Annotated in this window: 219 protein-coding genes, 1 tRNA gene, 4 pseudogenes and 2 riboswitches (2 of these 226 only partly in view); of the genes and pseudogenes, 141 read left to right on the top strand and 83 right to left on the bottom strand. The window is 69.6% G+C overall.

All coding sequences use genetic code 11. The annotated features are described in order from the left end of the window. The 6 genes from QM714_RS10270 to QM714_RS10245 form a co-directional block, all read right to left on the bottom strand. Positions 1-1,112: the 5' portion of a cobyric acid synthase gene (locus tag QM714_RS10270; RefSeq protein ID WP_415100098.1), read on the bottom strand. 373 nt of this gene lie to the left of the window's left edge; the window shows 1,112 of its 1,485 coding nt (coding positions 1-1,112); the start codon lies at positions 1,110-1,112; the stop codon falls past the left edge of the window. Next, on the bottom strand, positions 1,109-1,825 hold the full coding sequence (gene cobF / locus QM714_RS10265) for a precorrin-6A synthase (deacetylating) (protein ID WP_415100096.1): 717 nt from the start codon (positions 1,823-1,825) through the stop codon (positions 1,109-1,111). Before cobF ends, QM714_RS10270 begins: the two co-directional genes overlap by 4 nt. Continuing rightward, on the bottom strand, positions 1,822-5,466 hold the full coding sequence (cobN, locus tag QM714_RS10260; RefSeq protein ID WP_415100094.1) for a cobaltochelatase subunit CobN: 3,645 nt from the start codon (positions 5,464-5,466) through the stop codon (positions 1,822-1,824). Before cobN ends, cobF begins: the two co-directional genes overlap by 4 nt. 36 nt (positions 5,467-5,502) lie before the next feature. Further along, positions 5,503-5,631: riboswitch (cobalamin riboswitch) on the bottom strand. Positions 5,632-5,683: 52 nt separating this feature from the next. Continuing rightward, positions 5,684-6,007 carry a DMT family transporter gene (locus tag QM714_RS10255; protein WP_415100092.1) on the bottom strand — a complete coding sequence of 108 codons (324 nt, stop codon included), beginning with the start codon at positions 6,005-6,007 and terminating at the stop codon, positions 5,684-5,686. Further along, entirely contained in the window at positions 6,007-6,384 is a 378-nt protein-coding gene (locus QM714_RS10250; protein WP_415100090.1) for a DMT family transporter, read from the bottom strand. The genes QM714_RS10255 and QM714_RS10250 overlap by 1 nt, the downstream gene beginning before the upstream one ends. 74 nt (positions 6,385-6,458) lie before the next feature. Further along, positions 6,459-7,802: an NAD-dependent succinate-semialdehyde dehydrogenase gene (locus tag QM714_RS10245; RefSeq protein WP_415100088.1), complete on the bottom strand. Its 1,344-nt coding sequence runs from the start codon at positions 7,800-7,802 to the stop codon at positions 6,459-6,461. A gap of 127 nt (positions 7,803-7,929) precedes the next feature. Between QM714_RS10245 and QM714_RS10240 the strand changes: the two genes are divergently transcribed. Beyond that, positions 7,930-8,739 carry an acyl-CoA thioesterase gene (locus tag QM714_RS10240; protein ID WP_415100086.1) on the top strand — a complete coding sequence of 270 codons (810 nt, stop codon included), beginning with the start codon at positions 7,930-7,932 and terminating at the stop codon, positions 8,737-8,739. 12 nt (positions 8,740-8,751) lie between these two features. Here QM714_RS10240 and QM714_RS10235 read toward each other — a convergent pair whose 3' ends face one another. Continuing rightward, positions 8,752-9,771, bottom strand: a complete 1,020-nt coding sequence (locus QM714_RS10235) for a sulfite exporter TauE/SafE family protein (RefSeq protein WP_415100084.1) — start codon at positions 9,769-9,771, stop codon at positions 8,752-8,754. Positions 9,772-9,843: 72 nt separating this feature from the next. Next, on the bottom strand, positions 9,844-11,073 hold the full coding sequence (gene cysC, locus QM714_RS10230; RefSeq protein ID WP_415100082.1) for an adenylyl-sulfate kinase: 1,230 nt from the start codon (positions 11,071-11,073) through the stop codon (positions 9,844-9,846). A 34-nt stretch (positions 11,074-11,107) separates the two neighbouring features. Here cysC and QM714_RS10225 point away from each other — a divergent pair, with 34 nt between their 5' ends. The 4 genes from QM714_RS10225 to QM714_RS10210 all read left to right on the top strand — a co-directional run bounded on the left by QM714_RS10225 (position 11,108) and on the right by QM714_RS10210 (position 13,811). Continuing rightward, positions 11,108-12,088: an asparaginase gene (locus QM714_RS10225; protein ID WP_415100080.1), complete on the top strand. Its 981-nt coding sequence runs from the start codon at positions 11,108-11,110 to the stop codon at positions 12,086-12,088. Positions 12,089-12,155: 67 nt separating this feature from the next. Next, positions 12,156-12,530, top strand: coding sequence for a helix-turn-helix domain-containing protein (locus QM714_RS10220; RefSeq protein ID WP_415100078.1), 375 nt, complete (start codon positions 12,156-12,158; stop codon positions 12,528-12,530). Positions 12,531-12,666: 136 nt separating this feature from the next. Next, positions 12,667-13,302 carry a hypothetical protein gene (locus QM714_RS10215; RefSeq protein ID WP_415100076.1) on the top strand — a complete coding sequence of 212 codons (636 nt, stop codon included), beginning with the start codon at positions 12,667-12,669 and terminating at the stop codon, positions 13,300-13,302. Positions 13,303-13,448: 146 nt separating this feature from the next. After that, complete coding sequence (locus QM714_RS10210; RefSeq protein ID WP_415100074.1) at positions 13,449-13,811, top strand: phosphomannose isomerase type II C-terminal cupin domain; 363 nt, start codon at positions 13,449-13,451, stop codon at positions 13,809-13,811. 13 nt (positions 13,812-13,824) lie between these two features. Here QM714_RS10210 and QM714_RS10205 read toward each other — a convergent pair whose 3' ends face one another. Together QM714_RS10205 and gmd are read right to left on the bottom strand one after the other, a co-directional pair. Further along, positions 13,825-14,790 (bottom strand): GDP-mannose 4,6-dehydratase, encoded by a 966-nt coding sequence (locus QM714_RS10205; RefSeq protein ID WP_415100072.1) that lies wholly within the window; start codon positions 14,788-14,790, stop codon positions 13,825-13,827. 38 nt (positions 14,791-14,828) lie between these two features. Then, complete coding sequence (gene gmd / locus QM714_RS10200; protein ID WP_415100070.1) at positions 14,829-15,809, bottom strand: GDP-mannose 4,6-dehydratase; 981 nt, start codon at positions 15,807-15,809, stop codon at positions 14,829-14,831. A gap of 134 nt (positions 15,810-15,943) precedes the next feature. Here gmd and QM714_RS10195 point away from each other — a divergent pair, with 134 nt between their 5' ends. The 4 genes from QM714_RS10195 to npdG are packed head-to-tail and all read left to right on the top strand — an operon-like array spanning position 15,944 to position 19,159. Continuing rightward, positions 15,944-16,495, top strand: coding sequence for a Uma2 family endonuclease (locus tag QM714_RS10195; protein WP_415100068.1), 552 nt, complete (start codon positions 15,944-15,946; stop codon positions 16,493-16,495). Between the two features lie 54 nt (positions 16,496-16,549). After that, positions 16,550-17,554 carry a UDP-glucose 4-epimerase GalE gene (gene galE, locus QM714_RS10190; protein ID WP_415100066.1) on the top strand — a complete coding sequence of 335 codons (1,005 nt, stop codon included), beginning with the start codon at positions 16,550-16,552 and terminating at the stop codon, positions 17,552-17,554. Further along, positions 17,551-18,414 (top strand): N-acetylmuramoyl-L-alanine amidase family protein, encoded by an 864-nt coding sequence (locus QM714_RS10185; protein ID WP_415100064.1) that lies wholly within the window; start codon positions 17,551-17,553, stop codon positions 18,412-18,414. Before galE ends, QM714_RS10185 begins: the two co-directional genes overlap by 4 nt. A 43-nt stretch (positions 18,415-18,457) precedes the next feature. Next, positions 18,458-19,159, top strand: a complete 702-nt coding sequence (gene npdG / locus QM714_RS10180) for an NADPH-dependent F420 reductase (protein WP_415100062.1) — start codon at positions 18,458-18,460, stop codon at positions 19,157-19,159. 14 nt (positions 19,160-19,173) lie between these two features. Here npdG and QM714_RS10175 read toward each other — a convergent pair whose 3' ends face one another. Together QM714_RS10175 and QM714_RS10170 are read right to left on the bottom strand one after the other, a co-directional pair. After that, positions 19,174-20,070 carry a dihydropteroate synthase gene (locus tag QM714_RS10175; protein ID WP_415100060.1) on the bottom strand — a complete coding sequence of 299 codons (897 nt, stop codon included), beginning with the start codon at positions 20,068-20,070 and terminating at the stop codon, positions 19,174-19,176. 11 nt (positions 20,071-20,081) lie between these two features. Next, entirely contained in the window at positions 20,082-20,843 is a 762-nt protein-coding gene (locus QM714_RS10170) for a dihydrofolate reductase family protein (protein WP_415100058.1), read from the bottom strand. Between the two features lie 52 nt (positions 20,844-20,895). Here QM714_RS10170 and QM714_RS10165 point away from each other — a divergent pair, with 52 nt between their 5' ends. The 5 genes from QM714_RS10165 (at position 20,896) to QM714_RS10145 (ending at position 28,087) form a co-directional block, all read left to right on the top strand. Further along, positions 20,896-22,725, top strand: coding sequence for a putative nucleotidyltransferase substrate binding domain-containing protein (locus QM714_RS10165; protein ID WP_415100056.1), 1,830 nt, complete (start codon positions 20,896-20,898; stop codon positions 22,723-22,725). Beyond that, positions 22,704-23,375 carry a PolC-type DNA polymerase III gene (locus tag QM714_RS10160; protein WP_415100054.1) on the top strand — a complete coding sequence of 224 codons (672 nt, stop codon included), beginning with the start codon at positions 22,704-22,706 and terminating at the stop codon, positions 23,373-23,375. Before QM714_RS10165 ends, QM714_RS10160 begins: the two co-directional genes overlap by 22 nt. A gap of 70 nt (positions 23,376-23,445) precedes the next feature. Beyond that, entirely contained in the window at positions 23,446-26,316 is a 2,871-nt protein-coding gene (locus tag QM714_RS10155) for an AAA family ATPase (RefSeq protein WP_415100052.1), read from the top strand. A gap of 4 nt (positions 26,317-26,320) precedes the next feature. Then, positions 26,321-27,367, top strand: a complete 1,047-nt coding sequence (locus tag QM714_RS10150; RefSeq protein ID WP_415100050.1) for a 1-aminocyclopropane-1-carboxylate deaminase — start codon at positions 26,321-26,323, stop codon at positions 27,365-27,367. Between the two features lie 138 nt (positions 27,368-27,505). Further along, on the top strand, positions 27,506-28,087 hold the full coding sequence (locus tag QM714_RS10145; RefSeq protein ID WP_415100048.1) for a hypothetical protein: 582 nt from the start codon (positions 27,506-27,508) through the stop codon (positions 28,085-28,087). Positions 28,088-28,096: 9 nt separating this feature from the next. Here QM714_RS10145 and QM714_RS10140 read toward each other — a convergent pair whose 3' ends face one another. Beyond that, positions 28,097-28,510: a type II toxin-antitoxin system VapC family toxin gene (locus QM714_RS10140; RefSeq protein WP_415100046.1), complete on the bottom strand. Its 414-nt coding sequence runs from the start codon at positions 28,508-28,510 to the stop codon at positions 28,097-28,099. Further along, positions 28,507-28,743: a type II toxin-antitoxin system Phd/YefM family antitoxin gene (locus tag QM714_RS10135; protein WP_415100044.1), complete on the bottom strand. Its 237-nt coding sequence runs from the start codon at positions 28,741-28,743 to the stop codon at positions 28,507-28,509. Before QM714_RS10135 ends, QM714_RS10140 begins: the two co-directional genes overlap by 4 nt. Positions 28,744-28,855: 112 nt before the next feature. On the opposite strand from QM714_RS10135, the gene QM714_RS10130 reads away from it, so the two are divergent. The 3 genes from QM714_RS10130 to QM714_RS10120 all read left to right on the top strand — a co-directional run bounded on the left by QM714_RS10130 (position 28,856) and on the right by QM714_RS10120 (position 33,134). Next, positions 28,856-32,404, top strand: coding sequence for an ATP-binding cassette domain-containing protein (locus tag QM714_RS10130; RefSeq protein ID WP_415100042.1), 3,549 nt, complete (start codon positions 28,856-28,858; stop codon positions 32,402-32,404). 83 nt (positions 32,405-32,487) lie between these two features. After that, the gene (vapB, locus tag QM714_RS10125; protein WP_415100040.1) at positions 32,488-32,721 is read left to right on the top strand and encodes a type II toxin-antitoxin system VapB family antitoxin; all 234 of its coding nucleotides are present in this window, start codon (positions 32,488-32,490) and stop codon (positions 32,719-32,721) included. Next, positions 32,718-33,134, top strand: a complete 417-nt coding sequence (locus QM714_RS10120; protein WP_415100038.1) for a type II toxin-antitoxin system VapC family toxin — start codon at positions 32,718-32,720, stop codon at positions 33,132-33,134. The genes vapB and QM714_RS10120 overlap by 4 nt, the downstream gene beginning before the upstream one ends. Here QM714_RS10120 and typA read toward each other — a convergent pair whose 3' ends face one another. The 7 genes from typA to QM714_RS10085 all read right to left on the bottom strand — a co-directional run bounded on the left by typA (position 33,135) and on the right by QM714_RS10085 (position 43,098). Further along, the gene (gene typA, locus QM714_RS10115; RefSeq protein ID WP_415100036.1) at positions 33,135-35,033 is read right to left on the bottom strand and encodes a translational GTPase TypA; all 1,899 of its coding nucleotides are present in this window, start codon (positions 35,031-35,033) and stop codon (positions 33,135-33,137) included. Between the two features lie 151 nt (positions 35,034-35,184). Then, complete coding sequence (locus tag QM714_RS10110) at positions 35,185-37,299, bottom strand: S9 family peptidase (protein ID WP_415100034.1); 2,115 nt, start codon at positions 37,297-37,299, stop codon at positions 35,185-35,187. A gap of 14 nt (positions 37,300-37,313) precedes the next feature. Further along, entirely contained in the window at positions 37,314-37,901 is a 588-nt protein-coding gene (locus tag QM714_RS10105) for a helix-turn-helix domain-containing protein (protein ID WP_415100032.1), read from the bottom strand. Continuing rightward, on the bottom strand, positions 37,898-39,643 hold the full coding sequence (locus QM714_RS10100) for an ABC transporter ATP-binding protein (protein WP_415100030.1): 1,746 nt from the start codon (positions 39,641-39,643) through the stop codon (positions 37,898-37,900). Before QM714_RS10100 ends, QM714_RS10105 begins: the two co-directional genes overlap by 4 nt. After that, positions 39,640-40,503 (bottom strand): ABC transporter permease, encoded by an 864-nt coding sequence (locus QM714_RS10095; RefSeq protein ID WP_415100028.1) that lies wholly within the window; start codon positions 40,501-40,503, stop codon positions 39,640-39,642. Before QM714_RS10095 ends, QM714_RS10100 begins: the two co-directional genes overlap by 4 nt. Next, positions 40,500-41,465: an ABC transporter permease gene (locus QM714_RS10090; protein ID WP_415100026.1), complete on the bottom strand. Its 966-nt coding sequence runs from the start codon at positions 41,463-41,465 to the stop codon at positions 40,500-40,502. The genes QM714_RS10095 and QM714_RS10090 overlap by 4 nt, the downstream gene beginning before the upstream one ends. 10 nt (positions 41,466-41,475) lie before the next feature. Next, the gene (locus QM714_RS10085) at positions 41,476-43,098 is read right to left on the bottom strand and encodes an ABC transporter substrate-binding protein (RefSeq protein ID WP_415100024.1); all 1,623 of its coding nucleotides are present in this window, start codon (positions 43,096-43,098) and stop codon (positions 41,476-41,478) included. A gap of 179 nt (positions 43,099-43,277) precedes the next feature. On the opposite strand from QM714_RS10085, the gene QM714_RS10080 reads away from it, so the two are divergent. Continuing rightward, positions 43,278-44,639 carry a protealysin inhibitor emfourin gene (locus QM714_RS10080; protein ID WP_415100022.1) on the top strand — a complete coding sequence of 454 codons (1,362 nt, stop codon included), beginning with the start codon at positions 43,278-43,280 and terminating at the stop codon, positions 44,637-44,639. 14 nt (positions 44,640-44,653) lie between these two features. Here QM714_RS10080 and QM714_RS10075 read toward each other — a convergent pair whose 3' ends face one another. Further along, positions 44,654-45,085 carry a MarR family winged helix-turn-helix transcriptional regulator gene (locus tag QM714_RS10075; RefSeq protein ID WP_415100020.1) on the bottom strand — a complete coding sequence of 144 codons (432 nt, stop codon included), beginning with the start codon at positions 45,083-45,085 and terminating at the stop codon, positions 44,654-44,656. 96 nt (positions 45,086-45,181) lie between these two features. Here QM714_RS10075 and QM714_RS10070 point away from each other — a divergent pair, with 96 nt between their 5' ends. Genes QM714_RS10070 through QM714_RS10055 form a run of 4 tightly spaced genes read left to right on the top strand, consistent with a single transcriptional unit; the run spans position 45,182 to position 49,907 of the window. Then, positions 45,182-45,997: a crotonase/enoyl-CoA hydratase family protein gene (locus QM714_RS10070; protein WP_415100018.1), complete on the top strand. Its 816-nt coding sequence runs from the start codon at positions 45,182-45,184 to the stop codon at positions 45,995-45,997. Continuing rightward, a complete protein-coding gene (locus QM714_RS10065; protein ID WP_415100016.1) occupies positions 45,994-48,027 on the top strand; it encodes an acetoacetate--CoA ligase in 2,034 nt (677 codons plus the stop codon). Before QM714_RS10070 ends, QM714_RS10065 begins: the two co-directional genes overlap by 4 nt. Position 48,028: 1 nt before the next feature. Then, positions 48,029-48,964 (top strand): 3-hydroxyacyl-CoA dehydrogenase NAD-binding domain-containing protein, encoded by a 936-nt coding sequence (locus QM714_RS10060; protein WP_415100014.1) that lies wholly within the window; start codon positions 48,029-48,031, stop codon positions 48,962-48,964. 46 nt (positions 48,965-49,010) lie between these two features. Beyond that, positions 49,011-49,907: an amidohydrolase family protein gene (locus QM714_RS10055; RefSeq protein WP_415100012.1), complete on the top strand. Its 897-nt coding sequence runs from the start codon at positions 49,011-49,013 to the stop codon at positions 49,905-49,907. Here the strand turns inward: QM714_RS10055 and QM714_RS10050 are convergent. The 7 genes from QM714_RS10050 to QM714_RS10020 form a co-directional block, all read right to left on the bottom strand. Further along, positions 49,885-50,880, bottom strand: a complete 996-nt coding sequence (locus QM714_RS10050) for a Gfo/Idh/MocA family oxidoreductase (RefSeq protein WP_415100010.1) — start codon at positions 50,878-50,880, stop codon at positions 49,885-49,887. The genes QM714_RS10055 and QM714_RS10050 overlap by 23 nt on opposite strands. 1 nt (position 50,881) lies before the next feature. After that, positions 50,882-52,195 (bottom strand): protocatechuate 4,5-dioxygenase subunit alpha, encoded by a 1,314-nt coding sequence (gene ligA, locus QM714_RS10045; protein ID WP_415100008.1) that lies wholly within the window; start codon positions 52,193-52,195, stop codon positions 50,882-50,884. 20 nt (positions 52,196-52,215) lie between these two features. After that, on the bottom strand, positions 52,216-53,154 hold the full coding sequence (locus QM714_RS10040) for an amidohydrolase family protein (RefSeq protein ID WP_415100007.1): 939 nt from the start codon (positions 53,152-53,154) through the stop codon (positions 52,216-52,218). After that, positions 53,151-53,846: a 4-carboxy-4-hydroxy-2-oxoadipate aldolase/oxaloacetate decarboxylase gene (gene ligK, locus QM714_RS10035; RefSeq protein WP_415100006.1), complete on the bottom strand. Its 696-nt coding sequence runs from the start codon at positions 53,844-53,846 to the stop codon at positions 53,151-53,153. The genes QM714_RS10040 and ligK overlap by 4 nt, the downstream gene beginning before the upstream one ends. 17 nt (positions 53,847-53,863) lie before the next feature. Next, complete coding sequence (locus tag QM714_RS10030; RefSeq protein WP_415100004.1) at positions 53,864-54,889, bottom strand: amidohydrolase family protein; 1,026 nt, start codon at positions 54,887-54,889, stop codon at positions 53,864-53,866. Beyond that, on the bottom strand, positions 54,886-56,136 hold the full coding sequence (locus QM714_RS10025) for a 4-hydroxybenzoate 3-monooxygenase (RefSeq protein ID WP_415100002.1): 1,251 nt from the start codon (positions 56,134-56,136) through the stop codon (positions 54,886-54,888). Before QM714_RS10025 ends, QM714_RS10030 begins: the two co-directional genes overlap by 4 nt. A gap of 92 nt (positions 56,137-56,228) precedes the next feature. Continuing rightward, entirely contained in the window at positions 56,229-57,002 is a 774-nt protein-coding gene (locus QM714_RS10020) for an IclR family transcriptional regulator (RefSeq protein WP_415100000.1), read from the bottom strand. Between the two features lie 72 nt (positions 57,003-57,074). Between QM714_RS10020 and QM714_RS10015 the strand changes: the two genes are divergently transcribed. Further along, entirely contained in the window at positions 57,075-57,770 is a 696-nt protein-coding gene (locus QM714_RS10015) for a substrate-binding domain-containing protein (protein ID WP_415099998.1), read from the top strand. Here the strand turns inward: QM714_RS10015 and QM714_RS10010 are convergent. After that, a complete protein-coding gene (locus QM714_RS10010; RefSeq protein ID WP_415099996.1) occupies positions 57,763-58,452 on the bottom strand; it encodes an aspartate/glutamate racemase family protein in 690 nt (229 codons plus the stop codon). The two genes, QM714_RS10015 and QM714_RS10010, sit on opposite strands and share 8 nt — an antisense overlap. A gap of 86 nt (positions 58,453-58,538) precedes the next feature. On the opposite strand from QM714_RS10010, the gene QM714_RS10005 reads away from it, so the two are divergent. The 3 genes from QM714_RS10005 (at position 58,539) to QM714_RS09995 (ending at position 60,803) form a co-directional block, all read left to right on the top strand. Further along, entirely contained in the window at positions 58,539-58,937 is a 399-nt protein-coding gene (locus QM714_RS10005; RefSeq protein ID WP_415099994.1) for a hypothetical protein, read from the top strand. Between the two features lie 112 nt (positions 58,938-59,049). Continuing rightward, positions 59,050-60,288 carry a D-inositol-3-phosphate glycosyltransferase gene (gene mshA / locus QM714_RS10000; protein WP_415101052.1) on the top strand — a complete coding sequence of 413 codons (1,239 nt, stop codon included), beginning with the start codon at positions 59,050-59,052 and terminating at the stop codon, positions 60,286-60,288. Further along, a complete protein-coding gene (locus QM714_RS09995; RefSeq protein ID WP_415099993.1) occupies positions 60,285-60,803 on the top strand; it encodes a YbjN domain-containing protein in 519 nt (172 codons plus the stop codon). The genes mshA and QM714_RS09995 overlap by 4 nt, the downstream gene beginning before the upstream one ends. On the opposite strand, the gene QM714_RS09990 is transcribed toward QM714_RS09995, so the two are convergent. From QM714_RS09990 to QM714_RS09980, 3 genes and pseudogenes are all read right to left on the bottom strand, one after another. Beyond that, entirely contained in the window at positions 60,793-61,710 is a 918-nt protein-coding gene (locus QM714_RS09990) for a DMT family transporter (RefSeq protein WP_415099991.1), read from the bottom strand. The two genes, QM714_RS09995 and QM714_RS09990, sit on opposite strands and share 11 nt — an antisense overlap. A 68-nt stretch (positions 61,711-61,778) precedes the next feature. Next, a pseudogene (locus QM714_RS09985) lies at positions 61,779-62,457 on the bottom strand (response regulator). A 169-nt stretch (positions 62,458-62,626) separates the two neighbouring features. Then, positions 62,627-63,754: a sensor histidine kinase gene (locus tag QM714_RS09980; protein ID WP_415099989.1), complete on the bottom strand. Its 1,128-nt coding sequence runs from the start codon at positions 63,752-63,754 to the stop codon at positions 62,627-62,629. Between the two features lie 123 nt (positions 63,755-63,877). On the opposite strand from QM714_RS09980, the gene phoU reads away from it, so the two are divergent. Beyond that, a complete protein-coding gene (gene phoU / locus QM714_RS09975; protein WP_415099987.1) occupies positions 63,878-64,537 on the top strand; it encodes a phosphate signaling complex protein PhoU in 660 nt (219 codons plus the stop codon). Positions 64,538-64,699: 162 nt separating this feature from the next. Here phoU and QM714_RS09970 read toward each other — a convergent pair whose 3' ends face one another. Together QM714_RS09970 and QM714_RS09965 are read right to left on the bottom strand one after the other, a co-directional pair. Further along, positions 64,700-65,443, bottom strand: a complete 744-nt coding sequence (locus QM714_RS09970) for a phosphoglyceromutase (protein ID WP_415099985.1) — start codon at positions 65,441-65,443, stop codon at positions 64,700-64,702. 67 nt (positions 65,444-65,510) lie between these two features. Next, a complete protein-coding gene (locus tag QM714_RS09965; RefSeq protein WP_415099983.1) occupies positions 65,511-65,999 on the bottom strand; it encodes a hypothetical protein in 489 nt (162 codons plus the stop codon). Positions 66,000-66,250: 251 nt separating this feature from the next. Here QM714_RS09965 and QM714_RS09960 point away from each other — a divergent pair, with 251 nt between their 5' ends. Then, positions 66,251-66,736 carry a CarD family transcriptional regulator gene (locus tag QM714_RS09960; RefSeq protein WP_415099981.1) on the top strand — a complete coding sequence of 162 codons (486 nt, stop codon included), beginning with the start codon at positions 66,251-66,253 and terminating at the stop codon, positions 66,734-66,736. Positions 66,737-66,812: 76 nt separating this feature from the next. Beyond that, a complete protein-coding gene (locus QM714_RS09955; protein ID WP_415099979.1) occupies positions 66,813-67,493 on the top strand; it encodes a 2-C-methyl-D-erythritol 4-phosphate cytidylyltransferase in 681 nt (226 codons plus the stop codon). Here QM714_RS09955 and QM714_RS09950 read toward each other — a convergent pair. The 16 genes from QM714_RS09950 to ispF all read right to left on the bottom strand — a co-directional run bounded on the left by QM714_RS09950 (position 67,453) and on the right by ispF (position 80,345). Next, entirely contained in the window at positions 67,453-67,761 is a 309-nt protein-coding gene (locus QM714_RS09950; protein ID WP_415099977.1) for a hypothetical protein, read from the bottom strand. The genes QM714_RS09955 and QM714_RS09950 overlap by 41 nt on opposite strands. Further along, the gene (locus QM714_RS09945; protein ID WP_415099975.1) at positions 67,758-68,612 is read right to left on the bottom strand and encodes an IspD/TarI family cytidylyltransferase; all 855 of its coding nucleotides are present in this window, start codon (positions 68,610-68,612) and stop codon (positions 67,758-67,760) included. Before QM714_RS09945 ends, QM714_RS09950 begins: the two co-directional genes overlap by 4 nt. Positions 68,613-69,103: 491 nt before the next feature. Further along, positions 69,104-70,432, bottom strand: coding sequence for an NAD(P)H-dependent oxidoreductase (locus tag QM714_RS09940; protein ID WP_415099973.1), 1,329 nt, complete (start codon positions 70,430-70,432; stop codon positions 69,104-69,106). Further along, complete coding sequence (locus tag QM714_RS09935) at positions 70,429-70,857, bottom strand: PTS glucitol/sorbitol transporter subunit IIA (protein WP_415099971.1); 429 nt, start codon at positions 70,855-70,857, stop codon at positions 70,429-70,431. Before QM714_RS09935 ends, QM714_RS09940 begins: the two co-directional genes overlap by 4 nt. After that, the gene (locus QM714_RS09930; protein ID WP_415099969.1) at positions 70,854-71,225 is read right to left on the bottom strand and encodes a hypothetical protein; all 372 of its coding nucleotides are present in this window, start codon (positions 71,223-71,225) and stop codon (positions 70,854-70,856) included. The genes QM714_RS09935 and QM714_RS09930 overlap by 4 nt, the downstream gene beginning before the upstream one ends. 22 nt (positions 71,226-71,247) lie before the next feature. Beyond that, positions 71,248-71,841 carry a hypothetical protein gene (locus QM714_RS09925; RefSeq protein ID WP_415099967.1) on the bottom strand — a complete coding sequence of 198 codons (594 nt, stop codon included), beginning with the start codon at positions 71,839-71,841 and terminating at the stop codon, positions 71,248-71,250. Next, positions 71,838-72,464, bottom strand: coding sequence for a PTS glucitol/sorbitol transporter subunit IIC (locus QM714_RS09920; RefSeq protein ID WP_415099965.1), 627 nt, complete (start codon positions 72,462-72,464; stop codon positions 71,838-71,840). Before QM714_RS09920 ends, QM714_RS09925 begins: the two co-directional genes overlap by 4 nt. Before the next feature lie 157 nt (positions 72,465-72,621). Further along, a complete protein-coding gene (locus tag QM714_RS09915) occupies positions 72,622-73,026 on the bottom strand; it encodes a transcriptional regulator GutM (RefSeq protein ID WP_415099963.1) in 405 nt (134 codons plus the stop codon). Next, positions 73,023-74,021, bottom strand: a complete 999-nt coding sequence (locus tag QM714_RS09910; protein WP_415099961.1) for a sugar-binding transcriptional regulator — start codon at positions 74,019-74,021, stop codon at positions 73,023-73,025. The genes QM714_RS09915 and QM714_RS09910 overlap by 4 nt, the downstream gene beginning before the upstream one ends. A gap of 160 nt (positions 74,022-74,181) precedes the next feature. Next, on the bottom strand, positions 74,182-74,673 hold the full coding sequence (locus tag QM714_RS09905) for a PTS sugar transporter subunit IIA (RefSeq protein WP_415099959.1): 492 nt from the start codon (positions 74,671-74,673) through the stop codon (positions 74,182-74,184). Then, positions 74,670-76,073 carry a PTS galactitol transporter subunit IIC gene (locus tag QM714_RS09900; protein ID WP_415099957.1) on the bottom strand — a complete coding sequence of 468 codons (1,404 nt, stop codon included), beginning with the start codon at positions 76,071-76,073 and terminating at the stop codon, positions 74,670-74,672. The genes QM714_RS09905 and QM714_RS09900 overlap by 4 nt, the downstream gene beginning before the upstream one ends. Positions 76,074-76,184: 111 nt before the next feature. After that, a complete protein-coding gene (locus QM714_RS09895) occupies positions 76,185-76,508 on the bottom strand; it encodes a PTS sugar transporter subunit IIB (protein ID WP_415099955.1) in 324 nt (107 codons plus the stop codon). 10 nt (positions 76,509-76,518) lie between these two features. Further along, positions 76,519-77,739, bottom strand: coding sequence for a dihydrolipoamide acetyltransferase family protein (locus QM714_RS09890; protein ID WP_415099953.1), 1,221 nt, complete (start codon positions 77,737-77,739; stop codon positions 76,519-76,521). Next, positions 77,739-78,761: an alpha-ketoacid dehydrogenase subunit beta gene (locus QM714_RS09885; protein WP_415099951.1), complete on the bottom strand. Its 1,023-nt coding sequence runs from the start codon at positions 78,759-78,761 to the stop codon at positions 77,739-77,741. Before QM714_RS09885 ends, QM714_RS09890 begins: the two co-directional genes overlap by 1 nt. Positions 78,762-78,778: 17 nt before the next feature. Beyond that, complete coding sequence (locus QM714_RS09880; protein WP_415099949.1) at positions 78,779-79,750, bottom strand: thiamine pyrophosphate-dependent dehydrogenase E1 component subunit alpha; 972 nt, start codon at positions 79,748-79,750, stop codon at positions 78,779-78,781. Positions 79,751-79,874: 124 nt separating this feature from the next. Then, complete coding sequence (gene ispF / locus QM714_RS09875) at positions 79,875-80,345, bottom strand: 2-C-methyl-D-erythritol 2,4-cyclodiphosphate synthase (protein ID WP_415099947.1); 471 nt, start codon at positions 80,343-80,345, stop codon at positions 79,875-79,877. Positions 80,346-80,417: 72 nt separating this feature from the next. Between ispF and QM714_RS09870 the strand changes: the two genes are divergently transcribed. Continuing rightward, entirely contained in the window at positions 80,418-81,986 is a 1,569-nt protein-coding gene (locus QM714_RS09870) for a molybdopterin-dependent oxidoreductase (protein ID WP_415099945.1), read from the top strand. Between the two features lie 83 nt (positions 81,987-82,069). Here QM714_RS09870 and QM714_RS09865 read toward each other — a convergent pair. Next, positions 82,070-82,339: pseudogene (locus tag QM714_RS09865) on the bottom strand (amino acid permease); the annotation flags it as partial. 73 nt (positions 82,340-82,412) lie between these two features. Between QM714_RS09865 and cysS the strand changes: the two are divergent. The 5 genes from cysS to QM714_RS09840 all read left to right on the top strand — a co-directional run bounded on the left by cysS (position 82,413) and on the right by QM714_RS09840 (position 87,879). Next, on the top strand, positions 82,413-83,822 hold the full coding sequence (gene cysS / locus QM714_RS09860) for a cysteine--tRNA ligase (RefSeq protein ID WP_415099943.1): 1,410 nt from the start codon (positions 82,413-82,415) through the stop codon (positions 83,820-83,822). Continuing rightward, on the top strand, positions 83,822-84,781 hold the full coding sequence (gene rlmB, locus QM714_RS09855; RefSeq protein ID WP_415099941.1) for a 23S rRNA (guanosine(2251)-2'-O)-methyltransferase RlmB: 960 nt from the start codon (positions 83,822-83,824) through the stop codon (positions 84,779-84,781). Before cysS ends, rlmB begins: the two co-directional genes overlap by 1 nt. 26 nt (positions 84,782-84,807) lie before the next feature. Continuing rightward, positions 84,808-86,427 (top strand): metallophosphoesterase, encoded by a 1,620-nt coding sequence (locus QM714_RS09850; protein ID WP_415099939.1) that lies wholly within the window; start codon positions 84,808-84,810, stop codon positions 86,425-86,427. A gap of 89 nt (positions 86,428-86,516) precedes the next feature. Then, positions 86,517-87,341 (top strand): hypothetical protein, encoded by an 825-nt coding sequence (locus QM714_RS09845; RefSeq protein ID WP_415099937.1) that lies wholly within the window; start codon positions 86,517-86,519, stop codon positions 87,339-87,341. 1 nt (position 87,342) lies between these two features. After that, complete coding sequence (locus tag QM714_RS09840; RefSeq protein ID WP_415099935.1) at positions 87,343-87,879, top strand: RNA polymerase sigma factor; 537 nt, start codon at positions 87,343-87,345, stop codon at positions 87,877-87,879. A gap of 134 nt (positions 87,880-88,013) precedes the next feature. Here the strand turns inward: QM714_RS09840 and QM714_RS09835 are convergent, their stop codons facing one another. Together QM714_RS09835 and malQ are read right to left on the bottom strand one after the other, a co-directional pair. Beyond that, on the bottom strand, positions 88,014-89,240 hold the full coding sequence (locus QM714_RS09835; protein WP_415099933.1) for a DUF4032 domain-containing protein: 1,227 nt from the start codon (positions 89,238-89,240) through the stop codon (positions 88,014-88,016). Beyond that, positions 89,231-91,486: a 4-alpha-glucanotransferase gene (gene malQ, locus QM714_RS09830; RefSeq protein ID WP_415101050.1), complete on the bottom strand. Its 2,256-nt coding sequence runs from the start codon at positions 91,484-91,486 to the stop codon at positions 89,231-89,233. Before malQ ends, QM714_RS09835 begins: the two co-directional genes overlap by 10 nt. A 75-nt stretch (positions 91,487-91,561) precedes the next feature. Between malQ and QM714_RS09825 the strand changes: the two genes are divergently transcribed. After that, positions 91,562-91,633 (top strand) — tRNA-Thr (locus tag QM714_RS09825). Positions 91,634-91,657: 24 nt separating this feature from the next. Here the strand turns inward: QM714_RS09825 and pdxY are convergent. From pdxY to QM714_RS09800, 5 genes are all read right to left on the bottom strand, one after another. Beyond that, positions 91,658-92,518, bottom strand: coding sequence for a pyridoxal kinase PdxY (gene pdxY / locus QM714_RS09820; protein WP_415099931.1), 861 nt, complete (start codon positions 92,516-92,518; stop codon positions 91,658-91,660). 686 nt (positions 92,519-93,204) lie between these two features. Continuing rightward, positions 93,205-93,978, bottom strand: a complete 774-nt coding sequence (locus tag QM714_RS09815; RefSeq protein ID WP_415099929.1) for a dioxygenase — start codon at positions 93,976-93,978, stop codon at positions 93,205-93,207. A gap of 43 nt (positions 93,979-94,021) precedes the next feature. Continuing rightward, a complete protein-coding gene (locus tag QM714_RS09810; RefSeq protein ID WP_415099927.1) occupies positions 94,022-94,708 on the bottom strand; it encodes a uracil-DNA glycosylase in 687 nt (228 codons plus the stop codon). Positions 94,709-94,754: 46 nt separating this feature from the next. After that, positions 94,755-96,203, bottom strand: a complete 1,449-nt coding sequence (locus tag QM714_RS09805; RefSeq protein WP_415099925.1) for a pyridoxal phosphate-dependent decarboxylase family protein — start codon at positions 96,201-96,203, stop codon at positions 94,755-94,757. After that, positions 96,200-97,537 carry an MFS transporter gene (locus QM714_RS09800; RefSeq protein WP_415099923.1) on the bottom strand — a complete coding sequence of 446 codons (1,338 nt, stop codon included), beginning with the start codon at positions 97,535-97,537 and terminating at the stop codon, positions 96,200-96,202. Before QM714_RS09800 ends, QM714_RS09805 begins: the two co-directional genes overlap by 4 nt. Positions 97,538-97,665: 128 nt before the next feature. Between QM714_RS09800 and QM714_RS09795 the strand changes: the two genes are divergently transcribed. Beyond that, positions 97,666-98,361 carry an ABC transporter ATP-binding protein gene (locus tag QM714_RS09795; protein WP_415099921.1) on the top strand — a complete coding sequence of 232 codons (696 nt, stop codon included), beginning with the start codon at positions 97,666-97,668 and terminating at the stop codon, positions 98,359-98,361. Next, positions 98,361-100,865, top strand: coding sequence for a hypothetical protein (locus QM714_RS09790; RefSeq protein WP_415099919.1), 2,505 nt, complete (start codon positions 98,361-98,363; stop codon positions 100,863-100,865). Before QM714_RS09795 ends, QM714_RS09790 begins: the two co-directional genes overlap by 1 nt. Before the next feature lie 21 nt (positions 100,866-100,886). On the opposite strand, the gene QM714_RS09785 is transcribed toward QM714_RS09790, so the two are convergent. Both QM714_RS09785 and QM714_RS09780 read right to left on the bottom strand, forming a co-directional pair. Beyond that, positions 100,887-102,278 (bottom strand): alpha/beta fold hydrolase, encoded by a 1,392-nt coding sequence (locus tag QM714_RS09785; protein ID WP_415099917.1) that lies wholly within the window; start codon positions 102,276-102,278, stop codon positions 100,887-100,889. A gap of 9 nt (positions 102,279-102,287) precedes the next feature. After that, positions 102,288-103,736, bottom strand: coding sequence for an alpha,alpha-trehalose-phosphate synthase (UDP-forming) (locus QM714_RS09780; protein WP_415099915.1), 1,449 nt, complete (start codon positions 103,734-103,736; stop codon positions 102,288-102,290). A gap of 128 nt (positions 103,737-103,864) precedes the next feature. Here QM714_RS09780 and QM714_RS09775 point away from each other — a divergent pair, with 128 nt between their 5' ends. Both QM714_RS09775 and QM714_RS09770 read left to right on the top strand, forming a co-directional pair. Then, entirely contained in the window at positions 103,865-104,158 is a 294-nt protein-coding gene (locus QM714_RS09775) for a DUF3263 domain-containing protein (protein ID WP_415099913.1), read from the top strand. Between the two features lie 75 nt (positions 104,159-104,233). Further along, positions 104,234-104,689: a LytR C-terminal domain-containing protein gene (locus QM714_RS09770; protein WP_415099911.1), complete on the top strand. Its 456-nt coding sequence runs from the start codon at positions 104,234-104,236 to the stop codon at positions 104,687-104,689. Positions 104,690-104,823: 134 nt separating this feature from the next. Here QM714_RS09770 and QM714_RS09765 read toward each other — a convergent pair whose 3' ends face one another. Continuing rightward, a complete protein-coding gene (locus QM714_RS09765) occupies positions 104,824-105,897 on the bottom strand; it encodes a class I SAM-dependent methyltransferase (protein ID WP_415099909.1) in 1,074 nt (357 codons plus the stop codon). 92 nt (positions 105,898-105,989) lie between these two features. On the opposite strand from QM714_RS09765, the gene QM714_RS09760 reads away from it, so the two are divergent. Continuing rightward, complete coding sequence (locus QM714_RS09760; protein WP_415099907.1) at positions 105,990-106,937, top strand: LysR substrate-binding domain-containing protein; 948 nt, start codon at positions 105,990-105,992, stop codon at positions 106,935-106,937. Here the strand turns inward: QM714_RS09760 and QM714_RS09755 are convergent. Together QM714_RS09755 and otsB are read right to left on the bottom strand one after the other, a co-directional pair. Further along, positions 106,873-107,826, bottom strand: a complete 954-nt coding sequence (locus tag QM714_RS09755; protein WP_415099905.1) for an LLM class flavin-dependent oxidoreductase — start codon at positions 107,824-107,826, stop codon at positions 106,873-106,875. The genes QM714_RS09760 and QM714_RS09755 overlap by 65 nt on opposite strands. A 257-nt stretch (positions 107,827-108,083) precedes the next feature. Then, complete coding sequence (otsB, locus tag QM714_RS09750; RefSeq protein WP_415099903.1) at positions 108,084-108,932, bottom strand: trehalose-phosphatase; 849 nt, start codon at positions 108,930-108,932, stop codon at positions 108,084-108,086. 65 nt (positions 108,933-108,997) lie between these two features. Next, positions 108,998-109,133, top strand: a riboswitch (SAM riboswitch). A gap of 12 nt (positions 109,134-109,145) precedes the next feature. On the opposite strand from otsB, the gene thrC reads away from it, so the two are divergent. Genes thrC through QM714_RS09735 form a run of 3 tightly spaced genes read left to right on the top strand, consistent with a single transcriptional unit; the run spans position 109,146 to position 111,254 of the window. Then, positions 109,146-110,441, top strand: a complete 1,296-nt coding sequence (gene thrC, locus QM714_RS09745; RefSeq protein ID WP_415099901.1) for a threonine synthase — start codon at positions 109,146-109,148, stop codon at positions 110,439-110,441. A 33-nt stretch (positions 110,442-110,474) separates the two neighbouring features. Then, positions 110,475-110,750, top strand: coding sequence for a MoaD/ThiS family protein (locus QM714_RS09740; RefSeq protein ID WP_415099899.1), 276 nt, complete (start codon positions 110,475-110,477; stop codon positions 110,748-110,750). Between the two features lie 27 nt (positions 110,751-110,777). After that, positions 110,778-111,254 carry an OsmC family protein gene (locus QM714_RS09735; protein ID WP_415099897.1) on the top strand — a complete coding sequence of 159 codons (477 nt, stop codon included), beginning with the start codon at positions 110,778-110,780 and terminating at the stop codon, positions 111,252-111,254. A 631-nt stretch (positions 111,255-111,885) separates the two neighbouring features. Here the strand turns inward: QM714_RS09735 and QM714_RS09730 are convergent. Together QM714_RS09730 and QM714_RS09725 are read right to left on the bottom strand one after the other, a co-directional pair. Continuing rightward, positions 111,886-112,365 carry a GDYXXLXY domain-containing protein gene (locus QM714_RS09730; RefSeq protein ID WP_415099895.1) on the bottom strand — a complete coding sequence of 160 codons (480 nt, stop codon included), beginning with the start codon at positions 112,363-112,365 and terminating at the stop codon, positions 111,886-111,888. Beyond that, positions 112,362-113,546, bottom strand: a complete 1,185-nt coding sequence (locus QM714_RS09725; protein ID WP_415099893.1) for a DUF2157 domain-containing protein — start codon at positions 113,544-113,546, stop codon at positions 112,362-112,364. The genes QM714_RS09730 and QM714_RS09725 overlap by 4 nt, the downstream gene beginning before the upstream one ends. 636 nt (positions 113,547-114,182) lie before the next feature. Between QM714_RS09725 and groL the strand changes: the two genes are divergently transcribed. The 7 genes from groL to QM714_RS09690 all read left to right on the top strand — a co-directional run bounded on the left by groL (position 114,183) and on the right by QM714_RS09690 (position 121,923). After that, on the top strand, positions 114,183-115,808 hold the full coding sequence (gene groL / locus QM714_RS09720) for a chaperonin GroEL (protein ID WP_415099891.1): 1,626 nt from the start codon (positions 114,183-114,185) through the stop codon (positions 115,806-115,808). A 409-nt stretch (positions 115,809-116,217) separates the two neighbouring features. Further along, positions 116,218-116,544 (top strand): hypothetical protein, encoded by a 327-nt coding sequence (locus QM714_RS09715; RefSeq protein ID WP_415099889.1) that lies wholly within the window; start codon positions 116,218-116,220, stop codon positions 116,542-116,544. Then, entirely contained in the window at positions 116,541-117,095 is a 555-nt protein-coding gene (locus QM714_RS09710; RefSeq protein WP_415099887.1) for a nucleotidyltransferase family protein, read from the top strand. The genes QM714_RS09715 and QM714_RS09710 overlap by 4 nt, the downstream gene beginning before the upstream one ends. A 23-nt stretch (positions 117,096-117,118) precedes the next feature. Beyond that, positions 117,119-118,018 (top strand): AAA family ATPase, encoded by a 900-nt coding sequence (locus QM714_RS09705; RefSeq protein WP_415099885.1) that lies wholly within the window; start codon positions 117,119-117,121, stop codon positions 118,016-118,018. Positions 118,019-118,054: 36 nt separating this feature from the next. Further along, positions 118,055-119,236, top strand: coding sequence for a vWA domain-containing protein (locus tag QM714_RS09700; RefSeq protein ID WP_415099883.1), 1,182 nt, complete (start codon positions 118,055-118,057; stop codon positions 119,234-119,236). Then, complete coding sequence (locus QM714_RS09695) at positions 119,229-120,356, top strand: XdhC family protein (protein ID WP_415099881.1); 1,128 nt, start codon at positions 119,229-119,231, stop codon at positions 120,354-120,356. The genes QM714_RS09700 and QM714_RS09695 overlap by 8 nt, the downstream gene beginning before the upstream one ends. 331 nt (positions 120,357-120,687) lie before the next feature. After that, a complete protein-coding gene (locus QM714_RS09690) occupies positions 120,688-121,923 on the top strand; it encodes a transcriptional regulator (RefSeq protein WP_415099879.1) in 1,236 nt (411 codons plus the stop codon). Positions 121,924-121,929: 6 nt separating this feature from the next. Here the strand turns inward: QM714_RS09690 and QM714_RS09685 are convergent, their stop codons facing one another. Continuing rightward, positions 121,930-122,688, bottom strand: coding sequence for an APH(3') family aminoglycoside O-phosphotransferase (locus tag QM714_RS09685; RefSeq protein ID WP_415099877.1), 759 nt, complete (start codon positions 122,686-122,688; stop codon positions 121,930-121,932). A gap of 197 nt (positions 122,689-122,885) precedes the next feature. On the opposite strand from QM714_RS09685, the gene phoA reads away from it, so the two are divergent. From phoA to QM714_RS09650, 7 genes are read left to right on the top strand one after another with little or no spacing between them, the layout of a single operon-like run. Further along, complete coding sequence (gene phoA, locus QM714_RS09680) at positions 122,886-124,427, top strand: alkaline phosphatase (RefSeq protein ID WP_415099875.1); 1,542 nt, start codon at positions 122,886-122,888, stop codon at positions 124,425-124,427. A gap of 31 nt (positions 124,428-124,458) precedes the next feature. Next, positions 124,459-124,932, top strand: a complete 474-nt coding sequence (locus QM714_RS09675; RefSeq protein ID WP_415099873.1) for a (2Fe-2S)-binding protein — start codon at positions 124,459-124,461, stop codon at positions 124,930-124,932. After that, entirely contained in the window at positions 124,929-127,370 is a 2,442-nt protein-coding gene (locus QM714_RS09670; protein ID WP_415099871.1) for a xanthine dehydrogenase family protein molybdopterin-binding subunit, read from the top strand. Before QM714_RS09675 ends, QM714_RS09670 begins: the two co-directional genes overlap by 4 nt. Continuing rightward, entirely contained in the window at positions 127,367-128,221 is an 855-nt protein-coding gene (locus QM714_RS09665; RefSeq protein ID WP_415099869.1) for an FAD binding domain-containing protein, read from the top strand. Before QM714_RS09670 ends, QM714_RS09665 begins: the two co-directional genes overlap by 4 nt. 4 nt (positions 128,222-128,225) lie before the next feature. Then, on the top strand, positions 128,226-128,951 hold the full coding sequence (locus tag QM714_RS09660) for an SRPBCC family protein (protein WP_415099867.1): 726 nt from the start codon (positions 128,226-128,228) through the stop codon (positions 128,949-128,951). 35 nt (positions 128,952-128,986) lie between these two features. Then, positions 128,987-130,744: a DUF2207 domain-containing protein gene (locus QM714_RS09655; protein ID WP_415099865.1), complete on the top strand. Its 1,758-nt coding sequence runs from the start codon at positions 128,987-128,989 to the stop codon at positions 130,742-130,744. Between the two features lie 58 nt (positions 130,745-130,802). Further along, complete coding sequence (locus QM714_RS09650) at positions 130,803-131,372, top strand: LemA family protein (protein WP_415099863.1); 570 nt, start codon at positions 130,803-130,805, stop codon at positions 131,370-131,372. Here QM714_RS09650 and QM714_RS09645 read toward each other — a convergent pair whose 3' ends face one another. Further along, positions 131,373-132,023 carry an alpha-ketoglutarate-dependent dioxygenase AlkB gene (locus QM714_RS09645; RefSeq protein ID WP_415099861.1) on the bottom strand — a complete coding sequence of 217 codons (651 nt, stop codon included), beginning with the start codon at positions 132,021-132,023 and terminating at the stop codon, positions 131,373-131,375. 199 nt (positions 132,024-132,222) lie between these two features. On the opposite strand from QM714_RS09645, the gene QM714_RS09640 reads away from it, so the two are divergent. The 8 genes from QM714_RS09640 (at position 132,223) to QM714_RS09605 (ending at position 142,064) form a co-directional block, all read left to right on the top strand. Continuing rightward, on the top strand, positions 132,223-132,942 hold the full coding sequence (locus QM714_RS09640; RefSeq protein WP_415099859.1) for a GntR family transcriptional regulator: 720 nt from the start codon (positions 132,223-132,225) through the stop codon (positions 132,940-132,942). Between the two features lie 174 nt (positions 132,943-133,116). Continuing rightward, positions 133,117-133,770: a PadR family transcriptional regulator gene (locus QM714_RS09635; protein ID WP_415099857.1), complete on the top strand. Its 654-nt coding sequence runs from the start codon at positions 133,117-133,119 to the stop codon at positions 133,768-133,770. A gap of 11 nt (positions 133,771-133,781) precedes the next feature. Then, entirely contained in the window at positions 133,782-134,507 is a 726-nt protein-coding gene (locus QM714_RS09630; RefSeq protein WP_415099855.1) for an ABC transporter ATP-binding protein, read from the top strand. A gap of 7 nt (positions 134,508-134,514) precedes the next feature. Then, positions 134,515-137,172: an FtsX-like permease family protein gene (locus QM714_RS09625; RefSeq protein WP_415099853.1), complete on the top strand. Its 2,658-nt coding sequence runs from the start codon at positions 134,515-134,517 to the stop codon at positions 137,170-137,172. A gap of 25 nt (positions 137,173-137,197) precedes the next feature. Beyond that, positions 137,198-137,905: a copper homeostasis protein CutC gene (locus tag QM714_RS09620; protein WP_415099851.1), complete on the top strand. Its 708-nt coding sequence runs from the start codon at positions 137,198-137,200 to the stop codon at positions 137,903-137,905. Further along, positions 137,902-139,071, top strand: a complete 1,170-nt coding sequence (locus tag QM714_RS09615; RefSeq protein WP_415099849.1) for a DUF4031 domain-containing protein — start codon at positions 137,902-137,904, stop codon at positions 139,069-139,071. Before QM714_RS09620 ends, QM714_RS09615 begins: the two co-directional genes overlap by 4 nt. A 199-nt stretch (positions 139,072-139,270) precedes the next feature. Then, positions 139,271-140,752, top strand: coding sequence for a DUF1800 domain-containing protein (locus QM714_RS09610; RefSeq protein WP_415099847.1), 1,482 nt, complete (start codon positions 139,271-139,273; stop codon positions 140,750-140,752). Between the two features lie 10 nt (positions 140,753-140,762). Beyond that, entirely contained in the window at positions 140,763-142,064 is a 1,302-nt protein-coding gene (locus QM714_RS09605; protein WP_415099845.1) for a DUF1501 domain-containing protein, read from the top strand. A 51-nt stretch (positions 142,065-142,115) separates the two neighbouring features. Here QM714_RS09605 and QM714_RS09600 read toward each other — a convergent pair whose 3' ends face one another. Then, positions 142,116-142,727 carry a hypothetical protein gene (locus tag QM714_RS09600; protein WP_415099843.1) on the bottom strand — a complete coding sequence of 204 codons (612 nt, stop codon included), beginning with the start codon at positions 142,725-142,727 and terminating at the stop codon, positions 142,116-142,118. A 243-nt stretch (positions 142,728-142,970) separates the two neighbouring features. On the opposite strand from QM714_RS09600, the gene QM714_RS09595 reads away from it, so the two are divergent. From QM714_RS09595 to QM714_RS09575, 5 genes are all read left to right on the top strand, one after another. Then, positions 142,971-144,410, top strand: a complete 1,440-nt coding sequence (locus QM714_RS09595; RefSeq protein WP_415101048.1) for a methylmalonyl-CoA carboxytransferase subunit 5S — start codon at positions 142,971-142,973, stop codon at positions 144,408-144,410. Further along, the gene (locus QM714_RS09590; protein WP_415099841.1) at positions 144,407-145,981 is read left to right on the top strand and encodes an acyl-CoA carboxylase subunit beta; all 1,575 of its coding nucleotides are present in this window, start codon (positions 144,407-144,409) and stop codon (positions 145,979-145,981) included. The genes QM714_RS09595 and QM714_RS09590 overlap by 4 nt, the downstream gene beginning before the upstream one ends. Continuing rightward, positions 145,978-146,253: a hypothetical protein gene (locus QM714_RS09585; protein ID WP_415099839.1), complete on the top strand. Its 276-nt coding sequence runs from the start codon at positions 145,978-145,980 to the stop codon at positions 146,251-146,253. Before QM714_RS09590 ends, QM714_RS09585 begins: the two co-directional genes overlap by 4 nt. 53 nt (positions 146,254-146,306) lie before the next feature. Then, complete coding sequence (locus QM714_RS09580; RefSeq protein ID WP_415101046.1) at positions 146,307-146,675, top strand: biotin/lipoyl-containing protein; 369 nt, start codon at positions 146,307-146,309, stop codon at positions 146,673-146,675. Positions 146,676-146,813: 138 nt separating this feature from the next. Continuing rightward, entirely contained in the window at positions 146,814-149,558 is a 2,745-nt protein-coding gene (locus QM714_RS09575) for a hypothetical protein (RefSeq protein ID WP_415099837.1), read from the top strand. A 31-nt stretch (positions 149,559-149,589) separates the two neighbouring features. On the opposite strand, the gene QM714_RS09570 is transcribed toward QM714_RS09575, so the two are convergent. Together QM714_RS09570 and QM714_RS09565 are read right to left on the bottom strand one after the other, a co-directional pair. After that, positions 149,590-150,534, bottom strand: a complete 945-nt coding sequence (locus QM714_RS09570; RefSeq protein ID WP_415099835.1) for a DMT family transporter — start codon at positions 150,532-150,534, stop codon at positions 149,590-149,592. Beyond that, complete coding sequence (locus QM714_RS09565) at positions 150,531-151,226, bottom strand: ArsR/SmtB family transcription factor (protein ID WP_415099833.1); 696 nt, start codon at positions 151,224-151,226, stop codon at positions 150,531-150,533. The genes QM714_RS09570 and QM714_RS09565 overlap by 4 nt, the downstream gene beginning before the upstream one ends. A 159-nt stretch (positions 151,227-151,385) precedes the next feature. On the opposite strand from QM714_RS09565, the gene QM714_RS09560 reads away from it, so the two are divergent. Then, positions 151,386-151,964 carry a hypothetical protein gene (locus QM714_RS09560; protein ID WP_415099831.1) on the top strand — a complete coding sequence of 193 codons (579 nt, stop codon included), beginning with the start codon at positions 151,386-151,388 and terminating at the stop codon, positions 151,962-151,964. 63 nt (positions 151,965-152,027) lie between these two features. Here the strand turns inward: QM714_RS09560 and QM714_RS09555 are convergent, their stop codons facing one another. From QM714_RS09555 to QM714_RS09540, 4 genes are read right to left on the bottom strand one after another with little or no spacing between them, the layout of a single operon-like run. Beyond that, on the bottom strand, positions 152,028-153,668 hold the full coding sequence (locus QM714_RS09555) for a DNA repair helicase XPB (protein ID WP_415099829.1): 1,641 nt from the start codon (positions 153,666-153,668) through the stop codon (positions 152,028-152,030). 9 nt (positions 153,669-153,677) lie between these two features. Further along, positions 153,678-154,520, bottom strand: coding sequence for a putative protein N(5)-glutamine methyltransferase (locus tag QM714_RS09550; protein ID WP_415099827.1), 843 nt, complete (start codon positions 154,518-154,520; stop codon positions 153,678-153,680). Beyond that, positions 154,477-155,010: a CGNR zinc finger domain-containing protein gene (locus QM714_RS09545; protein ID WP_415099825.1), complete on the bottom strand. Its 534-nt coding sequence runs from the start codon at positions 155,008-155,010 to the stop codon at positions 154,477-154,479. The genes QM714_RS09550 and QM714_RS09545 overlap by 44 nt, the downstream gene beginning before the upstream one ends. A gap of 56 nt (positions 155,011-155,066) precedes the next feature. Next, on the bottom strand, positions 155,067-157,316 hold the full coding sequence (locus QM714_RS09540; protein WP_415099823.1) for a helicase-associated domain-containing protein: 2,250 nt from the start codon (positions 157,314-157,316) through the stop codon (positions 155,067-155,069). A gap of 108 nt (positions 157,317-157,424) precedes the next feature. Between QM714_RS09540 and QM714_RS09535 the strand changes: the two genes are divergently transcribed. The 4 genes from QM714_RS09535 (at position 157,425) to QM714_RS09520 (ending at position 161,647) form a co-directional block, all read left to right on the top strand. Further along, positions 157,425-158,183, top strand: a complete 759-nt coding sequence (locus QM714_RS09535) for a PP2C family protein-serine/threonine phosphatase (protein ID WP_415099821.1) — start codon at positions 157,425-157,427, stop codon at positions 158,181-158,183. Beyond that, entirely contained in the window at positions 158,180-159,406 is a 1,227-nt protein-coding gene (locus QM714_RS09530; protein ID WP_415099819.1) for an FHA domain-containing protein, read from the top strand. Before QM714_RS09535 ends, QM714_RS09530 begins: the two co-directional genes overlap by 4 nt. An 88-nt stretch (positions 159,407-159,494) precedes the next feature. Continuing rightward, positions 159,495-161,111 carry an AMP-binding protein gene (locus QM714_RS09525; RefSeq protein ID WP_415099817.1) on the top strand — a complete coding sequence of 539 codons (1,617 nt, stop codon included), beginning with the start codon at positions 159,495-159,497 and terminating at the stop codon, positions 161,109-161,111. A 140-nt stretch (positions 161,112-161,251) separates the two neighbouring features. Further along, a complete protein-coding gene (locus tag QM714_RS09520; RefSeq protein WP_415099815.1) occupies positions 161,252-161,647 on the top strand; it encodes a cold-shock protein in 396 nt (131 codons plus the stop codon). Between the two features lie 17 nt (positions 161,648-161,664). Here QM714_RS09520 and QM714_RS09515 read toward each other — a convergent pair whose 3' ends face one another. Beyond that, complete coding sequence (locus QM714_RS09515) at positions 161,665-163,110, bottom strand: MFS transporter (RefSeq protein ID WP_415099813.1); 1,446 nt, start codon at positions 163,108-163,110, stop codon at positions 161,665-161,667. Between the two features lie 50 nt (positions 163,111-163,160). On the opposite strand from QM714_RS09515, the gene QM714_RS09510 reads away from it, so the two are divergent. Next, the gene (locus QM714_RS09510; RefSeq protein WP_415099811.1) at positions 163,161-163,922 is read left to right on the top strand and encodes a DUF3027 domain-containing protein; all 762 of its coding nucleotides are present in this window, start codon (positions 163,161-163,163) and stop codon (positions 163,920-163,922) included. A gap of 18 nt (positions 163,923-163,940) precedes the next feature. Here the strand turns inward: QM714_RS09510 and QM714_RS09505 are convergent, their stop codons facing one another. Further along, complete coding sequence (locus tag QM714_RS09505; RefSeq protein WP_415099809.1) at positions 163,941-164,219, bottom strand: DUF2530 domain-containing protein; 279 nt, start codon at positions 164,217-164,219, stop codon at positions 163,941-163,943. 222 nt (positions 164,220-164,441) lie between these two features. On the opposite strand from QM714_RS09505, the gene QM714_RS09500 reads away from it, so the two are divergent. The 11 genes from QM714_RS09500 (at position 164,442) to QM714_RS09450 (ending at position 174,654) form a co-directional block, all read left to right on the top strand. Further along, complete coding sequence (locus tag QM714_RS09500; protein ID WP_415101044.1) at positions 164,442-165,869, top strand: NCS2 family permease; 1,428 nt, start codon at positions 164,442-164,444, stop codon at positions 165,867-165,869. 289 nt (positions 165,870-166,158) lie between these two features. After that, the gene (locus tag QM714_RS09495) at positions 166,159-166,437 is read left to right on the top strand and encodes a MarR family transcriptional regulator (protein WP_415099807.1); all 279 of its coding nucleotides are present in this window, start codon (positions 166,159-166,161) and stop codon (positions 166,435-166,437) included. 53 nt (positions 166,438-166,490) lie between these two features. Next, positions 166,491-167,753, top strand: a complete 1,263-nt coding sequence (locus tag QM714_RS09490; protein WP_415099805.1) for an MFS transporter — start codon at positions 166,491-166,493, stop codon at positions 167,751-167,753. Positions 167,754-168,008: 255 nt separating this feature from the next. Further along, positions 168,009-168,383: a 30S ribosomal protein S12 gene (gene rpsL / locus QM714_RS09485; RefSeq protein WP_011757353.1), complete on the top strand. Its 375-nt coding sequence runs from the start codon at positions 168,009-168,011 to the stop codon at positions 168,381-168,383. Next, a complete protein-coding gene (gene rpsG / locus QM714_RS09480) occupies positions 168,383-168,853 on the top strand; it encodes a 30S ribosomal protein S7 (protein WP_415099802.1) in 471 nt (156 codons plus the stop codon). Before rpsL ends, rpsG begins: the two co-directional genes overlap by 1 nt. 118 nt (positions 168,854-168,971) lie before the next feature. Then, positions 168,972-171,032 (top strand): elongation factor G, encoded by a 2,061-nt coding sequence (fusA, locus tag QM714_RS09475; protein WP_415101042.1) that lies wholly within the window; start codon positions 168,972-168,974, stop codon positions 171,030-171,032. A gap of 103 nt (positions 171,033-171,135) precedes the next feature. Beyond that, positions 171,136-172,329: an elongation factor Tu gene (gene tuf / locus QM714_RS09470; protein WP_415099800.1), complete on the top strand. Its 1,194-nt coding sequence runs from the start codon at positions 171,136-171,138 to the stop codon at positions 172,327-172,329. Positions 172,330-172,511: 182 nt separating this feature from the next. Then, positions 172,512-172,811, top strand: coding sequence for a hypothetical protein (locus QM714_RS09465; RefSeq protein ID WP_415099798.1), 300 nt, complete (start codon positions 172,512-172,514; stop codon positions 172,809-172,811). Next, positions 172,808-173,533 carry a tRNA (guanosine(46)-N7)-methyltransferase TrmB gene (gene trmB, locus QM714_RS09460; protein ID WP_415099796.1) on the top strand — a complete coding sequence of 242 codons (726 nt, stop codon included), beginning with the start codon at positions 172,808-172,810 and terminating at the stop codon, positions 173,531-173,533. Before QM714_RS09465 ends, trmB begins: the two co-directional genes overlap by 4 nt. A gap of 189 nt (positions 173,534-173,722) precedes the next feature. Then, positions 173,723-174,424, top strand: a complete 702-nt coding sequence (locus QM714_RS09455) for a DUF2975 domain-containing protein (protein WP_415099794.1) — start codon at positions 173,723-173,725, stop codon at positions 174,422-174,424. Further along, positions 174,424-174,654 carry a helix-turn-helix domain-containing protein gene (locus tag QM714_RS09450; RefSeq protein ID WP_415099792.1) on the top strand — a complete coding sequence of 77 codons (231 nt, stop codon included), beginning with the start codon at positions 174,424-174,426 and terminating at the stop codon, positions 174,652-174,654. Before QM714_RS09455 ends, QM714_RS09450 begins: the two co-directional genes overlap by 1 nt. 18 nt (positions 174,655-174,672) lie before the next feature. On the opposite strand, the gene QM714_RS09445 is transcribed toward QM714_RS09450, so the two are convergent. Beyond that, complete coding sequence (locus tag QM714_RS09445; RefSeq protein ID WP_415099790.1) at positions 174,673-176,019, bottom strand: aspartate aminotransferase family protein; 1,347 nt, start codon at positions 176,017-176,019, stop codon at positions 174,673-174,675. Between the two features lie 466 nt (positions 176,020-176,485). On the opposite strand from QM714_RS09445, the gene rpsJ reads away from it, so the two are divergent. From rpsJ to QM714_RS09320, 25 genes and pseudogenes are all read left to right on the top strand, one after another. Next, on the top strand, positions 176,486-176,794 hold the full coding sequence (gene rpsJ / locus QM714_RS09440) for a 30S ribosomal protein S10 (RefSeq protein ID WP_139977667.1): 309 nt from the start codon (positions 176,486-176,488) through the stop codon (positions 176,792-176,794). A 22-nt stretch (positions 176,795-176,816) separates the two neighbouring features. Then, positions 176,817-177,479: a 50S ribosomal protein L3 gene (gene rplC / locus QM714_RS09435; protein ID WP_415099788.1), complete on the top strand. Its 663-nt coding sequence runs from the start codon at positions 176,817-176,819 to the stop codon at positions 177,477-177,479. Beyond that, positions 177,476-178,468, top strand: a complete 993-nt coding sequence (gene rplD, locus QM714_RS09430; RefSeq protein WP_415099786.1) for a 50S ribosomal protein L4 — start codon at positions 177,476-177,478, stop codon at positions 178,466-178,468. The genes rplC and rplD overlap by 4 nt, the downstream gene beginning before the upstream one ends. Beyond that, positions 178,465-178,770: a 50S ribosomal protein L23 gene (gene rplW / locus QM714_RS09425; protein WP_415099784.1), complete on the top strand. Its 306-nt coding sequence runs from the start codon at positions 178,465-178,467 to the stop codon at positions 178,768-178,770. The genes rplD and rplW overlap by 4 nt, the downstream gene beginning before the upstream one ends. Before the next feature lie 29 nt (positions 178,771-178,799). Next, a complete protein-coding gene (gene rplB / locus QM714_RS09420; RefSeq protein ID WP_415099782.1) occupies positions 178,800-179,633 on the top strand; it encodes a 50S ribosomal protein L2 in 834 nt (277 codons plus the stop codon). Between the two features lie 23 nt (positions 179,634-179,656). Then, entirely contained in the window at positions 179,657-179,938 is a 282-nt protein-coding gene (rpsS, locus tag QM714_RS09415; RefSeq protein WP_415099780.1) for a 30S ribosomal protein S19, read from the top strand. A gap of 39 nt (positions 179,939-179,977) precedes the next feature. Continuing rightward, entirely contained in the window at positions 179,978-180,409 is a 432-nt protein-coding gene (gene rplV / locus QM714_RS09410; RefSeq protein WP_415099778.1) for a 50S ribosomal protein L22, read from the top strand. Continuing rightward, positions 180,409-181,224, top strand: a complete 816-nt coding sequence (rpsC, locus tag QM714_RS09405) for a 30S ribosomal protein S3 (protein ID WP_415099776.1) — start codon at positions 180,409-180,411, stop codon at positions 181,222-181,224. Before rplV ends, rpsC begins: the two co-directional genes overlap by 1 nt. Before the next feature lie 5 nt (positions 181,225-181,229). Beyond that, positions 181,230-181,649 (top strand): 50S ribosomal protein L16, encoded by a 420-nt coding sequence (rplP, locus tag QM714_RS09400; RefSeq protein WP_415099774.1) that lies wholly within the window; start codon positions 181,230-181,232, stop codon positions 181,647-181,649. Further along, positions 181,649-181,894, top strand: a complete 246-nt coding sequence (gene rpmC / locus QM714_RS09395; RefSeq protein WP_415099772.1) for a 50S ribosomal protein L29 — start codon at positions 181,649-181,651, stop codon at positions 181,892-181,894. The genes rplP and rpmC overlap by 1 nt, the downstream gene beginning before the upstream one ends. Then, positions 181,891-182,169: a 30S ribosomal protein S17 gene (rpsQ, locus tag QM714_RS09390; RefSeq protein ID WP_415099770.1), complete on the top strand. Its 279-nt coding sequence runs from the start codon at positions 181,891-181,893 to the stop codon at positions 182,167-182,169. Before rpmC ends, rpsQ begins: the two co-directional genes overlap by 4 nt. Before the next feature lie 67 nt (positions 182,170-182,236). Next, entirely contained in the window at positions 182,237-182,605 is a 369-nt protein-coding gene (gene rplN / locus QM714_RS09385) for a 50S ribosomal protein L14 (RefSeq protein WP_415099768.1), read from the top strand. A gap of 15 nt (positions 182,606-182,620) precedes the next feature. Then, positions 182,621-182,971 (top strand): 50S ribosomal protein L24, encoded by a 351-nt coding sequence (gene rplX / locus QM714_RS09380; protein ID WP_415101040.1) that lies wholly within the window; start codon positions 182,621-182,623, stop codon positions 182,969-182,971. 2 nt (positions 182,972-182,973) lie between these two features. Next, on the top strand, positions 182,974-183,543 hold the full coding sequence (gene rplE, locus QM714_RS09375) for a 50S ribosomal protein L5 (protein ID WP_415099766.1): 570 nt from the start codon (positions 182,974-182,976) through the stop codon (positions 183,541-183,543). An 8-nt stretch (positions 183,544-183,551) separates the two neighbouring features. Continuing rightward, positions 183,552-183,737, top strand: coding sequence for a type Z 30S ribosomal protein S14 (locus QM714_RS09370; protein WP_011757321.1), 186 nt, complete (start codon positions 183,552-183,554; stop codon positions 183,735-183,737). Between the two features lie 85 nt (positions 183,738-183,822). Next, positions 183,823-184,242, top strand: a complete 420-nt coding sequence (gene rpsH, locus QM714_RS09365; protein ID WP_415099763.1) for a 30S ribosomal protein S8 — start codon at positions 183,823-183,825, stop codon at positions 184,240-184,242. Between the two features lie 27 nt (positions 184,243-184,269). Beyond that, positions 184,270-184,813, top strand: a pseudogene (gene rplF / locus QM714_RS09360) (50S ribosomal protein L6). Positions 184,814-184,816: 3 nt separating this feature from the next. After that, positions 184,817-185,200 (top strand): 50S ribosomal protein L18, encoded by a 384-nt coding sequence (gene rplR, locus QM714_RS09355; RefSeq protein ID WP_415099761.1) that lies wholly within the window; start codon positions 184,817-184,819, stop codon positions 185,198-185,200. 38 nt (positions 185,201-185,238) lie between these two features. Continuing rightward, complete coding sequence (gene rpsE, locus QM714_RS09350) at positions 185,239-185,877, top strand: 30S ribosomal protein S5 (RefSeq protein WP_415099759.1); 639 nt, start codon at positions 185,239-185,241, stop codon at positions 185,875-185,877. After that, a complete protein-coding gene (gene rpmD / locus QM714_RS09345) occupies positions 185,877-186,068 on the top strand; it encodes a 50S ribosomal protein L30 (RefSeq protein WP_415099757.1) in 192 nt (63 codons plus the stop codon). Before rpsE ends, rpmD begins: the two co-directional genes overlap by 1 nt. Positions 186,069-186,072: 4 nt before the next feature. Then, a complete protein-coding gene (rplO, locus tag QM714_RS09340) occupies positions 186,073-186,513 on the top strand; it encodes a 50S ribosomal protein L15 (protein WP_415099755.1) in 441 nt (146 codons plus the stop codon). Positions 186,514-186,675: 162 nt separating this feature from the next. Continuing rightward, positions 186,676-187,977: a preprotein translocase subunit SecY gene (secY, locus tag QM714_RS09335; RefSeq protein ID WP_415101038.1), complete on the top strand. Its 1,302-nt coding sequence runs from the start codon at positions 186,676-186,678 to the stop codon at positions 187,975-187,977. Between the two features lie 64 nt (positions 187,978-188,041). Continuing rightward, on the top strand, positions 188,042-188,617 hold the full coding sequence (locus tag QM714_RS09330; protein ID WP_415099753.1) for an adenylate kinase: 576 nt from the start codon (positions 188,042-188,044) through the stop codon (positions 188,615-188,617). Further along, positions 188,617-189,432, top strand: coding sequence for a type I methionyl aminopeptidase (gene map, locus QM714_RS09325; RefSeq protein WP_415099751.1), 816 nt, complete (start codon positions 188,617-188,619; stop codon positions 189,430-189,432). Before QM714_RS09330 ends, map begins: the two co-directional genes overlap by 1 nt. 6 nt (positions 189,433-189,438) lie before the next feature. Continuing rightward, the gene (locus QM714_RS09320; protein WP_415099749.1) at positions 189,439-190,422 is read left to right on the top strand and encodes a TerC family protein; all 984 of its coding nucleotides are present in this window, start codon (positions 189,439-189,441) and stop codon (positions 190,420-190,422) included. Positions 190,423-190,560: 138 nt separating this feature from the next. On the opposite strand, the gene QM714_RS09315 is transcribed toward QM714_RS09320, so the two are convergent. After that, positions 190,561-191,952 (bottom strand): serine/threonine-protein kinase, encoded by a 1,392-nt coding sequence (locus tag QM714_RS09315; RefSeq protein WP_415099747.1) that lies wholly within the window; start codon positions 191,950-191,952, stop codon positions 190,561-190,563. Then, complete coding sequence (locus QM714_RS09310; RefSeq protein ID WP_415099745.1) at positions 191,949-193,022, bottom strand: FHA domain-containing protein; 1,074 nt, start codon at positions 193,020-193,022, stop codon at positions 191,949-191,951. Before QM714_RS09310 ends, QM714_RS09315 begins: the two co-directional genes overlap by 4 nt. Positions 193,023-193,183: 161 nt before the next feature. Here QM714_RS09310 and QM714_RS09305 point away from each other — a divergent pair, with 161 nt between their 5' ends. The 16 genes and pseudogenes from QM714_RS09305 (at position 193,184) to mgrA (ending at position 211,535) form a co-directional block, all read left to right on the top strand. Beyond that, positions 193,184-199,315, top strand: coding sequence for an Ig-like domain-containing protein (locus tag QM714_RS09305; protein ID WP_415099743.1), 6,132 nt, complete (start codon positions 193,184-193,186; stop codon positions 199,313-199,315). A 66-nt stretch (positions 199,316-199,381) separates the two neighbouring features. Beyond that, positions 199,382-200,350: an AAA family ATPase gene (locus tag QM714_RS09300; protein ID WP_415099741.1), complete on the top strand. Its 969-nt coding sequence runs from the start codon at positions 199,382-199,384 to the stop codon at positions 200,348-200,350. Positions 200,351-200,360: 10 nt separating this feature from the next. Continuing rightward, on the top strand, positions 200,361-201,554 hold the full coding sequence (locus QM714_RS09295) for a DUF58 domain-containing protein (protein WP_415099739.1): 1,194 nt from the start codon (positions 200,361-200,363) through the stop codon (positions 201,552-201,554). Then, the gene (locus QM714_RS09290) at positions 201,551-202,135 is read left to right on the top strand and encodes a hypothetical protein (RefSeq protein WP_415099737.1); all 585 of its coding nucleotides are present in this window, start codon (positions 201,551-201,553) and stop codon (positions 202,133-202,135) included. Before QM714_RS09295 ends, QM714_RS09290 begins: the two co-directional genes overlap by 4 nt. After that, the gene (locus QM714_RS09285) at positions 202,060-203,907 is read left to right on the top strand and encodes a DUF3488 and transglutaminase-like domain-containing protein (protein ID WP_415099735.1); all 1,848 of its coding nucleotides are present in this window, start codon (positions 202,060-202,062) and stop codon (positions 203,905-203,907) included. The genes QM714_RS09290 and QM714_RS09285 overlap by 76 nt, the downstream gene beginning before the upstream one ends. 248 nt (positions 203,908-204,155) lie before the next feature. Beyond that, positions 204,156-204,377 carry a translation initiation factor IF-1 gene (gene infA / locus QM714_RS09280; RefSeq protein WP_011757309.1) on the top strand — a complete coding sequence of 74 codons (222 nt, stop codon included), beginning with the start codon at positions 204,156-204,158 and terminating at the stop codon, positions 204,375-204,377. Positions 204,378-204,423: 46 nt separating this feature from the next. Further along, complete coding sequence (gene rpmJ / locus QM714_RS09275; RefSeq protein ID WP_004008316.1) at positions 204,424-204,537, top strand: 50S ribosomal protein L36; 114 nt, start codon at positions 204,424-204,426, stop codon at positions 204,535-204,537. Between the two features lie 175 nt (positions 204,538-204,712). Continuing rightward, complete coding sequence (gene rpsM, locus QM714_RS09270; RefSeq protein ID WP_415099733.1) at positions 204,713-205,087, top strand: 30S ribosomal protein S13; 375 nt, start codon at positions 204,713-204,715, stop codon at positions 205,085-205,087. 77 nt (positions 205,088-205,164) lie between these two features. Beyond that, complete coding sequence (gene rpsK / locus QM714_RS09265; protein ID WP_415099731.1) at positions 205,165-205,569, top strand: 30S ribosomal protein S11; 405 nt, start codon at positions 205,165-205,167, stop codon at positions 205,567-205,569. A gap of 41 nt (positions 205,570-205,610) precedes the next feature. Next, a complete protein-coding gene (gene rpsD, locus QM714_RS09260; protein WP_415099729.1) occupies positions 205,611-206,219 on the top strand; it encodes a 30S ribosomal protein S4 in 609 nt (202 codons plus the stop codon). A 103-nt stretch (positions 206,220-206,322) separates the two neighbouring features. After that, the gene (locus QM714_RS09255; RefSeq protein WP_415099727.1) at positions 206,323-207,339 is read left to right on the top strand and encodes a DNA-directed RNA polymerase subunit alpha; all 1,017 of its coding nucleotides are present in this window, start codon (positions 206,323-206,325) and stop codon (positions 207,337-207,339) included. A 108-nt stretch (positions 207,340-207,447) separates the two neighbouring features. Further along, positions 207,448-208,074: a 50S ribosomal protein L17 gene (gene rplQ, locus QM714_RS09250; protein ID WP_415099725.1), complete on the top strand. Its 627-nt coding sequence runs from the start codon at positions 207,448-207,450 to the stop codon at positions 208,072-208,074. Positions 208,075-208,085: 11 nt separating this feature from the next. After that, the gene (locus tag QM714_RS09245; protein WP_415099723.1) at positions 208,086-209,003 is read left to right on the top strand and encodes a PfkB family carbohydrate kinase; all 918 of its coding nucleotides are present in this window, start codon (positions 208,086-208,088) and stop codon (positions 209,001-209,003) included. Positions 209,004-209,023: 20 nt separating this feature from the next. Then, entirely contained in the window at positions 209,024-209,851 is an 828-nt protein-coding gene (gene truA / locus QM714_RS09240; protein ID WP_415099721.1) for a tRNA pseudouridine(38-40) synthase TruA, read from the top strand. Beyond that, positions 209,848-210,450: a class I SAM-dependent methyltransferase gene (locus tag QM714_RS09235; protein ID WP_415099719.1), complete on the top strand. Its 603-nt coding sequence runs from the start codon at positions 209,848-209,850 to the stop codon at positions 210,448-210,450. Before truA ends, QM714_RS09235 begins: the two co-directional genes overlap by 4 nt. 58 nt (positions 210,451-210,508) lie before the next feature. Beyond that, positions 210,509-211,535 (top strand): annotated as a pseudogene (gene mgrA / locus QM714_RS09230) (L-glyceraldehyde 3-phosphate reductase). A 23-nt stretch (positions 211,536-211,558) separates the two neighbouring features. Here mgrA and QM714_RS09225 read toward each other — a convergent pair. Further along, on the bottom strand, positions 211,559-212,881 hold the full coding sequence (locus QM714_RS09225; protein ID WP_415097970.1) for an IS4 family transposase: 1,323 nt from the start codon (positions 212,879-212,881) through the stop codon (positions 211,559-211,561). A 400-nt stretch (positions 212,882-213,281) separates the two neighbouring features. Here QM714_RS09225 and QM714_RS09220 point away from each other — a divergent pair, with 400 nt between their 5' ends. From QM714_RS09220 to QM714_RS09200, 5 genes are all read left to right on the top strand, one after another. After that, on the top strand, positions 213,282-213,818 hold the full coding sequence (locus QM714_RS09220; RefSeq protein WP_415099717.1) for a SigE family RNA polymerase sigma factor: 537 nt from the start codon (positions 213,282-213,284) through the stop codon (positions 213,816-213,818). After that, positions 213,811-214,812, top strand: coding sequence for a hypothetical protein (locus QM714_RS09215; protein WP_415099715.1), 1,002 nt, complete (start codon positions 213,811-213,813; stop codon positions 214,810-214,812). The genes QM714_RS09220 and QM714_RS09215 overlap by 8 nt, the downstream gene beginning before the upstream one ends. Positions 214,813-215,122: 310 nt before the next feature. Continuing rightward, positions 215,123-216,838 (top strand): ABC-F family ATP-binding cassette domain-containing protein, encoded by a 1,716-nt coding sequence (locus QM714_RS09210; RefSeq protein WP_415099713.1) that lies wholly within the window; start codon positions 215,123-215,125, stop codon positions 216,836-216,838. A gap of 75 nt (positions 216,839-216,913) precedes the next feature. Next, a complete protein-coding gene (locus QM714_RS09205; RefSeq protein WP_415099711.1) occupies positions 216,914-218,095 on the top strand; it encodes a M20/M25/M40 family metallo-hydrolase in 1,182 nt (393 codons plus the stop codon). A gap of 115 nt (positions 218,096-218,210) precedes the next feature. Beyond that, entirely contained in the window at positions 218,211-219,173 is a 963-nt protein-coding gene (locus QM714_RS09200; RefSeq protein WP_415099709.1) for a GNAT family N-acetyltransferase, read from the top strand. On the opposite strand, the gene QM714_RS09195 is transcribed toward QM714_RS09200, so the two are convergent. Beyond that, positions 219,094-220,827 (bottom strand): PucR family transcriptional regulator, encoded by a 1,734-nt coding sequence (locus QM714_RS09195; RefSeq protein WP_415099707.1) that lies wholly within the window; start codon positions 220,825-220,827, stop codon positions 219,094-219,096. The two genes, QM714_RS09200 and QM714_RS09195, sit on opposite strands and share 80 nt — an antisense overlap. Positions 220,828-221,002: 175 nt before the next feature. Here QM714_RS09195 and QM714_RS09190 point away from each other — a divergent pair, with 175 nt between their 5' ends. Continuing rightward, positions 221,003-221,830: a M55 family metallopeptidase gene (locus QM714_RS09190; protein WP_415099705.1), complete on the top strand. Its 828-nt coding sequence runs from the start codon at positions 221,003-221,005 to the stop codon at positions 221,828-221,830. Beyond that, a complete protein-coding gene (gene fes, locus QM714_RS09185) occupies positions 221,827-223,086 on the top strand; it encodes an enterochelin esterase (protein ID WP_415099703.1) in 1,260 nt (419 codons plus the stop codon). Before QM714_RS09190 ends, fes begins: the two co-directional genes overlap by 4 nt. Here the strand turns inward: fes and QM714_RS09180 are convergent. Then, complete coding sequence (locus tag QM714_RS09180; protein ID WP_415099701.1) at positions 223,070-224,524, bottom strand: amidohydrolase family protein; 1,455 nt, start codon at positions 224,522-224,524, stop codon at positions 223,070-223,072. The genes fes and QM714_RS09180 overlap by 17 nt on opposite strands. A gap of 210 nt (positions 224,525-224,734) precedes the next feature. Here QM714_RS09180 and QM714_RS09175 point away from each other — a divergent pair, with 210 nt between their 5' ends. The 5 genes in view from QM714_RS09175 to QM714_RS09155 are tightly spaced (at most 25 nt apart) and all read left to right on the top strand, a layout consistent with a single transcriptional unit that may run on beyond the window. Next, complete coding sequence (locus QM714_RS09175) at positions 224,735-225,805, top strand: ABC transporter substrate-binding protein (protein ID WP_415099699.1); 1,071 nt, start codon at positions 224,735-224,737, stop codon at positions 225,803-225,805. Positions 225,806-225,830: 25 nt separating this feature from the next. Then, complete coding sequence (gene menC / locus QM714_RS09170; protein ID WP_415099697.1) at positions 225,831-226,949, top strand: o-succinylbenzoate synthase; 1,119 nt, start codon at positions 225,831-225,833, stop codon at positions 226,947-226,949. Next, positions 226,946-228,259 (top strand): serine hydrolase domain-containing protein, encoded by a 1,314-nt coding sequence (locus QM714_RS09165; RefSeq protein ID WP_415099695.1) that lies wholly within the window; start codon positions 226,946-226,948, stop codon positions 228,257-228,259. Before menC ends, QM714_RS09165 begins: the two co-directional genes overlap by 4 nt. Next, positions 228,222-228,365 (top strand): hypothetical protein, encoded by a 144-nt coding sequence (locus QM714_RS09160; RefSeq protein WP_415099693.1) that lies wholly within the window; start codon positions 228,222-228,224, stop codon positions 228,363-228,365. Before QM714_RS09165 ends, QM714_RS09160 begins: the two co-directional genes overlap by 38 nt. Then, positions 228,362-228,821 carry the beginning of a FecCD family ABC transporter permease gene (locus QM714_RS09155; protein WP_415099691.1) on the top strand. 611 nt of this gene lie beyond the right edge of the window, so only the first 460 of its 1,071 coding nucleotides appear in the window; it begins with the start codon at positions 228,362-228,364; the stop codon falls past the right edge of the window. Before QM714_RS09160 ends, QM714_RS09155 begins: the two co-directional genes overlap by 4 nt.

The following is a 228,821-nucleotide window of genomic DNA, read 5'->3' as shown; positions in this document are numbered from 1 at the left end:
AAGTCGGTGCGTACGTCGAGCAGGTCGAGGCCCTGGGCCGTCGCGCCGGGTGTGCCCTCGACACCCTCGGGATCGGCGATCGTGTGCCCGAGCATCTGGAAGCCGCCGCAGATGCCCAGCAGCGGACGGCCAGCGCGTGCATGCTCGACCACGGCATGGTCCAACCCGCGCCGCCGCAGCCAGTCCAGGTCGGCGAGGGTGGCCCGAGTGCCCGGCAGGACGACCAGGTCGGCGTCGGTCAGATCGGCCGGCCGGGACACGAACGCCACGTCCAGGCCCGGTTCGAGCTTCAGTGCGTCGAGGTCGGTGAAGTTGCTGATCCGCGGGAGCCGGACAACAGCCACCCGCGTCCGGGGCCGGTCGGTCGGCGGCAGAGCGCCGAGGTCGAGCGCATCCTCGGAGTCCAGCCAGAGGTCCGGGTGCCACGGAAGCACGCCGTACACCCGCCGCCCGGTGACCTTCTCGAGGCTGCGTAGCCCGGGCTCCAACAGCCCGGCGTCGCCGCGGAACTTGTTGACCGCGAAGCCGGCGACCAGCGCCTGGTCGGCGGGCTCCAGCAATGCCACGGTCCCGAACATGGCCGCGAACACGCCGCCCCTGTCGATGTCGCCGACCACGACCACCGGCAGGCCTGCGTGCCGGGCCAGTCCCAGGTTGACGTAGTCGCTCGCGCGAAGATTGATCTCGGTCGGACTGCCCGCACCTTCGGCCACGACCAGGTCGAACCGCGCGGCCAGGTCGTCGTACGCCGCGTGCGCGGCGGCCGCCAGATGACGTCGGCCGGTTGCGAAGTCGGTCGCCGACACCTCCCCGGCCGGGTGGCCCATCACCACCACGTGACTGCGGTGGTCGCTGCCGGGTTTGAGCAGCACCGGGTTCATGGCCGGCTCCGGAGCCACCCCGGCGGCCACTGCCTGGATCCACTGTGCTCGTCCGATCTCGGCGTGCCGGCCGTCGGGGTCGAGGCAGACCATGGAGTTGTTCGACATGTTCTGTGCCTTGTACGGCGCCACCGAGAGGCCGCGTCGGGCGAGCGCGCGACACATCCCGACGACGAGGGTGCTCTTCCCGGCGTCGGACGTGGTCCCGGCAACCAGCAGGCCGGCCGTCACGGCGCCCGGAGCAGGTAGATATCCATCACCCAGCCGGCGGTCTGCTGGGCACGATCGCGGGCCGCGTGAACCTCGTCGAGCACGTCCCCGACCCGGCCCGCGACCAGCTCCTCGGAGTCCGTGGCGAGGTTGGCGCCCCACCAGATCGACCAGTCCTCCAGACCGGCGAGATCGATCACCCGGTTGAGCAGGACCACCAGGTTGGTCTGACCCGCGGCGACGGCCTCGCGCAACCCGCGCGAGGTGGTGAGGTGGACGGGTTGGCCGACCGAGTGCAGCACGACTCGGTGTCGGGCTGCGAGCAGCTGAGGGGCACTGATGCCCGGGAGGACGTCGTACTCGATCGGGAGCCTGGTGGCGAGCTGCTCGACGATCCGGATGGTCGAGTCGTAGAACGCCGGGTCCCCCCACACCAAGAAGGCCGCCGTCCCACCGCGCTCGCGCAGGACCTGCTCGTAGGCCCGCACCCGGGCTTCGTGCCACGCATTGACGGCGCCTGGGTAGTCGGCGGGATCGTTGCGGTCGCGAGGGGGGTCGGGGACGGGGATCACCTCGAGCCCGTGTTCGACGGCGATCGCCTGGCGCACGGCGAGCAGTCGGTCGCCGCTGCCCTTGTCGGCCGCGATGATGTAGTCGACCGTCCGCAGCGCCTCGACGACCTCGCAGGTGAGATGCTGTGGCCCCATGCCGGCGCCGAGTATGCGGACTCTCATTCCGCGCGGTCCTCCAGGTCTCCCTCGACGTCGAGGTAGACGTGTTGGAGCGCGGTCAACACCTCCGGATCGGGCTCGGCCCACAGACCGCGCTCGGCGGCCTCGTGCAGGCGCTCGACGATGCCGCGCAGCGCCCAGGGGTTCGATCGGCGCAGGAACTCCTGGTTCGTCTCGTCCAGGACGTAGTCGCGGGCGAGCCGGTCGTACATCCAGTCGTGCACCACACCGGCGGTGGCGTCGAAGCCGAACAGATAGTCCACCGTCGCGGCGAGCTCGAAGGCGCCCTTGTAGCCGTGCCGCTGCATCGCCGAGATCCACCGCGGGTTGACGACTCGTGCTCGGAACACCCGATTGGTCTCCTCTTGGAGGGTTCGGGTGCGGATGGCGTCGGGGCTGGTCGAATCGCCGACGTAGGCTTTCGGATCCTCACCGGTCAGCGCGCGCACGGTCGCAATCATGCCGCCGTGGTACTGGAAGTAGTCGTCGGAGTCGGCGATGTCGTGCTCGGCGCTGTCGACGTTCTTGGCGGCCACCTTGATGCGCCGGTAGTTGGTGCGCATGTCGTCGGCGGCCGGGGCGCCGTCCAAGTCGCGACCGTAGGCGAAGCCGCCCCAGGCGGTGTAGACCTCGGCCAGGTCCGCGTCGTCGCGCCATGATCCGGATTCGACGACCTGCAGGATCCCGGCACCGTAGGACCCGGGTTTCGAGCCGAAGATGCGCGTCGTCGCGCGCCTGTGGTCACCGTGGTCGGCCAGGTCGGCGTGAGTGTGTGCGCGCACGAAGTTCTCTTCGTCTGGCTCGTCGAGCTCTGCGACCAGTCTGACGGCGTCGTCGAGCATGGCGACCACGTGGGGGAAGGCGTCTCGGAAGAACCCGGAGATGCGCACCGTCACGTCGATCCGCGGGCGACCGAGCTCCTCGAGGGGGATGATCTGTAGGTGGCCAACCCGCCGGGAGGCGGCGTCCCACTCGGGCCGGACACCGAGGAGGGCGAGCACCTCGGCGACATCGTCTCCGGACGTGCGCATCGCACTGGTGCCCCACACCGAAAGCCCGACCGACTCCGGATAGCCGCCGGTGTCGGCCTGGTAGCGAGCAAGCAGCGAGTCGGCCATCGCCTGACCGGTCTCCCAGGCCAGCCGCGAGGGGATCGCTCGCGGATCGACGGTGTAGAAGTTGCGCCCGGTCGGGAGGACGTTCACCAGCCCTCGAAGCGGAGAGCCCGACGGCCCGGCCGGGACGAAGCCGCCCTCGAGAGCATGCAGGATCGCCTCTAGCTCGTCGGTGGTGCGGCGAAGTCGCGGCACTACCTGGGTGGCCGCGAAGGCGAGCACCTGCCGCACCTCCGGGCTGTCGTGCACACCAACGGCGGCGGCCGGGTCCCAGTCGGCATCCTCCATCTGCTGGACGAGGTCACGGGCCCGGGCCTCGATCTCGTCCACCACGGTGACCGACTCGTCGGTCTTCAGCCCGAGCGCCGCGCGCAGCCCGGGGACCGCGTTGCCGACGCCGCCCCAGACCTGGGCGGCGCGCAGGACGGCCAACACCAGGTTGACTCGAGCGCCACCCTCGGGGGCCTGGCCCAGCACGTGCAGGCCGTCTCGGATCTGGGCGTCCTTGATCTCGCACAGCCAGCCGTCCACGTGGAGCAGGAAGTCGTCGAAGTCGTCGTCCTCCGGTCGCTCGTCCAGGCCCAGGTCGCGGTGCATCTCCGCGGCCCGCATCAGCGACCAGATCTCGCCGCGGATCGCGGGCAGCTTCGCCGGATCCATCGCCGCGATGTTGGCGTGCTCGTCCATCAGCTGCTCGAGCTGGGCGATCTCGCCGTACGTCTCCGCGCGCGCCATCGGCGGCACCAGGTGATCCACGATGGTGGCATGGGCGCGGCGCTTCGCCTGGGCGCCCTCGCCCGGGTCGTTGACCAGGAACGGGTAGATCAGCGGCAGGTTGGCGATGGCCGCGTCGCTGCCGCACGAGGCAGACAGGGCCGCGGTCTTGCCGGGCAGCCACTCCATCGAGCCGTGCTTGCCGAGGTGGACGACGGCGTGGGCGCCGAAGCCGCCCTCCTCGACGGGTGCGCCGAGCCAGCGGTAGGCCGCCAGATAGTGGTGGCTCGGCGGCAGGTCCGGGTCGTGGTAGATCGCCACCGGGTTCTCCCCGAAGCCTCGTGGCGGCTGGATGAGGATGACGATGTTGCCAGCGGAGATGGTCGCGAGCACCAGCTCGCCGGTGTCGTTGACGAAGAGTGACCCCGGGGCCGGACCCCAGGTCTCGACCATCGCCTGCCGAAGGTCGGCGGGCAGGTCGCGCGTCCAGGCGTCGTACGCCGCCTGGTCGATCCGCACGTGTGCCTCGGTGAGCTGGGCGGAGGTCAGCCACTCCTCGTCTTGGCCACCAGCGGCGACGAGGGCATGGATGAGCGCGTCTCCCGCGGCGGTCTCGTCAGCCAGGTCGAGCCCCGGGATCGCACCGGGATCGCCGAGGTCGTAGCCAACCTCGCGCAGCCGGCGCAGCAGCCGGATCGCCGACACCGGCGTGTCCAGGCCGACGGCGTTGCCGATCCGGGCGTGCTTGGTGGGATAGGCAGAGAGGACGATGGCGAGACGCTTGTCCTGGTTGGCGGTCCCGCGCAGGCGCGCGTGGTTGACTGCGATCCGGGCGACCCGGGCGCAGCGCTCGGGGTCGGCGACGTAGTGCGGAAGCCCGTCGCTGTCGATCTCCTTGAAGGAGAACGGTGCGGTGATGATCCGGCCGTCGAACTCAGGGATCGCGATCTGTGTTGCGGCGTCCAGCGGCGTGACGCCCTCGTCGGAGTCCGCCCAGGCAGAGCGGCTGGTGGTCAGGCAGAGGCCCTGAAGGATCGGGATGTCGAGGGCCGCGATCCGCTCGACGTCCCAGGCCTCGTCGTCACCACCGGCGCTCGCGGTCGCGGGGGTGCTGCCGCCGGCCGCCAACACGGTGACTACGAGCGCGTCGAAGGCCGCCAGAGCTTCGAAGAGATCGTCGGGCGCCGAGCGCAGCGATCCGGCGTACACCGGCTGGCCGACCGCCGCGCCGGTGGCATCGATGGCATCGGCGAGGGCGTGAGCGAAGGCGGTGTTGCCGCTGGCCTCGTGGGCGCGGTAATAGAGCACGCCGACCCGTGGCAGGTCCTTCCTCGCCGGCGTCGGTCGGCCGGGCATTCCCCAGGCCGGGATCGTCTCCGGTGGCTCGAACCCGATCCCGGTCAACAGCACCGTGTCGGACAGGAATGCATGCAGCTGTGCCAGATTGGTCGGTCCACCTTCTGCCAGATAGCGGTGGGCCTCGCTGGCCACGCCCATCGGCACCGTCGAGAGTTCCATCAGCTCGGCGCTCGGCTGCTGCTCACCGCCGAGCACCACCAGCGGCACCTGGTTCTCTCGCACCGACTGCAGCCCGACCCACAGGTCTTGGGGCGAGCCCAACAGTCGGACGACCACCAGGTCCGAACCGGTGACGACCTTGGTGAGCTCGGCGTCGGCCGATCGACTCGGGTTGGCCCAGGAGTACGACGCTCCGCTCGCCCGTGCCGAGAGCAGATCGGTGTCGGACGTGGACAGCAGTGCGATGCGCGGCCCGGCTGCCGGGTCGGCTGGTGGACGGGCTGACGACGGGGCCATGGTCGAGGCTCCTCCTCCGGGGTTCGCGCCCCAGGTAGTGGTCGGATGACCCGCGGCCAGTGTCTGGCTGCGTCGTCGACCAGCGACGGCGTCACAGTGGCGGAACCGCCCCGGACTCTCACCGGGTTCCTGCTCCGCGGGCTGGCTGCAGCCTACGGGAGGGCTGTTCTCGCCCGGTCGCCCCGCTCGGGATGTGTGCGAGCCGACGATTCGTGGATCAGTGTGTCGCGCCCACCTCGACCAGGAAGACGCCGACTGCGATCAGGCCGATGCCGCCGGCCATCGTCGCGGTCAACCGCTCGCCGAAGAGGAAGCGGCTGGCGATCGCAGTGAGTGCCACGCCGCAGGAGGCCCAGATGCCGTAGGTGATCCCGAGCGGGATGCCGGCCTCCAGGATGCGGGTGAGCAGGAGGAAGGAGGCGATGTAGCACGAGACGACGAGGGGGTAGAGGCGCGGCCGGTCGTTGACTGCGGCGCGGAGGCAGAGCGTCCCGCCGACCTCGATCAGGATGGCGATGCCGAGCATCAACCAGGGCAGCATCACCGCTGCCCGCCGCTCGAGGCGTCCGGCGGCCCGTCGTGGGTAGAGCCCAGCTCGACCATCAGCACGCCTGCGATGATCACGCCGAGGCCGAGGGCCATCAACCCGGTAAGCGGCTCGGCGAACAGTAGCGTCGAGAGCACCGCCGTGCTGCCGACGCCGAGGGCGCCCCACAGGCCGTAGGTGACGCCGAGCGGCTGGCCGCGCTTGAGCAGGTTGATCAGCAGCAAGAAGGACGCGACATAGCCGACCGCCACGCTGAGGTAGAACGCCGGGTGCAGCAGCGCCGCCTTCAGGCTCAGCGACGCGCACAGCTCGCAGGCAACCGCAAGCACGAGGACGGCCCAGGTGGGTAGGGCCGACGCCCTGAAACCCATCTCGGACCGTCCTCAGCTGCCGGTGTGACCGAACCAGTCGTGACCGAGCCGGTCGGGGCTCAGCCTGTGGTGGCTCAGCCGGCGGTGCGAATCAGCTTCTTGTTGACGAACTCGTCGATGCCGAAGCGGCCGAGCTCGCGGCCGAAACCGGAGCGCTTGACGCCGCCGAAGGGCAGCTCGACGCCTTCGGCGCCGACAGCGTTGACGAACACCATGCCGGCGTCGATCTGGTCGGCCACCCGCGCGGCCTGCTCCGGGTCGGTGGTGAAGATGTAGGAGCCGAGACCGTACGGCGTGTCGTTGGCGACCTTGATCGCCTCCTCCTCGCTGCCGACCTTGAACACCATCGCCACCGGGCCGAACAGCTCCTCGAGGGCAGCGCCGGAGCCCTGCTCCACCTCGGTGAGCACGCCGGCCGGGAAGTGTGCACCGTCACGCTCGCCTGCCGAGGTCAGCTTCGCGCCCGACTCCACCGCCTTGGCGACCTGACCCTCGAGCCGCTCTGCCGCGGCCAGCGACGAGAGCGGGTTGGGGTCGGTGGCCAGGATCTTCTCGGTGAACTTCGCGACGAAGTCGTCGTAGACGTCCTCGTGGACGATCATCCGCTTGCCGGCGTTGCAGGCCTGGCCGGTGTTCTCCATCCGAGCGGCGACGGCCTGCTCGACGGTGGCGTCGAGGTCGTCGGAGCTGAGCACGATGAACGGGTCGGAGCCACCCAGCTCGAGGACGACCTTCTTCAGGTGACGGCCGGCGATCTCGGCCACTGCCGCACCGGCACGCTCGGAGCCGGTCAGCGAAACGCCCTGGACGCGCGGGTCGCCGATGATCTCCGCGATCTGCTCGTTGGAGGCGTAGATGTTGACGTAGGCGCCCTTCGGGTAGCCGGCGTCGTCGAAGATCTGCTGCAGGAGGGCAGCCGACTCCGGGCACTGCGGCGCGTGCTTGAGCACGATGGTGTTGCCCGCGGTCAGGTTGGGCCCGGCGAAGCGGGCGACCTGGTAGGCCGGGTAGTTCCACGGCATGATCCCGAGCAGGACACCGAGCGGACGGCGTCGGATGACCGCACTGCCCTCGCCGTCGAGCAGGTCGATGGGCTCGTCGGCCAGGAACCGCTCGGCGTTGTCGGCGTAGTACTCGTAGATCGCGGCGGAGAAGTCGACCTCGCCAAGCGCGTCGTCGTACGGCTTGCCCATCTCGCGGTTCATCGTCTTCGCGAGCTCTTCACGGCGCTCGGTGTGCAACTCCGACACCCGGCGGATCAAGGCGGCACGGTCCGCGACGGAGCTGGTCCGGCCCCAGGAGTCGAACGCGCTCTGGGCCGCCGCGACGGCGGCTTGCACCTGCTCGTCGGTGTCGGTCTCGAAGCTGCGCACGAGCTCACCGGTCTTGGGGTCGGTGACGGCGTACAGGCTGGTCATTGGGTTGGTTCCTTTGTCTGGGGTTGGGATCGTCCCCGAGGGGGTTCGAGCCCACCCTAGTCGTCCGCGCCAGCCCTCCGCGAGGGCCGTCATCCAGGCTGGACGGAAGCCTTGAGAGGCTTGTCTGGTGAGCCACACCTTCGACGAGGCGATCGCGGTCGAGATCGCCCGGCCGGATGCCTTCGCCTCGCAGACCCATCCGGCCTACGCGAACATGGTCGGTCCGTTCGGTGGGGTGACTGCCGGCGCCGTAGTGCAGGCCCTGCGGCAGCACGCGCGCTCCCAGGGGGAGCCCGCAGCCCTGACCGTCAACTATGTGGCACCGATCGCCGATGGGCCGTGGCAGCTCGTGGTGGAGGAGGTGCGCACCAACCGGAGCAACCAGCACTGGCTCTTCCGGATCCTCCAGGACGAGCAGGTCGTCACGACCGGCTCGATGGTCCTCGCGACCGTCCGGGACACCTGGGGCGCGACCGAGTTGGCGCCGCCGTCAGTGGCTGCGCCCGAGGAGATCCCTGCGGCGGAGCCGATCATTCCGCTGGCCTGGCTGAGCCGCTACCAGATGCGCTTCGTCGCAGGCGTTCCGCCGGTGAAGCCCGGACCGGGTGCGGCCGACTCCACCACGACGCTGTGGATCCGGGACAACCCGCCCCGCCCGCTGGACTTCGCCTCGCTCACCGCGATGGCTGACTGCTTCTTCCCCCGGGTCTTCCTGCGCACGGGGGCGCTCGCACCTGCGGGGACGATCTCGCTGTCTGTCTACTTCCATGCCACGACCGACGAGTTGGCCGCCGTCGGTGAGGACTACCTGCTCGCCACGGCGCGGGGCGGGCGGTTCGGCCACGGGCTCTTCGACCAGTCGGGCGAACTATGGAGTCGCTCCGGGACTCTGCTGGCCACCACGACCCAACTCGTGTACTACAAGGACCCGGCCTAGGGAGCGCCGTCCTCAGACGTGGCCGACGCCCTCTTCGTCATCCAGCTCGGCGACGGTGGGGTGTCCGGAGGCCGGCAGACCTTCGAGCTCGCGAAGCTTGCGCCACACGACGGGGATCAAGAACAGCAGGGCCACCCCGACCAGCAGGTAGAAGACGGGGAACTGGCGGCTGTCGGCAATGCCGGAGAGGCCGATCGCCTCGAAGACGGCCTGTGGCCCGTGACCGGCCTTGTCGAGCAAGGCGAGACCGGACATCACCAAGACGACGACGATGCCGCGCCGGATCCACGATTGCGGGACCTTCGGGGCGATCCGGCTCCCGAGCATCGAGCCGGGCACCGAGCCGACGATCAGCGGGATGGTCAGCGACCAGTCGATGCCGTGGTTGACCACGATATTGGCGATCGCAGCGGCTAGCACCAGCGGGACGGCCTGGACCAGGTCGGTGCCGACCAGGCGCAGCGCCGACAGACCGGGATAGAGCATCAGCAGCGCGATCATGATGACCGAGCCGGAGCCGACGCTGGTGATGCCGACCAACGCGCCGCCGAGCATGCCGACCAACAGCGTCGGCACGGGCCGGATGTGCGGGTTGTCGTCGGGACGGTGGCCGCCGCGGCGTACGGCGCGCAACTGGAGGTAGATCCGCAGCGCATAGGTGGTCGCCGCGAACAGCAAGGCGATGCCGATCGCGAACTTCAGGGTCTGCTCCAGGCCCTCGCCCTCGCCTGCGACGCGGTGGAAGAGGAATGGACCGAGGAAGGCCATCGGCACCGAGCCGACGATGAGCCATGCAGCGAGCCTGAAGTTCGGCTGGCCGTGCTTGGAGTGCACGAGCGCGCCGCCGGTCTTGTAGACAGCCGCTGCGGTCAGGTCGGCGGTCACCACGGCCGTCGCGTCGCCGAAGCCGAGCAGGATCAGGGCGGGGGTCATCAGCGCACCGCCGCCCATCCCGGTGAGCCCGACCACGACCCCGACGAGGAAGCCCACCACGACGATGGACAGGGCCGTCCAGGTCAGCAGTTCGATCATGGCGGGTAACTCTAGTGGTCTTATCGGTTAAAAGGTGAATCGGTGCGGGTGGCGCGGCTTATCTACGTTTGTCTAGTAATTCAGTTGATTAAGGTCACGTAGGTCGAGGTGACCGCTGTCGCGGAGAACGAGGAGCACGTCGTCGAGCGCCTCCTCGATGCTGCGGCCGGTCGTGTCGACCCGGACGGCGGCATCCTCGGGCTCCTCGTAGGGCGAGGAGATGCCGGTGAACTCGGGGATCTCGCCTCGGCGCGCCTTGGCATAGAGGCCCTTGCGGTCGCGTCGCTCACACTCCTCCAGCGGAGTGGCGACGTGGACCAAGAAGAATGCACCGCCAGCGTCCTCGACCATCTCCCGGACCTGCTGGCGGGTCTCGTCGAACGGCGCGATCGGGCTGCACACCGCCACGCCGCCGTGTCGCGAGATCTCGGCGGCGACCCAGCCGATCCGACGGATGTTGGTCTCCCGGTCGGCCTTGGAAAAGGTCAGGCCTGCGGAGAGATGGCGGCGTACGACGTCGCCGTCCAGGCTGGTGACCGTCCGGCCTCCGCGCTCGAGCAGGCGATCTGTCAGCGCGCGCGCGAGGGTGGACTTCCCGCTGCCGGACAGGCCGGTAAAGAAGAGCACCAGCCCCTGCTCCTCCGGCGGCGGGCGGTCCTCGTCGACGATGTCGACGATGTCGTCGGCCAACTCTCCGCCGGGGTCGGCGAGCAGACCGACGATGGGGTCGCCGTCGGCGTAGTTCTCCACCACCTGGACGCCGAGGTGGTGGTCGAGGTCGACGTCGCCTCGAGAGGCAAGTGGGCAGGCCACCACCCCGGCGTCCCCGAGCAGTTCGGCGGCGGCCAGGGTCGCGCGGAGCAGGCCCACCGTCGAGAGCCACGACGTGCCGTGGCCGACCAGGGCCAGCAGCACGACCGGTCCGAGCCGTCGGATCTCGGCGAGCTGAATCTCGGTGAGGGCGTCGGTCACCGGGATCCAGGTGCGGCCGGCGTACCGCTCCCGACACTCGGCGACGCTGAGATACAGCCGGCGAAAGGGCCCGTGCTCGGCATGGCTCAGCGGCGTGACCGCACCGTCCAGGTCCACCCTGGCCAGCGGGAGCCCCTCGGGATCGACCAGCTCGACCGCGCCCCCCTGCGCGGTCGCCGCCTCGACGACGTCGTGGGGCAGGTCGAGGGTGACCGGGCTGCCGGGTTCGTTGAACCCCCTAGTCGGCTGCAGTGCTCCGCCGAGGAGGAGTTCGAGGTCGTCGAGTTCGCGGGCGGTGGGGTGATACTGCGGCAGTGACTGGTTGGGCACGGCCTCATCCTGCCAGCCCCTACGCTTGGGCAGCATGTTCGAGGGTGCACAGCCGGTGGTGGCGGAGTTCCTCCGGTCCGGCTTCGTGGAGGGTCACCACTACGGGACCGTTGCGGCGCTGCGGGCCGACGGGAGCGTGGAGTGGACGGTCGGTGACGCACAGCGGCCGATGTTGCCGCGATCGAGCAACAAACCCCTGCAGGCGCTGGCGATGGTGCGGCTCGGCCTGGCCCTGCCCCCGGAGCTGCTCGCGCTCGCGTGTGCGTCGCACGTGGGTGAGGAGTTCCACATCGCCGGCGTGCGACGCATCCTGGCCGGGGCCGGCCTCGACGAGTCGGCCCTGCAGACTCCGCCGGACCTGCCGCTGGACGTCGCGGCCCGGGATGCGGTGCTGCGTTCGGGCGGTGCGCCGGCGCCGATCTGGATGAACTGCTCCGGCAAGCACGCCGCGATGCTGGCCACCTGCGTCCTCAACGGCTGGGACGTCGCGTCCTATCGCGATCCGGAGCACCCCTTGCAGCAGGCGATCGCCGAGACGTTCACCGAGTTCACCGGCGAACCGACGCAGGTCGCCGTGGACGGCTGCGGAGCCCCGCTGCTGTCCGCCTCGGCGGTGGGGCTGGCCCGGGCGTTCGGCCTGCTCGCGCGGGGCGTCGACGGGTCCGGCCGGGAGCACGCGCCGGCTCGTCAGGTGGCCGAGGCGATCCGCGGCTTCCCGGCGTACGTCTCCGGGAGCACCGAGAGCGACGCCTTCCTGCTGGCCGCTGTTCCGAGGGCGATCGGAAAGTGCGGCGCCGAGGGGTGCTATGCCGCGGCGCTCCCCGACGGACGGGCCTGGGTAGTCAAGATCGACGACGGTGGTGAGCGTGCGGCGCTGGTGGTGCTGGTGGCTGCCCTGCGGCGCAGTGGCGTCGATCGCGGGCCGGGGGTCGACGTCGAGGCGCTGACCCGCGTCGTCGACTGCCCGCTCCTGGGCGGTGGGGTCCGGGTCGGCGAGGTACGGGCCGTCCTCTGACGCCGTGGTGACTCAGATCACGTGCCCCCAGCTTGCAAGTGCTAACTTTTGCTAGCACTATGGAGACGTGGCCAGGTACAAGATGGGAATGAACGTCGGCGGCCTGGGCGACTACCTCAAGGAGCAGCGCCTCAACGCGCGGCTCTCGTTGCGGCAGCTCGCCGAGCAGGCCGGCGTCTCCAACCCCTACCTGAGCCAGATCGAGCGTGGTCTGCGCAAGCCCTCGGCCGAGGTCTTGCAGCAGATCGCGAAGGCGCTGCGGATCTCCGCCGAGCAGCTCTACGTCCGCGCCGGGATCCTCGATCCCTCGGACAGCGAGGTGGGTTCGGTCGAGTTGGCAGTCCTTGCGGACACCGGCCTGACCGAGCGGCAGAAGCAATCCCTGCTGGAGATCTACCAGTCCTTCGTCGCGGCCACCGCGGCGGAGGGCGGCAACCAATAGCACGACGGCGGGCGCGACGATCAGCCGCCGACCAGCCGTGGTCGCGACAAGACGACCACGGACCACAGACCACCAACCCGGCCACCCGCGCCGGGGCAGCGGCCCGGCAGCGCCGGGCCAGACAGGAGGAGCCGACATGGCTGAGACCAAGTTCGACATCCGCAACGAGGCCACCCGCCAGTTCTACGCCGGCATCGGCATCACCGACCTGGCCGTCGAGGTGTTCCGCGACTACGTCGCCGACATGTCCAAGCGGCTGACCGAGCTGCAGAAGAGCGTGGCCGAGCTCGACCTCGAGCCCGCCAGCCTGCGCAAGGAGGTCGAGACCCGCTTCGAGACGCTGTCCAAGGACGCCAAGGAGCGTCGCAAGCTGATCGAGAAGCGGATGGGCGACCTGCAGGCCGACTCCCTCGCGTTCCCGGCCAAGGTCACCGACCGGGTCGGCGAGCTGGTCAGCGACAACGTCGCCACCGTGAACAAGACCATGGACGACCTTGCCAAGCGCGGCGAGGACCTGGTCGGCCGGATCCGCCGCCAGGAGGCGACCCAGGAGACGGTGAAGGAGGCCAAGGTGACCGTGGCCAAGGCCAAGACCACCAAGACCCAGGCGACCAAGGCCGCCAAGAAGACTGCCGCCGCGAACAGGGCGACGGCCAAGAAGGCCACCGCTGCGCCGAAGTCCAGCGCCAAGGCGACCGCCACCGCTGCGAAGAAGACCGCGAAGAGCGCCGCCAAGGCCGTCGTCGACGCCGCCGAGAAGGTCGGCGACTGATCGAACGACGATCGACCGATTGATCCAGCCGAGGACTCCGGAGTTTCCGGGGTCCTCGGCCAATTCTCGGGTGCGGCTCCGCCGCGTGAGTTAGCCTTCCAGGAGACAGAAACGACCGGAAACGGCCGCTGCCCGAGGAGAACCCAGTGCCGCTCGACTTCGAGATTCGCCCGTGGGGGGCGTGGTATGTGCTCGATCAGGGCGACCTCTACAAGGTGAAGCGGATCGAGGTCGAGCCCGGCAAGCGGCTGTCCTTGCAGACCCATGTCCATCGCTCCGAGCATTGGTACGTCGTGACCGGGGTCGCCACGTGTCAGATCGGCGACCACGAGCGGGTCCTCCGTCAGGGCGAGTCGCTGGTCGTGCCGCAGGGGGTCGCACACCGGCTGGCCAATCTGCACGACGAGCCGTTGCTGGTCATCGAGGTCCAGCACGGGGATTACCTCGGCGAGGACGACATCTGCCGTCTCGCCGACGACTACGGCCGCCAGGCCCCCGTCGAGACCTGAGGACGCGGGGGCGTCAGCTAGAAGCGAGGTCCGCGTCGACCATCCGGGCGACGAGCTCGGTGAAGCCGACGGTGGGTGTCCAGCCCAGTACGTCGTGGGCCAGGGTGGCGTCGCCGCGCAGCTCGACGGCGTCGACCGGGCGGACCAGATCGGAGTCGACGCTCACGTAGCGTGCCCAGTCGTCGACGCCGGCTCGGGCGAAGGCCGCTGACACGAAGTCGCGCACGGAGTGGGCCACCCCGGTCGCGACCACGAAGTCCTGCGCGAGGTCGGCCCGGGCCGCGCGGACCAACGCGTCGACGTAGTCCGGCGCCCAGCCCCAGTCCCGCCGCGCCTCGAGGTTGCCGAGCACCAGCCGGTCGGCACGCTTGCGGGCGATGGCGGCCACGGTCGAGGTGATCTTGCGCGTGACGAACTGGGCCGGCCGTCGCGGCGACTCGTGGTTGTAGAGGATCGCCGAGACGGCGTGCAAGCCCCGCTCCCGATGTTCGGCGATGCCGGCATGTGCACGCGCCTTCGCCGCGCCGTACGGATTCACCGGCCGCACCGGGGTCTGCTCGTCTTGCGGGCTCTGCTCGGGCTGCCCGAAGATCTCGGCGCTCGACGCCTGCACGAAGCGGACCGGGGCACCGGTGCGCTGCTGCGCTCGCAGCGCCGCGTCCATCAGCGCCAGCGCCGCGGTGGCGTTGACCGCCTCGACCAGCTCCGGCTCCTGCCAGGAGCGCGCCACGGAGCTGACCGCGGCCAGGTTGTAGATCTCGTCGGGTGCCAGCTCCCGGACCAGACCCCCGACTGCCTTGTGGTCGGTCAGATCGCCGATGTGCAGGACAACCTCGTCGGGGCAGTACGCCGGTCGTGGTCGGTCGCGCGCCTCGGAGGGGTGGTGCAGCGCGTGGACCTCGACCCCGTCGGCGAGGAGTCGCTCGGCGAGGTAGCTGCCGTCCTGGCCGCTGATCCCGGTGACCAGGGCACGCCGCACGCCAGGTGCCCTGGGGCCTTGGTTCGTCGGGGGGAGGGTCACCAGCCGGCCTCGAGCGCGGCGATGTCCGCGTCGACCATCATCGCGACCAGCTCCTCGAAGCCGACGCGCGGCTTCCAGCCGAGCTTGTCGCGGGCCTTGCTCGCATCGCCGACCAGGCGGTCCACCTCTGCAGGTCGCATGAAGCGGGGGTCCTGGCGGACATAGCGCTGCCAGTCGTCGATGCCGACATGCGCGAACGCCGTCGCCACGAACTCCCTGATCGAGTGGGTCTCGCCGGTGGCGATCACGTAGTCATCAGGCTCGTCCTGCTGCAGCATCAGCCACATCGCCTCGACGTAGTCGCCGGCGAACCCCCAGTCACGCTGGGGGTCGAGGTTGCCCAGCACCAGCGCGTCGGCCCGGTCCAGGCTGATGGCAGCGACGGCCTGGCTGATCTTCCGAGTGACGAACTCCGGCCCCCGCCGAGGTGACTCGTGGTTGAACAGGATCCCCGAGGACGCGTGCATGCCATAGCTCTCGCGGTAGTTCACCGTCATGTGATGGCCGAAGACCTTGCTGACGCCGTAGGGCGAGCGCGGCCAGAGCAGGGTCCGCTCGTGCTGCGGAGTCTCTTGGACCTTGCCGAACATCTCCGAGCTGGACGCCTGGTAGAAGCGCACCCTGCTCGGGTCCTCCCCGCAGTGCAGCCGAAGCGACTCCAGCACGGTCAGCACGCCCTTGGCGGTGACGTCCGCGGTGAGCGCGGCGTTCTCCCAGGAATAGGCGACGAACGAGACGGCGCCGAGGTTGTAGACCTCGTCGGGGTCGGAGTCGCGGAGCGCGCGGATCAGGCTGCTCATGTCCGTCAGGTCGCCGGCGTGCAAGGTGACGTCGGGCAGCAGATCCTCGACGAGGCCGCGCTTGGGGTTGTTCTGCCCGCGGATGACGCCGTGGACGTCGTACCCCTTCGCGACCAGGAGCTCGGCGAGGTAGAGCCCGTCCTGACCGGTGATGCCGGTGATGAGTGCGCGGGGCATGCGGTGATTGTGTCAGGGCGGTTAGCCGGGGGCCTGTGGAGGAGCGGATGCGGGCCGCGGCCGGCTCTGGTTCGCTGGACGGGCCGAGAGCTCAACCCAGATCAGGGTGGACCAGATGACAGCAGGGAGGGACCATGGATGTCATGACGATGGTGCGGAGCAGCGGACTGATCACTCGTGAGGAGCGCGACGCACTGCCCGACGACGGTCGTCGCCACGAGCTCATCGACGGGATGCTCATCGTGACGCCGTCGCCCGGCTTCCCCCACCAGACGGTGGTCGGTCGGCTTCATCTCGCTCTCCAGCCGGTGTGTCCGCCAGAGCTGCGGGTGATCCTCGGCCCCTTCGACGTGGCACTGGCCGAGGACACCGTCGTCGTGCCCGACCTGGTGGTGGCGTCACTGTCCTCGTTCACCCCGCGAGATCTGCCGACGAGCCCGCTGCTGGCGATCGAGGTGCTCTCCCCGAGTACACGGCGGTACGACCAGACGCTGAAGAAGGCGCGGTACGCCGCTGCCGGGTGCCAGGCGTACTTGCTGGTCGACCCGATCGAGCCCTCGATAACCGCCTTCGAGCTTCGCGACGGCGACTATGTCGAGGTTGCCTCGTCGGCCGGTGATGACCCGTGCGAGCTGGTCTGGCCCTTCCCTGTGACGCTTGTTCCCGCCGAGCTGGTCCGCCCGTAGGATCACGCGCCAGGGTTTCGGTCCCTGCAGCGGTCGGTCGATAGGCTGGTGGCCATGAAGGTTCTGGTCACCGGCGGCGCCGGCTACATCGGGTCAACCACGGCGAAGGCGCTCGAGGAGGCGGGGCACACGCCGGTGATCCTCGACTCGCTGCTGACCGGGCCGTTGGCGTTCGTGCGGGACCGGATCTTCTACGAGGGCGATATCGCCGACCGTGCGCTGGTGCGGCGGGTCGTCGACGAGCACCCCGACATCGAGGCGACCATCCACATGGCCGCGCGGATCGTGGTGCCGGAGTCGGTGGAGAAGCCCTATGAGTACTACCGCGACAACGTCGCCAAGTCGCTGGAACTCTTCGACGAGCTGGCCGGGCTGGGCAAGGGTCGAGTGCTCTTCTCCTCGTCGGCTTCGCTCTACGCGCTGAAGCCGGACTTCGAGGTCACCGAGGCGGACGCGCTGGCGCCCAGTTCGCCCTACGCCCGCACCAAGCGGATGATGGAAGAGGTCCTCACCGACCTCGCGGCCGCGACCGATCTGCGGGCGATCATCCTGCGCTACTTCAACCCGATCGGCTCCGACCCGGACCTCGAGTCCGGGATCTATGCCAAGGAGCCGTCCCACGTCCTCGGTCAGCTGGTGATGGCCGCCCGCGGCCAGAAGGACCACTTCACCATCACCGGGGTCGACCACCCGACCCGTGACGGCACCGGGATCCGTGACTACATCCACGTCTGGGACCTGGCCCGCGCTCACGTGCGGGCGATCGAGCGGTTCGACGAGGTCATCGCGGCGACGGGGAGGCCGAGCGTGGTCCTCAACGTCGGCACCGGCAGCGGGGTCACCGTGCGGGAGCTGGTCGCCGCCTTCGAACGGGTCTTCGGGCAGCCGGTGCCCGTGGCAGAAGCGCCGCCGCGACCCGGCGATGCCGTCGGCGCCTTCGCCAACGTGGACAAGTCCCGCGAGCTCTTGGATTGGGTGACCGAGCTGAGCCTCGACGACGCCATCGCCTCGGCGCTGGCCTGGGGTGAGAAGCGCAAGGAAATCCTGGGCTACGAATGAGCCACCCCACGAAACCAGCCCGCCGGAGCCTTCGGTGTGACCTGTTCCTCGGCCTCTCACTGGTCGTCGCGTTGGCTGTCTCGCTCGGCCTGACGGTCGCACCCGCGGACGCGCGAGTCGCCGACCGCGACCTCTACGCGGCTGGCGCGCGATCGGCAGACGGACCGGCAGCGGGGAAGCGACTCTCCGGGCGGATCGTCGTGCTCGACCCCGGGCACCAACTCGGCAACCACAACTTCCCGGACCAGATCAACCGTCTGGTTCCGGCGGGCGGCTTCAAGAAGGCGTGCAACACGACGGGCACGGCGACCGACGGCGGCTATCCAGAAGCAACCTTCACCTTCGAGGTGTCCCGCCTCCTGCGCAAACGCCTCGAGGCGGCCGGTGCCGACGTGATCATGACCAGGAAGACCAACAGCGAGAAGCGCTGGGGCCCGTGCATCAACGTGCGCGGGCGGGCCGGCAACAAGGCTGGCCCGGACCACACCGGCGCGGATCTGAAGATCAGCATCCATGGCGACGGCAACATCGGCGGTGGACCCGGCTTCCATGTGATCGCACCGACCGACCGCAAGCCGTGGACGCACGACATCTACAAGCCGTCCCGGCGGCTGGCCAAGGTGGTGCGGCACAAGTTGCACCAGGGCGCGCACCTGCCCTACGCCGGCTACATCGCCGGAGGCGACGGCCTCGACTTCCGCTCCGACCTGGGCACCTTGAACCTCTCCGACATCCCGACCGTGATGGTCGAGATGGGCAACATGCGCTCGGCGGCCGACGCCCACCGGATGACCACGGTCAAGGGCCGCAAGGTCTACGCGCGGGCGCTCTTCCGAGCCATCCGCGCCTACCTGGCGTGACCGTCGCCAGGTGACCACTGGGAGTCGCGCTACAGTGCCCGCCGTGTCAGATGCTGCTGCTCCCGCCGGGGACCCCGCGAGCGGCGGCGCGGTCGACGTACGTCAACTCACCGTGGCCGTGCTCGGCGGGACCGGCCCGCAGGGACGCGGCCTGGCCAGACGGTTCGCAGCGGGTGGTCTGCGGGTGGTGATCGGCAGCCGCAGCGCCGATCGAGCCGCAGAGGTGGCGGCCGACATCGGCGCAGGCGTCTCCGGCGCCGTCAACCTGGCCGCCGCCGAGACCGCCGACGTCGTCGTGGTCGCGGTGCCCTGGGCTGCGCACGCCGACCTGCTCGCCGAGGTCGCCGAAGCGATGGCCGGCAAGGTGGTGGTCGACTGCGTCAACCCACTGGGGTTCGACAAGCAGGGCGTCTATGCGCTCGCCGTGCCCGAGGGCTCGGCAGCCCAGCAGGCGGCCGGCCTGCTGCCGGAGTCGCAGGTGGTGGGCGCCTTCCACAACGTGAGTGCGTCGCTGCTCGAAGACCCCGACGTGACCACCTTCGACATGGACGTGCTGGTGGTGGGCGACGACCGTGCCGCGACCGACCTGGTGTGCGCGCTGGTCGAGGTGCTGCCCGGGACGCGCGGGGTGTACGCCGGCCGCTTGCGCAACGCGCACCAGGTGGAGGCACTGACCGCCAACCTGATCTCGATCAACCGCCGCTACCGCGTCCACGCCGGACTGCGGGTGACCGACGTCCGCTGACCCTAGAACGCGCCCTACTCCGCGGACAGGCACTGCATCGCGTCCAGCACCACCCGCACCTGGGGGACCTCGTGGGTGCGGAACAGGCCGGTGCCGCCGAGCCGGGCGAGGACGGCGAAGAACTGCTCGGCGCTGCGGAAGTGCTCCTGGAAGAGGTCGATAGCGTGCGGCAGGGCGTGGCAGATCGGCAGGCCGAGGGTGCGCAGCTCGAAGGTGCGGAGCAGCACCTTGGTCTGATACTCGATGCGGACCTGGGCGTCGACGAGGTTGCCGTAGTAGAAGCCCAGGCCCGGGTCGATGACCAGTCGCTCCACCCCCGCCTCACGAGCACGGGCGACCCGCTCGGTGAAGTGGGAGAGGTAGCCGGGCATCGGATCACCCTCCTCCTCGACGTCGGTGATCTCGCGCGCGTCGGAGCCGACGATCGAGCAGAGGATGAGCGTGGCGTCGTACTCCGCTGTCAGGGCGTAGATCGTCTCCTCGTGGGCGCGCCCGGTGAAGTTGAGCACGGCGGCGCCGGCGTCGAGGCAGGCCCGGGCGACCTCGGGGTGGTAGGTCTCGGCCGAGACGATCACACCGTCGCGCGCGAGCGCCTTGATCGGCGGGACCATCAGCTCGATCTGACGGGTGGCGTCGACACGGGCGGCCGGAGCGTTGGTGGACTCTGCCCCGATGTCGACCAGGTCCGCGCCCTCGGCCGTCATCAACAGCCCGCGCCGGATCGCGTCCTCGGTCGTCGGGGCAATGCTCTCCCGGTAGGACGAGTCGGGGGAGAGGTTCAACGTGCCCATCACCACGGGCGTCGTGTCCGAATCGATCACTCGGTCACCGAGCCTGATCGGAGCGACCGGTGCCTGCAGAGCGTCCGGCTCGGCAGTGGCGAGTCGCGCCAGGGCATCGAGGGTGATCACAGGGTGCGAGTCTACGAGCCGGCCGCAGTGCCGCCCGGCCAACATCCGGTGCGGACATAGCGTGCGAACAGGAACGACTCGTGCTCGACAAGCTGGACCAGGTCGTACGGCGCCGGCTCGGCCGCGTCGGCACCGGCCCGTGCGGTGGTCGGGCCGTAGGTCGGCAGCCGGGGTGAGACGGTCAGGTCGAACTCGTCGACCAGATCCTCGGCCGCGAACGACGCCAGCAGGACCGGCCCGCCCTCGCAGTTGATGCGGGTCAGCCCACGCTCGTGCAGTGCCGCCACGATCGCGGCTGCGCTGACCGCCTCGCCGGGAAGCCGCACCACCTCGGCGTGCTCCTCGGCGCGGGCGAGCGCATCGGGGGTCGCCAGGTCACTCGTGATCACGATCGGGGTTACGGCTGACTCACCGAACGCCGCCTCGGTCCAGGGCAGGTCGAGGCTGGCGCTGACAATGGCCAGGGTCGGCGCCGGACCGAGCCCGTCGGCGCGACGGTCCGCGGCGTCCGCAGCGGCCGCCTTGATCGCGCCGTACCGCTCGATCCGCATCGTCGCCGCTCCGATCAACACCACGTCGGCCAATCGCCGGATCTCGGCCATCAGGTCCCGGTCGGCCTCGCTGGACACCGATCCGCTCCGGTTGTCCGCGCCGGTCACGCCGCCGTCGAGCCCGCGCAGCATCGTCATCCGCAGCCACGGCCGGCCCTCTGGCCAGGGGTAGGCACCTCGGATCGGGTCGCTGGTGTCGGTGCCGCCGATCAGGGTCCGCATGCCAGGGATGCTACGGCGTGGGACTGGACGCCCGGGGCCTACGCTGGCGTCCGTGCAGGAGTTCGTCGACTTCCTCGGCAAGCAGGCGCCGTACGACGCGCTGGACGCCGACGACCTGGAGCGGCTGGCGCGGCGGGTCGAGGTGGAGTACTTCCCGCAGGGTGCCACCATCGTCGCCGCCGATGCCGAGCGACTCGAGCAGATGATGGTCGTGCGGACCGGACTGGTGCACCTCTTGAATCGGGGCCGGATCGTCGACGAGTTGGGGCCCGGTGACACCTTCGGGCAGCTCTCGGTGCTCAGCGGCATCGCGCCGTCGATGACGGCGGTCGCAGCATCGGACACGCTGGTCTATCTGCTGCCCGATCCGCGGTCGGTGCTCGACCAGCCCGAGCGGCTCGTGTTCACTCGGGAGGCGCCCAACGCTCGGAGCCTGCTCAGCGGAGCCGCCGACTACGGCTTGCGGCCGGTCTCGGAGTTCCTCCGACCGCTGCTGTGGGCCGCGCCCGACCAGCCGATCCGTGACGCGGCCCGGGCAATGACCGAGGCGCGTCAGTCCTGCGTCGTGGTCGACCTCGGAGGCGCACTTGAGGCTGGTCTGGGCAATGGTCTGGGCATTGTCACCGACAGTGACTGCCGCCGGCTGGTCGCGACCGGTGAGGTGCCGATCGACGCACCGGTCTCGACCATTCTCACCTCACCAGTGCGCACCATCGAGGCGAGCGACCCCGCCGCGACGGCGTTCTTGACCATGGTCCAGCACGGCGTCCACCACCTGGTCGCGACCGGCGAGGACGGCCGCCCGGTCGGGGTGTGTCGGGTGGTCGACCTGTCCAGCTCCGACATCCGCGATCCGCTCGCCCTGCGCGGCGCCATCGACGCGGCCGACACAGTCGAGGAGCTGGCCACGGCTGCGGCGGCGATCCGACCCGCGGTCGTCGAGATGTACGACGCCGGCGTGCCCCCGCTGCGCATCGGTGCCCTGACGGCCGCCCTGATCGAGTCGGTGGTCGAGAAGTGCATCGGTTGGACCGACCCGTTTGCCGGCCGGTCCGACGAGTTCGGGTGGCTGCTGTTGGGGTCGCTCGCCCGTCGCGAACCACTCCCGGCCTCCGATGTGGACACCGCGTTGGTGTGGCGCGCGCCGTCGTACGCCGACCGCCCCGACGAGCTCCGCGAGGCGGCCGGTCAGGTGCTGGAGCTCGTCGAGCAGTGCGGCCTGGAGCGGTGTCCGGACGGGGCCAACGCGGACGGGCCGCTGTTCAACCGGCCGATCGAGGTCTGGGTGGAGCGGGCGCGGCACTGGGAGGAGCACTCGGACGGCCCTGGGGCATTGCTGCTGGCGTCCATGCTCACCGACTCGCGGCCGATCACGGGGCTCAAGCTCGGTCGGGAGTTGGCCGATCGAGTGCGGTCCACCCCGGAGAACCCGCTGTTCCGCAAGCGGATGCTGGCCGAAGCGCTGGCGAGGAAGCCGCCGGTCGGCTTCGTCAAGGAGTTCGTGGTCGAGTCCGGTGGGAAGCATCGCGGCGAGCTGGACCTCAAGCGCTATGGGCTGGCGCCGGTGGTGGCTCTGGGCCGGTGGATCGGGATCTGCACCGCTGCGCCGATCGGCTCCACGCCGGCGCGGCTCGCGCTCGGCGAAGAGGCCGAGCTGCTCACCCGCGACGAGGCGCAGCAGCTGCGGCACGCCTTCGAGGAGATGTACGAACTGCTCTTCGCAGCCGAGGCCGAGGCCATCCGATCCGGTCGGGCAACCTCGACCTATCTGGATCCGTCCTCGCTGGACACCCTCTCGCGACGGCACCTGCGGGAGTCTTTCAAGGCGATCTCGCGAGTCCAGGAGCGGCTGGAGGGCCGATGGGTCTCGCGGCGGCGGTGAGGTCGGTCGGGCGCTGGGCTTCGGGGCCGCGACCCTGGCCGGAGCCCGACGACCTGCCGTGGCGATCGGTCTCCTTCGCCGTCGTCGACGTGGAGACCACCGGGCTGGACCTACGCCGTGACGAGGTGATCTCGATCGGAGTGGTCCCTGTCGTGGGCGGCCGGATCGCGGCCGGTCGGTGGTATCAGGTCGTCCGGCCGGACCGGGCCATCACGCCGGCGTCGATGAAGGTGCACACCCTGACCCCCGACGAGGTGGCCACTGCTCCGCGGCTCGACGAGATGCTCGATGCGCTGCACGGCGTCCTGTACGGGCGTGTCGTCGTCGCTCACGCGGCCTGGGTGGAGCGCGGCTTCCTCGACCGTGCCCTGCGCGTCCGGGGCGAGCGGCTGCCCGACGGTCTGGTGGACACCGCCGCGTTGGCTCGAGCCGTTGGCCTGCGTGCCCCGGGGTCTCGCGAGCCCGACCTCGAGGAGCTCGCGGCCGAGCTGGGCCTGCCGGTGCACACCCCTCACCACGCCCTCGGCGATGCGATGACGACCGCGGAGGTCCTGCTCGTGCTGGCCACCCGGTTGGAGGATGCGGTCGACGGGGATCTCACCGTGCGTGACCTGGTGCGCCTGACGAAACGACATCCGTTGGCTGGCTGACTGGGCGAGGTGTGCGCCCAGGCGTCGCCAAGGCCAAGAGCTAGCTGCGACGCTCCACTAGCCTGGACCCATGCCGTCCCGGGTCTCGCCGATGACCGGCCTCATCGAGCGGGAGGCCGAGGCTGCGACATTGTCAGCCCGGCTCACCGACGCCGTGGCCGGTCGCGGAGCGATCGTCAGCATCCTGGGCGAGGCGGGCCTCGGCAAGACCGCGTTGGCCGGCGGCCTGGCCAAGGAGGCCGAGCGGTCCGGCGTCCGCGTCCTGTGGGCCAGCGCCGGTGAGCTGGAGCGCCGGACACCCTTCGGCGTCGTACGACGACTCTTCGACCGCGCCCTGATGGACCTAAGCGAGTCGACTCGCACTGGTGTCACCGCCGGTCCGGCGCAGGTGGCCAGCCGTCATGTGCTCGAGGTCGCCGAGGATCCGGTCGACCAGGCCGCGATGTTCGCCAGCCTCTACTGGCTCCTCGACGGGCTCGCCGCACTCGGCCCGGTGCTGGTAGTCCTCGACGACGCTCCGTGGGCCGACGAGGACTCCCTGCTCTTCCTGCGCAGCATTGCCGATCGGATCACTGATCTGCCGGTGCTGGTGGTGCTGACGGCCCGCGACACCCAGCCTTCGGGCCGCAGTCCAGGGCTGGCCGCGCTGCTTGCAGACAGGCAGGCGACCGTGCTCCGTCTGCGACCGCTGAGTCCGCCCGCGGTGGCGACGCTCCTCATGGTCGAGCCAGTCCCGGCGGAGGCGGTCTTTGCCGAGCTCGCCACGACAGCAGCTGAGATCACCGGTGGCGTCCCGTTCCTCGTGCTCGCCCTGGCGGGGTTGCTCCGGGAGACGCTCACCGAGCAGAGCGGGGACCCGATCCGCGAGGTGGACCTGGTCCGCACCCTGGTCCCGGAGAGCGTGGTCGATTCGGTGGTCGCACGACTCGGCGCCCTGAACGAGGATGCTCTCCGGGTGGCGCAGGCGGTCGCCGTGCTTGAGCGGGCGCCGCTGCGGGTGGTCGCCGATCTCGTCGGTCTCTCGCCTGGCCGCACCGCGACGGCGGTCGATCTGCTCAGGGAGGCCGGTCTGCTCGGGGATGACAAGCCGCTGCGCTTCCGGCACGACCTCCTGCGCAGCGCGGTCGCCAGGGCGATCCGGCCGGCCGAGACCGAGGTGCTGCGCCGGTCTGCTGCCCGTCTGCTCGCAGACGGTGTCGGCGAGCACCAAGCGGCAGCGCAGCTCCTCGAGGTCGACGGGGTGGGGGACGCGTGGGCAGTCGACCTGCTCTGTCGCGCGGCCGACTCGGCGCTCGTCAGCGGAGCGCCCAAGTCGGCGATCGCGTTGTTGCGGCGCGCAGCCGCGGAGCCGCCGACACCCGAGAGGCGCGGCGAGGTCCTTCTCACCCTCGGCCTGACCGAGCTTCGAGACGCCGACCCGGCATGTGTGGACACCTTGACGACCGCGCACGCGCTGGTCGCCGACCCCGTCGCCCGAGCCCGCTGTGCGTTGGCGCTCGCCTCGGCGTTCGGCTACGCCGGGTTCCACTCGCGGGCGATCGAGGTGCTGGAGCGGGCGCTCTCGGAGATCGGCGAGGCACCCACCGACCCTGCATCGATCGACCCTGAGCTGGTCGGTGAGGTGGAGGCGGGCCTGATCGAGGCCAGCTTGTTGGTGCCGAGCGCCATCCCTTCTGCCCGCGCGCGGCTGGCCAGTCTCGGGCCCTTGTCCGGGCGGACGCGCGGCGAACGGCTGCTGCTGATCCAGCAGGCGAGCAACGCCAGCGGCACCAACCAGCACGCCGACGTTATCCGCGGCTACGCACGCCGAGCCATCGGCGACTGGTCCAGCGCCGAACAGCAGCCGGAGAGCACCAAATGGGCCTGGGCGCGGCTCTTCCTCTCCGCTGCCGGGGACTACGACGAAGTGCGCGACTTGGCGACCGCCGCGATCGCCGACTCGGCAGCGAACGGCTCGGTGCTCGGCTACGTCACCGCGTCGTTCGTCCGGGGGATGGCGCTGTGGTGGGCCGGCGACCTGGTGGCCGCCGAGGCCGACTTCCAGGCGATGCTCGATCGGGCCGAACTGCTGGGCGGGGGCATCCTGGTCCAGACCCTGGCGTTCGGTGGCCTGGCGCAGACGCTGACCGAGCAGGGTCGAGTCGAGGAGGCGCAGGCGATCCTGACCCGACTGCCGGCGATCGACCTCCCTGCCGATGCGCCGGTCAACGGCGCCGTTCAGCTGCTCCGGGCACGATCGCTCACCAGAGCAGCGTCAGGAGACCACGAGGGTGCGATCGAGGACGCCGAGTGCTGTGCACGGCGGATGCAGGACCTGGACGTGGACTCGCCAACCTGGGCGAGCTGGCGCTCCTTGGCGATCCCACCGCTGGGAGCGCTCGGCCGAGGCGCCCAGGCGCAACAGTTGGCCGTGGAGGAGCTTGCGCTGTGCGAGCGTAGTGGAGTGCCGCGCCTGATCGGACAAGCATTGCGGCTGGCCGCACACTGCGGCCTGCCAGGCGAGCTCGGCTTGTTGCGCCGTGCGGTCGAGGTTCTCGACGGCACCCAGGCTCGGCTCGAGCTGGCCAGGGCACAGGTCGCCTACGGTGCTGGGCTGCGCCGCGCAGGCCGTCGGGTCGAGGCACGGGAGCTGCTGCTGTGCGGACGGGCATTGGCGGCGCAGTGCTCGGCCGCGCCGCTGGTCGCCCTCGCCGAGGTGGAGCTGGCGGCAGCCGGTGGTCGCACCCGACGACTGGAGGTCACCGGTGTCGGCGCACTGACCGCCAGCGAGCGCCGGGTGTGCGAGCTGGCCCGCGACGGGCTGCGCAACCGGGAGATCGCTCAGCAACTCTTCGTGACCCAGAAGACCGTCGAGGTCCATCTCTCCCGCTCCTACCGGAAGTTGGGCATCGCCGGTCGCGAGGGGCTCGCAGAGGCACTGCACATTGACGCCCTAGGGTGAGCGCATGAGAAGCCTTGCTGACTTCCGTCGTGAGCCGTTGTTGTTCGGACCGTCGCCGGTCCATCCACTGCCGCGGCTGTCCGAGGCGCTCGGCGGGCAGGTCGAGATCTGGGCGAAGCGGGAGGACTGCAACTCGGGGATCGCGTTCGGTGGCAACAAGGTGCGCAAGCTGGAGTACCTCGCCGCCGAAGCTCTCGACACCGGCTGCGACACCTTGGTCTCGATCGGCGGCATCCAGTCCAACCACACTCGCCAGGTCACCGGCGTGGCCTGCCATCTCGGGCTCAAGGCGGTCACGGTGCAAGAGGGCTGGGTGGACTACAGCGACCTCGCCTACGACAAGGTCGGCAACATCCAGCTCACCCGGATCATGGGCGGTGATGTGCGCATCGACCCCGCTGGCTTCGATATCGGCATGCGTGACTCGTGGAAGCGGGCGTTGGACTCGGTCGTCGAGGCAGGCGGGACGCCGTATCCCATCCCGGCCGGTGCTTCGGACCACCCGCTAGGCGGCCTTGGCTTCGCCAACTGGGCCGTCGAGGTGGAGGCGCAGGAGGCCGAGCTGGGCGTCTTCTTCGACACCGTCATCGTGTGCACCGTCACCGGATCCACCCATGCCGGCATGGTCGCTGGCTTCGCCCTGTCCGACCGGCCCGGGCGGCGCGTGCTGGGCATCGACGCCTCGGGGACCCTGACTCAGACCCGTGACCAGGTCTGGCGGATCGCGTCCGACACGGCCGACAAGATCGGTCTAGGTCGGCCGCTTCGCGAGGACGAGCTGAGTTTGGTGGACGGGTACGTCGGACCGGCGTACGGCCTCCCCGACGCGCAGACGGTCGACGCGATCCAGTTGGCCGCCCGGACCGAGGGGATGCTGACCGACCCGGTCTACGAGGGCAAGTCGATGGCCGGCCTGATCGGTCTAGTCCGCTCCGGTGAGATCCCGCCGGGCTCCCGAGTGCTCTATGCCCACCTCGGTGGCCAGCCGGCCCTCTCGGCGTACGCCGGCTACCCCGGCCTCGGCTCCCCCGAGCGGGAGCTCTCGCACTGACGCCGACACGCGGTCGCTCGGCACCGTCTCGCCGCTGGAGAGTCCCCGCTTGCCCAAACATCGGGGTGACACCCTGACGCGATAGGGGTGCGGCGGTGCCGATGATGCGAGGGCTCGTCCCCACTCGAAAGGGCTCTCATGAAGGTGCGCATCACCCCCTCGTTCGTCGTGGCCTGCTTGGCGCTCGTGATCGCGACCACCGGCACGGCGTTCGCCGCCGGCAAGATCACCGGCAAGCAGATCGCCAAGAACGCGATCGTCAGCAAGCACGTCAAGGACGGCAGTCTCGGCACCGCCGACCTCTCGGCGAAGGCCCGCGCCGACCTGGCAGGAGCCGCTGGCCCGGCCGGACCAGCAGGTCCCAAGGGCGACAAGGGTGACAAGGGTGACAAGGGTGACACCGGCGCGACGGGGTCGACCGGACCGCAGGGGCCGGCCGGGATGCTGGGTCTGTCGAAGGTGTCGGTGAACGGATCGGTCATCGGCAGCGGGGCGAACACCTTCTGGGTCGACTGTGGCTTCAACAAGGTGCTGCTCGACTGGGCGTTCTCGGATGCCGCCAACCACGACAACCTGGTCGCCACCTCAAAGTACGTCTACAGCACGACCTCGGGCGCAGCGTTCGGTCTGCCGCAGAAGGCGGGGATCCGGGTCCGCAACCTCGATACGCTGGTGACCAACAACTTCACGCTGGTCGGGCTCTGCGTCACTCCGACCTGAGTCTCGGGCCTACGCCTCCCACGGGTTCACGACCGGCACACCCGTCGGCTCGAAGTCGGAGACGTTGCGGGTCGCGACGGTGAGACCGTGCACCAGCGCGGTGGCGGCGATCAGGGCGTCTCGCTCGGGTCGCGGGTCCGAGACGTGGAGTGCGGCGGCTCGCCTGGCGACGGTCAGATCGACGGGCAAGAGCCGGTCGGCATACCCGATCAGGATCTGCTCGTCGAGCCAAGACCGCAGCAGGGCGCCTTGGTGTGCATCGCGCCTTTCGGTCAAGAGGACACCGGCCTCGATCTCGCGGACCGTGACGACGCTGACGAAGGCCTGTCGTCTGTCGATCGCGGCCGCCCACCTGACGACATGCTCGTCCGCGGTCCTCCTGCGCAGTTCGCTGACGACGTTCGTGTCGAGCAGGAAGCTCACAGGCTGGCCACCCGACCTGGTGTGCGGGAGATGACAGGCTCGAACTCGGCGTCGGCCTCCATCAGGAGGGAGTCGCGGATGGTTCCGGCGCCGGTCAGGCGCTCGTACTCGTCGATGTCGAGGATCACGATCGTGGGCCTACCCCGATCGGTGACGAAGACCGGACCGTCCTTGGCCAGGGCTTTGACGCTTGACGGCGACTGATTGAAAGTCCGTGCATTGACAACGCTCATCGGCCTCACCTCCATGACAATGTTACTACGTAACTACAACTGAGAGGAACGCTCGCCCCGAACCGTGAGAAATCGAATGGCGGATCTTGGCTCGGCTTCCTAGGTTGGACTGGTGCCCTCTCCCACGCTGTCCGCGCCAGACACCGCGTTGACAGCCACCGCGGAGGGGACCCTCCCGGCAGGCAGGACACCGGTCGACTGGCGGCGGCTGCGCCGACCCGCGACGGTGGCCTGTCTGGTCGGGTCGCTGGTCGCCGCGACCTCGGCATCACTCGGCTCGATCGCGGCCGGAAGACTGACCGACCAGGCGACCGGACGGCTGGTCGCTGTGCTCGCGCTCTGCCTGGTGGGCGGTGCGCTGATCGACACGGTGGCCAAGACGGGCTGGTTCGTGATCGTCGACCGGACCGAGGGCGCGCTGCGCGCCGATCTGCTCGAGGCGGCCCTGGACCAACCTCTGTCGGCCCTGACCGAGCAGGCCGTCGGCGAGATTCTCGACCGGATCGACGACGACACCCACGAGGTCGGTCAGCTGCTCCGGTGGCCGGTGTGGCTGGCGATTCGCACGCTGCTCGCGTCGGGTCCACTCTGGCTGGTCGCTGGCTTCACCTGGTGGCCGGCGTTCGTGTTGTTCCCGCTGGCCGGTGTGCTGGCGATTGCGGTTGCCCGCCCGCTGCTGCCCGGTGTGGCCGAGCGCAAGGTGCTCGAGGAGATGGCCTGGACCGACCACGCAGCGGTGATGGAGGAGGGGGTCGCCGCGCGCGACGACCTGCGCACCAGCCATGGCCAGGCGCATGTCCCGCGTCGGAGCAGTGCGCTCGCTGCCGAGATCTTGCACAGGCTCAAGGCCGTGCTCGAGCTGGAGACGCGGATCACCCGCCGCACCGGTGTCCTGTTGCACGGGCTGCTCGCCGGAGTCGGCGTGGTGGGGACGGCGCTCGTCGTCGGCGACCGGATCAGTACGGCGTCGCTGGTGACGCTGTTCCTGGTCACCTCGACCTTCGTCGGTCAGGTCGACATGCTCGCCCGACACCTACCCGACCTGCAGGCCGGCTTCGGTGCCGTGCTGCGCCTGCGCGGCATGCTCGCCTCGCCCGCCGAGCCGGAGGGCGGCCTGCCGATTGCCGGCGACCACTGCGATGTGGAGTTCCGCGACCTCCACTTCGCCTACGAGCACGGGACCTTCGCCCTGCACGACATCAACCTGAAGGTCCCCGCCGGGCACACCTGCGCCCTCGTCGGCCGGACCGGGTCGGGGAAGTCCACCCTCGCCTCCCTCCTCTCTCGCGCGGTGGAGCCGGAGCCCGGGCAGGTGTTCCTGGGTGGCGTCGACGTGCGTGACCTGGACCTGCAGAAGCTGCGAGCCGACGTCGGCGTGGTCACCCAGCGCACCGAGATCCTGGCCGGCACCCTCGCCGACAACATCACCCTCTTCGCCGACGTGCCACGCGACCAGGTGGAGGCGGCCGTGGAGACGCTCGGGCTCACCGCCTGGGTCGCCGGCCTGCCAGGTGGGCTCGACACGCTGCTCGGACCGGGCGGGGCGAGCCTCTCGGCCGGAGAGGAGCAGCTGGTCGCCTTCGCCCGCCTGCTCGTGCGCGACGTCAAGGTCGTGATCCTGGACGAGGCGACGGCACGGATGGACCCGGTCACCGAGGCCCGAGTGGTCGCCGCGGCGGGCCGGCTGCTGATCGGCCGGACCGGCCTCCTGGTCGCCCATCGCCTCTCGACCATCGAGCGCGCCGAACAGGTCGCCGTCCTGGAGCGCGGACACGTCGTCCAGCACGGCTCACGCGAGGAGCTGGCCCGCGTCGACGGCCCGTTCCGCCGCCTGCTCGAGGCCTCCGCCGAGAGCGGTGATCTCGACCCAAGCGAGCGCACCGAGCTCGATGCCGTGCAGCGTGACGCGGTGGACGGTCATGTCATCGGCACGGCGCGTCGTACCACCCAACCTCCACCCAAGCCGAAGCTGCGGCCGATCCCGAGCCTGGCGCGCACCACGTTCCGCGCGATGATCAGCAACCCTGGCTGGGGTCTGGCCGGGATGGGCCTGTTCCTGGTCGCGTCGATCACGGGTGCGTTCGGCGCGGTCACCGGCTGGACCTGGGGCCACCTGGTCACCACTCTCCAGCGTGGAGATTCGCCATGGCTCCTGGTGGTGGCGCTGGTGGCCTCACTGCTGGTGTCACCGCTGCTGCTGTCGCAGGCGTTCTGGCTCTATCCGCGTTGGTGGGTCTCCGTCCAGCTCGGCGTGCGCACCGCCGTCCTGCACGGTCAGACCGCGCAGCGTCGTCTGGTGCGTACGCCGCCCGGCGAGGCGGTCGCCCGGGCGATGGATGCCGACCGGATCACCCGCTATGCCGACCGCTGGGTCGACTTCGTCAACGGGTTGGTCATCGTCGTGGTCACCGCGCTGATCGCCGGCACCTGGCTCGCCGGCGGCATCCTGCTTGCGGTGATGGCATCGGCCGCGCTCGCTTCCTCGATCGGACGCCGCATCGCGGGTCGCTCGGCCGCGGCGTCCTCCGCGGCCAGAGCCCACTTCGGGCGGTCGCTCGTCTCGGCACTGGACTCGGTGCGGACGGTCAAGCTCGCAGCCGCCACCCCCGCCATCCACGCCCACCTGCGGGAGGTCGACGGCGGGCGGGTCGCGGCCGCGGTGCGGGAGCACCGGATCCAGGCGCTGCTGGACGGCGTCCCGGTGGTGATGGTGCAGGGCGGCGTGGTCGCCGCATGGGCGGGCCTGGTGACCGGACACTGGGGACTGGCAACGACGCTGCTGGTGACCAACGCGGTCAGTGGCTTCGACTGGTTCGGTCGGGTGGCTGGCGCGATCGTCACCGAGGCACCAGGAGTGCGCGCCTGGATGCGGGCGACCAGCATCCTCGCCGGCGGCGGCGACATCACCCAGCTGCCGCCGGGAGTCGACCTGCGGACCGGCGCCGCCCCCGACCCGGCGCCAGCGGTGCGGGAGCCATTGCAGTCCATGACCGTCCGTGGTCTGGCTGCCATCCACGACGACGGCACCCTCGGCGTCAGCGACGTCGACCTGACCATCTCCTCGGGCGAGCTGGTGCTGCTGCTCGGCCAGGTCGGCTCGGGCAAGTCCAGCCTCCTCGCCGCGCTCGCCGGCCTGGTCTCCTCGACCGGCACCATCTGTTGGAACGGGCGCGAGCTCACCGACCTGGAGCTCGACCTGCGGCCAGGTCGGATCGCGATCGTGACCCAAGTGCCGCGAGTGCTGTCGGGCACCTTCGCGGACAACATCACCCTCGACCACGACGACCGCGAGATCGGACCGGCCGTCGCGACCGCCCGCCTCGACCGCGATGTCGAGGAGGCGGGCGGCGCCGACGCGCTGGTCGGGCACCGCGGCGTACGCCTCTCCGGCGGGCAGGTCCAACGCCTTGCCCTGGCCCGGGCGTTGGCCTGCCGAGCCGAGGTGCTGCTCGCCGACGACGTCTCCTCAGCCCTCGACGCGGCTACCGAGGTCGAGCTCTGGCAAGCCCTGCGGGCTACCGGTGCCACCGTGCTCGGCGCGACCAGCAAGGCCGCCGCGCTCGCCCAAGCTGACCGCGTCGTCGTGCTCGCCGACGGCGCCGTGGCCGACCAGGGCCCGTGGCGCGACCTGGTCGGTCGGTGGGCACACCTGGCTGGCTGATCAGCCGCGCCGGGCCGGGTCGGTTGATGCTCGGCGAATCCGTGTATATCCTAGACGTATATCCATTCTTGGAGTCGATGCCGATGACCACCACTCGACTGTTCCGCAGCAACCGCACGCAAGCGGTTCGGCTGCCCAAGGATGTCGCCTTCCCTGACGGGGTCACCGAAGTAGAGGTTCTGGTCGTTGGAGATGCCCGGATCGTGGTCCCTCAGGGCCGCCGCTGGGACTACTTCTTCGGCCATGGGCTCGAAGTGACCGATGACTTCATGACCGAGCGGGAGCAACCTCCAGTCCAGGAGCGGACCACGGTGTGATCACCCACCTGGTCGACACCGACATCTGCATCGAGGCGCTGCGTCGTCGAAACGCCCTCGTTGCGCAACGCTTCCTGAGCATGGACCGCGCGCTCGCTGTCTGCAGCGTCACCGCCAGTGAGCTGCACTACGGCGCCGCGCGGTCGACTGACCCTCGTCGCAATCACGCAGCCGTGGAGGAGTTCCTGGCCCTCGTGACGGTGCTCCCATTGGATGCCGCGGATGCTGAGAGCGCCGGCGTGATCCGGGCCGAGCTCGCGCACCGTGGGACACCGATCGGCGGGTACGACATCCTCATCGCTGGGCAGGCCCGAGCGCGTTCACTCATCCTGGCGACGGGCAACCTCGCCGAGTTCGGCCGCGTCGAGAGGCTGCGCGTCGAGGACTGGTCAGGGCGCCGGGGAGGCAGCTGATCAGCCGCGCCGGGCCCGGGCGGCTGCCTTGGCGCGGGTGTGGGCGTCGAGGGCGACCTTGCGGATGCGGACGGTCTCGGGGGTGACCTCGACGCACTCGTCCTCGCGGCAGAACTCCAGGCTCTGCTCGAGGGAGAGCTTGCGGGGCGGGATCAGCTTCTCGAAGTTGTCGGAGGTGGAGGAGCGGATGTTGGTCTGCTGCTTCTCCTTGGTGATGTTGACGTCCATGTCGTCGGCTCGGGAGTTCTCGCCCACGATCATGCCCTCGTAGACCTCGGTAGTCGGCTCGACGAAGAGGACGCCGCGCTCTTGCAGGTTCGTCATCGCGTACGCCGTCGCGGCGCCGGCGCGGTCGGCCACCAGCGACCCGGTCGAGCGGGAGCGGATCTCGCCGGCCCACGGCTCGTAGCCCTCGAACACGTGGTGCGCGATGCCGGTGCCGCGGGTCTCGGTGAGGAACTCGGTCCGGAAGCCGATCAGTCCGCGCGCCGGGACCAGGAACTCCATCCGCACCCAGCCGGTGCCGTGGTTGGTCATCTGCTCCATCCGGCCCTTGCGGGCGGCGAGCAGCTCGGTGATCGCACCGAGATGCTCCTCGGGCGCGTCGATGGTCAGCCGCTCGACCGGCTCGTGCAGCTTGCCATCGATCTCGCGAGTGACCACCTGCGGCTTGCCGACGGTGAGCTCGTAGCCCTCGCGCCGCATCTGCTCGACCAGGATCGCCAGGGCGAGCTCGCCGCGGCCCTGCACCTCCCAGGCGTCGGGGCGGTCGGTGGGCAGGACACGGAGCGAGACATTGCCGACCAGCTCGCGGTCCAGCCGGTCCTTGACCAGGCGGGCGGTCACCTTCGAGCCCTTGACCCGGCCGGCCAGCGGGGAGGTGTTGGTGCCGATCGTCATCGAGATGGCCGGCTCGTCGACGGTGATCAGTGGCAGTGCCTCGGGATGCTCGGGGTCGGCCAGCGTCTCGCCGATCATGATGTCGGGGATGCCGGCGATGGCAGCGATGTCGCCCGGGCCGACCTCCGCTGCCGGGACGCGGTCCAGCGCCTCGGTCACGAGCAGCTCGCTGATCTTGACCTGCTTCTGGGTCCCGTCGCGCTGGATCCAGGCGACCTGCTGGCCCTTGCGCAGCGTGCCCTGGTGGATCCGGACCAGCGCGATCCGGCCCAGGAACGGAGAGGCGTCCAGGTTGGTCACGTGGGCCTGCAGCGGCGCCTCGTCGTCGTACGTCGGCGCCGGGATCGCCTCCAAGATGGTGCGGAAGAGCGGTTCCAGGTCGGGGGAGTCGGGCTGGCCGCCGTTCTCCGGCATCTCCAGCGAGGCGCGGCCGGACTTGGCCGAGGCGTAGATCACCGGGAAGTCGAGGGCGTCGTGGGAGTGGTGCTCGTCGAGCAGGTCGAGGAAGAGCTCGTAGGTCTCGTCGACCACCTCCGCGATCCGGGCGTCACCACGGTCGACCTTGTTGACCACCAGCACCACGGGCATGTCGGCGTTGAGCGCCTTGCGCAGCACGAACCGCGTCTGCGGCAGTGGCCCCTCGGAGGCGTCCACGAGGAGCACGATCCCGTCCACCATCGACAGGCCGCGCTCCACCTCGCCGCCGAAGTCCGCGTGGCCGGGGGTGTCGATGATGTTGATCGTGGTCGGGCCGCCGGTGAGTTCCCGGGCGGCGGGTCCGTCGTACTTCACCGCGGTGTTCTTCGCGAGGATGGTGATGCCCTTCTCGCGCTCCAGGTCGCCGGAGTCCATGATCCGCTCCGCGACGCCGGTCTCCTCCTGGTGCTCGCTGAACGCCCCCGCCTGGTGCAGCATCGCGTCGACCAGGGTCGTCTTGCCGTGGTCGACGTGGGCGACGATCGCCACGTTGCGCAGGTCGGTGCGGCTCTGGCTGGGCATGCGGAGGTCCTTCTTCGGTGGCTTCGGGGAGTGGTTGACGAGCACTCCATTGTCTAGGAGCGCCCCGGCCCACTCCTAATCCGCCAGAACGCCGTGGGACGTCGTCCAGATTGTCTCCCCGGCGACCGGGGAGGAAGACGTCTGCAGGGGGTCAGAGGAGGAAGCGGGTCAGCCAGTCGACCAGGGCCTCGTCGTGGGCGAGCCGCCCGGCGATCGGGCCGTAGGTGCTGCCTTCGTGCGGGGAGTCGGGAAGGACCAGCACCTCGGTGGGAGTGCCGGTGCGATGGACCAGACGGTGCATACCCCAGGCCTGGTGGTTGGGGCAGCGGCGGTCATCGGCGCCGATCACGAACAACAGGGGAGTGCGGCAGCGGTGGGCGTGCAGGGCGGGCGACTGCTCCAGGTAGGTCGCGGGGATCTCGTGCAGCTCCCCGCCCATCTGCTGGGCGAAGAAGGGGACGGCGATGTCGCTGGTCGAGGCCATCGAGACCAGGTCGGTGACCGGGTTCTCGGCAACGGCCGCTCGGAACCGGTCGGTGGTCGAGGCCAACCATGTGGCGAGGTAGCCGCCGTAGGAATTGCCCGCCACGCCGAGCCGCTCCGGGTCCGCCCAGCCCAGCTCGACAGCGTGGTCGACGGCAGCGAGGAGGTCCCGGGTCGGCCCTTCGGCCCAGTCGCCGCGGATGGCGCCGCCGAACTCTGCGCCGTAGCCGGTCGACCCACGCACGTTGGTGTAGAGCACGCCGAATCCGGCCGCGCAGAGCGCCTGCGCGTCGAGGTTGAACGCCTCGCCGAAGGCGAACTGTGGTCCGCCGTGCACGAGCACCACCGTCGGCAGCGGCCGGCCCGGGTCACCGAGGAACCAGAGGTCGAGCTCGCGGCCCTCGGCACGGAAGTGAGTACGCCGCACCGGTGCCGCCGCGGGAGCCCCTTCGGCGAACCGGGTGAGTCGGCGCAGCTTGACCTCCTCTAGGGTCTCGGCCGATCCAGGCCCAGGAAGCGGCACCGCCCAGAGGTCGACGGGTTGATCGGCCGTCTGCACGGTCAAGAACACCTGGCCCCCAGCGACCGCGAACGGCGACAGGCACCGGTCGCCGTCGAGGAACGGCCGCCAGCTCAGAGTCTCTCCTTCGGGAGTCTCTCGTTCGGGGTGAAGAAGGGGTGACGCCGCCGGCCGGCCGAAGCTGGCCGGCGGCGCCACGGTGAGTTGACCGACGCCCAAGCGACCCCGGCAGCCAGTCCTGACGAGCAAGCCGTCAGGACCGATGGGGGAAACCGCCGGGGCAGGGTCGTCGGCCAACTCGGCCGGTTGGTCTCCGTAGACATCTCCTAGCAGCTCGATCTCGGCGCCATCCACGCCCGGGTCTGCGTTGAAGTCGACCTCGCACTGGTGGGCGCCAGCAGCGGTGACCTGCCACATCCGAGGCGGGCTGCCGAGCGGCTGGTCTTTCGGCTCGGCCACCAGAGCCAACAGGTGGTCGTCGTCGCGCCAGGCGAGGGTCAGGGTCCGCCCACCGGGGACGGCGGGCTCCTCGATGCGCGCCGGAGCGTCGGCGCCGCGCTGCGCGGGCTCTCCGAGATCGACCAGGCGCAGATGCGATCCCGAGCGTCGACCGGCGGGATCGATGGACACCGTGGCGGCCAAACGGCGGCCGTCGGGAGACCAGGTCGGGCCGGACCAGCGCCAGCCGCCACCGTCGACCGAGGCGTCTGCCTCCGTGAGCACACGAGAGGACCCAGCGACCAGATCCAGGAGCACCAGTTGGGGCGGGTCCTCCAGCGGTCCGAGGCCGTCGAAGGCCGGAATCGGCCGGGTCCACCGGTAGGGCCGACTCCGATCGATCACCGCGCCGCTCCGGGCCGCCAGCGCCAGGAAGCGACCGTCCGGTGACCAGGCCGGAGGTGAGGTGGGCTCGCCCAGATCGCCGTACACGGTCACGGTGTCGGCGAGCCGAGCCGGGTCGTCGATGGCCAAGGACTCAGCCTCGGCGGGCTTCGAGACCACGACGGCACCTTGCCCGTCTCGCTTGCCGAGGAAGGCGAGCGCCGTGCCATCGGGGCTCCACACGCCACTATGGTCGCCTGCCGTCGCCCCGGGAGCCGGACTCAGCGCCAAGCTCCGCGTGTCGAGCACGAGCAGCTCGACGACCGGCTCGTCTGCGCCCACGGGCACGCTGGTCACCGTGAGCGCGATGCGATCGCCGTCCGGTGTGACGCTGGCGTGCAGCGGAGCACGCAAGGCGAGGTAGGCGGCCGTCGTGGTCATGGGCGCTGCGCGCCTCACTCGTCGACGTAGCACACGACGCTGAGCAGCGTCGCTGCCTCGGCGGCGGTGGAGTACGCGTGCGCCAGCGCGGAGGAGAAGCGGACGGTGTCGCCCGGGCCGAGCGGATAGTCCTGGTCACCGACCGTGAGGGTGAGATGTCCGTCGACCACGTAGGCATACTCCACCGAGCCGCGCCCGTGGTCGCTCGGCACGCCGACGGTGTGCGGCGGAAGATAGCCTTCGGAGAGGTCGAAACGGCGCCGCTCCAGCTCGGCGAAGAGCATCCGAGCGCGCGCCTTCACCCCACCGGTGGACGCCGACCGGACGATCTCCGGCTCGGTCGGCACGATCCGAGTGAGCTCGGCGAAGGTCAGGTCGAGCGCTTCGCCGAGCTTGACCACGACCGAGAGCGCTGGGTTGGCGCGCTCCCGCTCGATCTGGGACAAGAAGCCCTTCGACAGACCGGTGAGCTCGGCCAGGTCGCGCAGACTGAGGCCGCGGGTGAGGCGAGCGCGGCGTACGTTGGCGGCGACCGCCGCGTGCACGGCACTCTCGCTGGCAGCGTCGGCACCGGGCTCCTGTTGTGACATGGGCGCACTCATCGCGGACCACCTCCCGGGACCGAGGCAAACAGTTGACGAGTGTAGGCGTCTTGGGGGTCGTCGAGCAGACGATCGATGTCGCCCTGCTCCACGACGCGACCCTGCGCCATCACGTAGGCGCGGGTGGTGACCTGGCGCACCACGGCGAGGTCGTGGGTGATGAACAGCAATGCCAGGCCGAGGTCGGCGTGCAGAGCCTTGAGCAGGTTCAGGATCTGCGCCTGGACCGAGACATCGAGGGAGGAGACCGCCTCGTCGCAGATCAGCAGGTCCGGGCCGGGCGCGAGCGCGCGGGCGATGGCGACCCGCTGCTGTTCGCCGCCGGAGAGGGCGCGCGGCTTGCGTTTGGCGTACGACGTCGGCAGGCCGACCATCTCCAACAGCTCCGGCACCTCGCTCCGAGGTCGGTCACCGGCCCGCAGCGCCTCGGCAAGGGCGGCGCCGACGCTCATCGCCGGGTTGAGCGCGGAGAACGGGTCCTGGAAGACGATCTGGGCCCGCCGGGGATCGTGCCGCCTGCCGCCGGCCGATGCAAGCGGCCACTCGACGGTGCCTGAGTCGAGTCGCTCGAGCCCGGTCAGACATCGGGCCAAGGTGGTCTTGCCCGATCCGGACTCGCCGACAATGCCGACGGCCTCGCCGACGGCCACGGTGAGGTCGACGCCGTCGAGCGCGGGTGGTGCGTCTGCGGAGAACCGCCGGGTGGCACCCTCGACCCGCAGCATCACCCGGTCGGGGTCGACCGGCGGGCCGCTGATCGCCGGCGCCAGCGGGATCGGGTCGACCCCGGCGGTCAACGGCTTCCAGCAGCGCAGCGGGAAGGGATCCTCGACCAGCGGTGGCTCCTCGGCGCGGCAGTGGTCGTCGGCCAGCGGACAGCGAGCAGCGAACGCACAGCCTTGCTTGACCTCCCACGGTCGCGGCGCGCTGCCGCCGATCGCGGGCAGCCGCTCCACCCGGCGATCCAATGGGGGGTCGCAGTCGCGGAGTGCGGCGGTGTAGGGGTGGCGTGGCCGAGAGAGCACCTGGTCGCGGGGGCCGCCCTCCATCAGGCGTCCGGCATACATCACCGTGATCGCGTCGGCGCGCTCTTCGGCCACCCCGAGGTCGTGGGTGATCAGCAGCACCGCCATGCCACGCCGCTGCCTGATCCGATCCAGCAGGTCGAGCACCTCGCGCTGCGTGGTCACATCCAGGGCGGTGGTCGGCTCATCGGCGATAAGGACCTCGGGATCGGGTGCCAGGCTGGCCGCCATGGCGACCCGTTGGCGCATCCCCCCGGAGAGGTGGAAGGGATACTGCCGGGCCACCCGGGCGGGCAGGTTGACCTCGGCCAGCCGCTGGACGACCTCCTCGCGAGTGCGACGTCCGGCCGGGAGCGCTGCCGCGATCTGATCGCCACAGCGGTGGATCGGGCTCAACGACGTGAAGGGGTTCTGCAGGAGTAGTGCGATCCCGGTGCCGCGCAGCCGGTGCAGCTGCCGGCTGTCGGTGGCGAGGTCGATCTGCCGATCACCGAGGCTGAGCGTGCCGGTGGCGGTCACCGCGGGAGGCAGCAGTCCGGTCATTGCCTTGGCTGTCATCGACTTGCCGGAGCCGGACTCTCCGACCACGGCGAGGCAGTGGCCCGGCTCGACGGCGAGATCGAGGCCGGTGACGATGCGGCCGCGTGGTCCGGTGACGGTGAGGTCGTCGACGCGCACCTGGTGCCTATCGGCTTGAGTGACCCGGGCTTCGGTCATGCCTCCACCCCGGCCCGCTCTTGCCACCAGTCGCCGAGCAGGTTGATGGCGGTGGCCGTGACGATCAGCAGGACGCCCGGGACGATCGAGGCAGCGGCGTTGATGCTGAGCAGATCGCGACCGTCGCTGAGCTGGCGCCCCCAGTCCGGCTGCCCCGGCGCGATGCCCAGGCCGAGGAAGGACAGCGCAGACATCGAGACCAGGGCGAAGGCGACGTTGAGCAGCATGGTGGTGAGCGCGACGTTGAGCACGTTGGGCACCAGATGGCGGAACATGATGCGGCGACTGGACAGACCCAGCACCCGGGCCGACTCGATGTAGGGCCGGGTCGCCTGGGACAGCGTGGCCCCTCGGATCATCCGGATGTCGGTCGGGGAGAAGAGCAGGATCAGCACCGCCACGGTGGCCCAGTAGCCGCCGTCGACGAGTCCGGCGACGACCAGGGCGATCAGGGTGCTGGGCAGCGCCAGCAGCAGGTCGGCGTACTTGCTGAGCAGCAGGTCGACGACCCCGCCGCGATAGCCGGCGAGCGTTCCCAAGAGCAGCCCGATCAGCATCGAGCCGAGTGCGATCACGACGGGACCGATGATCGCGGTGCGGGCACCGGCGATCGACATCTGCAAGATGTCGCGACCGACCTGGTCGGTCCCGAACAGGTGCCCGGGGCTGCCCGCCGGCAACCGTGCGGAGTAGATGTCGCCCCTGGCGGCGTCGGGCACCAGCCAGCCGGAGAAGAGGGCGCAGAAGAGTACGGCGACCAGCGGGATGCCGCACAGCACCGGGATCGACGGCACGCGACGCCGGGTGCGCTCGTCGGGGTCGAGCAGGTCGGCCGGGCCCAGCCCGGCAAGGCTGGTCATGAGGTTGCTCGCTGTCGCACGCGGGGGTCGATGACCAGGTAGGCCAGGTCGACGGCCAGCGCGGTGAGGGCGATGACGGCCGCGGTCAGCAGGGTGATCGCCTGCACCACGGGGATGTCCTTGAAGGTGACCGAGCTGGCCAGCAGAGCGCCCAGACCGCCCAGACCGAAGGTGACCTCGACCAGGATCGTCCCGCCGAAGAGGAACGCGAAGACCAGCCCCAGACTGGTCACGATCGGGATCATCGCGTTGCGCAGCGCCAGCTGCCGGGTCTGTCGGTGGGAGAGGCCACGGCTGCGGGCGAAGGTGACATAGTCCTGTCGCAGCTCGTTGAGGACTGCCGTCCTGGTGAGCTTGTAGACCAGGGCAGCCAGCCCGATCGCCAGCGTGATCGCGGGCGGCACCAGGTGCCACCAGCGATCCCAGCCGGGGTCACCGTTGCCGTAGACCGGGAACAGCCGCCACTGCACGCCCAGGACGTAGATCAACAGCATGCCCACCGCGAAGCTCGGGGCGCCCACCCCGACCACGGCCAACACGCTGACCGTCCGGTCCATCGGCGACCCGGCGTGGAAGGCGGCGCCGATGCCCAACGGCAGGGCGATCAGCAGGGTGAAGAGGAAGGCCAGCCCGGCCAGCTGGAGCGTGAGCACGGCCCGATCCGCGATCAGCGCGCCCACGCTCACGTTGCCTCTGATCGAGTGGCCCAGGTCGCCGTGCAGGACGCCGGTCAACCAGGAGAGGTACTGCTGCCAGAACGGCTCGTCGAGGTGGTACTGCGCACGGATCTGCGCGAGCGTCTCCGGGTCGGGCGTCCGGGGTCCGAGCAGGTTGCGGGCGGGGTCGCCCGGGGTCAGGTGCAGCAGTCCGAAGACCACGAACGAGGCGACCAGGAGCAGCGCCACCGTCGCTGCGAGGCGGACGGCGACGAAACGCGCGAGTCCCCAACTGCCGCCGGTCATGACGAGAAGGTCAGGACTCGCGGGTCAGGATCCGCGGGGTCCACGGCGACAAGAAGGTGTAGGAGCCGAACTCCTCGATCGTGTAGTGGTCGTTGATCGCGGTGGCGGCCTCGCCCCACCACAGCGGGAAGTAGGGCAGCTCCTCGAGGGCGACCTTCTGTGCCTCGATGATCAGCTGGACCCGCTTGGCCGGGTCGGTCTCCTTGCGCTGCTGCGCCATCAGGTCGTTCACGTCGTCGTTGGAGAACGATGCGGGGTTGCCCTCACCGAAGAACCAGGTGGCCAGCTCGGCGGGGTCGCCGGTGGCGTTGAAGTACCACATGTAGGCCAGCCCCCAGTCCTCGGAGCCGATGGTGCCGTACCACTTCTCGACCGGCATCTCCTTGACCTCGATCTTGATGCCGAGCGGGTCCACGGCTTGGGCGAGCGCCTGGAATGCCTGGCTGATCTGCGGTGCGCTGGTGGACACTCCGACCGTGGTCGAGAAGCCGTCGGGCACCTTGGACTTGGCCAGCTCCGCCTTGGCGGCGTCGACGTCGAAGTCGATCTCGAGGACGGGTGCGAGCGCCTCGCGCGCCGCGTCTGCGCCACCGAGCACCGACTCGATCTGTTGGGGCGTGGTCAGTGCAGTGGCGACCTCGCCGTGACCGCCGAGCAGCTTGTCCACGAACGCCTTGCGGTCGCAGCACATCGCGATGGCGCGCCGGACGTGGATGTCGTCGAACGGCTCGACCGCGGTGTTGAAGTCGATGCCGACGTAGGAGCGGTCGGGCGCGAACATCACCGTGGTGTCCTCGGTGTCCTCCCACTGCTGGGCCTGGTCGAGTGAGATCGCCAGGGCCAGGTCGATGTCGCCGGACTCGCGGGCGAGCAGGCGGGTCGACTCCTCCTCGATGAAGTCGATGCGGACCTTCTTGACCGGCGCCTGGCCGCCCCACCAGGTGTCCACTCGCTCCAGCTCGAGGGTCGAGTCGGGCTGGAACTTGGTGACCCGATACGGTCCGGTGCCCATCAAGAACGCGTCCGGGGTGCCGAGCTTGCCGTCGTGCGCCTCGACGTACTTCTTCGAGGTGATCCAGAGCGCGTTGGCGGCGCAGGGTCCCCACTCGAAGGCGACGTCGGGACTCTTCAAGGCGATGGTGACCTCGCGGTCGCCGGTCTTCTTCACCGACGTGGTGTTGGCCCAGTAGTAGGCGATGTTCGGGGAGTGCTTGTCGCTGCGGGCCAGCTCGATCGAGTAGAGGACGTCGTCGACGGTCATCGGCGAGCCGTCGCTGAACTTCGCGTCCTCGCGCAGGGTGTAGACGTAGGTCGTCGGGTCGGTCTGCTTCCAGGACTCCGCCAAGGCGGCGACCAGCTTGCCGGTGCCGTCCGGGGCGACCAGGCCCTCGGCCACCAGCGCCGCGACGTAGTAGTTGAAGTTGCCGGCCTCCTGGCCGGGGTAGAGGGTCGACAGCGTGGCGGGGATCGCGACCACCAACTCGTCGATCTCCTGGGCGGAGAACTTGCCGGTAGCGGCGTTGTCGTCGCTCTTGTCGCCGCCGGGACGCGAGCACGCGGCGATCAGCGCGACCAGGGCGGCGGCGCCGGTGCCCTGCAGGACGGTGCGACGAGTGACGGATGGCTGCGGCATGCGGGACTCCTGGCGCCGTTTAGTGATATGACCCAACTGGGTCTGCACAATAGACGACGATATCAAGATCGAACAGCCCCATCCGGGGGTTGAACCGCGCCGCTCGTCTCGCCCACCCGTCCCGCCCGCCGAGACCGCGGTCCCTGTCGCATGTCGGCCCCGGGTGGTAGACCAGTGATATGAGTCTCGGAGCCTGCTGCCAGTTCGTCCCACCCTTCCTCCTTGAGCGCATCGCGGAGTCTGCGCCGCCGGAGGGGCTCGCCGCGAACAGCGACGCGGCAGCCGTGCACTGCGCGGAGTCCGCGGCCGCCACCCTCGCCCACGACGCTGAGCTGCGCCGACTGCGAGACTCCGCGACGATGGCCGGGCCGGGGGTCGGTGCTGGACCTCAGGCCGCGGACGGTGCTGCGTGGGGCGTCTACACCGCCGGCAACGGCACCTCCCTCCCGGGCACGTTGGTGCGCGACGCCGACCAACCCGAGTCCGGGGACGCCGCGGTCGACGAGGCGGCGTACGGCGGACAGGCGACCTTGGACCTGTTCGAGGAGGCCTACGACCGGGCCTCCTTCGACGGTGCGGGGGCGCGGGTCGTGATGACCGTGCACTACGGGCGCAACTACGACAACGCGTTCTGGAACGGCACCCAACTGGTCTTCGGTGACGGCGACGGGCAGATCTTCGACCGGTTCACCAAGCCCGTCGACGTGCTCGGCCACGAGCTGACCCATGCCGTGACCGAGCACACGGCCGGTTTGACCTACCGCGACCAGTCCGGTGCGCTCAACGAGTCCATCTCGGATGTGTTCGCCTGCTGCGTCAAGCAGCGCCTCCTCGGTCAGAGTGCCGACCAGGCCGACTGGCTGATCGGTGTCGGCCTGTTCCTGCCCGGGGTCTCGGCGCGGGCGCTTCGTGACATGGCCAACCCAGGCACGGCGTACGACGACCCGCGGCTGGGCAAGGACCCGCAGGTCGGACACATGGACGACTACGTGCGGACCTCCGACGACAACGGCGGGGTGCACCTCAACAGCGGGATCCCCAACCGCGCGTTCTACCTCGCCGCGACCGGCATCGGCGGCTCGTCGTGGGACGGCGCCGGCGCGATCTGGTATGCCGCTCTCACCTCCGCCTCGGTCGGCCCGTCCACCGACTTCGCCGGCTTCGCCGCGGCCACGATCGCTGCGGCCGGCGAGCATGTCGATGCCGTCACGCGAGCCTGGGCCGAGGTCGGGGTGAGCGCGCCCGGCCGGATCGAGGTGCGCCGCTCCGGGGGGTTCGCCGGGATCACGACCTCCGGTGCCGTCGACCTCGCCGGTGACGACCCGGTGGCGGGCCGGGCGCGTGACCTCGTGGCTCGCCTCGACACCGATGCGCTGGCCACTGCGGCTGGCGCGCACCGAGCGCCACAGCCGGACCGGTTCAGCTACACGTTCTGTGTTCCCGGCCGCAGCGACGTCACCGTCGGCGAGCCCGACCTCACCGACGACTTGCGTAGCCTGGCCCGGCTCGTCCTCGGGGACGAGGAGGAGGGCCGCGGCTAGGGAACCAACTTTTCCTAGCGAAGCGCCTCCCAGGCGCGGTGGAGAGCGGACCGGAAGGTGGCGATCTCGGCGGGGGAGAGGTCGGCCACCATCTGCCGGGCGAGTTCGGAGACCCTGGCCTCGTGGTCGATGAGGAACTCGCGGCCAGCGTCGGAGAGGTACACCAGCACCTCCCGCCCACTGTTCGGGTTGGGCTCGCGTCGGATGAGTCCTCGGCGTTCGAGGGGTTTCAGCATGTCGGCCATCGACTGCGGGGTGACGAACGAGTTTCGCGCCAAGGCAGCGGCCGTCACGCCGTGCTCCCGGGCAAGAACGGTCAACGCCGTGTATTGGAGCGTCGTCACGCCGGAACCGCGCAGTGCCTCGTCGAGGCGAGCGCGCACGACCAACTCGAGGCGCTTGACCTGGTAGAGGATCGACGGGCCGGTGGAGGGCTCTTCGGTCATGGGTTTGCTCTGATCCGGGGTCGGTTATTGACAGGAATCCTGATGATACTTCATAGTAGAGAACTAGCAGGATTCCTGTCTGTTTGGAGCGCGAAGATGGATGCCTCGATCGGGAAGCTCCCCGAGTCCCTTCGGTTGGACCGCCGCGACGCGGTCGCGGTGCTGACCCTGGCCCGCGCACACAAGCGGAATGCGCTTGACGACGAGACCATTCGGGGCATCGGACGCTTCTTTGCGGACCTGCCGGCCTGGGCCAGGGTCGTGGTCCTGGCCGCCGACGGTGACCACTTCTCGGCCGGTCTCGACCTCGGCGAGTTGAGCGAGCGGGACGCTGTCGAAGGCATCCACCATTCCCGGATGTGGCACCGGGCCTTCGGTGAGATCCAGAGCTCGACGGTCCCGGTGATCGCCGTCTTGAAGGGCGCCGTGGTCGGAGGTGGCCTCGAGCTCGCGACGGCGGCGCACTTGCGCGTCGCCGAGCTGTCCACCTTCTTCGCCCTCCCAGAGGGCCAGCGTGGACTCTTCGTGGGCGGCGGGGCATCGGTGCGGGTCTCGCGCCTCATCGGCACCCAACGGATGACCGACATGATGCTGACCGGACGGGTCCTGTCAGTCAGCGAGGGCACGGCTGCGGGCTTGACGGACTACGAGGTCGGCGACGGCGACGGTCTCGACCAGGCTCTCGAGCTCGCCGGCCGGATCGCCAGCAACTCCTCGGTGACGAACTTCGCGGTCCTGCAGGCACTGCCGCGCATCGCGGAGGCGGATCCCGAGACGGGTTACGTCTTGGAGTCGTTGATGGCTGCCATCGCGCAGAGCAGCCCCGAGGCCAAGCAGCGGATGGCCGACTTCCTTGCCGGTCGGGCGGCCAAGGTCGGTGCCGGGCGAGCTGCGGGCGAAGCATCGCGATGAGTTCTACCCCGGTGCCCGCCGAACCCGAGCTGCTCTACGAGCCCCATCCAGAGGGGGTTGCCCGCGCTCGGGTGCAGGACTTCATGGCCTGGCTGCGCACGGAGAAGGGCTTGGACGTCGCCACCTGGGACCAGCTGCAGCGATGGTCCGTCGAAGAGCTCGAGGCATTCTGGGAGAGCATCTGGCAGTACTTCGATGTCCAGACTCACTCGCCCTACCAGGCGGTGCTCGCCGACCGAGCGATGCCTGGCGCTCGGTGGTTCCCCGGCGCGACCCTCAACTACGCCGAGCACTGCTTCGATGCCTCGCGCGACGCCAGCGCCATCGCCGTCCTCGGCGTCTCCCAGACCCGGGAGCCGGTCGAGCTCACCGTCACCGAGCTGGCCGAGCTGGTGCGCCGTGCTCGGGCCGGCCTCGCTCGGCTGGGCGTCGGTCGGGGTGATCGAGTCGCCGGCTTCCTGCCGAACTGTCCGGAGGCCCTGGTTGCCTTCCTCGCGACCGCGAGCCTCGGTGCGGTGTGGTCCAGCTGCGCGCCGGAGTTCGGTGCCCAGAGCGTGATCGATCGGTTCGACCAGATCGAGCCGACGGTCCTCATCACGGTCGGCAGCTACGTCTACGGGGACAAGGTCATCGACAAGAGGGCCGAGGTTGCGGAGATCAGGTCGGCGCTAGCCAGCACCGAGCACGTGGTGCACGTGCCCTACGGTCCACTCGATATCGACGACCCTGACATGGACGGCCCCCATCCCAACGGCATCGTGCCGTGGAGCGAGATCGTCGCCGAGACCGAGGAGCCGCTCGACTTCGAACCGGTCCCCTTCGACCACCCCCTCTACATCCTCTTCTCCTCGGGCACGACGGGAAAGCCGAAGGCGATCATCCACCGCCACGGCGGGATCCTGCTCGAGCACCTCAAGTGCCATGCGTTCCACTGGGACCTCGGCCCGGGCGACCGTCTGCTGTGGTTCACCACTACCGCCTGGATGATGTGGAACAGCCTGGTCTCGGCACTCCTGGTCGGGGCCGGCGTGGTCATGATCGACGGCAACCCGTTGTATCCGGGGCTGAGGTTCCAGTGGGAGCTCGCCGCGCGGACGGGGGCCACCTTGATGGGCGCCAGCCCCGGCTACCTGATGGCCTGTCGCGCGGAGGGCATTCGCCCTGCTGAGGAGTTCGACCTCTCGCGGCTGCGTCAGCTCGGCGTCGCAGGGAGTCCATTCCCGGCAGAGGGCTTCCACTGGGTGGCCGAGCAGTTTGGCAGTCGAGTCTTGCTCAACGTCGGCAGCGGCGGCACCGACGTCTGCACCGGCCTGGTCCAGGCCTCACCCCTGACGCCGGTCTACGTCGGCGAGATGTCCGGCGCCAGCCTGGGCGTCGACGTGAAGGCGTTCGACCCCGAGGGCAACCCGATCGTCGGTGAGCTGGGCGAGCTCGTCATCTCCTCGCCGATGCCCTCGATGCCGGTGGGGTTCTGGGGGGACGACGACGGTCGCGCTCTCCGCGCGGCGTACTTCGAGAGGTACGACGGCGTGTTCCGGTTCGGCGACTGGTGTCGCTTCTCCGGCGTCGGCTCGTGCGTGATCACCGGCCGCTCGGACGCCACCCTCAACCGTGGTGGGGTCCGTCTGGGCACCGCGGAGTTCTATCGGGTCTTGCAGGAGGTCCCTCAAGTCGCCGACAGCGTGGTCGTCCACCTGGAGGACCCCCACGGTGGCATGGGTGAGCTCATCCTCTTCGTGGTCTTGGCCGACGGTCTCACCCTCGACGACGCCCTGAGGACGACACTCCTACGCGCTATCCGCCGCAGCCTCTCGCCCCGCCACGTGCCCGACACCGTCGTCCAGGTGGCAGCCGTGCCCTACAGCCGGACCGGCAAGAAGCTGGAGGTCCCCGTCAAACGGATCTTGCGGGGCGCCGCGCCCGACGAGGCTGCCTCGCCCGGTGCGCTCGTCGACCCGGGTGCGCTGGACGCCTTCGTCGGGTTCGCCCGCGATCGTGCGTCGACCAGCGACCCGCAGCCGGGTGTGTGACGTGGACGGCCGCATCGCCGTCATCGGCACCGGCGTCATCGGCGCGAGCTGGGCCGCACAGTTCCTGGCTGCCGGCTACGACGTGATCGCCTACGACCCCGCCACCGGCGCGGAGGCGCGCAGCCGCGCTGCCGTCGCGGAGGCGTGGCCAGCGCTCACCCGGCTCGGTCTGGCGTCGGGCGCATCGTTGGCTCGGCTCTCCTTCACCACCGATCCAGCGGTGGCGGTCGCCGAGGCCGTCTTCGTCCAGGAGAGCGGCCCCGAGCGGGCCGACCTCAAGCAGCACCTGTTGACGACCATCGACCAGGCTGCACCGGCCGACACCGTCATCGCCAGCAGCTCGTCGGGGCTGAGGCCGACCGAGTTGCAGCAGATGTGTGCGGCCCACTCCGAGCGGGTGCTCGTCGGACACCCGTTCAACCCCGTCCACCTGATCCCACTCGTCGAGGTGGTGCCCGGCGAGTCCACCAGCGTGGCCGCTGTCGAGAGGGCAATGGCGCTCTACACCTCGCTCGGCAAGCGGCCGATCCTTGTCCGTCAGGAACTCCCCGGACACGTCACGAACCGGCTTCAAGCCGCCTTGTGGCAGGAGGCGTACTCCCTCGTCGAGCGCGGCGTCGTGTCGGTCGCCGACATCGACGCCGCCATCGCCTGGGGGCCTGGACTGAGGTGGGCGCTGCTCGGTCCACTGCTGAACCAACACCTGTCGGGGGGTGCCGGCGGCATGGCGCACACGCTGGCGCATCTCGGTCCGCCCGCGGAGGCCTGGATGGCCGACCTCCGTCGTGCTCGCCTCACCCCCGAGCTGACCGACCTCCTCGTCCGCGGCGTCGACGAGGAGCTGGCTGGTGTCGACCTCGGCGAGCTCATCCAGCAGCGCGACGACCTGCTCGTCGCCCTGCTCGAGGCCAAGCGCGACCGCCGTGCCCTCCCCTGAATCAACACTGCCCTAGGTCTGATCCACCCCTGAGTGAAGAGGAGCCATGACGGTCTACTCACCGAGCATCGAGACCGCTGCGATCACCGCGATCGACTTCCACACCCACGTCGAAGCCGACGGCCGCGGACACCTCTCGCTCGACCAGGAGCTGATGGACGCCTCCGCCGCCTACTTCCGGGGCGACCACCCGCGCACGCCGACCGTGACCGACCTTGCCAACTACTACCGGGAACGGCACATGGCCGCGGTCGTCTTCACCGTCGACGCCCGGACCGGTCTCGGCCATCCGCCGCTCTCAAGTGAGGAGATCGCCCGCGCCGCCGCCGAACATGCGGACGTGCTGATCCCGTTCGGCTCGGTCGACCCTCACCGAGGTGCGGCCGCCGTGGCGCAGGCACGCAACTTGGTGGAGGAGTACGGCGTCCGCGGCTTCAAGTTCCACCCCGGACTGCAGGCGTTCTCCCCGAACCAGCCGGAGTTCCGCCCCCTGTGGTCGGTTCTGGAGGAGCTGGGCACCGTCGCCTTGTTCCACACCGGCCAGACCGGCATCGGCGCCGGCCTGCCGGGCGGACGGGGCATCAAGCTGCGCTACTCCGACCCGCTTCTCCTCGACGACGTCGCGGCCGACCACCCTGGGCTGACGATCGTCATGGCACATCCGGCCGTGCCGTGGGTGGACACCCAGATCTCGATCGCCACCCACAAGGCGAATGTGTACGTCGACCTGTCCGGCTGGTCGCCGACGTACTTCCCGCCGCAGCTGGTCAGGCAGCTGAACGGACCGCTTCGCCACAAGGTCCTCTACGGATCCGACTTTCCGGTCATCACTCCGGATCGCTGGTTCCGTGACCTCGCTGCTCTCGAGATCAAGGACGAGGTCAAGCCACTCCTCTTCAAGGAGAACGCGCTGCGGGTGCTCAGCCTGGAGTCTGCGCGGTGAGCTCGTCCTCGAGCAGGGCCAGCGTCCGGTAGCACGGCATCACCTGGGCGATGGAGGCGTTCGGCTCGCGGCCCTCGCGGATCGCCGCGACGAACTCCCGGTCTTGGAGCTCGATGCCGTCCATGGACACATCCACCTGGGTGACGTCGATCGGCCGCTCCTTGCCGTCGACCAGGTCGTCGTACCTCGCGACGTAGGTGCCGGTGTCGCCGATATAGCGGAAGAACGTGCCCAGTGGGCCGTCATTGTTGAACGACAGCGACAGCGTGCAGATCGCGCCGCTCTCAGTGCGCAGCTGGATCGACATGTCCATCGCAATGCCGAGTTCGGGGTGGATCGGACCCTGGATCGCGTTGGCCTGCACGATCGGCGAGCCGGTCTGGTAGGCGAACAGGTCGACCGTGTGAGCGGCATGGTGCCACAGCAGGTGGTCGGTCCATGACCGCGGCTGGCCGAGAGCGTTGAGGTTCTTGCGGCGGAAGAAGTAGGTCTGCACGTCCATCTGTTGGATGGAGAACTGGCCGGCCTCGACGCGACGGTGCAGCCACTGGTGGCTGGGGTTGAACCGCCGCGTGTGGCCCACCATCGCGACCAGGCCGGTGCGCTCCTGTGCGGCCTGGCACGCCTCGGCGTCGGCGAGGGAGTCCGCCAGCGGGATCTCCACCTGCACGTGCTTGCCTGCGTCGAGGCAGGCCAAGGTCTGTGCGGCGTGGATCGGGGTGGGCGTGGCGAGGATGACCGCATCGACGTCGTCGGCTGCAAGCGCCTCGTCGAGCGATCCGACCGCGCGCCCCACGCCGTGCTCGGCGGCGAACTCCCGCGCGGCGTCGAGGTTGCTGCTGACCACGGTGGTCAGCTCGACGTCCTCGATCCGCTTGAGGGCGTTGGCGTGCTTGGCGCCGAAGGCACCTCCGCCCGCCAGCGCGATGCGGACCTTGCCTGCGCTGATGCCTGGGCTGATCTCCGGGCTCATGTCACTCCTGTCCAACCGCGATGGCGGTGTCCGGCGTTGGATGGTTCTCCAAGATCAGGTGTCCCACGGCGGTGTTCGACGCGGGCACGTGGTAGAAGCGGTGCTTCACCTCGACCGTGCCGTCGCCCTCGATATCGCTCATCGCGCCGCGCGCGATCAGCCACATCACCAGCTCGATGCCCTCGGAGCCGGCCTCTTCGACGTACTCCAGGTGCGGCACGGTGGCGAGGTCGTCGGGGTGGTCGACCAGTGCGTCGAGGAACCGGTTGTCCCACTCGCGGTTGATCAGGCCGGCGCGCGGGCCCTGCAACTGGTGGCTCATCCCACCCGTGCCCCAGACCTGCACGTTCAGCGGCCGGTCGTAAGACTCGATCGCCTTGCGCAGGGCCTTGCCCAGCCGGAAGCAGCGCTCGCCCGACGGGATCGGATACTGCACGACGTTGACGTGGAACGGGATCACCTTGCAGGGCCACTTCTCGACGTCGCCGAACATCAGCGACAGCGGCACGGTCAAGCCGTGGTCGACGGTCATCTCGTTGACCAGGGTGAGGTCGAAGTCGTCGCGGATCAGCGAGTGGGCGATGTGGGCGGCGAACTCCGGGTCGCCCTCGATGCCCGGCACGGGCCGGGGCCCGTAGCCCTCGTCGGCAGCCGGATAGTAGGCCCCGGTGCCGAGCACGAACGTCGGGATGAGGGAGAGGTCGAAGGCGGTGGCGTGGTCGTTGTAGACCAGGAAGATCACGTCGGGAGTGTGCTCCTGCTCGTACTCCTTGGAGAACTCGTAGCCGTCGAAGACCTGCTTCCAGTAGGGCTCCTCGGTCTTGTGCTGGTCCCACGCAGCCCCGATCGCGGGCACGTGTGAGGTGAAGACCGCTCCCGTGATCGTCGGGTGCTCCGCGGGCGAATCGTCGGCGGTGAAGTGGGCCTCGATGACCTGGTCGGCAATCCGGTTGCCGTCGATCGAGCGGCCGCCGTGCAGCATCATGTCGCGGTAGTCGGCCTCGGTCATGCCGGTCATCGAGCCGGCCATCTGCTGGAAGGACAGGCCCAACGTCGCTCCCCACTTGGACAGGAAGTAGATGTTGCCGCCCTCGGCGATCGCCGCGTTGAGGTCGCGGTCGAGCAGCGCCTGCTTCTGCTCCTCGGCCAGCGGCCACTCGTCGAGATAGGCCCGCTCGTCGGCGAGGTAGCGCTCGCGGTTCTCCGCCTTCATCAGCGACATGCAGAACTGGTTGAGGTGGTATCCCTTGGCCGACTGCTCGGCGTCGAAGATCGTGGTGCCGGGGACCTTCTGGTAGGTCTTGTCGAGAGACATGGTGGACTCCAATCGGTGGATCAGCCGGCAGCGCCGGAGACGGCATCGGGCCAGTAGAGGCGCATCGGGTTGTCGACCAGCAGGCGCTGCTGGAGGTCGGTGGCCGGTGCGATGTGGGGGATGAAGTCGACCAGCAGACCGTCGTCGGGCATGTGGTCGGTGAGGTTCGGGTGCGGCCAATCGGTGCCCCAGAGCACTCGATCAGGGAACTCTTCGACGACTCGTCGCGCGAAGGGTACGACGTCGCGGTAGGGCTGTCGTTCACCGTCGAGGGCGGGCGGGCCGCTGGCGGAGAGCCGTTCGGGGCAGGTGACCTTGCACCACAGGTCGGGTCTGGCGCGCATCAGCTTGAGGAACTGCGCGAACTCGGAGCCGTCGGCACTCTTCGTCACGTCGGGACGACCCATATGGTCGACGACGACGGTCACCGGGATGGAGAGGATGAAGTCGCTCAGGTCGGCAAGATCGGCCGCCTCGAAGTAGATCACCACGTGCCAGCCCAGCGGCGCGATCCGCTCTACGACTCGTTCCAGGTCGTCTCGGGGAGCCGCGTCGACCAGCCGGCGCACGAAGTTGAAGCGCACCCCGCGCACGCCCGCCTCGTGCAGATCGCTGAGCTGGTCATCGGTGATGTCGGGCCGCACGGTGGCGACACCGCGGGCCAGGCCGCCTGAGGAACGCAGTGCGTCGACCATGGCGCCGTTGTCGGCACCGTGGCAGGTGGCCTGGACGACCACGTTGCGGGCGAAGCCGAGGTGATCCCGCAGCGCGAACAGTTGGTCCTTGCTGGCGTCGCAGGGGGTGTACTTGCGCTCCGGTGCGTAGGGGAACACCCGGCCCGGCCCGAAGACATGGCAGTGGGCGTCGACGGCGCCGGCGGGCAGTTGGAACGCCGGCTGGGTCGGATCGGCGTACCAGTCCAGCCAGCCGGGTGTCTTCCCAAAGATGGTGACCGTCATCGCTCGTCCTCGTACCGCAGGCCCAGCTCGGCGAGCGGGCCGCGCATGCCGTAGACGTCCAGGCCGAGCTCGCCGGCCCGGAACCGTTCGCGCTTGGCCTCCTCGTTGGCCTCGCGCGCTGCCGCCGCCTCCGCGACCGCGACAGCGCGCTCGCGGGGGACGACCACGACCCCGTCGATGTCGCCGACCACCACGTCACCGGGGCGAACCAGCGCGTTGGCGCACACGACCGGCACGTTGACCGAGCCCAGGGTCGCCTTCACGGTGCCCTTGGCGTTGATTGCCCGGGAGAAGACCGGGAAGTCCATCTGCTCCAGGTCTGCGACATCGCGGACGCCGCCGTCGATGACCAGGCCGCGCGCGCCGCGGGCGCGGAAGGAGGTGGCCAACAGCTCGCCGAAGAAGCCGTCCTCGCTCTCGGTCGTGCACGCCGCCACGACCACGTCACCCTCGCGGACCTGCTCGGCTGCGACGTGGAGCATCCAGTTGTCGCCGGGCTGCAACAGCACGGTCACGGCGGTGCCGGCCACCCTGGCGGTGGGATAGACCGGCCGGATGTAGGGACGCAGCAGCCCCACTCGCCCCATCGCTTCGTGGATGGTGGCGACGCCGAACTGCGCGAGTGTCTCGACCGTGGCCGCGTCGGCACGGGTGATGCCGGTGCGGACGACGCCGATCTCGGTGTGCTCCATGCTGCTCCTGTCGGGTTTTACTTCTCCGCCGCGGCGAGGCGGGCGGCGAGTCGGGGATAGACGCGCAGTGCGTTGTCGGCGTACACGGCCGTGCGCTCCCGCTCGGTGAGGCGGGGGGTCGCGCTGACGTAGCGCAGGGTGTCGTCGAAGTAGTGGCCGGTGTGCGGGTCGATGTCGCGCACGGCGCCGATCATCTCGCTGGCGAAGAGGATCGAGCTGCTCGGGATCACGCTGGTGAGCAGGTCGATCCCGGGCTGGTGGTAGACGCAGGTGTCGAAGAAGACGTTGTCCAGCAACCCCTCCGGGTCCGGCTTCTTCAGGGCCATCGCGAGTCCCCGAAAGCGACCCCAGTGGTAGGGCACCGCGCCGCCACCGTGCGGAATCACCAGCCGCAGCGTCGGAAAGTCCGCGAACAGGTCTCCCTGGATCAGTTGCATGAACGCGGTGGTGTCGGCGTTGAGATAGTGCGCACCCGTGGTGTGGAAGGCCGGGTTGCACGAGGTGCTGACGTGCACCATGGCAGGGATGTCGTAGCTGACCATCGCCTCGTAGATCGGATACCAGCTGCGGTCGGTCAGCGGCGGTGCGGTCCACTTGCCGCCCGACGGGTCGGGGTTCAGATTGACCGCGACCGCGCCGAGCTCCTCGACCGCGCGGCGGAGCTCGGGAAGGCAGGTCGCCGGGTCGACGCCGGGAGACTGCGGCAGCATGGCGGCCATCGCGAACCGGTTGGGGAACAGCTCACTGACCCGGTAGATCAGGTCGTTGCAGATCCGTGCCCACGTCGAGGAGATCTGGAAGTCGCCGATGTGGTGGGCCATGAAGCTGGCGCGGGGGGAGAAGATCGTCAAGTCGCTGCCGCGCTCGTTCATCAGCCGCAGCTGATTGCTCTCGATAGCCTCACGGAGGTCGTCGTCGCTGATCGCCAGGTCGCCGGGATCGGGTGCGTTGGCAGGGTCGCCCACCGCGGCGACCTGCCGGTCGCGCCACTCGCCCAACTGGGGCGGCGCGGTCGTGAAGTGTCCGTGGCAGTCGATGATCACGCGTCTTCGCCTCGGCTCGGCCAGCCGGTGTACTGCTCGGCCAGGTAGGTCCGCCCGGCTCGGGTGCCGACGACATTGTCGAGCTCGCCGAGCTGTCGTTGGCAGTCGAAGGTGTTGCCGTCGGGAGCAAGGTGCAACAGCTGAGTCATCCACGAGGAGAAGTTCTGCGCACGCCAGACCCGTTGCAAGGCCTGCGGTCCGTAGTCGTCCAAGGCCGCCTCACCCTCGGACCCCAGCGCTCGAAGGAGCACCTCGGCGAGGACCTTCACGTCGTGCAGCGCGAGGTTGAGGCCGCGTGCGCCGGTGGGCGGGACGGTGTGGGCGGCGTCGCCGGCGAGGACGAGCGCCCCCCACCGCATCGGCTGCTGCACGAACGACCGGAACCGCAGCACGGTCTTCTCGAAGACGGGGCCCTCGATCAGCCGGAAGCCGTCAGCTCCGGCCACCCGTGCCTGCAGCGTCTCCCAGATCCGCTCGTCGCTCCACTCGTCGACGGGCTCGTCTGGATCGCACTGGAAGTACATCCGCTGCACCGTCTCGGTGCGCTGGCTGATCAGCGCGAACCCATGCTCGGAGTGCGCGTAGATCAGCTCGGGCGCGCTCATCGGCGCCTCCGCCATGATGCCGAACCAGGCGAAGGGATACTCCTTGAAGAACTGAGTACGGCGGTCCGCCGGCACGAGGTTGCGACAGATGCTGCGCGATCCGTCCGACCCCACGACGTAGCGAGCCCGGATCTCGTGGCGAGTGCCGTCCGGTGCCGTATAGCGGACTCGTGGTGCAGCGGACTCCACGTCGAGCACCTCGGTGTCGCCGATCCCGAAATGCACGGTGCCGCCGTCGCGGTCGCGGGCGTCGGCGAGGTCGATGAACACGTCGGTCTGCGGGTAGAGCCACACCGACTCCCCGACCAGTGCCTTGAAGTGGATCCGGTGACCCCGTCCGCCGAAGCGGAGCTCGGTCCCCTCGTGCTCGTGGCCGTCGGTGAGGATCCGGGCGGAGACCCCGGTCTCGACCAGGTCGCGCGCGGCGCCCGACTCGAGGATTCCGGCGCGGTGGGTGGTCTCGATCTCGTGGCGGGTGCGTGTGTCCAGCGCCACCGACTCGACCCCGGCGCGGCCCAGCAGGTGAGCGAGCATCAACCCGGCCGGCCCCGCGCCCACGATCGCGACCGGCACGTCGGTCACAGCGTCGATCGCTGGGTCGATCGCTGGGTCGATCGCGCCGCTGGCGCTGGTCGGTGCCATCCGGGCCTCCTCGCTTCATCCCCACCGTGACAGGCCTCGGCGGCCCGCGTCTGCGGCGATTCCGTCAGGCGGAAGCCGAATGTCTCGCTGCCTTAGGCGGGCCCCGCTCGGTGTCCCAGCTCCGTAGAGATCCCGTGAGCTGCCACGAGCAACAGGTGGCGCAAGCCGCGAGCTCGCCTCGCGTTCGCTGCGGCGATGATGATGCCGAGCGCGGCGTACACCGGCCCATCGGCGCCGATCCGCACCGGCGCCGCGACTGCGACGGTCGTCTCGGAGAGCTGCCGGTCGCTCACGAAGATCTGCTCGCGACGGATCCGACTCAACTGTCCACGCAGGGTCTTGGGGTCGGTCACCGTGTGCGGCGTCGCGGCCGTCAGCGGTGCGTCGAGGACGGCTTGCTGGATGTCCTGGGGTGCGTTGGCGAGCAGCACACGCCCCATCCCGGTGACGGCGAGTGGGAACCGTGAGCCAACCATGGTGCGCAGCTTGACCGAGTCGTGGCCGGCGATCCGCTCGACGAACACCAGCTCGGTGCCTTCGCGCACCGCGAGCTGGATGTTCTCGTGCGTCGCCTCGTAGAGGTCCTGCATGAAGGGCAGGGCGACCTCGCTGAGGATCTGCCCGCGAGGGCACACGGATCCGACCTCCCACAGCCGTAGCCCCACATGCCAGGCCCCGTCCTCGTCGCGCTCGAGCGCACCCCAGGCAGCCAGCTCGGTGACAACCCGATGGGTCGTGCTCATCGCCAGGCCGGTCCGACGGGCGATCTGGGAGAGCGTCTGTCGTTGGCGGTCCCGGTCGAAGGTGGCCAGGACGGCGAGTACCTTGCCCGCCGCGGACATCGGCGGAGTCGTCAGCGCGGTCATGGTCGCCAGTCTTCCAGCGCCGTACTATCCGAGTCGTGACCTCGGGAAGCAGGCCGAGGGAGGAGGTCGGTGGTGGCTGAGGAGATCATCGGCCTGTGCTCGATGGCGACCAAGCAGGTGCTCGCCGACCTCTGCCAGGCGCTCTCTCGAGACCACGGCATCTCCGTCCGGTTCACCGCTGCTGGTGGGGTCGAGACTGCACGCGGCATCCGTGAGGGCGCCGCGGCCGACGTCGTCGTGCTGGCCGAGTCGGCGATGTCAGACCTAGAGGCCGAGGGCTTCCTGGTCGCCGGCAGTGTTCGGCCGACGTTCGTCTCGGAAGTCGTCGCCGCCATCCCCGCGTCTGCAGAGCCGGTTGCCCTCGGTGGGGAGGAAGAGCTTCGTGCGGCGCTGGAGCGCGCGGAACGGATTGCCGTCTCCACCGGCCCGAGCGGCACCGCCCTCGTCCAGCTCCTTGAGCGGTGGGGCCTCCTGTCGGCGCTGGAAGGGCGCCTGGTGCAAGCTGAGCCCGGAGTGCCGGTCGGCCGGCTGCTGGCCGGTGGTCAGGCCGACCTGGGCTTTCAACAGCGCAGCGAGCTCCAAGGAGTGGCCGGCGTGCGGGTCCTAGGGACCTTGCCGGGCTCTGCCGCTATCAGGTCGATCTTCAGCAGCGGGATCGCGGGCTCCTCGGCGCAGCCTGGCCGCGCCGCCGAGGCCATCGACCACTTGGTCGACGGCACGCTCGACGACACCGTGCGGGTGAACGGGATGGCTCGCGCAGTCAGCTGAGGGCGCGGTCGAGTGCGGCCTCGACGTGCAGGGTCGTGCAGGGGAAGACCGGCAACTCGACATCGGCCTGGCTGATCAGCATCTCCAGCTCGGTGCAGCCGAGCAGCACCCCTTTGGCGCCGGCGTCCCAGAGCTCGTCGATCACCTCGACCACCCGGCGGCGGGTGCGGTCGAGGACGTGGCCGTGCACGAGCTCGTCGTAGATCGCCTCGTTGAGCATGGTGTGGTGGCGTGGGTCGGGGGTGATCGTGGTGAGGCCGCGGGCAGCCATCCGGTCGGTGAAGAACCCGTCCGACATGGCGACGGTGGTGCCGATCAAGCCGACCTCTGTCACCCCGTCGGCCAGGCAGGCATCGGCGACCACATCGGCGAGGTGTAGCAGCGGGATGTCGACAGCGGCCTCGACCTGGTCGGCGACCTTGTGGAACGTCGTCGTACATAGCAGCAGGAAGTCCGCTCCGGCCCGTTCCACACCCCGCGCGGCGTCGGCCAGCAACACCCCGACCTGGTCCCAACGCTCGGCGTCCTCGAGGTCGGTCAGCTCGGCGAAGTCGACGGTGCTGAGCACCAGCCTGGGTGAGGAGAGCCCGCCCAGCCGCCGCTGCACGCCGACGTTCAGGTCGCGGTAGTAGACGGCGCTGCTCTCCCAGCTCATCCCGCCGACGAGTCCGATGGTCTGCACGGTGGCAGTCTGGCAGACTCGTGCTCGGCCGGGCAGGTGGGCCGACCAGGGCGACGACTCGTCCCCTCGGCAGAGCAGACGACGGCGTGGAGGGTCTCGAGATGGTCTCGCGGGCGGCAGCCTGTCTGGCCGGGTTCCTCGGTGGACTGAGTTGGCTGCTGCTTCTCGGCCTCGACCGGGTCAAGCCGTCCATCACCGACGGCGACTGGGGCGTGGCGCTGCAGTGGGCCGGCGGGGTCTGGCTCGCACTGGCGGCAGCGACCGCGGCCGCCCGACTGGTCCGCAGCGGCACCGTGTGGCTGCGCGCCATCGTGGCGGTCTCAGCGGTCCTGTTGGCAGTGATCGCCTGGTCCCTCGCAACCGGAGCCGTCGACCGACGGCTGGCCGAGGGAGTGATCGGCGGCGTGGTCGCAGTAGTGTCCGCGGTGGTCTTCCGCCGCTCGAGCAGCGCCAAACGTTGGGCCGACGCAGAGGCCGACGCGTAGCCCCGCCGCGACCGGACGGGAATCTCCCGAGCCTGCCTCGGGTTCAACTCAGTTGGGGCCGAGGTGCGGCCTGAAGGAGGTCGGCGTGGATCGGTCGGTGTCCCGCGTGGCCATGATCAGCATGCACACCTCCCCCCTGGATCAACCGGGGACCGGTGATGCGGGTGGCATGAACGTCTATGTCATCGAGCTCGCCCGCAGGTTGGCCCGTGAAGACATCGAGGTCGACATCTTCACCCGCGCCACCTCCTCGGTGGCCCCCGCAGTCGTGCAGGCGGCACCGGGCGTGACGGTGCGCAACATCGCCGCCGGCCCGTTCGAGGGTCTCACCAAGCAAGAGCTGCCCGGTCAGATGTGCACCTTCGCCCGGGCCGTGCTCCGCACCGAGGCGGCGCTGCCGGTGGGGCACTACGACGTCGTGCACAGTCACTACTGGCTCTCCGGTCAGGTGGGCGCGCTCGCCCGCGACCGGTGGGGAGTGCCACTGGTCCACTCGATGCACACCATGGCGAAGGTCAAGAACGATGCGCTCGCCGACGGCGACGCCCCGGAGCCCGCCGCCCGCGTGATCGGCGAGGAGCAGGTGGTCGAGGCAGCCGACATGCTGATCGCCAACACCGCAACCGAGGTCCGCCAGCTGGTCGAGCTGTACGGCGCCGACCCCGACCGCGTGAAGGTCGTCCACCCCGGCGTGGACCTCACCGTGTTCCGGCCGATGTCCAAGCAGCTCGCGCGCGCCGCTCTGCGGCTGCCGTCGGACGCACTGATCGTGATGTTCGCCGGCCGCATCCAGCCCCTCAAAGCGCCGGATGTCCTGCTGCGGGCAGTGGCCGTCCTGCTCGATCGTGCACCGCACCTGCGCTCTCGGCTCGTCGTCCCGGTCGTCGGCGGCCCATCCGGCTCCGGGCTCGACCACCCCGAGTCGCTGGCCCAGCTCGCGGCCGGGCTCGGGTTGGAGGATGTCGTCCGGTTCGTCCCTCCGGTGGCACAGGCGGATCTCGCTCGGTGGTACGCCGCGGCGACGCTGGTCGCCGTACCTTCCTACAACGAGTCCTTCGGCCTCGTCGCTGCCGAGGCCCAGGCAGCAGGCACCCCCGTCGTGGCGGCCGCCGTGGGCGGACTGACCACCGTGGTCGCCGACGGGGTGAGCGGAGTGCTCGTGAAGGGGCACGACCCCCGAGCCTGGGCCGACGCGTTGGGCCGCGTGCTCGGCGACGAGCAGTGTGCCGGTCAATTGGCTGCCGCCGCGCCCGGCCACGCCGCGTCGTTCTCGTGGGAGCGCACGGCGGCGGCGACCTTGGAGGTCTACCGCAAGGCACGCGCGCTGATGGCAGCGGAGCTGGCCTCGTGAGCGCGGACGCCGGTCGCCTGGTTTGCGACTTCCTCACCCGCCAGGAGATCGAGTTCGCCGAGCCCGCCGAAGGCGTCTTCGCGCTGGCGCTGCCCGGCACCCGCAAGCTGCAGACACCGGTGCGGCTGGAGATCGGCGCCCACGCACTGGCGGTGCATGCCTTCGTCTGCCGGCGTCCGGACGAGAACTTCGAGGGTGTCTACCGCTGGCTGCTGGAGAAGAACCTCAAGACCTATGGGGTGGGCTTCTCGCTGGATCGGCTGGGCGACATCTATCTCAGTGGGCGGCTGCCGCTCTCCTCGATCTCCGACGACGACCTCGACCAGCTGCTCGGTGCGGTGCTGACCCTCGCCGACGAGTCCTTCAACGTCATCCTCGAGCTCGGCTTCGCGACCTCGATCCGCAAGGAGTGGGAGTGGCGGCTCGCCCGCGGTGAGTCCACCGCCAACCTGGAGGCGTTCCGCGGGTGGCTGGAGGCTGGTGAGGATCCGCCCGACCCGCGCGTCATGGGGTAGGGATCCGGCCGCGTGGCCGGTGCCGCGCGACGGCGACGCCGACGAGGGCGAGCACGCCGCCGACGTACGCCAATGTGGGCGGCGCCTCGGCCAGGAACAGCACACCGAGCACGATGGTGATGGGCGGCACCAGGTAGGTGGTCACCCCGAGTCGGCTCGCGGACATGTGCCGCAGCGCGAACGCGTAGGTCGTGAAGGCGATCGCGGTCGGGAAGACACCGAGGTAGACCACCCACAAGGTGGACGAGAGCGGGGCCGCGCGAGTCTCGCTGATCAGTTGGCCGAGGAACGGCAGGCAGACGACGGCGCCGGTGCTGCAGGCGAGCCAGGTGACCTGCACGGCGGGCAGCCGGGCGACCACGGGCTTCTGCAAGATGGCGCTGATCGAGTAGACCAGGGCCGCCACCAGGCAGAGCGCGATGCCGGTGGTGTCTCGGTGACCTCCAGGCGAGGTGCTCAGCGCGATCACCGCCACGCCGCCGAAGGCCAGCAGCAGGCCGAGCGCCAGGAACACGGTGAACCGCTCGGCGAGGAAGGTCGCCGCTAGCACGGCGATCAGGAGCGGTGAGACCTGCAACAACATCGACGCGGTGCCGGCGTCGACGTGGTGCTCACCCTGGTTGAGGGCGAGGTTGTAGATGCCGAACCAGAGCACCCCGATGGTGAGCACGGCAGCAAGGTCACGCCCCGACGGCCGGACCAGGCCGCGCGGGATCGCGACCGCGCCGAGACACACCGCACCCACCAACAGTCGCCCGAGTGAGAGCGAGCCCGGGGAGAAGTCATGTCCGAGATGACGGATCGCGACGAATGCCGAGGCCCACAGCACCAGGGTGACCCCGACCGCGGCCACGGGCACCCAGGGCTGGTGGGTCATCGCGGGGGTGGGGGTCTTCGCAACGGTCACCCGGCCGAACTTACGCGACGCCGCCGACAGGCTCTCGCGGGTATCGGACTCTGCCGTGCCGGTCGGGCTCAGGCCTCCAGCTTGTAGCCCAAGCCCCGGACCGTGACGAGCAGTTTGGGCTCGCCGGGGTCGGCCTCGATCTTCGCCCGCAGGCGCTTGACGTGAACATCCAGGGTCTTGGTGTCGCCGACGTAGTTGGAGCCCCAGATCCGGTCGATCAGCTGCCCACGGGTGAGGACTCGGCCGGGGTTGCGCAAGAAGAACTCCAACAGCTCGAACTCCTTCAACGGCAGCCGCTGTGCCGCACCGTCGACGGTGACGATGTGGCGTTCGACATCCATCCGGACCGGGCCCGCCTCGAGCACCGAGGAGGCCAGCTCCGGCTCGGCGCCGCGGCGCAGCACGGCGCGGATGCGGGCGAGCAGCTCGCGGGGGGAGTAGGGCTTGGTGACGTAGTCGTCCGCGCCCAGCTCGAGCCCGACGATCTTGTCGACCTCGTCGCCCTTTGCGCTGACCATGATCACCGGGACGTTGGAGGTCTGTCGGATGTGTCGACACACCTCGGTCCCCGGCAGCCCGGGCAGCATCAGGTCGAGCAGCACGATGTCTGCGCCCTTCCGCTCGAACTCGACGAGTGCGTCGGGCCCGGTCGCGGCGATCGCGACGTCGTACCCCTCCTTGCGCAACAGGTAGGCCAACGCCTCGCTGTAGCTTCTCCTCGTCCTCGACGACAAGCACCCGGGTCATTGCTCTAGTGCCTTGTCGCGGCCAAAGGGCGGGATAGGGCGGCGTCCAGGCGCGTGCATCGCAAGGCGCCGGAGCGAAGCCATACCGCTGTTGTCTTGCGAGCGACGGCAACGCGGCGAGGTGCGTGCCTGGGGGTCGCGGTAGACCGTGAATTGGTTGCGACAGGGCACTAGTCCTCCTCGGGAGTGGTTCTGGGCAGGACGAGGGTGAACGTCGAGCCCTGGCCCTGGACGGACCAGACGGTCACGTCGCCGCCGTGGGTGGCTGCAATGTGTTTGACGATGGACAACCCGAGACCGGTGCCGCCGGTGGAGCGGTGCCGGGCCGGATCGACACGGTAGAAGCGCTCGAAGATCCGGTCGATCTCGTCGGCTGCGATCCCGATGCCACGGTCGATCACGGCGATCTCGATCTGCTCCGGGTGCCCCGTGGCCGCCACGGTCACCGAGGAGCCCTCGGGGGAGTAGGCGACCGCATTGGCCACCAGGTTGCTCACCGCGGTGGTGATCTGCTCCTCGTTGCCGATCACCTCCAGGCCGTGATCACCCGTCACGGACAGGTCGATCCGGCGCGTCTCGGCGTCGATGAGACTGGTGTCCAGCGCAGCCTCGATCACCTTGTCGACCGACACCAGGGTCGGCGACTCGAGCGGGTCGTCGCCCTGCAGCCGCGAGAGGTCGATGATCTGTTGCACCAGGCGGCTCAGCCGCTTGGTCTCCTTCAGAATCCGCTTGCTGAAGCGCACCACCGCATCGGGATCTTCCGCGGCGCCACGGGACGCCTCGGCGAGCAGCTGCACGGCGCCGACCGGGGTCTTCAGCTCGTGGCTGACGTTGGCGACGAAGTCGCGACGCACCTCCTCCAGCCGCCGCTCCCGGGTGCGGTCGTCGGCCAGCGCCAGGATCAGGTGCGGTCCCAGCGGGGCGACTCGCGCGCTGATCGAGCGGGGCGGCAGGCCGCGTCCCCCCAGCTCGAGGTCCAGGGTGCGGATCTCGCCGTCGTGGCGCACCTGCCTGGCCGCCTCCACCAGCTCGGGCACGACCAGGTCGTCGCCGCGGACGATGCCCAAGGCGTACGCCGGCGCCGACGCCCGCACCACGGTGTCCCGCTCGTCCAGCACGACCGCACTGCTGCGCAGCACCGACAGCACGGCGTCCACTCCTGCGGGCACGACGTCCTCCCGCTCGGCTGGCGACGGGTGCATGCGACGGTCGGACACGACCCACGCCACGGCTGCGGAACCGGACAGCAGCGCACCGGCCAGCGCGGCCAGGCTGAGCTGCGTCGTCGGATCCACGACAAGATCGTACGCAGCGCCCGGCCGCCGGGTCGGAGTCACGCGAGGGGCGTGTGCCGACTGTTCATCCGGCGTTCACCGGGAAGCGCCGACGGTTCACCCAAGGCCCCTACTGTGCGGTGCATGCGTGAGGCATTCCACGAACAACTCGAAATGGTCTTCGCCGACCTCGCCGCCATCTCCCGCGAGGTCGAGAACGCCGTCCACTACGCCACCGAGGCCCTGATGTCCGGCAACGCGTCCGTCGCCGAGTCGGTGATCTCAGCGGACAGCCAGATCGATGCGGCCGCGCATCGGGTGGAGGAGCAATGCTTCGAGCTGCTCTCCCTCCAGCAGCCCGTGGCCACCGATCTGCGCACCGTGGTGGCGGCGCTGCGGATCGTCAGCGACGTCGAGCGGATGGGCGACCTGTCCGTGCACGTCGCGAAGATCGCCCGGTTGCGGGTGCCCTATCTCGCCGTGCCCGACTCGGCGCTGCCCACTATGGTGCGGATGGCCAGGGTCGCCCAAGACATGGTCTCCCGGATGACCACGATCCTGCGCGAGCGGGACCCGGAGGCAGCGGGCGACCTGGACAAGATGGACGACGAGATGGACGGCCTGCGCCGCGACAGCTTCACCGAGCTGCTCGGCGCCGACTGGGACCACGGCGTCGAGCCGGCCGTCGACATCGCCCTCCTGGGTCGCTACTACGAGCGGATCGCCGACCACGCCGTCGAGGTCGCCCGCCGCGTCGTCTATGTCGTCACCGGCGAGCACCCCGCGCTGGAGACCACCGGCTAGACAGGGGCTGCTGGGCCGGCGCTGCCATGCCCGGGCAGGCGTCTGCCGCGGTCTTGTAGTGGCAAAGTGCCCTGTATTCCGGGTTCTCAGCCACCATAGGACCGCGGGAGATGGGTCAGGGCCACCACAGCACCGCGGGAGACGAGCCCGAGTTCCGGCGAGTCAGCGACCCTGGTTGGCCACGGCGGCGGCGGCGATGGCGGCGGCTTCGGGGTCGAGATACTCCCCGCCGGGCACGATCGGCTTCAGGGACTCGTCGAGTCGGTAGACCAGCGGCATGCCGGTCGGGATGTTCAGCGCTGAGATGTCGGCGTCGCTGATGCCGTCGAGGTGCTTGACCATGCCGCGCAGGCTGTTGCCGTGGGCGGCGACCAGCACGGTCATACCTGACTGCAGGTCGGGCATCACCTCGGACTCGAACCACGGCATCATCCGAGCGATCACGTCCTTGAGGCATTCGGTCCTCGGCATGCCCGCGCCGAGGTGGGCGTACTGCGCATCGCCGGACTGGGAGAACGCGTCGTCGTCCGCGATCGGCGGGGGTGGGATGTCGAAGCTGCGCCGCCACAGCATGAACTGCTCCTCGCCGTACTCCGCGAGCGTCTCCTTCTTGTTCTTGCCCTGCAGAGCGCCGTAGTGCCGCTCGTTGAGCCGCCAGGAGCGCTTGACGGGGATCCAGTGCCGGTCCGCGATGTCCAAGGAGAGGTACGCCGTGGTGATGGCACGCCGCTGCAAGGAAGTGTGCACGATGTCGGGCAGCACACCGGCCTCGCGCAGCAGCTCGCCGCCGCGGACCGCCTCGGCGCGACCCTTCTCGGTCAGGTCGACGTCGACCCAGCCGGTGAAGAGATTCTTGGCGTTCCACTCACTCTCACCGTGGCGAAGCAGGACGAGGGTGTAGGTCATGGCGCTGCCTTTCTGGAGTGAGCCACGAGGACTGGTCGGTGGGCCTTTTTGCTGAGTCGGTCGCAGGTCAGGGGGCGGAAGCGCTGCGGTCGAGCCCGGCGAAGTCTCCGGAGTCGGGCACCACCGGCACGTTCATGACGGCGCTTTCGGAGTCGCCCAGGGCAACGGTCAACTGGACGTATTGACCCGCGGAGAAGTCGCCGCTGAGCGGGAGTCCACGGTCACCCTCCGCGAGGTTGACCAGCCCCTGCGGCGGCACGCTGACCGGAGAGAAAGGGTCGACCTTGAGCTCGTCGCCCGACAGTGCCGACAGCGTGTGTGCAGCGTCGGGTGACTTGTTCACCAGGGTCGCGACGAAGGTGCCGGAGCCCTTGTCCTTGGAGACCACGACTGCGTTGAGCACGAAGACCTGGCCGTCGCGATAGTCGACACCGACGGTCATCTGGTTGACCTTGCCGGTGGCGGCGTTGCGGCCGTCGGCGGCACACGCCGACAGGGCGGACAGGACGATCAGGAGGGCACCCACGAGGAGTGCGGTGCTTCGGCGGAGGTGCATGCGAGCCTGGCCCCTTCGGTCGTGTTCGGTCCTATGGCGACCCGTCGCGGTCGAGCGGTCAGGTCTGGTCAGTGGTGCTGCGCGGCCAGCCTATCGCTCCTGCGCGCTGTCCGGCGGGCCGCCCCTGCACTCGCGCCCATCACATCGTCGGGGTTCTGTCAAGCCCCTATGTGGCCTCTGACCTGCGCAAACGCGCTCAGAGCAGGTCGGCGGACGTGGTAGACTAGCCCGAAGGAAGGGGTACTTTGCATATGACTTTCACTGTCGGGGAAACCGTTGTCTACCCGAATCACGGGGCCGCGGTCATCGAAGACATCGAGATGCGGCAGATCAAGGGGGAGGACCGGCAGTACCTCGTCTTGAGGATCGTTTCACAACAAGATCTGGTCGTCCGGGTGCCGGCCTGCAACCTCGATCTGGTCGGGGTGCGCGACGTGGTCGACAAGGAGGGCCTCGACCGGGTCTTCGACGTGTTGCGCGCGGCCCACGTGGAGGAGCCGACCAACTGGTCGCGCCGCTACAAGGCCAACCTGGAGAAGCTGCACAGCGGTGACGTGATGAAGGTGGCCGAGGTCGTCCGCGACCTGTGGCGCCGCGAGCGTGACCGCGGCCTGTCCGCGGGCGAGAAGCGGATGCTGGCCAAGGCTCGGCAGATCCTGGTCTCCGAGCTCGCGCTGGCCGAGCGGACCAACGAGGACAAGGCAGAGGCGCTGCTCGACGAGGTGCTCGCCTCCTGACGCTCGTGCCCGTCATTGGTGACAAGGCCCCCGGCATGCGCCGGGGGCCTTGGCCGTTCGTGTCCAGGCGGGTGTGGTGAGCGCCGCGTCCTTCGCCGTAGTGCTGGCGGGCCGGGGGGCGCTCCCGTTCACCACGCTGCACGGACTCCCGCTCTACGAGCACGCGCTCGGCGCGCTAGCCGGGCATCGGCCCACCGTGGTCGTCGACCCGGGACACGGACAGTTCAGCGCCATCGATCGCGACGACCTCGATCCGGACACCCCGCTTCTCACCGTCGCGGACTGGTGGGCCGAGCGGCTGCACGCACCCGGCGTCGCCGGTCCTGTGTTGCTGCATGATCCGCTGTGCCCGCTCACCCCGGCCGACTTCTTGCTCGCCCTCGCCGAGCGGGCCGCGCGCGAACCGGAGACGGCGCTGGTCGGCGTACGCCCCGTCACCGACACCCTCAAGGCCGTCCGCGGCGACCAGATCGAGGGCACCATCGACCGGGACCGGATCGCCACCGTGACCTCGCCGGTCGTGCTCGGCTCGGCGCTCCTCGGCGACCCGCTGCCGCCGCCCGTGGAGGACTTCACCGCGCTGGTCGCCTGGGCCCGCGAGCGCGGTCCGGTCGAGTTGGTCCGCGCACCGTCGCTGGCCCGCCGGGTCTGCGACGAGTCGTCGATCCACCTGCTCGAGGCAGCGGTCGAGATGCGCCGCCAGCTCCGCTCTCCGGTCAGCGCCGAAACAGCCCGCGGAACTCGCCCAGGAACTTGACCGGCTGCCGCAGCACCGCCGCCGGCAGTCCCTTGAAGAAGGCGCCCGGGTCTCGGGTCGCCCGGTGGGCCAGCCGCCTCGGCTTGCTCGCCACCCGCTGCTCCAGGTCGTGGACGTACGCCGGCAGCAGGGCGCTCTGGGAGAGCTCCATGTGGCTGCCGCACCGGGTGCAACGGACCGACTCCAAGATCCGGCCCGCATAGTGCAGCTCGTGCTCGGTGACCTGGTCGCAGGTCTCGCAGAGCAGGTCGGCATGCGCGACGCTCATGTCCGCTCTCCCGTCCGCCACAGATCCCGCAGGTGGCGACGGTGCCGGGCGTCCTGAGCCTCGGTCCGCGGGTGCGGTAGGCCGGTCAGGTCCCACCCTGCCTTGGCTAGCAGACGCTCGGCGAGGAACAGATCCTCGGGAAAGGTGATCTTGATGTTCCGTGCGTCTCCGTCGACCCAGTGCACCGGGGAGTCGGTGTAGCGCTCCATGCAGCTCGCCGTGTCGGTTCCGACGAAGCCGTCGCGGTCGGCGCGGCGGTACGCCGCCAGCAGCGGCGGCGCCGCGAACGCCTGCGGCGTCTGCACCGCGATCACCTCCAGCTCGGGCAGCGGGTCGGTCGGCTCGACCGCGGTCAGGTCGTCCTGGATGAGCGCGGGCAGCGCGCCACCGTGCTCGGCCGCGCAGGTGATCACCCTGCTGAACAGTGCCGTGCTGGCCAGCGGCCGCGCCGCGTCGTGGATCACCACCACGTCCAGGTCCCCGCGCTCGATGTCGGGCGCCAGCACCTGCAGCGCCGCCCACTCCGAGCCGTGCCGACTGGTCCCCCCGGTCACCACGGTGACGTCGAGATCCTCCACCTCACGGGTCAGCGTGGTCTCGATCGTGTCGCGATCCTGCTCCCGGATCACCAGCACCGTCCGCACGATCCCAGGCAGCTCGCGCGCCCACCTGATCGCCCAGGTGTAGACCCGCCTCCCGGCGAGTGGCAGCAGCACCTTGTTGGTGTCATGGCCAGTCCGCCTGCCGTCGCCGGCGGCCAACATCACCAACGCCGCCCGCGTCCCCCGACGGCCGCCGACGCCATTGACGGACACGCCAGCGGGCGCAGCCTGACCGGAACGGGTGGACACCCGGCGACTGTAGCGCCTCCTCATTGGCCCACCTGACCTCCACCGCTTGCCGCGGCTGGCTGCGGCCGCCGCGGGCCTTGTCCCTTTGACGCCGCGGCAACACCCCTGCTCCCGTCCGCCTCCGACCCACCCGAGAACGGGGACCAGCGGCACCGACCCCTGGGAGGGTGACCACGGCGGCGGGTGAGCCGAGCCCCGGCTGCGTGCGGTGAGCCTGACGCGGTGGCCGGGTGGGCACAGGGGCCCCACAGCGCCGTGGATGGGACTGGCCCCCCTGCGCGACGCGTGCGAGCGCAGGGGTGGTTGGCGCGCGGGGCCCCTGTGCCGGCCCGGACGCCGCACCCGCTCACCGACCGCAACCCCAGACCGCAACCCCCAGACCGCAAACACCGACACCACCGCCAACCTCCGGCGGAGAAATGGAGATCGGGCCTGCCGAGGCGGGGGATCCTCGGCAGGCCCGACGTTGGGGGTGGAGACGCCGGTGTGGCTCAGCGGCGGCGGAAGGCCTCGCGGAGCTCGGCGAGGGTGGGGGCCTGCTCGCCACGGGCCAGCGCTTCTTGGTGGCGGCGCATCTGGACGATGAGAGAGCTCTCGTCCAGCTCGACGTCGTCGTAGGTGAGCATCTGGTCCACCGGCACGTCCCGGGTGAGCCGCGCCCCCGCCAGCACGCCCAGCGGCACGCAACCGTCTGCCAGGAAGTCGTCGGCCTTGTCGGCGACACCACGGATGGTGTCGGTGCCGATGCCGGTGATGACCTCGCCCGCCTTCAGGTCGCGCTTGGCCTCGGCGCCGACCTCGGAGGTCCAGTGCTCCGAGGTGTGGCTCGGAGTCCGGTCCAGCGCCATTTCGTAGACCGTGAGCGGCGCCTCGATGGAGGCCAGATGGTAGGGCCGGTAGAGCGAGAAGTAGGGTCCCGGGCCCATCGAGAGGTAGGACATCTCGTGGACGACGTACGGGTCGTCGGAGCGGACCACCACGAAGACACCCGGTGCGACCGGGCCGATGCAGTAGTCCACGACGCCCGGTCGGTCGAGCACGCCGCCGTCTTCTTGCAGACGGAAGGTGTCGTGCAGAGTCGGGACGGTCGACGCCGGGCCGTACATCCCGCGCTTGCTCATCTCCAGGCCGGTCGTGTTGGCCAGCGCGGCCATCTCGATCATCGCTTTGGAGCCGTCGACGAACTCGCACAGCATCTTCGGGTTCATCTTCTTCTGGGCCGCCTCGGCGGCCAGCTTGTCCGGGGTGGCGTAGGGGTCGAGCGGGTTGTTCTTGCCCTTGCCGGCGCAGATGATCTCGAAGTTCAGGTCCCGGGCGAAGTCGACCAGGATCTTGGTCTCCACGGGCTCGTCGCCCCGACACACGGAGTACAGCTGGCCGGACTCCTTGGCCAGCTGCAGCATGTAGCGACCCACCGTGACGTCCTGCTCGACGTTGAGGGTGGCGTAGTCCATGCCGGAGGAGAGTGCCTCGACCGCGGTGCGAGCACCGACGTCGGGGACCCCGGTGGCCTCGACGAGCACGTCGAGGGGCAGCGCGCCGACCTCGTCGACGTTGCTCAGCGCCACCGACTCGTCGTTCTCGATGGCCGTGATCGCGGCGTCGGTGTCGGTCACCGAGGACGGCTTGACGCCGGCCTGGGTGAACGCCTCCTCCGCCCGGGCACGATCGACGTCGAAGACCACGGACAGGTTGATGCCGGGCATCTTGAGCAGCTGGGCCGCGAAGCCGCGACCCATCTGCCCGGAGCCGACCAGGCCGACTCGCAGCGGTCGCCCGGTCTCCTCTAGGCGCTGCTGCAGTCGGGTGCGGTAGCTCATGGGGCGTCCTTTGCTGGTGTCGTGGCGGACTGCGGACGCCGGATGCGCCAGGTGTCGCCGGCTTGGAGGAGCGGCAGCTGGCCGACCGGCACGCAGACGTCACCGGGAAGCTTGGCGTCGGTGCGGCCGTCTGCCTTGAGGTCGAGGTGGCCGAGATTGAGGAGGTTGTCGCGGACGACGTCACCGACAGCGAGCACCTCGAGAGAGGTGGACCCGAGATCGATCACGTCCCCGGGACGGGGACCGTCCTCGGCGACCCCGGCGGAGTGCAGCACGGAGATGTCGTGCAGCTCCGCCGGGGATTGATCGCCGAAGAAGATGAGCAGGCCATGGTCGAGGAACGCCTCGACCTGGCCGCCCACCCCCGTCACCACCGACTCGTACACCACCGTTGCATCGTTCGGGGTCGAGTCGGTGGCGCTCATGCTTCCTGCACGTCCTCGGGCTTGACGCCGGAGACGAAGAGCTCCTCGGTGATGAACTGCGCCAGCGGCCCGGCCGGGCTGGTGGCGTGGATGTCCACAGTGAGGACCTTCTTCATCGGGTAGACCCCGACGCGTGCGGTGCCACCGCAGTCGATGACTGCGACGGCGATCTTGTCGAAGGGCGCCGAGCTGGAGAAGCCGTCGAAGGCCTCGCCTCCGGTGAGATCGGCGATCCTTTGCGCCACCGGGTGGATGCCGCCGCCGGTGATCGAGGCAACCAGCGGCCGAGCGTCGGTCGGCGTGATGGTCAACGGACCGCCCCAGCCTCCCGTGCCCTTGGTGACCTTGACGGACTTGTACTCAGTCATTGCTCTTCTCCTAGAGGTTGGTTCAGTTGCTGCTGGGGTAGAGGCCGAAGCTCGCGAGCCAGGCGATCACTACGGCCAGCGGGCCGGTGAAGAGCCGGGAGATCAGCACGGCGGGCACGCCCACCTCCACTGTCTCAGGTTCCGCCTCTCCGAGGGCCAGGCCGACCGGGATGAAGTCGCAGCCGACCTGTGGGTTGATCGCGAACAGCGCCGGCAGGGCGTACTGCGGGGGGATGTCGCCCTTGCCAATGCGGTCACCAAGCAACACACCCACAACCTGAGCGATGACCGCGCCTGGGCCGAGCACCGGCGACAGGATCGGGATCGCACAGAAGATGCTGATTACAAGCAGGCCGAGCAGGTTGCTGGCCAGCGGCGTGAGAAGTTGGGCCAGCCAGTAGCCAATCGGATGACCGTTGATGATCACGCCGTTGATGATGCCGATCAGGACCGAGATGAAGGCCATGAAGGGCAAGATGTTGCGGATGATGGTGTCGATCGTGTCGCGACCGGCCTGGTAGAGCGTGCCGACCACGCCGCCGACAGCCTTGCCGATCTTGACTAGTAGGTTATTGAAGCCGCCCAAGGCTCCTCCGGTGCTGGTAGTGGCGCTCATGCTGCGACCTCCTCCGCAGCGCCCGCACGACGCGAGAGCATCCGCGCAGTGATGAGCTCGGTGACGATGCCGCGGATCAAGATGACCACCATGCCGACGAGCAGGTAGCGCACGGCCAGCTCGCTGGTGTTCAGGCCGAGGGTGGTGATGCCGGCTGCGATGCCCAGGTAGACGAACAGCTCGCCGGGGTTGGCGTGCGGGAAGATGCCGGTGATCGGGTGCACGTAGCTGACCGCCGAGTCGTAGAACGCCGGCTTGTAGCGCTCCGGCAGGAACCGGCCCATCGTATAGGCCATCGGGTTGGTCAAGAAGAACACCGAGAGCACCGGCAGGACCAGGTAGCGCACGGGGTACCACTGGAGGCCGGGGCGGCCGGCTGCCTCGCCCAGCTTGTCGATCTTCTCCGGGCCGATCAGCCTGATGAGCGCGTTGACCGCGGTGAGCAGCACCACCAGGGTGGGGATGATGCCGGTAACCAGACCCGTGAAGGTCTCGCCACCCTTCTGGAAGACGCCAATGAAGCCTTCGGCCCAGTGCGCCAGCACGCCGAAGAACCCCTTGGGGTCATCGACGGTGTCGGTGGCGGCGAGCAGGATGCCCGCCAGCCATGGTGTGAATGGCATGATTTCTCCTTGTCGGGGTCGGCCTTCGCGAAGGCCTGGTTGATGCTTGCCTGGCATCGCCTGTGTTGCAGTTGCAGAGGTTGCAGTGCGGAGGTTCCGCTCGACGCGGGTCGTGCGACGACTCGGGCGCCATCCCGGGTCGCCGCGCGGCCTCCTCCTACAGGGGGGACTTGGTGGTGGCGCGACTCCCTTCCTGCAGGAGCAGCTCGGCCGCCTGTCGGGCGGCTTCTCGCTGCTGACGAGAGAGACCGGGGATCTCCCGGTCGCCCTTGATCTGGTTGACGCGCCGCCCGAGCAGCGCCGACAGTGGCTTGGAGCGGGCGAAGGTCGTCCAGCCCTGGAGAGTGAGGGCGTCGCGCACGACACCGTCGTCGTCGAATGCCATGGCGACGTACGCCCGACCACCGCGGTAGCGCCTGCCGCCCACTCCGATGCTGACCTTGCCGACGCTGCGCAGCTTGCGGACGTCCGCCATGAACTGCATCGACTGGCGATAGCTGAGGTAGAGCTGGACGATCCAACCGGCGACGACCGCAGCGAGGATCCAGAAGGCGGTGCTCATCTCTTCACTCCCTTGGTGGGGCTCGTGTGCTGGGTCAGTTCGGCGTCGTCGCTCAGCACGCAACGGGCCAGGCTCTCGTCGCAGACGAGAGAGTCGATCAGGTGTCCGCGCAGGGCACCGAGGACGCCGGCTGCCTTGGCGCGTCCGGAGGCCACCCCGACCACGTTGGGGATCTCGACCAGCTCGGCGAGCGAGATGCCGAGCACGTGGTCCTCGACGGCGCCGAGCACGGGTGCGCCGGTGGCGGTGAAGTAGCGGGCCGCCACGTCGCCGACCGGATCGGCGGCCCAGAACTCCTTCTCCTCGTCCGCACTGAGGTCGAGGCTGGACAAGATCGCGGCCGAGGAGCCGTGACTGGGGGTGCCGATGCCGACGAAGGCGAGATCTGCCTGGCGAGCCAGCGCGAGCGCCTGGGCGACCGACGGCTCGGCGAGCATCGTGTCGCGGGCGATCGTGGTAGAGAACGTCGCGGGCGAGTGCAAGAAGGTGTAGGACGCCCCGAGCCGGGACGCCAGCTCGCGGACCAGCTCGTGTCCGCTGATCTCGTTGCTGATCGAGGACATCCCACCGACGAGTTGGACGACCTGGAGGCTGTAGTCACCGGTCTGCGGGGTCGCCCACACCATCGACTGCAGACCGTGGCCCCAGCTCATCCCGATCGTCATGGAGTCGGCGAGGGAGTCGACCAGCAGTTGGGCGGCAAGGGTGCCGACCTGCTCCTCGGCGCGGCCGAGTCGACCGGCTCCGCGGGCGGCCACGCGGACGTCGTGGAGACCGAAACGCTTGCGCAGGGTGTTCTCCAGGTCGCGCGAGCGGCCCGCTGGGTCGTGCACCCGGATCTCGACGATGCCCTGGCGCTGCGCCTCGGTGAGCATCCGCGAGACGTTGGATCGACTGGTGCCGAGCTCGGCGGCGATGTCGTGCTGGGACTTGCCGTCAAGGTAGTACAGCCGCGCTGCGGCGAGCAGGGTGCTGGGGTCCCGCGGCGCTGGCATCGTCACCTCCGTGATTATCGTTTGCACATCTGCTCGCCGAACGTAGAGGTGTGACGTCACTCACGTCAAGGCCCTGCCCGGAAAATCTCGCGGCCCTGGCGGACGTCGTCGGTTCTGCTCGCTCCGGCGACCAGGTTGTACGACGTCTCGCGGGGCTGCTTCACACAGACGTTCCCGCCTGGTCTTCGAGAGCCGCGGTGAGCCGAGCGGCGAGGTCGTCGGGGCCGGCCAGGTCCGTGGTCAAGAACTCCTCGAGGTCGGTCCGTTGCAGGGTGCGCACCAGTCCGCCGAGCAGGCCCACGTGGCGGGTCGGATCGTCGACGAGGAGGAGGACGACCAACCGCGCCGCAACCGTCCGGTCCTTGCTCCCCATCTCGCGGAACTCCAGTGGCCGGTCGGCCAGGAGCAGGCCGATGCCCGGACGTCGCACGTGGCTGGCATCGGCGTGCGGGATGGCGCAGGGGAGCGGGGTCGGCAGACCGGTGGGATGCTGGCGCTCGCGGTCCACGACCGCCTCCGGCAGGGTCGACAGGGCATAGCCCTGTTCCACCGCTGCCCGGGTGAGCAGGAGCAAGGCCTCTTCGGCGTTGCCGACCGGTGGCCTCACGAAGGTGAGTGAGGCCACCGGCCGGGCATCGACGGTGTCGGTCACGCCGAACCTTCCGGGGCCGCCTCGGCGGACTCCGCGGCGAGCGCGTCCGCGTCCCGCTTCTTCATCACACCGCGCACCCACCAGGCGAAGGCCAGGGCGCCCACCAAGGCGATCACGTTCATCACCGGGCCGATGTAGCCGAACCACACCAGCAGGCCGGTCAGCGGGTTGGCGCCGTCGACCAGCGAGGAGATCTCGGCAGCGCCAGTGGTGTTCTCGAAACCGGACCGCAGCGCCACCTCGGTGAAGGTCGACGCGATGGCGGTGGCGATGAACAGACCGCCGCCGATGGCGATGGCGCCACCGATCACCGAGCGGATGATGTTGCCCCGGAAGATCGGGACCATCACCGCCACGATGAAGGGGATGGTGGCCAAGTCGACCAGTGGGAGCACCCGGTTGCCCACCGGGGCCAAGATGATTGCGACCAGCAGCGTGATCGGCACCAGGATCAACGAGGTCGCGATGACCGCAGGGTGACCGATCGCGATGGCGGAGTCGAGACCGATGTAGTACTTGCGACCGGGGAAGCGCTTGGACATGAAGTTGCGCGCCGCCTCCGACACGGGGATCAGACCCTCCATCAGGATCGAGACCATCCGCGGCAAGATCACCATGATCGCGGCCAGGTTGATCGCCAGGGTCAAGATCGCGATCGAGTCTGCACGGGGGTCGTCGAAGCCGTAGCCCGCCAGCCCGAGCAGCAGGCCGATGACCGCGCCGAGAAAGACCGTCTCGCCGAAGATGCCGAACTTCTTGTTGATGGCCGCCGGGTCGGCCTCGACCTTGTTCAGGCCGGGGATCTTGTCCATCAGCGCGTTGAGCGGAATCGCCAAGAAGGCATACGGCGCACTGGTGCCGTGCGGGAAGGAGATGTCGGGGTAGTTGAAGTACTTCTGGATGTACGGAGCCGCGTAGTCGGCCATCGCCAAGACGATGATCATGGCCACGCCGGCGGCGAACAGACCCCACCAGAAGCTGCCGCTGCCGACCGCTACCAGGGCGCCGACCAGGGCGAAGTGCCAGTAGTTCCACAGGTCGATGTCGAAGGTCCGGGTGAGCCCCAGCAGGAGCAGCACGATGTTGAGGGCGAGGCAGAACGGGATGATGACGGCGCCGACGTGCGAGCCGAAGGCGATCGCGGCACTGGACGGCCAGCCGACGTCGACCACGTCGAGGCTGACGTCGAAGCGGTCGGCCATCGCCTGCGCGACCGGGCTGACCTGCCCGAAGAGCAGGCCGATAGCCAGGTTGATGCCGACGAAGCCGACACCGATCAAGATGCCGGAGCGCAGGGACTTGCCGAACGTCTGGCCGAGGATCAGTGCGAAGATCGTGATCAGGATCGGCAAGACGACGGCAGCACCGAGGTCGTTGAGATATGCGGAAATGGCTTCCACTGTGGGGTTCTCCTCTCAGAGGTGACGAAGTCTCCGGTCCGCGGGGCGGCCGGAAGAGTGCGAGGTTGCTCGGGCGGGGCGGTTGCCCAGCAGGACTTGCCCGAACACGTGCTAGCTCAAGGCGCGGGTGATCTCCTCGAGGGCGCCGTCCTTGCCCATCCCGGTGAGGAAGGGCAGGCCGGCGACCACCGGGACCGTGATGGTGTCCGGCACCTCGGTGGTCGAGACGATCAGGTCGACGTCGGGGTTGCCGGAGAGCAGGTCCATGACCTTGCCTTGGGCCACCGAGACGTCGATCCCATGCGACGCGCAGTGCTCCCGGATCTCGGTAGCGACCACGGTCGAGGTGGCTACTCCGGTGCCGCAGATGACGAGCACCTTCTTCATGTGCACGACCTCCTTGTCGTGTTGGTGGAGCGGTGTCTGGTCAGCCAATCAGCCGACGTCACCCCTCGACGAGGCGACGCGCGAGGATGTCCAACAGTCGGGCACCGTGCATGCCGTCGGCCACGCGATGGTCGATGGTCAGACCCACCGTGACGGTGAGCGCGAGCCCGACACCACCGGGCACCGCGACCGGGCGCTGTTTGATCGAGCCGACCGACAGCACCGAGGCCTGCGGCGGCGTCAACAGCGCCTGGAACCTGTCCACGCCCATGCCGCCGAGGTTGGACAGCGAGCCGTTGGCGATGGCCAGGTGGCCGGGGGCGATCTTGCCGCGCTGCGCCTCGGCGATCACTGCCTTGAGCTCGGCGTCGAGCTCGGTGGGCGTCATCGCATCCGGCTCCGCCATGACCGGGACCAGCAGACCGCGCCCGGTGGCGACGGCCACGGCGACCGCCGGCGGGCCGGAGTCGACGGGTCGACCGTCCTCCCAGCGGGAGAGCAACTCGGGCACCTCGCGCAGCGCCTTGGCGTAGGAACTGAGCAACAGCGTGTTCCACGACACCCCGTTGCGGTGCGCGTCCGCGGTGTCGAGTTCTAGGTCGCGCCAGACGGTGAACTGCGGGATGAGAGCGCTCGGCTCCATGGTGCGAGCCACGATGGCGCGTACGGCAGCGCGACGGTCGGCCGAGACCGGCTCGGCCGCTGGTGCGCTGGCTACGGCTGGTGCTGCCGTCACGACCGGCGCGGCGGGGGTGACCGGGGTGAGCTTGGCCTCCACGTCGGACACGGTGACCAGGCCGTCGGGACCGGAGCCCGAGATGGCCTCCAGATCGATGCCATGCTCGCGGGCCAGGCCCCGGGCGCGAGGGATCGCCGGAGTGGGCCCGGTGGGTCGGACGGGTTCGGTCGTCGAAGAGGGTTCAGGCGTGGCGCCGACGGCCTCGACGGACGGCTCGGCCGGCTCCTCGACCTCGACGGAGGCGGCCAGCTCAGGCTCGGGCTCAGGCTCGAGCAGCAGGTCGCCGAAGCCGCCACCGTCGTCCTCGCCTTCGACCCAGGCGATGGGCGCACCGACTTCGGCCATGCCGGACTCGACGACGATCTCGACCAGGGTGCCGGCGACGGTGCTCTCGACCTCCATGTCGACCTTGTCGGTCATCACCTCGCAGACCACGTCACCGACGGCGACCTCGTCGCCGACCTTGGCGTGCCACTCCGAGACCTCGCCCTCGGTCATCGTCATCGACATCTTGGGCATCCGGATCGCCAGCCGGGCCATCAGGACTCCTTCGCCAGGGTGCGGGCCTGGTCGACGATGTCGGGTGTCTGCGGCACGCAGGCCTTCTCGAGCTGAGGGGCATAGGGGATCGGGACGTCGAGCCCGGAGAGCCGCTTGATCGGGGCGAGGAGCCGGTAGATCGTGTCCGATCCGGCGATCCGGGCTGCGATCTCGGCGGTGAAGCCGGTGTGCCCCGGCGCCTCCTGGACGAGTAGCACCCGACCGGTGCGCGAGACGCTCTCGTGGATGGGGGCGTCGTCGAGCGGGCTGAGTGTGCGTGGGTCGATGACGGTCGCCTCGATGCCCTCGCCCGCGAGCTCCTCCGCGGCAGCCAGGGATCGGGACACCATCACGCCGGTGGCGACGATGGTCAGGTCGCCGCCCTCACGGCGTACGGCGGTCTCGCCGAGCGGGGTGCGCACCGCCTCGGTCGGCACCGGCCCGGACTCGCGGTAGAGCAGCTTGTGCTCCAGCACGATGACCGGGTTGGGATCGTCGATCGCCGCGAGCAGCAGGCCCTTGGCGTCGGCCGCGGTCGCCGGCATGACGACCTTGAGGCCGGGCACATGGGCGAACCAGGCCTCCAGGCTCTGTGAGTGCTGGGCCGCGGCCCCGGTGCCGGAGCCGAGGGGCGCCCGCAGCACCATCGGCACGCTGGTCGCGCCGCCGAGCATGAAGTGGATCTTGGCCGCCTGGTTGACGATCTGGTCCATCGCCTGGTTGGTGAAGTCGGAGAACTGGATCTCCACGATGGGGCGCATGCCAGCCAGGGCGGCGCCGACGGCGGCGCCGACGATGCCGAGCTCGGAGATCGGGGTGTCTCGGATGCGCTCGGCGCCGAAGCGGTGGTAGAGATCTCCGCTGACGCCGAACGCGCCGCCGTAGACGCCGATGTCCTCACCGAGCATGAAGACGCGATCGTCGGCCTCCATGGCCTGGCCGATCGCCTCCCGGACGGCCTCGGCATAGGTGATGATGCGGTCGCCGGTCTCGGCCGCCGCGGATGTGGTCTGCACAGTCATCAGGTGTCCTCGGGCTCTCAGGCGTAGACCGCGGTGAGCAGGTCGGCCGGATCGGCGTCGGGGGCGGCGTTGGCGGTGCGGACGGCGTCGCGGAGCCGGTCCATCACCTCGGCGCGGACCTGGGCGATCTCGTCCTCGGTGAGCAGCCCGGCCTCGACGACCTTCCGCTCGAAGTCGGGGATCGGGTCGTCGTCTCGCCACTCGGCGATCTCGTCCTTGGTGCGGTAGAGGTTCTTGTCGGACTTGCTGTGCCCCTTCCAGCGGTAGGTCAGCGTCTCGATCAAGGTGGGGCCGTCGCCGGCGCGGGCGCGGTCGACCGCGGTCTGCGCTGCGTCGTAGACCGCGACCACGTCGTTGCCGTCGACGGTCACGCCGGGGAAGCCGTACGCCGCGGCGCGGTCGGCGATGTGCTCGATGGCGAACGCCTTCTCGGTGGAGAAGGACATGCCGTACTTGTTGTTCTCGCAGACGAAGACCACCGGCAGCTTCCAGATCGCGGCCAGGTTGACCGCCTCGTGGAAGGCGCCCTCGTTGGTGGCGCCGTCGCCGAAGAAGCAGGCGACCACGCGGTCCTCGCCACGCATCTTGAAGGCGAGCGCGGCGCCGGTGGCGATCGGAATGCCGCCGGCGACGATGCCGTTGGCGCCCAGGTTGCCGGTCGCCACGTCGGCGATGTGCATCGAGCCGCCGCGGCCACGGCAGTAGCCGGTCTCCTTGGCGAGCAACTCGGCCATCATCCGGACCAGGTCGGCGCCCTTGGCGATGCAATGACCATGGCCGCGGTGCGTCGAGGTGATCGCATCGTCCTCGCGCAGGGCCAGGCAGATGCCGGTCGCCGACGCCTCCTCTCCGATGGACAGGTGCATCGTGCCGTGCATCAGGCCGCGGGCGAACAGATCGTCGACCGCCTCCTCGAAGCGTCGGATCGTCCACATGGTCTCGAGGGTCCGACGCGCGTTCTCCGGGCTGGCCAGCGGCGCTCCGCTCATCCCGTCCTGCCTCCTATGCACAATCGTGCAAATCGTTGTCACGTACGTTCCGATCGTAGGTGACGGCGATCACCCGGCGCAAGGGGCCGACGGAGCCGCCAGTGGAGGCCGCCAGTGGAGGCCGTCAGTGGAGGAGGGCGGTGGCGATGGCGGCGATGCCCTCGCCGCGGCCGGTGAGGCCGAGGCCGTCGGTGGTGGTGGCCGACACTGAGACGGGTGCCCCGACGGCGGCGGTCAGGATCTGCTCCGCCTCCGCGCGCCGTGCCGCCAAGCGGGGTCGGTTGCCGATCACCTGGATCGCGATGTTGTCGATGCCGAACCCGGCCTCGCGCACACGGTCCACCGTCTCGGTGAGCAGGGTGACCCCCGAGGCGCCGGCCCAGGCCGGGTCGGCGGTGCCGAAGTTGCTGCCGAGGTCGCCCAGGCCGGCCGCCGACAGCAGCGCGTCGCACGCGGCGTGTGCCGCCACGTCGCCGTCGGAGTGGCCTTCTAGGCCCATCGGCTCCTCCGGCCAGTCCAGGCCGGCCAGATGTAGCGGGACGCCGGCTACCAGACGGTGCACGTCGACTCCGATGCCCACCCGATCGCCAGTCACAGTCGCATCATGCCCGATCGTGGCCCATGACCGGCGGGGCCGGTCTGGCAGGGATGCGTCACAATCGATCGGGTGAGGTCGTCACGCACCGCGTGGGTGGTGGCTGGGCTGTTCGGCGGCCTGGCCGGGCTGGTCGTCAGCCTGCTCGCCTCGGTGTTGCTGGTGGTGCGTGAGCAGCCAGTGGTGGCGGTCGCGGAGATGGTCATCCGGGTCACCCCCGGTCACCTCGCCGAGAAGCTGATCGCGCTGGTCGGGCACTGGGACAAACCGCTCCTGGTGGCGGGCACGGTGATCGGCTCCCTGCTCTGCTTCGCCGCGGCCGGACTGCTCGGGCGTCGACACTCCTGGGGCGCGGTTGCGGTCTTCACCGCGATGGGTGGGCTGGCGGTTGCCGCAGTCCTCACCGGACCACAGGGCACGCCGACCCGGCTGGTGCCAGTGGTGGCGGGCTACCTGACCTGGCTCGCCGTGTTCGCCTGGCTGGCCGGCGGGTTGACCACGGTCGCGGCCTCCCGGCGCGCTGAGGGCACGAGCGACGCGAGCGGAGCATCCGGGGTCGACACGCCGGGGCTGCTCAGTCGGCGCGGCTTCCTCGTCCGGGTGGGGGTCGTCGGCTCGGCCTCGGTGGGGGTGGGCGTCCTCACTCGCGTCAAGGGTGCGGGCGCTCGCGCCGTGGAGGAGGCGCGCAGTCTGGTCCGTCTCGACGGGGTGACGATGCCGGCCATCCCGGCGCGAGCGCGCCTCGGACTGCGGGGGCTGACCCCGTGGCTGACCGAGAACGACGACTTCTACATCGTGCACACCGTCATCACGACCCCCACCATCGACCCGACCGCGTGGAAGCTGCGCATCCATGGGCTGGTCGACCATCCCTACGAGCTGACCTATCAGGACCTGCTCGACATGGAGAAGACCGAGCTGTGGATGACCTTGAACTGTGTGTCGAACCCGGTCGGCGGTGATCTGATCGGCAACGCCTGGTGGAGCGGCGTGCTGCTGAAGGGCCTGCTCGAGAAGGCCGGCGTGCAAGCAGATGCGGACGCCGTGCTGCAGACATCGGAGGACGGATGGACGTGCGGCACGCCGCTGTCCACCCTGCTCGACGACCGCCAGGCGATGCTGGCGCTGGCCATGAACGGTGAGCCGCTGCCGATCGAGCACGGCTTCCCGGTCCGCACGATCGTGCCTGGACTCTTCGGCTATGTCTCCGCCTGCAAGTGGGTGGTCGACATGGAGATCACCCGCTTCGACAAGATCGAGCCCTACTGGGTCCAGCGAGGATGGGCCGAGCTCGCCCCGGTCAAGCTGTCGTCGCGGATCGACGTGCCGTCCTCGGGCGACTCCGTCCCAGTGGGACAACTGAAGGTCGGAGGCCTGGCCTGGGCCCAGACCACCGGCATCAGATCGGTGGAGGTGTCACTCGACGGCGGCGAGTGGGTGACCGCCGTCGTCGGGCACGTGCCGACCGACGACACCTGGGTGCAGTGGATGACGACCATCGACGTCGCCGAGGGCGATCACCAGGTGGCGGTGCGGGCCATCGACAAGACCGGTGAGGTGCAGACCGGAGAGATCGCCGACGTGGTGCCCGACGGTGCGACCGGCTGGCACACCGTCGACTTCACCGCCGAGGCAGAGTGACCGTCCGGGCGGCGTCACTCCGGCCGATGCAGCCAGGTGGTCTTCAGACCGGTGAACTTGTCGATCGCATGCGGCGACAGGTCACGACCGAACGCGTCGCGCACCCACGTGCACGCGCCACCCTCCTCGGTGAAGGCGCCGCCGGTCTCGGCGAACACCAGGCCGTAGGGGATCAAGAACGTGATCGCGAGCACGAGCGTCCAGGTGAACGCTTCCGCTCCGAAGGTCGACACCGCCCTCAGCGTCTCCAGCCCGACGACGGCTGCGATGAGCAGGAAGACGATGTCGAAACGAGCGGCGCCCTGGCTGCGTTGCCGCACGCTCGAAAGACGCCCAGTCTGCCTTCGCGCCAGCGCCTTGCCATCGCACCCCTCCGGTGCCGCTCGCGACGGCGCCCCTCCACGGATCCAGGCTTAGACTCGCGGGGTGACTCTGAGGCTCTATGACACCGCTGCGCGCGAGCTGCGCGACTTCGCCCCCCTGGTCGAGGGACGGGTAGGTGTCTACGTCTGCGGGCTCACGGTCCAGTCCGAGCCGCACGTCGGCCATGTGCGCTCGGCGGTGAACTTCGATGTGCTGCGGCGCTGGCTGACCTACCGGGGCTATCACGTCACCTTTATCCGCAACGTCACCGACATCGACGACAAGATCCTGACGAAGGCGGCCGATCAGGGGATCCCGTGGTTCAACCTGGGCTACACCATGCATCGGGAGCTCGATCGGGCGCTTGCCTCGATCAATGTGCTGCCACCGACCTATGAGCCGGCCGCCACCGGCCACATCCCGGAGATCCTCGAGCTGATCGGCGAACTGGTCGCCGCGGGTCACGCCTATGCCGCGGAGGACGGGTCGGGTGACGTCTACTTCGACGTGCGCTCCTGGCCGTCGTACGGCGAGCTGACCCGGCAAGGGGTCGACGACATGGAGCCGGCCGAGGACGCCGACCCGCGCGGCAAGCGCGACCCGCGCGACTTCGCGCTGTGGAAGGGGTTCAAGGCCGGCGCCGAGCCGGAAACTGCCGCCTGGCCCTCGCCCTACGGTCGTGGCCGGCCGGGCTGGCACATCGAGTGCTCGGCGATGGCGGGGAAGTATCTCGGTGCCGCGTTCGACATCCACGGTGGTGGGGTGGACCTGCGCTTCCCCCACCACGAGAACGAGCAGGCACAGTCCCGGGCAGCCGGTCGACCGTTCGCGTCGTATTGGATGCACAACGCCTGGATCACCACCGCCGGCGAGAAGATGAGCAAGTCGCTGGGCAACTCGCTGCTGGTGCCGGAGGTGCTCAAACGGGTGCGCGGGATCGAGCTGCGGTTCTACATCGTGGCCGCGCACTACCGCTCGCACGTCGAGTTCTCCTTCGAGGCGCTCGACGAGGCAGCAGCAGGGTTCCGTCGGATCGAGGGGTTCCTCGACCGCGCCGCGGATGTGGGTGCAGTGGTGCCGGCGGCGGGACTGCCGGAGGCGTTCGTTGCCGCGATGGACGACGACCTCGGCACTCCCGCCGCGGTCGCGGTGATCTACGACTCGGTGCGCGACGGCAACCGGCTGTTGGCCGAAGGCGACCAGGCCGGCGCGATCCGGATCGCCGGCGAGGTGACCGGGATGCTCGACGTGCTCGGACTGAACCCGGCCGACCCCGCCTGGGGGAGCGTCACCGACGCACACGACGCCAAGCTGGAGGCAGCACTCGAGACACTGGTGGAGAGCCTGCTGCAGGAGCGCGCGGAGGCCCGGGCGGCCAAGGACTGGGCGCTGGCCGACACGATCCGGGGTCGCCTCAAGGAGGCCGGGATCGAGATCGAGGACGCCCCGACCGGATCGGTCTGGTCGATCTGATGGCAGGCAACTCTCAGCGGCGCGGGGCCGTCCGCAAGTCCAACAAGAAGCCCGCCGTCGGCTCCGGCGGACGGGTTCGGCGCGGCCTCGAGGGCAAGGGCCCGACCCCGAAGGCTGTCGACCGGCCCTACCACAAGGCCCACAAGAAGCGGGCCCAGTCAGAGCGCGCCGCCGCCGCCCAACCCAAGCGGAAGGGCGGATCCAGCGATGCCGAATGGGTGGTCGGGCGCAACGCCGTCATCGAGGCGCTGCAGGCGGAGATCCCGGTCTCGGCGCTGTACGTCGCCGAGGGGGCCGAGCGCGACGGTCGACTCAGGGAGGCCTTCCGGTTGGCGGCCGACGCGAGGATCAGCCTGCTCGAGGTGACCCGTGCCGAGTTGGACCGGATGACCGGCGTGTCCGGGCATCAGGGCCTGGCCGCCCGCGTGCCGCCGTACGACTACGCGCACGCCGACGACCTGCTCGTCCGCGCGGACGAGCTCGGCGAGCCGCCGCTGGTCGTGGCGCTGGACTCGGTGACCGATCCGCGCAACCTCGGCGCGGTGGTGCGCTCGGCGGCAGGATTCGGCGCCCACGGCGTGGTCATCCCCGAGCGGCGAGCGGCGGGCATCACCGCCGCGGCGTGGAAGACGTCGGCCGGAGCGGCGGCACGCATCCCGGTGGCCCAGGTGGTCAACCTGGTCCGCCAGCTCAAGGCCTACCAGGAGGCCGGCTGTGTCGTCGTCGGCCTCGACGCGGCCGGTGACCTCGCGCTGCCCGAGCTCGACTCCACGGACCTCGACCTGGCGAGCGGACCCCTGGTGCTTGTAGTCGGCTCGGAGGGCAAGGGCCTCGGCCGGCTGGTCCGCGAGACCTGTGACCACCTCGTCTCGATCCCGATGGCCAACCAGCTGGAGTCCCTCAACGCCGGTGTCGCCGCTTCGGTCGCGCTCTATGCGATCGCCCGCGCCCGCGCCTGAGCCCGACGAAGCGCAAAGGGTGAGTCGTGACCGCCGGCGAGGGCAGCGAGCAGGCTGACGAGGGAGCCGTCGAGGGAGCCGGGAAGCAGACCGTCGACGGGGCCGTCGACGGGGCCGTCGACGGGGCCGTTGACCGGGCCGCGGACCCGGCGCCGTGGGCGCGCCGACGGCGCGAGCTGATGCTCGCTGGCGCGGTGCTGATCGGTTGGCTGCTGCTGACCGGGCTGCTCGGCTCCTTGCTGTTCTTGCACTCCAGTCGCGTCGTCCTGTTTGCCGGCCACCAGACCGTGGTCACCCCCAACCTCAGCGGTCATCTCGTGGTCAACACCGGACCGGTGCTGCCGGATGCACGGATCCCGACCAGTCAGGGGCTGGGCCTGAACCTCGACCTAGGCAAGACCGAGGTCGACTCGGTCCAAGATCTGGTCCAGCGCTATGCCTTCTTGGCCAGCCACCCCGAAGGTCAGATCGCGGTGATGCACTCCGCGGTGAACTCGATGGCGCTCGCGGCTGCGCTCCGCGGCGCCGTGCTCGCGGCGTTGCCGATCGCGCTGTGGTTCCTGCTCGGCAAGGCCCGACGCGCCGACCTGCTCGCGGTCGTGCGCTCGTGGCGTGGTGCGCTGGTCACCCTGGCGGCGATGATCGTGGTCGGCCTGCTCGTGGTCCAACCCTGGCGCGCGCCCGACGCCAGGATCAAACAACAGTGGATCCCGCTGGCGGAGGCCGCAGGTGTGTCGCTGCCCCAAGAGCTCGGCGGCGTCGAGGTGACCGATGACGCCGCGACGTCCGACGTACGCCGGCTGGTGCAGAGCGCGGTCGCGACCTATCGGCAGAGCAAGGAGTGGTACGCCGTCGCCACCGACGAGGCCGCGACCCTTCCACTGCGTCAGCCACTGCGGGGGGACACGGTGGTCCTCATCGTGTCCGACCGCCACGACAACGTCGGGATGGATCCGGTGGCTCGCGCCATCGGCGACGCCGGGGGCGCCACAGCCATCTTCGACGCCGGGGACGACACCTCGGCGGGGTCCACGTGGGAGGCCTTCAGCCTGGACTCGCTGGAGGAGGCGTTCGCCGACTACGACCGCTATCTGATCGCCGGCAACCACGATCACGGTGGCTTCGTCGTGCGCTACCTCCACAAGCTCGGCTGGACCCACCTGGACGGCAAGTCCATCACCGGTCCCGGCGACGCCGTCCTGTGGGGCGTCGACGACCCTCGCTCGTCGGGCCTGGGTGCCTGGCGCGACGAGACCGGCAGCACCTTCGCCGAGACCGAAGAGTGGGTGGCCGATCAGGCCTGTGCGGCGAAGACCCGGATCAGCACCGTGATCGTGCACGACGCGAACCTCGGCCGCGAGGCGTTGAACCGCGGCTGCGTCGATCTGGTGGTCGGTGGACACACGCACGTGCTCAGCGGCCCGACCAAGATCCGCGGCGCAAACGGCTCGACGGGCTACACCTTCACCAACGGCACCACCGGCGGGGCGGCCTACGCCATCGCCGTCGGCTCGAAGCCCAAGCGCGAGGCCGTGGTCACCCTGCTCAGCTATCACGACGGTCGCCCGGTTGGACTCCAGCCGGTCACGTTGCAGACCGACGGCACCTTCACCGTCGGCGACTACACCGAGCTGACCTATGAGTGAGCGTCCCTGGCGATGTCGGTGGCGTCGGCCGCTGTAACGCTTGGACAGGTAGAGGTGTATCTGACCTCGACCTCTTCTGGGAGGACATCATGAACCCGACGTCTTGGACCGACGCACACGATCGGCTCCTGGCCGACGCCGCGCCGCCCGTGCCCGAATCGCCGGGCGCCGAGCTCGAGCAGATCTGGACCCATACGGCTCGAGTGATCGGGGACCAGGGCCGTCGGCGCCGGGTCGGCGTCCGGGTCGGCGTGGCTGCCATCATCGGCGCGGCGGTGCTCGGCAGCTCCGGACTGGCCGCCGCAGACCTCATCACGGCCCGCACGGGGGAGGGGCCGGTGGACGCGGAGGACCTTCGTCTGGGTGGACCGGGCGAGAAGCTGATGCTCGCAGCCCCGGACTTCGGCGACGTCATCGCGGAGGAGACCGTGGACATCCCGTTCCCGAGCCGTGAGGCTCGTGAGATCTCCCTGCGAGACCAGGTCCATGACGAGCGGTTCGCGGGGACCGACGAGTTCACCACGACCGGCAACGTCCGGGCCTGGACGGCCAAGATGGCGCTCTGCTCGTGGTCGAACCAGTGGGCGGCAGCGACCCGAGACAACGACCAGGCCGCTCGCGCGGAGGCGATCGACATGATCCAGGCGGCGCCGACGTGGCCGGCTGTCACCGCGATCGATCCCGAGCCCTACAGCCGGATGAAGACCCAGAAGGTCGCCGACGAAGAGGGCAACGTCACCACCGAGCACTACCGAGACGAGAGCCTGTTCTTCTATCTCGGCCCGCTGGGTCAGGCGGTGGAAGGCCGTGATCCAGCCGCCGTGGGCCGCATTCTTGCCAAGGACAGCGGCGCCTGCGTGGCCGAGCTTGTGCCCGATCTCACGCAGGCCGACCCGCTCTACCCGGAGCGGTGACGTGCGAGGTGCCATTGACGCCGAGCAGTTCGAGGAGCTCTACGGCGCCACGGTCCGCGACGTGCTCGCCTATGCGCACCGCCGAGGCGCCGCGAGCGCCGAGGACTTGGCCGCCGAGGTCTACGTCGTGGCCTGGCGGCGCCGCGCGGACCTGCCCGCACCCATGCTGCGACGGGCCTGGCTCTTCGGCGTCGCCCGCACTCTGCTCAAGGCCGACGGCCGCGAGCAGCGGCGCGACCGTGAGCTGGCCAACGAGCTCGCCGCCCGTCCTGAACCGTCCACCGACCCGCCACGGAGCGACCGCAGGGCGTCCGTGGTCGCCGCCGCCGTGGCGCGACTGCCCCCCAACGACCGCGAGGTCCTTCAACTCGTGGCGTGGGAGGGCCTCAGCCCGGCCGAGCTCGCGGTCGCGCTCGGCGTCCGCCCCGGCACGGCCAGGGTGCGTCTGCACCGCGCCCGCCAAACCCTTGCATCCGACCCGGCCATCCGGGCGCTCGTGGCAGAGCCCACCGCGACGGTGACCACCGCCATCGGCTGAGCGCCCGTCACGTCTCCAGCGAGAACTGCCGATCCTGAAGAGTCGTATCGCGATCACCGGCTCGCCGTCGACCTGCTCTCGCGCTGGCGACCAAGGATCGCTACGCCGGGTCGGGAGATCAGTCGGTCAGGTGATCAGTCGGGGTCCTCGGGGGTCACGTCGGCAGTAATCGCCTCTTCGGGCTTGGTCAGCAAGACGTGGTCGATGTAGTCGCGGGCGGCGGTGAAGATGTCGACCTCGTGCCCGGCCCGCTCGGAGAGATACCACCGGTGCACCAGCACCTCGTGGTAGACCTCCGCCGGCTCGAGCTTGCCGCGCGCCTCAGGGGGGACCATCGCGATCAACGGGTCGTAGATCTCGAGCAGCCAGCGGTTCGCCACCAGGGCGCGGTCCTCGCGGCCGAGATCACGGCTGGCGGTGTAGGAGGCGATGTCGTTGAGCAGCCGTCGGGCCTGGCCGTCCTCGACGTACAACCCGGTGAGCGACTGCAGCTCCCGCTGGTGGTGGCCCAGCTCGACCACCTTCGGCTGGATCAGCACCTTGTCGCCGTCGAAGTCGGTGACGATGTCGAGCTCGGCCACATCGAAGCCGAGGTCGTTGAGGCGCTCGATGCGCTGCTCGATGCGCCACATCTCGTCGTCGGAGAACTCCTCCTCGCCGGTCAGCTCGAGCCACAGAGCCAGATAGCGGCTCTCGAGCATCGCCACGATCTCCTCGCCCCCGAGACCGTCCTCGAGGCCGAGCATCGCCTCCAGGTCGAGCAGCTCTCCGAAGATGTTCTCGCAGCCGACGAGGACGTCGTTGGCGCGCATCTGTGGTGACAGCGCGGCGTGGAGCTCGCCGGTCTCCGCATCGACGAGGTACGCCGTGAACCCGCCGGCGTCGCGGCGGAACAAGACGTTGGAGAGTGAGACGTCGCCCCAGTAGAAGCCGGTTAGGTGCAGCCGCACCAGAAGCACCACCATGGCGTCGACGAGCTGCGGGATGTGCTCGATGGTCACGCCGTGGGCGAACAGGCTGCGATAGGGGAGGGAGAACCTCAGGTGCTCGGTGAGCAGGGCGGCGGGGAGGGGGTTGCCGTCCCCGTCCACCCGCCCGCTCACCACGGCCTGCGGGATGACGGTCGGGAGGCGGAGGCGCTGCAGGTCGCGCAGCATGCGGTATTCCCGCAGCGCCATCGTCTCGACGGTCTCCTTGACGGCATAGATCCGGCTGCCGAGTCGGACGATGCGCACGACGTGTCGGGAGAGGCCGCGCGGCAGGGGTACGACGTACGGCTCCCCCCACTCCTCCAGTGGTGTCGACCACGGGAGCGTCAGGATCGCCGGATCGGGTCGGTTCGCCTTGATGGTCAGGGCCATGCTCGCCGCACCTCTTCTGCGTTGCTGCGTTGCTCGGGCTGTCGGGGTTGCTCGGGCTGTCGGGGTTGCTCCGACGGCCCGGTCTGCTCGGTGTCGGAGGGGTGCTGCTCGTCGATGAGCCGGCCGAGCAGGCTCGTGGCCCGTGTGCAATGCGGTAGATCCTCCACGAACACGTGCCGACCGTCGGGCCCTGCGAGTGGGATGCGCCAGTTGGGGTACTCCTGGTCGGTGCCGGGCTGGTTCTGGGTGCGGCGCTCGCCGACCAGATCGGCCAGTGACACCCCGAGCAGTCGCGAGGGCGCCCGGGCCAGCAGCGCGTGCAGCGCCTCGACCTGCTCCTCGACCTCCGGCCGGATGCCTGGCCGGTCGGCGAGCAGTCCGCGCTCGCGCGCGAGTGCCAAGAACGCCTCCCGCTCGACCTCGGCCGCGGTCAGCTCCTCCTCGACCGGCCGGGTGAGCAGCCCGAGCGCCTCGCGCAGACGGACGTGGTCGCCGGCGAGATAGCCCGAGGTCGGGGGAAGATCATGCGTCGTCACCGACGCCAGGCAGAGCTCGCGATAGGTCTCCGGCGGCCGAGGGGTCGCCCGGTCGTACTCGAACCACAAGATGGAGGTGCCGAGGATGCCGCGGTCGGCGAGATAGTCCCGCACGAACGGCTCCACGACACCGAGGTCTTCTCCCACGACGAACGCTCCGGCGCGCTCGGCCTCGACCATCAAGATCGCGACCATCGCCTCGTGGTCGTAGCGCAGGTAGGCGCCCTCGTGGGCGGGTCGGCCCGCGGGAATGCACCACAGCCGAAACAACCCCATCACGTGGTCGACGCGCAGTCCGCCGGCATGTCGCAATGCGGCGCGGAGCATGGCGACGTACGGCGCATACTCCAGCTCGGCGAGTCGATCCGGCCGCCACGGGGGCTGCGACCAGTTCTGGCCGAGCTGGTTGAAAGCGTCGGGCGGGGCGCCGACCGTGACGCCGGTGGCCAGGGCGTCGCCGAGCGCCCAGACGTCGGCACCGCGGGGGTGCACGCCGACGGCGAGGTCGGTGACGACGCCGATCCGCATCCCGGCGTCGACCGCGGCGGCCTGGGCGGCGGCGAGCTGCTCGTCGCAGATCCACTGGAGCCAGCAGAAGAACTCGATCCGGTCCGAGAGCTCCTCGCTGATCGCCGCGACCTCCGCTGACGCGGGGTCGGCTGCCCACTCCGGCCAGGTCTCGGGTGGCCCGAGATGCTCGACCAGCGCGCACCAGGTCGCGAATCGGGTCAACGCTGTGCCCTCGCGCTCTCGGAAGGCCGTGAACGCGGCCTGGCGGGCGGGGGAGCGGCGGGCGGTGAAGACGGCGTCGAGCGCACCCAGCTTCGCCGACCAGGCCTCCTGGCGGTCGAGCAGCTCGTCGGCCTCGTGCTGGCGGACGGTGGCGGCGTACTTGTCGACGATGGCCGCCGGAGTCGCCGCCAGCGTCGCCACTTCCGGGATGTCGGCGACACGGATGTAGAGCGGGCTGGCGAATCGGCGTGAGGTCGGCAGGTAGGGCGAGTTCTGCACCGGCGGCACCGGCTCGGCGGCGTGCAACGGGTTGACCAGGACGAACTCGCCGCCCAGCTCAGCGGCCCAGGTGGCCAGGCTGGCCAGGTCGTGGAGGTCGCCGAGGATCCAGGAGTCGTGGGAGCGCACGGAGTAGAGCTGCACTAGCAGCCCCCAGGCCTGCCGATCCAGCTCCGCGGGCAGCTTGAGCCGTCGTGGTGCGACGACCAGGAGGACGCTCTCCTCGCGGTCCCCTGACCGTGCACGCAGGCGGTGATATCCCGTGGGCAGGTCCACCGGCAGCTCGACGGCGGCCTCGCCGACCAGCTCGTCGTCGATCTGACGGGGAGCGACGTTGTGCTCTACCTGGTGGATCGAGATGGTGGCTGCGGCAGCGCCGCCGTGCTTGGGGTCGGCGCCGGTCTCGGGGACGACGTCGACGTGGAGCGGATCGCCATGGCGGACGTGGACCAGCACTCGCGTCGTCGTACCCACTCGAGCGACGACGACCGGGGGCAGCATCTTGCGCCAGGGCGCCTCCTCGGCTGCTCGCACCGCTGCGTGAACCGCCTCCGCGGTCGTGGCCTCGACCCCGAGTGCCCCGAGCACCGCTGTGACCGTGTCGATGCTGACCGGCACATGATTGCCGCGCCAGTCCCAGTAGTCGGTGGACACCCCATAGCGCCGGGCCAGCTCCTCCAGCTCGGGCCAGCTGTTCACATCGTCGGTGCTCACACGGTCCAGTCTCTCCTGTCGGGGCTGGTTACGATGACCCAGCGTCGCATCGTGGCGCGCGCCGCGTTAGCTCAGTGGTAGAGCACCCGCCTTGTAAGCGGACGGTCGTCAGTTCAATCCTGACACGCGGCTCGGGGAGGTCTCCGACTGTGGACGTCAGCGCAGTTGTCGGGGCGTGAACTCGCAGGCCGGATCTGCGATCGCGTCCTGAGCCTCGACCAGGCGCAGCTCGCGCTCGCCGCTGGCGAGGGTCGCCTGGAGCACGGTGAACACCGACGACGCGGTGCGCGCGAGCGCCTCGCTCGGCGAGCCGGTCTCGTGCAGATGAGCGGTGAACAGGGCGGCGGTGATGTCGCCAGACCCGTTCGCCTTCATCGGCAGCCGGGGCGTCTGCACGATCCAGGCGCCGTCGCCCGTCACCGCCATCATCTCGATGGTGTCTGCCGGTCGATCCGGCCGCTCGACCGAGGTCACCAGCACCACCGACGGGCCCATCTCGCGCGCCAGGTCTGCCGAGGCCAGCACGTCGGTGAGGGTCTTCGGCTCCGTCCCGGTGAGGAAGCCGAGCTCGAACTGGTTGGGTGTGATGATGTCCGCGACGGGGATCACCCGCTCACGGATCACCGGCGGGATGGCCGGGTCGACGAAGCAGCCGGAGTTGGCGTTGCCCATCACCGGGTCGCAGGTGTAAGTCGCCCGCGGGTTGGCCGCCTTCACCCGGCCCACGGCGTCGACAATCACCTCCGCTATCGCGGGGCTGCCCTGGTAGCCCGACAGGACCGCGTCACACGTCGACAGCACGCCACGCTCCTCGATCCCGGTGATGACGTCGCGCACGTCGTCGGCAGTGAGGAGCGGGCCCCGCCAGGCGCCGTAGCCGGTGTGGTTGGAGAAGACCACCGTCAGCACCGGCCACACCTCATGACCCAATCGCTGCAACGGGAAGACCGCCGCCGAGTTGCCGACATGGCCGTAGGCGACCGAGGACTGGATCGACAAGATGCGCACGGCGGTCATTCTCCCAGGCTTAGGTGGTGACCGACAGGGGCGGCGCGGCCGGTGAGCTCCGCCGTGGTCGGGGTTCTCGGCCGGGTCGCTGGTGGTCTGGCCTGCTCGGCTCGGCGTCTGCCGCGGTGTTCTTGCGTCTCCTGCGGTGCTGTGGTGGCAAAGTGCCTCGTATACGGGGTCTTCAGCCACCACAGCACCGCGGCAGATGGGTCAGGGCCACCACAGCACCGCGGCAGACGGGCTCCGGCGGGTCGAGGGGTTGCCGTTTGGGCCCAAACCGCAATCGGGGACGGCGAGAATGCAGTTTCGGGCCAATCGATGGGTCTTCGCGCGATCCGGAGCCAGGGCCCCGCCGATTGGACGCAAACGACATCGGAAACGGCGTCTGGCGTGTCGTTTGCGCCCAATCGACGACCCTCCCTCGCCCGGACCCGAAACTCTGGTCACACCAGCCACATGGGCCGCTGCGATTACCGGCAACCAGCAACTCGGACGGCGACCCGGGCCACAGACCGCCTCTCCGCGTAGGAGCCCTGTCGGTCGCGACCCCAGCCGACCAGCAACCCGGACAGCGGCCGAAAGCTGAGCACCAGTTCCCCGCGTAGGCGCCCTGTCGGTCGCAATCCCAGGCCGCCAGCAACCCGGCAGCGCAACTGGAAGTCCGAGCGGCGCCTACCCGCGCGAACTCCGACCGGTCAGGCGACCTGGAAGGAGCGCTTGGCCAAGCCCATCCAGTAGCCGTCGATGACTTGAGCCGGCGGCTCGTCGGGATCGGTGGCAGCGCCGAGTGCGATGAACAACGGGATGAAGTGCTCGACGGTCGGGTGGGCGTAGGGCATGCCTGGCGCGGTGGAGCGGTACGCCGCCAAGGTGTCGACGTCGCCCCTGCCCAGTGCATCGGCCGCCCAGAGGTCGAAGTCGACCGACCAGCCGGGGGCGGCGGCGTCGAGGCGCCACTCGGTGAGGAACGGCAGCCCGTGGGTCAAGAAGCCGGACCCGATGATCAACACGCCCTCGTCGCGGAGCGGACGAAGCCGCTGCCCGATGGCCAGCAGCCGCTCCGGGTCGGAGGTGGGCAGCGACATCTGCACGACGGGGATGTCCGCGTCGGGATACATGATGCGCAGGGGCACCCAGGCCCCGTGGTCCAGCCCGCGCGAGGTGTGCTGGTGGACGGGTTCGGTGTCAGGCATCAACGCGGCGACCCTGGCGGCCAGCGCCGAGGCGTCCGGGGTGTCGTAGGTCATCTGGTAGTACTTCGCCGGGAACCCACCGAAGTCGTAGACCAGGTCGACGCCCTGCGCGGACAGCATGATCGGCGCCGACTCCCAGTGGGCGCTGACGATCAGCACCGCCCTGGGCCGCGGGAGCTCAGCCGACCAGGCGGCGAGCTGGCCAGACCACAGCGGGTCGTCGAGGAGTGGCGGGGCACCATGGCCGATGTACAGAGCAGGCATCTGGTCGGGCATGTCTACATAATGATTGACTCTTCAACTTTGTTCCATCGGTGGGTCAGCTGAGCGACCAGTCGATCGGCTCGCCACCCCGCTCGGTGAGGAGTCGGTTGACCTGGGAGAAGGGCCGTGAGCCGAAGAAGCCTCTGGCTGCGGACAGCGGTGACGGGTGGGGTGACTCGACCCAGGGGACCGACCCCAGCATCGGCTTGAGAGAGCGGGCGTCGCTGCCCCACAGGATCGCCGCGAGCGGTCCACCTCTAGCCGCCAGCGCCGAGATCGCGCACTCGGTGACCTCCTCCCAGCCACGCCCACGGTGGGACCCGGACGAGCCCGGGCGCACGGTGAGCACTCTGTTCAGCAGCATCACGCCCCGATCGCTCCACGCCGTGAGGTCGCCGTGTGCCGGCGGCTCGATGCCGAGGTCGGTGCGCAGTTCTTGGTAGATGTTGCGCAGCGAGCCGGGCAGCGGGCGTACGTCGCGAGCCACCGCGAAGCTGAGACCGATCGGGTGTCCCGGCGTGGGATAGGGATCCTGCCCGACGACGAGGACGCGTACGTCGGCCAGCGGTCGTTGGAAGGCGCGCAGGATCCGGTCGCCGGCGGGCAGATAGGGCCGCCCGGCCGCGAGCTCCTCCCGAAGGAACTGCCCCATCGCGGTGATCCGCTCGTCGACGGGTGCCAACGCCTCGGCCCAGTCCGGCGCGACCAGGCCCTTGTCGACGAGTCCAGCAAGTGCGCTCATCGGCTCACCGTATCGACGTCACGGTGTCGAGGTCACGGCGTCGAGGTCACGGGGTCGTCCCAGGCCGGACCGGTCGGGAGAGCCGGTCGAGGAAGGCGATCAGCAGCGCCTCACGCATTGCGGGCGAGGCGACGTCGAGCATGGCGTTCACGGAGGCCATCCGGGTCGGCAGCTCCAGGCCACCGTCGGCGGATTGGCCGACCAGCCCGGAGGCAGCCAGCAGGTTGTCGAAGTCCTCGTCACTCAGCGAGGCGGGATCGAGCGCCTCGATGAAGGCGACCACGCCCTGGTCCACCTGCACCGGACCGGCAGAGACCGCCGCCGCCACCGACTCCGCCAGGGCGTCGACGAGCTCGTCGAGATGGTCGGCGGTGGCCGCGCTGACCGAGAGGTGGACGGTCGGCCCGTGACCGGCGTACGACAGCTGCGGCTGGACGTACCACCCGCGTGCGGCCATCTCGTCGCAGAACGTGAAGGGGTCGCAGCTGGTGTCTGTCTCGAGGACGACGAGCGTCGAGTCGGGCCGGGTGGCGAGCCGCAGACCCGGCTGCGCCTCGATCGCGGAAACGATCCGGTCCACGGCCTCGAAGGCGCGCTCCGCCAGGACCTGGTAGCCGTCGTCCCCGATCACCTGCATCACCGACCACGCGCCCGCCAGCGGCCCGCCGGACTTGGTGGACTGCATCGTCGAGTTGAGCATCGTGTAGCCCGGCCAGTCGGCCGAGGCGAAGAACTGCGGCTTGCGCAGCGCCGCGGAGCGGTGCAGCAGGATCGAGGTGCCCTTGGGGGCGTAGGCGTACTTGTGCGTGTCCAGCGACATCGACGTCACACCCTCGACGTCGAAGGTCCACGGCGGCACCGCCCGGTCGAGTCGCACCGCATAGGGGAGGACCCAGCCGCCGATGCAGGCGTCGACATGGCAGCGCACACCCCGCTCAGCAGCCGCCGCGGCGATCTCGGGAACCGGGTCGACGACCCCGTGGGCGTACGACGGTGCCGACGCGACGACCAACACTGTCGCGTCGTCGACCGCCGCAGTCATGGCGACCGGATCGGCCCGGAAGTCGGGGCTGACAGGGATCGAGCGCAACTCGAGCCCGAAGTAGTGCGCTGCCTTGCGGAAAGCGGCATGCCCCGTGCTCGCGATCACCAGGTTGGGCCTCGCCAGCTCGGGTCGGGCGTCGCGGGCTACCTGCACCGCGAGCATGCAGGACTCCGTCCCACCGGAGGTGACCGTGCCGACCGCTTCGGCAGGCGCGCCGACCAGGTCGCAGGCGAAGCCGACCAGCTCGTTCTCCATGGTGAGCAGGCTGGGGAAGGCGGTCGGATCGAGACCGTTCGTGCCGGCGTACGCCGCGACCGCGTCACGGCCGAGCTGGTCGACCTCGGGCAGGCCCGCGTCGTAGACATAGGCGAGGGTGCGGCCACCGTGCACCGGCAGGTCGGCCGCGCTGAGTTGCCGCAGCCGGGCGGCGACCTCGGTCGGGTCCGTCACTGGTCGACCTCCTGGGCTTCGAGGGAGTAGCGGCGCAGCCAGAGCAGGCTGACCACGGTCAGCAGTGCGGGCAGCAGGGAGAAGCCGAGCACGATGGCGGTGAGGGCGGAGTCCGGCTGCGCGACATCGCCGCCGGCCGACGAGCGGTAGCCGCCGATGGCCAGCACTAGTGCGAACAGCATCGGGCCGAGGGCCAGACCGAGCGTCTCGGCGGCGGTCCAGACTCCGGTGTAGACGCCGGCTCGGTTGGATCCGGTGCGCCGCGCATCCACGGCAGCCGCGTCGGGGAGCATGGCGAGGGGGAACACCTGGCAGCCGGCGTAGCCCACCCCGACCAGGGTCGTCGCCGCGAACACGACAGCCGGCGGGGCGACCCGGGCGGTCAGCACCAGCGCCGCCCCGATAGCCAGGACCAGTGAGGCCGCGACGTAGCCGGTCTTCTTCCCGATGCGCTGCCCGATCACCGACCAGACCGGCGTCAGCACCAACGCGGGTCCGACGAAGCAGATGAAGAGGATGGTCGCGGCGCCCTCGTTGTCGAGCACTCGCTCGGCCAGGTAGTTCACCCCGGCGAGCATGCAGCCAGTGGCCAGCGCCTGGATCACGAAGGTGGTGAGCAGGTTGCGGAAGTCGTGGTCCACCGCGACGATCCGCAGCTGGTCGCGCAGTGACCCTGGGCCTGGGGAGACCTTGCCGATCGGCGCCCGCGCCGTGCCCCGGTAGGCCAGCAGGGCACCGACCAGGATCACGGCCGCCATGATGACGCCCATCACCCGGTAGCCGTCGCGACCGCCCACGGCATCGCGGATCAGCGGGGCGGAGGCGCCGGAGAGCATGATCGTGAACGCGAGGATCGCGACGCGCCAGGTCATCAGCCGGGTGCGTTCGTCGTACGACGTCGTCATCTCGGCCGGCATCGCCACGTAGGGCACCTGAAAGAAGGCGTACGCCGTCGCGGTGGCGAGGAAGAAGACCAGCACCCAGCCGGCGTCCATCGCCTTCGAACCGGTGGCCGGCCCCGCGAAGATCAGCGCGAAGCCGAGGCTGAGCAGCAACCCCGCCCGCAGCAACCAAGGGCGGCGCGGCCCTCGCCTGTCCTGGGTGCGGTCACTGATCCTGCCCGCGATCGGGTTGAGGATCACGTCCCAGGCCTTCGGCGCGAACACGATCACCCCGGCCACTGCCGCCGCGACCCCGACGCTGTCGGTGAGGAACGGCAGCAGCATCAATCCGGGGACGGTGCCGAACGCCCCGGTGGCCACCGATCCAGCGCCGTAGCCGACCCGCACGCGACCGCTCAAAGGCGCTGTCGCAGAGCCCGGCGACGCTGACATGGCCGCACCCTAGTACGCCTCCGCGGCTCGCTAGAGCGCGGCTACTGGTGCGTACGACACGTCTGCTGAACCCTGGACACCAGTTAGTGTGAGTTCGCATCGGACGCCAAGGAGGGTTGCTGATCTTGGTGAGTCATCTGCTGGAGGCGCGGGGGCTGGTCAAGACCTACAGCAGCCCGGTGGAGACGATCCGGGCGGTCGACGGCGTCACGTTGACCCTCTCGGATGGCGAGTTCGTCTGCCTGTATGGCGCCAGCGGGTCGGGGAAGTCGACTCTGCTCCATCTGCTCGCTGGCTTGATCGAGCCGGATGAGGGGTCGGTGCTGGTCGACGGCACCGAACTCCGCAGCGCAGACGTCAAGGGCGCGGCCGAGGCACGGCTGCGGCGAATTGGCGTTGTTTTCCAGGGTGACAATCTGCTCGCCGAGTTGTCCGCCTGGGAGAACGTAGCGCTTCCCTTGGAGGTCTCCGGAGTCAAGGCGGGGGAGGCCAGGCGCGACGCGGAGGAGACTCTTGCCCTGGTCGGTCTTGCCGGGCTGGCCGACCGTCGTCCAGCGGAGATGTCCGGCGGGCAGCGCCAGCGGGTCGGGATCGCCCGAGCGCTAGTCGGCGGTCGCCGTGTGCTCCTGGCCGACGAGCCGACAGGATCCCTGGACTCGACCAACTCCCGAGCGCTCTTCGAGCTCCTCGCGCAACTTGCTGAGGCAGGTAGAGCGGTGCTGGTCGCCTCCCACGATCCGAACTGCCGGAACTACGCGAGCAGGTCCATCGAGATGGTCGACGGCCACTTCGAGGGTGCCGAGGTCGGGGCGGCAGGGAGCTGATGCGGCCGTCGTTCGGATTGCGGCTCTCGGCTCGACTGGCCAGGGACCGCCGCAAGTGGGGGGCCGCGGCCGTCGTAGGCGTGGCGGCGTTGGTGGTGACCACTGCCTATCTGGTCCTGCAGAGCCTCGTCGTGTCTCCCGGTCAGGCGCTGGATCGCGACCTGGGTAGGTATGGCGCCAGCATCGGATTCGGCACCCCTGCCATCAAGCCGGGCACCGACGGGCTGGCGACCCTCTCCGACGGCCTGCGTTCCGCGGGCTTCACCAACTTCTTCGCATCCCTCTCGGTGATGGGGGTCCACCTGGACGGGGTCAGGGTGGACGTGCGGGAGGGGGACTGGTCCCAGAAGCCCTACCCGCGCCGCTATCTCTTGCAGGAGGGTGAGTGGGCCGACCAGCCCGGCGAGGTGACGGTGGCTATGCGTGACCCGGAGAGGGCTCCCGCGATCGGCGCTCGAGTGTCGCTCCTCAGCGCGCGGATGGACTTGACGGTGGTCGGGGTGGCCGACTGTCCTTTCGCCGGGGACACGACCATCTACTTGATCGGCAGCGGCACCTGGGCGAGTGTCCCGCCGACGACTGCTCGGGCGTTCCCGGATGTCGAGGCCCTGCCTGTGGTCTTGTGGGACGGCACCAGAGTCGGCGAGATGGTGGACACGTTCGCTGCGGCGCACCCCCAGCGGGCGCCGGTGCGTCGCTCACTCGTGAGACAGTCCATGTTCGGCGCGGCCGATGTGGTGGACGATAGCCGCGACGACGCGGCGGATGGAGGCAACCCCTATGCCTACGCGATCCCCTCGCTCAGCCTGCCGGCGCTGGCCGTGGTGTTGTGGCTGGGATTGCTGTGGCGCAAGCTCCTCGGGAACCGTCGCCAACTGATCGACGTCGGTGTGCCTCCCCGCGCCGCCGCCGGAGTGACCCTGGGTGCCACCTTTCCATCTCTCGTCTTGGCGCTGCTCGCCGGCGTCGGTATCGGCACCGCTGTCGCCGCTGTGACCAGGCCGCTCGTGGAGACGTGGCACAAGGAGCCGCTATCTCCCCTGGTCTGGCCGTGGGATCCGCTGCTCAGGTGCGGCGTGGTGGCCATGGCCGGCCTGGTGGCGGCGTTCGCGGGGCTGTGGCGGTGGCGCACGGGGTCTGTGTCGGCCCGGAGACGCACGCGCCGGGGTCGACCCAGGACCGGCAGACTGATTCGAGAGATCCGTCGCTGGGTCGCGGTGCTGGGATTCCTCGGCATCGTGGCCGCGCTTCCATTCGCCTCATCAGTCACCGCTTCGATGCTGCTCGCCGCCGCCAGCGTGCTGCTAGGCGCCGCACTCGCCCCAGACGCACTCGCCGCAGTGACTCGGATGCTCCCGAACGACGACTTCCGGCTGCGGCTGGGCGGCCGGCAACTGCGATCCTCCGGGCCGGCATCGGCCGGTGTCTCGGTGATCGCTGCCACCGTCGGCTGCTCGATCGCCTTCACCATCCTGCTCAGCACCATGATCGCCACGATGGACTCCCGACAGACCCCGGATGTGCTGCCGGGCCAGGTGATCATCTACAGCCCTGACGGGGGAATGCACGCCCCCTCGTCACCCGAGGCACTGCAGACCTTGAGATCGCTGCATCTCGAGGACCGTGCAGAGGCGGTCCAGCTTCGCTTTCTGAGTCCCGAGGACCACGACAAGCACCATGTCGTCGTCGCGAACGACGAGGAATATGTGATGGCGGTCGACAGCGTCGATCAGGCGGCGGCACTGCTCGGCGACGCCTGGGAAGACCGGTTCGGGAGCGTGCTGCGCGCGGGTGGCCTGGTTCGCTGGCTCAACCGCGCCGAGGGAGAGACGGCAGCCCCAGGGGATGCCACCGTTGCGCTCACCCTCGAGGGGCGACGAAGGCCGCTGGCTGAACTGAAGGCGCTGAGTGTTGACTGGCCACGAGTGGACTGGGCACGAGGCGTGGCCGGAATGACCCTGACCTCGACCGCGCGGAGCCACGACCTCCCGCTCAGCGAGGGGGAGCTGATCCTCACCAGCGCCCCGGACTCGCTGGCGTCCGAGATCCAGGCCGCCCTGCGCGACGCGGGCCTGGACGAGCAACTGGTCGCTGGCTACCAGAAACCACCGCCGCCCATCCCGCCGACGGGCTTGGCCGCCACCGCCGTGCTCCTCGCCGTGACGGCGCTGTTGATGATCACGATCAGCGCAGCCGGCCGGGTCGCAGAGCTGCGGCCGATCATGGGCGTGCTCCTCGCCAACGGCGTGCCCCCGAGATGGATCCGTCAGTGCGTCCTCTACCAGGAGGCGATGATCCTGCTCATTGGTCTCGGAGTCGGCGTCCTCTCCGGGGTGCTCCCCGTGTTGGCGTCGGTGCCGCGGTTCGAGGGCTACTGGGTCATCTCGCTGCCCGGGAGCCAGATTGCCGCGCTCCTCACCGCGTGCGTGCTCGGCACGGCGGCCGCGGCGCTCCTGGCGGCGCGAGCCTTGAGGCCGGAGCTACATGGCAGTCCGGAGGCGTGACCACGTGATCCCCGTGGTCAACTACAGATTCAGCGACCGGGAGCCGGCCGAGCCGTAGCGGCGGCTGCGATTGGTGCCGATCGTGGCCCCGTCGGAGCTCGCCTTCTTGGCCGGTGCGCGCTTGGTGGCGGCCTTCTTGGCTGGCGCTTTCTTCGCAGCCGTCTTGTTGGCGGGCGCCTTGGCAGCGGCCGTCTTCTTGGCTGGCGCCTTCTTCGCGGGGGCCTTGGCTGGCGCCTTCTTCGCGGCCGCCCTCTTCGTGGAAGCCTTCGTGGCCGGCGTCTTCTTGGCCGACGCTTTCGTGGCAGCAGCGGCCTTCTTGGTGGAGGTCCTCTTGGCGGGGACTGCCTGGCCGTCCCATTGGGCCATCCACTCGTCGAGCGCGCGCCAGGTGGTGTCCCTGGCGGCCCGGCCGGTGAGCATGCCGAGGTGGCCGCCGGGCACGATCTCGAAGCGCACCTCCCGGGAGCCGGTCAGCATCGGGAGGAGGACCTCGACCGAGCGGACCGGGGCGATGCCGTCGGTCGCCCCCGCGAACACCAGCACGGGCGCGGTGATGTCGGCGACCGAGATGGTCCGTCCCGACAGCTCCAACTGGCCGCTGCGCAGCGCGTTGCCCTTCACGAAGCGGTGGTAGAGCTGGCCGAAGGTGCGGCCGGGATAGGCGGTCATGTTCCGGGTGAACCGATCCACCGCCTCGAGCTGGGCGAGGTAGTCGCGATCGTCGAGGTTCACCGCGACGGCGAGCGGCTTGGTGAGCAGCTTCTGGATCGAGGCGAGCTGGAAGGCCCAGGTGACCAGCGGCGTCGGCGCTCCGCCGATCGCGCGGTAGGCGCGGGTGATCGCGCCGCGGCCGTCGGTGAGGTTGAGCAGCGGCCGCAGCGGCGCGACCAGGGGGACCTGCTGCACGTCGAACGGTGTCCCCACCGCGGTCACGCTCGCGATCGGCAGATCGGACTGGTCCGCCGCCGCGAGCAACCCGAAGACCCCGCCCAGCGACCAGCCGACCACGTGCACCGGCCGGCCACCCGCGTGCGCCGAGGTCTCCCGGATAGCGGCAGGAATGACCTCGTCGATCCAATGCTCCATGCCCAGCCGGCGGTCGGCGAAGGAGATCTGGCCATACTCCACCAGATAGGTCGGCCGGCCCTGCTGCACCAGGTGCTCGACCAGCGAGCAACCGCGGCGCAGGTCGAAGCAGTACGACGGCGCGGCGAGCGGCATCACCAAGAGGACGGGATCGCCGCTCGACGAGACCCCCTCGGCGGGCCGGTAGTGGTAGAGCTCGCGCCGCGTCCCGTCGTAGATCAGGTTCCGAGGCATCGGGCGCAGATCGGCCAGACCGCCGTACATCACCGAATGAGCCACATTGGCGGCCGCCGACACGACCTGACCGGGCTTGGGGATCAGATCCATGTGCCCAAACTAACCGCGACTAGCTGCGGTCTCCTCGACGGGCACGGCGCTGAGCTGCCCGAGGAACGTGTCAGCCCAGTGTTTGACGTCGTGCTCCATCACCTGGCGCCGCATCGCTCGCATCCGTCGGGTCTGGTCGCGAGCCGTGGCGCGGCTGGCAGCGAGGAGCACCGACTTCAAGCCGTTCATGTCGTGCGGGTTGACCAGCCACGCCTGCCGCAGCTCGTGGGCCGCTCCGGCGAACTCCGACAACACCAGCGCGCCGTCTTCTTCGACGCGGCAGGCGACGTACTCCTTCGCCACCAGGTTCATGCCGTCGCGGTACGGCGTGACGACCATGACGTCGGCCGCCCGATAGAGCGCGGCCATCTCCTCGCGGGGGTAGGAGGAGTGCAGATAGGAGATCGCCGGGTTGCCGATCTCGCCGTACACCCCGTTGATCCGCCCCACCAACATGTCGATCTCGTCGCGCAGGCGGCGATACTCCTCGACCCGTTCCCGGGACGGAGTGGCGACCTGGACGAAGACGGCGTCCTCGACCGTCAGGTCGCCGTCGCGGAGCAGTTCGCCGAATGCCCGCAGCCGGGCGTAGATGCCCTTGGTGTAGTCCAGCCGGTCGATGCCCAAGAACACATGCTCCGGCGACCCGAGCGCCTCCCGGATCTCCTTCGCCCGCTCCTCCACCCCGGGTGTGCGGGCCAGCTCCTCGAAGCCGGCGGCATCGATCGAGATCGGGAAGGAGCGCGCCCGGACCACCCGGCCGTCGGGCAGATAGATGCTCGAGCTCTTCGTGCGGTGGCCGACTCGCTGCCGCACGAGGCGGACGAAGTTCGCCGCGCCGCCGGGGGTCTGGAAGCCGATCAGGTCGGCGCCGAGCAGTCCCTCCAGGATCTGGCGCCGCCAGGGGAGCTGCACGAACAGCTCGGTCGGCGGGAAGGGGATGTGCAGGTAGAAGCCGATCCGCAGGTCCGGCCGCAGCTCGCGCAGCATCTGCGGCACCAGTTGCAGCTGGTAGTCCTGCACCCACACCGTCGAGCCCTCCGTCGCGACCTGTGCGGCACGCTCGGCGAAGCGCCGATTCACCCGCACGTAGGAGTCCCACCACTCACGGTGGAACTGCGGCGGCGCCACCACGTCGTGGTAGAGCGGCCAGAGGGTCGCGTTCGAGAAGCCCTCGTAGAACTCCTCGATCTCCTGGTCGTCGAGTTGGACGGGCACCAGGTGTACGCCGTCCCGCTCGAAGGGCTCGATGTGGTCGGTTCCGCCAGCCCAGCCGATCCAGGCGCCTCCGCTGGCGCGCAACACCGGCTCCAGCGCGGTGACCAGGCCACCAGGTGAGGTCCGCCAGGACTGGGCGCCGTCGGGCTCGGTCACCCGGTCGACGGGCAGCCGATTGGCCACGATGACCAGGTCGGCCTGGAGGTCGTCGGCCGGCTGTCCCGAGGAGGCAGTCGTCACGACCTCAGCCTACGTGCCGCCGCGTCGCGACTCGCGCCGGGCGAAACGCCTCGGCGAATGACACTGGTGTAGTTCGTCGCATACAGTAGAGGTCCGACACCACCACACCACACGGGAGCACTGCTGCGATGGATGCCGCGCACGCCGCCGTCGGCCGGGCCTCTGAACAGCCGAGGCTCAGCGACCGCGACCTGGAGATCTTGGAGTTCGAGCGGCAGTGGTGGAAGTACGCCGGCGCCAAGGAGTCCGCGGTCCGCGAGAAGTTCGACATGAGCTCGACCCGCTACTACCAGGTGCTCAACGCGTTGATCGACAAGCCGGAGGCGCTCGAGGCCGACCCGCTCCTGGTTCGTCGGCTGCGCCGACTGCGCGCCACCCGCCAGCGGCAGCGCTCCGCGCGGCGGCTCGGCTTCGAGATCTAGGTGGCCCTGGTGCCGGGCCGGCGGGGGGCTGTTCGGAGTCGCATGCGGCGGCTCCGCGACGAGCGAGGCGCAGCCTTGCCCTCGCCCGTCGTCATGCTCACCGTCATCGCGGTGGCGATGGCCGGTCTTGCCTTCGTGCTCACCCGACACCAGGCCCCGACCGAGCGAGAGATCACCCCGGTCGCTGCCCCGTCGTCCTCCACGTCGCAGAGTGAGCAGCGGGCCAGGAAGCAGAGGCCGAAGAAGCCCGCCATCCACCGCGACCGGATCTATGTCGAGGTCTACAACAACTCCGGCATCACCGGCCTCGCCGGCAAGGTCGCCGCCCAGGCCCAGCGGATCGGCTGGCAGGTCGTCGGGTCCGACAACTGGTACGGCACCATCCCCGCCTCCACGATCTACTACCCCAAGCGCCTCCAGACCGAGGCCAAGCAGCTCGGGCTCGACCTGGGCATCCGCCGCCTCCAGCCGGCCGTCGCCCCGATGAAGATGGATCGACTCACCGTCATCCTCACCTCCGACGCCGCCTGAGCTCAGCCTTGCCCCGGTGGTGCGGGGTTGTGGTGCGCTCGCGGGTTGCGGCCCTCCCTCCCCGTCCGAGCCGCAGGAGCGCGACCACACCGCAACCCCGCCGCGTCCGGACCCGGACCGTCACGAACGGCGCGTCAGCGGCGAACCTCCAGGACCCGGTGGAAGGGGGTCTCGGCTGCGGAGCGGAAGTGGGTGAAGCCTGCGGACGTGGTGACCTCGCGGATGCGGGCCGGACCGGCTTGGGTGCCGAGCGCGCGGCCGACCTCTTGGGACAGTGAAGCAGGGGTGCAGAGCAGGGTGGAGAAGCCGTAGTAGGCGCGTCCGACCGGGTTGAGGTTGTCCTCGACCTGGTCCCCGGCCATCGGTTCCACGATCATCCAGGTGCCGTCGGGCCGCAGCATGTCGTGGATGTGCCGAGCGGCCCCGACCGGGTCGCCCATGTCGTGCAGGCAGTCGAACATGGTGACGATGTCGAACGGCTCACCGTCGAACCCCTGCGCCGAGGCCACCTCGAAGGTGACTCGGTCGGAGACCCCTGCTTCGTCCGCACGCTGCCGGGCGACATCGATGGACGCGGGGTGGTAGTCGGACCCGACGAACCTCGACTGCGGGAAGGCTTGGGCCATCAGGATCGTCGACGCCCCGTGGCCACACCCCACGTCGGCCACGCGCGCGCCCTGGCGCAGTTGCGCGTCGAGGCCGACGGCGGGCAGCCAGCTGTCGACCAGATAGGCCTGGTACGACGGCCGGAAGAACCGCTCGCATCCCAGGTGCACGTCCGCGTTGTGCTCGTGCCAGCCGATGCCCGAACCCTGTCGGGCGGCCAGTGCCACTGCTCGCGAGTCGCTGACGGTGCCGAGGGCAATCTGGAAGAGGCCGGGTAGGTAGGCCGGGCTGGACTCGTCGGTGAGCGCGACCGCCTGCTCGGGTGGGAGGGAGTAGCGGCCGGTGGTGCCGTCGTACTCCACGAACGCGCCAGCCGCCTGGGCGTTGAGCCATTCGCGGGCATAGGGCACCGCGGTGTTCGTCGCCGTGGCCAGCTCCTCGGGTGTGCTTGGCCCGTCGGCGGCCAGGGTGCGGTAGTAGCCCAGCGTGTCGCCGAGGACGACGAGGGCCGCGTTGAGGGTTGCGCCGACCTCGTCGACGGCACGGAAGACAAAGGACATCAGCTTCTGCTCGTCCAGTGGCGTGGTCTCGGTCGTAGTCATGGTGGCCGCCTTTCGGTCGATGGAGCCGCCACGCTAGGCAGAGAAAAGCATTAGCGAACAGGGCAATCACTACACTCTGATAAGTGAAACTTATGCGATCTCTGCCGGCGCTGCGAGTGCTGTGTGCCGTTTCCGCGGAAGGTAGCTTCTCGGCGGCGGCCGCATCCCTCGCGATCACCCAGTCCGCGGTGAGTCAGCACGTGGCGGCGTTGGAGCGCCACGTGGGGGTCGAACTGGTGGTTCGAGGCCTGCGTCCCGTCGAGCTGACACCAGCCGGTCAGGTGCTGGTCGCCCACGGGCAGGCCATGGTGGCACGGATGGCCGCAGCCGAGCGTGAGCTCGACGAGGTCATCGGCCGCGGCAGCCGACAGCTGCGGTTGGGCAGCTTCCCCACCGCGCTGGCGACCTTCGTGCCCCGGGCGATCGCGCGGCTTCGGAGCCAGCAGCCGGCGGTGACGGTGTCCATCACCGACGACCACATGCAGGGCCTCCTCCCGCGGCTGCACCGGCGTGAGCTGGATCTGGCCGTGGTCTTCGCCGGTCGGGAGCTCGGGTCGGAGCCGGTGGGAGACGACCTGGTGGCAGTGCCGCTGTTCACCGACCGCTACCGAGTCCTGCTCCCGCTCTCCCATCGGCTGGCGGCCCGAGACCGGGACCCCGCCGTGCGAGAGCTGAAGGCGGACACCTGGGTCGGGGGTGGCTCCCGCAGCTCGTGGTTCGTCCCCGTCCGAGACGTCTGCCGGTCACAGGGCTTCGAGCCTCGCGTCTCCTTGACCTCCGACGACTACCTCGCTGTGCAGGCGTTCGTCGCAGCCGGGCTCGGCGTCGCGGTCGTGCCCGGGCTGGCCGCGGCGCGGCACGTCGCGGGGGTGCGGGTCAGGGGGCTGCGTGGCGTTGCTCCGGCGCGACACGTCGGCGTCGCTCATCCCGACAGCCCACTGGTCCCACCCACGACCGCCGCGTTCGTGCAGGCGGTCAGGGCTGCCACTGCCGGCCGGCGGCGGGCGCCGCGGGACGCACTCGCGGCAGCACCTCGGTGACCAGACGATGCAGTTGGGCGACCTCGTCGCGCACCGGCCAGAAGTAGACGCGCGAGCAGCCGCTGGCGGCGTACCTGCTGAGCAGGTCGGCACACCGCTCTGGCGTCCCGACAGATACCCGTCCGGCCAGCTCCTGCGGATCACGGCCCAGCGTCGGAGCCAATAGATCGTCTACGACCTGGCGTGCCTCGCGTTCGTCGTCGGTGATCCAAGTCCACATCGTCGCCAACGCTGCGGGGATCGCCTCGCGACCCCGGCGGGCAGCCTCCGTATCCAAGGTGTGCACCGCGTCGGCGAAGCGATCCGGGGTGGTGTTGTACGCCGACGCGAGCCACCCGTCTCCCAGCCGGGCCACCCGGCGCAGTCCAGCCGCCGAGCCCCAGCTGGCCAACCACAGCGGAATCGGCTCGGATGTGTTCCCCACCGGCCGGACCCCGTCGGGAAGCGGGCCACCCCACGAGGCCGGCACCGGTCCACCCCGGAGCAGGTCACGCATGACCGCGATCGCCTCGTCGAACCTGGTGAACCGTTCGTCGAAGGGAGTCCGGGCCAGCGCGAAGTCGGTCGGTGAGGATCCCGGACCCAACCCCGCCACGACGCGACCAGGAGCCAGAGCAGCGAGACCGGCGAAGGTCGCGGCCAGCTGTGCCGGCCCCCGCAGCACCGGGAGCGCGACGGTCGTGGCGAGCTCGAGCCCATCGACGTCGCGGGCGACGGCTGCGAGCAACGTCGGCCCGTCCAGCCAGGGCCGCGAGAACGCCAGGTGATCGTTGGCGGAGACAGCAGCGAGGCCAAGATCCCGGGCCGCAGCGGCGACCTCGACGACACGATCGACCCGCGGGACCGTGCCATTGAGGCCCATCTGGGGCAGGTGAACCGCCGCCTGCATGAGATTGACTCTGCCATAGCCACGAGGTGCGGTGAGTGGGCGTGGGACGCCGCGGGGGTTGCGGTGCGGTCGCGCTCCTGCGGCTCGGACGGGGAGGGAGGCCCCCGCCAGGGCGTGGATGGGCCTGGCCCCCCGGAGCGAGCGCCAGCGAGCGGAGGGGTGGTTGCCCGGCGGGGGCCTCCCTCCCCGGCAGGGCCGCAACCCGCGAGCACACCGCAAACCCCCGGTCGGTCCGCTAGCTGGGCTGGCTGGCTGGCTCAGTGGGTGGCGGCGTCCTGGGTGAGTTGGCGGAGGAGGGCGACGACTCCGGGTGGTCCTGGCACGACGACGTCGGCACGGTCGCGGAGGGCCGACTCCTCGTCCGAGGCGGAGCAGACGAGCAGGGTCGGCATGCCCTGGGCGCGGAACTCTTCGACGGCGGCGTAGGCCTCGAGGTCTCCCAGGTCGTCGCCTCCGAAGCAGAGGGCCTCGGCGCCCACCTCGGCGACCAGCGAGCGCAACACGTCACCCTTGTCCATGCCGGGAGCACGCACCTCGATCACCGCCCGGCCTGGCTCGACGGCGAGCCCGTTGTTGCGGGCCAGCTCGCTGACCGGACCGACCAGGCGGTCGAGGGTGCCTTGCGGGTCGGCCAAACGACGGGTGTGGATCGCCACGGCGAGGCCCTTGTCCTCGACGAACGCGTCGGCGGCCTCGGCCCGGCGAAGCACGCTGCCGATGTCCGCCTCGAAGGAGGCGAGACCATGCGGTGGGCGGGGCGAGACGATGCGCCGGGCAGCCGAGCTCCACCGCTCGTTGCCGTAGTGGCCGAAGACGAACAGTTCGCGTCCCAGAGCGCTCAGGGCATCGCCCACCTCGTCGAGCCGGCCGAGCGAGAGGGCCTGGCGGGCGGGGCGCCCGGTCACCACGGCCAGCGCTCGGACGTACGGCGCCAAGCCGATCAGCGCCGCTGGTGCATCGGGGTGGCTGTAGGCCTGGGTAGGGTCGTCGACGATGGGCGCGAGCGTGCCGTCCATGTCGAGGCCGACCACGGCCTGGGAAGCGGCGGCCACGAAGGCGTCGTACCGCTCTCGCGCGGCTACCGAGGTGAACTCCACGTGCCTCATCCCATCATGTCCATATCGTGGATATGGAGTACGCATCGTGAGACGGCTGGAACTAGGCTGAGCGCAGCTCATCACGAGGGACCGAGGGAACGGCCCGACGACGTCCCGGCAACCGCCACGAGCCTCCCGCGTCACCGACGCGGACGTGGAGACGGTGCCAAATCCGGCCCACGGCGATCGACGCCGAGGGATAGATGAGGAGGAGGAATCCCCATGAGCGCCGTGCTGGTCGACGACTGTCCCACCGGGAGCGAGGCCGTCCGAGCCGAGGGCCTGCGCGACGGTGCGTTCGGCTACGCCACCGGGCTGACCTGTCGCGAGTGCGGCAACCGGCGCGAGCTCGGGCCGCACTACGCCTGCCCCGAGTGCTTCGGGCCGCTAGAGGTCTCCTACGACTTCCCGGCGATCACTCGTGAGCAGATCGAGGCCGGGCCACCGAACATCTGGCGCTACCAGGCGCTGCTGCCGGTGCCGACCGACATCACGGAGAGCCCCAACACCGAGCCGGGCTTCACCCGCCTGCTGCAGGCGGACAACCTGGGAGCCGCGCTGGGCATCGATCGGCTCTGGGTCAAGGACGACTCCACCAACCCCACCCACTCCTTCAAGGATCGCGTCGTCGCGTGCGCCCTGTCTGCCGCGCGTGAGCTGGATGCGAAGGTCTTCGCCTGTCCCTCGACCGGCAACCTCGCCAACGCGGTCGCGGCCGCCGGCGCCCGGGCCGGCATCAAGACGGTCGTGTTCATCCCGAGCAACCTCGAGCAGCCCAAGCAGATCAACTCCGCGGTCTACACCGAGCAGTTGGTGGCGGTGAACGGCACGTACGACGACGTCAATCGACTCGCCTCGGAGATCGCCGGCGAGGAGGAAGGGTGGGCGTTCGTCAACGTCAACGTCCGCCCGTTCTACGCCGAGGGCTCCAAGACGCTCGGCTACGAGATCGCCGAGCAGCTCGGTTGGCGGCTGCCCGACCAGGTCGTCATCCCGGTGGCGTCCGGCTCCCAGTTGACCAAGGTCGACAAGGCCTTCCAGGAGTTGATCGCGCTTGGCCTGGTCGAGGACAAGCCCTACAAGATCTACGGCGCCCAGGCGACCGGTTGTTCGCCAGTCTCCGCCGCCTTCAAAGAGGGCCACCAGGTCATCCGCCCGGTGAAGCCGGACACCATCGCCAAGTCGTTGGCGATCGGCAACCCCGCCGACGGGCCGTACGTCCTCGACATCTGCCGCCGCACCGGCGGAGCGGTGGAGGACATCACCGACGACGAGGTCCGTGACGGCATCATCCTGCTGGCCCGCACCGAGGGGATCTTCACCGAGACGGCGGGCGGCACCACCGTCGGCTGCCTGAAGAAGCTGGTCGAGACCGGCCAGCTCGACCCGACTCTCGAGACCGTCGTGATCAACACCGGCATGGGTCTGAAGACCCTCGACGCGGTCTCCGACCGGGTCGGCCCGGCCGCCGTGATCGAGCCGTCGTACGCCGCCTTCGCCGCCACCGACATCGCCTGAGTCACCTACCCGTCGAGCCACAGGAGAGCACCCGTGAGTGTCAGCGTCCGCATCCCGACCATCCTGCGCAGCTACACCGGCGGTGAGTCCGAGGTGAGTGCCGATGGGGGCACCGTGGCCGAGGTGCTCGACGACCTGGAGGCCCGGTTCGTCGGGATCCGGGAGCGGATCCTGGACGAGTCGGGGGCGATTCGCCGGTTCGTGAACGTCTATGTCGGCAACGACGACGTCCGCTTCCTCGACGACCTCGCCACGGGCACGCCGGACGGCACCAAGATCTCGATCATCCCGGCGGTGGCCGGCGGCTGACCCCGCCCGTCGCCGTACCCTGGCGGCGTGGAGCACTCCTATCTGCTGCGGCTCACCTGGCAGGGCAACCGCGGTGCGGGGACCAATGGCTACCGGGACTACGGGCGTGAGGTGCTGCTGGAGTCGGACGGCAAGCCGGCCATCGACGGCTCGGCGGACAAGCCGTTCCGCGGTGACCCCGCGAGGTGGAACCCGGAGGAGATGCTGGTCGCCGCGTTGGGCCAGTGCCATCTGTTGAGCTACCTGCATATCGCGGTGGTGAACGACGTGGTCGTGACGGCGTACTCCGACGAGCCCGTCGGCACCATGACCCAAGAGGGCATCGGTGGTCGCTTCACCCGGGTCCTGCTGCGGCCCCAGGTCACGGTGGCGTCTCCCGACATGGTCGAGACCGCCCGCCGGATCCACCACGACGCCCACGAGGCCTGCTTCATCGCCGCCTCGGTCAACTTCCCCGTCGACATCGAGCCCGTTGTCACCGTGGCGCCGGGCTCCCGGGGCTGATGGCTGAGCCGCGGGCTGGCGCTCGGGTGAGTGTGCCGGCGGGCTGACCAGGCAGCGATCGGACACGCAGCGCTCGGTGTCCTTGTCGATTGCCGGGTTGCTGGTGATCGGGGGTTGCGTCCGACAGGGCAGCAACCGGGAGAGCGGTGCTCGGCTTGCGGCTGCGCTGCCGGTTGCTGGTCGCTGGTGGCCCCTGGGAACGCAGCAGATGATGAGCTCCGGGATGGGGCCACCGACTGGCCGCAAACGACATCCCGGATCGCGGTTTCGTTGCCGTTTGGGCCCAAACCGCAACACCACGACCCCAGGAGCCCCTCTCCCGCGCCCTGGTGGGCCGAGCAGCCCTCTTCCGCGGTGCTGTGGTGGCCCCGACCTGTCTCCCGCGGTGCTGTAGTGGGTTGGGACCCGGTATACGGGGCACTTTGCCACCACAAGACCGCGGCAGACGCAAGAAGACCGCGGCAGACGCCCATCGGCACCGCGAGAGCCGAGCAGCACCAGCGACCCGGACAGCAACCCCAGCCGCCGGCCACCTGATCCCGTCGCTGCTGTCGGCCAGCACCACCGGCAAACCCGCAACCCGGGGCAAGCACCTGCGACCCACGGCGACGCAATCGGCCAGCGACCTGGGTCAGCGGCGCGCGATGTCGATCAGGGCGGCGTCGCCGCGGCCGTCGATGCGGACCCGAGCGACGGCGTCGCCCGCGGCGACCAACTTCTCGAAGGCGGCGGCCTTGTCTTGCGGGAGGAAGTAGCTGTCGATGCCGCAGTCCAGCGACCAGCCGCTGTCGTGGCAGCGTAGATAGGGTCCCGCGTCCGGACGCTCGGTGGCGATCTCGTCGGTGCGCCAGACACCGTTGTCCTCGACCAGGTTCAGGTAGACGGTGCCCGCCTCCCGCTTGCTGTCGCCGGCTCGGTTGTCACGCGGGTCCAGATCGGGATAGGCCAAGGCGACGTAGGCGCCACGGAAAGGGTCGATCGGATCGACGAGTTGCACCCGGAACAGATACTCCTCGCCGGTCGCCCTGGCCGAGAGCTGGGGGAGGACGGCGACTCCGACCAGCAGCAGTTGGGCGAGTACGACGACGGTGACGCGGAGTGGAGTCCTCATCGGGCTTCCCCTTCCAACGATGCGACGAGCTCTCGTCGGGCTCGGTCGGCGGCGAAGCCAGTGGCCAGGAAGATCAGGCCGAGCAGGACGAACAGCCAGGCGCCCTCCATGATCCGGGCGAACACCGCGAAGCTCTGGAAGGTGGTGAAGACGACCAGCGCCGCCGTCGCCAGTGCGGTGAGTCGCCAGGAGTCGTGCAGCACGCCTAGCGCCGCCACGCCTGCGGAGACCACGACGTAGACCACGACGGCCAGAGCGGCATGCAGCCAGTCACCCAGGGTGACCTGGGACTCCTCGGCGGGTGGCTGCCACAGGGCCAGCACCACGGCGACCAGGCCGACGGCGAGAGCGGCCACCGGTTCGAGCGCGGTGCGGTCGGAGGCGAGCACGGCGCTCGCGACCGCCGCCAGCACCGCCACTACGACGCCGACCAGGAGGACGGCCGACGGGTGCCAGCTGTCGCCGTCCAGGCCTGGGATGGCAGAGGCGAAGAGCCCGACCAGGAGCAGTGCGGCGCCGGCCTCACGCCAGGCAGCCGCGAAGGAAGGCCAGAACCTCTGGTGCAGGGTGCCGAGCGCGACCCCGATCACACCGGCGGCCATCAGTGACATGACCAGCTGGGCCAAGCTCTCCACGTTGGTCGAGGTCTGCCAGATGAACCAGACGGTCAGCGCCACGATGCCGACGGTGAGTGGCATCTGGGTGCGCATCAGATAGGCATGCACGAGCGCGGCGGCTCCCCAGAGGCCGACCAGCTTCGGCTCGTAGGCCGGCACTTGCAGTGACTGCGCGGCCTGGAAGATGACGGCACCGATCAACAGAGCGGACAGCAGGCGGGCAGCGGCGACCACGGGCGAAGGGATGGTGCCGCTGTGCTCGCGCTGCGTCGCGAGCCACTCGCCGAGGACGGTGACCGCGATCCAGAAGGCCGCGACGACGAGGAAGCGAGCGATCGGGGGCAGCGAGTCGAGGTTGGACGCGACCAGCCAGATCAGGCCGGTCCCGACGAAGATCGAGCCCAAGGTGAGCACCAGCCCGGCGAGGCCGAACCTCCTCGAGGCCCGATAGCGACCCAGGATCGCGGTGGCCTGGTCACCGCTGACCAGTCCCTCGGCGGACCAGTGTCCGACTTCGGTGCGCAGCCAGTCGAGCGTGCGCGGGGTGACCGGATGAACGGTCATAGACGGTTGCGCAGGGGGTGGCCCCACGGGAGTGGTCGTCGACATGCTTCCATCGTGCTCCCCGCCAGACGCTCGTCATCAGTCGCGGGGCACTCAATCCTGACTGAGTATCCGTGCTCGGTCCCGCCGAGCGGTCAGGTGAGCCCGCTCGGCGCTGTTGTCGCAGAGGGTGAGCGCGGCGTCGTTTCTCCAGGTCTCCTCGTCGGTTGTCTGGCATCGAGTGTCAGCGCGGGCAGGGGCTCGGGCATGCATCGCCTCCGGGCTCCCAGGTCCGGGCTCCCAGGTCCGGGCTCGCAGGTCCGGGCTCGCAGGTCCGGGCTCCCAGGTCCGGGCGGTCAGCCGGCGTTCGCCCCGCTGGCGGGACCCCTTGCGTCGATTCTGGTTGCCCAGAGCGCGTCCGGACTGCCAGAACGGAGGTGACTATCCCGCCGGGAGACGGGCCGGCGTTTGCACTCGAAGGGTGCGAGTGCTAAACATGACGTTGGCACTCTCGGCAGGAGAGTGACAACTCACCGGACTGGGGAGTTGAGGCCAGCAGCGCCGGCGGGAAGGGTCTGTCGGGCGGCCTGGTCGTCCGTCGCGGGCAACGAGCCGGTCCTTCCCAAGTTTGCAGACCGTGAAGGAATCGCAGGAGCTATGCCGAAGCTGATTGCTTTCGACGAGGAGGCCCGGCGCGGGCTCGAGAGTGGCATGAACACCCTCGCAGACGCCGTCAAGGTCACCCTCGGCCCCAAGGGCCGCAACGTCGTGCTCGAGAAGAAGTGGGGCGCGCCCACCATCACCAACGATGGTGTGAGCATCGCCAAGGAGATCGAGCTCGAGGACCCCTACGAGAAGATCGGTGCCGAGCTGGTCAAGGAGGTCGCCAAGAAGACCGACGACGTCGCCGGCGACGGCACCACCACCGCCACCGTGCTCGCCCAGGCGATGGTCCGTGAGGGCCTGCGCAACGTGGCCGCCGGTGCCAACCCGATGGGCCTCAAGCGGGGCATCGAGAAGGCCGTCGAGGCCGTCTCGGAGCAGCTGCTGGCCGTCGCCAAGGACGTCGAGACCAAGGAGCAGATCGCCTCCACCGCCTCGATCTCGGCCGCCGACAGCACCGTCGGCGAGATCATCGCCGAGGCGATGGACAAGGTCGGCAAGGAAGGCGTCATCACCGTCGAGGAGTCCAACACCTTCGGGCTCGACCTCGAGCTCACCGAGGGGATGCGCTTCGACAAGGGCTACATCTCGGCGTACTTCGTCACCGACGCCGAGCGGATGGAGACCGTCCTCGAGGACCCCTACATCCTCATCGCCAACCAGAAGATCAGCTCGGTCAAGGACCTGCTGCCGCTGCTGGAGAAGGTCATGCAGTCCGGCAAGCCGCTGCTGATCATCGCCGAGGACGTCGACGGCGAGGCGCTGTCGACCCTGGTCGTCAACAAGATCCGGGGCACCTTCCGGTCCGTGGCCGTCAAGGCTCCGGGCTTCGGTGACCGCCGCAAGGCCATGCTGCAGGACATCGCGATCCTGACCGGCGGCCAGGTCATCTCCGAGGAGGTCGGCCTCAAGCTGGAGAGCACCGGCGTCGAGTTGCTCGGTCAGGCCCGCAAGGTGGTCATCACCAAGGACGAGACCACCATCGTCGAGGGCGCCGGCGACGGCGACCAGATCTCCGGCCGGGTGAACCAGATCCGTGCCGAGATCGAGAACTCCGACTCGGACTACGACCGTGAGAAGCTCCAGGAGCGTCTCGCCAAGCTGGCCGGCGGCGTGGCCGTCATCAAGGTCGGCGCGGCCACCGAGGTCGAGCTGAAGGAGCGCAAGCACCGCATCGAGGACGCCGTGCGCAACGCCAAGGCTGCCGTCGAGGAGGGCATCGTCGCCGGAGGCGGCGTCGCGCTGATCCAGGCCGCCGCCACCGCGTTCGAGAAGATCGACGTCGACGGTGACGAGGCCGTTGGCGCCGAGATCGTCCGCAAGGCGACCGAGGCTCCGCTCAAGCAGATCGCGGTCAACGCCGGCCTCGAGGGTGGCGTCATCGTGGAGAAGGTGCGCGGTCTGGAGGCCGGTCAGGGTCTCAATGCCGCCACCGGGGAGTACGTCGACATGGTGTCCGCCGGGATCATCGACCCGGCCAAGGTCACCCGTTCGGCGCTCCAGAACGCCGCGTCGATCGCCGCGCTGTTCCTCACCACCGAGGCCGTTGTGGCCGACAAGCCGGAGAAGGCTCCGGCCATGCCCGGCGGTGACGGCGGCATGGGCGGGATGGACTTCTGATCCACCCACTCGATCAACCGTGATAGGGCCCCGCTTCGGCGGGGCCCTGTTTCGTGTCTGGTGCGGGTCTGTGGGTCCTGAGGGTCAGGTAGACCGGGCACTTTGGCCCCACAGGGGCGCGGCAGACAGCACAGCCCCGCGGCAGACGGGCACCGGTCTGGACCACTGTGCGCGGATCCGGTTCCTGCCTCGTGTCCGGGTGGCGTTGCGCTGAGACACCGGCCGATCGACGTACCGTGGACCTAGTCGTGAACGAGACGTAGTCGCGGAGTGGGGATAGCGATGGGGTCGAGGGGGAGCTAGCGGCAGGCTGCTGGCGCTAGCCGCAGTCGGTCTGACGCTCGCCAGCTGCAGCAGCGACGGTGACGGGTCAGCTGCGGAGCCCGCTGCCACGACCACGGCGACCGTGATGGCGAAGCCCGTTGCCGGCCGGTGCGCCGCACCGTCGGCGGAGGGCCTGGCCAAGGCCGGCTTTGCCTTCGACGGAACGGTCACCGCTCTCACCGACGAAACGGCCACCCTCAAGGTCCGACACTGGTACGCCGGCGACGAGGCCGACGTGGTCGAGGTGCAGGCGCCGAGCGCCGACCTCGTCGGCCTGCTCCAGGTCGTCGATTTCAAGGAGGGCGACCGCTTCCTGGTGGCCGGACACGACAGCACTGTGCTGCCGTGCGGGTTGAGCGGTGCCTACTCCAGCGATCTTGCCGATCTCTACCAGCAGGCGTTCGGGGCATGAGCGTTGTCGGAGTGCTGCTCGCCGCCGGTGCCGGGCGCCGGATGGGCCGGCCGAAGGCGCTGATGCATGATCCCGATGGCACCTCCTGGCTGTTGCGGTCGGTGGCCACGCTCGACCGAGGCGGCTGCGACCAGGTCACGGTCGTGCTCGGTGCCGGAGCCGACGAGGCCGAGGCGATGCTCGCTGCGGTCCCGGTCGACGTGATCCTCGCCCCGGACTGGGCGAGTGGGATGGCGGCCTCCCTCCGCGCGGGCCTCGGCTTCCTCCGTGAGGGCGACGCCGCGGTGGTCAGCCTGGTCGACCTCCCCGATGTCGGCCCCGAGGTGGTGCGTCGGCTGATCGACTCCGGGGCGAGCCCCAGCGCGCTGGCGCGAGCGACGTACGACCGCGCGCCGGGGCATCCGGTCCTCCTCGGTCGCCAGCACTGGGCCGGCGTGCTGGCGTCGGCGACCGGCGACCGCGGCGCCCGGGACTACCTCGCCACTCATGAGCACCAACTGGTCGAATGCGGCGACCTGGCCACCGGCGTCGACGTGGACTCCCTGGTCTGACCCACCTCAGTACGATCACCTCCATGGCAGCCATCGCGGGCACCCCCCATCAGCCCGGCAGCCCGAGCGAGATCGCCGAGGCCCTGGGCACGACCGGCTATCTGTGCGACGAGGCGCTGGCGACGGTCACCTTCCTCGCGCTGCAGATGCAACGCCCGCTCCTGCTCGAGGGCGCGCCCGGGACGGGCAAGACCAGTCTGGCCGAGGCGATCGCGGGTGCCTGGGGCGTGCCGCTCGTCCGGCTGCAGTGCTACGAGGGCATCGACGCCACTCAGGCGCTCTACGACTGGGACTTCCCCCGCCAGATCCTGCACCTGCGCACACTGGAGGCGCTAGGCGGTGAGACCGATGTGGAGGAGACTGAGAAGAGCCTGTACGACGAGAGGTTCCTGCTCGCTCGTCCCGTCCTGCGTGCCCTTCGGGAGAGCCCGGCGGTGTTGTTGATCGACGAGGTCGACCGCGCGGACGACGAGTTCGAAGCCTTCCTCCTGGAGGTGCTGTCCACCTATCAGGTCACCATCCCGGAGTTGGGCACCGTTGCGACCGCCCAACCGCCGATGGTGGTGCTGACCTCCAACAGAACCAGGGAGCTGCACGACGCGCTGAAGCGACGCTGCCTCTACCACTGGATCGACCACCCTGGACTGGAGCGGGAGGTTGCCATCGTCCGGTCGCGGGTCCCCGAAGTCTCCGAGACGCTGGCACGACAGGTGGTGCACGCGGTGCAGCAGTTGAGAGACCGCGACGACCTGCTCAAGCCGCCGGGAGTGGCGGAGACCCTCGACTGGGTGCGCGCCCTCGAACGACTCGGCCGCACCGAGCTCGATCTCGAGACCGCCGCGGCCACCTTGGGTGCGATCGTGAAGTATCGCGAGGACACCGATCGGGTCAAGCACGCCCTCGACCGGCTGATGGCCGGCTGAATCCGGCGGCAGAGTCGGTCGGCAGGGGAGCTTCGAGTGGGCGCAAACGACATGTCCGGGGGCTCGGATGTTGCCGTTTGGGCCCAAACCGCAACCCTTCCGCACCCGATCGACGAGGTCCTGCTCGGCTTCGCCGAGGCCCTCCGGAGCGCCGGAGTCGCGGTCACCATGGACCGGTCCCAGGCGTGGCTCCAGGCAGCGGCGCTGGTCGAGGTGGGTGACCGCCAGGCCGTCTACTGGGCCGGACGGGCCACGCTGTGCTCGTGTCCCGACGACCTGGTCCGCTATGAGCAGGTCTTCGGTGCGTGGTTCGAGGCCAAGGAGGGCCTGCCCCGACCGGGACAGCGGCAGAGTCGCGCCGAGCTGGTCGCGGCGCCGCTCCCCGACGACGAGAGCGACGCGGCCGGCGCGGGTGACGACGACCCCGAGGCCGTGCATGCGCTGGCCAGCGCGACCGAGGTGCTCCGGCACCGTGACATCGCCGGGCTGACCGGCGCCCAGCGGGCCGTGCTCGCCTCGATGTTCGCGACCTTGGATCCCGCGTTGCCCACTCGACGCGCGCACCGGCGCACTCCCTCTCGGCGCGGACACGTCGATGCCGGCCGCACTCTGCGCCAGACCCTGCGGCGGATGGGGGAGCCGGGCCCGATCGCCCACCGCCGTCGAGGAATCAGACCGCGCCGCGTGGTGCTGTTGGTAGATGTGTCCGGATCGATGAGCAAGTACGCCGACGCGCTGGTCCGACTCGCGCACCGCTACGTCGTCGGTGCGCCGGGCCTTCCAGGCACCTCCGTCGAGGTGTTCACGACCGGCACCCGGCTGACCCGGATCACCCGCGCGCTGCGGCATCGAGACCCCGAGCGCGCCCTCATCGCCGCGGGGGAGACGGTGCCGGACTGGGCCGGGGGGACGCGGCTCGGCGAGAGCCTGAAGGCGTTTTCCGACCGCTGGGGACAACGCGGCATGGCGAGGGGCGCGGTGGTGGTGATCTTCAGTGACGGCTGGGAGCGCGGCGACCCCACCCTGCTTCGGGAGCAGATGGCGCGCCTGCGGCGGATGGCCCATCGCGTGGTCTGGGTCAATCCGCATCGAGGCAAGCCCGGATACGAGCCGGTGCAGTCCGGTGTGGTGGCCGCGCTGCCGTTCGTCGACGACTTCCTGGCCGGCCATTCGCTGGCCACCTTCGCCGAGCTCACGGAGGTGATTGCTCGTGCGTGACGTGCTGACCGAGCTGATGCGCTGGTGGCGAGCTGGCGACAGCGTCGGCGTCGGCACCGTCGTGGCAACCTTCCAGTCCGCCCCCCGCCCACCTGGGGCCTCGATGCTGGTCGGCCCCGACGGCCAGGCGGTCGGCTCGGTCTCCGGCGGATGCGTGGAGGGCGCCGTCTACGAGCTCGGCCAGCAGGTGCTCGACTCCGGGGTGCCCGTGCTGACGCGGTATGGCGTCTCCGACGACGACGCGTTCGCCGTCGGCCTCACCTGTGGCGGCATCCTGGACGTCTTCGTGGAGCGCATCGACCAGGAGTCCTTCCCCGAGCTCGGCGAGATCGCCGACGACATCGCGGCCGGTCGCCCGGTCGCCGTCGCCACCGTGATCGGTCACCCTGATCCCCAGTTGGTGGGACGGCGTCTGGTGGTCCGACCCGATGCTGCCAACAACGAGATGTCGCCCCGGCTGGGGAGTGAGCGGATCGACCAGGCGGTCTGGGACGACGCGCTCGGCCTGCTTGCGCTCGGACACAACGGCACGCTGAGCTATGGACCCGACGGAGAGCGGCGCGGCGAAGGGCTGCAGGTGTTCGTGTGGGCATTCGCGCCGAAGCCTCGGATGTTGGTCTTCGGGGCGATCGACTTCGCCGCCGCGGTGGCGAAGGTCGGCAGCTTCCTCGGCTATCAGGTCACGGTCTGCGATGCGCGACCGGTCTTTGCCACCCACTCTCGCTTTCCCGACGCTGACGAGGTCGTCGTGGAGTGGCCCCACCGCTACCTCGCGGCGCAGGCCGAGGCCCGACTATTGGACGGTCGGTCGGTCCTCTGCGTGCTCACCCACGACCCAAAGTTCGACGTACCCCTGCTGGAGGTGGCGCTGCGACTCCCCGATGTCGCCTACATCGGGGCGATGGGGTCCCGGCGCACGCACGACGATCGAGTGGCGCGGCTGCGCGAGGCCGGCCTCACCGACGAGGAACTGGCCCGGTTGGCCTCGCCGATCGGCCTGGACCTCGGTGCCCGGACGCCGGAGGAGACCGCGATCTCGATCGCGGCCGAGATCATCGGCCAGCGGTGGGGCGGCACCGGCCGCAACCTGGCGCAGACCGCCGGGCGCATCCACCACTGAACGGTGGACGGCGCCTGGCCCTCGATCCGATCTTTACATCTGGTCGACGAAGAGTTACGGTTACGTAGGCTACGAGACCGTAACTTGGTGAGCGACGGTCTCGCCGATGTGGTCCGACATGTGTCAGCGCGGCGATCCCGCTGGCGCTACGGGGGCGGACACGGGGGCCTGGGCCGGGGTCGGCAAGTGGGGTGCCGAACCCGGCCCACGGCCGCGACCTGGCCCGGTCGACAGCGTCGGCCGAGTATCGTCGTACAACCCGGCGGGTAGGGTGACCACGGACATCCCGGGCCGTCCAACCGAGTTGTGGCGATCGGTCGGAGAAGCGCGCATGACAAGCTCCCACGAGGACCTGACGCAGTGGCGGCTGCGCGCGGTCCAGGCGTGGACCTCCTTCGTGGAGGCGGGTGACCAGGCAGCCGCCGTGGTGCGACCGGAGATCCTGCACTCCTGGCAGGTCTCCCAGGCCGCCATCACACCGGACGTGCGACACGCGCCACTGGCAGACGAGCGGGACACCGCAGCCTTCTGGCGCGAGTCACCGCTGCAGACCGCGGTCTCGCGAGTCGAGGCCGAGTTGCAGCGCACGGCCGAGGACGGTGACCTCGTGCTGGCGGTGACCGACGAGAAGGCCCGGATCTTGTGGACCTATGGCGGTCGGGTGATGCGGCGCAAGGCCGAGACCGTCAACTTCGTCCCCGGAGGGCGCTGGGACGAGGAGTCGGTGGGCACCAATGCGCTGGCGATCGCGGCCCGTGAGGGAGCCACCTCGATGGTGTTCAGCGCGGAGCACTATGCGCCGATGGTGCACAACTGGGTGTGCTGGGCGGCGCCGGTGCACGATCCCCGGACCGGCGCGCAGCTCGGCGTGATCGACCTGTCGACCACCTGGGACCGCACCCACCCGATCGGCCTGGCCACGGCACGGGTGCTGGCTCGACTGATCGAGACCGCGATGCCACTGTCGACCGCGCCCGGCGCGGCCAGCGAGGACGAGGCGACCCCGGGTCTGGTGTTGACCCTGCTCGGCAACGTCGAGGCGCATCTGGACGGCCAGCGGCTCCTGCTCAACCGGCGGCAGACCGAGATCCTCGCGCTGCTGGCGCTGCATCCCGACGGGCTCTCGCTCGAACAGTTGCACGCGTTGGTGTACGGCGACCAAGCCGTGACCGCCTCCACCCTGAAGGCGGAGGTGTCCCACCTGCGCAGCGCCCTGCACGGCCAGCTCGCCTCTCGGCCCTACCGGTTGACCATGCCGGTGAGCACCGATGTCGACGACGTGTTGGATGCCCTCCGCGCCGGGGACGTCGCGGCAGCCGTAGCGGCGTACCGCGGCGACCTGATGCCCGGCACCAACTCACCCGCGCTGACCGAGCACGCCGAGTATGTCGCCGTTGCCGTCCGCGAGGCGCTGCTCGCTCGCCCGGAGCCGGCCGCCGTGCTGCGCTACACCGAGCTGGTGCCCTACGACACCGCGGTGATCGAGGCCTGCCTCGCCAGGTTGGGCACCACGCCGCACCCCGCGATCCCCCTCCTCAAGGGCCGCCTCGCCGCCGCCCGCCGCTGACCGCCCCTAGAAGAACTCGTCGAGGAGGCGGTAGTAGGCCAACCTCGTGGGGTCGGCAACGACGCCATAAGCCGCGAGTGCCTCGTCGCCGCTTCCCTCGGGGAACTGGGGATTGGCGCCGCCTTCGAGACTGCGATGCAGCAGGGCCAGGTCCAGATAGCGGTCGGCTCGACCGAGCCGGGCCAGGTCGACCAATCCGGTCCATCTCAGGGTCTGGGGGTCGAGGAGGATGTTGGGTAGACATGCGTCGCCGTGACAGACCACCAGGTCGTCCGCCTCCAGGCGGGCCATCTGCTCCTTGGCGACCAGCAATTCGGCGAGAAGCTCGCGTGGTTGGCGGCCCTGGCGCTCGGCGTCGAAGTCAGCCGAGTCGACCAGGTCCCGGTGGACGGCTGCCGATGCGGCGACGCAGGTCACTTCCAGTCGATGGTCGAAGGGGCAGTCGCTCACCGGAAGCGCGTGCAGCTCGGTCAGCGCGCGGGCTGCAGGGAGGACCTGGCTGGCGTCCGCTTCGGGCACCGCGCTTGCTGGGATCCCACGGACGGCACTCGTCACCAGCGTTGCGGTGTCCTCGGCATGCTCCCAGTCCAAGAGGACTGGTCCCGGAATCGGCGTCGTAGCCAGCCAGACCACCTTGTCTCGCTCTGCCATGAGATCGGCGACCTGCGCCGAGCCGCTCGCCGTCTTCGCGTATGCGGACCCGTCCGGGCTTCGGCGCACTGCCGCGTCCGAGCAGCCGAGGTCCACGGGCTCCCAAGCGATCATTGGCCCATTGTGGTGCTTGTACGTGGTGCGCGCCGTAGTCGGTGGACACCACCCAACGTGCCACGTGGTGGCCGCACACGATTCGCGCGGCGATTCTCGACAGTTCGGCGGGAGTCCGCACGGCGTTCACCTGACTCGGTTGGGCTGATGCTCGTGCGCCCGGACCCGGGTGCGCAGCCCACACGAGGAGAGAATCCATGAAGCTGCATCCTCTGCCGGCCCTCCTGGCCGGCGCGACGGCTGTTGCGGTCGTCGGCGGCCTGGCCACCGCGAGCGCTCACCTATCGGCGCCTCGCGACCCTAGCGTCCACGGTGGCGCCGCCCGGCTCAAGGGTGACCACACGTCGGCGGTCAAACGTGCGCTCGCTGGCGGCAAGGTCCGCAACGTCATCCTCTTCATCGGTGACGGGATGGGCGACTCCGAGATCACCTCGGCCCGCAACTATCAGTACGGGGCCGGTGGTCTCCTTCCGGGCATTGATGCGCTGCCCCTCACCGGCTCCTACACGACCTACTCGCTCACCAAGGATGGTGCCGTCGACTACGTCACCGATTCTGCTGCCTCCGGCAGCGGCTGGGCGACCGGAACCAAGACCTACGACGGAGCCATCTCGGTCGACATCCACGACACGGACCAGCCCACCCTGCTGGAGCTGGCCAAGCGCCGCGGCCTGCGGACGGGCGATGTGACGACCGCCGAGATCCAGGACGCCACCCCGGCGGTGTTGGTCTCCCACGTGTCGAGTCGCAGCTGCTACGGGCCGACCCAGACCGCGGCGCAGTGCCCGGCGGACGCGCTCGAGAACGGTGGGCCGGGATCGATCACTGAGCAACTGCTGGCGACCCGCCCCGACGTCACTCTCGGCGGCGGCGCGACGACCTTCGCGCAGACAGCGACCGCAGGGAAGTACGCCGGCAAGACCCTGCTCGAGCAGGCGAAGGCTCGTGGCTACCAGGTCGTCGACGACGCAGAGGGGCTGCGCAAGGCTGCGGTCGCCAACCAGCACAAGCCCCTCCTCGGACTCTTCGCCCCTGGCAACCTGCCGGTGAACTGGGTCGGCCCAGCTGCCACCCCAACCGGCGCGACCACGCCTGCCGAACGCTGCACGGACAATCCCGACAAGCCGTCGGGCCAGCCGTCCTTGCGGGCCATGACCAGCAAGGCGATCTCGCTGCTGAACGACAGGCGGTCCTCGAAGGGCTTCTTCCTGCAGGTCGAGGGTGCCAGCATCGACAAGCAGGACCATGCCGCCAACGCCTGCGGCCAGATTGGTGAGGCGGTCGACCTCGACGATGCGGTCCAGGAGGCGCTCAAGTTCGCCCAGCGCGACAAGCACACCTTGGTGATCGTGACCGCGGACCACGGCCACACCAGCCAGATCGTCGAGACGGGGCAGAACACCCCGGGCCTGACCGTCACCCTGCAGACTGCGGACGAAGCGCCGATGACCCTCTCCTATGGGACGGCGTCGGCTGGCGGCTCGCAGGAGCATACCGGCACGCAGGTGCGGATCGCTGCCTTCGGCCCGCGGGCCGGCAACGTCGTCGGCCTCACCGACCAGACCGACCTGTTCTTCACCATCGCCAGGGCTCTGAGCCTGGGCGGCGACCACTCCGGATCTGCGGGGCGTGGCCAGCCGGGGCCACGCCCCCACGCACGTCCGGGCCCTCGCAGGTCCAGCGGCAGCCAACCGAGGACCAACCTTGGCCGCTCTACGGTCGCCTGGAGTCCGCCCTGAGACCCAGGTCACACCTGTGAGGAGCCCCCGCATGGTCCAGATCAGCCTCACCGTCGACGGCGACAACGTCACCGACGACGTCGAACCCCGGATGCTGCTGGTGCAGTACCTCCGCGAGAAGCTCGGGAAGACCGGCACCGTGATCGGTTGCGACACCAGCAACTGCGGCGCCTGCACCGTCCACTTGAACGGTCGGAGCGTGAAGTCCTGCAACGTCTTGGCCGTCCAGGCCGACGGCGGCGAGGTCGTCACCATCGAGGGGCTGGCCGCCACCGTCGAGGGCGACCTGCACCCGGTCCAGGCGGCGTTCCGCGAGTGCCATGGCCTGCAGTGCGGCTTCTGCACGCCGGGGATGATCATGCAGGCCGTCGACCTGCTGAGCGAGAACCCGAATCCGACCGAGGAGGAGGTCCGCGAGGGGATGGAGGGCAACCTGTGCCGCTGTACGGGCTACCACAACATCGTCCGGTCCGTCCTCACCGCCGCGGGAGGTGAGCAGCAGTGACCGTGACCCAAGACGCTCCGGCCCCCGAGATCGGCCAGGCCCGGCGCCGCAAGGAGGACCAGCGACTGATCACCGGCCGCACCCGGTGGACCGACAACATCGCGCTGCCCGGGATGCTGCACCTCGCGATGGTGCGCAGCCCGTTCGCGCACGCCAAGATCACCAGCATCGACGCGTCGGCGGCCAAGGCTGCCTCGAACGTCGTCACCGTCATCACCGGCGCCGACGTCGCCGAGGAGCAGGGCGGCCTGCCCAACGCCTGGCCGATCACCCCCGACCAGGTCACCCCGCCGCACCCGCCGGTCGCGGTGGACCGAGTCGCCTTCGCCGGCGAGATCGTCGCCGTCGTGGTGGCGCGCAGCGCAGCGGCCGCACGGGACGCGGCCGAGCTGGTCGACGTGGACTACGAGGAGCTGCCCGCCGCGCTCGACCTCAAGGAGTCGGCCGAGGACAAGGTCCTGGCCCATCCGGATCTCGGCACCAACAAGTCGGCGCTGTGGGTCTTCGACTCCGCTGCGGCGGGCACCGGTGGCGACGTCGAGGAAGCGATCGCCAAGGCCCGCGAGGACGGCATCGTCATCGAGCGGGAGTATCGCCAACAGCGGCTGATCCCCGCCTTCATGGAGCCTCGCTCGGTGGTCGTCGATCCCACCGGTGAACAGATCACCATGTGGAGCGCCACGCAGATCCCGCACATCCTGCGCTTCCTGCTGGCTGCCGTGCTCGGCATCCCCGAGTCCAAGGTCCGCGTCATCGCCCCCGACGTGGGCGGCGGCTTCGGCGGCAAGCTGCAGACCACGCCGGAGGAGTTCATCACCATGGTGATCGCTCGTCGGCTGGGCAAGCCGGTGAAATACACCGAGACCCGGTCCGAGTCGTTGATGAGCGCCCACCACGGCCGCGACCAGTGGCAGCGGCTCACCCTGGCCGCCGACAAGGACGGCACCGTCACCGGTCTCAAGGTCGACCTGCTGGCCGACCTGGGCGCCTACGTCTCGCTGGTCGGCGGCGGCGTCCCGGTGCTCGGCGCGTTCATGTTCAACGCGATCTACAAGTTCCCCGCCTACCACTGGCAGGTGCAGACCGTGCTGACCAACAAGACCTGGACCGACGCCTACCGCGGCGCCGGCCGGCCCGAGGCGACGTACGCCATCGAGCGGTTGATGGACGAGCTCGCCGTCGAGGTCGGGGTGGACCCGCTGGAGATCCGGGAGAAGAACTGGATCAAGCACGAGGAGTTCCCGTTCACCACGGTGGCCGGGCTGGAGTACGACTCCGGCAACTACGAAGCGGCCACCGCACGCGCCAAGGAGATGTTCGGGTACGACGACCTGCGCGCCGAGCAGGCCGAGCGGCGAGCACGCGGCGACAAGGTGCAGCTCGGCATCGGCGTCTCCACCTTCACCGAGATGTGTGGCCTGGCGCCGAGCCGGGTGCTCGGCTCCCTCGACTACGGCGCCGGCGGCTGGGAGCACGCCAGCATCCGGATGCTGCCGACCGGGAAGGTCGAGGTGATCACCGGCACCAGCGCCCACGGCCAGGGGCACGAGACGGCGTTCAGTCAGATCGTCGCCGACCGTCTCGGAGTGGCCTTCGAGGACGTCGAGGTGCTGCACGGCGACACCCAGATCGCGCACAAGGGCCTGGACACCTATGGGTCGCGGTCATTGGTGGTCGGTGGCGAGGCGCTGGTCCGGGCGGCGGACAAGGTGATCGAGAAGGCGAAGCCGATCGCGGCACACCTGCTCGAGGCCTCCGTCGACGACCTGGAGTTCGCCGGCGGCCGGTTCACCGTCAAGGGCACCGACCAGGGCATGGCCATCGGGGAGATCGCACTGGCGGCCTTCGCCTCGCACAACTACCCCGAGGGCATCGAGCCAGGCCTCGATGCGGACGCCACCTTCGACCCCGTCAACTTCAACTACCCGCACGGCACCCATCTGTGCGCGATGGAGGTAGACACCGAGACCGGCGCCAGCAAGATGCGCAAGTACGTCTGCTGCGACGACATCGGCAACATCATCAACCCCCTGATCGTCGCCGGCCAGGTGCACGGCGGCCTCGTGCAGGGCATTGCGCAGGCCCTCTGGGAGGAGGCGCTGTACGACGACAGCGGCACCTTGGTCACCGGGTCCTTCGTCGACTACCTCCTGCCGACGGCGGCCGACACCATCTCCTTCGAGGTCGACCACACCGTCAGCCCGGCACTGACCAACTCGCTCGGCACCAAGGGGGTCGGTGAGGCCGGCACCATCGCCTCGACACCGGCGGTGGTGAACGCGATCGTCGACGCGCTGCGGCCCTACGGGGTCAACGACATCCAGATGCCGTGCACCCCGGAGCGGGTCTGGCGGGCGATCAACAGCGGAGGCGCTGGCGGCTCCACTGAGGAGTCGGCCATGCCCCACTTCGACCAGAGTGAAGGAGGTGCGCAGTGATTCCCGCTGCCTTCGACTACCTGGCCCCATCCTCGGTCGAGGAGGCGCTCGCGGCGCTGGCCGAGCACGGCGACGATGCCAAGATCATCGCGGGTGGACAGAGCCTGCTGCCGGTGCTCCGGATGCGGCTCAACGCACCCGAGACGGTCATCGACCTGGGCCGGATCGACTCCCTTCGCGGGATCCGAGATGACGGTGACGCATTGGTCATCGGCGCGATGACGACCCACCACGAGGTGCGCGACGACCCGCTGGTCCGCGAGCACGCGCTGTTGCTCGCCGAGGCCGCCGCGACGGTGGCGGACTCCCAGGTCCGGCACCGCGGGACCCTCGGCGGTGCCCTCGCGCATGCCGATCCGGCTGGCGACCTCGGCGCGCCTGCCTTGGCGCTGGACGCGTCGTTCGTCGTGGCAGGACCCGGTGGGAGCCGCACCATCGGTGCGGACGACTTCTTCGTCGACCTCTTCGAGACCGCGATCGGCGACGACGAGATCCTGACCGAGGTACGCATCCCCAAGCACGCCGGTTGGGGCGCCCACTACGAGAAGTTCGTCAGGGTGGCCCATCAGTGGCCGATCGTGGCAGTTGGTGCGACCGTTCGGATGGATGGCGGCACCATCGCCGAGGCACGCGTGGGGTTGACCAACATGGGGTCGACTCCGCTGCGCGCTCGTGGGGTGGAGGCTGCGCTGGTAGGGGCCAACCCGACCGAGGAGGCCATCGGCGCCGCCGCGAGCCTGGTCGCCGACGGCACCAACCCGCCCTCGGACCTCAACGGCGACGCCGACTACCGCAAGCATCTCGCCACGGTGATCACCCGCCGCGCGGTCTTGGCCGCCGTGGGAGCCTGACCGGATGGATCTCACCCACCGGTTCACCGTCCCCACCGACGTCGAGGAGGCCTGGGCCCACTTCAACGACCTTGCCGCGGTCGCCGAGTGCTTCCCCGGTGCCCAGGTCAGCTCGATCGACGGCGACTCCTTCGCCGGCTCGGTCAAAGTCAAGCTCGGCCCGATCGCGCTGCAGTACAACGGCTCCGGCGAGTTCGTCGAGAAGGACGACGCGGCGCACCGCTTCGTCGTCCAGGCCAAGGGCAAGGACAAGCGTGGCAACGGCACCGCCGGCGCGACCGTCACCTTGGCCATGGCCGCGGCCGGGCCGGGGGCCACCGACGTGGAGGTGCTCACCGACCTGTCGGTCACCGGCAAGCCCGCTCAGTTCGGTCGCGGCGTGATGCAGGACGTCTCCGACAAGCTGCTCGGGCAGTTCGCGGGCTGTCTGGAGCAGCGGTTGGCTGCCGCCCAGTCGGAGGAGGCCCAGCCGCAGGAGGCGGCGCCCGATGTCGAGGCAGAGCCTGCGTCCGCCGAGGCACCAGCGGGGATGCCGGCCATGGCGGTGGCTCCGGAGCCGGGTCCAGAGACGAAGCGCAGCACACCGCTGCCGCCTCCGCCCACCCACGAGGACGCCATCGACCTGGGTGCCACCGTGGTCCCGATCCTGGTCAAGGCCTACTGGAAGCAAGCTGCGGCTGTCCTGGCCGGATTGATCGTGTTGCGATGGTTGGTGCGACGGCGACGTTAGCGACACCACGGAGCCAAGTCGAGTAGTCTCCGGCCATGTTTCGCGTGTGGGGGCGGATCCTCGCGCTCGTCGTCCTGCTGCTCGCGGTGACGGTGCCGAGTGCGATCGGTTCGCTGATCCCGTCGTCGGCCAGTGGGACCTACGAGCAGACGCGCATCACGTCGTACGACGCCAGCTTCGACCTGGCCAGCAACGGCGACCTCGACGTCACCGAGACGCTGACCGTCAACTTCCCCTACAGCGGGAAGCACGGCATCTTCCGGTTCTGGGACCTCCACGACCCCAACGCCGAGCGCGCCCGCCGGCTGCCTGAACACATCACCGTCACCAGAGATGGTCGCGACGAGCCGTTCTCGCTGTCCTGGGAGAGTGGGCGCCGCTACCGCGTCGCCAAGATCGGCGACGCCGACGTCTTCGTGTCACCCGGCGACCACACCTACGTGATCTCCTACACCATCGACGGGGTGCTGCTGCCCGGCCCGAGCGATGGGCAGTCGTTCTTCTACTGGAACCTGGTGCCCGGCGGCTGGCAGCAGGCGATCGACCAAGCGACCCTCACCGTCCACCTGCCGGCCGAGGCGAGCGCTGTCGACTGTGCCGTCGGGGTGGGAGCGCTCAGCGGTTGCAAGGTGTCCGGCACCGACTCCAGCGACCTGACCGTGACGGCGAGCGACCTGCCCCCGCTGACTCCGGTCACCCTGCGTGCGCAGGTCGCCGTGCCCACGCCGCGGGCCGGCCACGTAGTGCCCTGGCCCTACGCCCTCGACGGGGTGTTCGGGATCTCGTTGGTCCCCGCCCTGGCGATGCTCGGCCTCGCCCTGCTGGCCGGGTTGATGGGCTATCTGCTGAGCCGAGCGACCCGTGAGCCGGAGCCGCCGTACCCCTTGCAGTACGCACCTCCCGACGGCATCGGCCCCGCCCAGGCGCAGTATGTCTTGACCGAGAAGGTCGACAACCGCTCGTTCGTGGCCTCCGTCATGCAGGCCGCCGAGCATGGCGCGATCACTCTCGATCACTCCGGCGATGCCTGGACGATCACCGATCGCGGCGGCGCGGAAGGCTGGGCAGGCCTCGACGATGGCACGCGTCAGGTGGCCGGCCTGGTCAGCGGGCCGGGGCAGGCCTTCACGGCGGCCAAGCGTGACGTCACTGCGGGTCAGACCCTGCAGCGAGAGCAGAAGCAGCACACCAACTGGATCAAGTCGTGGGCGCGGGAGCAGGGCCTGGTCGTGCGCGCCGGCCCGGGATCGTGGGGCGGGCTGCTGCTGTTGCTCGCGATCGGCCTCACCCTGCTGCTGGCCTTCAAGCCGCCGGGCGGCCTGCACGGGCTCGCGTTGGTGCCGGGCCTGTTCGCGATCGGCGCCATCGAGACGTTGAGCACCGGGGCGGCCACCCGACGGACCCGGGCCGGCCGCGACCTGTGGTCTCGGCTGGGCGGCTTCCGCCGCGTCCTGTCGACGCCGTCGAGCGTCGACCGCTTCGACTTCTCCGGCAGGCAGGAGCTCTACACCGCCTACATCCCGTGGGCCGTGGCCTTCGGCTGCGCCAAGGAGTGGGCCGAGAAGTACCGCACCGAGATGGGCGTCGAGCCGCCGACGCCGTCGTACTTCCCGGCCTACGCCGCGGGGTACGCCGGCGATCCCGCCTCCGCGATGGTCAACGACTTCTCCAGCACCGTCAGCTCTGCGGTCTCGGCCTACCAGGCCACCCAGAGCTCGTCGTCCGATGGTGGCGGGGGAGGAGGCTTCTCGGGCGGCGGGGGCGGCGGTGGAGGAGGGGGTGGCTCCTGGTGAGCGCTTCCTCCACAATGGGGTGCCCACACCGGGCATCGCGACGAAAGGAAACCGGACAGTGACCATCTTCGGTGCGCTAGGCGTCATCCTGCTCCTGCTCGTGGTGCTGGTGCTGTTCGCCGTCACGGGCTTCAACAAGCTGCGCAAGGCCGACATCGGGGCGCAAGAGGGGCTGGGTGGCATCGACGTCCAGCTGACTCGTCGGGCCGACCTGATCCCCAACCTGGTGGAGACGGTGAAGGGCTATGCCGCGCACGAGAAGAGCGTCTTCGAGGAGGTCACCGCCGCGCGCGCCGGTCTCCAACACGCTGCCGCCGCCGGCGACGTCGCCGCGAAGGCCGCCGCCGACGCCGCGATGCAGCAGGCGATGGTGCATGTCAACGCGGTCGCGGAGAACTACCCCGACCTCAAGGCGAGCGCGAACTTCCAGGACCTGCAGCGTCAGCTCGCCGACACCGAGAACCAGCTCTCCTTCGCCCGGCAGTACTACAACGATGCGGTCACCAAGCTCAACACCCTGGTGCGCACCATGCCCTGGATGTTCTTCAGCGGCATGGCCGGCGTGAGTGCGCGGGAGTTCTACGAGGCCCCCGAGGGGCACCAGCAGGCGCCGAAGGTGGAGTTCTAGTCAGAAGACGCCGCGGGGGCGGAACTGGACGGAGACGCGGGGGCCGGCGTGGGCGACCTTGGGCACCGCGTGCTCCCAGGTGCGCTGGCAGGAGCCGCCCATCACCAGGAGGTCGCCGTGGCCCATGGTGAAACCGATCGCGTGGCCTCCGCCACGCGGTCGCAGCGCCAGCCGGCGCGGGTCGCCGAGGGAGACGATCGCGACCATGGTGTCGTGGCTGCGGCCCCGACCGAAGGTGTCCCCGTGCCAGGCCACCGAGTCGCGACCGTCGCGGTAGTAGCAGCAGCCCGCGGTCACGAACGGCTCACCGAGTTCAGGGTGATAGTGCGCGGAGAGAGCGTCGCGGGCCAGGGTCAAGATCGGATGGGGGAGCGGATCGCCCTCCTGATAGGTCGCGACCAGGCGCGGCACGTCGACGACGCGGTCGTACATCTCCCGTCGCTCGGCCCGCCATGGGACGCCATCGAGCATGGCCGCGAGCACGGCGTCCGCGTCGCGCACCCAGCCGGGCCGGACATCGACCCACGCGCCGCGGGTGAGGGGCGTCCGCTCCACCGTCGTGCCCAACTCGCCGAGTGGGGGTGAACCGGGCGAGGCAGCGTCCGGCACGGTGTCGACCGGCGCGCCGAAGAGGGTCGCCTGGAACTCCATCGGTCGAGTCTACCAGTGAATCGAACAAGTGTTCGATGTCGATTGGGCCCAAACGACATCCGAACCGCCCGAAATCCCATCGATTGGGCCCAATCCGCAACCCTTCGCCGACCCGAGATTCGCCGACACCAGAAGAGGGATCGTCAAGGTTCCGGCATTCGTCAGACAGGGGCATAGGTGCCGACTTAGAGTTCCCGCCGTGGACGATGTGTTGGAGTCGCGGCCCCGCGAGCTCAAGCACGTCCAGGTGCGTGAGTACGTCAGGTCTCTCGTGGAGGGGGCCGAGGCCGGCTCGCCCGCTCCTTCGGAGCGTGAGCTGGTCACCCGCTTCGGCGTGGCTCGGATGACGGTGCGTCAGGCCATGGACACGCTGGTCGCGGAGGGGCTGCTGGAGCGGATGCCCGGCAAGGGCACGTTCGTCGCGCACCCGCAGCGGCGAGCGAGCCGGCCGGTCGGGTTCACCGAGGAGATGCTGCGCCGTGGGTTTCAGCCCGAGTCGCAGACCCTGCTGACCCGGCTCGAACAGGCCGGCCCGGGCGTGGCGCGGGCGCTCGACATCACCCCTGGCGACTCCGTCCTGCACTGGCGCCGCCTGCGGCGCGCGGACGGTGCTCCCGTCTGCCTTCAAGATGCCTTCCTCAACGAAGTGCTGCTGCCCGGCTTCTTGGAGAAGGCCATGCCGACGAGTTTGTACGGCGCCCTGGTCAAGCGTGGTCTCGCCCCGCATTGGGCCGAGGACTCGATCAGTGCTGGCCTGGCCGACGAGACCGAAGCGCGCCTGCTCGAGGTCGAGCCCGAGAGCGCCGTGCTGCGAGTGTCGCGCCGAGCAGTCAGTGGCGAGGTCACCGTCGAGGTCTCCCGCTCCACCTACCGACCGGACCGGTTCACCATGTTCGTCCAGGTCGGCGCCCCCGTCTGAGCCGGCCCTCGGCAGACGTCAGCCTCGCCGGTCGCCCGAGCGACCAGTGGGTACGACGCCCGCGGTAGCGAGGCGCCACGCCGAGACAACCACTTGCATACCCGGTATGCATTCGTGCTATACATACTCGGTAACTACCGCGCGGGGGTCGGTAGTCGAGCCGAGGGGGCACTGGTGTCGGTGAAGTTGGCACTGCTGGCGCTGCTGGAGCAGCGACCGATGCACGGATATCAGCTGCGCGCCGAGTTCGAGCAACACACCGGAGCCACCTGGCCACTCAACGTCGGGCAGGTCTACCAGACGCTGTCTCGGCTACAGCGCGACGGGCTCGTCGCAGAAACGGGGGTCGACGAGCCCGTCGATGCTGCCGGCCAGCATCGGGTGGTCTATCAGCCGACCGAGGCCGGCCGGGCCGAGGTGGCCGCATGGTTCGCCTCCCCGGTCACCAGATCCCAGCCGCCGCGCGACGAGCTCGCGATCAAGCTCGCTCTGGCCGTCACCGTCCCCGGTGTGGACGTCGCCGCGGTCATCCAGCAGCAGCGATCCGCGACGATGGCCGCGCTGCAGGACTACACCCGCCTCAAGCAGGGCGCAGGCACCGTCGACTCTGCCGATCTCGCCTGGTCGTTGGTGCTCGATGCCCTGGTCTTCGACGCCGAAGCCGAGATCCGGTGGCTCGACCACTGTGAGGCGCGCGTGCGCCGGGCCGGTGCGGAGCGTCGTACCCCTATCACCCCAGCCCCAACCGGGCAGGCGGGCCAGGCAGGCGATACTCCTGAGCCAGCCCCATCGACGGTCGCGCGACCGGGCGCCGGGCCGGCCCGATGATGAGCGGACCCATGGACGGAGCCGTGCTCGCCCTGGATGCCGTCACCCGGGTCCACGGCCAAGGCGCGACCGAGGTGCACGCACTGCGCGAGGTCAGCCTGGCCGCGATGCCCGGTGAGCTGGTGGCGGTGATGGGGCCGTCCGGCTCCGGGAAGTCGACCCTGCTCACGTTGGCCGGTGGGCTGGACACCCCCACGGCCGGGGCGGTGCTGGTCGAGGGAGAGAACCTCGCCACGATGGGCATCAAGGAGCGGGCCCGGTTGCGGCGCGCCTTCATCGGCTACGTCTTCCAGGACTTCAACCTGATCCCTGCTCTGACCGCAGCGGAGAACGTCGCGCTCCCTGGTGAGCTCGACGGCCGCCGACCGCGGGCCGCGCGCACGGCTGCGCTGAGCGCACTGGAGGAGGTCGGCATCGCCGATCTCGCCGATCGGTTCCCCGACCAGATGTCTGGTGGCCAGCAGCAGCGGGTGGCGATCGCTCGAGCCGTGGTCGGCGAGCGACGGCTGATCCTGGCCGACGAGCCCACTGGCGCGCTCGACACGCAGACCGGCGAGGACATCTTGCGCCTGTTGCGCTCTCGGTGCGACCAGGGTGCCGCCGGGGTGATGGTCACCCATGAGGCTCGGCACGCAGCGTGGGCTGACCGCGTGGTCTTCCTCCGCGACGGGGTCGTGGTCGACCAGACCGGGCCCGAGCCGGTGGAGCGACTGCTTGCGGCCGACGGGCAACGGTGACTCGGTCATGAGTCTGCTCCGGGGCTGGCGCCCTCTGCTCCGGCTGGCCTGGCGCGACGTCCTGCGACACCGGGGTCGCAGCGCACTGGTGATCGCGATGATCGCGTTGCCCGTGGTGGCGGTTACCGCCGCCGACGTCTTGATCACCACGGTCGACGTCTCCGGCCCCGAGGGGCTGGATCGTCGGATCGGTGCTGCTGACGCGTCCATCAGCTTTGTTCCCGGCCATGCCGTCGTGCAGGACTTCGATCCGGACGCGGGCTATCGAGTGATGGGCAAGGCCAGCGACGCGGCTCCAACCACGCTGGACACCATCACGGCGGCGCTGGGCCGAGATGTGCCTGCCCTCGAGCGGCGTGCCGGCCGGGTTCAGGCGACCACCGGCCACGGCGTCTTGTCGGCGTGGGCGCTCGAGGTCGACCTGGAGAGTCCGTTGGCGGACGGGCTGGTCCGGGTGACGTCGGGCCGGCTGCCGCACCAGGGCGCGGCCGAGGTGGTGGTCAATCAGGTCGTGGTCGATCGAGGCTTCCCGGTCGGGAGCACGATCGAGCCGACCGAGGGGAAGGCACTGACGGTCGTCGGCGTGGTGACGATGGCCTACTCCTCGGACCTGCCGGTTCTCGTCGCACCGCCGGGTGCTCTGGATCCGGGCGCGATGCAGGAAGACAGTGTCGACTGGTTGATCGGTGGCGGGCCGGTGTCATGGGCGGAGGTCCAGCGGCTCAACGAGGCCGGCGCCCTGGTCCTCTCTCGCGAGGTGATCACCAATCCTCCGCCCGCCAGCGCCCTCTCCCCGGACCTCGACGTCCAGCAGAGCGGCCAGGACAAGGCATTCCTCGCCGTCCTCGCTCTGGTCGTCACGATGGCGCTGCTCGAGATCGCCCTGTTGGCCGGTCCGGCGTTCGCCGTCAGCGCGCGGCAGCAGGCCCGGTCGTTGGCGTTGGTCGCGGCCGCGGGCGGCACGCCGGCGCAGGCGCGACGGGCGGTGCTCGCCGGTGGGATCGTGCTCGGCGGGCTGAGCGCGGTGATCGGCGTCGTGCTCGGCCTGGCCGCGGCCTGGCTGTTGCAGCCGGTGGAAGAGCACTACGACGACACCTGGCTCGGGCCGTTCGACGTGCGCTGGTCGCATGTGCTCGCGATTGCGCTCTTCGCGCTGCTGAGCGCGGTCCTTGCGGCCGCGGTGCCGGCCGTCCTGACCGCACGGCAAGACGTCGTGGCCGTGCTCGCCGGTCGCCGAGGGGATCCGGCACCCTCCCGTCGGTCACCGGTCGTCGGCACCGTCCTCGTCGCGGCGGGCATCGCCGGATCGGCATTCGGCGCGCGTCAAGGCGGCAACGCCGGCATCTTCGCGATCGCTGCGGCGGCGGTCGTCGCCGTCATCGGCGCGATCTTGCTGATGCCGCTCTTGTTGGCTCTGCTCGCGGCGCTGATGCGTCGGCTTCGTCCCAGACTTTCGCTCCGGTTCGCTATCCGAGACGCCGCCCGGCATCGCACCCGCACCGTGCCCGCCGTCGCCGCGGTGATGGCGACGGTCGCCGGTGTGGTGGCTCTCGGGGTGGCCTTCAGCTCGGACCAGAAGGAGTACGACGTCACCTACGTCCCGCTCCTCGCGATGGGCAAGACCGTGGTGACTGGCGATGCGACGCCGGCGCAGTGGCGACAGATCACCGAGACGGCGCGCCGCGTCGCCCCGGAGAGCACGCCCGAGGCCGTGCGCGGGTTCGCGTCCTACTCGGAGTCCCAAGAGACCGCGATGCTCCGGGTCGGCTATCGGGGCCTCCGGCAGCAGCGCGACCTTCAGGGGAGGTCGAGCCTGGGCTCGACGGACCTGGTGGCGTCATCGCTGCCGGTGGGACTGCCCGGGATCTCCGCGCAGGATCGGGCCCGGGCCGATCGGGCCCTGGCGGCAGGCGGGATCGTGGTGTTCGTCGACCACGAGCTCTCGGATCGGCAGGTGCGGGTGCGGGCCTGGACGTTCTCGCCCGACGGCGGCAAACGACACGCGGCCGGCGAGGTGAGTGTGCCCGGCACCTTCATCCGAGCCGGCGCCAACTCCGCCCCTGCCGCCAGCGTCTCCTCGCCGGAGGCCGTCGCCGGGCTCGACGCCCGGCCGACCGTGGTCGGCCTCTACCTCGGTGGGCGGCCGCTGACCGATCGGCAGGAGCAGGACCTGACCGAGAGCCTCGCCGCGACGACTCCCTCGGTCTCGGTCTGGGTCGAGCGCGGGCCGGAGGCCGACCAGCAGACGCTGCTCGTCTACGGCATCTTGTTCGGTCTGGGCGCCGTGCTGATGCTCGGCGGGACACTGACCGCCACCTTCCTTGCCCTCTCGGACGCGCGGCCCGACCTCGCGACACTTGCGGCCGTCGGCGCCCAGCCACGCACCCGGCGCAGCGTCGCGGCCGCGTACGCCTTGGTGGTCGGCCTGGTCGGCTCGGTCCTCGGAGCCGCCATCGGACTGGTTCCGGGGATCGCCGCCAGCTTCCCGCTGACCGGCAACAGCTGGGCGACCGAGGACATCGGGGGCAATCCGCTGCCGACCCACTACCTCGATATCCCGTGGCTGCTGATCGTCGCTCTGGTGCTGGCACTGCCGCTGGTCACCGCCGCCGTGGTCTGGCTGTCCGCCCGCTCGCGGCTGCCGATGGTGGCGCGACTCCAGTAGCCGCCCGACCTCGTAGAGTTCCGCCATGAGTCCGCTCCTCGAGGTCGCCGTCGCGGGCGTCGTCGACGTGGCGGGCGCGGTCGCCGGGGGTGCGGATCGACTCCTGCACGCCGTGCCGGGCGCCGACGACGGCCTGTCGCCCGACCTCGCCGAGGCCTCGGCGGTGCTGCGGGAGAGTCGGGTGCCAGTTCGAGTGATGCTCCGGCTCAACGACAGCGCCACGACGACGGGCGGGGAGTTCACTCGGCTGATCGGCCTGGCGGAGGAGTATCTCGCTCTCGGCGCCGAAGGGGTGGCCTTCGGCTTCTTGGACACGGACCTGGAGATCGACACCGGCACCTGCGCCGCGCTGGCCGCCGCCCTGCCGGGCGTGCCGTGGACCTTCCACCGGCTCGTGGATCGGGCGCTGGACCCGCGCCACGTGTGGCGCGACCTGCGCGGGCTGGCCGGCCTCACCGCCGTTGCATCGGCCGGCTCACCGCAGGGCCTCGGCCATGGGTACGACGACCTGCTGGCGCTCGCCGAATCGGACCCCGAGGTGGCCAGACTCCTCCAGCCGGCGGGCGGGCTCGTGGCGGAGCAGGTGCCGTGGTGGTTGCGTGCCGGGGTGTGGCAGTTCCGGGTCGAAGGACAGGTCCGGCCCGGCGGTTCCTCGAAGGCCTATGTGGACGAGGCGCTGGTCCGGTCCTGGCGGACGCTGTTGGACTCGGCTTCGGCTCGGCTGTCTCGATGACCGTCCTGATCGACCCCCCGAACGCCCCCGGCCACGGTCGGCTCTGGTCCCACCTGGCCAGCGACGAGTCCTACGCCGAGCTGCACGCCTTCGCCGCCCGGGTCGGCATCCCCGCGCGGGGGTTCGATCGAGACCACTACGACGTTCCCGCCGACCTGCACGACCGGATGCTCGCCGAGGGTGCGCTGCCGGTCTCCTCGCGCGAGCTGATCAACCGCCTGGTCGACGCCGGGCTGCGGCGTCGCAAGTCGTCTGCGCTGGGCGCACGCTGGCCCGGCCAACGACTGCGTCGCCCTGCCCTGTTGCGGCCCGGCGATCTGGTGGCTGTGGTCGCCCCGGCGGGCCCGACGGACCGGGCGCGAGTGGCCGCGGGCGTCGAGGTGCTCACCAGTTGGGGTCTGCGGGTCAGGCACTCCGACGCGGCCGGCGGCGAGAGCCTGCCCTGGCTGGCAGGGCCGGACGAGGAGCGGGCGACTCGCTGGCAGGACGCCTGGCTGGATCGCGAGGTCAAGGCGATCTGGGCTAGCCGCGGCGGGTTCGGATCACAACGACTGCTCGACCACGTCGACTGGTCCGCCCTAGCCCGGACGCGGCCGACCTGGCTGGTCGGCTTCTCCGATGTGACCGCCCTGCACCAGGCCGTGGCGGCGCGGCTGGGTGTGCTCACCGCGCACGGGCCGGGTGTGGCCGCCCTGGCGGAAGCCGACCCCCGCACGACCGAGTCGGTCCGGGCACTGGTGATGGAGGGACGCAGCGAGCCGCTCCAGGGACGGCCCGGTGTCGGCGGCGTCGCGGAGGGCGTCTTGGTCGGCGGCAACCTGGCCACCCTCGCTTCCACCGTGGGCACGGCCGACTCGCTCCCGGCCGCGGGCGGCATCGCCCTGCTCGAGGATGTCGCGGAGGCACCGTACCGTCTCGACCGCTTGCTCACCCAGGTGGTGCGGTCGGGCTGGCTGGACGATGCGCGCGCGATCGCGGCCGGCGATTTCACCGATTGCGGTGACCTCGACCTGGTGCGACGGCTGCTGCTGGAACGCCTCGGCGGCCTCGGCGTGCCGCTGGTGCTGGACCTGCCAGTCGGCCATGGCCGGGTCAACCTGACCGTCCCGCTCGGTGCCCGCGCTCGCCTCGACGGTTCCGCCGGGACACTGACACCCCTGCTGTGACCTTGCTATACCCCTGTTGTACCGCTCTTGTGACGCCCTTGTGACTCGTGTTGACCCGGGGCGCCCCTGGTTGCCCGATCGGACGAATCTCTGCGATCCCACTCCGCGAGACTCGAGAAGGTGCCAATATCGAGCAACTTGGCTAACTTGACACCGGTCCGCCATAAACCTCGGTAGGCCCCCGGTCGGAAGGAAACGCGTGTCGACCCCCACGACAAGCCCTCGCACCGTCAAACCGCTGAACGCCCGTGATCGACACTTCGTCGACCGGTTCAGCTATGGTCACACCCCCGCGCTCGACCAAGCCGTCCGGTCTGCCGGCGGCGGTCGCGCGTGGTTCGAGGACCAGCTGACTCCCGACCGGATCGCGGACAAGCCGGGCGGGAAGGTCAGGGGCTGGTACCCCTCGCTGTGGTACTCCCCGGCCAAGCTCTTCTACCGCAACTACCACGACATCAAGCCGGCCTGGGAGGTGATGACCGACTTCGGCCGCTGGACGATGATGCGCCGGACGTTGAGCACCCACCAGGTCCACGAGTTGATGGTCGAGTTCTGGTCCAACCTGCTTCATGTGCCGGTGGGCGACGACTCCGCCTGGCCCTATCGGATCGCCTACGACAAGCTGATCCGCACCCACGCCCTCGGCCGCTTCGACGACATGCTGGTCAAGACGATCACGCACCCCTGCATGGGGCTCTACCTCGACAACGCCACCTCGACCAAGGGGGCACCCAACGAGAACCTCGGCCGTGAGCTGCTGGAGCTGCACACCGTCGGAGTCGACGCCGGCTACCGTGAGAAGGACGTCAAGGCCTCGGCGAAGATGCTCACCGGCTACCGTGCCCAGATCTATGCCAAGGGCTCGTCCGGGGAGTACGACGCACTCTGGGCGAAGTACATCGCCGACGACCACTACGTCGGGAAGCTGAAGATCTTCGGATTCAAGAGCGCCAACAAGCACGCCGACGGACGCAAGGCCACCGAGCAATATCTCCGCTACCTGGCCCACCACCCGGCGACGGCCAAGCGGATCGCCCATCGGCTCGCGGTCCGGTTCGTGTCCGACGACCCGTCGGCGGACCTGGTCCGCACGGTGGCCCGTGCCTGGACCCGCAGCGGCACCGACATCAAGACCACCCTCCGTGCGCTGGTCGCCCATCCCCAGTTCGCCTCCTCCGCCGGTCGCAAGGTGCGCATGCCGCTGGAAGACACCATCGCGACGATCCGTGCCCTCGAGATCAAGCCCAAGAAGCCGAAGAAGGACGGTGCCTTTGCCGACGCGATCTTCTGGGTCGCCAGCGGTCAGGGGATGACGCCGTACAACTGGCCCGCGCCCAACGGACACCCGGAGTTCAACGCACCCTGGTCCAGCGCGGGCCGCGCGCTGACGTCCTTCGGGATGCACCGCTCGCTGGCGGCGCGCTGGTGGCCGACGGGTGAGGCGCACTTCCCGAAGTACTCCTCGTTCCTGCCCGCACTGCCGGCGAAGTACGGCGAGGTCGTCGACCACGTCAGCGTCAAACTCCTCGGCGTTCACGCGAGCGCGAAGGTCAAGGACGCTGTCGCGCTGCGCAGCGGTCGCGCGCTCAACCAGCAGGTGACCGCGGCCGAGATGACTGACGCCTCGGTGGCCCAGCTGCTGACCGCTCTGCTCAGCTCCCCGACCCACATGACTCGTTGAGGAGCTCGTGATGAACCAGACAGCTACTCCCGCGCAGGTCACCACCAAGCCGTGCGGCTGCCCCGACTTCAACCTGAGCCGCCGCCGGTTCCTGGCCGGCGTCGCCGCCGGGACGACCGCGATGGCCGGTGCCAGCATCTTCGGTGATGCCTTCCGCCAGGTCACCTACGGTGCCGAGGCGGCCGGCCCGGTGCTGGTCGTGCTCTCCTTCCGCGGCGGCGCCGACGGACTCTCCATCGTGGTGCCGAAGAACACCACCGACCAGTCGGTGATCACCAGCCAACGCGGCAGCATCGCCATCCCGGTCGACCGGTTGGTCGCCGGCAACGGCAACTGGGGCCTGCACCCCGCCCTGGCGCCGCTGACGCCGATGTGGGATGCGGGCACCTTCGGCGCCGTTCACGGCGCCGGTCTCGCCTCGCCGAACCGCTCGCACTTCGACGCGATGGAGCAGGTCGAGCTCGCCAACCCCGGGTCGTCGACCCGGCAGGGCTGGATCAACCGGATGATCGGCCTCGGCTCCTCGCTGCCCGAGGAGCAGATGCAGCTCGGCAGCAGCATGCTGCCCACCGCCCTGGTCGGCCAGGCGCCGGCCCTGGGTGCCGGCCAGGTCACCGACCTCAAGCTGCCGGATCTTTGGAACGACAAGGAGCTGACCAAGTCCCTGCGGAAGATGTGGACCGGCACCGCCACCTCGCTGAACGGCGGCGTGCGCACGGCGCTCGGCTCGGTCGGCCGACTCGCCTCGCTGGCTGGTGACGGGGACGGCCTGAAGGCGGCCAAGACTCGCTATCCGGCAGGCCAGCTGCAGAGCGTTCTCGCCAACACCGCCCAACTGATCAAGGCAGAGGTCGGCGCCAAGATGATCACCATCGACTACGGCGACTGGGACATGCACAACGGCCTCGGCACCAGCGACCCGCAGCCCGGCCAGTGGATGTATGACCACCTCGACCACTTCGCCACCTCGATGAAGGCATTCTTCGACGACCTCGGCACCGTCGGCAACCGGGTGACCGTGGTGACGATCAGCGAGTTCGGCCGCCGGGTGCAGGCCAACGGCGACCACGGTGTCGACCACGGCTACTGCAATGCGATGCTCGCCCTCGGCGCGAGCGTGAACGGCGGCGACGTCCGGGGCAGCTCCGGGCTCAACCTGGACAAGTTGGCCGACGGCGACGTGCCGCTCCAGCACGACTACCGCAGCGTGCTCTGGGACGTCATCAAGGGGCGGTTCGGGCTCAGCGACGGCCAGCGGACTGCGGTCTTCCCCGGCAGTTGGAGCTATGCCTCGACCGGCATCATGAAGTGATCCGCGGGACGTCGTGCTCTGTGGTCGCCCGGGCGACCGGAGGGAATGGCCTCAGCCGGTGAGCCGGGCGAGCTCGGCGGTGACGTTGACGCGCGCCCGGGCCTCCCAGCGCTCGAAGGCGTACGCCGTGTGGAACAAGGCCGGCTTGGCCACGAGCTCCCGAAGCACCGCCGCCCGGCCCGCGCGGAAGTCGGTGTCGGAGACGTGGGCATACTCGCGGCGCACCGCGGCGGCGTACTCCTCGTAACGCTGGGCGCTGGTCGCCAGGATGGCTAGGTCGGCGTCGGTCAGCGCGGCGCCGTCGAGGTCGCCAGGCTCCGGTCGATGGCGCTCGGTGACCAGCACCAGCCGGGCCACCTCGGCGGCCACCGTCGCACCGACCAAGGGCGGCAGCGCCTCGGTCGCCCACTTGGCCGAGCGCTCCTCGTCGCCGGGGGCGGCGTCGTAGACCGCGTCGTGGAACCAGGCCGCCAACGCCGTCGTCGCTGCCTCGTGCTCTACTCCCGCGGCTGCCAACTCGGCTAGCCGGTCGAGCACCTCGGCCAGGTGGCGCAGGTCGTGGTAGCCGCGATCCGGCGCCGACCACGCGGCCAGCAAGGCGTCGCGTAGGTCGCCTCCGTCGGGCAGCGGCCAACGCGCGGCGAGGGCACCAGAATCCGGCATCGCACCATCGAAACACATCCGGACCGAACGACCGCGGAGCCGATGGTGACGCACGCCACCGGTAGCCGACCTGGTCTGGAGACAGGCTGCGAACGGTGCCATGGTGGAGTCATGACGACCCAGGCTGCACCGTCGAGTCAGGCTTCACCGTCGAGTCAGGCTTCACCGTCGAGTCAGATCCCGCCGCAGCGTCGCGAGATCGGGGTGACCGAGCTGGTCCTGCGCGATGCGCACCAGAGTCTGATGGCCACGCGGATGGCCTTGGAGGACATGGTCGACGCCTGCGCCGACATCGACGCTGCCGGCTTCTGGTCCGTCGAGTGCTGGGGCGGAGCGACCTACGACGCCTGCATCCGCTTCCTCAACGAGGACCCCTGGGTGCGGCTGCGCACCTTCCGGGAGCTGATGCCGAATAGCCGGCTGCAGATGCTGCTGCGTGGCCAGAACCTGCTCGGCTATCGGCACTACCAGGACGAGGTCGTCAACCGGTTCGTGGAGAAGTCCGCCGAGAACGGCATGGACGTCTACCGCGTCTTCGACGCTCTCAACGACGTGCGCAACGTCCGGCAAGCCATCGCGGCGGTGCGTCGAGTCGACAAGCATGCCCAAGGCACCATCTGCTACACCGAGTCACCCCTGCACACCGTGCAGGGGTACGTCGACCTCGCGCGGCAGCTGATGGACCTCGGCTGCGACTCGCTCTGCCTCAAGGACATGGCGGCACTGCTCAAGCCGCAACCTGCCTACGACATCGTCAAGGCGATCAAGGACGATCTCGGCCAGGACGTGCGCATCCACGTGCACTGCCATGCGACCACCGGGGTCACCCTGGTGAGCCTGATGAAGGCGATCGAGGCCGGCGCCGACGTCGTTGACACCGCCATCTCGTCGCTGTCGCTCGGCCCGGGCCACAACCCGACCGAGTCGTTGGTCGAGATGCTTGACCAGACGCCGTACACCACCGATCTCGACGAGGCTCGGCTGATCAGCATCAAGGACCACTTCGCGAAGGTGCGGCCGCGCTACACGCAGTTCATGTCGGCCATCACCGGCGTCGAGACCGAGATCTTCGAGAGCCAGATCCCCGGCGGGATGATCTCCAACATGGAGAGCCAGCTGCGTCAGCAGGGCGCCGGCGACAAGCTCAAGGAGGTCTTGGCGGAGGTGCCCCGGGTGCGCGCGGTCGCGGGCTACCCGCCGCTGGTGACACCGTCGTCGCAGATAGTCGGCACCCAGGCGGTCTTCAACGTGCTGATGGGGCGCTACAAGGTGCTCACCGCCGAGTTCGCCGACCTGATGCTGGGCTACTACGGCGCGACGCTCGGTGAGCGCGATCCGGAGATCGTCGAGGCGGCGCGGGTGCAGACTAAGAAGGAGCCCATCGAGGTGCGACCCGCCGATCTGCTCGAGCCCGAGTGGGCCAAGTTGCGCGAGGAGGCTGACGCCCTCGAGGGCGCCGACGGCAGCGACGAGGACGTGCTGACCTACGCCATGTTCCCCGGTGTCGCGCCGAACTTCTTCAAGGCTCGCCCGGACGGACCGGTCAACGTCGGCCGCGACCCGGCCGAGGTGGCGGTCGAGCAGCAGAACCAGGCAGCCGGCAGCGGGCCGGTCAAGGGACCGATCAGATACTCGGTCTCCATGGACGGCAAGGACCACCACGTCACGGTCGAGCGAGTGTGAGCGAGAAGATGGCACCCGGCAAGAGCAAGAGCATGGAGAAGCGGACCGAGGAACTGGTCGACCGACGGCACGAGGTCGAGCTCGGCGGTGGCGAGGCACGCCTCGACAAGCAGCGCGGCCAAGGCAAGTTGACCGCTCGCGAGCGGATCGCCGCGCTGCTGGATCCCGGGACCTTCCAGGAGACCGGGATGTTCGCCCGGCACCAGTCGACCTACTTCGGCCTCGGCGAGGTGGAGCTCCCCGCCGACGGCGTGGTGACCGGTGCGGGCGCGGTCTTCGGTCGCCCCGTCCACGTCGCCTCGCAGGACTTCACCGTCGCCGGTGGCTCTGCGGGAGAGGTGCACTCCGACAAGGTCGCCGCGATGATGAAGGCGAGCCTGATGACGGGCACCCCCTTCGTCTTCGTCAACGACTCCGGCGGCGCCCGGGTCCAAGAGGGCATCGGGTCGCTGGCCGGCTACGGCCGGGTCTTCTACAGCAACGTGCTGCTGTCCGGCGTGGTGCCACAGATCTCGATCATCGCGGGACCGTGCGCCGGCGGGGCGGCGTACTCACCCGCGCTGACCGACTTCATCATCCAGACCCGCAGGGCCCACATGTTCATCACCGGGCCGAACGTCATCACCCAGGTGACCGGCGAGCAGGTCACCGCGGAGGAGCTGGGCGGCGCCGACGCCCACATGGCGCTGTCGGGCGTCAACCACTTCGTGGTCGACGACGACGAGCAGGCCATCCTGGTCGCGCAGAAGCTGCTCAGCTTCCTGCCGCAGAACAACACCGAGGACCCGCCGATCGTCGACGCGGACCCGGTGATCGAGCCCGACCCCGAGTTGGCCGACATCGTGCCGGTCGAGCCCAAGTTGGGGTACGACGTCCGCGACGTCATCCTTCGCATCGTCGACCACGGCGACTTCTTGGAGAGCCAGGCGGGCTATGCGCAGAACATCGTGGTCGGCTTCGGCCGGATCAACGGCCGCACCGTCGGTGTGGTCGCCAACCAGCCGGCCGTGCTGTCGGGCGTGCTCGACATCGACGCCTCCGACAAGGGCTCCCGGTTCATCCGCTTCTGCAACGCCTTCAACATCCCGCTGCTGACCCTGGTCGACGTGCCGGGCTTCCTGCCCGGTGTTGCCCAGGAGCACAACGGGATCATCCGGCACGGCGCCAAGATGCTCTACGCCTACTCCGCGGCGACCGTCCCGAAGGTGACCGTGGTGCTGCGCAAGGCCTACGGCGGCGCCTATCTGGCGATGTGCTCGAAGGATCTCGGCGCCGACCGGGTGTTCGCCTGGCCGACGGCCGAGATCGCCGTGATGGGCGCCGAGGGTGCGGCCGAGATCGTCTTCCGGCGCGACATCGCGGCCGCCGAGGATCCGGACGCGAAGCGGGCCGAGGTGATCGAGGAGTATCGCGACACCTTCTCCACGCCGTACGTCGCCGCCTCCCGAGGTCTCGTGGACGACATCATCGAGCCGTCCCGCACCCGCGAGCAGGTCGCGCGGGCGCTGGAGATCCTCAGCGCCAAGCGGGATATCAGGCCCGCGAAGAAGCACGGGCTGGGTCCGACGTGAGCGGCGAACCGACCACGGCCGAGCTGCTCGAGACCGTGCGCACCCTCGCCGCCAGGGTCGAGTCCCTGGAGGCCGACCTCGCGGCCGTGCGAGCGGCGATGCCGACACCGGAGGTCTCCGAAGAGGTCGTCATCGCGATCTCGGCGGCGGTCGCGGCGTTCCTCGGCAAGCGGGCGCGGCTCAAGCAGGTGCGTTATCGCAGCAGCGCCGCCTGGACCCAGCAGGGTCGGGCCGCGGTCCAGGGCCACCAGATCATCCACGGAGTTCGGTGACCCGTGACGACAACGGCAATCGCAACCCCCATGGCAACGGAGTGGATGAGGTCATGCAGCTCAAGGTGACGGTCAACGGTGTCGCATACGACGTCGAAGTCGAGGTCGAGGAGGAGACCCGCCCGACGCTGGGCACCGTCTTCATGGGCGGCGGCTTCGTCCCCCAACATGCCTCGTCGGCGGCCGCTGCGCCGGTCACCGGCGGCGGGGACGGTGTCAAGGCCCCGCTCTCGGGGTCGGTGGCCAGGGTGCTGGTCGAAGAGGGCCAGCAGATCGAGGCGGGCGACGTGCTGGTGGTTCTCGAGGCGATGAAGATGGAGACCGAGATCACCGCGCCCACGGCTGGCACCGTCTCGGCCGTGCTGGTGTCTCCCGGTGATGCGGTGACCGGAGGACAGGTCCTGGTGCAGCTCGGCGACTGAACCTGCCTCTGGCAACCTGTCCGTCTTGGTCGCTAGGGTCACGGGTGAGGCAACCAATCGCCGATGCGAAGCGTCTCTCAGCCGAGAGGCCTCTCCCAGCGGAGATGGGTCGCCAGAGTTGACCAACGGGGGAGTCACATGTCGATGCGCCGTCGCGTCACCGCGGCCGTTCTGTCCGTCCTGCTCGCCGGTCCGCTGCTGATCGCCGCGGCGATGCCGGCCGATGCTGCATCCACCGAGACGGTGGCCGCGAAGCGCGCAGTGGGGAAGTGGACCGTCACCCAGATCGGTCCGCAGACCTATCGGGTCGCCTGGCGCGCGCCCGAACGACTGCCGTTGGGTGCCGACCGTCCGCAGATCCGCACGGGGAACGCCTCTCTGGGCGTCGCGCTGGTCGAGCGCGACGGCCGCACGGTCTATGTCGACGTGCAAGCGGCTCGCCAGCCGGATCCGACCGGCCTCGACGTGGTGCTGTCGGGAGACCGACTCAACATCAGCGGCGATGACGTCGCCGCGCGCTCCGGTGCCGCCAAGACTTCGGGCACGAAGGGCTCCTCGGTCGAGCGGGCGACGACGACCCTGCCCGACGACCCGGCCACGCCGGGAGCGTTCAACGTGCAGACCAGCGACTACGAGCTCGACCCGGTCAAGCTGCCGGGGATGCCCGAGCCGATCGAGATGGTCGGACACGTCGTGGAGCCCGTCGACACAGCGGCCACCGGGCCCAGGCCGATGGTGCTGTTCCTGCACGGGCGGCACTCCTACTGCTACAACCCCAAGAACGGCCATGACGGTTGGGAGTGGCCGTGCCAGCCTCCGTTCAAGGAGATCCCGAGCCACCTCGGCTACGACTACATCCAGCAGGTGCTTGCCTCCCAGGGCTACTTCACCGTCTCGGTGCGCGTCAACGGCATCAACGCCCAGGACTTCGCACTCAACGACGGGGGCGCGGATGCGCGCGCCCAGATCGTCGAGCGGCACCTGGACTACTGGGCCGACCAGGCCGCCGGGCACCAGCTCGACATGTCCGACGTGGTCCTGGTTGGCCATAGCCGCGGCGGCGAGGGCGTGGACCGCGCCTCGCTGGAGATCCCGCTCAGCGCGCCTTACCGCATCGCGGGCCAGGTCCTGCTCGCGCCGACCGACTTCGGTGGCCAGACTGCGGCCTATGTGCCGACCGTCACGGTGCTGCCCTACTGCGACGGTGACGTCTACGACCTCCAGGGCCAGATCTTCACCGACGCAGCGCGCGACCTGACCAACGACGACACCTCGCTGAAGAGCTCGGTGCTGGTGATGGGCGCCAACCACAACTTCTTCAACACCGAGTGGACGCCCGGCCTCGCCGAGGCGCCCGCGTGGGACGACTGGGGGGACACCGGGTCCGGACTCTGCGGCGAGGCCAACCCGGATCGGCTCACGCCGACCGAGCAGCAGGCGGTCGGCACGGCGTACGTCTCCGGAGCGGTGCACCTGTTCACCCGTGACGAGGAGGAGTTCCTCCCGATGTACGACGGCTCCGCCGTCAACGTCACCTCGACCGGGGACGCCGAGGTGTTCAGCCACGCCATCGGTGGCGGCCGGGTGGAGCGGAGGCCGGGTGTCGACAGCGGACTCTCCCTCGCTGACGGCGCCGACACCCAGCTCTGTTTGGGTGCCGTGACGTGGTCCCGGCCTCGGCACGGCTTGTGCGGCCGCGTCGGCGACCTGGACGGCAACGTGCCGCACTGGTCGGGCGAGGGCGACTTCTTGGCCAAGCGGAAGAACCTCGAGGTGGAGTGGTCTGCGCCGGGCCAGACCGGCGGGCTGGTCTTCGACGATCCGCTGGATCTGTCCGGCGGCCAGCGGCTCGAGCTGCGCACGATCGTCGACCCACTCGTGGGTGACGTCGCGTTCACGGTGCGCCTGACCGACGCCGACGGTCACCAGGCCGACGTGGTGCCCGAGGGTGGCAGTGCGCTTGCTGCGTTGCCGTCCAGCGACTGGCTCGGCAAGCGGTGGGGGCAGACGGTCATCGTCGACCCCTCGACCGCTGCGGGCACCGACCTCAGCGAGATCACCCAGGTCGACCTGGTCGCCGAGAGCAACCGCGGACACGTGTGGGTGCTCGACATGGCCGCCGCTCCCGACCAGCTCGCGGGAGTTCCCAACAGGCGGTTGCCAGTGGTGAGCCTGGGCAAGGTCAAGGTCGCCGAAGGCAATCGTCAAGCGTCCACCGCGAAGGTGCCGTTCACCGTCAGTGGCACGCTGACCCGTCCCGCAACGGTGGCGGTGGGCCAGTTGACCGATGGTGAGGACCTGGCCACGCTGGCCCTGGATCTCGCGCCGGGGCAGACCTCCGGGTCGCTGGTCGTCGACTACTTCGGTGACAAGCTCGACGGACCGAAGCGTCAGTTGACCCTGCTGGCGGCCTTCCCCAGGTCAGGGGTGATGACCGACCAGTACCTCGGCAGGCTGGTGATCCTCGACGACGATCCCACTCCGAAGGTCACCATGTCCCCGGTGCACCGACGGGTCAAGGAGGGCACGTCGGCGATGTGGCAGGTCACGCTGGCCAAGCCGGTCTCCTACGGTGTCTTTGTCTGGCTGAGGCCGGTCGCTGGCGGCGTCCACGGTCCGCGCCTCGCCGTTGGCGACGTGCCGCGTGACTGGCTCCGGGCGCACGGTGTGCCGCGGCGGGTGTCTGCCTCGACTCCGCTGCACCGGGCCAAGCTCGGGGTCTACGCCTACATCAAGCCCGGCCGGACCTCGACCACGTTGGCCATCCCGACCCTGCGCGACGGGACCAAGGAGGGCCGCGAGGCGGTCACCGCTCGGATCGTCGCCGACATGGCTGGCCACCGGTTGCGGGCCACGAAGACGATCTACGTCGTCGACCGCTGACCGAGGGAGGTGGGCCGGGTGGTCACCACGATCACTCGGCCATGCCGGGGGGCGTCCGAGCCGCTGGCGCAGCCCCGGCCTGGGTCGGGGGTCGGTCGGCGAGGATGTTCCAGACGACTGCGGCTATCACCATCAGGCCACCGATGACGCTGGCCGGTGCGGGACGCAGCCCGAAGCCGAGCCAGACCCACAGCGGCGCCAGCGGGGTGTCGAGTGCGGCAATGAGCGATGACCGGGCTGCTGGGATGTGCCGCGCGCCGGTGGAGTAGAGAATGAGGCCGAGTCCGAAGCTGACGACTCCGAACAGGGCGAGCTGGACAGACTCGACTGGCGTGACAGCCAGCGTGCCGGCGAACGGCAAGGCGATGAGCGCTCCGATCCATGCGGATAGGCAGGAGGCTGCGGTCATGGAGCGTTCTGGGTGCTGTCGGGCAACGACGGTGAACAGCGCCAGGCCGACAGTCATCCCTACCGCGAGAAGGTCGCCGAGGCGGCCCGCTCGACCGGTCGATCCGGTCATCGTGACGCACACTCCGATCAGGGCGACCCCGCCGGCGAGGAGTACGCGTCGGCTGGGGCGCTCGCGCGATAGTCCATAAGCCATCGCCGCGGCCACAAAGGGTGCGGTGGCGTAGATGACGACCACGTTTGTCACCGAGGTGTGGCGCAGGGCGCCGAGATAGCAGATCATGCTCAGCCCGTTGCACAGCGCGGCGATCCAGCCAGCCTTCTTGAGCGAGGCGACGGCGTGCCAGGCCCGCCGGCGCTGGGTGGCGACCAGCCAGCCGGTGAGGAACAGGCCGCCGAAGACGTTGCGCCACACCACCGTGGCGAACGTGCCGATGTCGATCAGGTGAGTGAAAAATCCGGCGGTGGACCATGCCACGGCTGCACCGGCGACCATGACTACGCCGAGCGAGGGGTTCTCGGCTGGAGTCGAGTCGGCCGGGGAGCCGTCGGCCGACGGCAGGGTCAACGCCAACTCGTCACGTCAACGCCGAGTCGCCCCAAGACATCGGCGCCTGGCGGGCGTAGGCGGACGGCGCGCCCGGTCCCGATGCGTTGGATGCCGGCGATCGCAAGAAGCTGGGTCAGCACAGCCGCACCGAGGGCGCCGGCAAGGTGCGGCCTCTTCTCACTCCAGTCCAGGCAGGCCAACGTGGTCGGTCGGCGCGCACGGACGACCTCGGCGACGTCGATCCCTTCCGACTCGAAGGCACGGTGCCCCTGTGGCGTCATCGCGAAGCCACGCTCGGCGGGCTCGAGATGGCCGGAGGACACGAAGCCGTCGGCGACCAGCACACCGAGGCGACCGGCGAGATGGTCGTAGCAGGTGCGTGCCCGATGTAGCGCCTCCATCTTGCTGATCTTGGTGAGCCCGGACTCGACACGCAGCGGAGCCAGGGTGGACAGGCTCTCCAGGGCCTGGGCTATCTCGTCGCTGGCGAGATGGTAGAGGCGATGCCGTCCCTGCTGTGTGCTGGTCACCAGACCACCCGCGGTCATGGCCGCCAGATGCTCGCTCGCCGTCGACGACGAGATGCCCGCCGCCCGGGCCAGGTCGCCCACTGCCCAATCGCCGCCGTCGAAGAGTGCGTCCAGCATGGCCGCCCGTGACGGGACGGCGAGGAGGCGGCCCAGGGTCGCCAGGTCGTTGCTTGTCGACACGACGCAGACCCTAGTGGCGTGACGTGTCGGTGCCGGCCGACATGTGGCAGCGGTCGCCCGGCCGCCGAGCTGGATTGAGTACCTCGGCTCTGTCGCTAGGGCGGCGTGCGGCCGAGGCTCGGAGTGCCCCCGCACTCTCGAACTGACAAGGAGCATCCCATGTCCGTCCTCTCCCGAGCTGCCGCGGCCCTGACCGGCACGGTGTTGGTCGTCCTCACCCTCTCTGTTCCTGCGCACGCAGACGTTCTCCGTCACCGAGACCACCGCCACGACCTGATCTGGTTCGACGGCCAGCAACACAGCGCCCGGCCTCGTGCCACCAATCCAGACATCACTCGAGTCACCATCCGACACGGTGCCCATCAGGTCAGCGTGCGGGTGACGGCGCGCGAGGTGACCCGGCGCACCGACCTGGCGGTGGTGCGGATCGCGACACCCGAGGGCCGCTACTGGGTGTCGGTCTTCCTCGACGAGGACTACGTCATGGTCATGCAGCACGACCAGGAGGTGACCTGTCCCCGCGCTACGGCCAGCCGGTTCGTGCGTCGAGACCTCGTGACCATCACCGTCCCCCGGCGATGCCTGGACAACCCGCGGTGGGTCAAGGTCGGCGGAGGGGTCATCAAGACCGGGCCGGGTGGCACGGCCGAGAAGGGCTATCTCGACGTCATGTTCGGCGGCAGCCACGCCGGCGAGGGTGAGAAGGTCTTGCTGAGCCGACGGGTGGCAAGCAACTGACGAGGCGTGGTCCCGCGCCCAGGCAAGAGGCATAGGGGCGGGGCCGCTGCGAGCCTCGAGGGATCACTCAATGAGGTCAGCGGCGTCGATGATGCGATAGGCATAGCCCTGCTCGGCCAGGAAGCGCTGACGATTCTGCGCGAAGTCCGCGTCCAGGGTGTCGCGGGCGACGATGGCATAGAAGCGCGCGGTGCGGCCGTCGGCCTTGGGCCGCAGCAGCCGGCCCAACCGCTGGGCCTCCTCCTGGCGTGAGCCGAAGGAGCCGGAGACCTGGATCGCGACGGCGGCCTCGGGCAGATCGACGGAGAAGTTCGCCACCTTCGAGACCACCAGCAAGGAGAGCTCGCCGGTGCGGAAGGCGTCGAAGAGCCGCTGCCGCTCCTTGACCGGCGTCTCACCCTTGATCACCGGTGCGTCCAGGTCGGCGGCGATCTCGTCGAGCTGGTCGAGATACTGCCCGATCACCAGGGTCGGCTCGCCCCAGTGCTGGGTGACCAGCTGCTCGGCGACCCGGGTCTTGGCCGGCGTGCAGGAGGCAAGCCGGTAGCGGTCGTCGGCCTCGGCAGTGGCATAGGCGATCCGCTCGTTCGGATCGAGGGTCACCCGCACCTCGACACAGTCGGCCGGCGCGATCCAGCCCTGGGCCTCGATGTCCTTCCACGGGGCGTCGTACCTCTTCGGTCCGATCAGGCTGAAGACATCCCCCTCGCGACCGTCCTCACGGACCAGCGTGGCGGTGAGTCCGAGCCGGCGCCGTGCCTGCAGCTCTGCGGTCATCCGGAAGATCGGCGCCGGCAGCAGGTGCACCTCGTCGTAGACGATCAGGCCCCAGTCGCGCGCGTCGAACAGGTCGAGGTGGGTGTAGCTGCCGTTGCGGCGAGTGGTCATCACTTGGTACGTCGCGATGGTGACGGGTCGGATCTCCTTGACCGCACCGCTGTACTCCCCGATCTCGTCCTCGCTCAACGAGGTCCGCCGGACCAGCTCGTCCTTCCACTGCCGCGCGGCCACGGTGTTGGTGACCAAGATCAGCGTGGTCGCCTCCGCGTGGGCCATCGCTGCCGCGCCGACGATCGTCTTGCCCGCACCGCACGGCAGCACGACGACGCCGGATCCGCCGTGCCAGAAGGCTTCGGCCGCATCACGCTGGTAGTCGCGCAACGACCAGCCTTCCTCGCGCAGCTGGATCGGGTGGGCCTCCCCGTCGACGTAGCCGGCCAGGTCCTCGGCCGGCCAGCCCAGCTTGAGCAGCGCCTGCTTGAGGTTCCCCCGCTCCGAGGCATGCACGACGGCGGTGTCCTCGTCGAGACGATCTCCGATCATCCCGGCGATCCGCTTGGCGCGCAGCACCTCCTCGAACACGGCGCGATCGGTGGAGACCAGGACGAGGCCGTGCGTCGGATGCTTCTCCAGCCGCAGACGACCGAACCGAGCCATCGTCTCGGCGACGTCGACGAGCAGCGCGTGCGGCACGGCATACCGGCTGTAGTGGAGCAGCGCATCGACCACCTGCTCGGCGTCGTGGCCCGCCGCGCGGGCGTTCCACAGGCCGAGGTTGGTGAGCCGGTAGGTGTGCACGTGCTCGGGGCTGCGCTCCAGCTCCGCGAACGGCGCGATCGCCTTGCGGCACTCACCAGCCTGCGGGTGGTCGACTTCCAACAGGAGCGTCTTGTCCGACTGGACGATCAGCGGGCCGGTGGTCACCCCGGAATCCTAGAGACCCACGCCAGCGGTGGGCTCGACCGCGCCGATGACGACCGTCGCGGCGCGCTCGGGATCGGTGCGAGGCTCGGCCCTCAGGCCGGCCGCTTCCACCAGCTCGACCAGCACCGGCGCCTGGCCGGCACTGGTCTCGATGATCAGGTGGCCTCCAGGCGCCAACCACTGGGGCGCGGCCTCGACCACACGGCGGACCACCTGGAGACCGTCCGGGCCACCGTCGAGAGTGGGCAGGGGCTCGTGCTCGCGAGCCTCGCGGGGCATCGTGGCGATCTGATCGGTGGGGACGTACGGCGCGTTGGCGGCGAGCACGTCCACCCGGCCGCGAAGCGTCGTCGGGAGGGATGAGTCGATGTCGCCGATCGACACCTCGGCACCGGGCAGATTGGCGCGGGCACAGGCGACGGCTGCCGCATCGAGGTCGGCCGCCCAGACCCGAGTGTCGGGTCGAGCCGCCGCGGTCGCCGCTGCGATCGCACCCACCCCACAGCACAGTTCAACGACCACCGCTGGCCGGTCACGGGGAGCAGCACCTTCGAGCAGTTCGATCGCGGTCTCCGCCACCAACTCGCTGCGCCGACGCGGGACGAAGACACCGGGAGCCACCGCGAGCCGCAGGCCGCCGAACTCGACCCAGCCGAGCACCAGCTCCAAGGGCTCGCCGCTCACGCGTCGGGCCACCATGGCGTCGAGCTCGGCTCCCTCGGCGGCCTCGGTCAGCAGCCTGGCCTCGTCCTCGGCGAAGACGCATCCCGCTGCCCGCAGCCGGGCGACCAGCTCGGCCGGAGGAGCGTCAGCTGGCGGCGGCACGCTTCCGCGCGCGGAAGGCAGCGACATTGGCTCGAGACGAACAGCGGTCGGAGCAATAGCGACGGGAGTGGTTCGGCGAGGTGTCGACGAAGACGTTGGCGCAGGGGCTCGCTCGACACACGCCCAGCCGCTCCGGGCCGAGATCACACACCACCGTGGCCAGCCCGAGCAACGCTTCGGAGATCACCAGGTCTGCGACCGAGGCCGACCTCGTCGCGACGTGGAGGTGCAGTCGATCCGGGTTGTGTTCAGAGATGAACGGTGTGATGGGGTGCCGGCGCAGCAGCGAGTTCAGGGTCGCGATGACCTGCGCGGGATCGTCGGCGACCGAGGACTCGAAGCTCGGCCGCAGCTTCTTCTGGAAGCGGGTCAGGGTGGTGACGTCGTGGTCGGTGACTCGGTCCTGCTGCCAGACACGGTAGGCGGGGGTGTCGAGGAAGGCGATCAGGCTCGCTCGATCCCTCAACGGGGTGTTGAGCAGCCTGGCCGCACCTTCGGCGTACGCCAAGAAGTCCACCGATCCACTTTAGTGGGTGCCTGGTTGCGAGGTGACCGGTTTCGGGGACCCGGGCGTCAGCCGCTCGTGGCGGGACGGACGGAGGTGACCCGATGCAGCGCGAAGGAGCGACGCAGCTCGGTGCGGTGGTCGTGTGCGGTGAGGTGGCCGCCCTCGACCGAGAGCGGGTCGACGACGCGCTCGGTGGCGGTGCCGTGGTGGTCGACGTAGCCGATCACCACCGTGCGGCTCGCCTCGACCGCCTCGCGGAGTGCGGCCAGGCTGTCGGCCGGTGACATCGGCCCGCTGCCGCGTGGTCGCGAGGCGGCGGCTCGGTCACCAGCGCGCAGCGCCGTGACCAGGGCCGTCAGCTGCGCCGTCTCGCGGGCGGCCGTGATGGCGGTCGGTCGTCGGTCGCGTGGGACCCGAGCACGGTGCTGACGTGGCCGACCGATCTGAACGCTCCCGTCGGGGGCCTCGACCACCGGAGCCGTCCCCAGCTCGCGCAGCGCCGCCAGCAACTCCTCCGCGGGGACGGCGCCGACCACGACCGTCGGGGCGAGGCGTCGCAGGCCCCAGGCCGCTGCTCTTGGGTCGCGGAGCAACCGGGTGAGCGTGGCCTCGTCGTCGGAGCGGACGAATGCCTCGGCGTGCCCGATCCGGATCGTGCCGAACGTGCGCGCCACATCGTCGATCAGATAGCTCAGCGGTTGCGGGATCGCGGTGCGAGACACCCGCGCCAGGAAGGCGTGCACCTCGGCAGCCGACCAGCCGGTGTCGAAAGCTCGTCGCACTGACTGGGGGGTGAAGCGGTAGACGGTCGCGCCACCGCGTGACTCCACCTCGGCGATCATGTGGAGGGTGCGGGCGAGCTCGGGGGTCAGCGGTCCGGGTGCCACCGCCGTCAGGTCGGCCTGCACGAGGATGTGGTCGACCGGCTCCGGCAGCAGGGGGTCGAGGGCCTGCGCTACGGCCTCGCGGTCACCCGACAGCAGCAGCCTGGCCGCACGGGAGAGTGCTCCTAGCCCGGTCAGCCCGAGCGTGGCCGCCTCGGTCAGCGTCCACTCGATCATCTCGACCCGGCTGGCTGGCCGGCGGGGCCGTAGCCAGCACACCCGAGCGACCAGCGAGGGTGGTCCGGTGCCGGCCGCGAGGACCCGACCGGGCTCGAGCGTGGCGAGCACCGCCAGCGTCATCCGACGACTCTCCACCGCGAAGACACTCGAGAGCTCCGGCGCGAGCGCGTTGCGGGCCTTGCCGGCCTGGTCGCGGAGCCCGACGAGCGCGGGCAGTCGCGGGCTGTCCAGCCACGCGGTCACGAGTTGGCTCCACCGATCGGCGGCGGAGGCCGATAGCCACGGATCGAAGGCATCGGTGGGCAGCCAGGCCGGTTCGCCGTCCGCGTCTCCCGTGGCCAACAGTCCTGCGGCGGCGGCCACCTCGACCAGGAGGGCCGCCGTCGACTCGTCCACCTGGAGCGCGCGGGCCGCAGCCTTCAGGTCGCGCACCCCGAGGCCGCCCGACCGGAGTGCGAGTGGGGGATGCGTGCCCCACTGATCCAGCAGCAGCTCGATGCGGCGCACTGCTTCGTACGCCGCTCCGGCAGCGGTCCGCTCCACCAGATCGGGGTCCCGCTCCGAGGTGAGCACGGCTGGCATCTGGTCGACCGGCTCCCGGGTGGTGCGTCCACCGCGCAGCGCGACCGCGACCTCGCCGGGGAGGACGACCACCCCACCGTCTCGGGGCAGCACCAGGCGCGCGGCCAACAACTCCTGGGCTGGCGTGGCAGCGACATCGCCGGCGCTGGCGGTTGTCGTCCCGTGTCCGCCGTGGGAGTCGAGGTGCTCGAGCAGGGCCCGCGCCGCGGGGCTCAGCCCTGTCAGAGCGGCGGCCACGGTGTCGGGGCGGGCCTCGCCGGGGGAGCGGGGCCGTAGTCCGGAGCCACCCGGCGCGAACCCCAGTCCCTCCAGGGTGCCGGTCAGCGCGCGCAGGCCCTCCGGCGACTCCCACGCGAGGGCCAGATCGACGAGTCTCTCGGCGGCCGACATGGTCGCGCGAGGGTCCGCGTAGACCAAGGTGACCAGCTCAGCGACAGCGCACGGTCCGAGCGCCGCCAAGGCCTCCAGCACGGCCAGCTCGAGGTGCGTCAGCTGATCCGTCGCCCGCAGCAGCGAGGCCCGCACGGCAGCCCGTGAGGCGAGTTGCGCGGAGTCCTGCGGTGCTGGCGAGGCGAGGTCGGGCCGATCGTGCAGGAGCGCCGCAAGACGCCCGTCGGACCAGGCACGCAACTGGTCGGCGAGAGAGCGGGGCGGAGCACTCGCGGCCATCCCGCTCACGCTACCCGGCCCGTCCGCTTGCCAACCGCCTGCCTCGACCCCCAGCCTTGTGCCTCAGCCTTGTCCCTCAACCTTGTCTCGGGATCCGCAGGAGGTGGCATGACCCGCGTAGAGCTGCGCTATGGCGCGGCCACCGATGTCGGCATGGTGCGGGCGGTCAACGAGGACGCCTATCTGGCCGAGCCACCGGTGTTCGTCGTCGCCGACGGGATGGGTGGGCATGATGGCGGCGAGGTCGCCAGTGGCATCGTCGTGGAGGAGTTTGCCCGCATCGGCGACGATCGACTGGACACGGTGGCCGCCGCCCGCCGCATCGTCGACGCGCTGGTGGCCAGCCAGGCCCGCATCGGTGAGTTCTCCGCCGAGCACCGCGCGCAAGGATCCCCGCAGTGGTACTCCGGCACCACGGTCGTGGTCGCCCTTCTGGTGGCCGAGGGGGCCGACGCCGCTTGGCTGGTCGTGAATCTCGGCGACTCCCGGGCCTACCGGCTGAGCGGCGGAGACCTGAGCCAAGTCACCGTCGACCACTCGGTCGTCCAGGAGTTGATCGACGCGGGCGAGATCGACCCCGGGGATGCGTCGCTCCATCCGGATCGGCACGTGGTGACGCGGGCACTGGGCGGTCCCGAAGAGGTGGCCCCCGACTTCTTCCTGGTCCCGCTCGCTGACGCCGAGCGACTGCTGCTCTGCTCGGACGGCGTCAACGGCATGATCGACGACGAACGGATCGGCGCGATCCTCCGTGAGGCTCCCGATCCGGGGGCCGCAGCGGACCGGTTGGTGGCGGCAGCGATCGAGGCCGGAGGACGCGATAACGCCACCGCGGTGGTCGTCGATGTGGTGGGATGGGCGCCATGACTGCCGATCCCGTGCGTCGGTCCTACCGTCCCGGTGGCTGGTTCGCGATCTTCGGAGACGGTGCCACCGTGCTGCTGCCACCCTCCGAGAAGCACCGCGTCGCCGCCATCTGGGAGTTGGTCGACGAGGGCGCCGGCTTCGACGAGGTGCTCGATGCCCTCCTGGCCAGCGGCCTGCGAGACCTCCCCGGCTTCGTGCTCGTGAGCGAGACCGAGCAGGGCACCAAGGTCGTGCTCCGCGGCCCCGCGGTGGCCGCCTTCGTGGCCGAGGGCGCGATGGTGCAGCTCGCAGGCAGCACCGACACGACCTGGGTCGAGCGGACCCTGACCGGCGTCTCTCGGATGTTCGTCCAGTTGGAGCCGACCGAGGACGTCGACGAGGAGCTGGTGATCACCTCCGGTCTGGTGCGAGTCGGCCGCGTCGAGGAGCCGCCGTACGTGCCTGCTCGACCGGCCTCGCCCGCGTCAGATGACGACGAGCCCGTCGCAGATGTCGATCAGAGTGTCGACGTCGACGAGGACGCCGAGCAGCCCATCGTGCCAGTCCTCAGCGACCAGGCCGAGGACTCTGCTGACGAGGCGCCCGCGGGCGAGGACGCCGGCGACGGCGAGCCCGAGGTCCCGCCCGCCGACTTCGAGACCTTCGACCCGCTGCCGGCTGCCCCTACGCACGCCGCCGAGTCCGTCGCCGCCGAGCCGATCGCCGCAGAGCCGATCACCGAGCCGGCGTCGAGTGGCGAGCACCAGCCCGCGGACTCTCCGACCCCGGCCAGTGACCCGCTGTCCGAGGGAGAGCCGCTGGCCTCGGGGGACCGGCTGGAGCGACCCGCGCCGGGTGTGTCGGCACCGTTGCCGGACCCCGAGCCGATGGAGCCGGTGGCCAGGCTGCTGTTCTCCAGCGGGCCCGTGATCGACGTGGACCGCGCGGTCCTGATCGGGCGGGCCCCGGAGATGCGGCGGTTCGCACCATCTGATCAGCCGATGCTGGTCACCGTGCCGAGCCCGCACCAGGAGATCTCCTCCACGCACCTGGAGGTGCGCCCCGGCTCCGAGGCGGATCTCGGCCATGCCGTCGTCACCGACCTCGGCTCGACCAACGGCACCGTGCTGATGCTGCCCGGCCAGCCGCCGGAGGATCTCAAGCCCGGCATGTCCATCCGACTGCAGGTCGGCGCGATCATCGACCTCGGCGACGGCGCCACCATCCGGGTCACCGGCGTCTGACCCCTCGCTCTCCACGGACGGACCGCACCTACTACCGGCTCTGGTCGCCGGACCGAGCGGATGTGATCTACGCCACTACCATGACGAGATGGAGTCATCTGCCGCAGGCGAGACCACGCCAGCTCTGCTCGACGAGACCATCGGGGCGAACTTCGAGCGCACCGTGGCGACCTACCCCGACCGCGAGGCGCTCGTCGAGGCCGCGACCGGACGACGCTGGACCTGGGCGGATCTCGACCGCGACGTCGATGCGCTGGCGCGCGGGCTGATCGGCGCCGAGATCGCCAAGGGCGACCGGGTCGGCATCTGGGCGCCCAACTGTGCGGAGTGGACACTCACCCAGTTCGCCACCGCGAAGATCGGGGCGATCCTGGTCAATGTCAACCCCGCGTATCGCACCCATGAGCTCGCCTATGCCGTCAACCAGTCGGGACTGCGGCTGCTGATCGCGGCGTCGAGCTTCAAGACCAGTGACTACCGCGCCATGGTGGAGCAGACCCGCGAGGAGTGCCGCACCCTCGAACGGGTCGTCTACCTCGACACCGACGACTGGGCGACCCTGATCGCCGAAGGGGAGGGGACCGCCGCCTCGGCCCTGACCGACCGGATGTCGACGCTGGCGCCGGAGGATGCGATCAACATTCAGTACACCTCGGGCACCACCGGCTATCCCAAAGGCGCCACGCTCTCACACCGCAACATCCTCAACAACGGCTTCTTCACCACCGAGCTGATCGGCTTCACCGAGGCCGACCGGCTGTGCATCCCGGTGCCCTTCTACCACTGCTTCGGCATGGTGATGGGCAATCTCGGTTGCAGCACCCACGGCGCCACCATGGTCATCCCCGCGCCGGCCTTCGACCCGGCCACCACGCTGCGGGTCGTGGCCGAGGAGCGGTGCACCGGTGTCTACGGCGTGCCCACCATGTTCATAGCCATGCAGAGCGACCCCTCCTTCGCCGATCACGACCTGTCCTCCTTGCGCACCGGGGTGATGGCGGGCGCGATCTGCCCGGTCGAGGTGATGAAGCGCTGCGTGGAGGACATGCACATGGCCGAGGTGGCCATCGCCTACGGGATGACCGAGACCTCGCCCGTGTCCTGCCAGACCCGGACCGACGACGACCTGGAGCGACGCACTGCCACCATCGGCCGCGCCCACCCACACGTCGAGATCAAGATCGTCGACCCCCTCACCGGCGAGACCGTCGACCGCGGCGAGACCGGAGAGTTCTGCACGCGCGGCTACTCCGTGATGCTCGGCTACTGGGACGAGCCAGCCAAGACCGCCGAGGCGGTCGACACGGACGGCTGGATGCACACCGGCGACCTGGCCGTGATGCGCGCGGACGGCTACTGCAACATCGTCGGCCGCATCAAGGACATGGTCATCCGAGGCGGCGAGAACATCTATCCCAAGGAGATCGAGGAGTTCCTCTATCAGCATCCCGACATCGAAGACGTGCAGGTGATCGGAGTCCCCGACGAGAAGTACGGCGAGGAGCTGTGCGCCTGGGTCAAGATGCGCGCCGGCTGCGACCCACTCGACGCCACCGCCATCCGAACGTTCTCCGAGGGGCGACTGGCGCACTACAAGATCCCGCGCTACGTGATGGTCGTCGACGAGTTCCCGATGACCGTCACCGGCAAGATCCGCAAGGTTCAGATGCGCGAGGAGTCCGCCCAAGCACTCGGCCTCGCCTGACAATCTGGCCCGGCAATAGGGAATGGGTTGGTCAGGGGAGACACCAGGTCTCTAGGCTGGTCGCCAGTTCTACCCCCGCAACTCAAGTCACACGACGCCGGCTGGCGTCGTACCCCAGCAGATCGAGGAAGGTCCGTGGCGTGCCTACTGGCAAGGTGAAGTGGTTCGACGCCGAGAAGGGCTTCGGGTTCCTCTCCCAGGAGAGCGGCCCCGACGTCTACGTGCACGCCGACGCGCTGCCCGAAGGTGTCACCACCGTGAAGGCGGGCACCCGCGTCGAGTTCGGCATCGCCCAAGGCCGCCGCGGCGACCAGGCCCTCCAGGTCCGCATCCTCGACTCGCCCCAATCAGTGCAGCGCAACCGGTCGATGGCCAAGCGCAAGAAGCCCGAGGAGATGGTCCCGATCGTCGAGGACCTGATCCGGCTGCTCGACGGGGTGGGCGAGACCTACCGTCACGGTCGGCACCCCGAGGCACGAACCGCCCGCCCGGTCGCCAAGCTGCTGCGCGCCCTCGCCGACGAGCTGGAGCTCTGAGCCCGGACCCACCGGGCTCAGCCGGCCTCCCGAGACGAGCGAGCGGGGGAGCCAGGTGGCGCAGCCGGCCCTCGCCCCGGCCGCACCGCGAGCACCAGGGCCAGCCAGATCAGCAGCACCGTGGCAGCGATGCCCAGCCCGAGCCGCGGCAGCAGCGGGATCGCGATGCCGACCAGACCTCCGATCACCCAGGCGAGCTGCAGAGTGGTGTCGGAGCGGGCCAGCGCGCTGGTGCGCACCCGCTCCGGCACGTCCCGCTGGATGGTGGAGTCCAAGGAGAGCTTCGCGAGTGACTGGGCGAGGCCGGCGGTGAGCCCGAGCAGGGCGACAGTCACCACCCCGTAGAGCAGCGCAGCCAGCAGCGCCACTAGCGCGTCGGCGGTGAGCGCCAACACGACGGTGACCCGCGGGTTGACCCGCTTGAGGACGGAGGCGAGCGCGATACCGAGCGTGTTGCCCAGTCCGGCCGAGCCGATGACCAGGCCGAGCAGGAGCTCGGGAGACCAGCCCTCGATCGGGTTCTCACGCAGCAGGAACGCCATGAACATGGTCAAGAAGCCGGACAGCCACCGAGGCCCGACGTTGGCGCGCAGCGCGAACGCCACCGAGCCCGGGATCCGCACTCGGATCCGTCCGCTGCGCCCCGGCGTCGCGGACTCCTCGCCCGTCATCGTCATCGTGCCCTCGCCGACGCTGGAGTCGACCTGTGCAGGCAGCAGGATCGCCAGCACCGTGCCCACGACGAACAGCACGAACGCATAGCGCAGCGACCACTCCGGCCCGATCAGGCTGGTGAGCCCGGCGATCGGGGCCGAGATCGCCGCGCCGACCACGCCGGCCAGCGAGATGCGACCGTTGGCCTTGACCAGGGTCTGCGAAGGAGGCACGACGCGGGGCACGGCGGCCGCCCGCGTGACGGCGTACGCCTTCGAGGCGACCAGACAACCCAGCGCCGTCGGGAAGAGCCACGGTGAGTCGGTGCTGACCGCCGAGGCGAGCGCCCAGGCCAGGAACGCCCGGAGCGCGAGGGTGGCGCCGATGGCCCAGCGGCGGCCATGGCTGAACCGATCCAGGAACGGCCCGATCAGGGGCGCCACGACCGCGAACGGGAGCATCGTCATCAGCAGGAACAGGGCGACCTGCCCACGGGCTTCACCTGTCGGCACCTGGAAGAACAAGGTGCCCGCCAACGAGACTGCGATCGCGGCATCGCCGGCTGCGTTGAAGGCATGCAGTTCGATGAGCCGAGACAGGCCCGAGTCGCCCGCACCCTCCGACCTGGCGGCCCGTCGGGCCTGCCGGACCGTGTAGCCACTCGCCCGACCGGTCGCTCGTGCGATATTGCGCAGCCCACGCCCGGTCGCCCGCGCGGCGCCGCCGATCCGACGCGTCGAACTCGGCCGATCCGCCTCTCGCTCCTGATCCGGATGGAGGTGGGGACCATCCGGTGGCGTCGGCGACATGTCCCTATCCTGCCCCGTCAACCCGAGCCGATGCGTGACATCATGTGCCGGTGACCACCGCCAAGCTCGACGCCACCGGGGCGGCCGCCGTCGAGGCGGCCCGAGCCGCCCTCATCGACGAGGCACCCGCGGAGGACGTCGGCGAGCACCTCGGTGCCCAGGCAGAGGGCGATCGGGTCGTCACCCACCTGTTCGAGTGCACGCGGCGCGGCTACCGCGGCTGGCGCTGGTCGGTCACCGTGACCCGGATCCCGCGCGCCAAGCAGGTCACCGTCGACGAGGTCGTGCTGATCCCCGGGGAAGACGCGATCATCGCGCCGGCCTGGGTGCCCTACCGCGAACGCGTCCAGCCAGGCGATCTGTCCGCCGGTGACCTCCTCCCCGTGGAGGAGGACGACCCGCGCCTGGTCCCGACGTACTCCTTCGGCGACGACCCCCTCTCGTCCGACGAGAAGACCCAGATCCGACACGTCGCCCAAGAGCTCTACTTCGGCCGGGTGCGCACCCTCTCGGTCGAGGGCCGCGACCTCGCCGCCGAGCGGTGGTACGACGGCCCAGGTGGCCCCTCCTCGCCGCTAGCCCAAGCCGCGCCGGCAATGTGCACGAGTTGCGGCTTCCTGATCCAGCTCTCCGGGCCGCTCGCCGAGCTGTTCGGTGTGTGCGCCAACGGCAGCGCCAACGACGACGGCCGGGTGGTGTCCTTCGACCACGGCTGCGGGGCGCACTCCGAGGCGACGCTGCCCAAGCGGGCCCGGCCGCAGGCGCTCCCTCCCCACGTCTGGGACACCGTCGACGATCTCGTCGAGCTGTAGTCGCAGTCGCGCTGTCGCTCACTCGTCGGCTGGTCGGGACCGCCGCCGACGACGGACATACTCCAAGCCGAACAGGCCCAGCGCCAGTCCGGCCAGGCAGGTCCACAGCCACCACAGGCGGTCGGAGTCGCGCAGCTGACCGTAGAACGGCAACAGCCCGACGAAGGCGATGAACCACAGCGCGCAGCCCACCGAGACGGTCCGCACGCCGTCGACGTCGAGAGGCTCGACATCGGCGACCAGATAGGTGCGGCGGCCGATCTCGTGCTTGGTCGGCTGCTCGTCGCGGAACTCCACGATCGCCCACGCTACCCGCCTCGGCCCGAGGCCGGACCTCCACCTCGCACGGGGTCTCCCCGGAGCCCGCTCCATCTGCCAGACTCTGCGAACGTGACCAGTCGCAACCGGGGCAAGGCCAAGCGTCCACACCCAGGTCGACCGGGAGGCAATCCCGCTGGCCGTTCCGGCAAGTCCGGCAAACACCCCTCCGGGCCGGGTGGCCTCGACGGCTTCTTCAAGATCACCCAGCGCGGCTCCACCGTCGAGCGTGAGATCCGAGGCGGGGTCGTCACCTTCTTCACGATGGCCTACATCGTGGCGCTGAACCCGATCATCCTCGGCTTCGCCGCCGACGGGGACGGGAAGTTCCTCGGTGGTGGGTCCGGTGACGGCTCCAATCTCGCCGCCATCGCCGCGGGCACGGCGCTCGTCGCCGGCTTGATGACGATCCTGATGGGTGTCGTGGCCAACTATCCGTTGGCGTTGGCCACCGGGCTCGGCCTCAACGCCTTCGTCGCCTACACCGTGGCAGCCAAGGCGACCTGGGCTGACGCGATGGGCCTGGTAGTGATCGAAGGTCTGATCATCCTGCTCCTCGTGCTCACCGGCTTCCGACAGGCGATCTTCCATGCGGTGCCCACGCAGCTCAAGACCGCCATCTCGGTCGGGATCGGCCTGTTCATCGCGCTGATCGGCTTCGTCGACGCCGGCTGGGTGCGCCGCATCCCCGACGCGGCCGGCACTACCGTCCCAGTCCAGCTCGGTCCGTCCGGATCGCTCGCCGGCTGGCCGGCGCTCGTCTTCGCGGTCGGCTTGATCCTGGTCATCGCCTTGTGGGTGCGCGGCGTGCGCGGTGCGATCCTGATCTCGATCATCGCCACCACGGTGCTCGCCATCGTGGTGGAGGCGATCAGCAAGATCGGTCCGATGGTCGGCGGCGACGGCAGCTACAACCCGAAGGGCTGGGGTCTCAACGTGCCCTCGTTCCCCGACAAGCTCGTCGACATGCCCGACCTGGGCACGCTCGGCCACTTCAACCTGCTCGGCTCGTTCTCGAGCATCGGCTTCGTCGCGACCGCGCTGCTCATCTTCACGCTGATGCTGGCCGACTTCTTCGACACGATGGGCACGATGACCGCCATCGGCGCAGAGGCCGGACTGCTCGACAAGGACGGCACGCCGCCCAACACCACCAAGATCCTGGTCGTCGACTCCGTCGCCGCCGCGGCTGGTGGCGCCGCCGGTGTCTCGTCCAACACCTCCTATATCGAGTCCGCCTCCGGCGTCGGCGAGGGCGCCCGCACGGGTCTGGCCTCGGTGGTGACCGGTGTCCTCTTCCTGCTGACCATGTTCATCACGCCGCTGGTCGAGGTGATCCCCAGCGAGGCGGCCGTCCCCGCCCTGGTGATCGTGGGCTTCTTGATGATGCAGCAGGTCAAGGGCATCGACTGGGACGACCTCGAGATCGCCATCCCGGCCTTCCTGACCATCGTGCTGATGCCGTTCACCTACTCCATCACCGTCGGCATCGGCGCCGGCTTCGTCGCCTACGTCCTCATCAAGCTGGTCCGCGGCAAGGGCATGCAGGTCCATTCGTTGATGTGGGTCGTCGCCGCCCTCTTCGTCGTCTACTTCGCCATCGACCCCCTCACCCGCTGGCTCACCTAATCCCCGCGGCCGGGTTCGGCTCACCCGCCGCCGTGGTCACCGCCCCCGAAGGCGGCGTCAGGGTCACCGTTGGCGCAGGGGAATAGTTAGCAAGGGTAATGAGTTATGCTAACGACTATGCCCACTGTGGAGACTGCTGCTGTGACCGATGCCGGGTTGGCGTCGGAGCTGCGGATGGCGGTGATGCGGCTGCGGCGCCGGTTGGCGTTCGAGCGGCACCCTGACAACGAGCTGAGCCTGAGCCAGATGACGGTGCTCGGGACGCTGTTCCGGCGCGGGGGAGCTCACCGTGGGGGAGTTGGCGGCCTTCGAGCGCGTCCAGCCGCCGACGATGACCCGCACGATCGGGTGCCTCGAGGACGGTGGCTACGTGTCCCGCCGGCCGCACGAGTCCGATGGCCGCCAGGTGCTCATCGCGCTGACCGATGTCGGTCGGGCGATGGTGCTGGCCGACCGCGATCGGCGCGACGCCTGGCTGGCTCGACAGCTGGCTGGATTGACTTCCGACGAGCGCGACCTCCTCCGCGAGGCGGCACCGCTCCTCGACAGACTCGCCCGGTGTGACTGAATGCCGGACAACCATAAATTGACGCGACTACCCATGAGGACCGAGCAACACCCTTGAGCCCCACCTTCAGATCCCTGGCCAATGCCAACTACCGGCGCTACGCCGCCGGCGGTGTCGTCTCCAACACCGGCACCTGGATGCAGCGCGTCGCGCAGGACTGGCTGGTCCTGCAGCTGAGCCACAACTCCGGCACGGCGCTCGGCATCACCACCGGACTGCAGTTCCTGCCGTTCCTGGTGCTGGCGCCGTTCGCTGGCTTGGTGGCCGACCGGATGTCCAAGCACCGGCTGCTCCAGCTGACCAACGTCGCGATGGCAGCGCCCGCTCTGGTGCTCGGCGTGCTGGCGATCACCGGCCGAGCCGAGCTGTGGCACGTCTTCGTGCTGGCCTTCACCCTCGGCGCGGCGTCGGTGTTCGACGCGCCAGCTCGGCAGTCGTTCGTGTCCGAGATCGTGGGACCGGACGATGTCAGCAACGCCGTCGGCCTCAACTCGGCCAGCTTCAACGCCGCCCGTCTGATCGGCCCGGCGGCCGCCGGTCTGCTGATCGCCGCACTCGGCGGCGGCGTGGTGGCGACCGGTTGGGTGATCCTGTTCAACGCGGTGAGCTACGTCGCGCCGATCCTCGCCCTACGCAGCATGGACCAGAAGCTGCTGGAGCCGGCTCCGCTGGTGGCGCGCACCCCACGGATGATCCGAGCCGGCTTCGGCTACGTGCGTCGCCGGCCGGAGCTGATGCTCGTGCTCGGCATCGTCTTCTTCACCGGCACCTTCGGGCTCAACTTCCAGATGACATCAGCGCTGATGGCGACCGAGGTCTACGGCAAGGGAGCCTCGGAGTACGGCCTGCTCGGCAGCTTCATGGCGATCGGCTCGCTGGCCGGCGCGCTGATCGCCGCACGACGAGTGCGGATCCGACACCGACTCATCGTCGGGGCCGCAGTGCTCTTCGGTGTGGTGGAGATTGCCGCCGGCCTGATGCCGACGTACCTCACCTATGCGCTGGTCACACCCTTGCTCGGCATCACGGCACTGACCATGATCACGGCGGCGAACACCTTCATGCAGATGAACACCGCGCCGTCGATGCGGGGCCGGGTGATGGCGCTCTACATGATGATCTTCATGGGAGGCACGCCGCTGGGCGCTCCGTTGATCGGCTGGATCGGGGAGGCGCTCGGGGCCCGCTGGACCCTGCTCCTCGGCGGCGGGCTGACCATCGCAGGCGTGCTCGCCTCGGTCGCGCTCTTCCTGCACAGCCGACCAGCGCAGGCTGCTCGCGCGGAGGTGGCGGACAGTCACCCGGTCGCCGCGTGAGCCGCCACCGCCGGGAGGAGTACGCCGACGCACGCGGCGTTTTGACCCCGTCACTGCGCGCGGAGTAGCCTCGTACCTCGTGTCTGGGCTTTCCAGACCTATGCGCGTGCCCAGAAGCCGAGACCAACAGCGTCCGCCGCCGCAACAGCGGCAGGCCACGGGGGCCGCAGACCATCAGGCACAACGATCGAGCAACACCACCGTGCCCGGCAAGTTGTCGGGCCGAGATAGAAGACCAGAAAGGGAACCACCCAGGTGCCCACCATTCAGCAGTTGGTCCGCAAGGGCCGCCAGGACAAGGTGTCGAAGAACAAGACACCTGCCCTCAAGGGTTCTCCGCAGCGCCGCGGCGTCTGCACGCGCGTCTACACCACCACCCCGAAGAAGCCGAACTCCGCTCTGCGCAAGGTCGCCCGTGTGCGCCTGTCCAGCGGCGTCGAAGTGACGGCGTACATCCCGGGTGTTGGCCACAACCTCCAGGAGCACTCGATCGTGCTCGTCCGCGGCGGCCGGGTGAAGGACCTCCCCGGCGTCCGCTACAAGATCATCCGCGGCACGCTCGACACCCAGGGCGTGAAGAACCGCAAGCAGGCGCGCAGCCGCTACGGCGCGAAGAAGGAGAAGAGCTGATGCCGCGCAAGGGTCCCGCCCCGAAGCGTCCGATCGACGTCGACCCGGTCTACGGCTCGCAGGTCGTCACCCAGTTGGTCAGCAAGGTTCTCAAGGACGGCAAGAAGCAGGTCGCCCAGCGGATCGTCTACACCGCACTGGAGGGCTGCCGCGACAAGACCGGCACCGACCCGGTCGTCACTCTCAAGCGTGCGCTGGACAACGTCCGGCCGGCCATCGAGGTCAAGTCCCGCCGCGTCGGTGGCGCGACCTACCAGGTCCCGATCGAGGTCAAGCCCAACCGGTCGACCACGCTCGCGCTGCGCTGGCTCGTCGGCTACGCCGCGGACCGCCGCGAGAAGACCATGTCCGAGCGGCTCATGAACGAGATCCTGGACGCCTCCAACGGGCTGGGCGCCGCGGTCAAGAAGCGCGAGGACACCCACAAGATGGCCGAGTCCAACAAGGCCTTCGCTCACTACCGCTGGTGACAGCGGCGCGGACCTGTTCTGCTCCGCCCACCGGCACACATCCGACTTCTAAGGACTGACGACTTCAGTGGCTGTCGACATCACTACGGACCTCAACAAGGTCCGCAACATCGGCATCATGGCGCACATCGACGCCGGCAAGACCACCACGACCGAGCGCATCCTCTTCTACACCGGCATCACCTACAAGATCGGTGAGGTCCACGAGGGTGCCGCCACGATGGACTGGATGGAGCAGGAGCAGGAGCGCGGCATCACGATCACGTCGGCCGCGACGACCTGCTGGTGGAAGGACCACCAGATCAACATCATCGACACCCCGGGGCACGTCGACTTCACCGTCGAGGTGGAGCGTTCGCTGCGGGTGCTCGACGGCGCCGTCGCCGTCTTCGACGGGGTGGCCGGCGTAGAGCCACAGTCGATGACGGTGTGGCGGCAGGCCAACAAGTACAACGTCCCGCGGATGTGCTTCGTCAACAAACTCGACCGCACCGGCGCTGACTTCTTCCGCTGCGTCGACATGATCGTCGAGCGGCTCAACTCCACCCCGTTGGTGCTCCAGCTCCCGATCGGCGCCGAGCACGACTTCATCGGCGTCGTCGACCTGGTGGGCATGCGTGCCCTGGTCTGGCGCGGCGAGACCAAGATGGGCGAGGACTACGTCGTCGAGGAGATCCCCGCGGAGATGGCCGACCAGGCTGCGGAGTGGCGCGAGAAGCTGCTCGAGACGCTGGCCGAGGCCGACGACGACATCATGGAGAAGTACCTCGAGGGTGAGGACATCTCCGTCGACGAACTGCAGGCGGCGATCCGCCGAGCCACGCTGGCCGACAAGCTCAACCCGGTGCTGTGCGGCACCGCGTTTAAGAACAAGGGCGTGCAGCCCCTGCTCGACGCGGTGGTCAGCTACCTGCCGTCGCCGCTGGACATCACCGCCATCGAGGGCCACAAGCCCGGCGACGAAGACACCGTGATCGAGCGGTTCCCGAAGGACAGCGACCCGTTCTGCGGCCTGGCCTACAAGATCGCCTCCGACCCGCACCTGGGCAAGCTGATCTATCTCCGGGTCTACTCCGGCAAGCTCGACGCCGGCTCGACGGTGCTGAACTCCGTCACCGGCCGCAAGGAGCGGATCGGCAAGGTCTACCAGATGCACGCCAACAAGCGTGAGGAGATCAGCTCGGTCGGCGCCGGCCAGATCGTCGCGGTGATGGGGCTGAAGGACACCAAGACCGGCCACACCCTGTGCGACGCACAGCACCCGGTCGTGCTGGAGTCCATGACGTTCCCGGCACCGGTCATCGAGGTGGCCATCGAGCCGAAGACCAAGGGCGACCAGGAGAAGCTCGGCACCGCGATCCAGCGGCTGTCCGACGAGGACCCGACCTTCACCGTCAAGACCGACGAGGACACCGGCCAGACCATCATCGCCGGCATGGGCGAGCTGCACCTGGAGATCCTCGTCGACCGGATGCGGCGGGAGTTCCGCGTCGAGGCGACCGTGGGCAAGCCCCAGGTGGCCTACCGCGAGACGATCCGCCAGAAGGTCGAGAACCACTCCTACACGCACAAGAAGCAGACCGGTGGTTCGGGTCAGTTCGCGAAGGTGATCATCTCCATCGAGCCGAGCATCGACCCCGAGACCGGTCTGGGCGCGGGCTACGAGTTCGCCAACAATGTGACCGGTGGCCGCGTGCCCCGCGAGTACATCCCCTCGGTCGACCAGGGCGCCCAGGACGCCATGGAGTTCGGCGTCCTCGCCGGCTACCCCATGGTGGACGTCAAGGTCTCACTGGAGGATGGCGCCTACCACGACGTCGACTCGTCCGAGCTGGCGTTCAAGATTGCGGGCAACCAGGCCTTCAAGGAGGCCGCTCGCAAGGCACGCCCGGTCCTGCTGGAGCCGATGTTCGCCGTCGAGGTGACCACTCCCGAGAACTTCCTCGGTGACGTCATCGGCGACATCAACTCGCGGCGTGGCCAGGTGCAGAGCATGGAAGATCGGCACGGTGACCGGGTTGTCAATGCCCTGGTGCCGCTGTCGGAGATGTTCGGGTACGTTGGCGACCTGAGGTCCAAGACCTCCGGACAGGCGTCGTACTCGATGGAGTTCGACTCGTACGCCGAGGTTCCCCAGAGCATCGCCGACGAGATCATCAAGAAGGTCCGCGGCGAGTAACAACCGAGGGGCGACCCCCTCGGGGCCCAACCCGGGCGCCTGTTAGCGGTCAACACAACCACACACGAGTCAAGAGACACACCAATCCCAGGAGGAGCCCACAGTGGCTAAGGCGAAGTTCGAGCGGACCAAGCCGCACGTCAACATCGGCACGATCGGTCACATCGACCACGGCAAGACGACGCTGACCGCGGCCATCACGAAGGTGCTGCACGACAAGTTCCCGGAGCTGAACCCGTTCACGCCGTTCGACGAGATCGACAAGGCTCCCGAGGAGCGGCAGCGCGGTATCACCATCTCCATCGCGCACGTCGAGTACCAGACCGAGGCGCGCCACTACGCGCACGTGGACTGCCCGGGTCACGCGGACTACATCAAGAACATGATCACCGGCGCGGCCCAGATGGACGGCGCGATCCTCGTGGTCGCCGCCACCGACGGCCCGATGCCGCAGACTCGTGAGCACGTCCTGCTCGCCCGCCAGGTCGGCGTGCCCGCCCTGGTCGTCGCGCTCAACAAGTGCGACATGGTCGACGACGAGGAGCTCATCGAGCTCGTCGAGATGGAGGTGCGCGAGCTCCTCACCGAGTACGAATTCCCCGGCGACGACATCCCGGTGGTTCGCGTGGCGGCCTTCCCGGCCCTCAACGGCGACGCCAAGTGGGGCGAGAGCGTGCTGGAGCTGATGGACGCTGTCGACAGCTACATCCCGACTCCGGAGCGTGAGACCGACAAGCCGTTCCTGATGCCGGTCGAGGACGTCTTCACCATCACCGGTCGTGGCACCGTTATCACCGGTCGTATCGAGCGCGGCATCATCAAGGTCGGCGAGGAGGTCGAGATTCTCGGCATCCGCGAGGGCTCGCAGAAGTCCACCGTCACCGGCGTGGAGATGTTCCGCAAGCTGCTCGACGAGGGCCAGGCTGGCGAGAACGTCGGGCTGCTGCTGCGCGGCACCAAGCGCGAGGACGTTGAGCGCGGCATGGTCGTCGCCAAGCCGGGCACCACGACCCCGCACACCAACTTCGACGCTTCGGTCTACATCCTGAGCAAGGAGGAGGGTGGCCGGCACACGCCGTTCTTCAACAACTATCGTCCGCAGTTCTACTTCCGGACCACGGACGTGACCGGCGTCGTGACGCTGCCCGAGGGCACCGAGATGGTGATGCCGGGTGACAACACCGAGATGTCGGTGGAGCTCATCCAGCCGATCGCCATGGACGAGGGCCTGCGGTTCGCCATCCGTGAGGGTGGCCGCACGGTCGGCGCCGGCCGGGTCACCAAGATCACGAAGTGACAACCGACAGGTCGAGCTTGCTCGTATCTGTTTGGCGCTGAAGTGATCCTCCGAGCGAAGCGAGTGAGCGATCACGAAGTGACGTTCGACCACTGATCGAACGCAGCGGCCCCGGACCCGAGTGGTCCGGGGCCGCTGCGTCATTTCGGTGAGGAGACGACTGCGCTGGAATACTGACGCCCATGAGCCAGTACCCGGCCCCGCCTCCCGTCTACGGCCCGCGCCCCAGCCACCCTCAGGCGACCACCGTGTTGGTGGTCGGCATCCTCGGGCTGGTGCTCTGCCAGATTCTGGGGCCAGTGGCGTGGGCGATGGGCAACCGAGTCGTCGCCGAGATCGATGCGTCCGGCGGCGCGATGGACGGCCGTGAGAGCGCCAACGCCGGCCGGATCTGCGGGATCGTCGCGAGCATCTTGCTGGCGCTGTCACTGCTGGGACTCGTCGTGTTCGGCGGGCTAGCGCTGCTCAGCCTCAGCAGTTGACACCTGCGCGCCCGGCCCGACCACACCTGCGCTTCACCGACGATGGTCGTCGGATGCGCGAGGTGCTGTCCTACTCGCGTCGAGGCAGCCGTTTCACCCCGAGCCAACAGGCCGCGTGGGATGAGCATCACCAGGCCTGGGTGATCCCGGACGACGTGGTCGACGACCCTGCCTTCGATCTCACCAACTGGTTCGGTAGGTCGGCGCCGCTGATCGTGGAGATCGGCTCCGGCGTCGGCGAGGCGACCGCCGCGCTGGCCGCCAGCCGACCGGCGTACGACGTGCTCGCCCTCGAGGTGTGGCGTCCCGGCATGGCGAGCACCCTGGAGCGGCTCGCTGCAGTGGGGGTCGACAACGTGCGCCTGTGCGGCGTCGACGCAGTCTGGTTCCTCGAGCATCTCGTCCCGGCTGACGGGCTGGCGCAGCTGTGGACGTTCTTCCCCGACCCGTGGCCCAAGACTCGACACCACAAGCGGCGCCTGGTCACTCCCGCCTTCGCCGCCCTGGCCGCCTCTCGGCTGGCCGTCGACGCCGAGTGGCGGCTAGCCACCGACTGGGCCGACTATGCCGAGCAGATGGTCGAGGTGCTCGATACCGAGCCGCTCCTCGAGGGCGGTCCGGTCGAGCGGTGGGTCGAGCGGCCGGTGACGAAGTTCGAACGCAAGGGCCTGGCGGCTGGCCGGTCTATCACCGACCTCTGCTACCGACGCGTGTCGCGCTGACTCCATGTGGTGAGGGGCCCTGGCCGGGCTACCGACCGGGGCCCGTTCAATCGGTTCGGTCGACCGTTGACATATTGAATTACGATGCGCAATTATCGTTAAACAATACGACCACCCGTGCGACACCGTGAATGAGGACGTTGACTGATGACCCGAAGAGCTTTCCGGATCGGCGGCTGGGCCGCCTTGGTGGTCGGCACCCTCGCTGGCGTGGCTGCGGCGACAGCGGTCGTCATCGGCACCCTTGCGTTGACCGGGAGCGTGACCTACCCCGTCGATATCAGGCTGGGGCCTGTCTCGATACACAACGAGGTGACGATGCCGGTCGCTTTCGGGGCTGACGTGTGTCAGAAGGCCAGCGTCATGGAGCAGGATGCGCCGCGCGACTGCCTGCGGCTCTTCATCCACCAGGACGGGTCAGACTACGAGACCGTCCGCGTTCAGGACGCAGATGTCCGGCCCACTTCGGCGATGCTGACTGGGACGGTCGAGCTCGCCACGACGGGCGGGTGGAGCCCGCTCGTCGCGGCATCGGTTGCTCGCAACGCCGTCGGCTTGGCGGTGATCAGCGCTGTGCTGCTTCTGCTCTGGCGACTGCTGGTGAACGCAGCAGCAGGAACCGTCTTCAGCGATCGCGCCGTGCGGTACGTGCGCGGCATAGGTTGGCTGCTGATCGTGGGGGGTGTGGTCGAGTCAACGCTGAACCTCTTCACGAGCGCGACCCAGCTGGGCTACTCGATCGAGACGTTCGGCTACGGGCCCCACCTAGCCCAGTGGAGCGAGGGCGGTCTCGACCTCACCCAACTCGCTCTAGGCGGGCTGATCCTCCTCCTCGCCGAAGTGTTCCGCCACGGCGCGGCCGTGGAGGCCGAGCACAGGCTGACCGTCTGATGCCCATCGTGATCCGGCTCGACCGGGAGCTGGTCGAGCAGAAGATGACCCTGACCGAACTCTCTGAACGCATCGGCATCACCATGGCCAACCTCTCCATCCTCAAGACCGGCAAGGCGAAGGCAGTCAGGTTCTCGACCCTCGAGTCGATCTGCCAGGCCCTCGACTGCCAGCCTGGCGACATCCTCGAGTACGTCGCCGAGGCGGCGGACGACGTCGGGGGTGTCTAGTGGACCACCCAGTCGGACTCAGCCGAGGAGGGCCTCGACGGCCTCGCCGAAGACCTGGGTGTGCAGGTCGACGTCGGCGTCGGTGTGGTGGGGGGAGAAGAGCGCCATGTTGTGGAAGGGCGTCAGCAGGATCCCCCGGTTGATCGCCCACAGGTGCATGAAGGCGTCCAGCTCCTCGTCGGAGGCGTCGGCGGCATCGGCACCGTTGCGAGGGGGTGGGCAGAACCAGTACTCCGCGCGGCAACCCAGGCGCTGGACGTGCCAGGGCAGCCGGTGCTTCTCGATCACTCCGGCGACGCCCTCGGCGAACCGCTCGGCGAGCGGGATGGCCACCGCGAAGTCCTCCTCGCGCAGCGCGGAGGAGAGGGTCGCCCGGACGGCCGCGATCGCGAGCGCGTTGCCGGTCAGCGTGCCGCCGACGCCCGCGGTGTCGATCTCCGGGCGGTGCAGCGGCTCGGCGAGCCGCTCGGCGATCTCGGCGGAGAAGCCGTACGCCGCGACCGGGACACCGCCGCCGATGGGCTTGCCCACGACCAGCATGTCCGGATCCAGCCCCCAGGCCGCGGTGGCTCCGCCGGGGCCGGCGCACAGCGTGTGGGTCTCGTCGATGATCCACAAGACGCCGTGCCGCCGGGTGATCTCGCGGACGGCGTCGAGGTAGCCGTCCTCGGGCAGCACGATGCCGATGTTGGTCAGCGCGGGCTCCATCAGCAGTGCCGCGATGTCGCCTTCCGCCAGCCGGCGGTCCAGCGCGCCCAGGTCGTTGAAGGGCACCACCGCCGTGGTCAGCGCCACGTCGACCTGGGGGCCCATCGAGCCGGGGCGGGCGATGGTCTGGCCGTCCTTGCCCAGGATCGCGAAGGTCTCGTCGACGGTGCCGTGGTAGCACCAGTCCATCACGGCGACCTTGGGCCGCCCGGTGAGGTAGCGGGCGAAGCGGAGCACGAACCGGTTGGCATCGGTGGCGGTCATCGCCATCTGCCAGCTCGGCAAGCCGAAGCGGCGGGCCAGCTCGCCGGCGACCCACACCGCGTCACCGGAGGGCAGCATCGTGGTGATCCCGGTGGTGGCCCGCTCCGTGATCGCCGCCGCCACCTGCGGGAGCGCGTGCCCGGTCATGGCGCCGGTGTCGCCGAGGCAGAGGTCGACGTACTCCAGCCCGTCGACATCGGTGAACCGCGCCCCCGAGGCGGTGTCGAAGAAGATCGGGAAGGCGCCCGGCCAGCGTGTCATCCACGGCATCGGGACGCCCGCCATCAGATGCTCGCGAGCCTCGGCTGCCAAGGCGGCCGAACGTGGGTGGCTCTCGACGAAGCGGGACTCTTCGGCCTGGTGCAGCTGGGCGAGGCGGTTGCGATCGATCATGACAGTGAACCTAGCCGTTCGCCGCTGAAAGCGGCAGTCCGTCGGCCATGAGGCGACGCAATCGCTTGCTGGACCGCCCGATTTGGCGCGCCCGTCGATCTCTGACAAGATATTCAGGTTGCTCCGGCGGGTTGCCGGGGCGCGACCAACCTTGACTCTTGAATCGTGTCTCCACGGTCGGTGCCGCCGACCAGGGTGATCGGTGCGCGAGCCTGGCTGGCCGCGCCGCACCAGGAGACCCGATCAGCCCGACCTCCGTCGGGCGCCACCAACAAACCGAGCCAGCCCCGATCGTCTGGGTCTGTGCCGTGCCGAAAGGCGCGACACGCCCGACCGCGGGGGTCGGCGCGGCCGGCGGGTGGAGCACGACGGGAGGCCCCAAACCCGGGGCGACCTGAGACACCGAACGCACGCAGTGCCTATCCGGGATGCCCCGGATCCGACCAGATGAGGACGAGAGAGACAGATGGCGGGACAGAAGATCCGCATCAGGCTCAAGGCCTATGACCACGAGGTGATCGACACCTCGGCGCGCAAGATCGTGGACACGGTCACCCGCACGGGTGCCAGGGTCGCCGGCCCGGTGCCGCTGCCGACCGAGAAGAACGTCTACTGCGTGATCCGCTCGCCGCACAAGTACAAGGACTCCCGCGAGCACTTCGAGATGCGCACCCACAAGCGTCTCATCGACATCATCGACCCCACGCCGAAGACGGTCGACTCGCTGATGCGGCTCGACCTTCCTGCCGGCGTCGACATCGAGATCAAGCTCTGATTCCAGGGAGCCTGCCACCATCATGACTACCGAACGCAATGTGAAGGGCCTGCTGGGCACCAAGCTCGGCATGACCCAGCTCTGGGACGAGAACAACCGCGTCGTCCCGGTCACCGTGATCGCCGCGAACACCAACGTGATCACCCAGATCCGTCACCCCGAGACCGACGGCTACAACGCCATCCAGGTCGGGTACGGCGAGATCCCCGCCCGCAAGGTGAACAAGCCCACCAGCGGCCACTTCGCCAAGGCCGGCGTCACCCCGCGCCGCCACCTGGTGGAGATCCGCACCGCCGACGCCGCGTCGTACACCATCGGTCAGGAGCTCTCCCCGGAGATCTTCGCCGCCGGTGAGGAGGTCGACGTCACCGGCACCAGCAAGGGCAAGGGCTTCGCCGGCACCATGAAGCGGCACGGCTTCTCCGGCGTGGGGGCCTCCCACGGTGCCCACCGCAACCACCGCAAGCCCGGCTCCATCGGCGCCTGCGCGACTCCCGGTCGCGTCTTCAAGGGCACCCGGATGGCCGGCCGGATGGGCAGCGACACCGTCACGGTGCAGAACGTCGTGGTGCACGCCGTCGACCTCGACAAGGGCCTGATCCTGGTCAAGGGTGCCGTCCCCGGCCCCAAGGGTGGCCTGGTCGTGCTGCGCTCGGCCGCGAAGAGGAACGGAGGCGCCGCATGAGCGTCAAGACTGTGAAGGTCGACCTTCCCGGCGACATCTTCGACGTCGCGGTCAACATCCCGCTGATCCACCAGGTCGTGGTGGCCCAGCAGGCGGCCGCCCGTCAGGGCACCCACGCCACCAAGACCCGCGGCATGGTCCGCGGTGGTGGCCGCAAGCCCTACCGCCAGAAGGGCACCGGCCGCGCCCGCCAGGGCTCGACCCGCGCACCGCAGTTCGTCGGCGGCGGCGTCGTCCACGGCCCGCAGCCCCGCGACTACTCCCAGCGCACGCCCAAGAAGATGAAGGTCGCCGCCCTGCGTGGCGCCCTGTCCGACCGGGCCCGCAACGACCGCATCCACGTGGTGGAGTCGCTGATCAGCGCAGAGACGCCGTCGACCAAGACGGCGCTGGCGGCGCTGTCGAGCCTGACCGACCGGTCCCGTTTCCTGGTGGTGCTGGAGCGCACCGACGCGGTGACGTGGCTCTCGCTGCGCAACGCACCCGAGGTCCACATCGTCGCCGTCGACCAGCTCAACACCTACGACGTGCTGGCCTCCGACGACGTGGTCTTCACCCAGGGCGCCTACGACGCCTTCGTCGCGGCAGTGCCGCGAGGCAAGGCCGTCGTCGCCGAGAAGGTCGCGACCGAGAAGCCCGCCAAGGCCGAGAAGCCGGCTGCGAAGAAGTCGGCTGCCAAGAAGGCCGAGCCGGCTATCGAGACGGAGTCCGCCGACGAGTCGGCGACCACCCCGGCGGCGTTCGCCGATGTCCCGGCCGCCGACGAGGCGCCGGCCCTGCCGAAGGGCGCCAAGGCGCCGCTGAAGAGTGGCAAGGCTCCCAAGGGCTACGACATCAAGGGCAACGCCGACTCGGGTCTCTACCACGAGCCCGACGGCCAGTGGTACGACGCCACGGTCGCCGAGTTCTGGTTCAAGAGCGCCGAGGACGCCGAGGCGGCCGGCTTCAAGCGGGCCGGCGAGAAGGCTGACAAGGAGAGCGACCAGTGAGCACCCTGCACAAGGACCCGCGCGACATCCTGATCGCGCCGGTGGTGTCGGAGAAGAGCTACGCCCTCCTCGACGCCAACAAGTACACCTTCTTGGTGCGCCCCGACGCCAACAAGACCGAGATCAAGATCGCGGTCGAGAGCGTGTTCGGTGTCAAGGTCACCGCGGTCAACACGATCAACCGGGTCGGCAAGACCCGGCGCACTCGCACCGGCCTGGGCAAGCGCAAGGACACCAAGCGCGCCATCGTCAGCCTCGCCGAGGGTCACCGCATCGACATCTTCGGAGGCCCGGTCTCCTGACCGGGACGAAGACTTAGGGACGAGAGATTATGGCTATCCGCAAGTACAAGCCGACCACCCCGGGCCGTCGTGGCTCCTCGGTGGCCGACTTCGCCGAGGTCACCCGCACCACGCCGGAGAAGTCGCTGACTCGGCCGCTGCCCAAGAAGGGCGGCCGCAACAACCAGGGTCGGATCACCACGCGGCACCACGGTGGCGGGCACAAGCGCGCCTACCGCATCGTCGACTTCCGTCGCTATGACAAGGACGGCGTGCCGGCCAAGGTCGCCCACATCGAGTACGACCCCAACCGGACCGCCCGGATCGCGCTGCTGCACTACGCCGACGGCGAGAAGCGCTACATCATCGCGCCCAAGGACCTCACCCAGGGCATGCGGGTCGAGGCCGGCTCGAATGCCGACATCAAGCCCGGCAACAACCTGCCGTTGCGCAACATCCCGGTCGGCACCACGATCCACTGCATCGAGCTGCGTCCCGGCGGCGGCGCCAAGATCGCTCGCTCCGCCGGCAACAGCGCCCAGCTGGTCGCCAAGGAGGGGTCGCGGGCCACGCTGCGGATGCCTTCCGGCGAGATGCGCTGGGTCGACGTCCGCTGCCGCGCCTCGATCGGTGAGGTCGGCAACGCCGAGCAGTCCAACATCAACTGGGGCAAGGCCGGCCGGATGCGCTGGAAGGGTCGCCGCCCGACCGTCCGCGGTGTCGTGATGAACCCGGTCGACCACCCGCACGGTGGTGGCGAGGGCAAGACTTCCGGTGGCCGTCACCCGGTCTCGCCGTGGGGCAAGCCGGAGGGCCGCACCCGCAAGCGCAAGGCCAGCGACGCCCAGATCATCCGCCGCCGCAAGACCGGCAAGAAGCGCTGAGCGAGAGGTCAGGAGAGAAGAACATGCCTCGCAGCCTGAAGAAGGGCCCCTTCGTCGACGACCACCTGATGAAGAAGGTGGACGCGGAGAACGACAAGGGCAGCCACAACGTCATCAAGACCTGGTCGCGGCGCTCGATGATCGTGCCGGCCATGATCGGCCACACGATCGCCGTGCACGACGGCCGCAAGCACGTCCCCGTCTTCATCACCGACTCGATGGTCGGTCACAAGCTGGGGGAGTTCGCCCCGACCCGCACCTACCGCGGGCACGTGAAGGAAGACCGGAAGGGCCGGCGGCGCTGAGCGGCCGGCTGTGACTGGAGAAACTGGAGACAACGAGCAATGAGCGTTACCGAGCGCCGGCGCACGAGCGCCCGCCGCGAGTCGCTGCTCGGCGACCAGCCGGGAGCCTTCGCGAGTGCCCGCTACGTGCGGATCACCCCGATGAAGGCACGTCGGGTCGTCGACCTGGTCCGCGGCCTGCCCGTGGACGACGCCCTCGCGGTGCTGAGTTTCGCGCCGCAGTCGGCAGCCAAGACCGTCTACAAGGTGCTGGAGAGCGCGATCGCCAATGCCGAGACCACCGAGGACCTCGACGGGGGCGACCTGATCGTCGCGGCCGCGATGGTCGACGAGGGTCCGACGATGAAGCGGTGGCGTCCGCGCGCCCAGGGCCGCGCGACCCGCATCAACAAGCGCACCAGCCACATCACCCTCGTCGTCCAGCCGGCGTCGGTCGTCGCTGAGAGCAAGGCACGGAAGGGTTCTGCGTAATGGGTCAGAAGATCAACCCCAATGGCTTCCGCCTGGGCATCTCCACCGATCACAAGAGCCGGTGGTACGCCGACAAGCTCTACAAGAGCTACGTCGGCGAGGACGTCGAGATCCGCAAGCTCCTCTCCAAGGGGATGGAGCGGGCCGGCATCGCCAAGGTGGAGATCGAGCGCACCCGCGACCGGGTCCGCGTCGACATCCACACCGCCCGGCCGGGCATCGTGATCGGTCGGCGCGGCGCCGAGGCCGACCGCATCCGCGGTGAGCTGGAGAAGCTCACCGGCAAGCAGGTGCAGTTGAACATCCTCGAGGTCAAGTCGCCCGAGGTGGATGCGCAACTGGTCGCCCAGGGTGTCGCCGAGCAGCTCAGCGGCCGCGTCCAGTTCCGCCGCGCGATGAAGAAGGCCATGCAGTCGTCCATGCGGGCCGGCGCCAAGGGCATCCGCATCCAGTGCTCGGGCCGCCTCAACGGTGCCGAGATGTCGCGCACGGAGTTCTACCGCGAGGGTCGCGTGCCCCTGCACACCCTGCGCGCGGACATCGACTACGGCTTCTACGAGGCTCGCACCACCTTCGGTCGGATCGGCGTGAAGGTCTGGATCTACAAGGGCGAGGTCGCCGGCACCCGTGCCGAGCGGCAGGCTCAAGCGGCCGCTCGCGCCGGTGCCCCGGGGCGTGGCCGCTCCGGTCGCGGCGACCGGCCCAACCGCGGCAGCCGCGCACCCCGCACGGAGGCCCCCGCCGAGACCGCTGCGGCGCCGTCGGCCGAGGCACCCGCCGCCGAGGCGCCTGCGACCACCGGACAGGAGGGCTGATCCCCGTGTTGATGCCCCGTCGTGTCAAGCACCGCAAGCAGCACCACCCGAAGCGTCGTGGTGCTGCCAAGGGCGGCACCCACCTGGCCTTCGGTGACTACGGCATCCAGGCCATCGAGGGTCACTACGTCACCAACCGGCAGATCGAGTCGGCGCGTATCGCGATGACCCGTCACATCAAGCGTGGCGGCAAGGTGTGGATCAACATCTACCCCGACCGCCCACTGACCAAGAAGCCCGCCGAGACCCGGATGGGCTCCGGCAAGGGCTCGCCGGAGTGGTGGATCGCCAACGTCAAGCCCGGTCGCGTCATGTTCGAGCTGTCCGGTGTGCCGGAGGACATCGCCCGCGAGGCGATGCGCCGCGCGATGCACAAGCTCCCGATGAAGTGCCGGTTCATTTCCCGAGAGGCTGGTGAGTTCTGATGGCGACCAAGGTCACCGCGGCCGAGCTCGACGAGCTCAACAACACCGACCTCGAGACCCGACTCCGGGAGGCGAAGGAGGAGTTGTTCAACCTCCGCTTCCAGGCGGCCACGGGTCAGCTCGAGAGCCACGGACGGCTCCGCACGGTCAAGAAGGACATCGCCCGGATCTACACCGTGGTGCGCGAGCGCGAGCTCGGCATCCGGTCCACGCCGGGCGTCGAGCAGGAAGGTGCTGACGCATGAGCGAGCAGGCCGAGAACACCCAGGCCCGCAACGCCCGCAAGGTGCGTGAGGGCATCGTCGTCAGCGACAAGATGGACAAGACCGTCGTCGTCTCCGTGGAGGACCGCGTCAAGCACGCGCTCTACGGCAAGGTCATGCGCCGCACCTCGCGGCTGAAGGCCCACGACGAGCAGAACGACGCCCATGTGGGCGACCGCGTCCTGGTCATGGAGACCCGGCCGCTGTCGGCGACGAAGCGGTGGCGTCTGGTCGAGATCGTCGAGCGCGCCAAGTAGACCATTCGTTCGGCCAGGCTCACCGCCCCAGCGGCAGTGAGAACCGGCACGACACACAGGAGAGACCATGATTCAGCAGGAGTCGCGACTCAAGGTCGCCGACAACACGGGTGCCAAGGAGATCCTCTGCATCCGTGTGCTCGGTGGCTCTGGGCGTCGCTACGCCGGGATCGGCGACATCATCGTCGCCACCGTCAAGGACGCCATCCCGGGCGGCAACGTCAAGAAGGGCGACGTCGTCAAGGCCGTGGTAGTGCGCACCGTCAAGGAGCGCCGTCGCCCGGACGGTTCCTACATCCGTTTCGACGAGAACGCCGCGGTGATCTTGAAGAACGACGGGGAGCCGCGCGGCACCCGCATCTTCGGTCCGGTGGGCCGCGAGCTGCGCGAGAAGCGGTTCATGAAGATCATCTCGCTCGCACCGGAGGTGCTGTGAGGCATGGGTAAGGGTATGAAGATCAAGAAGGGCGACACCGTCCGCGTCATCGCTGGCAAGGACAAGGGCGCCGAAGGCAAGGTCATCCGGGTGCTTCGCGAGGAGCAGCGCGTGGTGGTCGAGGGCGTCAACCGGGTCAAGAAGCACACCAAGGTCGTCGACCAGGGTGGCCGGGCCGGGACTACCGGCGGCATCGTCACCACCGAGGCGCCGATCCACGTCTCGAACGTCATGCTCGTCGAGGGCAAGGACGTCACCCGCGTGGGCTTCCGCCGCGAAGAGGTCCTCAAGACGCGGCCGGACGGCTCGCAGTACGCCGGCTTCCGCAGCGTGCGGATCTCGCGCAAGACCGGGAAGGACATCTGAGCATGAGCGACACGACGACCGCGACCTCCGCGCCGCGGCTGAAGACGCGCTACCGCGAGGAGATCGTCCCCGCGCTGCGCAGCGAGTTCGACATCGCCAACATCATGCAGGTTCCCGGCCTGGTCAAGATCGTGGTGAACATGGGCGTCGGCGAGGCGGCCCGTGACTCGAAGCTGATCGAGGGCGCCGTCCGCGACCTCACCGTGATCACCGGCCAGAAGCCGACCGTGACCCGCGCGCGCAAGTCGATCGCCCAGTTCAAGCTGCGCGAGGGGATGCCGATCGGCGCCCACGTGACGCTGCGTGGTGACCGGATGTGGGAGTTCCTGGACCGGCTGCTGACGCTGGCCCTGCCCCGCATCCGCGACTTCCGTGGCCTCTCGCCGAAGCAGTTCGACGGACGTGGCAACTACACCTTCGGTCTGACCGAGCAGGTCATGTTCCACGAGATCGACCAGGACAGGGTCGACCGTCAGCGCGGCATGGACATCACGGTGGTCACCTCCGCCGACGACGACGACCAGGGCCGTGCGCTGCTCAAGCAGCTCGGCTTCCCGTTCAAGGAGAACTGAGAACTGACATGGCGAAGACTGCACTGAAGGTCAAGGCCGCCCGCAAGCCGAAGTTCGCCGTCCGCGGCTACACCCGCTGCCAGCGGTGCGGCCGGCCCAAGGCCGTCTACCGCAAGTTCGGCCTGTGCCGGATCTGCCTGCGGGAGATGGCCCACCGCGGCGAGCTGCCCGGCGTGACCAAGTCCTCCTGGTGAGCGATCACCTCGACACACGATCGCTGTAGGTCCGTCGGCCCGTGACGCGGGCGGAAACCGCAGCAGAAAAGAGAAGCACAGCACCATGACGATGACTGACCCGATCGCAGACATGCTGACTCGTCTGCGCAACGCCAACCAGGCGTACCACGACTCCGTGTCGATGCCCTACAGCAAGCTGAAGGCAGGGGTGGCGGAGATCCTCAAACAGGAGGGCTACATCACCTCCTACGACGTGCAGGACAACACCGCCACCGACGGCTCACCGGCCGTGGGCAAGACGCTGACCATCACCTTGAAGTACGGCCGCAACCGGGAGCGCTCGATCGCCGGCGTGCGCCGCATCAGCAAGCCCGGTCTGCGCGTCTACGCCAAGCACACCGGCCTGCCCAAGGTGCTCGGTGGCCTGGGTGTCGCGATCATCTCGACCAGCCAGGGGCTGCTCACCGACCGTCAGGCGAACCAGAAGGGCGTGGGTGGGGAAGTCCTCGCCTACGTCTGGTGACCCGGAGACCGAGAGGAGAAGACAAGCATGTCGCGCATTGGCAAGCTTTCCGATCACGGTCCCGACCGGGGTGGATGTCGCGATCGACGACGCCTTGGTGACCGTCAAGGGCCCCAAGGGCACGCTGAGCCACAGCGTCGCTGCGCCGATCACGGTGGAGCGCGGTGAGGGCGGTGCCCTCGAGGTCAAGCGGCCCGACGACGAGCGGGTCAGCCGCTCGCTGCACGGGCTCACCCGCACCCTGATCAACAACATGGTGATCGGGGTCACCGAGGGCTACGAGAAGCGCTTGGAGATCGTCGGCGTGGGCTACCGCGTCCTGTCCAAGGGCCCGACCCAGCTGGAGTTCCAGCTCGGCTACTCCCACCCGATCACGTTCAACGCTCCGGACGGCATCACCTTCGTGGTGGAGGGCCCGACCAGGCTCGGCGTCCAGGGCATCGACAAGCAGTTGGTCGGCGAGGTCGCTGCGAACATCCGCAAGCTGCGCAAGCCCGAGCCCTACAAGGGCAAGGGTGTGCGGTACGCCGGAGAGCACGTCCGCCGCAAGGTCGGAAAGGCTGGTAAGTAACCCATGGCCATCTCGTTGAAGCAGCACAAGCACGAGGCTGCGCGCACCCACTCACGCCGGCGTCGGCAGCTGCGCGGACGCAAGAAGCTGTCCGGCACCGCCGAGCGCCCCCGTCTGGTGGTGACCCGCACCAGCAAGCACATCTCGGTGCAGGTCGTCGACGACCTGGTGGGTCACACCCTGGTGTCCGCGTCGTCGATGGAGGCCGATGTGCGCGCCCTCGACGGTGACAAGACCGCCAAGGCCAAGCGGGTCGGCGAACTGGTCGCCGCTCGCGCGAAGGCCAACGGCGTCGAGAGCGTGGTCTTCGACCGCGCCGGCAACAAGTACCACGGCCGCATCGCGGCCCTCGCGGACGCCGCCCGGGAGGGCGGCCTGTCCTTCTGAGCAGTCGCGAAGACTCGAACAGGGAAGAGGAAGATCTCATGAGCGGAGCCCAGCGCGGACAGCGCTCGGGTGGCGAGCGTCAAGGCGACCGCCGCGGCCGCGACGACCGTCGCGGACAGGCCGAGAAGAGCGCCTACATCGAGCGCGTCGTCGCGATCAACCGGGTCGCGAAGGTCGTCAAGGGCGGCAGGCGGTTCAGCTTCACCGCCCTGGTCGTCGTCGGCGACGGCGACGGCATGGTCGGCGTCGGCTACGGCAAGGCCAAGGAGGTGCCGGCCGCCATCGCCAAGGGTGTGGAGGAGGCCAAGAAGCACTTCTTCCGGGTCCCCCGGATCCAGGGCACCATCCCGCACCCGGTCCAAGGCGAGAAGGCCGCCGGTGTGGTGCTGCTGCGTCCGGCCGCCCCCGGAACTGGCGTCATCGCCGGTGGTCCGGTGCGTGCCGTGCTGGAGTGCGCCGGCATCCACGACGTGCTCAGCAAGTCGCTCGGGTCGTCCAACCAGATCAACATCGTGCACGCCACCGTCGAGGCGCTCAGGATGCTGGAGGAGCCCGAGGCGGTGGCCGCTCGTCGTGGTCGATCGGTCGAGGAGGTCACTCCTGCGGCCCTGCTGCGTGCGCGTGCCGAGGGCCAGGCCGAGGCGAAGGCCGCCGCTGCCGCGGGGGGTGCCAACTGATGGCACACCTGAAGGTCCAGCAGAAGAAGTCCACGATCGGCTGCAAGCCCAACCAGCGAGCGACGATGCGCTCGCTGGGGCTGAAGCGGATCGGTGACACCGTCGTGAAGGAGGACCGTCCCGAGATCCGGGGGATGGTCCACACCGTTCGCCATCTGGTGGCGGTCGAGATCGTCGAGGGAGGCGAGTGACGTCATGACGTTGAAATTGCACCACCTGCGCCCGGCGCCCGGTGCCAAGACAGCCAAAACCCGTGTCGGACGCGGTGAGGCCTCGAAGGGCAAGACCGCCGGTCGGGGCACCAAGGGCACCAAGGCTCGCGGCCAGGTGCCCGCCGCCTTCGAGGGTGGCCAGATGCCCCTCCACATGCGTCTGCCGAAGTTGAAGGGCTTCAAGAACCCCTTCAAGGTGGAGTTCCAGGTTGTCAACCTCGATCGCCTCGGTGAGCTGTTCCCCGAGGGCGGCGAGGTCACCGTCGCGGACCTGGTCGCCAAGGGCGCGGTCCGCAAGGGCCAGCCGGTCAAGGTCCTCGGCCAGGGCAACCTCTCGGTCGCGGTCCAGGTCAGTGCCGACGCGTTCTCCGCATCGGCCAAGGACAAGATCGAGGCCGCCGGCGGCACCGCCACGGTGCTCTGAGGCTCGGTGAGGGGCGCGCGCAGCACGAGCCTGGCTCGTGACTTGCCGCGCCCCTGTCGCCGTCAGGGTGCCTGTTAGGCTGCCGGAGGCTGAGAAAAGCGCCGGACGGCCCTGTCCCGTCGGTGGCCGCGGCCACCGATCGTGAGCAAGAAAGAGGATCTCGTGCTACGGGCCTTCGTCAACGCGTTTCGGACACCCGATCTGCGGCGCAAGCTGCTGTTCGTGCTGTTCATCATCACGGTGTTTCGGCTCGGATCGCAGATCCCCACCCCTGGCGTCAACGTCGGCAACGTGCAGACCTGCCTCAACACGGTCAACAACAGTGGTCTCTACTCCCTGATCAACCTGTTCTCCGGCGGCGCCCTGCTGCAGTTGACCATCTTCGCGCTGGGCATCATGCCCTACATCACCGCCTCCATCATCTTGCAGCTGCTCGTCGTGGTGATCCCACGGCTGGAGGCGCTGAAGAAGGAGGGCCAGGCGGGTCAGACCAAGATCACGCAGTACACCCGCTATCTCACCTTGGGCCTGGCCGTGCTGCAGGCCACCGGCATCGTCGCGCTGGCCCGCTCCGGTGGCCTGATCCAGGGCTGCAGCGAGAGCCTGCTCTACAACGACGGCATCGGCCTGTTCTTGACGATGGTCGTCGTGATGACCGCCGGCACCGCCGTCATCATGTGGCTCGGCGAGCTGATCACCGAGCGCGGCATCGGCAACGGCATGTCCCTGCTGATCTTCACCCAGGTGGTCTCGGGCTTCCCGTCCTCGATGTGGGCGGTCCAGAAGGGTCGAGGCTGGTGGACCTTCGGTCTGGTGATCGTCATCGGCCTGGTCGTTGTCGCAGCGGTCATCTTCATGGAGCAGGGTCAGCGCCGCATCCCGGTGCAGTACGCCCGCCGGATGGTGGGTCGCAAGATGTTCGGCGGCAGTTCGACGTACATCCCACTCAAGGTCAACCAGGCCGGCGTCATCCCGGTCATCTTCGCCTCGTCGTTGATGTACCTCCCCGCGCTCGCCTCCCAGTTCCAGGCGACCAGCACCAACCCGCCTGCCTGGGTGGGCTGGGTGAACACCTACCTGGTCCGCGGCGACCATCCGCTCTACATGCTCGGCTACTTCCTGCTGATCATCTTCTTCACCTACTTCTATGTCTCGATCACCTTCAACCCCGAAGAGGTCGCCGACAACATGAAGAAGTACGGCGGCTTCATCCCGGGCATCCGCGCCGGCCGGCCGACCGAGGAGTACCTCGCCTATGTGCTGTCGAGGATCACCGCCCCGGGTGCCCTCTACCTCGGTGTGATCGCGCTGATCCCGCTGGTCGCGCTGGTGCTGGTCAACGCCAATCAGAACTTTCCGTTCGGCGGCACGTCCATCCTGATCATGGTGGGCGTCGCCCTCGACACGGTGAAGCAGATCGAGAGCCAGTTGCAGCAGCGGAACTACGAGGGCTTCCTCCGATAGGTTTCACCCACGCAGAAGACCCAGGCCGGGCCGTGCTGGGGACGACGACGACGAAGGGGACGACATGCGCCTGATCATCATGGGACCGCCGGGAGCCGGCAAGGGCACCCAGGCTGTCTTCATCGCCGAGCACTTCAAGATCCCGGCGATCTCCACCGGCGACATCTTCCGGGCCAACGTCACCCGGGGCACCGAGTTGGGCGTCGAGGCGCAGAAGTACATGAACGCCGGCGAGTACGTCCCCGACGAGATCACCAACCTGATGGTCCGCAACCGCATCGACGAGCCGGACGCCGAGCGCGGCTTCCTCCTCGACGGCTACCCGCGCACACTCGCGCAGGTCGAGGAGCTGGACGGGATGATCGCCTTCACCGGGCACCGGCTCGACGGGGTGGTCGTCCTCACCGCCGACCGCGACGAGATCGTCGGGCGCCTCCTCCAACGGGCGCAGACCGAAGGTCGGGCCGACGACACCGAAGACGTGATCAGGCGCCGCCAGGAGGTGTTCGCCGAGCAGACCGCACCGCTGGTCGAGGTCTACCGCGGGCGAGGTCTGCTGGTCGAGGTCGACGGCATGGGAGCGGTCGAGGAAGTCACCCGACGGATCTTCGCCGCGCTCGACGCGCTGCCCGAGAGCTGATGGTCCGCGGCGTCGAGATCAAGACCCCGGCGCAGCTCGACGCGATGCGTCGTGCCGGGCATCTGGTGGGAGAGACGCTCGAGTTGCTGCGCGAGGCCGTAGCGCCGGGGATCACCACCGCCGAGCTCGACTCGCTCGCGGAGCAGCACATCCGTGACGGCGGCGGGATCCCCTCGTTCAAGGGCTATGCCCAGCCGCCCTTCCCCGCCAGCATCTGCGCCTCGGTCAACGACGAGGTCGTCCATGGCATCCCCGGAGCCCGGGTGCTGGTCGACGGCGACGTGATCTCGATCGACTGTGGCGCGATCGTCGACGGCTGGCACGGCGACGCGGCCATCAGTGTGGCGGTCGGGGCGGTGCGCCCCGAGGTCGGTGCGCTGATGGAGGTGACCGAGGCGGCCCTGTGGGCCGGCATCGTGGCTGGCCGCCTCGGCGGCCGGGTGGGTGACATCTCCGCTGCGGTGGAGGCACGGGTCCGCGCGGCCGGCGACTACGGCATCTTGGAGGGCTTCACCGGCCACGGGATCGGCACTCGGATGCACCAGCCCCCGGACGTGCCCAACACCGGTCGTCCGGGCCGCGGGCAGAAGATCGTGCGGGGCCTGGCCCTCGCCATCGAGCCGATGGTGACCCTCGGCTCGCCGTACGGCGTGGAGCTGGACGACGAGTGGACGATCGCCACCTCCGACGGCAGCTGGTCGGCGCACTACGAGCACACGGTGACCTGGACGCCGGACGGCCCGTGGGTGCTGACCGCCCTCGACGGCGGCCAGGCTCGGCTCGCCGAGCTCGGGGTCCTCTGCGGGGGACGGTGATCGCGGGTGGGTGTCACTCTTGAGGTCTGGCTGATCACTGCGGTCATCACGGTCGGGGTGCTGATGTTCGACGTGGTCGTGGTGGGTCGCCACCCTCACGAGCCGAGCATGGCCGAGTGTGCGCGCTACCTGACCGTCTATGTCGCGCTGGCCGTCCTGTTCGGTCTGGGCGTGTGGTGTTTCGCCGGTGGACAGTACGGCGGTGAGTTCTTCGCCGGCTGGCTGACGGAGTACTCCCTCTCCATCGACAACCTGTTCATCTTCATCATCATCATGGGCAAGTTCGCCGTACCCCGTGAGTACCAGCAGACCGTGCTGCTGATCGGGATCGTGCTCGCCCTAGTGCTCCGCGCGATCTTCATCGGGGTGGGTGCCGCAGCCATCAACCAGTTCAGCTGGGTCTTCTACATCTTCGGGTTGTTCCTCGTCTGGACCGCGATCAGCCTGGTCCGTGAGGCCAACGAGGACGACGCGCAATACGACGAGCCATGGTTGATCCGCTACGTCCGCAAGCACTTCCCGATCTCACAGAGTTGGCATGGGGTCCGCTTCTTCGTCTGCGAGGGCGGCAAGCGGATGATGACGCCGATGCTGCTGGTCGTCCTCGCGTTGGGCGTGACCGACCTGCTGTTCGCGCTGGACTCCATCCCCGCCATCTACGGCCTGACCCGAGAGCCCTATCTGGTCTTCACGGCCAACGTCTTCGCCCTGATGGGGCTCCGGCAGCTCTACTTCCTCATCGGTGGTCTGCTGCAACGGCTCGTCTACCTGTCCTACGGGCTCGCCTTCCTGCTCTTCTTCATCGGCGTCAAGCTCGTCTTGCACGCGCTGCACGAGAACGACCTACCCTTCATCAACGGCGGTCGCGGGGTGCACGCCGCCCCCGAGATCCCGATCTGGGCCTCCCTGGTGGTCATCGTCGGAACGCTCGTCGTCACCGCCGTCGCCAGCCTCGCCAAGGGCCGCCTCGACGCCCGCCGGGCGCGCTGAGCCGTCTGCCGCGGTGCTGTGGTGACTCTGGCCCATCTCCCGCGGTGCTGTAGTGGGTTGGGACCCGGTATCCGAGGCACTTTGCCACCACAAGACCGCGGCAGACGCAACAACACCGCGGCAGACGGCGGGGACCTGTCAGTCGACGCAGGTGTCGGCGGTGGGGGAGGACAGCCCCTGGCGGATGAGCTGAACCTGGAGGCAGACCCGGTCGGCTGCGCGCACGGTCACCGCGGACCGCTTGATCCGGCCGCTCTGGCCGGTGTCGGTGCGCTTCCACTGCCAGCTGTCGCCGTCCTTGTGCTGGCCGGGGTAGGCGAAGGTGAAGCGGACGACCCCGCCATGTCGCTCGCCCTTGACGGTGGGTGGCTCACTGGGTGCGTCGGGGAAGACGGACGGCGTCTGGCTCGTGCTGGGGCTTGGGTTCGACTCGGAGGAGTGGTCTCGGTTGCGGTCGACCAGGATCAGGGTGGCAACGGTGGCCAAGACGGCGCCGATGACCAGGGCGACCAGGGCGGCTGTGGCGCGACCACCTCGGTCGCGAGTCTCCTCCGGCTCAGTGGCCCCGGCGATCGGTCGGGGCACCGAGCCCGACACGACGGTGGGTGGCTTGACCCGGGTCTCGTCCTCGTCCGGAGGAGCGAGCGGATCTCGTGAGCGCAGGCCGCCCGGGTCGCCCTCGACGGCGATCGGGGTGCGCGGGTAGCCGCTGGCCGCCTCGATGCGTTGCAGGCTGAGGGCGAGCTCGAGCGCGCTCTGCGGGCGGTACGCCGGCTGCTTGGCCAGGCACTGCTGGAGAAGTCGGTCGAGCCCCGGCGGCGCGTCGGGACGGCGCGTGGCCGGCGGGGCAGCGTGCAGGATGCGCGCGCTGAGCGCTCGGGTGGAGTTGTCGCCGTTGGGAATCGAGAACGGAGACCGACCGACCAGCAGATGCCAGATGGTCGCGCCGAGGGAGTAGACGTCGGAGGCGACCGAGCCGTTGGAGCGTCCGTCCAGCATCTCCGGCGGCGACCACGGATAGGAGATCCGCACGTCCTTGTCGCCCTCGACCTCGTGCACCCGACCGGCGATGCCGAAGTCGGTGAGGGCGGGCTCGGAGTAGGTCGTCACCAAGACGTTGCTGGGCTTGATGTCGCGGTGCAGCACTCCCGATCGGTGGGCCGTCTCGATCGCGCTGGCGAGCTTGATCCCGGTGCTGATCGCCTCCGCGACCGGCATCGGGTTGCCCCGCACGCGTACGCCGAGATCGGGCGGCGGGCAGTAGCGCATCACTAGGAACGGGCGCCCGTCGCCGGTCGTCCCCGCGTTGAGCACCGTGACGATGTAGGGGTGGTCGGCCAGTTGGGCCATCGCGTCGGCCTCGCTGGCGAAGAGCTGCTTCTCGCGCTCGGTGAGGGGGATGTCGGGCCGGACGACCTTCACCGCGACCTTCTGCCGCGGCCACTCCTGCTCGTAGAGGAAGACGTCGGCGAACCCGCCCGTGCCCAGGTGCTCGATGGCCCGATACCCCGGAATCCGGGGTGCGGTCACGGCTCGTCCTCGGCCGAGGCGTCGTAGACGATCTCGTAGGAGTCGGCGAGGTCGAGCGAGTGCCCCGGCTCCAAGACGTAGCGCTCGTTGGCCCGGATCCGCTGGGGCAGCCGTCCAGGCACCCGCAGCGTGGTGCCACCGCGTGAGCCGAGGTCACGGGCGAGCACCAGCCAGCCGTCGAGCTCGATCTGCAGGTGCATCCGGGACACATAGGTGGAGTCCTGCGGAAGGGTGACCAGGTGCGGCCAGTCCGCGCTGCCGGGCACCGGCGCCGGCTTGCGACCGAACACGACACCGCGGTCCAGCGGCACCACCTCGCCGCTCGGCAGGCGCAGCCCGCCGAGCCGGGGCCGTGGGATCCGGCGTGGCTCCTGCGGCGGCACTGCGGTGTGGCAGACGCGGCAGGTCGGTGTGTAGGCGGGCGTCACATGCCCCTGCGGACAGTGCACGGCCAGCACGGTCTCGTGGGTGGACTGACGCAGGTGCTCGCTCTGATCGGAGAGGTACGGCGCCGCCGCGTCCTCACCGGTGCGGTCACCGGGAGGCTGCAAGATGCTGTCCGGCAGCGGGATGCGGGGGACCGTGGTCGCGGCCTCGTCCTCGTCGGTGTAGCTGTCGGCGGGCTTGAAGAAGGTCCGCTCGACCGGAGTGGTCGCGGTGCTGGCAAGGATGTCGGCGGGGATGCCGTCGATCACGTCAGGAACGGTCTGGGCGGGCACGTAGAGCACCGCGGACGCGGCCGGCACCACTCCGGCGAGCAACGGCCGGGCAACGCCGGTGCCGTGCACCCCCACGCTCAGCATCTGGGTGTCACCGTCGGCGGTGACGTGGCCGTCGCCCCAGGTGATCGGTGAATCCGGGTCGTCCAGGTCCACCAGCACCAGACTCGCCTCGTGCAAGGGGTAGACCTGCTCCAGCGCCCCGACTAGCTGCTCGCGAACTGGGCCCGAGGACCCCAGCAGCGACCACCACTCGTCCAGACGGTCGCTCGGCGGCTCGGCATCCAGCAGGAGCCAACGACGGCTCCGCGCCAGCAGGACACCGGGCCCGCCGATGTAACTGGTCTCCACGAGGTCTCCATCCTGATCCTGTAGCGGACGTGGCCGGTCTGGACCAGCCCGAGGCAAAGTTCATTCTTCCCCACCAACCGCCATTCCTGGCGGTATTTGCCCGAGTTGGTTGCCTTCCGGGTTACCCTCGTGCGGGCACTGACGATGGTCTGCGAGGGGTCATGAGGCGCTCGACGGAGCGAAATCGCCGGCGGCACGGTGCCGTCGCGCTGAACCTTGCCCTGGTGCTGGGAGCCGGGAGCGTGGTGGCGTACGCCGTCTCGGCGCAGGGCTACCAGTCCCATGAGCCCGATCTCAACGACGGCGGCATCTGGGTCACCGACAGCCAACTCAGCAGCTTCGGACGGATCAACAAGCCGATCGGGCAACTGGACTCGATCGTCTTCAGCGACAGCCGCTCCACTGTCGACATCCTTCAGCAGAGCTCCGCCGTGGTGGGGGAGAACCTCACCTCGCGGCGGCTGACGGTGATCGACCCGACCACGTCCACTCCGGTCGAGGGACAGCAGGCCCAATTGCCGCAGACCTCCCAGGTGTGGCTCGCCGGCTCGACCCTCGCCGTGCTGGACACCTCTGACGGCCGAGTCTGGGCCACTCGGGTCGAACCGGAGGGCGCTCTGCCGAGCGTGGCCGAGGTTGATCGGGACACCACTCCGGAGGCACAGGCCGGAGCTAACGCCGGTCTCGCCGTCACGCAGAGCGGCACTGTCTTGGTGGCCTCGGCACGCACCGACACTCTTACTCGCCTTACCGCCACCGGCGCAGGTCTGGCCGACCCCACCCCAGAAGACCTCGCAGTGCCCCTGGAAGGGGCACCGTCCGTCACCGCCGTCGGCGAGACCCCGGTCATCCTCGACCAGGCGACCGGACAGCTCACGGTCGTCGGGGGTGCCCGTGCGGTCGTCGACGTCGGCTCGGTCCTGCAGCAGCCGGGGCCCGATGCCGACTCGGTCCTGCTGGAGACACCGACCGCGCTGATCAGCGTGGACCTGACCACCGGCGCGCTGGAGACGATCGCCACGGTCGAGTCGGGCAGTCCGACCGCGCCGGTGCGGCTGGGCACCTGCGAGTTCGGTGCCTGGTCTGGCGGGCGAGGCTATGTCTCCTCACGCTGCGCCGGAGGTGAGGCGTCGACGATCGCTCTCAACCATCACACCAGCGACTTGGTGTTCCGCGTCAACCGAGGCCAGATCCTGCTCAACGACCGGCTCTCTGGCGCGGTGTGGAACATCGACGACGCCCCGACCAAGATCGATAACTGGGAGGCGTTCCGCAACCCCAACGCCGACAACGACAAGAGTTCCGAGCAGCACAACGACAACCCGGGCGACCGCCGGCCGCCGAAAGCCCGCAACGACAGCTTCGGCGCGCGTCCCGGCCGAACCACCGTTACCCATCCGCTGGACAACGACTCCGCTCCGGCGGGCAGGATGCTCGCGGTCAGCTCGGTCGAGCAGCTGTCAGGTCAGTCGGCTCCTGCGACGATCAGCCCGGATGGTCAGACGGTGCAGTTCCAACTGGGCCCGAACGCCTCTGGCAATGCGACCTACGAGTACTACATCACCGACGGCCGCCGCGATGTGGGTGCGCATGCTCGGATCACCGTGGGCGCTCGCAAGAAGGGCAACCAGGCACCCCGGCTGCGCCAGGGATTCAAGGCCAAGACTTGGCCGGTGGCGCCGAGTGGCACCATCACCTTGCCGGTGCTCAGTGACTGGCGTGACCCGGCCGACGGCGACGCGCTCGACGTGGTGTCGGCGACCTTGCCCGAGGGGACCTCCGGAGCGTCGGTGCGGACGACGACCGACGGCCGGATCCGGTTCACCGCGCCGACTCGCCCGGGACCGGTCAAGCTGACCTATGCCGTCAGCGACGGTCGGTCGCAGCCGGTCCCCCAGCAGCTCGCTTTCCGGGTGCAGGACCCCGATCGAGACGAGCCGGTAGCGGCCACCGCCGAGCCGGACATCGTCACCGCCGAGGTCGGTCAACGGGTGACCATCCGTCCGCTGGCCAACGACCTGCCCGGCGCAGATCCGCTCACACCCGATGCGCAGCTCCGTCTCGCCGGAGAGGTGACCAGTCCACGCGGCGCCCAGGTGGAGACCGACCTGGCCCAGGCAACCATCTCGTTCCGGGCGACCCAGGCCAAGTCCTACTTCCTCGACTACGACGCGGCGTACGGCGAAGCTCCGCTCGGCAGCGGCAAGATCCGCGTCGACGTCCGTCAGCGCGAGCGGCGCGGGCCGGTGGCGATGCCCGACACCGCCACCCTCTACGGCACCTCCCCGGCCATCGTCGACGTGCTGGCCAATGACGACGATCCGGGCGGGGGTGTGCTGATGGTGCAGTCCGCCCGCGCGCTCTCGTCCGGGCAGCTGGACATCGCGGTCGTCGACGGCCGCTGGCTGCGGATCAGTGCGCGAGAAGGCGAGCTGCGTCCGAAGGCACAGGTGCTGCGCTACGTCGTCAGCAACGGCGGGCAGACCGCGGTAGGCGAGGTCCAGGTCACCCAGCGTCCGGTCCCGCCGGACAACACCCCGGTGACCGAGACCGACCAGGTGAGTGTGCGGGAGGGCTCCAGCGCCGCGATCCCGGTGCTCGACAACGACTTCAGCCCCTCCGGGGACCAGCTCACCTTGGTCGGCGACGTCGCCGGCCAGAAGTCCGGGCAGCTCGAGGTGACCGGATCCGACGGCTCGGCCAAGGGAGTGGGGGAGGCGTTCACGTCTGGACGCCTGGTCCGCTACGTCGCACCAGAGCGGGTCCGGACAGCGAACACCGTCACCATCACCTACGTCGCCCGCAACTCCCAGGGCGAGACGGCGCCGGGCCGGATCAAGGTGACCGTGCTCCCCGAGACCAAGCACAACCAGCTGCCCGTCGCGCCGATCCTCGAGGGCCGGGTGGTCGCCGGCGACACGGTCACGCTGCGGCTCCCCGGCTCGGGCATCGACCCGGACGGCGACGGCGTGACGGTCGTCGGCCTGGGCTCGGCGCCCGCGCTCGGTCGAGTGGTCAAGGTCGGGGCGAACTCGATCGCGTACCAGGCCTACCCGACCAGCACCGGCACCGACGAGTTCGACTACCTGATCACCGATGCGCGCGGTGGCCGCGCGACGGGCACTGCTCGGGTCGCGGTGACCGCCCCCGGGCTGCCCCAGCCGCCACTGGCGGTGGCCGACGACCTCACCGTCGAGCCCGGTCGGCGGGCGACTGTGTTCCCGATGGCCAACGACTATGTCGCTCCCGGCGATCGGGCTACGGTCGAGCTGGTCGACCCCCCGGCGGGGGTGACCTTGGCCGGCGACGCCGGCCCGGTGCTCGTGCAGACTCCCAAACGGGCTGCGGGCCGCAACATCGAGGTTGTCTATCGACTCACCAACGGCGTGGACACCACCCAGTCGACGATCACGGTGCGCACCGCGGAGCCGTACAACAATCCGCCGGTGGTGGCTGATGCGTTCGGCAACGCCGACGACTCCGCTGCCGTCCGGGTGAACGTCCTCAAGTCCGCCTACGACCCCGACGGACCTACCTCCGAGCTCCGGGTGACCGATGTCTACGCCGCGGACGCCAAGGTGATTCCGGGCGGCCGCATCACCGTGCTCCGAGACGACCATGCCCGGGTGATCCCGTTCCGAGTGGAGGACGCCGACGGAGGTGTGGCCACCGCGAACCTTTACGTCCCACCGACCGGCTCCGGGCTGCCCTACGTCAAGGCGAAGGCCCTGATCAAGCTGGGGCCCGGCGATCAGCGCAAGGTGTCCCTGGACGACTACATCGTCAACCCCTCGGGCGGGCCGATCCGGTTGGCGCCCACCGCGCAGGTGCTCGGCTCGCCGCCGGGCCTCATCACCGTCGTCGCCGGCAAGCAGGACACCCTGACCGTCGGCGCCGCGTCCGGCTACCGCGGGCCGGGGGCAGCCATGGTCGAGGTGACCGCCCGCGGTGAGCGGCAGCCGGTGGTGTTGTCGATCCCGGTCCAGGTCGGCGACGCGGCTCCGATCCTGTCCTGCCCCGAGGCCCCGATCACACTGACCAGCGGCGAGACCCGACCGCTAGACGTCACCAGCCTGTGCCACGTCTTCACCAGCACCCCTCAGCAGCTGGCATCCCTGGTCTACCGCGCGTCTTGGGCCGAGGACGTCTCCGGGCTGAAGCTGCTCTCCGCCCGCGGCCGTGAGATCGAGGTCGCCGCCACCGAGTCGGCCAAGACCGGCACGGAGGGCGTGCTGCTAGTGACCGCGGCCGGCAGCAAGCCCGGCAAGATCAGGGTCCGGGTCGCGACGCCACCCGCGCCCACGCTGGCGCCGATCACGGTGACCGACCTCAAGGCGGGCGAGTCGCGGACCCTCGACCTCGGTCGCTACTTGACCCCCGGCGTCCCGGACGGCCGTCCCACCGTGGTGCGCGTGGATGCCGTCCGAGGTCGAGGCGTGACCGCGACCAAGGCCGGCGGAGACCGGGTCAGGATCTCTGCCATCGCGGCGGCGCAGGGCAGCGCCACCTTCCGGGTGACGATGAGCGACGTCGCCGCCACCGATCGGCCTGACCGGCAAGCGAGCAACCTGTTGACCGTCAGCCTGTTGGGCGTCCCGGACACCCCCGGTGCACCGGTGATCGGTGACGGGCAGTTCAGTGGTGAGGTGCGCCTGGGCTGGCGCGCACCGGCCAACAACGGGTCACCTATCGACCGCTACGAGGTGAAGGCGAGCAACGGCGCGACCCGGACCTGCCCCACCACGTCGTGCAGGTTCTCCGGCCTCGACAACGGGACGGCGTACACCTTCACCGTGCGCGCCCACAACGCCGTCGGCTGGTCGGACTACAGCGGCAGGTCCAAGCCCGCCGAGCCCGAGGGCGTTCCCGGAGTCGTCGGCCCGATCGGCGCCAGCAAGCTGGGCGACGGCCAGCTCACCATCACGTGGGCGGCACCGACGCTGAACGGCAAGCACATCGACAAATACCGCGTCGTGTGGCAGGGCCACAGGGACTACGTGACGTCGCGCTCCTACATCGCGGCTCCGCTGGACAACAACAAGAAGTACCGGTTCACCGTCTACGCCCACAACTCCGCTGGCTGGGGCCCCGGGCTCACCTCCGGACCGCTCCAGTCCAGTGGATCGCCCGGCACTCCGGACCCGCCGGTGATCACGCCGCTCGAGCCGACCGGGGGAGAGACGGTGACGTTGCAGGTGTCGTGGAAACCGGTGCTCAGCGGCTCCGCGGACGCGCTGACCTACACCTTGACCGACGATGCGGGCCGCAACGTCTCGGGCTGCACCAAGATTCAGGAGACCAGCTGTCGGATCCCCGGCATCCGGTACGACGGGCGCAGCTACCGCTACCGGGTCACCGCCGTCAGCGCGGATGCACGGACCAGCGACTTCAGTGATCCGTGGAAAGCGATCGCCGCACCCCTCTCGTGGGGCGCCTGGTCCTGGACGGCGACCGGCCAAGACGCCAAGGCCCAGCTCAACTTCACCGTGCCCAGCTCCCGCGGCGACCAGTCGAAGGTGACCATCTCGGTCGACGGCTCCCCGGTGAGCAATCAGCAGGCCACCGGCTCGGTCCAGCAGACCATCTCGGTCGGCGACAACGACGGGCCTCACGACGTCGTCCTCAAGGTCTGCAACGAGGGTGGCCAGTGCAGCACCTCCAGCACGCAGCAGGTGCAGACCTACGGCCCGCTCACCTCCGGCATGGTCAAGGCCACCCCGGTGCTGACCGACGGCACCGAGATGCGCTGGCAGATCGAGGTCGACCCCAACGGCGCACCGGTCGACGTCATCTTCACCAGCGACCGCCGCGCCGGCACCACCTGGCACGTCGACGCGGTCGACACCCAGACCCTGACGACCGGCACCGTCGACCTCGGCTACTCCGTCACCGAGCACATCGGAATCACCGTCCGGGACACCCCCCGCGGACGGCGGGTCGGACCGCTCACCTTCCAGAAGTCCACCGACGATCCGCCTCCGGCGACGGTCGATATCAGCCGCGGTGACAAGTGCAACGACTCCGGCGACGACCCCTGCCACACCGGCGGAGATGCCGACTCGGACTGCACCGACTCCTCCTGTGGATTCATCGTGCTCGAGGTGCACCACTTCTTCGGTTCGGTCAGCTGCTCGGTCTCCGCCGACGGCGCCGGCGACCTCGGCACCGTGAGCCTTTCCGACGATACGACCAAGCAGACCGCCCTCTACTTCGGCGACCCCGGCAAGACAGTCCTGGCGAGCTGCACGAGCTCCTCGGCCAGTGCGACCGATCGGTTCGATTGGCCGGGTTGAGCCCACCCGGTGCCCTAGCCTGAATGCGGCGCCAGAACAGAAAGTGCCAGAACAGAAAGCGATGACATGACGATCTCCCCGGACCAGGCCGGCTGGTTCAAGCAGACCTTCGACCAGCTGACCGACAACATGGAGAAGGCGATCCTCGGCAAGCGGCACGCCGTCCGGCTCGCCTTGACCTGCCTGCTGTCCGAGGGCCACATCCTTCTCGAGGACGTTCCCGGCACGGGCAAGACGATGCTGGCACGTGCGCTGGCCAACACCGTCCAGGGCAGCCACGCCCGGATCCAGTTCACCCCCGACCTGCTGCCCGCCGACGTCACCGGCGTCACCGTCTACGACCAGCACAAGGGCGGCTTCGAGTTCCACCCCGGCCCGGTGTTCCACTCCATCGTGCTTGCCGACGAGATCAACCGGGCGTCGCCCAAGACTCAGTCTGCCCTGCTCGAAGTGATGGAAGAGGGGCGCGTCACCGTCGACGGGCAGCCACACCCGGTTGGCCGCCCGTTCATGGTCATCGCCACGCAGAACCCGATCGAGCAGGCCGGCACCTACCGGCTCCCGGAGGCGCAGCTCGATCGGTTCTTGATGAAGACGTCGCTGGGCTATCCCGATCGCTCGGCGACCATCGAGTTGCTCGTCAACGCACGGGTGCGTGACCGCGCCGCCCTGGTGGCGCCAGCCATCACCGCCGAGACCATTGCGCAGATGAGCGGCCTGGCCGACGACGTGTACGTCGACCCGGCGGTGGTCTCCTACGTTGCCGAGCTGGCGGAGGAGTCGCGCCGCATGCCGCACGTGAAGCTCGGGCTCTCCGCTCGCGGCTGTCTGGCCTTCGTCCGGGTCGCCAAGACCTGGGCGGCTGCTGACGGGCGTGACCACGTCGTGCCCGACGACATCAAGGAGCTGGCCGAGCCGGTGCTCTGCCACCGACTGCTGCTCGACGCGGAGGCGCAGTTCACCGGGGTCACCATCGAGAGCGTCGTCTCGCGGCTCGTCGACGCCGTCTCGCCGCCGACCGACCGAGTTGCCTGAGGCAACCGGCGTGGAAAGGTCGCCGACCAGGCGGATCCGGGCGCTGCTCGGCATCGTCAACCCGACCGGGTGGGTGATTGCCGGGCTGGGGATCGCCGCTGCCGTGGCGGCCTCGCGGCTGCACTGGCGAGAGGCATCCGCCCTCGCGGTCGCCTGCCTGGCACTGCTGGTGCTGGCGGTGCCGCTGCTGCTCGGACGCACCCGGGTGCGGGTCGACCTGTCCTTGGAGCCGCTGCGGGTGGTGGCCGGCGACTCGGTGGCAGGTTCGGTCACGGTGACCAACCTCGCCTCGACCCGGATGCTGCCCTCGATGCTCGATCTCCCGGTCGGTGACCGGGTGCACCGCTATGGTCTGCCGGCGCTGGCCCCCGATGCCTCTCACGAGGAGACCTTCACCATCCGCACCGAGGCACGGGGGGTCATCCCGGTCGGCCCGGCGATCACCCGGCGTGGTGATCCGTTGGGCATCTTCTCGCGCGACCTGTCCTGGACCGACGTGCCCGAGATCCTGGTCCGCCCCGAGATGGTCCCGCTGGAGTCGCTCGGGGCCGGTCTGCTGCGCGACCTCGAGGGAGTCTCCACCGACGCCTTGTCGCAGAGCGACCTGGCCTTCCACGCGCTGCGGGAGTACGTCCCTGGCGACGACCTGCGCCACGTGCACTGGCGGTCCTCGGCCAAGGCGATGGGAGCGGCCGGACACACCGAGCTGCTGGTGCGCCAGTATCTCGACACTCGCCGCTCCCATGCCACCGTCGTCGTCGACGACATGGTCGAGTCCTGGCCGGACCCAGAGGACTTCGAGATCGCCATGTCGGTCGCCGCCTCGCTCGCCGTACGCGCTGTCTTAGACGAGTTCGACACCTCGTTCATGTGCGGGGACCAGGCCGCCACCGGCAACAACGGCCACGTGGCGCTCGACGCGATCTGTCGCGCCCGGCTGGGCCGCACCGGTCTCGCGACCTCGGCCCAGCGGGCAGGCAGCGTCGCACCGGACACCAGCTTGTTGTTCCTGGTCACCGGTCCCGGCGCCTCCTTCGCCGAGATGCGGCTCGCGGCGTCCGTGTTCGGACCGGAGGTGCGCCGGGTCGCCATGGTCGTGAATCGTCGCCTCAACAGTCGGGCCACCGATGCCGACGGCGTTCCAATCCTGCACCTCGCCGACAAGGCGGACCTGGGTGCACTGCTGAGGTGGAGCCTGCAGTGACCATCACCGCACCCCCGCCGGTGGCGCCGCCGAGGCCGATACCCGACCCCGCCGGTGCCGCCGCTGTGGTCGTCCGCGAGCGCCATTGGTGGCTGCCCCGGCGGGTGCGCCTGGTCGACGCCGGGTTCACCGCCACTGCCGGTGCGCTCGCCCTGGCCGGGTTGGCGCCCTCCTTCGACGGCTACCAGTTCCTCGTCGTCGGCCTCCTCGGATTGCTGCTCGGCACCGCCGCCGGCATATACGTGGTGCATCTGCGGTGGCCGCGCGCACTGTCGCCGGTGGCTGCGGTCGCCGTGTTCTACCTGCTCGGCGGGGTGCTCTGCCTGCGCGAGGTGTCGGCGATCTGGCCGGTGCCGCACACGTGGCGCCTGCTCACCGATCAGCTCGTCTTCGGATGGAAGGACCTGCTCACCACACTGCCGCCGGTGGATGGTCGCGGCCCGTTGCTCACCCTGCCTTGGGCGCTCGGCCTGCTCGCCGGCTCTGGCGCGATGGCCGCCACCTCATGGAAGCCTCCGGACCGCGCTGGCTGCGAGCCATCGCGCCGGCCACCGTGCTCCTTGCGCTGTGGGCGGTGGTGATCCTGCTCGGCCTGGATCACCCCCAGTCCGTGCTCGCCCAAGGGGTCGCCTTCTCGGTGGTGCTCTTGGCCTGGATCGCCGTCCGCGGCCAACGCACCGCCGTGGACCTCGCCGGCAGCACGGGGCGGCTCGGGCGTGCCGCGGTCGCCTGCGCGCTGCTGGTGCTCGCCGGCATGGCCGCAGCACCGGTCGCACTCGGCGGCGACGACCCCAGCGAGCAGCGGGTGATCTTGCGCGATGTGATCGCCCGACCGTTCGACGTGGGCCGCTACCCATCGCCGCTCGCGTCCTTCCGCCGCTACGTCGAGATCCCGCACAACCCGCCAGCAGAGAACCTCTACACCACCGACCTGTTCTCGATCCGAGGCGTCTCCGAGGGCACGCTGGTCCGGTTCGCCACGCTGGACAGCTATGACGGCAAGGTCTGGGGTGCCTCGAACAACGCGATCCCCGGCGCCTCCGACGACACCTACCAACGGGTGTCTTCCACCATCGCCAACCCGGTGTCCGGCGACCGCGTCGAGGTCACCGTGAAGCTCGACGAGGGCTACTCCGGAGTCTGGCTGCCCACCGTCGGCGCCTTGCAGGGCATCCGGTTCCGAAGCGCCGACCTGACCGCGAAGGCCGACTCGTTCCGTTACAACCTGGCCACGTCTGCGGGCGTCGTACCCGCCGGGCTGCGACCCGGCGACGAGTACTCCTTCACCGCCGTGATCCCCGACGGCGACGTGGATGCCGACTCCGTGCCTGGTGGCCCGGTCGGTGAGGCCGGCACGGCCGCCGCGTTCCTGCAGGCCCAGGCATCGGAGTGGTCCAAGGACGAGAAGACCTTGATGAAGCGGGTCTTCGCGGTCGCCGACCACCTGCGCGAGGAGGGCCGCTACACCGACGGCGTGGCTCCGGCTGAGCAGGTCTACCACGCCGGCCACTCCCAGGGCCGCCTCGCCGAGTTCGTCAACTCGCCGATCATCGCCGGCAACGACGAGCAGTACGCCGCCACCATGGCACTGCTGGCCAACCAGATCGGCGTCCCTGCCCGGGTCGTGATGGGAGCGGTCGTCCCCCGCAACGGCGTCGTACGCGGCTCCGACGTCGCCGCCTGGGTCGAGATCCAGGTCTCGGACGGCTCCTGGCGCACGCTGCCGACCTCGGCATTCATGGGCAGCCAGCGCCCCGCCAAGCTGCCGCCCGAGAGCCAGCAGAACGTCGGCGGCACCAACGTGCCACCGCCCGCCCCCATCCCGCCGCCGACCACGGCCGGTGACCAGGCGGACGTGGACGTGAAGGCGGACAAGGCGAAGTCTGACGACCCCAAGCCGTCACCGGAGAAGGGTCCGCTGCTCCCCGGCTGGGCGCGAGCCCTGGTGATCTACGGCGGCATCCCGCTGGCCGTCCTCGGCCTGTTCGCTGCCGGCATCATCGTTGCCAAGGCGGTGCGTCGCCGGCTGCGCCGCCGCTCCCCGCGCACCTCCACGCAGGTCGCCGGAGCCTGGCGTGAGCTCGTCGACCATGCCCGCGACCTCGGTCAACCGGTTGCCGCAGGCGGTGTGGTCACCCGCCGGGAGCAGTCGGTGCAGATGGCCTCTACCACCGCCCCCACCCTTGCCCGGCGTGCCGACGGCTATGTCTTCGGGCCCGAGCCGCCCCCGATGAGTGCAGCCGACTCCTTCTGGGGCGACGTCACCGCAGAGCGCCGGGCGATGTCTTCCGCCGCCTCCCGCAGCCGGCGCCTCCTCGCCGCCGTCAGCCTGCGCACCTTCCGCCGCTCGTAGGGACGGGCCTCGATTAGGGAATTGGGGTGGGGAGTTCTAAACTGGCGTGTCGGCCCAACGTGGGTCTGTTTCGTGGTGCCTCGCGGCTGCCCGGATCACGCTAATCGACTGCCTTGCTGGTTGGTCGTCCGGCGTGCTCGGGGGGAGGGGCTCCCGGAGCGGCCCGACGAGGTCCACGGTAGCCGGTCTGTGACCGGATGCCGGAGGTTCCCGGGCCAACCGGTAGGAAACGACAGATTGTGGAGGACATGCCGAAGAAAGAAGGCGTGATCGAGATCGAGGGCACCGTCGTTGAGGCGCTCCCGAACGCCATGTTCAGGGTTGAGCTCAGCAACGGGCACAAGGTGCTCGCCCACATCAGCGGCAAGATGCGTCAGCACTACATCCGGATCCTCCCCGAGGACCGGGTGGTGGTGGAGCTCTCGCCGTACGACCTCACCCGAGGCCGGATCGTCTACCGCTACAAGTGAGGGCTGCTCCGGCAGTCGCGAGCCGCACACCAGAAAGGACCTCCTCGTGAAGGTCAACCCCAGCGTCAAGCCGATCTGCGACAAGTGCAAGGTGATCCGTCGCCATGGCCGCGTCATGGTGATCTGCGAGAACCCCCGCCACAAGCAGCGGCAGGGCTGACGAGACAGGCCAGGCTCACCGCCGGGCCGCACTGAGAACTCCATATCGAAACCACGTGTTCGCTCAGCCGTCCTCGGACGGTGAACCACCTCCGGAACGGATGGCCGGAGCTCGACCGCTCGGTGCGAGACGCAACACGACCACACCACCGTGAACCGAAAGGGACAACTGCCACATGGCACGCCTTGTTGGTGTCGACCTGCCGCGCGACAAGCGCATCGAGGTCGCACTCACCTACATCTACGGCATCGGCCGCACCAGCGCCCAGCAGGTGCTCGCGGCCACCGGGATCAACCCCGACCTCCGCGTCCACCAGTTGGGCGACGACGAGCTGGTCAAGCTCCGCGACGAGATCGAGGCCAACTACAAGATCGAGGGTGACCTCCGTCGTGAGGTCCAGGCCGACATCCGGCGCAAGATCGAGATCGGCAGCTATCAGGGTCGCCGGCACCGTCAGGGCCTTCCGGTCCGCGGGCAGCGCACCAAGACCAACGCGCGCACCCGCAAGGGCCCCAAGCGCACCGTCGCCGGCAAGAAGAAGGCCAAGTAGCCGCCTCTGGGCTCGGCTCGCCACCACGGCGCCGACCCGACCAGACCTCATCGACCAGCTAGACGCAGGAGATCGCATTGCCCCCCAAGAGTCGCCAGAGCGGCGCCAAGAAGGTGCGCCGCAAGGAGAAGAAGAACGTCGTTCAGGGCGAGGCCCACATCAAGAGCACGTTCAACAACACCATCGTCACCATCACCGACCCGACGGGTGCGGTGATCTCGTGGGCCTCTGCCGGCACCGTCGGCTTCAAGGGCTCGCGCAAGTCCACGCCGTTCGCCGCGCAGATGGCGGCCGAGGCCGCCGGTCGGCGTGCCATGGAGCACGGCATGAAGAAGATCGACGTCTTCGTCAAGGGCCCCGGTTCGGGTCGTGAGACGGCGATCCGGTCGCTGGGTGCCATCGGCCTCGAGGTCGGCACCATCCAAGACGTCACCCCGGTGCCGCACAACGGTTGCCGCCCGCCCAAGCGCCGGCGCGTCTGACCGCAGCGCCCACCCACAGGACTTGAAGGAGACCCAGACCCATGGCCCGCTACACCGGCCCGATCACCAAGAAGTCGCGTCGCCTCGGCGTCGACCTCGTCGGCGGTGACGCCGCTTTCGAGCGTCGCCCCTACCCGCCTGGCCAGCACGGCCGCGGCCGCATCAAGGAGAGCGAGTACCTCCTCCAGCTGCGCGAGAAGCAGAAGGCTCGGCACACGTACGGCGTGCTGGAGAAGCAGTTCCACCGTTACTACACCGAGGCGTCTCGTCGTCAGGGCAAGACCGGTGACAACCTGCTGCAGCTGCTCGAGTGCCGCCTCGACAACGTCGTCTACCGCGCCGGGTTCGCCCGCACCCGCCGGCACGCCCGCCAGCTGGTCACCCACGGCCACTTCCTGGTCAACGGCAAGAAGGTCAACATCCCGTCGTTCCAGGTGACCCAGTTCGACATCATCGACGTGCGCGAGAAGTCTCTCGAGCTGACCCCCTTCATCGTGGCTCGTGAGACCCACGGCGAGCGGATCGTCCCGGCCTGGCTCCAGGTGCTGCCGAGCCGGATGCGGATCCTGGTCCACCAGGCTCCGGTTCGCGAGCAGATCGACATCCCGGTCCAAGAGCAGCTCATCGTGGAGTACTACTCCAAGAAGTAGCCTCCCCGGCCAGCTGAGGCCCGCCACAACTGCAGACTGAAACAGATTCGACAACTGCATTCGAGTCCCTCATATAGCGGTGGGGCTCGGAAAGGAAGAAACAGTGCTCATCGCCCAGCGCCCGACCCTGTCCGAAGAGGTCGTCGACGACTTCCGCTCCCGGTTCGTCATCGAGCCCTTGGAGCCCGGTTTCGGCTACACGCTCGGGAACTCGCTGCGCCGCACGCTGCTCTCCTCGATTCCGGGGGCGTCGGTGACCAGCATCAAGATCGACAACGTGCTCCACGAGTTCTCCACCATCGAGGGCGTCAAGGAGGACGTCACCGAGGTGATCCTCAACCTGAAGGGTCTGGTCGTCTCCTCCGAGCACGACGAGCCCGTCACGATGTACCTCCGCAAGTCCGGCGCCGGTGACGTCACCGCCGCCGACATCGCGCCCCCGGCCGGTGTGGAGGTGCACAACCCCGACCTGAAGATCGCCACCCTGTCCGACAAGGGCAAGCTCGAGATGGAGCTGGTGGTCGAGCGTGGTCGCGGCTATGTCTCCTCCGCTCAGAACAAGGGCGCCGACAACGAGATCGGCCGGATGCCGGTCGACTCGATCTACAGCCCGGTGCTGAAGGTGACCTACAAGGTCGAGGCGACCCGTGTCGAGCAGCGCACCGACTTCGACAAGCTGGTCATCGACGTCGAGACCAAGCCGTCGATCCGTCCTCGCGACGCCATCGCCTCGGCCGGCAAGACCCTCGTCGAGCTGTTCGGCCTGGCCCGCGAGCTCAACGTCGAGGCGGAGGGCATCGACATCGGTCCGTCGCCGGTCGACGAGCAGCTCGCTGCCGACCTGGCCCTGCCCGTGGAGGACCTCCAGCTGACCGTCCGGTCCTACAACTGCCTCAAGCGCGAGGGCATCCACACCGTGGGTGAGCTGATCTCGCGCTCCGAGCAGGACCTGCTGGACATCCGCAACTTCGGCGCCAAGTCGATCGACGAGGTCAAGGCGAAGCTGGTCGAGATGGGCCTGTCCCTCAAGGACAGCGGCCCGGGCTTCGACCCCAACGCGGTGCTCGCCGCCTACGGCGACGATGACGACGACGCCTTCGTCGAGGACGAGCAGTACTGACCCGTCCGCACTGGCCCGTCCTGACACTCCCTCGGGGGCTCGCCGCCTCCGCAATCTGGTTGGAACTACCCGAGTACCTCACACGGCTCGGGAGAAGAGAGAGATGAGATGCCCACCCCGAAGAAGGGCCCCCGTCTGGGCGGCAGCGCCGCCCACCAGCGGCTGATCCTGCGCAACCTGGCCACCTCGCTGTTCGAGCACGGCTCGATCACCACCACCGAGGCCAAGGCCAAGATGCTGCGGCCCTACGCCGAGAAGCTGATCACCAAGGCGAAGAAGGGTGACCTGCACAACCGTCGCCTGGTGCTGCGCGAGCTCTACAAGAGCGTCGACCAGAAGAAGCTCGAGGAGGACGGCGTGCTGGTGGTCAACCAGTACCCCCAGCACCGTCTCTTCACCGAGATCGCGCCGATGTTCGCCGAGCGTCCCGGTGGCTACACCCGGATCACCAAGATCGGTCCCCGCAAGGGTGACAACGCCCCCATGGCGGTGATCTCGCTGGTGACCGAGCCCTACCAGCCCAAGCCGTCGAACCGGAAGGCCAAGCCTGCCGAGACTGCGCCTGCCCCGGTTGAAGAGCCGGTGGTCGAGGAGCCGGTGGCTGAGGAGCCGGTCGAGGCGGAGGCCGCCGTCGACAGTTCTGCCGACGAGGTCGTCGAGGCGCCTGCCGAGGACGTCGAATCGGAGGCCGAAGCTTCCGCGGAGGAGCCTGCGGCCGACGACGAGGCCGAGTAGCAGGGCTGACCATGGGTCAGGTTGCGCTCGTGGTCGGCGAGGCGTTGATCGACGTCGTCCACCGCGGTGACGGCTCGGTGGCCGAGCACCCCGGCGGCAGCGCCGCGAACGTCGCCGTCGCCTTGGCTCGGCTCGACCGCGCCACGCTGTTCCACACCTGCTTCGCGGCCGACCGGTACGGTCGGATGCTGAGTGTGCACCTGGATGCGGCCGGCGTACGCCTCGCCGGCGACCCGGGCTCGGTGCTCCGCTCATCGTCGGCGGTGGCGACCCTCGGCGACGATGGTGCGGCGACCTACGAGTTCGATATCGACTGGCGACCGGGGCCCTTGGTCCTGCCCGACGACGAGGAGCCGGTGGTCGTGCACACCAGTTCCTACGCGGCCGCGCTCCCACCTGGGGCCGACGAGGTGTACGCCGCGGTCGACTCGGTGCGTTCACGCGCCACGGTCAGCTACGACATCAATGCCCGTCCAGCCGTGACCGGCCTCGACGCGGAGGTGCGCCGCCGGGTCGAGCGCCTGGTCGGCATCAGCGATGTCGTCAAGGCCAGTGACGAGGACCTCGAGGCGCTCTATCCCGAGCGCTCGGTCGACGACACTGCTGCCTTCCTGCTCGGCCTCGGCCCCGCCGTCGTAGTGGTCACCCGAGGCAGCGAAGGCGCCAGTTGGGTCGCTGCCACCGGGCCCGGCACGGTCCCGGCAATTGCGGTCACCGTGGCCGACACCATCGGCGCTGGTGACACCTTCGGTGCGGCCCTGGTCGATGCGCTGTGGAGCCGCGGCTTGCTAGGAGCCGAGCAGCGTCCCGCGCTTCGACGCCTGACCGACACCGACTGGGCCGAACTCCTCGGCCTGGCGGCCCGGGCAGCGGCGGTGACCGTCTCCCGACCTGGCGCCGATCCGCCGCACCGACACGAGCTGCCCTGACCTCGTGCGAGGATGCCGCCGTGCGGCTCCGGATCGATCTTGCCTACGACGGCGGTGACTTTCACGGTTGGGCGACCCAGCCGGACCTCCGCACCGTGCAGGGCGAGCTGGAGACAGCGCTGGCGACGGCGCTGCGGATGCCCGAGGCGAAGGTCGTCTGCGCGGGCCGGACCGACACCGGTGTCCACGCCCGCGGTCAGGTCGTTCATCTCGACGTCCCCGAGGCCGACCTCGCCGCTTCCGCCGGCCGCTCGACCGCGCCGGCGCCGGTGGCGCTCGGCCACCGGCTGAACGGTCTCCTGCCTGCGGACGTCCGCGTGCGTCGAGTCACCGAGGCACCACCCGGCTTCGACGCGCGGTTCTCCGCGATCTGGCGGCGCTACGCCTACCGGATCGCAGACCTGCCACGGGCCGTCGATCCCCTTCGACGTCGCCATGTGCTGACCTGGCCCCGGCCACTGGACCTCGAGGCGATGGACACCGCGGCTGTCGACCTGGTGGGGGAACACGACTTCGCCGCCTTCTGCAAGCGCCGTGAAGGGGCCACCACGATTCGCCATCTCCTCGACCTCAGCTGGACGCGCGATGACACCGGCGTCGCGGTCGCCACGGTCCGCGCCGACGCGTTCTGCCATCACATGGTCCGATCGCTGATGGGCTGCCTGGTGACGATCGGCGAGGGCCGACGGCCGGCGAGCTGGGCCGGCGACGTCCTACGTGCCGAGGAGCGTGACCCGGCGGTCCCAGTGCTGCCCGCGCACGGGCTGACTCTGGAAGAGGTCGGCTACCCGCCCGACGACGAGCTCGCCGCCCGCGCCGAGGTCGCCCGAAGGGTGCGCGTCCGGTGAACGAGGACCACTACTTCTCGGCCGATCCGCAGGCGCCCTTCGAGCGTACGTCGATCGTCGCCCGTGTGTGGGGACACGAGTTGTCGCTGGCCACGGGCTCGGGGGTCTTCGCGCGGGGTCGCGTCGACATCGGCACGTCGGTGCTGTTCCGGGAGACCGAGCCGCCCAGCTCAGGAAGGATCCTCGATCTGGGCTGCGGCTACGGCGTGATCGGACTGGCGATCGCGGTCGCCGCCCCCGCGACGCAGGTGACGGGCGTCGACGTGAACGAACGGGCTGTCCTTCTCGCCCGGGAGAACGCCGCCGCTCTCGGCGTCGCCGACCGCTACGCCGTATTCACACCTGAGACCGCGCCGGAGACGACGTACGACGAGATCTGGTCCAACCCACCCATCCGGATCGGCAAGCCAGCGCTGCACCAGCTGCTGCTGACCTGGTTCGCTTGGCTGGCGCCGGAGGGGCGCGCCGTCATGGTCGTCGGCAAGAACCTGGGTGCCGACTCGTTGCAGCGATGGTTGGGTGAGCAGGGTTATCCCACTCGTCGGCTGGCTTCGGCCAAGGGCTTCCGGGTGTTGGAGAGCCGACCGGCCGAGGCATGACGACGGGGCTTGCCATCCCCGCCTGATGAACGATGGGCGGGTCCGGCAGGATGGTGGGATGACCTACGCCGCAGCCGATGACCGCTACGACCACGTGCCCTATCGCTTCACTGGGAGCAGCGGGTTGAAGCTGCCGGTGCTCTCGCTTGGCCTGTGGCAGAACTTCGGCACCGACCGCCCCGAGGAGACCCAACGCGCCATCCTGCGTCGGGCCTTCGACCGCGGCGTCACCCATTTCGACCTGGCCAACAACTACGGTCCGCCCTACGGTCGCGCCGAGGAGAACTTCGGGCGCTATCTGGCCGACGACTTTGCGCCGTACCGTGACGAGTTGATCATCTCGACCAAGGCGGGCTACGACATGTGGCCGGGCCCCTACGGCCAGGGCGGCGGGTCGCGGAAGTACGTCCTTGCCTCCCTCGACCAGTCGCTGCACCGGCTGGGGCTCGACTACGTCGACATCTTCTACAGCCACCGCTACGACCCCGAGACTCCGGTCGAGGAGACGATGATGGCGCTGGACCACGCGGTCCGGTCCGGACGCGCGTTGTACGCCGGTATCTCGTCGTACTCTCCCGACAAGACGCGCGAAGCCGCCTCCATCGCCCGAGAGCTGGGCACCCCGCTGCTGATCCATCAGCCGTCCTACAACATGTTCAACCGGTGGATCGAGGACGGTCTCCTCGACGAGCTAGAGACTCAGGGGATGGGCTGCATTGTGTTCACGGCGCTGGCTCAGGGGCTGCTCACCGACCGCTACCTCGACGGTGTCCCGGCTGACTCGCGTGCCGCTCGCAGTGAGTCCACGGTGGCGGCTCTCGACGACGAGGTGCTGGCTCGCGTGCGCAGTCTCAACGAAATCGCTCTCGCGCGTGGTCAGAAGCTGCGCCCAGCTTGCCCTGCAGTGGGCCGTCCGCGACCCGCGGGTCACCTCGGCGGTCATCGGCGCCTCGTCGGTCGAGCAGCTCGACACCAACCTCGACGCGCTGGGCTTCCCCCCGCTCACCGATGAGGACCTCGCGGCCATCGACCGCTTCGCGGTCGACTCCGGTGTCAACCTGTGGGCGAAGTCCACCGAGGACTGAGGGCTAGCCTCAATGCCGCGCAGTTAAGGATCTTGGCTCGGGTCAAGGGTCGGCAGTAGGTGTGTCGTGATCCGGGTCTGGTAGTTCGTCCGGTCGATGGGGCCTTTGGCGCGGTGTTTGGAGATCGCGCGTTTGGTCACTCGGGGGCTGGAGCGGGCTCGGCGGGCGGGCAGAACTGTGTCCAGGACCGCTGCCCCGATCCGGCCGGTCAGGTCGGTGCCGGCCTCGGCGAGGACGTCTGCTGCGCGGTGGATCGTGTCGCGGGCGGTGGTCAGTGCGATGGTGAAGCTGAGCCGGTCGGGTGCGATGCCACCGTGAGCCAGGGAAGCGTCGGCGATCGCGGTCCGCAGAGCCTGATGGACGATCAGGACGGCGTAGACCTCCTGGGCGATCCCGGCGGGTGTGCGCGCCCGTAGGACCCTCCCGTCCAAGATCGTGGACTTGGTCTCGCGGAAGCCAGTCTCGATCTCCCACCGCTGGTGGTAGAGCTCGACGATCTCCCGTGCCGGGTACCGCTGCGGGTTGGTCAGGGTCGTGATCAGGCGGTAGGTGCCGGTGCGCTGGGTGCCTGAGTCTTTCAGGTCCACGATGATCTGGGCGTCGATGATCCGCACCCGGATGCCACCGAGGACAGCGATGCGGGTGCCATCGCCCAGGCGGTCCACGAGGGCGAACCTACGGTTGTCCTTGCACCGGATGAGCAGGTCCGCGCCGGTGGCGGCGAACTGCTCGATCAGGGCCGCGGCAGCGAAGTTGCGGTCACCGAGCAGCACCGTCCCGGGCCGCAGACAGCGCGCCAGGCGGGATGCGTAGGTAGTCTCCCCGACCCGGTAGGACCCGAACACGGCGTCGATGAGGGTGCGTGAGCCGCACGCGAGGATGCTCACCAGCCGCAGCATCGGGTAGCCGCCCGGGGCGTCCGGGCGGCCGGTGGCCCGACCGAACGCCGCAGCGTTGACGTCGGTGTCCGGCACACACATCGTGGTCCCGTCGATGGCGCACACCAGCAACCCACGCCAACGGGCAGCACCGGCCGCCGGGCCGCGGACCAGGTCGAACAACTCCCGCAGTGGACCCACTCCGATCCGCCGGAAGGCCTGGGACAACGCCGAGCTGCCCGGCACCCGGATGCTCAGGTCCGCGCCGGCGGCCAGACGCCGCAGGACCTGGCGATAACCCACGTCGGCGAACAGCACCCCGGCCAGCAGCACGTACACCACCACCCGGGTGGGCAGGCGCCGCAGCCGCTTCTGCGTCGCCCCCGCGGCGCTGATCGCCGCGTCGACCAGATCGAAGGAGACGATCCGCGTCAACTCGCCCAGATGGCCAGCAGAGAACGGATCCACCGGATCAGACGTGACAGACTGAGAACGCAACAGAACTCCATCGGTAGCAGGGCGTCTTGTCAGGACATCCCCTGCCTATCGAGGAGTTCTGTTGCTCTACCCGACGACACGCCGACGCCACACTCGCCACACCAGTCACATCGCTAACTGCGCGGCATTGAGACTAGCCGGGGAGCGGTCGGTCGGGCCCGCCGGCGGGTCTGAGGGGTGGCGTCCGTGCCGGCAGGGGAGCCCCGCGGGCAACCACCCCTCCGCTCGCTGGCGCTCGCTCCGGGGGGCCAGTCCCATCCACGCCCTGCGGGGGTCCCCCTGCCGTCCCGGCCGCCGCGTCAGACCTGACCGCTGCTTGACCGGGAGAGGCTCCTCGCAACAGGGTGGGCGGTTCGAGCGTCTTCATGGTGTGAGCGCAACGGTGCGGGGAGGCGAGGTGGGCGGCGGAGTGGTCGCCGATGACTTCGCTGCCTGGGTCGAGGCCCGCGGTCCCGGGTTGCTCAGACTGGCCTACGTGCTGACGGGGAACTCGGTCGATGCCGAGGAGATCGTCCAGGACGCCTTGTCGCGGGCGCTGCCGCGCTGGTCGCGCATCTCCACGGTCGGTGACCCGGACGCCTATGTGCGTCGGATGGTGGTCAACGCGCACACGTCGTGGTGGCGGAAGTTCCGGCGTCGGGAGTCGGTGATGGCCGACCCTCCGGAGCGCTCGGGGACGCCGAGCGGACTTGCGGTCGAGGAGCGGCTGGAGTTGTGGCGGGCCTGTCTGAGGCTGCCGGACGATCAGCGGACCGCGGTCGTGCTGCGCTACTACGAGCAACTGGAGTATGCCGAGATCGCTGAGTTGACCGGGGTGCGCGAGGGGAGCGTCCGTTCGCGGGTCTCGCGGGGCATCGCGTCGCTTCGGCTGGAGCTGGCGGGGGAGAGTGAGACCGAGGATGAGTGACCTGGAGACCCTGCTGCGGACCTCCCTGGACGCGGCCGCCGACCATGCGCCCAACAGCGGCAATCTGCTCGCCGGAGCACGTCGGCGCCTGCGCCGGAGGCGAGTGCTGGCCACCAGCGTGGTGGTTGCAGCGGTGGCGATGGCGGTCGTGCCGATCAGCTTGGCTTTGGGCGATGGCGGTGTTGATCGGAGCAAGCTTCCGGTCGCGACCGATTCGCCGAGTGTGGCGTCCGGTTGGCGCATCGAGTCTTGGCGAGACATCGAGGTCACCGTGCCAGACACCTGGGGCCATGACTCGCTGGACCAGTGGTGTGTCGGTGGAGGCGACCCGGCCGAGGTCGGGGTCGTGCAGCGGCCGGAGGGAGGCCAGACCGATGTCCTTTGCAGCCCGGTCTCCGGCTATGGCTTGAAGTTCGGCGACCCAGCCGACGTCGACACCAAGCACGATCCCGGCGAGATCTGGCAGTACGGCGGAGGAGATGCCTATCCGGACGGCGCCTGGCTCGCCTCCTGGTCCCCCGGCTCGGGCAGTGAGGCCGCCATCTCGGTGGTGACCCCCGATCGAGCGACAGCCCGACGCATCATCGACTCCGCGCACCGGTTCAGCGACTTTGACGCCAACGGTTGTCCACCGCACGCTGACGCTGACCCAGCAACCGACAAGCGGCTGGCGGTCTGCCGTTATGGCGGGGACGGCTGGCTACAGCAGAGTGAGCTGCTCTCGACCCAGGACAGCGAACGTGCGATCGCTGAGATTGGCCACGGCGCCCTCATTGACGGCAGCGTCGGCTGCGGCAGCTCGGAGGACACCACCATCAAGCTGGGCGGCTTGGCCGTGCTCACGCTCACCGCCGAGTGCGCCGAGGGCAACCAGATCGCACTCAGCGGCACCCTCCACCAGCTCACCGCCCGTGATCTCTACTGGGCGCTGTCACCCGGTTGGTCCGGTGGTGTGGACGGCTCGGTGCCCTTCCCTGACCACCTGCGCCGCTGAGGTGAACCACCTGGTTGCTGGCCGTGGGTGGTGCTGACCGATAGGCGGCGACGGCGGGTGAGCGCCGCCGTGGTCCTGTCTGGCTTCCGGGTCGTTGGCGCTGCCTCCCTCGCGTGCGGTCGGCGTCTGCCGCGGTCTTGTTGCGTCTCCCGGGGTCTTGTAGTGGCAAAGTGCCTCGTATACCGGGTCTCTAGCCACTACAGGACCGCGGGAGTTGGGTCCGGGACACCACAGCACCGCGGCAGCCAGCGCCCTGATCCGCAACAAACCGAGTGCGCCCCGCGGGCACCATCGCGGAGAATGATGCCTCGTGGGTCACGTGGACGTCGCGAATGTGAGATTCGAGCTGCCCGACGGCAGGGTGCTGCTCGACGACGTGTCGTTCCGGGTCGGGGATGGGGCCAAGGTGGCGCTGGTCGGTGCGAATGGTGCGGGCAAGACGACCCTGCTGCGGATCATCACCGGCGATCTCGTGCCACACAACGGGGCGGTGACGCGGTCGGGCGGGTTGGGCGTGATGCGCCAGTTCGTGGGTCACGGCGTCGTGGAGGGCGAGGCGGATCCGACCGTGGCCGACCTGCTGCTGGTGGTGGCGCCACCTCGGGTCCAGACCGCACACCGACACGTCGACGCATGTGAGCGCGCGCTGATGGAGACCGACGACGAGAAGACCCAGCTCCGCTACGCGGAGGCGCTCGCGGAGTACGCCGATGCCGGGGGCTACGACCTCGAGGTCACCTGGGATGTATGCACCACCGCATCCCTAGGGGTCTCGTTCGACAAGGCGAAGTACCGTTCCCTGAGCACGCTGTCAGGCGGAGAGCAGAAGCGGCTGGTGCTGGAGTATTTCCTGCGCGGGCCGGACGAGGTGCTCTTGCTCGACGAGCCCGACAACTATCTCGACGTACCCGGCAAGATCTGGCTGGAGCAGCGGATCAGCGAGTCCGACAAGACCGTCTTGTTCATCAGCCATGACCGAGAGCTGCTCGCCAACACCGCAACTCGAGTGGTCACGGTGGAGCTGGGTGCCGCGGGCAATCGGGTCTGGACCCACCCGGGCGGCTTCGCGTCCTACCACCAGGCCCGCCGCGACCGCTTCGCCCGCTTGGAGGAGCTGCGCAAGCGTTGGGACGAGGAGCATGCCAAGCTGCGCGCGCTGATGCTGATGTACAAGCAGAAGGCGGCCTACAACGACGCCATGGCCAGCCGCTACCAGGCCGCGCAGACGAGGCTACGCAAGTTCGAGGAGGCCGGCCCACCGATCGAGCAGCCTCGGGAGCAGAAGGTTCGGATGCGGCTCCAGGGTGGTCGCACCGGCAAGCGAGCGGTGATCTGCGAGCGGCTGGAGCTCAGGGTCGACGGGCCGGGCCCAGGGATCCTGATGGAGCCGTTCGACCTTGAGGTCTGGTACGGCGAGCGGGTAGCCATCCTCGGCTCCAACGGGTCCGGCAAGTCGCACTTCCTCCGGCTGCTGGCCGCTGGAGGCAGCGACCCGGACGTGGAGCACCAGCCGGTGGCCGACACCGCCATCGAGCCGGTGCGGCATGCCGGCAAGGCACGACTGGGGGCGCGGGTGCGGCCGGGCTGGTTCGTGCAGACCCACGAGCACCCCGAACTGGTCGGTCGAACCCTGTTGGAGATCCTGCATCGCGGTGACAAGCACCGCGAGGGGATGGGCCGCGAGCAGGCCAGTCGGGTGCTGGATCGCTACGAGCTCGCCCACGCGGCCGAGCAGCGGTTCGAATCGCTGTCGGGCGGCCAGCAGGCCCGCTTCCAGATCCTGCTGCTCGAGCTGTCCGGTGCCACTCTGCTGCTCCTCGACGAGCCGACCGACAACCTGGACGTCGAGTCCGCCGAGGCGCTGGAGGACGGACTGGAGGCTTTCGAGGGCACCGTGCTGGCAGTGACCCACGACCGCTGGTTCGCCCGGGGTTTCGACCGTTTCGTGGTGTACGGCGCCGACGGCCGGGTCTACGAGTCCGACGGCCCGGTGTGGGACGAGGGTCGGGTCGACCGGGTCCGCTGATCCGACAACGAGCGTGCGGAGAATCCGTGCCAGTCGCCGAAGCAGAACCTGTACGACGACGCTTAAGGTCGCCGGGTGACCACCCCATCGACACCAGACGCCCAGGGCACCCTGGCACCGGAGCTCCTCGCGACGCTGGCTACATCGACCCACAACCGGCTCGCGACCATGATCGACGACGCTCTTGGTCTGATCGGGACGGAGTCTCCGAGCGCCGACCTGGCAGCGGTGGCGAGGAGCGCCGACGCGGTGGCCGACCTGATGGTCCGCAGACTCGGGAGCGCACCGGAGATCCGGGTGATCGACGGGGTCAGCCACGTGCTGCTGGTCCCTCCGGAACCCCGGGTGCTCCTGCTCGGCCACCACGACACGGTGTGGCCGGTGGGCAGCCTGGCGACGATGCCCGCGCGGGTGGAGAACGGCACCATGACCGGGCCTGGTTGCTTCGACATGCTGGTGGGGGTCGTCCAGGCGGTGCACGCGCTCGCGGCACTGGTGGAGGCGGGCCGACCGGAGGCGCTGGACCGGGTGGCGGTGCTGGTCACCGGCGACGAGGAGATCGGGTCGGCCTCCTCACAGGCGTTGATCGAGGAGATCGCGAGCCGCTGCCGGGCGGCGCTGGTGTTGGAGGCGTCGGCCGACAACGGCGCGCTCAAGGTGGCCCGGAAGGGAGCCGGGACCTACTCCATCGAGGTCACGGGACGTGCCGCCCATGCGGGTCTGGAGCCCGAACGGGGCGTCAATGCCGGGCTGGAACTAGCCCGGCTGGCGCTGGACGTGGCGGCTCTCGGCGACTCCACGACGGGCACCACTGTCACTCCGACCACGATGACCGCTGGCACGACGAGCAACACCGTCCCGGCGCAGGCGCGGCTCGAGGTCGATGTGCGTGCGTGGACCCGCATCGAGCAGGAGCGGGTGCATCGGGCGATCACCGCACTGCGACCGCATGATCCGAAGGCGCGCGTCCAGGTCCGCGGTGCGGAGCCGCGGCCACCGCTCGAGCGGAGCGCTGCAGAGGACCTCTTCACGCGGGCGGCGGCGCTGGCCGCCGCATTGGGCCTCGAGCCGCTCGCTGCCGCGGAGGTCGGCGGTGCGTCCGACGGCAACCTGACCGCGGGGGTCGGGGTGCCGACGCTGGATGGTCTCGGAGCGGTCGGCGGTGGCGCCCATGCCGCCGACGAGCATGTCCTGGTCGCAGCCATCCCTGGTCGCACGGCCCTGCTCGCCGCCCTGGTCGCTGTGCTCTCTTCGTAGCGCGATCCCAACCGGCACACCCAAATCTGTGAGAACGCCCGTGCCCTCGTGCGCGCGGTTGCAGGACGCTGAAACCCGCCGGTGCCAGCCGGCCACGGAGAGCCTCAGGAGAGCGATGCACACCGGCCAGGACCGCACCGACGTGGTCGGCCGGGTCGCGCTCTCGACCGACCAGGTGGATCGGGCCTGGGCCGTCGCCGAGGCGGCGGCTGCGCGCGCAGGGGTGACCGTGTCCACGGCGACCGGCCTGACGGAGTACGTCGAAGTCAGCGGTCTTCTCGATCGGATCTGGGGCAGCCCGGTCGGCCAGAGCACCCTCTCCAGCGACCTGCTGGCGGCGCTCGCCCACTCGCACAACTACGTGGGCGTCGTCCGACGAGGGGAGCAGGTCGTCGGAGCGGCCGCGGGCTTCTTCTCCTCGCCACCGGCGACGCTGATGCACAGCCACATCGCTGGAGTCGTGGCGGGAGCACGTGGCCGCGGAGTCGGCTACGCCCTCAAGCTGCACCAGCGCGCCTGGGCGCTGGCCCATGGCGCGACCCGGATGACCTGGACCTTCGATCCGCTGGTGGCCCGCAACGCCTACTTCAACGTGACCCGGCTGGGCGCCACCATCGAGGAGTATCTCCCGAACTTCTACGGCGACATGGACGACGCCATCAACGGACACGGTGACTCCGACCGGATCTTGGCCCACTGGGAGCTCACCCGCCCGTTGCCCATGCCTGCGGGTGAGACGTCCGCCGAGAGGGTCGAGGTCGAGAGAGTCCCGATCCTGTGCCGGGGGAGCGATGGTCCCGCAGCGGTCGCCACCACCGTGCCTGCCCCTGCGCGGGGCCGGATGCTCGAGGTCGAGATCCCCTCCGACGTCGAGGCGCTGCGCGCCCGCGATGCGGTCGCGGCCGAGTGCTGGCGACTCGTGCTTCGAGACGCCCTGGCGCCGGCGTTCGCCGCGGGATGGGCCGTCACCGGCTTCCGTCGCGACGGCTGCTACCTGCTCACCCCGGAGGGCGAGTCGGTGGGTGCAGCCGCAGCTGCAGCTGCAGGGCGAACCGGGCTTCGGCGTCCTCCAGGTTGAAGTCACCGATCTCGCCCATCCGCTTGAGGCGGTAGCGGAAGGTGTTCTGGTGGACGTGGGCCGCCTCGGCGGCCGCGATGACGTTGCCATGGGCGTCCAGCCAGGCCCGCAGCGTGTCGATCATGATCGTGGAGGACCGCTCGGCGTCGTACTCCAACAGGCGGGCATAGGCGCCGACCGGTCCTCGCTGGGTGACCTCGACCAGATCGCGAAGCTCGAGGATCAGCGACTGGATCTCCACGTCGACAGCTCGGGTGACCGCGCCCAGGTCGCCGCCCTCCTGCCGAGACACCCGCATCACGCGGAGGGCCCGATCGGCGTCGCGCCGGGACAGCTCCAAGGCGGCGATGTCCTCGGCGATCCGACCGATGCCGATCAGCAGGGGGGTTGCCTCGGCTCGTCTGCGCAGGAACCCGCGACAGAGGATCTCGAGGTTGATCTCGGTGTCGCCGCGTCGCCGGGCCGGCACCAGCGCATAGATCGTCTCGTCGAGGACACCGACGACGGCATCGGCCCAGGTGCCCGAGAGGTGGAGCTGGAACGCTGCCGCCAACCGCTGGAGCTCGGCGGTCCGCACCGCGGAACGGGTGACCGAGCCAGTGTCGCCCGCCGGCTCCTGGATGGTCATCGCCACGACCAGGATCGGGTGGCCGGTCAGGCTCAGCCGCTCCAGTGCGGGTCGGGCTTCCGGGCCGCCCTCGAGGACGGTGGCGAGCAGGTCGGTGCGCAGCCGCTGCGCCGCGTCGGCGCCGGCGCGCAGCTGCAGCATGTGCACGGCGACCACCCGCGAGGCGTCGAGGAGGAGCTGGTCCTTCTCGGGGCTCAACGGCGCGTCGACCACGGCCCAGATGGTGCCGAGGACCTCGTCGCCGGCGCGCACCGAGACGGCGACCCGGCCCTTGGTCGTCTGGCCGGTGTCGAGGTCCAGCGGTGGCAGATAGACCGGTCGAACCGAGTCACGGATCGCCCGAGTGGCGCCGCGTTGCTCGTCCTCGCGGCGATAGAGATCGGGAGTCTTGCGGCCGAGGATGACCTCGAAGCGGATCGAGTCCGCCTCGTCCTGGCGCTCGGAGTAGGCGAGGACCACCGAGTTGCGGTCCTCGATGGTGATGGGCGCGTCGACGAGCTCGCAGATGGCGCCGGCCATTCCGAACAGATCGCCCACCGCGAAGCCACCCATCTGGTCGACCGCCCCGGGGCCGTGGTGTCCGCCGGTGTCCGCCAGCGCGACCCCCAACACCGTGGTCAACTGGTGCCAGGTGGCGCCCGGCGGGAGGCCCAGCAACACCAGCCGGGCGCGCTCGAGCTCTTCGACGAGGACGGGATCCGGCTCGAAGGGCAGCCGGATCACCAAGGCCAGCGCATCTTGGGCGGCCAGGTGTGTCACGAGGCGACGTACTTCCTCCCGCGAGGAGACTCCCACACCGAGCACGATCGAGCGCGGTGGATGGATGCTGTCGTCCGCGTCGTCATGGATCACCACCCCACCCACGGCCAGGTCGGTGCGCGGCGTACCGGCCACCTGGGGGAGCAGGATCGGGCCGAGGTCACCGAGCACTCGAGCCAGCGTCGGCCCTGAGCGGTCCGCTGTCTTGGAGCCGGGCAGGTCGCGGCCGCGGGCCGCATCGGCGGTGCCAGGCATGAAGGAGGTCACGATCCCTCCTCGGGACTCGGAGCCGGTCGAAGTCGACCATAACCGGACGACCTGGAGTGCGGAATCGTTCTCCCCGACGACCGCTGCCCGGGCTTTCTGTGGGGAGCACCGAGTCAACACCCCTCGGCCGGTGTCAGGCTAGGCCTGCGACCTCGAGACGATCGAGGCTTGGCCGTTGGCCGGAAGGGGACCGATGCACGTCTACATCTCCGTCGACATGGAGGGCGTGGCCGGCGTGGCCACCTGCGACCAGGCCTATCGGGGCGGATCGGGGTACCCCTCGGCTCAGGAGCTGATGACCGGTGAGGCGAACGCTGCGATCGCCGGTGCCTTCGACGGTGGCGCGACCGCGGTGACGATCAATGACAGCCACGGGACGATGGACAACCTGTTGCTGGAGAAGGTCGACCCGCGCGTCGAGATCGTGCTGGGCACGCCGAAGGCACAGTGCATGATGCATGGCCTGGCGCCCGAGCACGACGTCGCCCTCTTCGTCGGCTATCACGCCGCGGCCGGCGAGTTCGGAGTGCTGTCGCACTCCTTCTCGATGTGCTTCTCCCGATTCCGGGTCAACGGCGTGACGGCCACCGAGGCCGACGTCAACGCGCTGATGGCCGCCGGTCTCGGTGTGCCCATCGGCCTTGTCACCGGCGATGACGCCACCTGCCGCGATGCCGTGGGCAAGCATCCTGGGGTGCGCACGGTGCAGGTGAAGCGGGCCGAGGGATTCTTGGCCGCGACCAGCCTGCATCCGTCGGTCGCCCGGGACCGGATCCGGGCGGCGGCGGCGGAAACCGTCGCCGGAGTCGCCGATCTGGTGGTCGCACCGGTGCCCGAGGCGCTCACGTTGGAAGTCCAGGTCAAGCAGTTCCATCACCTCGAGCAGATCCTCAAGATCCCCGGTTTCACCGCGCTGGATGCCCTCACCGCGCAGGTCACCGTCGGTGATCCGAGCACGCTGTTCGACATGGTCGCGCTCTGCTACCAGTTGGATCCGGAGTGAGCGAGGGGGAGCAGGAGCTCGAGAGCCCGAGGATCGCGGCGCTGCGGGCGGCGGTGGTCGCCGACGGAGCGGGAAGCGGTGCCGTCGCGGAGTTCTGGCGCCGCGCCGAAGCCGAGGGCACGCCGCTGGTCGAGCCGGATCCCGACAGCGAGGAACACCGGCTGGTGACCTTCGTCTGGCGGGCCAGCTCGCCGGCGATCGTGGCCGTCGAGCTCAAGGGGAACCCGCGCTGGCGCAGCCCGCTCGACTCGTGGCTCAAGGCCGCAACCTTCGCCCGTGACGGCCTCGAGACTCGTCAGCTCCAGCAGCTCGCCGACACCGACGTCTGGTTCGACACCTCGCGCGTCCGAGTCGACCTACGGATGACCTACACCTTCGCCGAGCGCGAGGCGGCGGGGGTGAACTCCGACCCGTGGGAGCCGGGTGCCCTGGACCCCTTCGCCACGGCGAGCTATCCAGACGAGACCGCTCTCGACGTGCCGTCGGTGGACCCGGACTGGGCCACCTATCGCACCTCGGCGGTCGACCTCCGACCGCTCCCGAAGCCGCCGCCGACGGCGGCCCCTACAGGAGTGGTGACCGAGCATCGGCTGATCGGTACCAGTGTCGACGATCGCCGGGTCTGGATCTACGAGCCGCCAGGTGCGTCCGACGAGCCGCTCCCTGTGATGGTGCTCCACGACGGCTGGAACTGGGCCGCGCACACCCCGATCGCGCCGATTCTCGACCACCTCATCGCCGAGCGGAAGATCCCGCCCCTGTGCGTGGTCATGCACGAATCCGCGGACCGCGACGAGCTGGCCTGCCGGCCCGCGTTCACCGACTTCCTCGCCGACGAGCTGCTGCCCTGGGCGGGTCGCCTGCGGCCGCTCACCGACGATCCCGCACGCACGATCGTGGCGGGGCAGAGCTACGGCGGTCTCAACGCGGCGTACTCCGCACTGCGCCGTCCGGACCGATTCGGTCACGTGCTCAGTCAGTCCGGGTCGTTCTGGTGGCGTGAGGCGACGCCGTTCGACGAGGAGTTCGGATGGCTGATCAGCGAGTTCGTCCGCAGTCCGCGGCTTCCGGTCCGCTTCTACCTCGACGTGGGCCTGCTCGAGTCCTACATGGTCCCCACCAACCGACACTTCCGAGACGTCCTGCTCGCCAAGGAGTACGACGTCACCTACCGCGAGTTCCACGGCGATCACAGCTGGTTCTGCTGGCGCGGGACCGTGGGGGACGGCCTCGAGTCGCTCACGCGCGACTGGTGATCGGTCGCCCCGGTCGCTGGTCGAGGTCGAGCCTGCCGTCGACGACCACCGGCACGCCGGCGACGAGCACATGAGTCATGCCGACCGACGGGGCGACGGACTGGTAGGTCGAGGCGTCGGTGAGCCGATCGGGGTCGAAGACGACGAGGTCGGCGTCGCAGCCCACCTGCGCCCGCCCCTTGCGACGGGCCGCGGGAGCGCTGGCGGCGAGGATGTCGGCCGGCACCAGCGAGCAGCGGCGGACCGCCTCAGGCAGGTTCAGCACGTCGAGCTCGCGCACCAGCCAGCGGAACACCTTGGCGAAGCAACCCGTGCTGCGCGGGTGGGTGACCGCATCCGGTCGGACCGGCCAGGCACCCGGCTCGACCTCCGCGCCCTCGACGAGGGGGTTCATCGAGTCCGAGGCAAAGGCCGCCCCGGGCAGGGTGAGCGACTCGAGCAGTGCGGCGCGGTCGTCGGGACTGTCCTCGTCGAACCATCGGACCACGACATCCGTGGTGGGCGCCGTCGTGCGGAGAACACGCAGCTCGTCGAGGTCCGCGACCGACCGGCGGGCACCCAGCAGCAGGATCGCGTCCGGCTCGATGCCCATCGAGTCCAGGTTGGCCGGATCCAGGAAGGCGGCGCCGATCTCGGTGGCGCCCGCGCCGTAGGGATAGGCCTCGGTGGTGAGCGGCAACCCGCCGGCCTGGGCGGTGCGAACTGCGGCGACCACGTCGTGTGCCTGCCGTCCGGCTGTGCTGTTGAGGTGGCACAGGTGCATCGACGCTCCCGTGCTCGCGGCAGCGGCGACCACCTCCAGCACGCCTTCGAGGGAGGAACCCGGCTCCATCCCGGAGAGGAAGCGGGCATGGGTGAAGGTGCCCACGCCTGCGGTGGCCGCCAGACGCGCCACGTCGAGATACTCCTTGCGGGTCACCCCGGGTGCGTATCCGAGCAGCAGCCCGATGCCTATGGCGCCCTCGGCCAGCTCGGCCTCGAGGAGCGTGAGCAGCCGCGCTACCTCCCGGTCGCCCCAGCGGCGGTCCCAACCTGGTGTGGCAGGCAGCACGACGTCTGGTCCGATCGTGGATCCTTGGACGAGAGCGGCCCGGGTCGCTCCCCAACCCACGGAGTAGCCGAAGTTGATCGGTCGGCCCTCGTCGGCAGCCGCCCTCAAGGTGGGACCGATCGGATAGCGGCCGGACTCGAGATCGAGCGCGGTGGTGACTCCGTCGAGGGCCTGCAGTCGTGCACCGGCCAGCGACTGGGCGTGGCTGTGCAGGTCGATGAAACCGGGCGCGACCACCTGCCCCCGGGCGTCGAGGGTGCGCCGGGCCGGAGCGTCGTCGGTCGTGACCGCGGTGATCGTGCCGTTGCTGACGGTCACCGTGCGGATCGCGTCCACCCCGGTCTCCGGATCGATCACCCGGCCGCCGACGATCGCCAGGTCATCCACGGCTCCAGGCTAGATCGACCGACACCCGGTCACGTCGTACCGCGCGATGAACGGGCGCCGTGGAGTTCGTCGGCAGGGCCGACGCGCGACCCGACCAGCCTGCCTAATCTCGACGACCAAGCGGTGCACCCGGGGGCGCCGGCCGCTCGACTCGGGAAGGACCTCGTGGGGGACCTCGTGAAGGACTCAGCCAGACCAAGGAGGCAGGACATGGTGCACGGCATCTCCGGGGAACGCAGCGCCCGCCCACCGCTCGGGCGCCGCCAACTGCTGGCCGGCTTCGGTGGTGTCGCGACCGCACTCGCACTCCAGAGCTGCACCAACGACGCGAACAAGCCCGGGTCCGGCAAGGGGACCGGGTCGGCCGAGCCGGTCGAGGTGACCCACGCCTACGGCACCACCGTCGTACCGCCCGACCCGCAGCGGATCATCGCCCTCGGCCAGACCGATCTCGACGTCCTGGTGGCACTCGACATCGCCCCGGTGGCGGTGGGCGTCTTCAGCGGCGACTGGTACTCCCCGCTCCACCCGTGGAACGAGTCGGCGTTCAGCGAGGAGCCGGACTACCTCAACATGGAGGAGCTGGAGTTCGAGAAGATCGCGGCGCTCGCCCCGGACCTGATCACCTGCGTGCTCAGCGGCGCCAGCAAGTCGGACTATCAGAAGCTGTCCAAGATCTGCCCGGTCGTCGCCCAACCGAAAGGGTACGCCGACTGGAACGCCCCGATGGACCAGCAGGCGCAGCTGATCGCGACCGCCGTCGGCAAGCCGGACGAGGCCACCGCGCTCGTCAGCGCGGTCGACGACGCCTTCGCCAAGGCGACCGCCGATCATCCGGAGTTCAGCGGGCTGACCTCGGTCTGCGCAGAGCGTTGGGGCAGTGACTTCGACGTGCTCGGTGCGACCGCGCCACGTGCGGTGTTCCTCCAGAACCTCGGCTTCACCGCCTCCCCGGAGCTGGCCGATCTGGTCGGCAAGGGCTACAGCGCCCAGATCTCCACCGAGAAGCTCGCTCTCGTCGGCGACCTGGATCTCGTGCTCTGGACGACCGACACGGGCACCGTCGCCAAGCTCAAGGCCGATCCGGTGGTCTCCCGGTTGGCCTCGACGACCGAGGGACGGTCGCTCTACACCACCGACAACAAGGATGACCACGTCTTCTGGGCGATGGACTGGAGCACGGTGCTGAGCACGCTCTACGCGATCGAGCACGCCGTCCCCGAGATCGCCGTGGCGGTGGACGACGATCCGACCACCACGCCGACCGACTTCTCGGCCTGAGAACGGACGAGAGGAGCGGGACGCGATGGGACGACTGGTCGCGGGGGTCGAGCTGCGCCTGGTGCGGATGCCGCTGCGGACGCCGTTCCAGACCTCGAACGGCGTCTCGACCGAGCGCGACATCCTGCTGCTCCGTTGCGTCGGGGCCGAGGGGGAGGGCTGGGGCGAGTGCGTCGCCGAGCGCGAGCCGACGTACTCCAGTGAATACGCCCTCGGCGCGGTCGACGTGCTGCGCCGCTTCCTGGTCCCTCTGCTCCTGGCCGCCCAGGTCGAATCGGCAGAGGAGGTAGCGCCGGTTCTTGCTGCCATCGTGGGGCATCCGATGGCCAAGGCTGCCGTGGAGATGGCCGTCCTCGACGCCGCCTTGCGCCGGCGTGGTGAGTCGTTCGGGCAGTTCCTCGGCGCGACGCGATCGCGGATCCCGGCCGGCGTCTCGGTCGGGATCCAGCCGACCATCCCAGCGCTGCTGGAGGTGGTGGGGGCCTTCATCGACGAGGGCTACCTGCGGATCAAGCTCAAGATCCAGCCGGGCTGGGATGTCGATCCGGTCCGAGCCGTGCGGCAGCGGTTCGGTGACGAGCTGCTGCTGCAGGTCGACGCGAACGCGGCCTACGACCTTGCCGACGCCGGGACCCTGCGCCGCCTGGACGACTTCGACCTGCTGCTCATCGAGCAGCCGCTCCATCACGACGACCTGCGCCAGCACGCCCGGCTGGCCGGGCTGATCCGCACCCCGATCTGCCTGGACGAGTCGATCGTCTCCGCCCGGTCCGCGGCTGATGCGATCGCGCTCGGTGCGGCCAGCATCATCAACATCAAGCCGGGCCGGGTCGGCGGCTACCTGGAGGCTCGGCGGATCCACGATGTAGCGCACGCCCACGGTGTCGCCGTCTGGTGCGGCGGCATGCTCGAGACGGGTCTTGGGCGGCGGGCCAACATCGCCCTGGCCGCACTGCCCGGATTCACGCTGCCCGGGGACACCTCGGCCTCGGACCGCTTCTACTCTCGCGATCTGACCGATCCGGTCACCCTCGATGCCGACGGTCACGTCGCCGTCCCGGTAGGTCCCGGCCTCGGCGCCCTCCCGGATCCGGACGCACTCGATGACTACACCGTGGAGACCTGGTGGGTGGACGGGACATGAACAGCTCCGCCTCGGTCAGCACCGACCGGGTCGCCGAGCTCGCCGCCAGCCTGGTCGCCGAGCACCGGCTGCCCTCGCTCAGCGTCGCCGTCGCCCACGCCGGCCGCGACGAGGTCGACGCCCGCTCCTTCGGGCGGGCCGACCTGGCCGGGGTCCCCGCGACCCCCGAGACGGCGTACCTCCTGGCCTCGACGACCAAGCCGATCGTCGCCACGCTCGCTGCGCTGCTGCACGAGCGCGGCGTTGTCGACCTCGCCGAACCGCTAGCCGACCGGCTGCCGTGGCTCCTCCCTCCCGGTCGAGTCGGGCACCCGGGCAACCCGACGCTGCAGCAGGCGCTCACCCACACCGCCGGCTTCGGCACCCACTACGACTTCTCCTACGGCGACCAGACACCGGCCTCGCTCCCGCAGACATTCGCCCGCTACGGCACGCTGTTCCGCCCGCCCGGCACCACGTACGAATATGCCAACCTCGGCTACGCCGCCGCCGGCGCCTTCCTCGAGGCCGCGACCGGTCTCGAACTTCGCGCGCTGCTGCGGCGCGAGCTCTTCGAACCGTTGTGGCTGAGCACGGCCGACTTCGGCCCGGTCTACGACAGGCCCGGCGAGACAGCGGTCCGCTACTCCGAGGCGAACCTGGTGGCCTATCCGGTCATCGACACCACCCACCGTGCGGCCTCACTGGGCTGGATGTCGGCCTCGGACCTGGCCCGCTTCGGCCTGGCCCACAGCACCTCCAGCGCGCTGCTCGACGAGACGACCAGGCGGCTGGTGAGCACCCCCGGAGGGGAGTCTCGGCCACGGCAGGTCTGCCCACCGCCGGGCAGCGACTACGGCCTCGGCTGGCACGTCTGCCGCGTCGGTGATCTCGAGGTGCTCCTCCACGGCGGAGACATGTGCGGGGTGGGCGCGATGGTCACCGTGGTGCCCACGCTCGGGCTATCGATCGCGGTCACGGTCAACCGGACCGATTCGCTTACGCACGCCCGCGTCATGCGCGACGAGTTGCTCACCGCCGCGCTGCCCGGATGGCCTCCCGCGTCGGGAAGCTCCGCTGCAAGATCCGCCTCTCCCGGCGGGCCGGTGGAGCGGAGCCGTGACGACGTACGCCGGGCCGGTGCCGCTCACCCTCACCGTGGCCGACGACGGCGCCACCACCGTCGAGCTGGGCGCTGCTGGACCGCTACCAGCCGTCCTGGCGCCGCCGTACGACGAACGACCGACCGCGATCGAGTTGGCTGTCGACCATCAGCTGCCGACTCCGGACGCGATGGTGCAGAGCCCCGAGCTGGAGCTCGCGTTCGATGAGGACCACGGTGTGCTCCGCGGGGCGGCGCGCGCCCTCAAGACCGACGAGGCCGGCGACCGGGTCGGCAACTGCCTGAGTCACTGGTGCGAGCTGGTGCCGACATGAGCATCAAGACCAGTGTCGGCACCGCCGCCGACGTGCAGGCAGACGCCGGACCGGCTCGGTCGCTGGCTCCGTCTCGACCGGGGCTCGCGATCGGTCTGGTCGGGGCGGTGCTGGTGCTGCTCGCCTTGGTGGCCGCGAGCCTCGCGTTCGGAGCCGAGGACATCGCTCCCGGTGAGGTGTGGCGCGCCCTGGTCCACGGTGGCGGCGGCGACGTGGACGTGATCGTGCGGCATCTCCGGGTGCCCAGGACCGTGCTCGGCATCCTCGCCGGCGCCGCCCTCGGGCTGGCCGGCGCGCTGATGCAGGCGCTGAGCCGCAACCCGCTCGCCGACCCGGGGATCCTCGGCGTCAACGCGGGCGCCTCGCTGGCAGTGGTGATCGCGATGGCTTTCTTCAGCATCGAGACTCTCAGCGGCTACGTCTGGTTCGCCCTGGTGGGGGCGAGCATCGCCACGC

It is taken from the genome of Nocardioides sp., assembly GCF_047602075.1.
In the GTDB taxonomy this organism is placed as follows: Bacteria; Actinomycetota; Actinomycetes; order Propionibacteriales; family Nocardioidaceae; genus Nocardioides.
Note: the sequence above shows the minus strand (reverse complement) of the source record. Positions and strands in the feature narration are given on the sequence as shown.

Excerpts from the sequence above, each read along its gene's own strand:
- cobF (WP_415100096.1), bottom strand. The coding sequence starts at position 1,825 with ATGAGAGTCCGCATACTCGGCGCCGGCATGGGGCCACAGCATCTCACC.
- cobN (WP_415100094.1), bottom strand. The coding sequence starts at position 5,466 with ATGGCCCCGTCGTCAGCCCGTCCACCAGCCGACCCGGCAGCCGGGCCG.
- QM714_RS10255 (WP_415100092.1), bottom strand. The coding sequence starts at position 6,007 with ATGCTGCCCTGGTTGATGCTCGGCATCGCCATCCTGATCGAGGTCGGC.
- QM714_RS10250 (WP_415100090.1), bottom strand. The coding sequence starts at position 6,384 with ATGGGTTTCAGGGCGTCGGCCCTACCCACCTGGGCCGTCCTCGTGCTT.
- QM714_RS10245 (WP_415100088.1), bottom strand. The coding sequence starts at position 7,802 with ATGACCAGCCTGTACGCCGTCACCGACCCCAAGACCGGTGAGCTCGTG.
- QM714_RS10235 (WP_415100084.1), bottom strand. The coding sequence starts at position 9,771 with ATGATCGAACTGCTGACCTGGACGGCCCTGTCCATCGTCGTGGTGGGC.
- QM714_RS10225 (WP_415100080.1), top strand. The coding sequence starts at position 11,108 with ATGTTCGAGGGTGCACAGCCGGTGGTGGCGGAGTTCCTCCGGTCCGGC.
- QM714_RS10215 (WP_415100076.1), top strand. The coding sequence starts at position 12,667 with ATGGCTGAGACCAAGTTCGACATCCGCAACGAGGCCACCCGCCAGTTC.
- gmd (WP_415100070.1), bottom strand. The coding sequence starts at position 15,809 with ATGCCCCGCGCACTCATCACCGGCATCACCGGTCAGGACGGGCTCTAC.
- QM714_RS10195 (WP_415100068.1), top strand. The coding sequence starts at position 15,944 with ATGGATGTCATGACGATGGTGCGGAGCAGCGGACTGATCACTCGTGAG.
- galE (WP_415100066.1), top strand. The coding sequence starts at position 16,550 with ATGAAGGTTCTGGTCACCGGCGGCGCCGGCTACATCGGGTCAACCACG.
- QM714_RS10185 (WP_415100064.1), top strand. The coding sequence starts at position 17,551 with ATGAGCCACCCCACGAAACCAGCCCGCCGGAGCCTTCGGTGTGACCTG.
- QM714_RS10170 (WP_415100058.1), bottom strand. The coding sequence starts at position 20,843 with ATGCGGACCCTGATCGGCGGCACCGACACCAGCGACCCGATCCGAGGT.
- QM714_RS10160 (WP_415100054.1), top strand. The coding sequence starts at position 22,704 with ATGGGTCTCGCGGCGGCGGTGAGGTCGGTCGGGCGCTGGGCTTCGGGG.
- QM714_RS10155 (WP_415100052.1), top strand. The coding sequence starts at position 23,446 with ATGCCGTCCCGGGTCTCGCCGATGACCGGCCTCATCGAGCGGGAGGCC.
- QM714_RS10150 (WP_415100050.1), top strand. The coding sequence starts at position 26,321 with ATGAGAAGCCTTGCTGACTTCCGTCGTGAGCCGTTGTTGTTCGGACCG.
- QM714_RS10145 (WP_415100048.1), top strand. The coding sequence starts at position 27,506 with ATGAAGGTGCGCATCACCCCCTCGTTCGTCGTGGCCTGCTTGGCGCTC.
- QM714_RS10135 (WP_415100044.1), bottom strand. The coding sequence starts at position 28,743 with ATGAGCGTTGTCAATGCACGGACTTTCAATCAGTCGCCGTCAAGCGTC.
- vapB (WP_415100040.1), top strand. The coding sequence starts at position 32,488 with ATGACCACCACTCGACTGTTCCGCAGCAACCGCACGCAAGCGGTTCGG.
- typA (WP_415100036.1), bottom strand. The coding sequence starts at position 35,033 with ATGCCCAGCCAGAGCCGCACCGACCTGCGCAACGTGGCGATCGTCGCC.
- QM714_RS10110 (WP_415100034.1), bottom strand. The coding sequence starts at position 37,299 with ATGACCACGACGGCCGCCTACCTCGCCTTGCGTGCTCCGCTGCACGCC.
- QM714_RS10105 (WP_415100032.1), bottom strand. The coding sequence starts at position 37,901 with ATGAGTGCGCCCATGTCACAACAGGAGCCCGGTGCCGACGCTGCCAGC.
- QM714_RS10100 (WP_415100030.1), bottom strand. The coding sequence starts at position 39,643 with ATGACCGAAGCCCGGGTCACTCAAGCCGATAGGCACCAGGTGCGCGTC.
- QM714_RS10095 (WP_415100028.1), bottom strand. The coding sequence starts at position 40,503 with ATGACCAGCCTTGCCGGGCTGGGCCCGGCCGACCTGCTCGACCCCGAC.
- QM714_RS10090 (WP_415100026.1), bottom strand. The coding sequence starts at position 41,465 with ATGACCGGCGGCAGTTGGGGACTCGCGCGTTTCGTCGCCGTCCGCCTC.
- QM714_RS10085 (WP_415100024.1), bottom strand. The coding sequence starts at position 43,098 with ATGCCGCAGCCATCCGTCACTCGTCGCACCGTCCTGCAGGGCACCGGC.
- QM714_RS10080 (WP_415100022.1), top strand. The coding sequence starts at position 43,278 with ATGAGTCTCGGAGCCTGCTGCCAGTTCGTCCCACCCTTCCTCCTTGAG.
- QM714_RS10075 (WP_415100020.1), bottom strand. The coding sequence starts at position 45,085 with ATGACCGAAGAGCCCTCCACCGGCCCGTCGATCCTCTACCAGGTCAAG.
- QM714_RS10070 (WP_415100018.1), top strand. The coding sequence starts at position 45,182 with ATGGATGCCTCGATCGGGAAGCTCCCCGAGTCCCTTCGGTTGGACCGC.
- QM714_RS10065 (WP_415100016.1), top strand. The coding sequence starts at position 45,994 with ATGAGTTCTACCCCGGTGCCCGCCGAACCCGAGCTGCTCTACGAGCCC.
- QM714_RS10055 (WP_415100012.1), top strand. The coding sequence starts at position 49,011 with ATGACGGTCTACTCACCGAGCATCGAGACCGCTGCGATCACCGCGATC.
- QM714_RS10050 (WP_415100010.1), bottom strand. The coding sequence starts at position 50,880 with ATGAGCCCGGAGATCAGCCCAGGCATCAGCGCAGGCAAGGTCCGCATC.
- ligA (WP_415100008.1), bottom strand. The coding sequence starts at position 52,195 with ATGTCTCTCGACAAGACCTACCAGAAGGTCCCCGGCACCACGATCTTC.
- QM714_RS10040 (WP_415100007.1), bottom strand. The coding sequence starts at position 53,154 with ATGACGGTCACCATCTTTGGGAAGACACCCGGCTGGCTGGACTGGTAC.
- ligK (WP_415100006.1), bottom strand. The coding sequence starts at position 53,846 with ATGGAGCACACCGAGATCGGCGTCGTCCGCACCGGCATCACCCGTGCC.
- QM714_RS10025 (WP_415100002.1), bottom strand. The coding sequence starts at position 56,136 with ATGGCACCGACCAGCGCCAGCGGCGCGATCGACCCAGCGATCGACCCA.
- QM714_RS10020 (WP_415100000.1), bottom strand. The coding sequence starts at position 57,002 with ATGACCGCGCTGACGACTCCGCCGATGTCCGCGGCGGGCAAGGTACTC.
- mshA (WP_415101052.1), top strand. The coding sequence starts at position 59,050 with ATGATCAGCATGCACACCTCCCCCCTGGATCAACCGGGGACCGGTGAT.
- phoU (WP_415099987.1), top strand. The coding sequence starts at position 63,878 with ATGCGTGAGGCATTCCACGAACAACTCGAAATGGTCTTCGCCGACCTC.
- QM714_RS09970 (WP_415099985.1), bottom strand. The coding sequence starts at position 65,443 with ATGACCTACACCCTCGTCCTGCTTCGCCACGGTGAGAGTGAGTGGAAC.
- QM714_RS09965 (WP_415099983.1), bottom strand. The coding sequence starts at position 65,999 with ATGCACCTCCGCCGAAGCACCGCACTCCTCGTGGGTGCCCTCCTGATC.
- QM714_RS09960 (WP_415099981.1), top strand. The coding sequence starts at position 66,251 with ATGACTTTCACTGTCGGGGAAACCGTTGTCTACCCGAATCACGGGGCC.
- QM714_RS09950 (WP_415099977.1), bottom strand. The coding sequence starts at position 67,761 with ATGAGCGTCGCGCATGCCGACCTGCTCTGCGAGACCTGCGACCAGGTC.
- QM714_RS09940 (WP_415099973.1), bottom strand. The coding sequence starts at position 70,432 with ATGAGCTACCGCACCCGACTGCAGCAGCGCCTAGAGGAGACCGGGCGA.
- QM714_RS09935 (WP_415099971.1), bottom strand. The coding sequence starts at position 70,857 with ATGAGCGCCACCGACTCGACCCCGAACGATGCAACGGTGGTGTACGAG.
- QM714_RS09930 (WP_415099969.1), bottom strand. The coding sequence starts at position 71,225 with ATGACTGAGTACAAGTCCGTCAAGGTCACCAAGGGCACGGGAGGCTGG.
- QM714_RS09925 (WP_415099967.1), bottom strand. The coding sequence starts at position 71,841 with ATGAGCGCCACTACCAGCACCGGAGGAGCCTTGGGCGGCTTCAATAAC.
- QM714_RS09920 (WP_415099965.1), bottom strand. The coding sequence starts at position 72,464 with ATGCCATTCACACCATGGCTGGCGGGCATCCTGCTCGCCGCCACCGAC.
- QM714_RS09915 (WP_415099963.1), bottom strand. The coding sequence starts at position 73,026 with ATGAGCACCGCCTTCTGGATCCTCGCTGCGGTCGTCGCCGGTTGGATC.
- QM714_RS09910 (WP_415099961.1), bottom strand. The coding sequence starts at position 74,021 with ATGCCAGCGCCGCGGGACCCCAGCACCCTGCTCGCCGCAGCGCGGCTG.
- QM714_RS09890 (WP_415099953.1), bottom strand. The coding sequence starts at position 77,739 with ATGGCCCGGCTGGCGATCCGGATGCCCAAGATGTCGATGACGATGACC.
- QM714_RS09885 (WP_415099951.1), bottom strand. The coding sequence starts at position 78,761 with ATGACTGTGCAGACCACATCCGCGGCGGCCGAGACCGGCGACCGCATC.
- QM714_RS09880 (WP_415099949.1), bottom strand. The coding sequence starts at position 79,750 with ATGAGCGGAGCGCCGCTGGCCAGCCCGGAGAACGCGCGTCGGACCCTC.
- rlmB (WP_415099941.1), top strand. The coding sequence starts at position 83,822 with ATGGCAGGCAACTCTCAGCGGCGCGGGGCCGTCCGCAAGTCCAACAAG.
- QM714_RS09845 (WP_415099937.1), top strand. The coding sequence starts at position 86,517 with ATGAACCCGACGTCTTGGACCGACGCACACGATCGGCTCCTGGCCGAC.
- QM714_RS09835 (WP_415099933.1), bottom strand. The coding sequence starts at position 89,240 with ATGGCCCTGACCATCAAGGCGAACCGACCCGATCCGGCGATCCTGACG.
- pdxY (WP_415099931.1), bottom strand. The coding sequence starts at position 92,518 with ATGACCGCCGTGCGCATCTTGTCGATCCAGTCCTCGGTCGCCTACGGC.
- QM714_RS09815 (WP_415099929.1), bottom strand. The coding sequence starts at position 93,978 with ATGCCCGACCAGATGCCTGCTCTGTACATCGGCCATGGTGCCCCGCCA.
- QM714_RS09810 (WP_415099927.1), bottom strand. The coding sequence starts at position 94,708 with ATGAGCGCACTTGCTGGACTCGTCGACAAGGGCCTGGTCGCGCCGGAC.
- QM714_RS09800 (WP_415099923.1), bottom strand. The coding sequence starts at position 97,537 with ATGTCAGCGTCGCCGGGCTCTGCGACAGCGCCTTTGAGCGGTCGCGTG.
- QM714_RS09790 (WP_415099919.1), top strand. The coding sequence starts at position 98,361 with ATGCGGCCGTCGTTCGGATTGCGGCTCTCGGCTCGACTGGCCAGGGAC.
- QM714_RS09785 (WP_415099917.1), bottom strand. The coding sequence starts at position 102,278 with ATGGATCTGATCCCCAAGCCCGGTCAGGTCGTGTCGGCGGCCGCCAAT.
- QM714_RS09775 (WP_415099913.1), top strand. The coding sequence starts at position 103,865 with ATGGATGCCGCGCACGCCGCCGTCGGCCGGGCCTCTGAACAGCCGAGG.
- QM714_RS09765 (WP_415099909.1), bottom strand. The coding sequence starts at position 105,897 with ATGACTACGACCGAGACCACGCCACTGGACGAGCAGAAGCTGATGTCC.
- QM714_RS09760 (WP_415099907.1), top strand. The coding sequence starts at position 105,990 with ATGCGATCTCTGCCGGCGCTGCGAGTGCTGTGTGCCGTTTCCGCGGAA.
- QM714_RS09755 (WP_415099905.1), bottom strand. The coding sequence starts at position 107,826 with ATGCAGGCGGCGGTTCACCTGCCCCAGATGGGCCTCAATGGCACGGTC.
- otsB (WP_415099903.1), bottom strand. The coding sequence starts at position 108,932 with ATGAGGCACGTGGAGTTCACCTCGGTAGCCGCGCGAGAGCGGTACGAC.
- thrC (WP_415099901.1), top strand. The coding sequence starts at position 109,146 with ATGAGCGCCGTGCTGGTCGACGACTGTCCCACCGGGAGCGAGGCCGTC.
- QM714_RS09730 (WP_415099895.1), bottom strand. The coding sequence starts at position 112,365 with ATGAGGACTCCACTCCGCGTCACCGTCGTCGTACTCGCCCAACTGCTG.
- QM714_RS09725 (WP_415099893.1), bottom strand. The coding sequence starts at position 113,546 with ATGACCGTTCATCCGGTCACCCCGCGCACGCTCGACTGGCTGCGCACC.
- groL (WP_415099891.1), top strand. The coding sequence starts at position 114,183 with ATGCCGAAGCTGATTGCTTTCGACGAGGAGGCCCGGCGCGGGCTCGAG.
- QM714_RS09715 (WP_415099889.1), top strand. The coding sequence starts at position 116,218 with ATGGCGAAGCCCGTTGCCGGCCGGTGCGCCGCACCGTCGGCGGAGGGC.
- QM714_RS09710 (WP_415099887.1), top strand. The coding sequence starts at position 116,541 with ATGAGCGTTGTCGGAGTGCTGCTCGCCGCCGGTGCCGGGCGCCGGATG.
- QM714_RS09705 (WP_415099885.1), top strand. The coding sequence starts at position 117,119 with ATGGCAGCCATCGCGGGCACCCCCCATCAGCCCGGCAGCCCGAGCGAG.
- QM714_RS09690 (WP_415099879.1), top strand. The coding sequence starts at position 120,688 with ATGACAAGCTCCCACGAGGACCTGACGCAGTGGCGGCTGCGCGCGGTC.
- QM714_RS09685 (WP_415099877.1), bottom strand. The coding sequence starts at position 122,688 with ATGATCGCTTGGGAGCCCGTGGACCTCGGCTGCTCGGACGCGGCAGTG.
- phoA (WP_415099875.1), top strand. The coding sequence starts at position 122,886 with ATGAAGCTGCATCCTCTGCCGGCCCTCCTGGCCGGCGCGACGGCTGTT.
- QM714_RS09675 (WP_415099873.1), top strand. The coding sequence starts at position 124,459 with ATGGTCCAGATCAGCCTCACCGTCGACGGCGACAACGTCACCGACGAC.
- QM714_RS09660 (WP_415099867.1), top strand. The coding sequence starts at position 128,226 with ATGGATCTCACCCACCGGTTCACCGTCCCCACCGACGTCGAGGAGGCC.
- QM714_RS09655 (WP_415099865.1), top strand. The coding sequence starts at position 128,987 with ATGTTTCGCGTGTGGGGGCGGATCCTCGCGCTCGTCGTCCTGCTGCTC.
- QM714_RS09645 (WP_415099861.1), bottom strand. The coding sequence starts at position 132,023 with ATGGAGTTCCAGGCGACCCTCTTCGGCGCGCCGGTCGACACCGTGCCG.
- QM714_RS09630 (WP_415099855.1), top strand. The coding sequence starts at position 133,782 with ATGGACGGAGCCGTGCTCGCCCTGGATGCCGTCACCCGGGTCCACGGC.
- QM714_RS09625 (WP_415099853.1), top strand. The coding sequence starts at position 134,515 with ATGAGTCTGCTCCGGGGCTGGCGCCCTCTGCTCCGGCTGGCCTGGCGC.
- QM714_RS09620 (WP_415099851.1), top strand. The coding sequence starts at position 137,198 with ATGAGTCCGCTCCTCGAGGTCGCCGTCGCGGGCGTCGTCGACGTGGCG.
- QM714_RS09615 (WP_415099849.1), top strand. The coding sequence starts at position 137,902 with ATGACCGTCCTGATCGACCCCCCGAACGCCCCCGGCCACGGTCGGCTC.
- QM714_RS09605 (WP_415099845.1), top strand. The coding sequence starts at position 140,763 with ATGAACCAGACAGCTACTCCCGCGCAGGTCACCACCAAGCCGTGCGGC.
- QM714_RS09600 (WP_415099843.1), bottom strand. The coding sequence starts at position 142,727 with ATGCCGGATTCTGGTGCCCTCGCCGCGCGTTGGCCGCTGCCCGACGGA.
- QM714_RS09595 (WP_415101048.1), top strand. The coding sequence starts at position 142,971 with ATGGCCACGCGGATGGCCTTGGAGGACATGGTCGACGCCTGCGCCGAC.
- QM714_RS09580 (WP_415101046.1), top strand. The coding sequence starts at position 146,307 with ATGCAGCTCAAGGTGACGGTCAACGGTGTCGCATACGACGTCGAAGTC.
- QM714_RS09575 (WP_415099837.1), top strand. The coding sequence starts at position 146,814 with ATGTCGATGCGCCGTCGCGTCACCGCGGCCGTTCTGTCCGTCCTGCTC.
- QM714_RS09560 (WP_415099831.1), top strand. The coding sequence starts at position 151,386 with ATGTCCGTCCTCTCCCGAGCTGCCGCGGCCCTGACCGGCACGGTGTTG.
- QM714_RS09550 (WP_415099827.1), bottom strand. The coding sequence starts at position 154,520 with ATGTCGCTGCCTTCCGCGCGCGGAAGCGTGCCGCCGCCAGCTGACGCT.
- QM714_RS09540 (WP_415099823.1), bottom strand. The coding sequence starts at position 157,316 with ATGGCCGCGAGTGCTCCGCCCCGCTCTCTCGCCGACCAGTTGCGTGCC.
- QM714_RS09535 (WP_415099821.1), top strand. The coding sequence starts at position 157,425 with ATGACCCGCGTAGAGCTGCGCTATGGCGCGGCCACCGATGTCGGCATG.
- QM714_RS09530 (WP_415099819.1), top strand. The coding sequence starts at position 158,180 with ATGACTGCCGATCCCGTGCGTCGGTCCTACCGTCCCGGTGGCTGGTTC.
- QM714_RS09525 (WP_415099817.1), top strand. The coding sequence starts at position 159,495 with ATGGAGTCATCTGCCGCAGGCGAGACCACGCCAGCTCTGCTCGACGAG.
- QM714_RS09515 (WP_415099813.1), bottom strand. The coding sequence starts at position 163,110 with ATGTCGCCGACGCCACCGGATGGTCCCCACCTCCATCCGGATCAGGAG.
- rpsG (WP_415099802.1), top strand. The coding sequence starts at position 168,383 with ATGCCGCGCAAGGGTCCCGCCCCGAAGCGTCCGATCGACGTCGACCCG.
- fusA (WP_415101042.1), top strand. The coding sequence starts at position 168,972 with ATGGCGCACATCGACGCCGGCAAGACCACCACGACCGAGCGCATCCTC.
- QM714_RS09465 (WP_415099798.1), top strand. The coding sequence starts at position 172,512 with ATGAGCCAGTACCCGGCCCCGCCTCCCGTCTACGGCCCGCGCCCCAGC.
- QM714_RS09450 (WP_415099792.1), top strand. The coding sequence starts at position 174,424 with ATGCCCATCGTGATCCGGCTCGACCGGGAGCTGGTCGAGCAGAAGATG.
- QM714_RS09445 (WP_415099790.1), bottom strand. The coding sequence starts at position 176,019 with ATGATCGATCGCAACCGCCTCGCCCAGCTGCACCAGGCCGAAGAGTCC.
- rpsJ (WP_139977667.1), top strand. The coding sequence starts at position 176,486 with ATGGCGGGACAGAAGATCCGCATCAGGCTCAAGGCCTATGACCACGAG.
- rplC (WP_415099788.1), top strand. The coding sequence starts at position 176,817 with ATGACTACCGAACGCAATGTGAAGGGCCTGCTGGGCACCAAGCTCGGC.
- rplD (WP_415099786.1), top strand. The coding sequence starts at position 177,476 with ATGAGCGTCAAGACTGTGAAGGTCGACCTTCCCGGCGACATCTTCGAC.
- rplB (WP_415099782.1), top strand. The coding sequence starts at position 178,800 with ATGGCTATCCGCAAGTACAAGCCGACCACCCCGGGCCGTCGTGGCTCC.
- rpsS (WP_415099780.1), top strand. The coding sequence starts at position 179,657 with ATGCCTCGCAGCCTGAAGAAGGGCCCCTTCGTCGACGACCACCTGATG.
- rplV (WP_415099778.1), top strand. The coding sequence starts at position 179,978 with ATGAGCGTTACCGAGCGCCGGCGCACGAGCGCCCGCCGCGAGTCGCTG.
- rpsC (WP_415099776.1), top strand. The coding sequence starts at position 180,409 with ATGGGTCAGAAGATCAACCCCAATGGCTTCCGCCTGGGCATCTCCACC.
- rpmC (WP_415099772.1), top strand. The coding sequence starts at position 181,649 with ATGGCGACCAAGGTCACCGCGGCCGAGCTCGACGAGCTCAACAACACC.
- rpsQ (WP_415099770.1), top strand. The coding sequence starts at position 181,891 with ATGAGCGAGCAGGCCGAGAACACCCAGGCCCGCAACGCCCGCAAGGTG.
- rplN (WP_415099768.1), top strand. The coding sequence starts at position 182,237 with ATGATTCAGCAGGAGTCGCGACTCAAGGTCGCCGACAACACGGGTGCC.
- rplX (WP_415101040.1), top strand. The coding sequence starts at position 182,621 with ATGAAGATCAAGAAGGGCGACACCGTCCGCGTCATCGCTGGCAAGGAC.
- rplE (WP_415099766.1), top strand. The coding sequence starts at position 182,974 with ATGAGCGACACGACGACCGCGACCTCCGCGCCGCGGCTGAAGACGCGC.
- QM714_RS09370 (WP_011757321.1), top strand. The coding sequence starts at position 183,552 with ATGGCGAAGACTGCACTGAAGGTCAAGGCCGCCCGCAAGCCGAAGTTC.
- rpsH (WP_415099763.1), top strand. The coding sequence starts at position 183,823 with ATGACGATGACTGACCCGATCGCAGACATGCTGACTCGTCTGCGCAAC.
- rplR (WP_415099761.1), top strand. The coding sequence starts at position 184,817 with ATGGCCATCTCGTTGAAGCAGCACAAGCACGAGGCTGCGCGCACCCAC.
- rpsE (WP_415099759.1), top strand. The coding sequence starts at position 185,239 with ATGAGCGGAGCCCAGCGCGGACAGCGCTCGGGTGGCGAGCGTCAAGGC.
- rpmD (WP_415099757.1), top strand. The coding sequence starts at position 185,877 with ATGGCACACCTGAAGGTCCAGCAGAAGAAGTCCACGATCGGCTGCAAG.
- rplO (WP_415099755.1), top strand. The coding sequence starts at position 186,073 with ATGACGTTGAAATTGCACCACCTGCGCCCGGCGCCCGGTGCCAAGACA.
- QM714_RS09330 (WP_415099753.1), top strand. The coding sequence starts at position 188,042 with ATGCGCCTGATCATCATGGGACCGCCGGGAGCCGGCAAGGGCACCCAG.
- map (WP_415099751.1), top strand. The coding sequence starts at position 188,617 with ATGGTCCGCGGCGTCGAGATCAAGACCCCGGCGCAGCTCGACGCGATG.
- QM714_RS09305 (WP_415099743.1), top strand. The coding sequence starts at position 193,184 with ATGAGGCGCTCGACGGAGCGAAATCGCCGGCGGCACGGTGCCGTCGCG.
- QM714_RS09300 (WP_415099741.1), top strand. The coding sequence starts at position 199,382 with ATGACGATCTCCCCGGACCAGGCCGGCTGGTTCAAGCAGACCTTCGAC.
- QM714_RS09285 (WP_415099735.1), top strand. The coding sequence starts at position 202,060 with ATGGAAGCCTCCGGACCGCGCTGGCTGCGAGCCATCGCGCCGGCCACC.
- infA (WP_011757309.1), top strand. The coding sequence starts at position 204,156 with ATGCCGAAGAAAGAAGGCGTGATCGAGATCGAGGGCACCGTCGTTGAG.
- rpsM (WP_415099733.1), top strand. The coding sequence starts at position 204,713 with ATGGCACGCCTTGTTGGTGTCGACCTGCCGCGCGACAAGCGCATCGAG.
- rpsD (WP_415099729.1), top strand. The coding sequence starts at position 205,611 with ATGGCCCGCTACACCGGCCCGATCACCAAGAAGTCGCGTCGCCTCGGC.
- rplQ (WP_415099725.1), top strand. The coding sequence starts at position 207,448 with ATGCCCACCCCGAAGAAGGGCCCCCGTCTGGGCGGCAGCGCCGCCCAC.
- QM714_RS09245 (WP_415099723.1), top strand. The coding sequence starts at position 208,086 with ATGGGTCAGGTTGCGCTCGTGGTCGGCGAGGCGTTGATCGACGTCGTC.
- QM714_RS09215 (WP_415099715.1), top strand. The coding sequence starts at position 213,811 with ATGAGTGACCTGGAGACCCTGCTGCGGACCTCCCTGGACGCGGCCGCC.
- QM714_RS09200 (WP_415099709.1), top strand. The coding sequence starts at position 218,211 with ATGCACACCGGCCAGGACCGCACCGACGTGGTCGGCCGGGTCGCGCTC.
- QM714_RS09175 (WP_415099699.1), top strand. The coding sequence starts at position 224,735 with ATGGTGCACGGCATCTCCGGGGAACGCAGCGCCCGCCCACCGCTCGGG.
- menC (WP_415099697.1), top strand. The coding sequence starts at position 225,831 with ATGGGACGACTGGTCGCGGGGGTCGAGCTGCGCCTGGTGCGGATGCCG.
- QM714_RS09165 (WP_415099695.1), top strand. The coding sequence starts at position 226,946 with ATGAACAGCTCCGCCTCGGTCAGCACCGACCGGGTCGCCGAGCTCGCC.
- QM714_RS09160 (WP_415099693.1), top strand. The coding sequence starts at position 228,222 with ATGGTGCAGAGCCCCGAGCTGGAGCTCGCGTTCGATGAGGACCACGGT.